Genomic DNA, 230686 nt, shown 5'->3' with positions numbered 1-230686 from the left:
AAAGAACTTATCAGAGAAAATTCATTGGAAAACAATCCGCATTATCAAGACATGAACAATGAAGTTGATCCCAATAGTTTAATTCCCGGTTATGTTAACGATCCACTAAATTCCACCCCTGGAGATTTGGGGAGCCCCGATATTTTGAATGTAGGAAAAGAGGGTTTGTCGGCTCCTTATTTCGTCAATCCTTTCTGGTATATAAAAGATATTAAAGGTAATGTAATAGAAATTCGACAGGGAAGTCAGTTGGCAAAAGACTTGGAAGTTTTAAAAAATGTTGATTCAAGGGAAATTTGGAAAACTCCTGAAGGAAAGCAGATTGTAGAAAATATTCGTTCAGGAAAATATCCAAATTCTATGATTGCAACATCAAAAGACGGACTAGGGAATGTAAGACCAAGAAATTTACCGTCATTAGCTGAGGATTTACCTAAAGTACGGCTTCAAAACATTAAAAATATAGGAACTGCCGGAGTAAAAGGTGGCGGATTTATTGCATTCGCTTTTCCTTTTATTGCAACGTATTTCTCTGAAGATTCCAGGAAGGCTCTAGCCAATGCCATGGCGGAAGATGCTGGAAATGGAATAAGTATCGTGGCAAAACTAGATAAGTAACAAGAATTAAGTGTTTTTAAAGCTAAATATTAGCAGCAGTGTTATTATTCTTTATAACCAGTTTTTGCAAAATCAAATGATTTAGAACTGTTAGATAGAAAGAATAATATTGAAGTCATTGCTAATAAAAAATAAATTTAATGAAAAAAATGGGCTATGCTATCGGAGTATTAATCGGAATACCCCTTTTATCTTATTAGTAAATTTTCTTTTTTTTCGAGGAAATAATGTTACAGAAAATAATGTCACTGTATACATTAATCACTCATTTATCGATACTGTACGATTGAAGCCAGAGGCGGAGAGGTCTTCCACACAATATATTATTGGATTAAGTAGAAGAGAAAATCCTTCTGCGTTTTTATAACAGATACTTATTTTACTCTGAAAAATATAAGAAACATTTTTCTCTGATGCTATTTAAAGGTTTTGACTCCAATTCAGAAGAGAGGCATATGGTACTGCGAAGAAATGAAAAATGGTGATTTATTGAGTGTAAGAATAAATCAAGATCAGTTGCAATCAAAAAAACATGGAACAAAAGAAAATCCAGTACCAATATTTGCTATAGATCTTTCTAAATCTGCAAGGTGGTTTCTCAAAAAATCCGTCTAAAGTTTCATAACAGGCTAACCTCATCTTCGTAGAACAGTATCTGAAATTTTTTATGACAAAGAAGAATTCAAAAATATGTTCGAAAAATAATTTTCATGAAAAACAGATAAAAGGTATTCAAAACCAAAACATATATCCTGATCCCTCGGCTGTTCATATATAGAAAAGAAGTATTGTCAATCTGCAAAATCTAATCTCAGAATCGCATACAATAGCGAAATTTGAAAAAAGGGCTACTTTGATGCGATACCAAAGTCTTTAGGTATTTGTTATATTACTTAAGTATTCTGTAAAATTTATAATCTGTAATAATTCTTTTTGCATTACAAAAACCCACCCCAAACAATCCCATTTTCTTATATTTGTTCATTATTCAAAATATGGACGCAACACAAGACAAAAGGCTATTTCTAATCGATGCTTATGCAATGATTTTCAGAGGTTATTACGCATTGATCAGAAGCCCGAGAATTACAAGTACGGGAGTGGATACTTCAGCAATTTTTGGTTTTACAAACTCTTTGATTGAATTAATCAGGAGAGAAAGACCCACTCACCTAGCTGTAATTTTTGATGTGGGGCAGGCAAGTATCAGAACCAATGATTTTGCAGAATATAAAGCCAACCGCAGCGAAACTCCTGAGGCCATCAGGGTTGCAATTCCTTATCTGCACAGGATTTTAGATGCCATGCACATTCCGCACATGGGTGTGGAAGGTTATGAAGCCGATGATTTGATTGGAACTCTTGCGTGTAAAGCCGAAAAAGAAGGTTACACCACTTTTATGGTAACTCCCGATAAAGATTTTGCGCAGTTGGTGACAGATAAAATTAAAATTTACAAACCAGGTTTAAAAGGTGGTGAAATTGAAATTTTAGGCGTTGAAGAAGTTAAAGCAAAATACGGAATTCAGGATCCGAAGCAGGTCATCGATTTTCTTGCAATGATGGGCGATGCCGTGGATAATATACCAGGTTTGGATGGTGTGGGCGAAAAAACAGCCATGAAATTCTTACAGGAATTTGGAAGCATTGAAAATCTTTTGGCCAACACGCATCAGCTTAAAGGAAAAATCAAAGAAAAAATTGAAGCCTCGGCAGAGCGTGGAATTTTATCTAAAAAATTAGCCACCATTATCTGCGATGCTCCCGTAGAATTTCATCAGGAACAATACGATCTCGAAACTCCAGATTTTGAAAAAGTAAAAGAAATCTTCGACGAGATTGAATTCAGAAGACTGTATGAAAATCTCTATCGGGCTTTCGCTGTTCCCCTTTCCCCCGAAGGGGCGAACGATTCTAATAATGAAGCGCAAAAAGCACAAACTTCTGACACTGCTCCCCCTTCGGGGGCGAGGGGGATTGTTGGCCAGCTCGATCTTTTTGCGACTTATGAAGAATTGGATCAGGCAACTTCCACAAAATCTACCATTGCAGAAAATGACCATTTATATCAGTTTGTAGACAATCCGAAAGCGCAGAAAATATTCGTCCAAAATCTTTTAAATCAAAAAGCAGTTTGTTTCGATACAGAAACGACTTCTTTAAATGAACTGGAAGCCGAATTGGTTGGAATGAGTTTTTCCTATAAAAAAGGTCTGGCTTATTACGTTCCGCTTTCCGAAGATCAGGGCGAAGTTTTGCAGACCTTAGAAATTTTCAGACCATTTTTTGAGAAGGAAGATTTGGTAAAAATCGCTCACAACTTAAAATACGATTACAAAGTTCTTCAGAAATATAATCTTACCGTAAAAGGAGCAATGTTCGATACGATGATCGCTCATTACCTTTTAAATCCGGACGGAAGACACGGAATGGATTATCTTTCAGAAGTTTACTTAAATTATAAACCTGTTTCCATTGAAACTATTATCGGCAAAAAAGGAAAAAATCAGGGTAATTTCAGAGATGCAGATTTGAGGACGCAGACTGATTATGCTGCCGAAGATGCTGATATTACGTTCCAACTTTACGAGTTGTTTGCACCGCAACTGAAGAAAGAAAACTTAGAAGACCTTTTCTTCAACATCGAAATGCCGTTGATGGAAGTTTTAGCAAAAATGGAATTGGAGGGAATTTCTTTAGACGAAAAATGGCTTGCTCAGGAAAGCATCGACCTTGAAAATGATTTAAGACAGTTAGAAGCTAAAATATTTGAAATTTCCGGCGAGGAATTTAATATGAATTCGCCGAAACAACTGGGCGATGTCTTGTTTGAAAAAATGCAGCTCGACCCAAAGGCCAAAAAGACAAAAACCGGACAATACGCTACTTCTGAAGATGTCTTGCAGAAATTATCTTCAAAACACGAGATTATTCAGCATATTTTAGAGTACAGAACCTATCAGAAACTGAAATCTACCTATGTTGATGCTTTACCTTCGCAGATTGAAAAAACCGACAACCGAGTTCATACCAATTTCTCTCAAACCACAGCTGCAACAGGTCGTCTGGCAAGTGTAAATCCGAATTTACAGAATATTCCAATCCGTACACTGAGAGGTCAGCAAATCCGTGGAGCGTTTGTTTCAGGTGAAGGAAAACAAATTATTTCTGCCGATTATTCTCAGATTGAATTGCGTTTGATTGCCGAAATTTCAGGTGAAGACAACATGATTAAAGCGTTTCAGGATGGAGAAGATATTCACGCTTCTACTGCTGCAAAATTATTTAATATTCCATTGGAAGAAGTTTCAAAAACACAGCGTGGACAGGCAAAAACCGTCAACTTTGGAATTTTGTACGGTCAGGGCGCCTTTGCTTTGGCAGAACAGACTGGTTTGTCAAGATCTGAAGCCAAGCAGATGATCGAAGCCTATTATGAAACCTATCCAAAATTAAAAGCTTACATGGCTAAACAGGTTGAGAGAGCCCGTGAAATTGGTTATGTTGAAACGATTTTGGGAAGAAAACGTCACTTAAAAGACATCAATTCCGGAAACTTCGTGGTGCGTGCTCACGCCGAAAGAAACGCCGTGAATGCGCCCATTCAGGGAAGTGCCGCAGATGTTGTGAAAATGGCAATGATTAAAATTCAGAAAGAATTAGAGAAAGAAAAACTGCAGACAAAAATGTTACTTCAGGTACATGACGAATTGATTTTCGAATCTCCACTTGATGAGGTAGAAGTCGCCAAACATATCATTAAAACCGAAATGGAAAATGCTATAGAAACGCAGGTTCCGCTATTGGTAGAGGTTGGAGTAGGGAAGAACTGGCTGGAAGCGCATTAATTTTAATAGCTGAAAAGTGAAAACCAAAACGGCATATTTTCTGTTTTTTCTGCTGATCGCAGCAGTAATTTCTTTAGTTTTTTATTTTAAATCAGATAAAAAAGTACATGAGAAAACAGTCGTTTCGACTTTAAAATCAAATGATTCTGTAAAAGCAGAAATAGATTCTTTATCAGTTTTTTCTAAGTTTGCAAAAGATTTTAATTCTCATAAAGCCAAAAATTTAGATCAGTACATAGATCCAAAATTGGGTATGATGATGTATTATCACGACGGACCATATCCGATCATCAGTTTGAAATCAAGCGTTGAAGATGAAATAGACTGGTTAGAAAGTGAGATTTTTGAAAACGTAAAGTTAAATCAATCACCAAATTATATCGGAGATTTTAAGTTTGCAGAAACCGGTTTTTTCGTCAGCAAAAACAATGGTAGTTTTTCTTTAAAAAATTTCGATAATTCTTACACATCCCATCCTGATTCATTTTTTGAAGACAATAAAAAACTGGAGATTTTATGTAATTTCAGGGCAACCGGAATTTCAAAAGATCAGAAAAAGACGTTTGATTTTTATTTCAGAGTAGAAAAAGACAGACTCACCTTACTGGCATTAGAAACAGAAACTGTAGATGATATATTATTTGCCAATCCGGATGCAGATTTTATTCCGTTTAAAAATAAAATTGATATCGAAAAGTATTTTACAAATTATAAAATATTTGTTGATAAAGAACAAAATGCTTACATCAATTTTGATAAAAAAGAAATCACTTATTATGATTTTCCTGATGATACTCCTTTCATATTTGAGCATTATGAAATTGGGAAAATTGAAGAAAACTCATCAAAAATAAAGTCAGTTGAGGTAATATTTTATCCAAATGAATCTAAAGAAGACGGCTTTATTACTTTCTTTTCCAATAAAGGACGATTTGTAGTTTATCCAATGGGAGTAAGACCGCCGTACTTTTACGATGTTGTAAAAAGTAAATTTTGATTTTTAGGTTTAATATTCAAACTCAATTTCACCCAAATAAACCAAAGAAAACTCATCATTTTCCACAGATTTCGGGTTGGGAATCTGTCCCTTGCTTACGAAAACAAGCGAGTTGATATCAAATTTCAGATTCATCTCATTGATTCTGTTGTATAAAACCGGAAGCCACTGCTCGGCAAAAGAATATTCAGAAAAATGCTGAATGCTTTGTTCGAAACCATATTCCATCAGATCCTGATCAAACCAAACTGTATCCTGAGACTCCGCAAATTTTGAAATATAAGTGTCATCAGATTCTTCTTCTGTGTAATAATTTTCATCTTCTTCTGCAAACCGGAAAAAGTCATCTTCATTTCTGAAATTTCCTACCCAAAAATCTAAAACCTGTACGCTCATATTCTTATTTTAAAAATTCAAAGGTAAAGTATTGGCCGATATTTTCCAAAATCTGCGATTGTTTCAAATCTGTGATAAATGTAATTTTAAAATTACAATTTGATACACTTCGCACAATATGAACGTACTTTATGAAAATGAAATTACAAATTTGCAATTTTGTGCTGCAAATCCTTAAAAAATAAACTGTAAATATTTGATATTTTATGTTTAAAATCACAAATTATTTGTAATTTTTTGCAAATAAAGTATTCAAACGTGGGATTATTTTTGCAACATCAAGTTATTCTCAGAAGGATTCTAAAAACACAGGAAGTCATCAGACAAAATTTGGCTGATAAATTGATAAGGGTAACTTGTTTTTACTAGAAAAATGTTTTTTAAGATAAGGTTTTTAAATAATAAAATTTATAAACTTTAGTTTTTAGTTGGGGCTGCGTTGTTAAAAACGCAGCTTTTTTTATTTAAAATTTCACAGTTCCTCTGAAACCTCTGGATGCATAATAAGATTGTGCACCGTTATGATACAGGAAAACAGAATTATATCTTCGGTCACAGAATAGAGATCCACCTAATTTTCTGATCTCATCAGGAGTTTTGATCCAGCTTGATGTTTTTTCGTCAAAGGTATCAAGGCTTTGCAGATGCCGGTATTGTTTTTCGTCCAGAAGTTCTATGCCCATTTCCTCTGCTGAATTTACAGCAGAATTCTCTGGTTTGTTTTCTTTTCTGGCAGAAAGTGCTTCGTGATCATAGCAGAAACTTCTTCTGCCCGATGGGCTTTCTTTTGAGCAGTCACAGAAAACCAGTTCTTTCGTATTGTCTGTAATTTCCGGTTCGCCGCCGGTTTTATCCATTTGTTCCAGACTCCATAATCGGTCAGGATATGAACGGAGTTTCTGCTCTACAGCTTCCCAATCTAGATTTTTCAGGTTAAATCTGTTTTTAAGAATTCTGGTTTTCAGAGTTTTCAAAATCTCATCAGTTTCATTTTCTGTCAGTTTTCTTTCAGTCATGAATTTAGTTTTTAGTTTTAGTGTTTTGAAAATTTCGGATTTGTGAATTTAGCAAAAATCATAGAAAAATAATGACTTTTTGGATAGAAATTTCCAATTATCTCCTACTTATTGGGAAAACTTTATCTATCAGAATTCCTATTTTTTCGGTAAATTTGTATAAATCCATCGATTGAAATTTAATGAATACGATTATACACAAAGAAATTAAAGATGCCGCTGCATCAGTAGATTTCCCCTATACAACAGTAAGTCATGACGAAAATAAAGTCAGGATTTACACGCTGAGGAATGGCCTTCAGGTGTTTCTCGCACAGAATTTTGATGCTCCCAGAATCCAGACTTTCATTCCTGTAAAAACGGGAAGTAATAACGACCCTTCAGACAATACCGGTCTTGCCCATTATCTTGAGCACATGATGTTTAAGGGAACTTCCAGGTTAGGGACTTCAAACTGGGAACAGGAAAAAATACTTTTAGAAAAAATTTCTGATCTCTACGAAAAGCACAAGGCAGAACAGAACCCCGAGAATAAAAAAGAAATTTACAGGAAAATTGATGAGGTTTCTCAGGAAGCAAGCAAATTTGCCATTGCCAACGAATACGATAAGGCAATTTCTTCCCTTGGAGCTTCCGGTACGAATGCCCATACCTGGTTTGACGAAACCGTTTATAAAAATGTAATACCCGCCAATGAGCTCGAAAAATGGCTTAAAGTGGAAAGAGAACGCTTCTCCGGAATGGTGTTGAGGCTTTTTCATACAGAACTGGAGTCTGTTTATGAAGAATTCAACAGAGCGCAGGATAATGATTCCCGTTTGGTGAATTATGAGCTGATGGACGCACTTTTTCCTAACCATCCTAATGGGCAGCAAACAACACTGGGAAAGGCTGAGCATTTGCGAAACCCTTCGATGAAGGCTATTCACAAATATTTTGAAGAATATTACGTTCCGAATAATTATGCATTTGTGTTGGTAGGAGATCTTGATTTTGACAAAACCATTGCCCTGATCGATCAGTATTTTGGAAATATTCCCTACCGCGAGCTTCCGCCAAAAAATAAAATTGTAGAAAAGCCAATTACTGAAATTATCAGCAGAACAGTAGCAAGTCCTACCACTCCAAGAGTGCAGGTGGCTTGGCGTACTGACAGTTACGGAACAAAAGAAGCGATTCTTGCTGATGTTGTTGTTCATCTTTTGACTAACAGAGGCGAGGCTGGTTTATTGGATCTGAACATTAATCAGACTCAGAAACTGCTTTGGGCGCAGGCTTATTCTTTAGGTTTAAAAGAGTACGGTTATTTTTCTCTGGTAGGTGTACCGAAGGAATCCCAGACTTTGGATGAAGCTAAAGAAATGATGCTCGAGCAGATTAATTTCATTAAAAAAGGTGAATTTCCAGATTGGATGCTTCCGGCGATCATCAGCGACTTCAAACTTCAGAGAATGAAAGCGCTTGAAACTGCTGAAGGTCTTGCCACAAACCTTTATGACACCTTCATCAAAGGGAGAACGTGGGAGCAGGAGCTTAACGAGATGAACGATTATGCGGCAATTACAAAAGATGATGTCGTTAATTTTGCCCAGGAATTTTTTAAAGACAATTATGTCATTATTTACAAAGAGAAAGGCGTTAACGAAAATCTTCTGAGAGTAGAAAATCCCGGAATTACAGCTGTTAAAATAAACCGCAACGACAAGTCTGATTTTCTTACAGAAATTCTTGAAGATAAAACGGATGATATCCAGCCAGAATTTATAGATTATGAAAAGGAAATCATCACTGAAGTAATTGCATCCAAAAAACTAAGTTTTGTAAAAAACAAATACAATGACGTTGCCCAGGTTCACTTTATTTTTCCGTTGGGGAGCGATCACGACAGAGATTTGGGCCTTGCTACACAGGTAATGCAATATCTGGGGACAGACCGCTTTTCGCCGGATGAGCTGAAAAAAGAGTTCTACAAAATAGGTGTCAGCAATGATTTTAAAACAACCAGTGATCAGCTTACCATCTCAATCAGTGGTTTGGAAGAAAATATAGAGAAAGGAATTCAGCTGCTACAGCACTGGATGCAGAATGTACAGCCAGATCAGGAAATTTATAATCAGTTTGTAGAAACGGTTTTAGAAAACAGAATGGCTGTAAAGAAAGATAAAAACAGAATCATGCAGGCATTGACCAATTATACAAAGCTGGGTGCAGATTCAAGGTTTACGGATGTGATTTCTAAAGAAGAACTTCTCAATTCTGATGTTGAAGATTTTACGGCACGAATCAAAAATATTTTCAATTATCCTTATCAGATATTTTTCTACGGAAAAGATTTAATTTGCTTTAAAAATTATATCGTAGATTATATTGCTGAAGAAACACTTCAGATACCTTCAAAAAAAGAATATCCCGAACAGGAAACCGGTGGAAATGTTTATTTTGTAAATTACGACATGGTTCAGATGGAAATGAGCAGAATTGCGAAAGGGAAGGAGGTGAATCTGGGAAATTTCGGTAAAATCAATATTTTTAACGAATATTTTGGGCGCGGTTTATCGTCCATCGTTTTTCAGGAAATACGTGAAAGCAAAAGTCTGGCGTATTCTGCATACGTTTCCTACGCTCCTAATTCTGAGCTTTTTCACCCGGATTACATCACTTCCTACATCGGAACGCAGCCTGATAAAATAAAGATTGCGGTAGACACACTGTCTGAACTGATGTCTGAACTTCCTGAAGTTCCGGTTCAGTTTGAAAATGCCCGCAATGCAGCTTTAAAACAGATTGCATCTACAAGAATTACCAGAACAAATATTTTCTTCAATACTTTGAGGCTGCAGAAATTAGGCGTGAATTACGATATCAGAAAAGATATTTACAGTCAGATTCAAAATCTTGATTTTCATGAAATGAGGGAGTTTTACAATTCTCACGTGAAAACTCTGAATTTTAATACCGCATTAATCGGAAAAAGAGAAAATCTGAATATGGAGGCGGTTTCAAAAATGGGAGAATTTAAAGAACTGGATTTAACAGATATTTTCGGACATTAATATTAGAAATGTTTTAAAAATAAAAAGGCGACAGGACTGAATTGTCGCCTTTTAATTTGTTTTTCAGTGAAAGAAAATCCGAATTATTTTTTGATAATTTTCACTGTTTTTTCACCTTTGTTTGTTTTCACCTTTATAAGATAAATTCCTGATGAAAATCCCGAAATATCAAGGCTGATTTTTCTCTCGCGGTTGATTTTTTCAGTTTTTAAAATCTGCCCGTTTAAAGAGTAAAAAGTGATGACTTCAATTTCATTTTCAGCCGAGACGTTTACCATTCCGCTTGTTGGATTGGGATAGATTTTTGCTTCAATTTCCTGTTTTGCTTCGCTTACACTTAATGTTAAATCAAGAGCTTTAAGATATTGATAACTGCCTGAAATAATCAGTGAAGTAGCACCCGTGGTCGCGTTGATACTGGAAACACCGCTTCCTGTTGTATAGAGATAATTTCCATTTCCCATTTGGGCACATCCTCTTGCACCTCCTACTAAATAAGAATTGAGAATGCTGCCGTTTGTGGCAGAAATATGATAGACACCTGCATTATTCCCTGCACTGCTGTTGTTGGAAAAAACTGCAATGAGATAATTTCCGTTCTGCAGTTTTGTAATCTGCTGAATTCCTGTGAAAACCCCTGAATTCACAAAATTTCCGGTCACAGTTCCTGCATAATTCATCGTCTGAATTCCTTCCGAATTAAAAGATGTGATGTAAGCCGTCCCATTTCCTACATCAAGTACATCGAAAGGGGAGCCAAGGGTAGGGTAAACTCCCAGAGAAGCACCCGCAAAACTTAATCTGCGTATAGAATTGGCAGTCGCTCCATTGGTTGTACCCGCATTCGTGACCCAAACTTCACTATTCACAACATTCAATCCGCGGATGTTGCTTAAACCCACTGTTGATGGGATAGTAGAAGAATAAGTGCCATCAAGATTATAGATGTAAATCACATTATCGGTCTGGTCAGAAATCCAGATTTTATCCTGCACACGGATAATTCCTTTAATAGTTCCCGGGCTCAGAGAAGAAAGGTTGATGAAATTGGCATTGATCACTGTCCCGTCGGTGGCATTCAGCTGTGCAACTGTTTTAGAGGTCGAGTTTACGGCTAGAATTACATTTTGCGCAAAATACTGCAAGTGGCAAAACAGAAAAAAGACTGTTGCTAATAGTAATTTTGTTTTCATAAGATCGGTTTTTAATGTTGGATATCAGCAAATTACGAAAAAAATCTTATAAAACTTCTTTTTTTGGATTGAAAATCAACAGTTTGCAATTATACTCTAAGCAAAAATAAAATCAGGTTAATGCGCAGTCGCCGTCTCCATCCTGAAAGTTCGGTATAAAATTCTCTGGCAGATCGCTCAACATTTTTTCGTGAAACATGTAACGTCTTTCCGCGGTCTTGCTGTAGATATTCGGCAGATTTCCGCTCTTTTCAATTTCACAGTTTAAATCAGTCTGATAACTTGTTATCAGTTTTACTTTCTTTTTTTCTGAAAACCAGAACAGAAATTCAGTAAAATTTTTGAGATTGTTTTCAGAAAAAATATAAGGTATTTTTAAATGCCCGTCACGCAGAAGCAGTAGCGCAGAAGTTTCCAGCTGATTTTGCGGATCAAAAATTTTAATCCAGAAATATTTGAATTCTTTTGAATAACTTGAAAAAAGATAATCAGAATCTGGTTTTTCACCTTCCAGAATCCATGGATTTTTTACAAACCAGTTGATTTCTTCGGCAGTTCGGTTGGAAGGAAACTGAGTTATAAAATTCTTACTTTCCTCATCAATTTCAGACAGGATTTCAAATTTAAAATCTGGTTTTTCCTGAAAAGAATTTTTAAATGAAATCAAACTGTTCAAAATAATATCTGAAAATCTGAAAATCGGTTTCAAATTTTTCAACTGCGCTTTTTTCGCCGGAATAATGTTTTGAAAATCAGTTTTCAGATAAAATCTCATTCCTTTTTTTGGAGGGATATATTTAAAAACCTTAATCTTGTTGTAAAGACTCTCAGCTTCGGGAGTAAATTCTGTGATGGCAATATTTCCGTCGTACTCTTCGAAGGCTTTGTCTAAAAGCTTCTGTGCAATTTTCTTCCCCCGGAAATCACTGCTTACAAACAGCGTACTCAGCCAGGCATAATTCAGTTTTTCACCGTTAATCATGAAGAAATCGGGGAGGCAGCCTAGGTATCCTGCAAGTTTCCCACCCTCATAAGCCAGGATTAAAAGCGTTTGGTTTATATCAGCTTTCGGATTTCTGATCTGGGACTCTGCGCGGTGCTGCGTGATGGGAATAAAAAGATCCGAAAGGTATTCTCCTGAAGAAATAAATGTATGCAGAGCAGCTTTGTTGAGGGTTTTCAGTTCGGTCATTTTCTCTGGATATAATTTTTGTTGATGAGTTTTTTCAGCCTGAAATATGCGGTTTCGTTTTTTAAAATTGTTTCCGCACTTTCTCCTGTCTCCATGGGAATTCTCTGGAAATTTTGTGTTACAGAATCTAATTTTACTCCCGCACTCCCGAATGTGCAGAACAGATCATTATTTTTAAAAATTTCTTCAAAGAAAGCTTTTTCAACCCCAAAATCTGTGAAAGGAAAGGCAAAACTTTCGTAATGAAACCCGTTTTCTTTTATGTAATTATAACCTTCCACTGTATTTCTGATTTGCTCTACAAGCGGCAGTTGATGGTACAGCGGATGATCCCAGCCGTGTGAAGAAATTCCAAATCCCTTTTCTTTGATTTTGTGCAATTGCTCTAAGGTGAGGTAAGGTTTTTTTTCTTCAAGATAGTTTTTAAAATCAATTCCGAATTTGGGAGCAATTTTATCCAGAGCAAACTTTTGCTCAAATGGGGTATTCTGCAGAAAATTTTCTGTAATCTTCATTGCATTCATCACTTCAAGCAGGAGACTTACTTTACACCGAAACATCAGTTCTTTGTTGTCGATAAAAGCGGGATTCACAAAGTTCATAGCATAAATTCCTTTCCTTTCCAGGATAGGAATTACAACATCATAAAATTCTCTGTAACCATCGTCAAAAGTGAGCAGGGCTAGCTTTTTTTTAGGCTTGAAATTTCCTTTGATGTAGTCTTTAAATTCTTCAAAAGTGACCCACTGAAAATGTTTTGAAAAAAAATCGAGATCTGCTTCAAATTCTTTTTCGTTTTTATAATTGATAATCTGCCTGAGGTGGGGGAGATATTCATTAGAAACATTGTGATACACGGGCAGACAGTAATCCAAAGGGAAATCTTCTGAAAAATCTGTATTTTCAAAATTCGCCAGAGTTTTTATAATTTTCTTTTTGAGCATCTCAGATGTAAAAATAAAAAAGAATCTGCTCAAAAGCAATGTTTTGAGCAGATTCTGAGATTTTATGTAAGGAAAATTACTTCACAATCTTCATTTCGTCAATCAGCCATTTAGAATCGGCAAATTTATCGATGATGAAAAGAATGTATTTGGTGTCAACCATAATGTTTCTGCTGAATTTTGGGTCGTAGTTAATATCGCTCATCGTTCCTTCCCACTGTCTGTCGAAGTTCAGGCCAATAAGATTTCCCTGCGCATCCAAGGCCGGCGAACCGGAGTTTCCTCCAGTAGTGTGGTTCGTTGCTGTAAATCCTACAGGTACATCACCGGATTTGTCTTTGTAAATTCCGTAATCTTTTTTGTTGTAAAGATCAAGGAGCTTCTGCGGAACATCAAATTCGTAGTCTCCGGGAACATATTTTTCAACTACACCAGATAAATGCGTCTGATAATGATATGATACAGCATCTCTTGGCTGGGAACCTTTCACTTTTCCGTAGGTTACCCTAAGTGTAGAATTGGCATCCGGGAAGAATTTTCTGTCTTTATCTGTCGCCATTTGCTGAGCCATATAGGTTTTTTGAAGCGCATCAATCTTTGTCTGGGCTGAGGTAAATTCAGGATCCACTTTTTGCGTGTATGTATCTTTCATACTCATAAAAAGTTGGTAAACAGCATCTTTTTTTATCGCTTTGATCAATTTATCCTGATTTGAAAAAGCTTTATCAATATCGCCACTCAGCGAAGCTCCGTTTACTTCAGATCTTCCGGTGATAACAGAATTTTTAGATAATTCCTCAAAATTTGCAATGTTCTGAGCCTCATTTTTGTATTGGTCAAATCCTGGCGGTAAAAATCTTGCTTCAGTTTTACCTGCATAGAGGGCTAAAAGTTTTGCTGTCACTTTAGCATCTAATTCAGCGCTGTAATCTTTGTAAAAGTTGGTCACTCTTGTTTTGAAAGCGGCTGTTGCCTTCTCATCCATCCTGCCGGCTTCTGCTGCAGTAATATAGTTAGAGTACAGGTTGGCAAGCATTAAAGTTTCTGCGTTTCTTACTGTCTCGCTGTAATAGGCGTTGTTTAGTGCGTAGGGTGCCTGCGCGCTGTATAATTTGCTCATTTGATCTAAGGTAGCTTTCACCTCAGGGTTTTTTGCTGCCAGAGTGCTTTCGTACATTGCTTTTTTCTGTACCGCATTAGATTTTTTCAAACCTTCCACTTCTCCTATCCATTTTTTCCAGTAATTGGCTACAGATGCGTATTTGGATGCGTATTTAATTCTGGTGGCATTGTCGGTACGCATTTTTTCGTCCAAAGTTTTCAGAGCCACCTCACGTACTGCGATTCTTGCGGGATCAATTTCCGTCATGATTTTTTCAACCGCAATGGCAGGAAGATATTCTGTGGTTCTTCCCGGAAATCCGTAAACGAAAGTAAAATCATTCTCTGTTTTGTCTTTGATAGAAACCGGCAGATAGTGTTTCGGAACATAAGGAACGTTATCTTTAGAATATTCTGCAGGCTTATTATTTTTATCGGCATAAATCCTGAACATAGAAAAATCTCCCGTATGTCTTGGCCAAACCCAGTTGTCTGTATCTGAACCGAATTTCCCGATGCTTTGCGGTGGTGCACCTACCAGACGAACGTCTTTATAAGTTTCTGTGACGTAGGCGTAAAATTTATTTCCGTAATACATTGGTTTCACAGAAATAGACTGGTAACTTTCTTTTTTCTGAGAGTTTTTGTAAATCTCAATATTGGCTGCGATTTTTTTTGACAGCTCCGGCTCCTGCAGAATTTGAGTTCCTTCAAGAATCTGAGCACTTACATCTTTTATATCAACGATGAAATCTACTGTTACCCCGGGATTTGGTAATTCCGTCTGCATATTTTTTGCCCAGAATCCGTTTGAAAGAAGGTCGTTCTGAACCGTAGAATGTGACTGAATCTGCCCGTATCCGCAGTGATGATTGGTCAGCAGGAGGCCTTTCGGTGAGATGATTTCGGCAGTACAGCCACCGTTGAACTGAACTACAGCATCTTTAATACTCGGTTTTTGAGTGCTGAATATATCTTTGGCAGAAATTTTCATACCCAGCTCTTTCATTTCTTTTTCGTTAAGCTCAGTTGGGATCCACATTCCACCGTATTGCTGAGCCACCCCCAGAGAGAAACTGAAGAATGCAGAAGCAATCAGAATATTACGTTTTATCATTAGGAAAATTTTTGCCTAATTTACGCAATTAAAGTTTTCTGAAAAAAGAAAAACCCTCCTGAATTTTAATCGAAAGGGTTTTTGCATTGTCTGCGTGTTTTTAGACCGTCAATTTAAAATTACTTCAATGCTGGGAACAGTCTGAGAATCCATCATCAAAATTTTCATCATATTTTTTTGACAGCACAAAATAATGAAAAATTTCAGACAGATGAAATGAACCTAAGTTAACGCAATGCGCTTTCTGATGCGGCTTAATGCCTGTGGAGTAATCCCGATGTAAGATGCGATATGTTTTAAAGGAATATCCAGAATGAAGCTGGGATAAGCTTTCGCCAGATTTAGATAACGTTCTTCTGCACTGTGTGTTAATAAAGATATTTCGCGCTGTGTTTTCTTTACATACAGATTTTCGGCAGAGATTCTTCCTATGAAATTTCCAACCGCAGATCTTGCGTATAATTCCTGCAAATCATCAAAATGAATTCTGTACACCGTTGTTTCCTGTACGGTTTCAACGTTATAAATGCAGGGAAGGCGGGTGATAAAAGAATCATAGGCGCTGCAAAACATATTTTGGGCTATAAACGAAAATGTAATTTCCCTGGATGGCTCTGTGGGATGCGTTTTATTTACAAAAAACCGTATGATGCCTTGATCGATGAAGTACAGATAATCTTCCGTTGTTCCTTCTTTCAGAATCAGTTTTTTCTTCGGGAAAATGATTTTTTCGAATTTACTCACATGGTATTGAGCTTCTTCGTGTGATACTTCTTTGATAGACTTGTAAATACTGAGTAATTTTTCCATGAAAGACCTTCGGATGTGGTGTTTTTAGTGCCACAAAAATAAATCATAAAATCTAATGTGAAATTGGATTTTAATGTTTTTTTTAATATCGGTTTAAATTTTTCGTAAAAAAATCTCTAACCCGCAGATTTAAAGTGTTTTAAATTAAAACTGGAAAGAGCTTATTCTCCCGTCTTGCATCATCTGTTGAATCAGCATTTCGTGGTTTTTATTTTTACCCGTAAGCAGCCAGCTCGTGCTGGAATTTTCTTTTGAAAAAGACTGTTTTACCACATTGAATCTCAGATTGTTTTTCTTAAACAGATTCTCGCAGTATTCTAAATCTTCCTGTTTGGTAACCACAATTCTGTATTCTCTTATTTTATGATTTTGATCAATGTAATTTTGAAAATAGGTGAGCGAGCTCAAAATCAATAAAACCAAAACAGTTCCTAAAAGCGATAGGTAAACGTAGCCTGCGCCCACTGCCATTCCAATTGAAGCGGTTGCCCAGATCGTGGTTGCTGTGGTAATTCCATCGATTTTATTGTCACCTTTGAAAATGACTCCCGCTCCCAAAAATCCGATTCCGGTAATTATATTGGCGGCAAGACGGTCTGGATCGTTGATCCCAATTTTTATGGAGAGAATAGTGAAGAGGCAGGACCCAAAACAAACCAGAATAAAAGTGCGTAAACCTGCAGATTTATTCCGGTATTCTCTTTCTGTACCGATGCAGAGACCGAGAAACACAGAAATGAAAATCAGAACAAGCTCGTTTTGTATAGAATGGTCTTTCAGGAAATCCATGATGAATTGTTTGAATAAAATTAAGATAAATATTAAAATTTAAAATCTGGTGCGGGATGTTAGAATGGGCATTGCCAAAAATCAAATCCACCTCAGTTTTGCAGCCATCATGCAGGCTTCCGTCATATTCCCGACACGCAGTTTCTCAAGAATATTCTGCCTATGACGATTCACCGTATTGATACTGATGAAAAGCAAATCCGCAATTTCCTTGCTTCTTTTCCCATCCTGAATCATCTTCAGAATTTCCTTTTCCCGAACCGATAAAAATGAAGCGTTCCCGTCTTCAGTCTGATGAATGACAGAACTGTTCGCCGTATTGATGATCATCCCGTGATGAAGAGAAGAGTTAAGAAAGTCAAAATGATAAAGACAAAGTGCCAGTTCCACATTTTTATCATCAGCGTTGGTGAAGTAAAACATCTTATGCAAAAGCGACTTCTGATTTGGGTTGCCGGCAATTCTCAATCTGCTTACGACACAGTAATCTTTGTGCGCCTCAAACGGAATCGTCTTGATGAACTGAAAAAACTGAAGTTCCAATAAATGTTTCTGCAAAACATCTTCCGCATTTAAAATAGAAAAAAGTTCTTCCTCCCAAATGCTTTCAATTTCTTTACTTTTCTGTTTTTGAAAAATATTCAGTTCATCGGCAATTTTTCCGGAATAAACATAGCTTTTATTATTTTGAAGGTCGCTCAGAACGGCAATACCGTTTTCTAAATCCGCACAATTCTGTGCAATTTCCTGACATTTTTGTAGCTGAAGATTTTCCTTTTCAGAAGTGGAAGAGAATTTCTGTTGCAGGAGTTTTTCGTTGAGGTCGGATTGAATTGCTCTCATATAAAATTGGTTATAAATCAGTATTGATAAAAACAGCCGAACACCATACATTTGCTCATTATCAAAGTAAAAATACAATGAATAATCTGAACGAAAAAGAAAAAATGCTGAGCGGAGAAATCTACGATGCGTCAGACCAAAATCTCATCAAAGAAAGAAATATCACCAAAGACTTCTGTTTTGAATACAATCATCTCCAGCCTTCCAGGTTCCAAGAAAGAAAAGCCTTAATCAAAAAACTCTTCGGCAAAACCGGAAAAATGTTCCATATCGAGCAGCCTTTCTACTGCGATTATGGCTACAATATTGAGGTTGGCGAGAATTTCTACACCAACGTCAACGTCGTGATTCTCGATTGTGCAAAAGTAACCTTCGGAGACAATGTTTTTATCGCTCCCAACTGCGGTTTTTACACCGCCGGACATCCTTTCGATGTGGAACACCGCAACAAAGCTTTAGAATACGCATATCCAATCACGGTGGGCAATAATGTCTGGATTGGCGCAGGCTGCAGCATTCTTCCGGGTGTCACCATTGGCGACAATACGGTCATCGGGGCGGGAAGTGTGGTAACGAAAGATATTCCGGCAAATGTTTTGGCGGTTGGAAATCCTTGTAGAGAAATACGGGAATTATAAATTAGATTAAAATGAAAAAAATAATACTTTCATCGATCATCTTTTTCAACTTATTTCAAGTTCTAAAAGCACAGTCTCTCGAAAAAATGACTTGGTTTAACGAACCTTCACAATGGGAAATTAAAGATAAAAAACTAATAATGAACGTTACGCCGCAAAGCGATTACTGGAGGATTTCGCATTATGGTTTTACGGTTGACGACGCACCATTTTATTACTCAACTTACGGCGGCGAATTTGAAACCAAAGTGAAAATCACAGGAGATTACAAAGCCCGCTTCGACCAGATGGGTCTTATGCTGAGGATTGATGCGAAAAATTACATCAAAGCAGGAGTAGAATTCGTAGACGGAAAGTATAATCTGAGTACCGTGGTTACGCATAATACCAGCGACTGGAGCGTGATCGTTTTAGAAAAAACACCGCCTTTTGTCTGGATAAAAGCCGTCCGAAGGCTCGATGCTGTGGAGATTTTCTATTCCTTTGACGATAAGGAATATGTGATGATGCGTAATGCCTATTTGCAGGACAACACGCCTGTACAAGTCGGATTTATGGCCGCAAGTCCCGACGGAAAAGGCTTCAAAGCCACATTCGAAAACTTCTCCGTAAAACATCTTCCGGACCAGCGTAGATTGGAGTGGCTGAAGAAAAATCAGAATTAGACATAAAAAACTCTCAGAAAATTAAATCTGAGAGTTTTTTTTTTAGGAGCTATTTCCCGCTGTCCACTATATCTTTTTTTGTCATTGCGAACGACGTGAAGTATTTTTGATTCACGATTCTACCGCAATACCAAAAAAGGATGCCGTTCCCATCGGGGCTAGGGGCTTTCAATTTATTTTCAACTTTTGTCAAACTTCACTATTTTTAACATCTTCAGTATTTCATTAATTAATGATTGAAGAGGTTAAGAAAGTGATAAACATTACAATTAGGAAAAAGTAAAAGCTGGAAATTAAACTTTCACTAAATAAACCATAGATAAAATAGAGTGAAAAAAAATGTTTATGATTAGAATCGTAATTAGTATGTAACCTATTGATAATTTGGCTTTATAATTATGAATTTTTGGAAATTTAAGTAAAAGAAAAGAATTTACAATTAAATAAAGGCCTGTCACATAATATTCAGCTCCCAGATTAATTCTATGACCACTTGCAAAAATTATTACCAGTAGAAAAAAGAAAGTAAAGAACAGAATCACAGAGTATATTATCGATGCTATTTTATATTTTTTACTTGCTGTAATCATTTTATAGTTTATCATTCAATCAAATCCAAAAACTCCTGCTCATCCAAAATCGTAATCGTCCCGATATCCTGCGCTTTTTTCAATTTACTTCCGGCTTTTTCGCCCACTACAAGATAATTTAGGTTTTTAGAAACCGCAGAAATATTCTTTCCGCAGTGTTTTTCAACCATTTCTTCCGCAGATTCTCTGGTGAATAGAGATAATTTTCCGGTAAACAAAAACGTTTTTCCTTCCAAAGCATTCGATAGAACTTCATTTGTGTTTTCTCCTTTTTCCAGCTGAACACCATAAGATTTTAGTCTTTCCAACATCAACAGATTTTCAGGATTATGAAAGAAATCTACAATGCTGACAGCAATCTTCAACCCAATATCTTCTACCTGACAAAGTTCTTCTGCCGTTGCAATTTTCAAATCGTCAATGGTGTTGAAGTTTTTTACCAATTTCTTCGCAACCGTTTCCCCAACGTGTTTGATGCCGATTCCAAACAACACTTTTTCAAACGGAATCTCCTTCGATTTTTCAATCCCGTCAATAATATTCTGTGCCGATTTTTCAGCCATTCTTTCAAGTGGAAGAATCTGTTCTTTAGTTAATGCATAAAAGTCAGCAGGATTTTCAATTAATTTTTCTCTATACAATTGCTCGATGGTTTCGCCACCAAGATTATCAATATTCAAAGCTTTTCGCGAAACATAATGAATCATTCTTCCGACAACTTGCGGCGGACAATGCAAATCATTCGGGCAAAAATGAATCGCCTGATCTTCCAGTTTTATCAGTTCAGTGCCGCATTCCGGACAGAATTTGATATATTCAATTTCTTTACTGTCTGATGTTCTTTTTTCTTCGTTGACACCAACGATTTTCGGGATAATCTCGCCGCCTTTTTCCACATAAACAAAATCGTGTTCATGCAAACCGAGTTTCTTAATAATGTCTTCGTTGTGAAGAGAAGCACGTTTTACAGTTGTTCCGGCTAATAAAACAGGTTTCAGATTCGCAACAGGCGTAATCGCTCCGGTTCTTCCGACCTGATAAGTCACTTTTTCAAGTTCGGTTTCTACCTTTTCAGCTTTAAATTTATAAGCCATCGCCCATCGTGGAGATTTTGCCGTGTAGCCGAGCTGTCTCTGTTGTTTTAATGAGTTGACTTTCAATACAATGCCGTCAATTTCAAAGGGTAGATTGTGTCTTTCGGTATCCCAGAAGATGATGAATTTTTTTATCTCCTCTAAATTTTTACAAAGTTTTGCCTGAGCTGAAATCGTAAATCCCCAATCCTGAGCCTGATGAAGCAGTTCCCAATGGGTTTCAGCCGGAACCTCCTGTGAAACAAACTGGTAGAGAACCGAAGAGAGTCTGCGTTTTCTCACCTCCGCACTGTCCTGCATTTTCAGACTTCCGCTTGCTGTATTTCTTGGGTTCATAAAGAGGTCAAGACCTTCTTCCTCGCGCTGTTTATTGATTTTATCGAAGTTTTTTCGGGTTAAATAAATTTCGCCACGCATAAAAAACCTTTCAGGAAAATCTCCCGTCAGTTTTACTGGAATATCCGAAATCGTTTTCACGTTGGCAGTGATTTCATCACCCTGAAAACCGTCGCCACGCGTCACTGCCTGAACCAGCTTTCCGTTTTCATATAAAATAGAAATTGAGGCACCGTCGTATTTTAATTCAGCAACAAATTCTACGGGTTCGTCGATGGTTTTAATGATTCGTTTTTCCCAGTCTGCCAAATCATCATAATCATAGGAATTATCCAGAGAATACATTCTGAACTGATGCTGAATGGTAGGGAAAATCTTGGTAACTCCGCCGCCCACGCGAACGGTTGGGGAATTGTCATCGTGAAATTCTGGATGTTTGGCTTCAAGATCCTGAAGTTCTTTTAACAATAAATCAAATTCAAGGTCAGAAATGCTCGGCTCATCCATCAGATAATAGTTTTCATTGTGCTGACTGAGTTCTTTGCGGAGCTGTTCTATTTTTTGCTGAATGTTTTCGGACATGACCTGAGTTTATTTGGAACAAAAATAATAAGTATTGAGGAAATTCTGACGATTAAAATTAAGATTAAATTTAACTAATGTTTAAACTGATTTTAGGGAACATCAAAAAATCTCTTATTACCTTTGCGCTCAATTACTTTAATTTTGTCTTACGGTTATAGATTTATTTTAAAATGAAATCTATTTTGATCAGAAAAATTTAATGAAGAAGAATATTTAAAATATGAAAAAGTTTATCTTAGGGTTCGCAGTTTTAACGACAGCTTTTATGAATGCACAGACTCAAATTATCGCTCACAGAGGTTATTTCCAAACCAATCCTCCGACAACTGAAAATTCAATTAAAGCTTTGCAGAACGCTCAGGGTTTGAAGATTTATGGCTCAGAATTCGATGTGAGAATGTCTAAAGATGGTATTTTGGTGATCAATCACGACGAGCATCACGGTAAAATGGAAATTTCGGAAACGAATTTTAAGGAATTATCGAAAGTAAAACTTTCTAATGGCGAAAAATATCCTACACTGAAGGATTATTTGAGAGCAGGAAAATCAGATAAATCTTTGAAACTGATTGTAGAAATTAAGCCTGTAAAAACGCCGGAGCTTGAAAATGAAATGGTGGAAAAAACGATCAAAATGATTCGTGAAATGAAGCTGGAAAATCAATGTGAATACATTTCTTTCAGTTTAAATATTTGTAAACAAATCAAAAAACTGGCTCCTGATTTTAAAGTCCAGTATCTGAACGGCGAATTGTCTCCTCAGCAGATCAAAGAAAATGGTCTTGATGGAATGGATTATCACTACAGCGTTTTTCAGAAAAACCCAACGTGGATTGCAGAAGCGAATGCTTTAGGTTTAATCACCAATTCATGGACGGTAAATGAAATAATTATTTTCGAAGATTTAAAAGCTCAGGGAATAGATTTTGTAACCACCAACATTCCTGATAAATTGAAAAATTAATAAACTTATCATTTTCAATTAAGATTAATCTGCCTTTTTTAGGTAGATTTTTTTGTCTAAATACTAAAAAAATTCCATTAAAACCCTGTTTGAGGTATGCGTGTGGTATATTTTATTTTCTCAGGAAAAGACAATAAAGGTACGGCAAAACTGCTTGTTTTCAGCATTAAAAAATATTCATTTTTCTAAACTGCTGTCTGCTAAAAGTTTATGCATATCCGTTAATCATAAATTAATATGGTGTTTAAAAATCCTTTAAAATATGTTAAAACGTTATTAAACTTATGCTCACCATAGCTTTCTAATTTTGCGCAAACAAAAAAGAATATGCGTAAAGAGACTCAAAAATTACTTCTGCTGTCTGTTCTGGGACTGGTAAGCGTCAATATGGCGGCTCAGCAGCAGATAAAGAAGGATACCATAAAAAATATCGATGAGGTTGTGGTGACCGCTCTTGGGATTAAGAGACAGGATAAATCCTTAGGTTATGTTGCAGAAAAGGTTAATTCAGAAGTTTTTGAAAACATACAGAACAACAACTGGGCCCAAGGTCTGGAAGGTCGGGTTGCCGGCTTAAAGGTTCAGGGTACGAATGCCGGACCTCTTGGTTCTTCCCGAATTACTTTAAGAGGTGAAAAGACATTTGGTTTTGCCGGAAACTATGCGTTGATTGTTGTAGATGGTATACCACTGAGCAATTCTACCACAGGTACCGGAACAGCTGCTTATGGAGCAGGTACAGGAGGTGACTTACCCGTTGATTTAGGTGATGGTCTCAACAGTATTAATCCTGATGACATTGAGTCGGTTACTGTTTTGAAAGGTGCTTCTGCGGCCGCTCTTTATGGCTCACGCGCTGCCAATGGTGCTTTGATGATCACTACAAAATCCGGAAAAGGTAAAAATGGAAGCCTTAGAGTTTCTTTTAACAGTTCTTTGAGCTATGATTCAGTCCTGAAATGGCCGGATTATCAGTATGAGTATGGTCAGGGAACACTTGCAAAAAATACAGCGGGTCAGTTTTTCTATTCCTATGGTGCATCTCCTGATGGGGTGAGTACAGGGGGAACGAGTAGTGCGTTCGGACCAAAATTTAATGGTCAGTATTACTTTCAGTATGATCCGGCCACAGGTGGTCAAAGTGCAGAAAGACAGTTATGGAGACCTTATAAAGACAATATCAAAGGCTTTTGGGAAACCGGAGTGACGTCTTCCAACAACGTTGCTGTGGAAAGCAGTACAGATAAAACGAGTTTCAGAGCGTCGCTTTCTTATCTGGATAATAAATGGATGATGCCAAACACAGGTTTTGACCGTTTTAATGCTCAGGTGTCATTAGATCATAAGGTGACAGATAAATTCAGAATTTCAACCAAAATAAACTACGCCAATACAAAAAGTGATAATCTTCCGGCAACGGGATACAATAATCAGTCGATTTCTTATTTCATGATTTTCCAGAATCCCAATGTAGATCTGGATTGGTACAGACCCATCTGGAAACCGGGACAGGTAGAGGTGGACCAGATACATCCGTTCAGTTCATTTATTGATAACCCTTATCTGATTGCTTATAATATGTTGAATGGCGTAGACAAGAAACTGATTACCGGAAATGTAACAGCAACCTATGATTTCAATAAAAATTTAAGTGTGATGTTGCGTTCAGGGATGGAACTTCTGGATGAAGAAAGAACCGTAAAAAGACCTTACAGTTCTGCCAATTACCTGAAAGGTTTCTACAGAGAGCAGTACATTAAAAACAATGAATTTAATAATGATTTACTGATTACCTACAAAAAAGACATCGGTAAGTTTAATATCAGTGCTAATGCTGGAGGAAGTATCCGTTACAACCAGTATGTAATGACGGATTTCCGTGCTGAAGGCTTAAAAGTGGCAGGAGATTACAGTCTCAATAATGCTTTGGCTCTCATTACGAAAGTTCCTAAACCAAACGATCAGCAGATGGACAGTGTTTACGGATTGTTAAGTGCCAATTATAACAATAAGATTTTCTTAGACGTCACAGGAAGAAATGACTGGAGCAGTACACTAAATAAAGATAACCGTTCATTCTTTTATCCATCGGTAAGTACAAGTTTTATTCTTTCGGATATATTTAATTTATCCAGTTCAAAATTCAATTACTGGAAACTGAGAGCGTCTTGGGCTAAAGTTGGATTGGGAACCACACCGTATAATATTGACAAGTACTACACACCAAGTGATTTTGTAGGATCAGTGCTTACTCCTACAACTTTCGTAACTCCCAATCTGAGACCGCAGGAAAATACTAATATTGAAGCAGGGATGGATTTGTCTGTATTAAAAAACAGATTGAGCTACAACTTTACTTTGTACCAAAACACTACAGTTGATGAGATTTTAGCAGTAACCACTCCTGTAGAATCAGGATATTCAAGTCGCATCATTAATGCCGGAGAAATCAGAAACCGTGGTATTGAGATGGGCTTGAATGCCAATCCTGTAAAGACCCAGAGTTTCAGTTGGAATGTCTCTGCAAACTGGTCTATGAACAGAAATAAAATAATGTCGCTACCTGAAGAATATTCTGGTGATAACTATTATACCATTTCTACTGTAGCAGGAGTTTTATATTATAATGCAGTTGTGGGTGGTTCTTTGGGAGATTTGTATGGTTTTAAATTAGTAAGAAATGCCGACGGAGAAGTAGTGTATGATGCTACAACAGGTTTACCGTCAAGACCCGATAAAATCGAAAAAGTAGGAAATGCCTTTCCAAAATGGAGAGCAGGTCTGCAAAATGACTTTAAGTTTAAAAATTGGCAACTCAGCTTTTCTTTCGACGGACAGTACGGTGGGGTAGCTTATTCGCAAACCCACCACAAAATGTCTGAACAGGGTAAATTGGGGCATACGTTGATGGGTAGAGAAAATGCAAATGGAATGATTATAGGTGATGGTGTTGTACTTAATGCAGACGGTACTTACAGCCCAAATACCAAATCTGTCGGTTTGGCTGCATATTACGGCGATTACTACAGAAGAGCCAACATTGAGACCAATACTTTCGATACCTCTTTTGTGAAACTCAGAGATGCGAGAATTGCCTATTCATTCTCAAAAGATGTCATTGCGCCACTAAAACTTACAGAACTTACGATAGCAGTTTTCGGTAAAAACCTTTGGATGTGGACAGACTTCCCAATGTTTGACCCTGAAGTTGCTGCGCTCAACGATTCTACAATCACTCCTGGAGCAGAAATCGGGCAGTTGCCTACAGCCAGAACGGTAGGTTTTCAACTTAATTTAAAATTCTAAGATCAGCATTATGAAAAAAATACTTTTATCAACCGCATTAGCATTGTCTGTTTTCAGTTTAAATTCCTGCGACAGAAGTTTTGAAGAGATCAACACAGATACCAGTAAAATAAAAACACCGTCTGTCGGAAGTTTTCTTATCCCTATTCAATACGAAATGGGTTCGTATGGGTACAACAGAGCCGACGATTTCACTTTTGATATCATGCAGATTGCTTTAGATTTTCCGAGTGAAGGAAATACTGTGAGCCGTTATTATATGACAGAATCTACCGGAAACGGGTACTGGAATACCAGCTACAGATGGCTAAAGCAGGTAAAAGAGCTTAGTGAGGCTGCCACAAAAGAAAACAATAACAACTATCTGGCAATTTCAAAAGTGTTGAATGCCTGGATTATGGCTAACCTCACCGATGCTTTCGGAGATGTGCCCATGACAGAAGCTTTAAGGCTGGAAGATGATATTATGAGACCTAAATATGATTCGCAGAAAGATATTTATATCTCGCTTTTAGACGACTTAAAAACTGCAAACGCACTTTTTGATACCACCAAAGCCCTGAGCGAAGGTGATCTTTTCTATCAGGCCAATTCCAATGCTGCCAACATTCTGAAATGGAAAAAATTCTGTAATTCTATGTCTTTAAGACTTCTTACAAGAATTTTAAAACGAAACGGTGAAGTAAATGTACATCAAAGAATCGCTGAGATTGTAAATAATCCCACTGTTTATCCGATATTCCAGAACAATGCAGATGGAGCTCTACTGGATATTTCGGGTGTTGCGCCCCTTTTGCCGCCAATTGCGAGACCCCAGGATTTTACTGCTTACAGAGCTTCGGGAGAATTTTTCACACAGACTTTGGTTGATAATAATGACCCGAGGCTCAGCATGTTTTTTACTCAGGCTAAATCGATTCCGGCCAATGCCAATATTGGATATAAAGGTGCTCCGTCTGGATATGCTTTAGGATCAACTTTCAATTATCAGCCTTCGAATCTGAATCAGAATTTAGCTAAAGCTCCGCTGAAGATTTTGGTAATGCCGTATGCAGAATTGCAGTTTATCCTTTCAGAATTATCATTTAAAGGAATTATTACCGGAAATGCCCAGACTTTTTATGAGAATGGTGTGAAAGCTACTTTAGAGCAATGGGGAGCCACGGTTCCGGCAACGTATTTTTCTAATCCGAAAGTGGCTTATAACGGTACTTTAGAAAGAATCATGCTCCAGAAATATGTTGGGTTGTTCTTTGTAGATCACCAGCAGTGGTATGAGCAGAGACGTACAGGTTTCCCGGTATTGCCGAATAACGGTGGTCTTTTCAACAACGGGCAGATGCCACAGAGAATGATGTATCCTACCCAGACCAAAATCCAGAATTATGACAATTACGTCGCTGCAAGTCAGGCTTTGGGTGGAGATAATATCAACTCTAAAATGTGGTGGAACAAATAATTTTTCTGTCAAAAATTTAATTAAAATTAAAATGAATTTAAAATATATCATTCCGGCATTGCTGATTTCATCGATGGCTTTAGCGCAGACTTCAGTTTCAGGATATGTTTATGAAGACGTAAACAAAAATCAGAAAAAAGAAAGTAAAGAAAAAGGAATTGAAAATGTAGCAGTTTCCAACGGAGCTCAGGTGGTTTTAACGGATAAAAACGGAAAGTACAGCTTGCCAATCGCAGACGGACAAACAATTTTCGTGATTAAACCTTCAGGTTATATGGTAGGTTTAAACCAAAATAATCTTCCACAGTATTATTATCAGTACAAACCAAAAGGTTCGCCGGCAGATTTTAAGTATAAAGGAACTGCACCTACGGGATCGCTTCCAAAAGAGTTGAATTTTGGCTTATTTAAACAGAACGAAAGCAAAAATTTCGATATTCTGGTTTTCGGAGATCCGCAGCCATATACAGAAAAACAATTGGATTATTTCAAAAGAGCGATCGTAAATGAGGTGAAATCGACTAAGAAAAATGCAGTTTTCGGCATCAGTTTGGGAGATTTGGTGGGTGATGATCTGAGTTTACAAAAACCTTACGCAGACATTATGAAAGAAATTGGTCTGCCCTGGTACAATGTGATGGGAAATCACGACATGAATTATGATGCCAAAGAAGATCACCTTTCAGACGAAACTTTTGAAGCCAATTTCGGGCCGGCAAACTATTCTTTCAACTACGGAAATGTACATTTCATGGTGCTTGATGACATTTTGTACCCAGATCCAAGAGATGGAAAAGGCTATTGGGGAGGTTTCAGAGAAGATCAGATTCAGTTTATTCAAAATGATTTGAAACTGGTTGATAAAAACAAATTAATTGTCATTTCCTTCCACATTCCTCTGGAACACAACAATGAAGATAATTTTAGAAATGCTGACCGTCAGAAATTGTTTGATGCTTTGTCGCCTTTCAAAAATGCACTGATGCTGTCGGCTCACACACATATTCAGCAACAGATTTTCTACGGAAAAGCTCAGGGCTGGACGGGAGCAAAAGATCTTCACGAATACAACGTTGGAACAACCTGCGGCGACTGGTGGTCCGGAACTTCAGACGAGATCGGTTTACCGACTTCCACCATGAGAGACGGTACTGCAAAAGGATATTCTTTCATCAGTTTTAATGATAATCAGTATAAAGTTAAATACAAAACTGCGGGGAAACCTGAAGATTATCAGATTCAACTGTATGTTCCGAAAGTGATTCCTTATCCATCAAAAACTTCTGCTAAGGTTTTGGCAAACTTCTTCATGGGAAGCAAAAAAGACAAAGTAGAATACAGAATCGACGGCGGAAAATGGGAAGAAATGGAATACAACGAAACCATCGACCCGAATTTTGCCCAATCGGTTTTCAAATGGGATTCTACAGACACACTTTTTGCGGGAAGAAGACCTTCAAACCCGGAACAGTCAAAACATATTTGGGTTGGCGGATTTGGAAATAAATTAACCCTTGGTAAGCATAAAGTTGAGGTTAAAGCCCACGATATGTACGGAAACGAATTTACCGCAACGGAAGAATTTGAGGTTCAGAATTCTGTTTTGATTCCTTAGATTATTTCATTTTTTTTTACTATACTTCAGTTAAGACCGGCCTCAGCAATGTTGCCGGTCTTGATGTTTAAGATTGAAAAAAGTTTCAGTTTAAGAGCCAATAATTTATTTTAAAAAAAGAATACTATTGTAATGATTATTTGGTAAAATCAATAGGAATGGGCTTTAGCCCGTTTAAAAAGAAATGAGCAAGAGTTGGCTTTAGCCAGAAATTATTAGCACCGTCCTTTAAAAATTACAGAAATTACTATAAAAAAATCTTTGTCTGCGCTTGCTTTTATGCGAAATCCGACTTTGCTGAGTGACACGACCCTGCGACCCAAAAAATGCAGAGAACTAGACAAAAATCCTTGCGCTCACCGCGTTAAAAACTGTCAGATAGAATTTCATTATAACACATTTCTATGAAATCAAAAATATAAACGCGTGTTTAAAAAATAGGTTTCGTAAATTTGTACCTTCAAAAATTAAAGAATGAATTTAAAAGGAAAAAATGCCGTCATCACAGGTGGTGGAAGAGGTTTGGGAAAAGCAGTGGCTTTAATTCTTGCCAATGAAGGTGTGAATATTGGGATTACCGGAAGAAATGAGGAAAATCTAAAAATGACTGTTGACGAAATTCAGAAATTAGGTGTAAATGCAACGTACGCAGTTTTCAGTATAGATAACGAAATTCATGTGAAAGCAGGAATCGAACAGATCGCAGAGCAATTGGGAGGTGTTGATATTCTCATCAACAATGCAGGAATCGGAGACTTTGGCAGCATCGAAGAAATGTCTTCTGAAGTTTGGGAACAGGTGATCAAAACCAATCTTTTCGGAGTTTATTATGCAGCAAAAGCAGTTCAACCTTTCATGAAAGCAAAAGGCGAAGGCGATATTATCAATGTAGCATCAACAGCAGGTTTGAAAGGCGGTCCGAATATGTCGGCCTACGCAGCATCCAAGGCGGCAGTGGTTTCACTATCTCAATCCATGATGGCTGAATGGAGAAAGCAAAACATCCGCGTGGTAACGTTAACGCCAAGTACAATTGCTTCTGACATGTCTATTGAAGGTGGATTAACAGACGGAAATCCCGACAAAGTTCTTCAGCCTGAAGACTTCGCAGAATGGGTAAGAGATATTCTGAAAATGAACAGAAGAGCGCTGATCGCAAACGGTTCTATTTTCTCTACGAATCCGTAATATTTGAGATTGAGATTTAAGATTTTGGTTTTCAGACTTGAATTGTTTATAAAGTAGTAGCGGGCGGTTTGTCCGCTATTTTTTTGTTAAAATTGACTACTTAAGGTTGAAATATTATTAAGTTTACAAGAATAGTTGATATGGATTGACATAGAAAAGGAGGGCGTTAAAAAATTTTGAATAATTTCCGTTAAAAAATTTCCACTGTTTGAGTGGCGGCAAAATCTCTGTTAAACAGTTTAACATTTCTATCCGCCCGAGTTTGGAAATTTTAGGAAATTATTCAAAATTTTAGCCGGAGTTTTCAAGTCTTGAATTTTTGGTTCTTTTGTTTGACTACGTCGAATCTTCGATTTCAAGACAAAAGAACATAAGCTCTATCTATCACTCCAAAACCCTTTATCAATGGTATTCTTATAAGTTTCCTACCATAGATCCTTACCTTTATACTCATCTTAATCAAAAAATAAATTATGCAAAAGAAAACAATCAAAAACACAGACCTTTCTGTGGCACCGATCAATTTTGGAGGAAACGTCTTTGGATGGACACTTAATGAAAAAGAGTCTTTTGATATTCTCAATCAGTTTACTGATGCGGGATTTAATTTTATCGACACCGCAGATACCTACTCATGGTGGGTCAACGGAAAGGGCGGACAATCCGAAGAAATCATCGGGAAATGGATGAAAGAACGAAACAACAGAAACGATCTTGTGATCGCAACTAAAGTCGGCTCCGAAACAAAGGAACACGGTTTTGACATCAGCAAAAAACATATTCTGAAATCTGTAGATGAATCTCTGCAGCGCCTTCAGACCGATCACATTGATTTGTACTACACCCATTTTGACGACAACAAAACGCCCGTTGAAGAAACTCTTGAAGCGTACGACGAAATTATCAAAGCCGGAAAAGTACGCTACATCGCTGCTTCCAATGTTTCTCCGGAAAGACTCAAAGAATCTTTTGAAGCCGCTGAAAAGAACGGGCTCCCGAAATACGTCGCTTTACAGCCTCATTACAATTTGGTGGAAAGAGAAAAATTTGAAAACGAATATGAACAGTTGGTAAAGGATTTTGACCTGAGCGTTTTCACGTACTGGTCACTCGCAGCAGGTTTTCTCACAGGCAAATACCGCAGCGAGGAAGATTTTGCTAAAACAACCCGAGGCGAAGGGGTAAGAAAATATTTTGATGACAAAGGAAAAGCTGTTCTCAAGGCTTTGGATGAGGTGAGTGCAAAACACAATTCCAGTCCGGCAACGGTTTCTCTGGCGTGGCTGCTGGCAAATCCGCTCATCACGGCTCCCATCGTAAGTGCTACAAGTGAAAATCAGCTGGAAACTTTATTTGCGGCACCACAATTAAATCTGGATAGTGAAGATCTGCAGATTTTGGATGAGGCGTCGAAGTAGAGTTTTTTAATTTAAAATAAATGAAACCATGGCTTTTGCTGTGGTTTTTTTGTTTGATCGACAGGGTTTCGATAATATTTTAATATAGATAAAATCTTATGAAAGTAGGTCACTCAAAGTCGTGAGACTTTGCAAAGCGAGAGAAAAATCTCAGTTTGCTAGTGACCATTAAATTTTTTTTCTTTATTTCCATTCATTCCAATCCGATTCATCATTTTCTCGCCATAAGCCGTGTTCGATACTTAGATCTAAAATATTTTTTGCGGATGCATCGATTCCAATTAATGTATTTATCGGAATGATTCTCATGGAATCTTCATCAACATCTTCTCCGTTCTGTGTGAATGCTTCCCACTCGTCAGCTTCCCATCTTGTAACTTCGGTGATTTTATCTCCAAATAATACATCTATCTCTGTAATGACTTTAGAATTACGAGGTACTTTTAGATCCCATTCGATTTTATCATCTAACCATTTCCATATTTGGTCTTCTGAGTTCCATGGTAACATCATGTTTGGTACATCCAATGTATGGTGATGATTATCAGGTAATATTTGAAAAGCTCTAAAATCATTAATATTGTAGTAATCGTAAACTCCAAGCATCATTAATTTTGTCCATGAACGGTCAATTTCTGAAATCTTGAATTTTCCTAACTTTTCAGTCTCAGAGTAAAAAGTTGAGACATCAGAATTCAGCTTAAGATCTAAAATGATTTTATTAAAAATTTCTATAATGTCATTAGCTAAAAAGTTCTCATTACCTGCTAAAATTAGCTCAAAATTAAAATTCTCTAAATTTCCTATAGTATAAGCAAATCTTGGAGATTCAGAACTTTGTACAAGAGTTATATGAAATTGAAATTTTTCAATATTATTTTTAATTTCCTTTAAAAAATCTTCATTATTATACATTTACTTATGTGTTTTTGTATGACAGGGTACGTGAATTGCAACGACATTTAACCGATGTCGCGGATTTGCAATCCGTAACCGCTCCTTTTCGAAAAGTCTTCCAACTCTGTTTGGAATTTCTAAAAAAAATCAATCCAGTACACAAACATAATTATAAAATTTCACGTAGCATTGTATCTTGAAAGCTATTTTAAAACCAAAACATCTTCAGTCAATTTGTCATATCACGTTCAGCGGTAGGAATCTGTAAAAATAGTTTAGGGTATACAAAGGGTATCTCGAGTGTATCTCGATAGCACATAAAAACACACTGACAAAATGACAAAATTTATCGTCACTCATCAAGCTGGTTATGTTTTCAGCCTCGACCTTTGCCGAAATCTCCCATCCCGTACCCTGCTCACTAATTTCAAATCTCAAACTTCAAATCTCAAATCAAATTCCCTATTTTTGCAGTAAATTACTCACATGCAAAATTATTTGGAATTCGATTTTAAAATAGAACCACTTCAACCTTGGGGCGATATATTAATGGCGGAATTGATTGAGATCGGTTTCGACAGTTTCACAGAAGAAATTCATGGTATTTTAGGATATATTCAGAAAGATTTATTTAAAGAAGAAAACCTTAAAGCTTTGCCTCTGTTTCAAAATGATGATGTGAAAATTGAATACACTTATAAAGAAATGCCTAATATCAACTGGAACGAAGAGTGGGAAAAGAATTTTGAACCGATTAACATTGACGATAAGGTGTTAATCCGAGCAGAATTTCATCAATCTGTGGAGGGAATGCATGAGATTATTATTCAGCCAAAAATGTCTTTCGGAACTGGGCATCATCCAACAACGCACCTGATGATTCAGCAGATGATGGATATTGATTTTAAAGACAAAAAAGTCTTGGATATGGGTTGCGGAACATCCGTTTTGGCGATCTATGCAAAACAAATCGGAGCCGGTGACACCAAAGCGATCGATATCGACGAATGGTCAGTTGAAAATTCCAAAGAAAATGCAGTAAGAAATGGAGTAGAGCTGGATATCGAACTCGGAACTGCCGATAATTTAGGAAAAGAAAACTACGATATTATTTTAGCCAACATCAACCGAAATATTTTGATTTCAGACATTCCAACCTACGTTAATGTATTGAATGAGGGAGGAAAACTTTTGCTTTCTGGCCTTTGTTTCTTTGATGTGGATGATATTCTGGAAGTCTGTAAAGAGAATAATCTGGAATTGAAAAAGAAACTGCAGCGTGAAGAATGGGTAAGCCTTCTTCTTGAAAAGTAGATTTATGATATTCCAAAAGCTACGATTCCGCTCAGTAACCAACTGTAATCCTATAAGTAATTGCTGTCACGCTGAGCGCAGTCGAAGCGCTACCGCTATGATTCATTCTCAGCCTCAACCTCAAATTCAACCTTAGCCTCAATATCACAAAATGAAACCCTTCCTCACCATACTTTTCTTCTGTTTGATCCAAATCATTTCCGCTCAGGATAGTGAGATTTACGCCAACGGTGTTTTTCATTTTGAAGACAACAAAACGCAAAAGGTTTTTACCGATTATACGAGAGTGAGACAATCTCCTGATGTCAACGCTCAGATTTTGGATTCTCTTAAAACCAATCAGCAGATTCTGATTCTCAGAAAAGAAGAAAAAGTTTTGAAATTAGGTGAAAGAGGTGCCAACTGGTACAAAATATCTTATCAGAAAAACGGTCAGAATTTCGAAGGATTCATCTGGGGCGGAAATCTTGCGGTTGGTTTTAGAAATAAAAATGGTTACGATTTTCTTTTTGGAATCACAAAAACTGAGGACAGGACGGATAAAAAATACAATCAGAAATACAAACAGAACTATGCATCCATAAAAATGCTTACGGGCGAAACTTTAGAGGATGAAGTTTCTTTTGAAACCGGTTTGGGCGAAAGTTTAAGTTATGGAACATTTACGGTTGAAAGCAATCATAAACTGAAAGGTGTTGATTTCACTTTAAAGGCGATGGTTTCCGGTGAGGCTTGTGGCATTGCTAGTTACGACCAATATGTTCTGTTTAAAAATAAAAAACTTATTGCTTTGCCTCAGTTGATGAATGTGGGCGATGCAGATGTATATTATCACACTGAAGAATTCATTTTCCCTAATGATAAGGGCGGAATTCCGAATGCTTTCATTTATAATATGGAGGAGATGGAAAAGGATGAAAAAGAGCGCGAGAAATTTAAACGTTTGTCAAAAACTTATCTTTGGAACGGGAATTCTTTCAAAGTGAAATAATATTTTTATTATAAAATTGAAAACCACTGTATATTTACGGTGGTTTTTAATTTGAACATAATGACAAAAGGAGAACTTTATGATCTGAAGTATATGCTTTCAGATTTTATTTATCCAAGATTAAAAGAATTTAAAGAAAAAGTAGATAGTAAAAATGCACCTTCAATCCCTGATTTTTCAAATGTTGAGCATTTTTCTAACCAAACATCTTTTGCAGAAAAAGAAAAATATTGGAGTGAGATCTTAAGTAAAATGATTATTCCTTTTGAATATCACGTTGATCCCGAAAAATTTAAACATCTGGATTTTGAAGAAATTAATGAAAAAGTAGAACTTGGATTAAAGCTTTTTGCAGAGTATTTTACAAATCTTTGGTTTTAGTTATGGACTATTTTGTTTACGCTCTCGAACATATTTATACAGACGATAACCACCGTGACAGTAAGTTTTTAGGATATTTTGATGATCTCTCTGAAGTAGAAAAAGAAAAGCAAAGGTTATTGCTTTTTCGAGGATTTTCAGATTACCCTCACGATTTCCATTTGAAAAAAATAGGACTGAATAAAATTAATTGGCAAAATGGCTTCACAGAAGTTGTTGGTGAAATTGGACGGGATTATTTACCCGAAGATGATTTTATTCCAAATTATAGTCAGGTAGTTACGAAGCTGAATTTAAAAACGGTTTTTAAAGTAAGTCATGTTTATACAATTCATTCATTTTTGGATGATGAGAGAGAAATAGGAGTTTTTTCTGACAAAAAAATGGCAAATGATGTTGTGAATTTCCTTCAACAAAAAGTTGGCTTTGACGAATATTCTGACGATTTTATTATTACCGAAATTCTGTTGAATGATTGGCAGTGGAGTGCGGGATTTGGATGAGATTTGAATAGTTTTATTATTAAAACTTGAACTTTTCAATTCATCAATATCAAAAAGCAAAAAAAAAGCGCTCATACTAATGGATGACGAGCGCTTCAATCAAATTATATGGAATTCAATTAGGAATATCTTCTGCAGATGTACTCTACATTGGTATTCAGTAATTTATTTTTGTTGAGGAAATATTCCAGATTCTGAAATTCTTCCGTCGTCGTATTCAGGTAAAGCTGAAAAGAGCCGAAATCGGTGCCGTTGACATATTCTACATCTGCATTCAAAACCCTGTAGCACATGCCCATCTGGTTGCAAATTACATTGAGGAGATGATCAAATTTCATTTTCCCGTTCAATTCTACTTCAAGAACAATTTCTTTTTTGCTGATGGTCAGTTTTTGCGGTAAAGACTGCAGATTTCGTGTAATCATGTTTTGGTGATTTTTTTTAAGTTAATGACTCAGTTCCTTTGTACATAAAGTTTTATTTTGTTTTAAATACTCAGCAAAAATATCAAAAATTATTAGTCCACCAAATTTGTAGACTAATAATTTCTAAAATTTAACAAAAAAAGAAACCCGGGTTGGATTTCTTTAATATTACAGCTAATTGGAATTTGATAAAAATTAAATTCTGATAAATTTCGCTCTGTTTTTTTGTCCCCGCAGATTTTGCGGATTGAGCTGATTTCAGTTGCAGAAAAATCTGTATTATCTGCCAAACCCTCGGGAGAAATTAATTTTCGGGAGAAATTAATTTCAGATTCTTAGAGTTCTTTAATTCTAATCAATTTGTCTGAACCTGCGAGTCCGTTGGGATTACAGCCCAATTCGCCTTCGGGAACTTTCAGATTTTTTTTGTTGTAGAAATTCTGCCAGAATTCATTGGTTTTTCCGGTTTTAGGATCGATGAAAGTCATTGGTTCAAGTTTGAAAATTTGATTTTCTCTGAATGCTCTTTCAACAAAATCTGAGCAGTAGTAAGAATTTTCATCTAAAATATAATTGAAATTGTAAGGCTTACCCAGCATCAAATCTGCCTTTCCCAAAGCATTTGGAATAATTTTCTGAAATTCAGGTTTCAAACGGTAGACTACAATATTTTGCTGATCTTTCTTCTGATCTTTAATGAAATCTTTCAGATTCTGTCTGTTTGATCCGTTCTCAGGAGATGCGTGAAGAACAGAATATTGACCGTTTTTAATCTCTAAAATTCCGATGTGATCAAATTTTTCGGTTTCCTTTTTCTGTGTGACATTATTAATCGCTCCTGATAAACCAGAATTTTTTGCCGTTACAAAAAGCAAATCACCATTTTTTAAATCCGATTTCAGATTGGAAGCACAACTGATTACTGAAAAAATCAGAATTAAAACAGCAAAAAGCTTAACGTTTAAGATTTTTCTCATAAAGCTCGATCCAGTTTTGTACAGTCATTTTTTTGCTCAGTTCGCAAATCAGTTCAAAAGGAATTTCATTCATATTCTTAAATCTCACGCAGGATTTTCCCATATCCAGTTTTCTTTTTGAATGTTTCGGGAATTCTTCAGTAAACCAATTTAAAAGCTCGGGATCTGCATACATTCCCATGTGGTAGAGTGCGATAAAATTCTTCTGAGACGCTAAACTCAGGAAAGGAAGAGGAGTTCCTGGCGTACAGTGATACCCGGAAGGATAAGTCTCCAGAGGAACACTCCAGTTCATCATGCCGCTGCTCAAGGTTTCTTCAAAGCCCTTAGGTAAATTTTCTCTGATGGTGTTGTATAATTTTCTGAATACAACCTGTCTCTCCTCAGGAATTTTTAATAGATATTCTTCTACAGAATTAGCCGGAATTTGCATTGCTGATATTTTTTTTCAAATAAACAAAAATTTAGATAAATCTAAAAATAAAAACGGCTGTACAGTTTCTGTGCAGCCGTTTGAAATAATAATTCAAAAATATTTTTTATTTTTTAATGACTTTCACGCTTTTTTGCGATCCGTCCTTGAATTTAAGATTTAAAATATATAATCCTCCATTAAGATCACTCAAATTAATCTGCTGACCAGGATTTTCAATTGTTTTAAGAGTTCTTCCCGCAACGTCACTTACTTTTACTGTTGTAACATCTTTGAAATCTGAGATGTTGATAATGTCACTGAATGGGTTTGGATAAACCTTCACAGTGTTCAGCTTAGCGTTGGTCTCGGATGTACTTAGATTGGCACTTTCCACAACAAAGTTATCAACATGGAAATCGTAATCCGGAGTATCGTTCACTGTTCCGTCTGTTCCATAGAATGCGAATACTGTATTGGCACTGTTATATCCTACCAGATCAAAAGTATAAGTGGTTGAAGTATTTGAAGGTGTGTTTGCAGTATTCCAGGTTTGTAAAGATGTCCAGGTAGTTCCTCCGTCGTTAGACACTAAGAACTGCACATTGTCATCAGAACCCATTGCAGAAGATGATGTGTTATTGTAACCAGTTAATCCATAATCAAATTTAACTCTGAACCCTCCTCCGGTTAGGTTAAAAGGTGTTGTCTTTAGCCATCCTGTTCTGTTTACATCATAAAGATTTATTCTCATTGAATTCACAGATCCCGTGTTAAGGAATCCACCGGAAACCCAATAAACTGTCGTACCTGTTGGAGGTACTGTAGGTGAGCCGCCAGAGATATTATTGGCCCAGCAGTTACCAGGGATTGTACTGAAATCATTGGTGTAAGGAGGCAGCACTGCACCGCAGAGTGTGTTAAATGTACCTACATAAGACCAGGTGCTTTTGTTGGCAGCTCCACAAGATGAACGCATCCAGAGATAATAGGTTGTAATAGAATTGAGACCAGGAATCACTGCCGTAGTATTTCCTGCAGCAACAGAACCTGAAGGGGTTGTAGCAGCCACTGGCGCCGTATTTACAGTAGAATAATAATATTCATACCCATTGGCAGGTGCAGATGCAGGTGCAGTCCAGCTGGCAGTTACACTGTTGGCAGAAACAGCAGAAGTGCTGATCGCCGTTGGTGGGAAACATGCTGGAAGAGGCTCCCAAACAACATCATCCCAATAGTATCCCTTGCCGTCTGCAGTGTTTCGCACAGCCAATCTGGCATTTGCCGGCACAGTAGATGGTACAATTACAGTATATTCCGGGTTAGTGCTGGTATAGTTTGTATTAGAAATACTCAATGCCTTAAGCAATACAAAAGTACTCGCATCCGTTGGATTGGTTACATATCCTACATTTAAAGTACCGGTTGCTGCACTTACTCTTGCCTTTAATTTTAGCCAGTGTGTGCCTGCATTTACATTGCTGAATTCTGGTAAAACAACAGTACTCGGTATTTGTACGGTTGACGTTGTCTGATATATGTTTCTCGTTCCGGAAGCTGGAGTTGTTGAGCTGATTGACATTGTGCCGTTAACAAAATTTCTTACCCAGCAATCTGGTACAATGGCACTTGCTGCGTAAGAATCAAAATTTTCAGAAAGCGAAGTCATTGGTCCGCACGCTGTTTTAAAAGTGCCGCCGAAAGACCATGCGCTCTGTGAAGTTGCCGTACTGCAGTTAGTTCTTACCCAGTAGTAATAATTGGTGTTTGAAGCTAAACTTCCTATCGTCTGGCTGGTTCCGCTTACAGCTGGGTAAGTAGGAGTTGTGGATGCCGTAGGTATTGTATTGGATGTACTGTGGTATACATCATAAGTTACACCGCCGGCAGCTGCTGCCCATGAAACTAAAGCTGAATTGGGTGTAATGCTTGCAGGAGCCTGCAGTACAGGTGGTACACAAGTTGAATAAGCATCCGCTGAAAATGCGAAAATATTTGGATATCCGGCTAAACTATTTGTTTTTGTAATTGTTACGCTTTGAATAAATTTAGTCTGATTTGCAGCATCAATCGTAATGGCAGATTGGTACATTCTGGGGTTTGTTCCCCCTGCAGCATCTAATCCATCACTATTTCTGTTAATTCTACCAAGTCCCTGAACCGCAAAGTTTGATCCACCATACCAATCATCAATAGAAATTCCTGTAGCTTGCTGGTTGGTGCCGTCAGAGAAGTTGATAGTTACAGTCAGCACAGACAATGCACTTCCGCTTGTGGAAAGCATGTAAAGAACCGTTGCCTGCTTAGGTGTGGTGAAAGTTATTGTGCTTGTAGGACTTGCATTGGATAATCTTAAAGAATTAGGAGAATTGAGATTCCCTAACTGATAAGTTAATCCGGGAGTGGATGCTACCGCTGTACTGATTATTCCGTTCACAGGAACTCCGTAAGTGATGGCTGTACTTGTTGCTGTTGCCAAGAAATCTTTTGCAACAAAAGTGTAAGAATCACCATCAAGGATACCGGTAGTGGAATTTAATGCGGGACCTGTTCCGTTTGCAATTACATCCTCATTGAAGCCTGTAGCAATTGGCATTGTCTGATAGTTCTGTGCAAATGTCAGGGAGCTTACCGCAATACCCAAGACACCCAGCACACGAGCCGGTTGAAATTTGTTCATAAAATATAGTTTAATAAGTTTGATGTAAAACTAAGAAATATCTCAATACAACAAGGTTTGAAAATAAATATTTTTTAAATATTTTTGATTATCTGTTTCGAATAGACAAATTGTAATCTTTTGCACTGATAAAAAAGTTTGTTATAATGATTTATTAACAGTTTTGTCATAATTTCTATGTGAAGCATTGTATATATGGTTTTGGCTATTTTAAATTGAAGCAAGACAAAATAATTTGCTATTTTTGCCATACAAAATCCAAACAATGCCTAATATCTCAAACAGAGCTCAGAATATGCCGGCTTCACCGGTTAGAAAATTAGTTCCATTTGCCCAGAAAGCAAAACAGAAAGGTACTAAAGTATATCACCTAAACATCGGTCAGCCAGACATAGAAACTCCTGAAACTGCACTGAATGCTTTAAAAAATATTGACCTTAAGGTATTAGAGTATGCCCTTTCCGAAGGAAATTTAGAATACAGAACTGCACTGAGAGATTATTATCATTCATTAGATTTCACAGATCTTACAGCAGATAATTTTATTGTAACCAATGGGGGGTCTGAAGCTTTGAATTTTGCTATTTCCACGCTGTGTGATGATGGGGATGAAGTAATAATTCCTGAACCATATTATGCCAATTACAACGGTTTTACAAGCACTTTCAATGTAAATGTTGTAGCTGTTCCATCAACTATTGATACGGGTTTTGCCCTTCCTCCAATTGAAGAATTTGAGAAAAAAATCACAGCGAAAACAAGAGCCATCGTTATCTGCAACCCTGGAAATCCCACCGGATATCTTTACACCCGTGAAGAACTTCAGAAACTGGCAGAAATTGCTGTTAAATATGATATCGTTGTAATCTCTGATGAGGTATACAGAGAATATGTGTATGACGGAAAACAGCAGATATCAATGTTAGAATTTCCAGAGCTTGCAGAAAACTGCATAATCATCGATTCTGAATCTAAAAGATATTCGATGTGTGGCGTAAGAATAGGCTGTCTGGTTACCCGTTCAAAAAAAATACACGATGCAGCTATGCTTTTTGCGCAGGCAAGATTAAGTCCGGTACTGTTGGGGCAGATTGCAGCTACGGCAGCACACCAGAATGACGGCGCATACATAAGAGCTGTAAGAGAAGAATATACACACAGAAGAAATGTTTTGGTTGAAGCATTAAATGCAATTCCCGGAGTGATCTGTCCTAAACCGAAAGGTGCATTTTACTGCGTTGCAGAGCTTCCTGTAGATGATACAGAAATTTTTGCCCAGTGGCTTTTAGAAAAATATACCAACAAAGGTGAAACAATTATGGTTGCGCCGGCGGGAGGTTTCTATTCTGATCCCGAATTAGGTAAAAAACAGGTGAGAATTGCCTACGTTCTTAAAGAGCAGGATCTTCGCAGAAGTGCTGAGATTTTGAGAGATGCCCTTGAAAAGTACAATCAGGATAAATAATTTTTGATTCAAAAAAAAACAATGTCAGCAATAAAAATATCAGGTTTGAATATCTTCTTTCCAGTATTTTTACTGCTGATTTTTTCGTGCTCTAAACCTTCAGAAAAAACGGGTAAGTCTAAAGGTGAAGAGACTTTCGAGTACATTATATTATCTGAAGTGGGTGGCATGGGCGGTCACTACAAAAACATAAAAGTTACTCAGGATTCTGTGATTCTTACTACTGGAAATACGATGACTAACAGAAATCAGACATGGAATAAAGCCCTGAGTACAAAAGATAAAACCGAACTTTTCGGACAGCTGAAAATCAATCAGCTTGCATTTATCAAAAGCTCTGAAAGTCTGCAGGCTGCGGATGGTGTTGACGAAACTTTTCAGGTGAAAACCAGCCGTACTTCCTACGTTTTTGTAAACGCGTACAATGACGGGTACAATTACAGACAGCTCGCAAATTTTAAAGCAAAACTCGCAAAAATAATTCCGGAGAAATACCGATAGTATGACAGAACATTTTTCATTAAAACCTTTTAATACTTTTGGTGTAGAAGCAAAAGCAAGATATTTTGCCGAAGTGAATTCCCAGGAAGAATTAACTCAAGCACTCAGACACTCCAGCGCTCAGACGCTCAAATTACTTTTTCTTGGCGGCGGAAGCAATCTTTTATTCACAAAAGATTTCGATGGTCTGGTGATTAAATTAAATTTAAAAGGAATTACTGAAGAGGTTTTAAATGAAAATCAAGTGCTAGTCACGGCTCAGGCAGGCGAAAACTGGCACCATTTCGTTTTGTACTGCTTAAATAAAAACTATGGCGGACTTGAAAATCTTTCTTTAATTCCGGGAAATGTAGGCACTTCGCCGATGCAGAATATCGGAGCATACGGAACGGAAATTAAGGATGTTTTCGTAAGCTGTAAAGTTTTAAATCAGGAAACTTCAGAAACTGAAATTTTCAATCTTGAAAAATGCAGATTTGGTTACAGAGATTCTGTTTTTAAGCAGGAAGGGAAAGGTAAATATGTCATTTTAGAGGTTACTTTTAAGTTAACGTTAAAAAATCACGCAATCAAAACCGAATACGGTGCAATAAAAACTGAACTCGAAAACCTGGGAATCGAAAATCCCACCATTCAGGACGTTTCCAAAGCGGTGATCAACATCAGACAGAGCAAACTTCCAGATCCGAAAGTGATGGGTAACGCGGGAAGTTTCTTTAAAAATCCCACCATTCCGTTGGTTCAGTTTGAAGATTTAAAATTAAAATTTGAAAACATTCCGGGATATCCCAATGGTGATTTTGTAAAAGTTCCTGCCGGCTGGCTAATCGAGCAGTGTGGCTGGAAGGGAAAACAGACCGGAAATGTTGCTTCACACAGACTTCAGGCTCTGGTGATTGTCAACGCAACGGGAAATGCCACAGGAAAAGAGATTTACGATTTTTCAGCCCAGATTATAGATTCTGTAAGAGAAAAATTCGGAATTGATCTTGAAAGAGAGGTTAATATACTTTAAGAGTCTGTTTAAATTTTTATCAGAAAAATATTTATGGTTCAAAAACTCTTCAGCAAGCTCATAGTGAGACTGTTTAATTTAGTGATTCGTATTGGATTTGTTAGTCTGAGCCTGTCGAAGATTAAATTAGTCAAACCATAAACCGATATATTCAAACTGTTTTGATAATCTTTAAACAGGTTCTAAAATAAACATAAAGAATCCCGGTTTCAAAATTTACGAAACAGGGATTTTTATTTTTAAGGATTTGAAATTATCAATGTTGAAGGGATATCAGAAAGCCACAGACTCTTGGATTCAATCAATCCGCGCCAGCTTTTTTTGCTGATGAGCATTAGATCCTGACTGTCCAGAAATTCTTTTTCAATCTTTTTTTCGTTGTATAAAGTAATGTGGTTGGGTGCAACCTGTTCGATGCTTCTGATGAGTTCTTTCACTTCAATATTGTTCCGGATCTGGCCGGCAACATCCAGAATGATAATCTGAGAATTGTTGTTGTTAATAAGTCTTTTCGCATATTCAAGCAGATAAAAATCACTCAGGTTAAACATAGGAATAAAAACCCGGTCTGCCGATGTAAAATCTTTTTCAACCAAAACCCCTACCGGAATTTGGGTGTTGTCTAAAATCTGTAAAGTAGAATCGTCAAAAGGAGAATTATTAAAAATGTTGCTCTTGCCTTTTACGGTGTTGAGTAATTTTTCGGGATTGATGATTTTTGTGGTGAAACCCAAAAGCCGCCCCAGCAAACTGCCTTCATACATTGATTTTCCGAGCATTATCAGAAGCAAATCGTAATTTCCTCTGTTGGTAATGTTTGTTAAATCATTTTCAATATCTGTTGAAGCCTTGAAGAGCGTAGTAACTTCGAGATCTAATTCCTCAGAAGTTTCAATCACATTTTTAAACTGTTCGTTCTCAAAATTATCAATATCAAAAGGGTGGAGCTCATCTACAGGAGCGATATTCATTGCCGTTACACTTTTGTTTCCGTTCATTTTCCGGGTAAAATTATCGGCAAGTTTCAGCAGCGTACTTCCGGATTGCGGTGTTTCAAAAGACAGAAGAACTCTGTATTTCGCCATGTTTTCATCAGAATCTTCCTCTTCCAGAGATGATTTTTTTCCTTTAAAGAAATAATTAATGAGATCAAGACAGGGCCCCGTCATAAAAGTGGTAAAAAGCGCCATAATAACCAGCATTGCGAAAAGTTCGGGACCTAAAACGCCCAAATCGTAACCAATATTTAAAACAATCAGTTCCGTTAAACCTCTCGTATTCATCAGGGCGCCAATTGTAAGACTGTCTTTCCAGTTGAGCTTGAGGAATTTTGCCGTTAAAGCACTTCCCACAAATTTTCCAATGACGGCTGTAAGAATAATGAATCCACCGATTTTCCAGAGATGAGGATCATTAAGCAAACCAATCTGCGTTCTCAAACCTGTAAAAACAAAGAATAACGGAAGAAGTAAAACCAAAGCAACATCTTCTATTTTTTCGATAAACAGATTTCTGAATTTCACATTTTCAGGCATAATCGCGCCTGCCATAAAGGCTCCGAAAAGCGCGTGAATTCCTATAACTTCTGTGGCGTAAGAGGAAATAATCAAAATTAAAAAGAAAACCGCCACTAAACCTTTGCTGATGAATCCTTTTCCTTTCTGAGACTCCGCAATTCTGTGCAGGAACGGTCTTACGGCTTTTATCATTATAAAAACATAAACCACTGCCATAATAATCACAAAAACTGATCCTGAAAATGATCCTGCTTTTACCACAGCAATTACTGCCGCCAAAATGCACCACGCCGTGATGTCGTCTGCAGCAGCACAGGTGATGACCACGGTTCCGATTTTTGTTTTGTGTAAATTTCTTTCCTGAACGATCCTTGCCAGAACGGGAAATGCTGTGATACTCATCGCAATGGCAATAAATAAAGCGAATGAACTGAACTGAATTCCATCAGGCGCAAACTCTTTATAAATAAAATAAGACAGCCCGACTCCCAATGCAAAAGGGATAATTATACTTGCGTGACTGATGACTACTGCATCGTGTGCTTTTTTTCTTAAAACGCTCAAATCCAGTTCCATTCCTACGATGTACATAAAGAGAATCAACCCGATTTGGCTTAAAAACTGTAAATTTCCCAGGGATTCTTTCGGGAAAATAAATGCTGAAAGTTCAGGGAAATACAATCCGAAAAGAGATGGGCCCAGCACAATTCCTGCAATCATTTCACCAATTACAGAAGGCTGTTTCAGTTTCATGCAAATCCAGCCGAATAATTTGGCAACCATAATGATGGTGACAATCTGAGCCAGTAAAAGCGCCAAAGGATGATGCAGATTAACCAGAAATGAATCTGAGAAATTCTCCCACATGGTAGCTCCGGTCGCTCTTTCTGCAGGAATATTCTGTCCGGTTTCCAGCGTTTTTCCCTCTATGAAAAACCAGTACATCACGCACGAGAAAAAGATAATTGTTGCTACATAAAAAATGATGTTTCTGTATTTCGCCATTTTCAAAATCATTAATATGACAAAGGTGAGAAGAAAATAGAAATGATGATACGGGATTTTCTTTAAATGTAATAAACGCAGGCAATTCTGCAGTGAAATTTAAAATTGTGATATCCGCTTACTTTGCGACCATTTCCATCAGAGAATTTCTGTACGTTTCACCAATGTGAAGTTTCAAAAACTGATGTTCTTCTGTTTGAACTGTGGTAATAATTTCGCTGGTTGTCAAAAATTTTATAGAAGAAAGTGCAACGATTTCTTTTTTGTTAACCTGCGCAAAGTCTTTTGAAGGCAGCATTTCAAGAAGGGATTTGAAATTCAGATTTTTTAAGACGATTACCGTGCCGTCAATCAGAAGAATCTCTTTGTCGCGGCTGTCGATTTCAGAAGTTTTGATATATGCGATCTGCTCTGTAAAAATCGTTGATTTGCCAATGTTTGTATTCCATTCTATGAAATATTTTTTTGCAGCTGATAAAAGCTGTGCGGCTTTCTCAAACGCCTGAGCCAGTCTTTCTTTTCTGATGGGTTTTCGCACATAATCCACCACATTCAGATCAAAAGCTTCGGCTGCATATTCTTTGTAAGCAGTGGTAAAAATAATTTTTTTGGAATGTGAGATCTGTTCGGCAACCTGCAGTCCGGTCATTCCAGGCATTTCAATGTCTAAGATGCAGAGGTTGCAGTCTATATTTTCAATTTCGCTGAGGAATATTTTCGGATCATTAAAAGCTTTTACAACTTCCACATTTTCAATTTGTTCGCATAGAAGTTTCAAATAGCTTATCGCCAGTAATTCATCGTCAAGAATAACGCATTTTATCATAGAATCCGCCTAAATTAATTGTAAGTTCTGCTGTGAAGATACCGTTTTTTGAGCTTTTTTCCAGGGTGTAAAAAGTATTGTAAATCAATTTAAGTCTCTGATCTAAAGACTGACTTCCGAAGCCGCTGTGATCTTTGTGAAGAACATTTTTAAGCGAAGCTTTATTGCTCACTTTCATCGAAAATATTCCGTTACTGAGCTCAAGACTGATTAAAATAAACGAATCCTGTGCTAAAAAATCGGTGTGTTTAAAGGCGTTTTCAATTAAATCTACAGAAATTAACGGGGCAAAAACTTTTTCTTCAAAAACAGAATCAGACTTGTCTATTTTAGATTTTATTCTGAAATCGAACAGTGGATTTACCTTAATTTTATTGATTTCGATGAGGCTTAACGCAAAATTCAGCTCTTCTTTCGGGCTCACAAATTTGTTGTTGCTTTCGTATAAAATATAATCCAGAACATTGGCCAGTTTATCAAGCGACATGTACGTCTGGTACGCGTGTGACTGAACAGAATTGAGGATGTTTTTAAACAGGTGAGGATTGAGTTTGGTCCCGATATGTTCAAGCTGAACTTCATTCAGCCTGCTCTGAATCATCCTGTTGTTTTCAGAAAGTTTTGCATTTTTAATTTTCAGTCTTTGGTTAAGGCTGATGAGATAAACAGAAACCGCAACAAGCAGGAATAAGGCAAAAACTGCTGAGAAAATCACGTAATCATGAATCAGATTGTAGTTGCCGTCCATTTCAAATTTTTTTTTTATCTGAAACTACAAATATTAATATTTGAGATTCCTGCGTTTATTGCTTTAATATTTTTATCTAAGCTTTTTTAAAGAATTTAAAACCGCATTTTCTTCACATTTATCAAATGTAATTTCATATCTGGGTTTTTTTTCAGGATAGGTCATCAGGTAGCTGGGACATGGTTTTTGCTGGGCTTTACTTCGTTCGAAATCTATCTTTCCTAAAGTGATGATGCTGTCTTTTAAGAATTTTTCATTTACTTTCAAAGTATTCATTTCAGTTTTGAAACTTTCAGAATATTTAAAATCTTTAGACAAAGTTTCGGCGATTACACGGCTGTTTGGGAGGTATCCGCTGCAGCTGGCGCCTTTTTTATTCAGCACAAAAAATACAACAATCAATCCGGGAATAAGCCCGAATGCAAAAAATTTGATTTTTCTCATTTAGAAAATTAAAAGATTGATATCATGATACGTAAGCCCAAAACGGTCACAAATCACTTTTTTAGTATGACGGCCTTTGTACATGTAAAGGCTCTGTTTCATTTCATTTTTACGGAGAAGCATGTTTTCGAAACCACCTTCTTCGTCGTAATTTAAAATATAGGAAAGAAAGAAATTAGAAATTGCTTTTGTAGTGGTTCTCGGCATTTTTGACGTTAGATTCGGAAGTCCACAGTGAATGACGCCGTGTTTTATGATGTAAGGATCTTCCATCGTGGTCAGTTCGGAAGTTTCTATCACTTTGCCGTTATCAATGGTGATGTCTATGATGACGGTTCCTTTTTTCATTTTAGCAACCATTTCTTCGGTTACAATCGGGGTCATATTCATTCTGGGAAGAGCTCCTATTACCACATCAGCACGTCTTAATGCTTTTTTAAGTTCTTTGGGATCAATAATAGAGGTGGGAACTCTGCTGTCTACCAAAGTGTGAAGTCTGCGTAATTTTGACAGTGAATTATCAAAAACTCTCACGCTTGCACCAAGGCCGATTGCCGCTTTTGTAGCAAATTCTCCCACAATTCCTGCACCGATGATTACTACTTCTGTAGGTCTTACACCAGTAATCCCGCCCAGCATGAGGCCGTTTGAAAGTGCTAAAAGTTCAGAAGCATATAAGATGGAGACGGTGCCCGCAATTTCACCGATTAACCGTACCAAAGCCAGCTGTTTGTATTCATCAGAAATAAACTCAAAAGCGATGGCATTAACCTTCTTTTCGGCCAGTCTGCAGAAATAATCTTTATCTCTTAAGTTAATCTGCAAAGCTGAAACGAGGTAAGTGTTCGGCTTGAAATATTCAATTTCTTCGTCTGTGGGAGGGTTTATTTTCAGCACCAAATCCTGACTGAATGCCTCTTTCGCATCATTGGTAATTCTGGCACCCGATTCAGAATACTGAAGGTCTGTGAAAAAAGATCCCTGTCCGGCACCGGATTCTATAATGATCTCGTGGCCGTGCTCTACCAAAACCTGCACAGCATCGGGAGTTATACACGTTCTCCTTTCATTCAGACATGTTTCTTTAGGAATTCCTATGCTGAATTGTTTTCCTTTTTTGATGACTTCGAGTTTTTCTTCTTTTGGCATCAGTTCTTCCTCGGTAAACGGGGTGAAAATATTGGTGGTGCTCATTTTTAAGGATGAATTTTTGACGGAATATTTTAAATATCAATCGGTTTCACAGGGCAAATATACAGATTAAGTTGCTGATGGCAATTGGCTTTTTGCTACTGTCTTCAAATCAGCATTTTAAATATAAAAATAAAGTATAGAATAATTAAAGACAATTAATTAATGGAAAGAGACGGTTCTGCTTTCGCCGTTATTTTCAATATTCATCGTGTGAAAACCGAATCCGTCGAGTTCTTCTTCATACACTTCAGGCCACTCGATGATGCATAGAAAAGAGTTGTCCAGATATTCATCTATACCGATGTCATACACTTCTTCAATGTTTTTCAGGCGGTAAAGATCAAAATGAAATATTTTGCCTTTTGGAGTGTTGTATTCATTTACAATTGAATATGTGGGAGAATTCACTTCATCAAAGCTGCCAAAATTTTTAACTAAAATCTGCGTGAAAGTAGTTTTTCCGGCGCCTAAGTTTCCTTTCAGTAAAAGAATATTCTGTTTCAATTCTGGCAAAATTTCGTCTACCACATCCTGCCACTGTTCTAAATTTCTGATCTCGAAATGCATTGAATTTTTTTGAGTCTGTAAAATTAGTAAACGTTTCAGATAACACTGATAAAATTTCGTGACATTCTGCAGAAAATTTGAACCTCTGACGGCGAAATTATCTAATTGTCAAATTGTTGTCAATAATTAATTATTATTACTCGTAGGTACCACAATTTTTTATTATCAATTTGTTTTTGATAAAATATCAGAATAAATTATATTTTTAAATTAATAAAATATGTATTTTATTATTTAATTTATCAATCATATTACAATTAATTATTAAAATAATTAAATAATATTTAAATTTTTATTAAATTTTTTCAAAATTTATCATTTTTAATTTTTATATTTGAGTAACTAAAAACCGCAACAATGAAAAATTCATTAATTCTAGGCATCTTTATGAATGCCATTCTTCATGGGCAGGTGGGAATCAATACTACAGCGCCTGTTACCACACTGCAAATTGATAAAAATACCACCAGCACTACTGCTACAGTAGAAGGCTTGATGATTCCGCGTTTATCGGGAAACGATATTTTCGGTATGCCCGTCGTTGCTGGGGCTTCGATGGAGTCTAATCTAGTGTATGCAACTTCGCCCGCATCACTGGCCAACCAAGTTGGCGTAGGTGTGAACCTCAAAAGTAAAGGATATTATTACTGGGACGGCAGCGTTTGGGTCACCATAGGGAGTTCTACTACCTTTAATAATCTTCTTGCTTTTGTAAAACCTATGAATATGCTTCTGAATGATGTAGACACATATGCTTACAGCTCCACTGCGTTTACTGTTCCTTCGGCTCCCAAACTCAAGCTTTTTGACTGCAGTTATGCAGCTCCCGTAGATTTTATCATTGAGAATAATCCGCTGTCTGGAACCCCGAACTTTTTTGTCATCTGGGATAATGCCAACTCAAAAATTAATGTTCCGCAGCAGCTGCTGGGAAATGTAATGACTATCAATGTTTCTTTGAAATATGCAGAAACAACATCCAATTCTGATGCTTCAAGATTTGTGGCCTACACAGGTAATGCAGTGTATAATTCTTCTTTGGGTACTGTATCCGGTGGCACAAAAATAAAAGATCTGATGTTTAAGAAAACAAAAACAAGTGGTTTTACTACTGTACGTGATGAGCTGGTGCTTTCGCCAATTATTATTACACAGGATATCATTAATTACGGTATTAAACTTTATCTGGGTAGCGGGGATTCCAGCAATTTAAGTTATTATGAACCGGTACTTACTATTGATTACGGCGTGGTAAACACAACTTTATAACAGAATCTGAAAAAAAAGATTACCCTGAAGTTATGGCAGATCATCGTTTGGTCTGCCGTTTTTTTATGAATTTTACACAAACTGTTCTTTTACAGGCAGTTTATTTGCACGGATATTTACTTTAATGGCTGCTTCTTTAAGCTGATAATTAAGAAGAGTTTTGCTTAAATTAATAATTGCTGTAGATCAAATTAGCGAATTTCAGTACTTTTGTTCTGATGATTTCAAAACAGACGATAGATAAGATATTTTCCACGATCCGCGTAGAAGAGATAGTGGGAGAATATGTGCAGCTGAAAAGAGCGGGATCCAATTTTAAAGGGTTGAGTCCGTTCCATGAAGAAAAATCGCCGAGCTTTGTAGTATCTCCAAGTAAACAGATCTGGAAAGATTTCTCAACAGGGAAGGGTGGTACAGCGATTTCTTTTTTAATGGAAATCGAAAATTTCACTTACCCTGAGGCACTTCGCCACGCAGCCAAAAAATACGCCATTGAAATTGAAGAAGACCGCCAGGAATTCTCCGAAGAAGCCAAAATTGCACAAACGGAAAGAGATATTCTCTATAAAATAAATGAGATTGCCAATGATTATTTCCAGAATATTTTGTGGGAAAATGAAGAGGGAAGGTCCATTGGTTTGTCTTATTTCAGGGAGCGTGAGCTGAAAGATGAGATCATCAGAAAGTTTCAGTTGGGATATTCTCCTGAGAAGAAAAATTCTTTTACAGAATATGCTTTAGAAAAGGGTTATTCAAAAGAAATATTAGAAAAATCAGGACTTTCAATATTTCCGGAAAATTCACCGGCAGGCATCGACCGTTTCCGTGAAAGGGTGATGTTTCCAATCCACAGTTTTTCGGGAAGGGTCTTGGGATTTGGAGCCAGAATTCTGAAAAATAACGTAAAAACTGCCAAATATCTCAACTCTCCGGAGACGGAAATTTATCACAAATCAAATGTTCTTTATGGCTTAAACCAAAGTAAGCAGGCGATTTCGAGAAAAAATGTATGCCTTTTGGTGGAAGGTTATATGGATGTGATTTCGCTTCATCTTTCGGGAATAGAAAATGTGGTGGCGAGCTCAGGAACTTCTTTAACCACGGAGCAAATTAAGCTTATCAAAAGACTTACGGAAAACGTAACGATTTTGTTTGATGGCGATAATGCGGGAATCAAAGCGAGTTTCAGAAGCATTGATATGCTTTTGGCGGAAGGGATGAACATCCGTGTTCTACTATTTCCAGAAGGCGACGACCCTGATTCCTTTGCCAGAAAACATCCTCAGGAATACGTTGAAAAATTCATAGAAAAAGAAGCGACAGATTTTATCGATTTCAAAGCTGAAATTCTTCTTAAAGATGCCGGCAATGATCCGATCAAAAAAGCAGATGCCATCCGAAACATCGTAAAGTCGGTTTCTTTTGTGCAGAATGCTTTGAAAAAAGAGGTTTATCTGAAGGAAGTTTCCAATAAATTTGGTCTTTCTGAGCAAAGTTTGTTTAATGAGCTTGATATTCAGAAGCAGCTTACGCAACATCAGACACAGCACAGTCAAAGACAAAATGAAGCTGCAGCTCCGGTAAAACTTGAAGTCGTGCCACAACAGGCTCCACTGGAAGATTCGGTTCAGTTTAATATTATCCATCAGGAAAATAAGCTTATTGAAACGATGTTGATGTTTGGCGATATGGTTCTGGAAAGACTGGATGCCGATCAGGTAAAATATCAGATTACCGTCATTGAAGAAATTCTGCATCATTTTGAGGATGAAAATTATGAATTTCAGATTCCTACCAATCAGAAAATTATAGAAAATATCAAGATTGGAATTGAGAATGAGGAGATACGTTCAGGAGATTTTTTTATGAAGCTGATGGATGAAGATATTACCCTTAAAGTAGCTGATGCACTGATGTCTCCCGATGAACTCAGCGACTGGTCAACCAGAAATATTTTTCCGCCAACCATTGGCGATCATCTTGCTGATGAAGTTGAGGCCAATATTCTGATTCATAAATATTATTACGTTCATCTTCTGATCAGAAAACTGACAGCAGAGCTTGAAAACCATCGTGAAAATAATCCCACAGCCTATTTTGATTCAATAAAAAAGATCATGATGCTGACAGAATTTTCAAGACAACTGGCTGCAAAGCTGGAGTGGTCGCCGGTTACAAAGATATAGTAAATTCGTAGTATTTTTTTTCGTATTAATTATCTGTAAGACAGTATTTTATAATATTTAATACAATTCTATATTCAGAAAAAATCAGTTAGCATGTTTAAAATTGTCAGTTTGTATTTGATATTTGCTGTATGCACACTGCAAAGTTGCACAAGCCCATCAGAAAGGCGCTTTTCCGGCTATCGGAATAATTTTTATGATTCCATAAAAAAATATCAAGCTGTAGAATTTGATTTTATGTACGACAATTTACTTCCTCAGAAATCTTATCTTGTGAACGGAAAAGTGAAATTCCTGGTTCTAAAATCCAGCGGTGAACTTTGTGACAGCGAAAAAATGTACATATTTGATCTGAAAACGGATTCTCTAATTCAAAAGGTTGAGAGATCAGAATGCTACGAAACTGCAGACAGATTGAAAAAAAGCAGTGATATTATTTTTGTAAGAACTAAAGAGACTACAGAGCAGTTTTATGATAATGGTATGATAATGAAGACCGAAAATGCTGACAGTGATTTTACACACAATGAAAACATCACAAAAATAAAAACTACTACAGAAAAAGCTTTCAAAAAAGATCAGTTAAGATGAATAAAAATCACTTTTCTTCATAAAATTTTATTTAAAATTTTCACTTTCTGCCATAATGTCCTTACATTTGTTTGGAACGAAATTAGTCACTCAAAAGAAAAAGATAATTTAATTACCTATGGATATTAAAAAAGAATTCAGAGATTTCTCTGTAAAACATTTAGGAAACAGTGGTCTTGCGACCGATCAGTATATGGGAATGTACGGCCCGACTAACCTTACGCCATATATCATGGAAGAAAGAAGATTAAACGTTGCCCAGATGGACGTTTTCTCACGTTTGATGATGGACAGAATTATCTTTCTTGGGACAGGAATCGATGATCAGGTAGCCAATATTGTTACTGCTCAGCTTTTGTTTTTAGAAAGTTCAGATTCTGCAAAGGATATTCAAATCTACATCAACTCTCCAGGTGGAAGCGTTTATGCAGGTTTGGGAATTTATGATACGATGCAGATCATTAAGCCGGACGTTGCCACCATCTGTACCGGAATTGCTGCTTCCATGGGAGCTGTACTTTTGGTAGCCGGAGAAAAAGGAAAGCGTTCTGCTTTGAAACACTCAAGAGTGATGATTCACCAGCCAAGCGGTGGTGCACAGGGTGTAGCTTCAGATATGGAAATCAACTTAAGAGAGATGTTGAAACTGAAAAAAGAACTGTACGACATTATTTCTGAGCATTCCGGACAAACTTACGAGTGGGTAGAGAAAGCATCAGACAGAGATTACTGGATGACTTCTACTGAAGCCAAAGAATTTGGAATGGTAGATGAGGTTTTACAGAGATCGAAAGAAAAATAGTTTTACTTTGAAAATTTGACAATGTTATAATTTGAAAATTAATACAGTAAAAAAGGGATGTAATTTAAAAATTGCATCCCTTTTTATTTTCAAATTGACGAATTGCCAAATCTTCAAATTAATTAAATCCCTCAATAATTTTAGAAAAATCTTCAACCTTCAACGCGGCACCGCCAATCAAACCACCGTCAATGTCTGGTTGAGAAAAAATTTCTTTTGCATTGTCAGGTTTTACAGAGCCTCCGTAAAGAATTGACACTTCGTCAGCCACTTCCTGTCCGTATTTCTCAGCAATAATTCCTCTGATGTGAGCATGGATATCCTGTGCCTGCTCCGGAGTGGCAGTTTCACCAGTACCGATTGCCCAAACTGGTTCGTAAGCGATTACCACTTTTTTAATTTCTTCTGCAGAAAGGGTAAATAAAGCCGTTTCAGTCTGCGTTTTTACAACTTCGAAATGCTGTCCGGCCTTTCTCTGATCTAAAGTTTCTCCGTTACAGTAAACAGGGATTAAACATTTATCCAAAGCCAGTTTCACTTTTTTGTTACAGTTTTCATCGTTCTCGCCGTGGTACTGTCTTCTTTCTGAGTGACCGATTAAAGTTCCTTCAGCATCGATAGATTCAAGCATATCAACAGAGATTTCTCCGGTGTAAGCTCCGCTTTCGTGCGTACTGATGTCCTGGGCAAAAACTCCGATTTCGTCGTTTTCAAAAACGTCTTTAGCCATCATTAAATATAAAGCTGGCGGAGCAATCCAAACTTCACAGTTGGCGTTATTGTTATTTTTGTAATCACGCAATTCTGTCATTAATTTTTGTGCATCAATAACGTTTTTGTTCATTTTCCAGTTTCCTGCAACTATTTTTCGTCTCATTATATTTTTCTATTAGGGTTTAGAATAAATTTTAATTGTTTGGTTAAGTGATTATTTCCAGAAAATTTTCCTTCCTTTAGTGTCTGAGAAAAGAAATTTTTTGGAATGATTTCAATCTGCGTGAGATTTATTAATTCAAATTCCAGAGATTTTTCAAAAGCACATAGAAAGTATGCTCTTCATCTGTCACCACATCATCCGCTTTAATCAGTGTTTTAGCAAATTTGATGAAGTTCAGACGTTCTTTTTCAGTAGAATCTTCAAGGAAACATCTTCCGTGAAATTCAAAATGATCTTTCCATTCTTCAGGTTGCAGTAAAGCGATGGCTTCCAGCTCGTTATCTAAATTGATTTTAAAAGGAAACTCATCAGCCAAATATTGCTGAACCAGCATTCCTTCTTCTGGTGCAAATTCTCCGTCTACAGATGATAAAATCATCAGTAAGTGATATCCTGCGATTGATTTATTTGATTTTTGCATAATTAAAATTTAAGATTTAAAATTTAAAATTCAACATTTAAGATTCAACATTTAAGATTATAATCTGGCAACTTTATTTGATGTAGTTTTTTGCGGGCTTTTTGTCTGTGATTTTACCGTTTTTTAAAGTCAGAACAAAAGGATTGCTTCTTGCAATCGTTTTGATTGCAGTACCGTCCATCATCGCATTTTTTACTGTTTTAAAGGTTGTTGGGATGGTTGAAATTCCGTATTTCACTGCATTTTTGTTCAAATTTACTTTAGTTTCCACCTGTTTTAAAAGTTCCGGTGAAACATCGTGCGGCTGGTATGAAAAGATGATAACAGCTTCCGGAGCATTCAGGATTTCTTTTGTAATGTCATTTCCTGAGGGGTCTTCAATTTTGAATTTTGCGATTTCAGATTTGTAACCTTCTTTCACCAAAACAGATTCATTTTTATTTTCTTCGATTTTCCACGGTGTATTTTCGGCCCAGTATTCTGTGTTTTTGATATAATCATCCTGATTGACTTTTCTCACCTCTTTCGTTCTTTCATTTTTCATCGAATAGAAACTCTTGTATACAAAAGGGTTTGCCGCAATTTTTTTCTTTTCGGCATTCAGATCTGTTCCGATTTTGTAGTCTCTGAAGTCAATCAGCGGTTCATCTACAATTCCCATGGTCATAAAATAAATCAGAACTAAAGAACTAATGCCCAGAACTCCGTATTTTATTTTGGCATCGGAACGTTTCGGTTGTCTGTCGCTGTACTCATCAGTCTTCTGAAACTCATTTCTGTAGAGGATGAACACGATAATCAATCCAATCAGAAGTATAATATCTTTAATAAAACTCTGCCAAGGGGTGAATTTAATGGCATCACCAAAGCATCCGCAATCGGTCACCACATTAAAATAGGCTGAGTAAAATGTAAGGAAACCGAAAAAAATGCAGAGTGCAATGAGTGCAGAAAGGGTGAATTTTAATTTAAGCTTTAATAAAAGCATCAGCCCCAGCCAAAGCTCCAGAACCACCATGATTACAGAAAAAAGAAGTGCAAATTTTTCCAGAAAAGGCATGTTAAAAACCGGTGGTGCGAAATATTCTTCCATTTTGAATGAAAAACCAACTAAATCAACGGCTTTCACGAATCCGGAAAGAATGAAGATAATGGCAATGACGATGCGCAGTAAACCTTTAATCATATTAAATTGTTTTAGTTTCAGATTTTTGTTCTTTTTCAGCAAATTTGATCAGACAGAATACCGCGTAATTCAGCATATCAAAATAATTGGCATCCAATCCTTCGGAAACAATGGTTTTTCCCTGGTTGTCTTCTATCTGTTTGGTTCTCAAAACTTTCTGATAAATTAAATCGGTAATGGAAGAGATTCTCATATCTCTCCAGGCCTCGCCGTAATCGTGATTTTTCTTTTCCATTAAATCCTTTGCTTCAGCAGCATATTTGTCGTAAAGGCTTAAAATTTCTTCAGGATTTTCATTAAAATCATTTGAAAGACCTTTCTCCAGCTGAATCAATCCGATGATAGAATAGTTGACGATTGCGATGAATTCTCCTTCTTCACTTTCGTCAATCATTTTGACGTCTGTCATCTGCAAAGTACGGATTCTGTTGACTTTAATATAAATCTGATCGGTAATGGAGCTTGGCCTTAAAACCCTCCAGGCTGCACCATAATCGTGCATTTTTTTTCTGAAAAGATCACGGCATTCGTCAATAATAAGACCAAACTGTTCTGAAGTTTTTGACATAAATTTTCTTAATCTTTCAAAGATACAAAAATTGATATTTTCAATACTCAAATATATATAACACTTTATACATATTTGAGTATTTTTGCGAAAAGAAAATCATAGATCATTGATGAGTCATCATTCGATAAATTGCAATGGGAGACTGGTAGATTTAAGTTCGCCAAAAATCATGGGAATTCTTAATCTCACTCCCGATTCATTTTCAGATGGAGGGAAATTTAATAATGAAATTTCTGCTCTCAGACATGCAGAAAAACTGTTGAAGGACGGTGCAGACATCATCGATATAGGGCCGCAATCCACAAGGCCGAATGCGGAAATTTTGAGTTTTAATGAAGAGATCAAACGTTTGGGGGAAATTATTTCTTCCATCAAAAAAGAATTTCCGGAAGCGCTGATTTCCTTGGACACATTTTATTCCGAAACCCTTAAGTTTGGTTTTAATGAAGGAATTGATTTGGTGAATGATATTTCAGGCGGACAGTTTGATTCTGAAATGTTCAAAACAGTAGCAGAAACCGGACTTCCATATATCTTGATGCATGTCAATCCATCGTACGAAACGATGCATGACAAAATTAATTTTCAGGATATTACGTTATCCATCAACCAGTATTTCTCTCAAAAAACGGCTGAACTTCTCAGTTTGGGTGTGAAAGATATTATCCTCGATCCGGGCTTTGGGTTCGGGAAAACGGTGGAAGATCAGATGAAAATGATTGATGAAACAGCATATTTTGGTTTTGGAAAATATCCTTTGCTCATCGGTATTTCAAGGAAATCTTTTATCTACAAACCATTAGGAAAATCGCCTTCAGATATCAATGAAGAAATGCAGAAATTACATTTAAAAGTTTTAGAACGAGGTGCAAAATTACTTCGCGTCCACGATGTTGCTGAAGCTAAAAAAACGATTGAAATTTATCAGAATAGATGAAAACTGAATCTTTAAAACTTCCTGACCTTAATATTTTAAATAAAAACCCCTCAAAATTTAATTTCGAGAGGCTTTATATTACTCATTACCTATTACTCATTACTCATATTTAAAATCCTAATATTTTAAACTTAAACTGCACTGCAAAATTATCTTTGAAACCTGGCGTGTTGTAATGACCTACGCGGTAAAAAAATCCTAAATTGAACTGGGATGAAAGGAAATTATTCCATTCCAGACCTACTTCGTTGTACAGGTGATCCAGTTTCTGGAAATCAAACTGGTGGAATTCAGGATTTTTCATGTCGCCAATGATTCCACGGTAAATCAAATCAAAACTTGACACATTTTTTCCGATACTTTTAAAATACCAAGGAATCCTGTGTGTGATGTACGTTCCTACAAATTTGTCGCTGTAATATTTTCCGCCTTCCATTGTCGAAAAGCCGAGGTAGGAAGTGAGGTTAAAATTAAAGCCCGTTTTTCCGTTAGCTAATCCATTCATTGTAAAGTTTTTCCAGATAGGAGCATCTCCTGTCACAATTCCACCATACAGACGTACGCCGGTCACACCCAGTTTTGTTTTGAAGTTATGAGAAATCAGGGCATCAAATCTGCTGAAGCTAAAATCTCCCCCCAGACCTTTAAAACCTTGTTCGTAATTAAAATAAAACTCCGGAAACTGCTGGTCGTAAGTATATTTGCCCTGCGAGGTCATGATATTTTTCGAGTTCGGAGAATATTTTAAAGTAATGGTGGAGGAAGTTAAATCAAATTCTTTACCCAGATTTTTATAGTTATAATCGAATAATGCTTCTTCCGTTGTCTTTTTGGCTGAGACATTTAAGGTTAAACCATTTGTTAAATCATTTTCATAGCTGACTTTAAAACCTCTGTAACCATTGAAAACACCATTGTTTATCGCCACTCCGGAATTCATCAGTTTCATTCTGAAGTTCCAGAGATTTTCAGAGAAACGTCCTGCGGCCATCACATCATCAAAATATTCCACTCTGAAGAATGAGTTTTTTTCAAGCGTTGTTCTGATGTCTACACCCGCACCGAATTTGAAGTCTTTATCATAAATTCCGTAGGCAAAATAGGCATCCGGGGAAATATATTTATTGAATCTTTCATTCAGCTTTGCTCCTGCGCCCAGTCTAAAATGTTCATATTTATTATATCCAACGATTTTAGAAAGATCAAAATCTACCATTCCCAAACGTAGTTTTCCACGTACCAATCCGGCTAAGGCTTTTGCTTTCTGGTTGAGTTTGTATTTGTTGCTTAAACTGTCAATTTTTACGTACGTAGTTTCTTCACGGTCAGAAAGTTGCTCGGTTCTGTATTGGCTGATGGTGCTGCCATCGGTATTCTGCACGCTGATGCTGTATCCTTTAAATTTTTCCGGTTTGGTTTCCGTATTGGTTTTAAAATCAAAATAATCTGCTGTAGCAAAAGCGTAGGTGCCAAATTTCTTTTTCAGATTCTTGGTTTCTTCAGTGTCTTTTTTAGTTGATGTTCCATCCAGATTGATGGCTGCGGCTGGCATTTTCAGTTTAAAATCTTCCTTTGTCAAAAACCATTTACCGTCAATTGGTTTCCAGATGCTGGTAATGGTTCCGTCAGTCTTCACTTTAGAGTTGCTTTCGATCTTTTTTAAGGCATAAGACTCTTTATCTACATAGATGTAACCATTAAACTGTCTGTTATTCTGAATTTTTTTATATCCCACTTCCCGGAATCTGATGACGTAGTTCTGTCTGCCGTCAATCTCAATAGAATCTGTGAGGAAATAGCGGTAAAGGTTCCTGTTTTCTTCTTTAATCTCTCTGGGAATATCACTTCTGTTTGACCGGAAAGCAATCAATTCGTAAATGGGTTCTTTCATTCCCGAGATTTTGTTGTCGAGTATATTTATTTTTTCGCCATATTTTTCAGAATACATAAATTCTGAGGCTCGTTCCCAGAGAAAAAGTTTGCTTGTTCCAATAAGTTTCATGATGTTTACAGACTCCAGAGAATCTTTTTTCTCATCAGCTTTCATTGGTTTTTCCGGCAAATTCTGTAGAGAATCAATTCTTCTCGCAATGAATGAATTGTAAGCTTTGATGCTGTCTTCATCAATGTCCAGAGAGATTTTTTCGTAAGATTTAAAGGAGTAGGATGGAAGACTTTTAGGCGAGTTTTCAGCATATCTGTTATTAACTTCACGTAAAATTCTTAAAGCTTCAGGGTCACTTTTATTTTCTAAAACTACCGTTTTTATGCTTTTTGTTTTGGGATCTTCTGTGCTTAAAAAAGCCTCCATTACTTTATCTACCACTGCCTCGTCTTCATAAAATCCGGCTGCAGAAACGTCTACTTTTTTACAGGTTGTTTTAAATTCCAGCTCTCCTGAAATATTGGTTTTGCCTAAAACGGTTTTGCCACATTTTACAGTTGCACCTAAGATGGGCTGCTGGTTTACCGAATTTTTTACGATAATTTTAGACTGAGCATGTAAGAACATGCAAAATAAGGCAAAAAGGAAAATATAGATCTTTTGCATAAATTTTTTGAAGGTGTTTAGATGAAACTTTTTGCTTAAAGTCACATCTTTTGCCTAAGAAAAAACAGTGCCAAGAAATATATATGGAATTTTGAAACTCCGTTTTCAGTTTAAATGAGAAAGTTTTTCAGAAAACTGTTTAGAAAATTCTTTACGGTCTTCGTCTAATTTTTCTTGATTTGACGGGAGAATGTAGTTGAAGAGTATGGTGTTTTCTTCTGTTAAAAAAATAATTTCTTTTTCTTCACCATCAATCATCAGGGCAAAAATTTCCCACATCGAAGCGCCTCTCAGTTTCAGCATTTCAAAAAAAGAATCGGCTTTTATTTCTATTATTTTCATATCAATTATATCGAGTGCAAAGCTAAATATTTCTGTGCGATATCAAAATTGCAGGAGTTTAAGTTTAAACTGAAGGGCAAAATTTTCTTTAAAATTACCTGTGGTGTAGTATCCAACCCGGTAAAAAAGCCCGAGGTTGAAATAACTGGAAAGGAAATTATTCCATTCTAAGCCTACTTCCTGATAAAGTTTGTCCAGCTGCTGAAATTCAAACTGATGATTCTGAGGTCTTTTCATATCACCTAAAGTTCCTCTTAAAACCAGATCTACGCTAGACACGTTCTGTCCGAAACTTTTAAAATACCAGGGAAGCTGATGGGTAAAATAGTAGGCAAAAAACCGGTCGTTGTAATATTTTCCACCCTCAAGAGTCGCAAAACCGAGAAAAGAGGTAAGGTTAAAATTAAGATCCCGGCTGTTGGAAGCCATCCCGTTCATTGTGAAGTTTTTCCAGATGGGTGCATCACCGAATACCATTCCGCCGTAAAGTCTGAAACCAGTTGTCCCGATTAAAGTTTTGAAATTATGAATAAAAAGCGCATCAAATCTGGTATAGCTGAAATCTCCGCCAAATGCATTGAAACTTTTTTCAAAATTAAAATAAAGCTCAGGATATTTTTGCTCTACAATAGATTTGCCCTGCGGCGTCATGATATTGGTAGAATTGGGAGAGTATTTTAACGTGAAAAGGGTATTGAAGTTCCGGAATCCCGAGCCTTCATTCAGAAAATTATACTTAAACCGGGCTTCTTCGTAATTTCGTCTTGCTGCAAAAGCCAGGGTTAAACCGTTAGAAACATCATTCAGATAAGAAAGAGAAACGCCCTTGTAGTGGTAATATCTGTCGTTATTGATATTGTTTCCGTAGTTCATCATCCGCATTTTAAAATTCCAGAGCCGGCGGTGAAACTCTCCGGAAGCAAAAACATCATCAGTATATTCGATTCTGAAAAAAGAATTTTTATCAAGCGTTGTTTTAAAATCAATTCCCAACCCGTACTTCCACGAGTCGTCTTTAAAGCCATAAGCCACATAATAATCCGGAGAAACGTAGGCATCAAAATTTTCGTTCACCTTTGCTTTCAGACCCAGACGCAGACCTTCGTAAAGGTTGTAGTTTACCACTTCACCTACATCAAAATCCAGACTGTTGACTCTGATCTGCCCGTTGATGAGCCCCGTTACAAATTTTGCTTTACTGTCTATTCTGTAAATTTTCCCAAGGCTGTCTATGGTTTTGTAAGTACGCATTTCGCGGTCGCTCAAAGGTCTGGTTCTGTACTGATCCAGTGTTTCGCCATCGGTATTTTTCAGGGAATAGGTGTAGCCTTTAAAATTACTTTTGTTTTGCTCAACCGGCGACTGAAAATCAAAATACTCTGCGAAAAGATAGGCATAAGTTCCGAAACTTTTTCTGATTCTCTTCTGACCGCGTTTTTCTGCAGCCTTTTCACTTTCAGCATCTTCTTCCAGTACCATTCTGCTCATTTCAAGCTTTACGCGTTCTTCTGCCAGAAACCATTTTGAATTGTAATATTTCCAGGTGCTGGAGATTTTGCTTCCGTCATTGTCTTTACTTAAACTTTCAATTTTTTTTATCCCATACGTTTCTGTATCAATGTATACCGTACCTGTAAATTTCCTTTTATTCACAGGTTTCCGATAGCTTACTTCACGGAAATTGATGACAAAAGTTTTCCGTCCGTCTATTTCTATAGTGTCTGAAAGAAAAAAATGATAGAGGCTACGGTTTTCCTGTGTAATTTGGTTCGGGATTTTATTTCTGTTGCTCTGCAGTGTAATAAGTTCGTTGATAGGCTGTTTTAAACCAGAAATCCTGTTGTCTAAAATGTATACTTTTTCGCCATATTTTTTAGAATAATTAAATTCCTGGGCACGTTCCCAGAGAAACAGTTTGCTGCGGGCGAATATCTGTCTGGCTGAAATATCATTTAGGGAATCACGTTTTTTTTTATTTAAAAACTGCAGGTTGTTATTAAAAGCTTCCTTAAAGTTTGAAATGCTGTCCTGATCGATATCCAGAGATACTTTTTCGTACGCTTTGTAAGAATACGAATCCAGACTGCGTGGAGAATTAGATTTATAGAGCTGATCTGCTTTTCTGAGAATCTCTAAAGCTCTTCCGTCACTTTTATTCTCTAAAATTACCGTTTCAATGTCCTGAATTTTTTCGTTTTCAGCCTCTGCGGTTTTGGTCTTTGATTGAGAGAAACCAAAAATCACCGAACATAAACAGACAAACGTAAAAAAACTTTTCATAGGGAATTCAACTTCAAAAGTAAGGATACCGATTAGATTTTGAGACTTTTTAATTATAAATTTTTGTCAATAAAAGTTAAAATTTATCGTGATTGGAGATTGTTTTTTTAATCCAACATATTTATTTTTTTAAAAACTAATGGCACAACAACTTCACTCTGATAGTTTGAATTCTGCTGTGACTGTACATCTGGGGACTTTGAACTTAAAAAATATCTTGTTTTAAAAAGACCTGCTGAAATTTGATCCAAATTATTTTACGGGATGTAATTCAATAAAATCTTATGATATAGAATCTCACCATCAATGGAATATACCACAATAGTGAGCATATCTGAAAATAAATTCACTTTTAGGCTGCTTTAGCACTATTTTTGTTATTCAAGCGAAACACTCCAAATATTCCAATAAGAATTAATACCTTATGATCTTAATCGTAGATGATAATGAAAATAATCTTTTCTCACTGAAAAGATTGCTTCAGTCTCAGGATTTCCCTGTGGATACAGCGTCATCGGGAGAAGAAGCCCTTACCAAAGCTCTGAAAAAGACCTATTCCCTTATCATCTTAGATGTTCAGATGCCTGATATGGACGGATTTGAGGTCGCTGAAACGCTCGCTGGATACAGCAAAACCAAAGAAATTCCCATTATTTTCCTATCGGCAGTAAATACCGATAAGAGATTCATTGCCAAAGGATATGCCTCAGGCGGAATCGATTACGTTACAAAACCTGTAGATCCGGAAATACTGATGTTGAAAGTGAAAACCTTCAGCAATATGCAGGAGCAGAGCATGGCTCTGAAAAAAAATCAGCACAGCCTGGAGCTGGAAATCAAAGGACGCCGCGAAATGCAGGTGAGCATGAAATCCAGAATCGATCATTTTCATCTGATGCTGGAAGCTTTACCTCAAATTGCATTCACTTTAAACCAAAACGGAGATGTGGATTTCGTCAACGGAAAATGGTATCAGTATTCTGACAAAGAAACACAATTTCCCGAGACGCATGCCGATGATCTTAATATTGATGATGAATTTGAGCGTTACAGAAAGAAAAAGAAAGCTTTCGAGCTTGAAGCGAGAATAAAAAATCTGCGCACCGGTGATTTCAGATATCATCTGCTTAAGATGTCTCCCGTTCTTGAAGGGGAAATTGTGAAAAACTGGGTAGGAACATTTACGGATATTGAAGATCAGAAAAAAGTAGAAAAAGAAAAAGATGAATTTTTAAGTATCGCAAGTCACGAGCTTAAAACTCCGCTCACCAGCATTAAAGCGTACATTCAGCTGTTGGTGAGAAAACTGAAACTGCCGCCGGAATGCGCAGAGGCAGGATATCTGGGCAGAACTCAGGATCAGATTGATAAACTTAATAATTTAATTACAGATCTGCTTGATGTATCTAAAATTGATAACGGAAAACTTAAAATCAACCGTAAATCTGCAAATCTTGAAAATGTAATTCAGAATGCCATTGATACCATTATTCAAACTCACGATCATCTTGATGTGAAAATAGACTGGCACGGCGTGAGACCAAGCCAGAATTTTATGTTTGATGCGGTGAGAATAGAGCAGGTCATCATCAATTTTTTAACCAATGCTATAAAATATTCTCCTAAAAACAACCAGATTATCATCAGCACTTTCGCAGATAAGGAAGAAGTGAAGGTGAGCATCACAGATTTTGGAATAGGAATTCCAGAGTTTAAGCAGGAGGCAGTTTTTAAGAAATTTTACAGGGTTGAAGAATCTTCGCTGCAGTTTCAGGGAATGGGAATCGGGCTTTACATCTGTGCAGAAATCATCAAACAGCATCACGGTACAATCGGTCTTTCAAGCATTGTAAATGAAGGTTCTACTTTCTACTTTACACTTCCTTTAAATTAAATTTATGGCTAAAAAATTCCTCAGAAATTTACAATATGGTGTCGGTTTTTCTCTTATGGTACTGATTTTGAGTTCGGTAGCATCTTTTTTCAGTTACCAGCGCCAAATCAATAACAGAGAAGAGCTTGCCAAAAGCAAACGTGCAATCACTGCCATGAAAGATGTAATGATTGCTCTTCTTGACGCCGAAACCGGAAACCGCGGGTATCAGCTCACGGGAAAAGCAAATTTTCTGGAACCGTACAACGCCAGCATGACAGCTCTTCCCAAAGCAATGGAAAACGCTGCCGCACAGGAAATTTCTGATGAAAATCAAAGAAAAAGGATTACTTCGCTGGAAGACAATGTAAATAAAAGAATAAGCAAGCTGAAACAGTTTGTAGACCGAAGGAAAAACGGTATCCAGATGTCTGAAGCGGATATGCTGGTGGGTAAAGTGGATATGGATATCTGCCGGAAAATTGTAAGGGAATTTGTGAAGTATGAAGAGGGAATTCTTGCAAAAAAAGACAGAAGTCTTAATACTTCCACTACCACTACCATTATTTTTATCCTGTTTTCAACCCTCGCAGCAGTAGTGGTTACCATTTTCTTTTACTTTAAATTAAGAGGCGATTTATTAAGACGGGAAAAATTAGAAAGACAGCTTAAAACAAAGGATTTAGAAATCTCCCGAAGAGTAACTGCCATAAAAGATATCGCAAACCGCGTAGCAGAAGGTGATTACAGCCAGAAGGCGGTTGATCATTCTCAGGATGATCTTGGCGATCTTGCAGAATCTCTGAACGAAATGACAGAGTCTCTAAAAAAATCTTTTGATCTGATCAATGCCAGCGATTGGCGCCAGAAAGGTCTTGCAGCTTTAAATGAATCTTTGGTGGGAAATAAAACCCTGAAAGATGTATCTCAGGAATCTTTAAATCATTTAATCACTTACGGAAACTGTCTCAACGGCGCAATTTATCTGCTGGAAGACGGTGTTTTAAAACTTTCTTCTGCTTTCGGACTTGAAAAAAGCATGAAACCCGTTTTTGAGCCTGGAGAAGGAATGGTAGGACAGACTTTTCTTAAAAAGAAAGTGAAGATTTTCAATGATTTACAGAATGAAAATTTCACCGCTACATTTGCCGGAAGCGAAATGGTTATTAAAAGTATTTGCTTGCTTCCCATTATGTCCGGCAGGCATATTTATGGAATACTTGAGCTGTCTGCATCAGAAAATTTTGATGAAAACAGTATTCAGTATTTCACGGAAGGTGCAGCAAATATTGCGGTTGCAGTAAATGCAGCTCGGGGTCGCGAGAAAGAACAGCGTCTTTTGGAAGAAACCCAGACTCAGTCTGAAGAATTGCAGGTACAACATTCTGAACTTGAATCTCTTAATACAGAACTGGAAGTTCAGACACAAAAATTGCAGGCTTCTGAAGAAGAACTGAAGGTTCAGCAGGAAGAATTAATGCAGATCAATGCCGAACTGGAAGAAAGATCTAAAAGTTTAGAAGAAAAAAATCATTTAATTGCCGAAAGAAATATCGAGATTCAGAAAAAGGCGGAAGAACTTGCTTTAAGCACCAAATACAAATCTGAATTTTTGGCCAATATGTCTCACGAACTCCGGACTCCCCTGAATTCAATACTCCTGTTATCCAGACTGATGGCTGAAAATTCTGAAGAAAATCTCAATGATGATCAGGTAGAATCTGCGAAAGTTATTCAGAGCTCAGGAACGAGTCTCCTACAGCTGATAGACGAAATTTTGGATTTGGCTAAAATTGAATCAGGAAAGATGTCTTTGGAAAATGTTCAGGTGAAAATAAGTGATGTTGCGGAAGATATGAAAAGAATGTTCCAGCCGCTGGTTACAGAAAAAGGTTTGGAATTCAATATTAAAGTAGCCGAAGAAACTGCCGCAGAAATTGAGACTGACCGGATGAGACTTGATCAGGTTCTCAGAAATCTTCTTTCCAATGCTTTGAAATTTACTTCAAAAGGTAAAATTGATTTAGAAATACTTCCAGGTAAAGAAAAGAAAAACTGTATTATTTTCAAAGTCAAAGATTCAGGAATTGGAATTCCAAAAGACAAACAGGCTGTTATATTTGAAGCTTTCCAGCAGGCAGACGGCTCTACCAGAAGAAAATTTGGAGGCACAGGTCTCGGACTGTCTATAAGCCGTGAAATTGCAAAACTTTTGGGTGGAGAACTGATTCTCGAGAGTGAGCCAAATGTGGGAAGTGAATTCAGTTTGATTATTCCTGTAAAAAATTCAGGTGAAAACGTACATAAGACAGCTGAAAAAGAAATTTTGGATGTCATTCAGCATGATGTTGAAGAGATTGTGCATTTGGCGGAAGAATCCGGCGACGCTGAAAAAGTACGTACACAGCCGGTGCTTTTTATTCCTGATGAAATTGAAGATGACAGAGCTGCGATTCAGCAGGGAGACAAAGTAATTTTAATTGTAGAAGATGATACCAATTTTGCCAAAGCTCTGGTGAAATATTCCAGAAAAAACGGGTACAAAACAGTAGCAGTCGTTCGCGGTGATTATGCGCTGGAAGCGGCAAAAAAATATAAACCAATCGCGGTATTGCTGGACGTTCAGCTCCCAGTGATGGACGGATGGCAGGTGATGGAGGCTTTAAAGTCTGATCCCGAAGTGAAGAATATTCCGGTGCACATGATGTCTGTTTTACAGGTGGAAAAAGAAAGTATGATGCGGGGAGCTGTTGATTTTATTTCAAAATCAATGGCACTGGATCAGATGGGTGAGGTTTTTAAAAAGCTGGAAGACGCTTTAAAGAGATCTCCTAAAGTTTTAATCGTGGAAGAAAATGCAAAACATGCCTCCGCGCTGTCTTATTTTCTGAATAATTTCAATATTTCTCTTTCTGTTGAAAACAATGTGCAGGACAGTGTAAAAGCTTTGACAGAAAATGACAAAGACTGTGTGATTTTGGATGTGGGAGCTTCCAAAGGAAATGAATATCAGATTGTGGAAGAGATAAAAAGCTACGAAGGCCTGGAAAATCTTCCGATTATCATTTTTACTGAAAGAAGTCTTTCTGCCGGTGAAGAGCTGAAAATAAGAGAATATGCAGATTCGATAGTTGTAAAAACAGCTCATTCTTACCAGAGAATTTTAGATGAAGTAGGGCTTTTCCTACACTTGGTTAAAGAAAAAAACACGCAGGATAATTATACTTCGGGTAAAAATTTAGGCTCACTTGCTGAAGTTTTGAAAGGAAAAAAGATTTTAATTACCGATGATGATGCCCGTAATATCTTCTCGCTAAGCAAAGCTTTAGAAAAATATCAGGTAGAGGTAGTAATTGCGATGGATGGCAGACAGGCGCTTGAGCAGATGGCTGCAAACAGTGATATAGACGTAGTGCTTATGGATATGATGATGCCGGAAATGGACGGCTACGAAACCATAAGACAGCTGCGTAAAAACAGAAAATATTCTGATCTTCCAATCATTGCGGTGACGGCTAAATCTATGGCTGGTGACCGTCAGAAATGCATTGATGCAGGAGCTTCAGACTACATTTCAAAACCTGTGGATCTCGATCAGCTGTTGTCTCTTTTGAGGGTTTGGCTTTACGAAAATTAATCTGACTGAATGAAAAAGAAAATTCTGATTGTAGATGATGATCCCCGGAATATTTTTGCTCTGAAGCTAACCCTGAAGTCAAAAGGTTTCGACGTTTTGGATGCCACGATGGCAGATGAAGCCATTGAAATAATGAAACAGAATGCAGACCTCTCTTTTGTTCTGATGGATATGATGATGCCCGAAATTGATGGCTACGAGGCTTTGAATATTGTACTCAACACGCCGGAAATCGCAGGTATTCCCGTAATTGCAGTTACAGCTCAGGCAATGCCCGGTGACCGCGAAAAATGCATCGCTGCCGGAGCGAAAGAATATGTAACCAAACCTATAGATGTAGAAATTCTATTAAAAGCTGTTCAAAATATAAGCTGATGCTGGAACCAAGTATTGTAAAAGACGAAGAGGTGGAATATCTTATTAAAGATGTTCACGATCTGTATGGTTATGACTTTTCCAGATACAGCCGCGCTTCTTTCAAAAGAAGGGTCAACAGGCTTTGTCTTATTGATAAATTCACCAGTTTTGCAGAGCTTCGTTACACCATCATTACAGAACCTGAGTATCTGAAACGTTTTGTGGAAGAAATTACGGTCAACGTTACAGAAATGTTCCGGGATCCTTTATTTTTCAAAGAAATCAGAGAGCAGATTTTACCGCATCTTGGAACATATCCTTTGATCAGAATCTGGCTTGCAGGCTGTTCCACAGGGGAAGAAGCATATTCTATGGCAATTCTGCTGAAGGAGGCTGGGCTGTATGACAAATGTCTCATCTATGGCACAGATTTGAATCCGTCAGTTCTGGAACAGGCGAGAACAGGCGTTTTCCCGATCCAGCAGATGAAGCAGTATTCTGAAAATTACATACTTTCCGGAGGTAAGAAAGATTTTTCAGAATATTATACTGCAAATTACGACAGTGTGCAGTTTGATAAGGCCTTACAGAAAAAGCTGATTCTCTCTACGCACAATCTCGTTTCAGACAGTTCTTTCAACAGTTTTCAGCTGATAATCTGCAGAAACGTACTGATCTATTTTGAAAAAGATCTTCAGGAAAGAGTTTTTAAACTTTTTGACGACAGTTTAGAAAATCTAGGCTATCTTGCTTTAGGCTCTAAGGAAACATTGAGGTTTTCAAATCTGAAAAAAAGCTATGAAAGCGTAAGCGAACAGAAAATCTGGAAAAAAACAGAACATCACTGAGATGAAAAAAATAAAACATAATCAAAGGTTATTGGTTATCGGCGGGTCTGCCGGAAGCCTCACTGTGATTATGCAGATGCTGAAAAAAATAGATTTTAGTCTCAGTTTCCCTGTGGTGATTGTGGTGCACAGAAAAGCCTATTCCACCAGCGTACTTCCTGTTTTGCTGCAGCAGTTTACAGAAATTGAAGTCATCGAGATTGAAGATAAAACAGATCTTTCGGCCAACAGAATTTATATTGCACCGGCAGATTATCACCTGCTTTTTGAAGATACAAAAACCGTATCTTTGGACAGTTCAGAAAAGATGAATTATTCACGGCCATCCATAGATGTCACATTCAAATCTGCAGCTGAGGTTTTTGGTTTTAATCTCACAGCAGCCTTGCTTTCAGGAGCAAATTCTGATGGAGTAGAAGGTTTGAAATATGTAAAAATAAATGGCGGAAGAATCTGGATCCAGAATCCTGAAACTGCAGAGGTAGATTACATGCCCAGGATGGCATTGGAACAGATAGAATCTGATGTCGTTTTCAGCCCTGAGGATCTGGCAGATATCATAAAAGAGTTTGAATATAATAGATAATAATTAGTAAGTTAATAGAGTAAATGAACAAAAAAAAGATCTTAATTTTTGATGATGACACCACAATTCTTGAGGTTGTTACCATTATTTTTGAGGAAAACGGCTACGATGTGGAAATTTCAGAAACATCGCACGATATCCTCGAAAGGGTAGAAAATTTCCGTCCTGATCTTATTTTAATGGACAATTGGATCCCAAATATCGGAGGGGTAGAAGCCACGAAGAAACTTAAAAGTCATCCTGATTTTAAAGAAATTCCTGTAATCTACGTCACGGCAAACAATGACATCGCCAAACTCGCCAAAGAAGCAGGTGCAGACGATTTTGTAGCCAAACCTTTCGACCTTGATGATATCGAGGAAAAGGTAGCGAATTACCTTCAGTGATTCATTTTTATGAATAAATAACGCAAAAATCCTTTCATAAAAATGAAAGGATTTTTTATTAAAGAAGTACTGTACTTACTTTGCGCCGCCGCTGTTTTTCTCTACATCGGTTTTGGTATTTTCCTTCACTTTCTGATTGCCGAAACGTTTCACAAAAGTGAGTGATACGCCGTGCCAGTCTGATTTTGTGGTGTACCTGTTGCTTCCACCCTGGCTGAAAGTTGTAGAGTCAAAATTCGGTCTTGCAAAAATATTCATCAGCTGCAAACTGACTTCCATCTGCGTTTTAGGAAAGATTTTGGTGGCAGAAATATTGTGAAAAACATTGGTCACATTCGCAACAGAATTTCCGCTGTTTTGGTTCGAAACTTCTACCCATGCGCTGAGGTTGATATTCTTATTCCACAGATTGGTGTAAGAAAGATTGGTAGAGCCTGACCAAAAACTTAAATAATTGGTTGCTTTGAGATCATTTTTTGCGTTAAAATCGCTGTTGTCAACATAGTTCCATCCAAAACCTAAGTTCACAGTTAGTTTGTTTTTCAAAAATGTCTGGTTTGTATTGGCGTAGAGATTATATTGATGTACTTTGCCCAGGAAATTTGTTGGTTCCGAGATTATTTTATCTCCTTCGGTCACAAAAGCCTGCCAATAGTCCTGCTTGATAAAGGAGTATCGTGCAGACAGAAAATACTTCTTTTTAAAACCGAACTTCATGTAAAGTCTGTCGCTGGGATTGGGCAGGAGATTCATGTTTCCTCTTGTGTAAAACCCGTCAGTGCCGGGTTGCAGAAACGGGTTGAATTCCGCATACCAGGGTCTCCAGAGATTTCGGTTGTAAGTAAAACTCAAATCATATTTATCTGAAAATGAATATTTAACCAAAAAATTCGGCAGAAAAGTTCCGTAAGAATCCCTTCTCGAAGTTCCCGCAACATCCTGACGGAGCTTAAAATCGATGTATTCATACCTTACACCAATTCTCGTCTCCAGTTTCTTGAAAAATGTTTTGGAATAATTCGCATACAGAGAGTTGATATTGTCTTCATAGTGAAAAACATCCCTCGTGCTTAAACCTTCAGGCAGGCTTCCGTAAAGCGTGTTGGGAATTACGTTGTTGTTAAAATCCATTTTACCTCCGATTTCAAAATTTCCGCCTTCTTTTCCAAGCGGTTGCGTGTAATCTATTTTAAGGTAATAATTTCGGTTTTCAGTATCAGAAATTCCGCCGATCTCATCGGTAACAGTCTTGTCTGCAAAAGCTGTATTTCTTAAAAAATAGCTGTTTTCAGATTGCCCGTTGTAGTTGCTTCCAAGATTGATGTCTAAGATTCTGTTTTTCTCTTTATCATAATATTTGTAGAAAACGTTGCTCCCCAAAGTCCTGTTCAAGCTGTTGGAACTCTGGTTCTGATTTCTGAGAAAATTAAAATTCCCATTCAGATACTGCGAAGATTCAAGCTCTGAAGTATTGTCGCGTTTGCCCTGATAATATTCCAGAATTACACCCGCAGTATTTTTATCGTTAATTTCATATTCCGAGGTAGAAGATACCGAGGGGCTTTTTCCGCGGTTGATATTTTGAGTATTCCCTTGGGTCACATTATTGTTTTCATAAATTGTATTCACAAAATAGCTTCCCTGCACCCATGTATTGTCGCTGTAGCTTCCCACCAAAGTCTGTGTAAAACTCTTTCTGTGGTAATTCAGATTAGAATTTATATACTGCGAGTTTTGCGTATTCTGTCTGTTATTCAGGGTTACGCTTCCTTTCAGTCCTTCGTCGTCCCTCTTTTTCAGAACAATGTTAATCACAGATCCCGTCGCATCATACCTTGCAGAAGGGCTCGTGATGACTTCAATTTTCATCAGATTGTCTGCGGGGATTGTTTTCAGATATTCTTTAAGTTCCTTTCCTGTAAAAACAGATTTTCTGTCGTTGATGTACACGATTACAGATTCACCTTCGGCTTTCAGTGCATCGTTGTTGTCAATACTCACCAGCGGAGTCATTCTCAGAACATCCCAGGTCGTATTTCCGGCGAGAATCGAGCTGTTTGCAACATTAAAAACCGTACGGTCCACTTTAGATTCTACAGTCGGTTTTTTTGCTACAAATGTAACTTCCTTTATTTCACTTACTTTTGTGTCTGTACTGTCTTTTTTTTCCTGAGAAAATGCGAGAGTTCCTATCAATAGAGCAACTGGTGCCAATATTTTTTTCATTAGTAGTTTATAGTCTTGACCATAAGACACCGAAAAGGGAATATTTGTTACATCCTGTGAACGTTAAATAGTGTTAATTAATTTCCGGAATTGATCAAGACGAATAGAATACAAACTTTACTCAATAATAGAATAATTTGGGCATATCCCTCTGCATTTCCAGCCCACAACGCTGGCAGGGTCGGAAACCCTGCTAGCATTCCCCTCACCAATGCAAGCGGGTCGGGCTATCCGCTATATCTTTTTTGTTGCCAACGCTTCAATCCCTTCCAAAAAACAAAAAAGGATGCCGCTTCTATCCCTTACGCAAAAGCAGAAACTAAAAATTTACATTAACTGAAAACTGGTTTATATGAAAATTTCTTCTCTACTCACTAAATATGAATTAAAGAATTTGAATTGACTATTGTTCTTTATTTTAAATTCAAAATCATCAATAAAAATCTTTCTTTTTGTAAATTTGATTTCCATTAAACAGAAAAATGTCAGAAAGCAACATTATCATCTACCAGACCGAAGATGTCAAAACTAAAATCGAAACAAGATTAGAGGACGACACGGTTTGGTTAATGATGAATCAAATTGCAGAATTGTTTCAAAAAGCTAAGTCTACAATTAGTGAGCATATCAGTAATGTTTTTTTTGAAGGAGAATTGCATGAAAATTCAACTGTTCGGAAATTCCGAACAGTTCAAACAGAAGGAAACCGGAGTGTAGAAAGATCTATTGATTTTTAAATAATGGAGCACCTCAAAAATCAGTACATTTTCGAAAAAATCAGCCTCTCAGATTTTTCAGATTTTGATCTGCAGAAATACTGTTCAGAAAAAATAAATATCGAAAAAGAAAACTTACAGGATATTCAGCCTTATGCAGTGGAAATCAATTCCGGTGTATTTTATAAACCATCTTCAAATTTAGATTTTCCGGGTGTAGCAGTGAATTTAATCGGCAGTTCACTCATTTTTGACTGCCCCTGCAATTTATCAAAAACCAAAATGTGTACGCATCAGGCTCATGTGTTTTTCACCATTCTTGAACGTCCGGATTTAAGGATTTTCTTTGACGGAAAACTGCGTCGCCATAAATTAGAAACCATTGCAAAAGAGTACGGACTGGAAAATGAATCCAATCTCGACGATTATTTCCAGCTTGAAAATATTCATCACACTTTACGCATCGAGCCGAAAATTAAGGAACTGATTAAACTCAACACCGATGATTTAAAAAAGAAATTGTTACCGGAAAACAGCGGTCAGTTACCGGAAATCAAAGCTCAGAATAAACCGCAGAAATTATTGTTGGTCATCAGAAAGCATAAATATTATGACCGTTTCAGCCTTGAACTTTTTGAAGCAGAAACCACCAAGTCCGGAAAAATAAAAAATCCGGTTTCAGAAGTAAATCCATCCACAATGATTTGGAGGACAGAAAATATTGACGAAGCAAAATTCTTTACTGCCATTTCAAAATTTGAAAATATTCAGAATGAAGAAAAAAATGATACCGATGTTGAAGCGCTGAAAATGGTTGTCAAAAATCCGCTCAGCCTGCCTTTTTTTTATCATGATCCTTCGGTTTCAGAAAACATCTCCGCAAAATCTATCGTTCCTGTTGATGTCAAAATTACAGATGCTGAAATTGAACTTCAGGTTTTCAAAAAAGAACCACTCTTCGAAATCGCCGGAGGACTGTGGTTGAATGAGGTTCTGCAGCCGTTTAAAAATATAAAAATTCAGTACACTTATTTTGTTTTTCACGATAAAACCCTGCATCTGATTACCAATCTTCACATGCTCCGGGTATTGGAGTTTTTTAAAGCAAACAGAGAGATTCTGCTCGTACATTCATCAAAATTTGAAGAGTTTAAAAAGAACATTCTTGTAAATTTAGAAAGGCAGATCAAGATTAATTATTCCTATATTCAACCTGCGACGCAAAAACAGCTTGCCGAAAATTCTTTTGATGAAAAAATTCAGAAAATCATATATCTTTCAGACCAGCTGGAATATATTTCGGTTACACCTGTCATGAAATATGGCAACATAGAAATTCCTGTTTTTTCCAGAAAACAGATTTATGATACAGACCAAAACGGAAACGAGTTTCTGGTTGAAAGAGACAGTAGAGAAGAGGTGAAATTTACAGCACTCATCATGCGGCAGCATCCTGATTTTGCAGATCAGATTCAGGAATTCGAGTATTTTTATCTGCACAAGAATAAATTTTTTGATGAAGATTGGTTTTTAAATGTATTTGAGAAATGGCAAAATGAAAATATCGTTGTTTTAGGATTTAATGATTTAAAAAAGAATAAACTTAATCCTAATAAAGCGGTCGTTTCTATCATTCTGCTCAGCGGAATAAACTGGTTCAATGCGGAGGTGAATGTGAAATACGGAAATCAGAAAGCATCGCTGAAACAACTGCATAAGTCAATCAGAAATAAAAACAGATTTGTACAGTTAGACGACGGAACTCATGGGATTTTGCCTGAAGAATGGATCAAAAAGCTCAACCGTTATTTTCAGATCGGAGAAATTAATGAAGAACTCCTGAAATTTCCGAAAAGCAGTTTCTCTGAAATCAAAAATCTCTTTGATACAAATGTTTTAAGTGAGGAAGTCTACAGAGAAATTGAAATTTATGATAAAGCATTCTCGGAAGAGCAGAATATTCCTGAAACTGAAGTTCCGTCAGAATTAAAAGCAACACTTCGGGATTATCAGAAAGAAGGGCTGAACTGGCTGAACCGTCTTGATAATTTCGGTTTTGGAGGCTGTCTTGCTGATGATATGGGATTGGGAAAAACGCTGCATATTATCGCATTTATTCTTTCGCAAAACAAAAAGCATCCTCAAAATATTAATCTTGTGGTGGTTCCCACGTCACTGCTTTTCAACTGGCAGGCAGAGGTGGAGAAATTTGCTCCATCCATCAGAATATTCACTCATTATGGGGCGAACCGGATAAAAAACACATCTCATTTTGAAGGTCATGAGATCATTTTAATCACCTACGGAATGCTGCTTTCCGACATCCGTTTTCTGAAAGATTTTCATTTTAATTATATCTTTTTAGATGAATCTCAAGCCATTAAAAATCCCAATTCTGAACGATACAAAGCAGCAAGATTATTAAAGTCCAGAAATAGAATTGTTCTTACGGGAACCCCGGTTGAAAATAATACTTTTGATCTTTACGGTCAGCTTTCCTTTGCTGTTCCCGGTTTGCTGGGAAGTAAGCAGTATTTTAATGATATTTATTCAGTCCCTGTGGATCAGTTTAAAAATACCAAAAGATCTCTTGATTTACAGCAGAAAATTAAACCTTTTATACTCAGAAGAACAAAAAAGCAGGTCGCCAAAGAGCTTCCCGACAAAACAGAAATGGTAATTTACTGCGAAATGGGTGCAGAGCAAAGGCGGATTTATGATGCTCAGGAAGAAGATATCAGAAATTATATTTCGGGGAAAGATGAGGATGATATTTCCAAAAGCAGTATGCATGTTCTGACAGGTTTAACCAAACTGAGGCAGATCTGCAATTCTCCGAAGTTACTGAAAGATCAGGAACAATCTGGTGACAGTTCGGCAAAAATTGATGTTTTAATGGAGCAGATTGAAAGCAAATCTTCACAACATAAAATCCTGATTTTTTCACAATTTGTCTCAATGCTCGATTTAATAAAAGATGAACTTGAAAAAAGAGAGCTGCAGTTTGAATATCTCACCGGTCAAACTAAAAACAGAGCAAAGAAAGTCAATGATTTTCAGGAAAATGATCAAATCCGCGTTTTTTTAATCAGTTTGAAAGCTGGCGGCACTGGTCTGAATCTCACAGAAGCAGACTATGTTTACCTGGTCGATCCATGGTGGAATCCTGCAGTTGAAAATCAGGCTATTGACCGCTGCTACAGGATCGGACAGAAAAAAAACGTCATTGCCGTACGCTTGATTTGTAAAGATACCGTTGAAGAAAAAATTATGAAATTGCAGCAGTCTAAAAAAGAACTTGCCAATGATTTAATAGCCACAGACCGCTCGGTTTTCAAAAAATTATCGAAGCAGGATTTGTTGGAATTACTGTAGAATTTAAAAAAATAATATGAATACTGAAGAATTAATAAATGAAATTGAACAGGAACTGGAAATGGACATGAAAGTGTATGTTCATAAAGAAAATTTAGGTCTCTTGATAATTCCTGATGATGACGTGCTTGATTTAGCAGACGATGATTTCTGGGAAACCGAACAGGAAGAATTAGAGAGAAATTCTGAAATTATATCGAAGTCGTAAAATGGGACGCTTCTCACTCGTTCAGAATAATGGAATCTTTTGCAGAAAATATCTCCGGAAACAAGGTTTTAAAGGCGAAACTTCCTGACGCTCTGGAAAATTCAAAACCCTTTAAAAATTTCAGAAATATTTTAGACCGGAATGACGAATATCTGCAGGAATGGTACATTTTCAGGTCTTTAAAACAGAGAGAGTTTGTAAAAAAACAACTTACAGAGCTGAAGATAATTGGTGAATCATAAAAAGTTTGCTGAAAAATTGGTCATATTATTAGTGTTGGAAGATTCGAATTTATCAGTCATTGTGAAGCAGTATTTTATTCTTCATCATATTCCTTCTTCAGATTTTTATCCAGATAAAACGGCACAAAAGGCAACACAGATCCTATAAGGTAAATGATGATCCTCTTGATGCTCCACCTGTACTTAAAAGCAGCAATGATGAGTACGGCGAAGTAAAACAGAAATAAAACCCCGTGAATCCAACCAAAATATTTTACAGGTTCACGAATATCAAAAATATATTTGATGGGCATAGCAATAAAGAGTAAAATAAGATAAGAAATACCTTCAGTAATAGCGGTTTTGCGGTAGAGGTTGATCATTTTCAGTTGAATAGAATTTGTACTTTGGTTTTAATGCAAAACTTCATTATCTGCAGACACATTCGTTGTGTTCACTGATATATTTAATCGTAGATTTGCAAAGTTTTTCCAGAATATCAAGATTTAAATCAGATAATTTTTTAAAATAAATACAGGCTTTTGCCATTTTAAATTTACCCAGATTTTCAAGCAGTTTTTTATCTTCTTCTTCCGGTGCTGCAACGTAAAGTGAAAATTGCGCTTTTCTTGGAGAAAAACCAATGATCATCGCATCGCCCTCGTGGCCACTCTCATATTTGTAATGATAACTGCCGAAACCAATCATGGTAGGTCCCCATATTTTGGGCTCAGAACCAGACCATTTTTTCATCAGTTCAATAAGCTCAAGGCTGTCCTTCTTTTTCTGCTCATCTTCTACGTATGAGTTAATGAAATCCTTCACGTCAACCACAGTTTCTGCTGTTTTGTTTTTTGTAGCCATTATTAGATTTTTAGGGTAAAAAATATTGGTTTTGTCAGCTATTTCTTCCTGGTCAGATATTATAGAATCAGTTTCATCATAATATCAGTCTGCTCCTCATATCCAAGTTTAAAAATATGTTTGTCAAACTCCATAAAACCGTTTTTCTTATAAAATGCAATTGCCCGCTCATTTTTTTCCCAAGCGCCAAGCCAGGCATAATCTACATTTTTTTTCCTGGCAATTTCAATTGCTTTTTCGTAGAGAATCTGTCCCACCTTTTTGCCGTGAAAATCTTTTGAAACATATATTCTTTCAATTTCAAGACTGTTTTCGCCTTTGTTTTCGGTTTGTGAAGAACCTGTATTGATTTTCAGATAGCCGATAATTTCATTGTTGTATTTCGCAAAATAAAATTCAGAATTTTCGTCATCAAGTTCAGAATTCAGCTTGTCAGTAGAAAAACTTTCATCAAGATACTGCTGCATCCCTTCCTCAGTATTGTCTGCAGAAAAAGTTTCAGAAAAAGTTTTTCTCCCGATTTCCTGCAGCAGATTGACGTCATTTTTACTTATCTTCTCTACAATTATTTCCATATTGATTTGCTGTACTATAACATTATTTATCTTTACAAATTTAGCGTTTTAAACGACGCTGAAAATTCTGTACACGTTAATTGTTAATCGAAATGATATTTTTTTGTAAAATCTAAGACACTCATGAAACAGATTATTTTCAATTTGAAACATTCGTTTTATTCCTAATTTTTCATCATTCTAAATTATTTTGTGGTATTCTGAAAGCCTTCTAAAAGCCGTAACTTACAAAACATTCAATCATCTTAAAAATCTGATACAGCTATGAAAATACCTTCAATAAGCCGGCGTAATTTTCTCATGAGTTCCGGTTTGCTGGTCTTCTGGTCGGCCATTCCAGTGCACGTAAAGGCCGCTGGAGATAAAGTACGGAATCTTTTCGTAAAACCTAAGAAAAGTCTCCCTCTCAAAATGAAAGTAAACGGTCAGAATTACGACCTGAATTTAGATACCAGAACCACAGTTTTGGATATGCTCCGTGAAAATCTTGATCTCACAGGAACCAAGAAAGGCTGTGATCATGGGCAGTGTGGTGCATGTACCGTTCATATTGACGGCGAGCGGGTATTGAGTTGTCTTACCCTTGCCTGCGTTGCCCAGCAGAAAGAAATTACAACGATCGAAGGTTTGGCAAATGGTGAAAAACTTCATCCTATGCAGCAGGCTTTCATTGAATGTGACGGTTTCCAGTGTGGATATTGCACTCCGGGACAGATCATGTCGGCGGTGGCCTGCGTAAAAGAAGGTCACACAGGGTCTGTGGAAGAAATAAAGAAATTTATGAGCGGAAACCTTTGCAGATGCGGGGCTTATAACGGAATTGTAGAATCTATACAAAAAGTATCAGGATGAGACCATTTGAATTTTTCAGGAAAGACGATATTGCCAAAACCATTGCACAGAAAAATGACAAGGCAAAATATATCGCAGGCGGAACCAACCTTGTAGATCTGATGAAGAAAAACATTGAACAGCCGGACGACATTATTGATGTAAACAGCGTTCTGCCTACAGAAATTGTAACCGAAAAGAAGAAACTGAAAATAGGTGCGATAGCAAAAAACGCCGCAGCTGCAAAAAACACCGCGGTTCTAAAAGATTTTCCACTTATTTCCAAAGCAATTTTAGCCGGAGCATCGCCACAGATCAGGAATATGGCTTCGTGTGCAGGAAATATTCTGCAGAGAACAAGATGTCCGTATTTTTATGACATTTCCACACCATGTAATAAGAGAAAACCGGGTTCCGGGTGCAGCGCCAAAGAGGGTGAAAACAGAATGAATGCCGTAATAGGTTACAGTGAAGACTGCGTGGCCGTTCATCCATCTGATTTCTGTATTGCACTTGCCGCCCTGGATGCTACTGTTCTTACCCGAAATTCTAAAAATAAAAAAGAAGAAATTCATTTTAAAGATTTTCACCGTTTGCCGGGCAATACACCTCATTTAGACAATAATTTACCTCAGAATTCAATTATTGAGTCTATTGAAATTCCTCAAAATAATTTTGCAGAAAACAATGCATACGTAAAATTGAGAGACCGCTCTTCCTACGCTTTTGCGTTGGTTTCAGTTGCCGCCGCTTTGCATTTGGAAGGGGGTAAAATTAAAGATTCCCGTTTGGCTTCAGGTGGCGTGGCACACAAACCCTGGCGATGGTACGAAGCTGAAAAGTTTCTGAATGGCAAAATACCCACACCCGAGAATTTTTCCGCAGCAGCAGATTTGGCTGTAAAAGATATAAAACCACTTTCCAAAAATGGTTTCAAAAAAGAGATGCTCCGGGGAGCAATCATTACCGCACTTCAAAACAGTTTAAATCCGTAAAATAAAATTAATTATGGCATTTTTTGACAATGATTTAGATTTTAATCCCGAAAAAGAAGGCCGCGCCGAAGCTTTGGCAAAAGTGACGGGTCGTGGCAAGTATTCGGCGGAATATAGAACAGAAAACGTAACCTACGCCGTCATCGTGGGAAGCACGGTAGCATCAGGAAAAATTACAGCTGTTGATACTGCTGATGCAAAGCTTGCAGACGGAGTTTTGGATATTTTAACGCATATCAACAAACCATCAGTTCCCGGACTACTTTCTGAAGATAAAATCAAAGAAACGAAAGTGGGATTACCAGTGTTGCATACAGATACGGTTTATTTTAAAGGTCAGCCCGTTGCCGTAGTCGTTGCAAAAACTTTGGAGGAAGCTCAGTACGCAGCTTCTTTAGTTAAAACTTCCTACCAGGAAACCAAAGCAAATGTTGATTTTAAAAGTACGCATCCTTCAGTTTCTTTAAAAAATGATGGAAAAGAAAGAGGAACTGTTGACCAATGGAGCAAGTCTCCTTTCAGTGTGGAACAGGAATATCATATCGAAGGTGAAGTGCATCACCCAATGGAAATGCACGCCACCATCGCCATCTGGAACGGAAATGACAAACTGAAATTATACGATAAAAACCAGGGCGTCAACGGCGTTCAGAATACGGTGGGAAAACTGTTTGATATCCAGCCAAAAAATATTGAAGTTATCACCGAGTTTATGGGTGGAGGTTTTGGTTCAGGTTTAAGGGTTTGGCCAAATACAATTTTAGCCGTGATGGCTGCAAAAAAAGTCAACCGTCCGGTAAAACTGATGTTGACGAGACAGCAGATGTCCTGTCTGGTAGGTTACCGTCCGGAATCCTGGCAAAAAGTAAAACTGGGAGCAGATCATTCCGGAAAGTTTACAGGATTATTACACGACAGCAAAAATACAACGTCTCTGTATGAGAATTTCTTAGAAAATATTACAAGAATCAGCCGTTTGGCTTACGGTTTTGAAAACCTGAAAACACAGATGGCAACAGTGCCGCTCAATCTTTCTACCCCAACCTGGATGCGTGGCCCCGGCGAATGCACAGGTGCTTTTGCTCTGGAATCTGCAATTGATGAGCTTTGTTTTAAAATGAATAAAGATCCTTTAGCCATCAGACTTCAGAATCTTTCCGATGTTAAAGATCCTGAAAGTGGAAAAGACTGGTCTACCAATTACATCCGCGAATGCATGGAAAAAGGTGCAGCAAAAATAGGCTGGAATCAGAGAGATTTGAAACCAAGACAGAAAAAAGAAGGAAACTGGCTCATTGGCTACGGTATGGGAGTCGGAATGTGGACGGCTGGCCGCGGAAAAGCAAGCGCAGGATTAGAAATGGACGTGAATGGAAATGTTATTTTAAAAACGGCAATGACCGACATTGGTACCGGTACCGGAACTTCCATGCGAAATATTGTGCATGAAAATACAGGAATCCCTTTAGATAAAATTAAAGTTGATCTGGGAAAATCTACATTACCGCAGGCTCCAAGCCAAGGCGGTAGCAGGGGATTATCTTCGATCAGTTCATCCTCCAATGCTATTGCTGAGGCTTTAAAAAGTGAGTTAATTAAATTTGCACAAAATATAAATCCAGATTTTAAAAACGTAAAATCATCAGATGTTATTTTGTCTGATTCTGATGTTAAAATTAAAAATAAAACCGCTTCGGTAAGTTTTAGAAAGATTTTTGAAGACAATAAACTGACCGTAATTGAAGTGGAAGAAACTACCGAGCCGGGCGATGTTCAGAAGAAATTTGCATTTGCATCCGGTGCAGCTCATTTCTGCAGAGTAAAAGTAAACGAACTGACAGGAAAAGTGAAGATCGACCGGTTTGTAAGCGTTGTTGACGGCGGAAAAATTGTCAGCGAAAAGCCTGCAAAAAATCAGATTATTGGTGCTGTGGTGGGCGGAACAGGGATGGCTTTAATGGAAGAAATGACTATAGACAAACGCATCGGTGCTTTAGTCGCAGATGATTTGGCGGGCTACCACTTTTCTACAAATTCAGATGTTCCTGTTATCGAAGTTGATTTTATCAACAAACCTGATTTTAATCTCAATGCCAGTGGTGCCAAAGGATTGGGTGAAGTGGGAATTATCGGTTCTGCGGCGGCGATTGCCAATGCAATTTTCAATGCTACAGGAAAACGATTTAGAAATTTACCGATTACGCCGGACAAAATTTTGAAAGGATAATTTGAGATAAAAAAAACTCCCGAAATTTATTTTTTCGGGAGTTTTTTTATTTGGCAATCTGTGCAATAAGTGTAAATGCTTTACCCTGAAGTTCATTTTCAGAAAGTCTATTGCTTTCAATTTCCAAAGCGGTGAAATGCCCCTGGTCTGCAGCTAAAAGTGCATAGCCTTTAGTTTTTTTTCCGTTCTTCTGATAATTGTAAGACACAAACTTAGATTCTTTATCGTCCAGTTTCAGATCAAGATTTTTAATGTCAAATTTCTTTTTTATTGCATTGAAATTGGTCATCAGATCATTTTTGGTATCAAATGAATGCAGAAAAATACTCGTGTCATCCGTTTGTTTGATGGCTAAGCTCAGAGTATCGTCGTAGTTTTTCTGAAAATAAGACCCAGATTCCACATTGATTTTAGAAAAGACATCAAGCATAATCAGAGAGTCTTTTTTGAGCTTTACAACACTGTAATTATCTTTCTCAGAATCGCTGAGGTGGCTGATGCTGTCATAGCTTTCATAAAAAAGACTGTTCGATGCTGCATCGTCCGCAGATTCTGATGCCTTCTGCCCCTTAAAATTCTGGCTCATCAGTGAGCTCACATCGTTGTAGGAATTATCAGAATATGAACTTCGTGAACTTTTGTTACACATCATAGCAATACGAACGATACTCACAAGTACAATAACTACTGTAAGGATGGTTTTCCAAACCGACGAATTACTGTTCATTATTTTAAATCTGTTCTTTTGATAGTGATTTCGTTCAGTTTTTTACCTGTTTTGTCTTTGTAGATGTATTTGATGTTGTTAACACCCAGAGCGGCGGTTTGAGAAAAAATCTGTCTCACGTCCGGCGATCTCATCATTTCGTCTTTCATAATCTGTGCTGCTGCGTCTGCTGCAAGTACCTCTGCGTACTGATCCGGAACTTCAGCAGAATAAATGATATTGTTTTCCGCATCTGCGTTAATGGCAACGATTTTTACACCCGAAGCTTTATCCACAATCGGCAGACTTTTACTGAAAACTTTAAGGATTTCATTCAGCTGTGAGCTGTTTGGTGTATCTCCTTTTGCGATGGCTTCAAGATCGATGTTTCCTTTTTTTGTGGTTTTGTCGATGGTTTGGGCAGACATCATCGTCCCGTTCGAACTGTAAACTTTGAGGTTAAATTTTACACCTTCCGCCAAAAGTTCTTTACCTGACGGTTCTGCCTGGATGGCCTGTCCGATAATGTCAGGAATTGCATTTTTCATCAGTTCAGCTTCCATATCGTTATCAAGATAGGTGGTTTTAATTTCAATGTCTACATCGCCGGTTGGGGTAGTGGTAGCTTTAGTAGATTTGAATCCTGCACTCCGCACCATCATGTCGCTGGTGTTATTGTACATTTTCACAAATTCTGCAGTTCTGGTTTCGGTAGATTTTTTACAGCTGATCAACATTGCAGCGAGGGCAAAAACAAAGAATAGTTTTTTCATCTGAATAAATTAAATTTTTTGAAAAGATAATAAAAAACAGAACTTCAAAAAGAATTCTGCTTATAATTTTCACAAAATAATGAATTTATAAAATTTTCCTGTCAATGATTTTGCGAAATGTACTGTTTATGCAGAAGTATTAAATTTAATTTCCGGTAGACCTAAAAAAGTTTTAGACAGGCTTTAAAATTCAATAAAGATCAATTTTTTCCAACCCTAAAAAGGATGATTTTGATGAAATTTTCCGAACATTTTCGCTGCGGTCACAGCTTATCTGAATTGAAGCATTCAGTCTTAGAAATTATACATTGGATTAAATTTTAAAATTATTTTCCGCGGAAAAGAAATATGTTTTTAAATTAATGATGATCTTTTCAAAAAACAGTAAAGCAGAAACCCAAAGATTCCTGCCTTAAAAAAAATACAGTCAAAATAGCTCACTCCAATTCCCTTTCCTTCGCAGCGGGCTGGGGAGAGGATTTAGTTCAAGAAATTAAACTTCAACTTTATTCCAAAATTTTCTTTAAATTCTGACGTCTGGTAATGCCCAAGTCTGTAAGAAAATCCAAGCCCGAAACTTCTGCCTAAAAAACGGTTCCACAGGACGCCAACTTCCTGATAGTTGTGGTCGAGAACCTGAAAATTAAACTGATGATCCTGAGGATTTTTAAACGCTCCAATGGCCGACTGATATTCAAGTTCGATATTGGAGTATCTTGTTCCAAAAGTTTGGAATCTGAAAGGTAAGTACTGTGTTATTTTAATCCCTGCAAATTTATCGGCATAGAAAGTTCCGGCAGGCATCGTGGTGAAACCTAAATTGGAAGGTGTGTTGATATTGGAATACCATTCATTCGGATTGGCGTCTCTGTGACCGGCAATTTCAAAATTCTTCCATATTGGTGCCGTTCCTGACGAAATTCCTCCAAAAAGTTTGATGTTGGTGTAGCCGAGTTTTGTTCTGAACTGATGCACAAACATCGCATCCAGTCTTTGGTAATCGAGATCGCCGCCTAAAGCATTGAAGCCTTTTTCAAAATTCATATAGACCTGTGGAAAGCCTTTTTCGAAGGTGAATTTTCCGCTTGGGGTCATGATGTTTTTGTCGTTTGGCGAATATTTCAGGGAAAGCGTTGCGCTGGTATTGTCAAAACTGTTCCCGAGATTCTGATACTGATAGCCGAACAGTGCATTCTGTTTCTCTTTATTCAAGGCGATTTTCATGCTTAAAGAATTCGAAAGATCGTAAGAATAATACGCTCCCCATTTTTGATTGCGGTAAAAATTGGCATTGTGAAGATCGAGATTATTGTCTGCCAGATTCATCATCATGTCCCACATATTGTTGCTGAAACGCCCTGCTGCAAAGACATCATCCACATAATCAATTCTGAAAACCGAAGTTCTTTTCTGTGAAAGTTTTACATCAACTCCCAAACCGTATTTCCATCTGTGATCTTTAAATCCGTAACCAAAATAGCCGTCCGGAGAAATGGTTTTACTGAATTTTTCGTTCAGTTTGACGCCGGCTCCTAAACGCAATCCCTGATATTCGTCGTAGCTGAAAAATTTGGTCAGATCAAAATCGATTATTTTGTAGCGGAGATTTCCACGCATTAATTGGGTTAAAAAGCTGAGTTTCTTTTCGAAATCGTGCTTCTCCACAAACTTATCCAGAGTGGCGTAAGTCGAACTTTCTCTTGTGGTAAGGCTGTCTGTACGGTATTTGTCGAGAAGGTTGCCGTCTGAGTTTTGTAATTCGAGAGAGTAGCCTTTAAACTCATTGGCTTTCTGCTCCTTATTCAGTTCAAAATCGAAGAAGCGGTTTTTCACATACAGGTAATTTCCAAAAGTTTTGGAGTTGTATTTTGCTTTTTCGCCCGCTTTTATGCTGTCTTTTTTGGAAGTGTCAAAAGACTGATCACTCATTTTCAGCCTGATATCTTCATAGTCGAGAAACCATTTTCCGTTGATGGGTTTCCAGACAGAGACGATGTTTCCGGCGTTTGATTTTTTATTAACACTTTCAAATTTTTTGAGTGCATAGGTCTGTGTGTCAATAAAAATATTGCCGTTGAATTTTCTCGGATTCTGCTTTTTCTTGTCTGTAATCTCCTTGAATTTAATCACATACGTATCTCTCCCGTCAATCTGAATAGTGTCAGAAAGAAAAAAGTAGAAAAGCTGTCTGTTTTCAGGTTTCAGCTGTCTCGGCGTTCGGTTTAAATTTGAAATATTAATCGCCAGCGCTTCATAAATCGGATTTTTAAAACCCGACATTCTGTTATCTAAAATATTGGTTTTCTCGCCAAACTTTTGAGAGTATTTATACTCCGTTGCTTTTTCCCAGAGAAACATCTGCGATTCCTGTGAAGCTTCGATAAACTCTTCGCCAATCAGCGAATCTTTGATTTCTTTAGGCTTCATTTTCAACTCTTTCTTTTCCACTTTTGAAAGGGAATCTTTTCTCACAGAAAGAAAGTTTTTGTAAATGTCAATCGAATCCTTGTCTACGTCGATAGAGAACTTGGTGTACGACTTAAAATCATAAGAATCCAGAGACTTCGGAGAGTTTTCCTTTTCTCTTTTGTTGAATTCATCCAGGATTTTCAAAGCACGGTCATCGCTTTTGCTGGAAATCACAATCTTGTCGATATTCTGCATTTTTTCAAAAAGCGGATTCAGAAAAACTTCTGCATTTTTCTTGACATCAGCTGTGGCATCCTCAAAATTATTGGCAATAATTTCCACTTTTTTGCACTTCGTTTTAAAGGACAAAACTCCGTGGATATTTGTTTTCCCCAGCAAAGCATCATCACAGTAAACGGCGGCATTGGCGATGGGTTGTTTATTGGTTTTGTTTAAAACTTTCAGCTGATTCTGGCTGAAATAAAAGACAGTGAAAAACAAAAAGAGAGCGGATAAAAGTTTATTCATTGAAATAGTATTGATGCAGCAAAACTATTGAATAGTGTGAAATAAAATGAGGTGGGGAAATATAATGTTTTGTTAAAAATAAAATCAGCTGTATTTCAATGGAATACAGCTGATTTTTATATTCTTCAATTCCCGAAAGAATGAGAAAAGAGGTTTTATTTAAGAGTTTTTAGGGGTTTTATAATGAATTATTATTTCTATTGTTGACAACTTGCGTCAATTGAAGTTATGAATTTTTATATCGAGAATATAGGATATTTTTTATTTTTCATACTGGATTATAATAAAATCTCTTGCTACCGTGAATATTTATTATTTTTAGCAAATTATATTTTGACTATTACTTCTTGTTTAAAGTCAATTTTGTTAGTTACTATTAACGAATCCCTCATAAAATGTCACATTTACTTTCAGAAATTACAATTACAAATTTTAAATCTATTCGAAATGAGTCTTTTGAATTAACATCTTTTACACCATTAGTAGGATATAATAATGCTGGAAAAAGTAATATCCTTGAGGCTATTAAATGGCTATTAAGGAAATCAACTCTCAGTGACTATAGCTTTAACGATGCTACCATTGCAGTAGAAATTGAAGGTGAAATATCAGGAATCACAGAAGAAATATTAAGTCAACTTCCCACCAATCAACGAACATCTATTGAGCCTTACTTGTTCGGTAATTCTCTTCAGATTAAAAGAATTCAGCCTATTCCTAATGCTACTGCTGCTCAAATTAAACTTCTCGTAAGGGATCCTCAAAATATTGGAAATCAAAATGAATGGAGAATTAATCCAACTGGGCTAGACCAAGCAATTCAAATATTATTTCCTGAACCCATCCATATTGGCGCAATGGAAGATTCAGAGGAAGATGTTAGTAAATCTAAAACTACAACAACTATTGGAAAATTATTAGCTGAAATCATTGGTCCTATTCAAACTAGTTACAGCACTCAAGTGCAAACTGCCTTAGATGGAATTAGAGATTTATTAGATGTTGATGGAACTTCAAGAGCAACAGAGTTGAATGCTTTTGATACAGCAGTTAATGGAAAAGTTGAGTCTTTTTTTCCAGGAGTAAATATTAAAGTTCATGTACCAACTCCGGAGTTAAAGGAGGTTTTCTCCAAAGGAACTATTAAAGTTTTTGAAAATCTTAATCCTTTGGGAAGAGATGTTTCATCTTTAGGACATGGTGCTCAAAGGTCAATTCAAATGGCTTTAATACGACATTTAGCTGATATAAAAAAAGAAGCTGAAGACCAACTTTCTAACACAATTCTTTTAATAGACGAACCTGAACTTTATCTTCATCCACAAGCAATAGAAATTTTAAGAGATTCTTTAAAATTATTGTCACATGAGGGATATCAAGTTATTTTTTCTACTCATTCTCCCTTTATGATTACGTCAAAAGATGTCGGAAATACAATTTTAATTAGAAAGAATGATACACAAGGAACACATAAAAGAAATTCACTTCGTTCTGCCATTCCTACAGTAGTTACTTCTGCTCCAAGTCAATTAGAATTAATATTTTCTTTAAGTTATTCTTCTAATATCCTTTTTTCTGAAAGAGTAATTTTGGCAGAAGGTACAACAGAAAATAGATTATTACCATCGATAATTCAAAAAGTTACCGAGAGAACGTTGGGATTACATAAAACAGCATTAGTTTCGATGGGGGGATCTGGGAATACCAGAAAAGCCATGCTAGTTTTGTCAACAATGGATATTCCCACAAAAGCTGTAGTTGATTTAGATTTTGCGCTTTTAAATGGAGAAAAAGATGGATTTTTAAGTCTTGGAGATGTTGATGTTATGGCAATTAAAGGACACTTAGCTCTAATTGCTTCAACTCATTCAATAAATTTGAACAATGGTTGGCCAACAAATTCTGGAAGTTCAATGTCTGCCGCTTCTGCATTTAGATTATTAGCAACTGAAAATGCAGTAAAATCACATATTGAAGCAGTAAAAATTAAAATGTTGGCCGCAAACATTTACGTGTGGACTAAAGGAACAATAGAAGACCATTTAGGAAACATTCCTAAAAATGAAAATGGTTGGGCTACATTTAATTCAAGATTAGACAACGAAGACTTATCGATGATTATTCCTGATGACCACACAGAAATTGAAGATTTAGTAAATTGGTTAATTCTATGATATATAGTTCACGTGAAAAAAATATATTTATGTTTATAGGGAAGATTTATTAAGATTAGAAAAAAAAGAGTAGTGTTATAATTATAGTAAAATAATTCAATTTAAATTATAAAATCTCAGTTACTATAAAAAAAATAATATTAGAAAATATGAAACATATTAACGAAGTAAAGAATGTTATCAAAACCATAAAAATGATAAATCGCCGAGATTATGAAGTTCCTCGTGAGGTTTTTGTGCCTGATCAAATAAATGATAGAGGTTTTCGATTTAGCACTTATGAAAATAACTTTGTTACAAAATTTAATGAATTTTATGCTATGCAAGAATTGCAAGGTGAAATTCCTAATAGGCTAGATTTACACCGCCAGCTTCAAATCATCAAAAAATTTATATATTCTGAACATAATGATCCCATTGTAGAAAGGTTTTATAATAAGCTTCGAAAAAATTATGGAGAAGAGGCGAATGGACGTGTTGAATTTGAGACAATTCCTGATTTTTTCATTCATAAAAATCAAATTGACAGAAATCCTGAAAACCAAAAACTCATTATGGAATTTAAAACAGAATTTCATCTTCCATCGAATAGATTTATGTGGGATTTTTTTAAGTTAAATCTTTATTTAGAAAAATATAATTATCAGCTTGCTATTTTCGTAAGTATAAATAATTCAAGAGAAAGGATTGAAAATTTATTGAATCAATACTTAGAAGATAATCATTATCAAACTTCTAGAAAGCAGGATTTGTTTATTTTAGTTCAAGAAAATTATGATTCTGAAATTGAATATTTTTCATTTCTAAGTTTTGCAAAAAGTAGAGGTTATATTTAAAGGAGCCGTCTATTAAGTTTGTCTATTTTCTGTAAATTAAACCTCGCCCTCCCGCGAGGTTTTCTCATTTCAAAAAATTAAAACTCAAATCCCATACTATTCAAAAATATTTTTATATTTGTTTCAAGAACAACAAAAAACAAAATGATGATTTATAAAAATAATCCCGCAGTTCATGCGCAGGTTTCCGGCACCATTGGATCCCACAACACCCCAAATTCTAACCAACAACTTTTTAAATTCAGGAACCGGTAAAGCATTCCGTTGGGTCGCTCAAGAAGTTTGAAGACCGCTTCAACAGTTCAGAAAAGGCAAACAAGTGTTCCGTTGAGGCATTCAACTGTTCCGAAAGGTTGTTCAAGTGCTCCGTAAAGACAATCAACCGTTCCGAAGAGCCAGTCAAGTACTCCGAAGAGCCGTTCAACCATTCCGAAGAGGCAATCAACCACTCCGAAGAGCCAATCAAGTACAATTTGTTATTTATCAATACTTTACAGGCTTTTTGTGAAAGTTGATGAATGAACACCAAAGAGAAATTTAGATTTCAAAACGATATTATAAACACAAAAACAAATTCATTATGAAAAAAGAACAGGTATTGCGTGATTTCAAATTAGCAGATTCCGTATTGAAACAAAAAGCAGATGAGTTCATCGGTTTAATCGACAGAGATATTGCCGAATTCACAGACCGTGGCTACAGCCCCGCAAAAAAGACCGAACTGATGACTGCACGTAGCAACGTAGACAGTTTCCCAAGCGATGAACAGCTCGAAGCCATCAAAATCAACCTCACCGAACAGAAAGATGCTGCCAGAAAAGCCCTCGAAAAATCCATGCGCAGTATTTTCAATATGACAGAAAATGTTTTCGGACAGTTCAGTGCCAAATACAAGGAATTCGGCAATGCGTTAATCAGTCAGCAAAGCGATGCCGAGATTGTACGTGTCGCCAAAATTATGAGCAGCACCGCAGAAAAATACCTTACTGAACTTTCAGGTGAAGGTCTTACCCAGGACAAAATCAACACCCTGATTACACAACGCGATACTCTGGATCTCGCCATTGATGCACAGGCTCAGGGAATTTCCGACCGTGATGTTGCCGCCGAAGGTAGAGTAGAAGCCCTCAATATTCTGTACCAACTGCTCGTAAAATATGCAGGCATCGGACAGGATATTTTCTACGAAACCAACGAAGCCAAATACAACGACTACATCATCTACGACACCCCAAGCGGTTTGCCGGAAGTGGCGCCGACGGATCCTGTGTAAGTAAACACTCAGTCATTTGTCCTTGTCATTCGTACGTCAGTTCGAGTGTTTTTATGCAACGAAGTGGAAGAAAAATGTATCGAGAACTTAGTCAACCGAAGCACAAAACCTGTCTTTCAATCAAAAACTTCTCGATACACTCCGCTTTGCTACGTTACTCGAAGTGACGTCATAGAAAAAGAAGTTTCCTCGTCAGTTCGATCTCCGTCAGTTCGAGTGTTTTTCGCAGCGCAGCGGAGAAAAATGTATCGAGAACCCGTGTCAAAAGACACCCCATGAATCACAAACTTCTCGATACGGTTTTTTTCAAAAACCTACTCGAAGTGACGAGTCGATTACACGATACAAAGTCGCTCGTCAGTCGTTCGTCAGTTCGAGTGTCCCGATGAAATCGGGATGTATCGAGAACCAGTGAACCGAAGGACAAAATTTGTCTTTAAAACAAAAACTTCTCGATACGGTTTTTTCAAAACCTACTCGAAGTGACGTTCGTTTACATGATAAATTAGTCATCCATCAGTCGATCCCCGTCAGTTCGAGTGTTTTTCGCAGCGCAGCGGAGAAAAATGTATCGAGAACCCGTGATCAAAAGACACCCCATGAATCACAAACTTCTCGATACNGCGATACAAAGTAGCTTCATCAGTTCGATCCCCGTCAGTTCGAGTGTTTTTCGCAGCGCAGCGGAGAAAAATGTATCGAGAACCCGTGATCAAAAGACACCCCATGAATCACAAACTTCTCGATACGATTTTTTTCAAAAACCTACTCGAAGTGACGACTTGTTTATGCGATACAAAGTAGCTTCATCAGTTCGATCCCCGTCAGTTCGAGTGTTTTTCGCAGCGCAGCGGAGAAAAATGTATCGAGAACCCGTGATCAAAAGACACCCCATGAATCACAAACTTCTCGATACAATTTTTTTCAAAAATCTGAAACTTTTTATCAAGTTTTGAAAAAGAAGTTTCCTCGTCAGTTCGATCTCCGTCAGTTCGAGTGTTTTTCGCAGCGCAGCGGAGAAAAATGTATCGAGAACCCGTGATCAAAAGACACCCCATGAATCACAAACTTCTCGATACAATTTTTTTCAAAAATCACTCGAAGTGACGACTTGTTTATGCGATACAAAGTAGCTTCATCAGTTCGATCCCCGTCAGTTCGAGTGTTTTTCGCAGCGCAGCGGAGAAAAATGTATCGAGAACCCGTGATCAAAAGACACCCCATGAATCACAAACTTCTCGATACAATTTTTTTCAAAAACCTACTCGAAGTGACGTTCGTTTACATGATAAATTAGTCATCCATCAGTCGATCCCCCGTCAGTTCGATTGTTTTTCGCAGCGCAGCGGAGAAAAATGTATCGAGAACCCGTGAACCGTAGACTTCAAGTCATTCTATCATAAACTTCTCGATACGAGTTTTTGCAAAACTCTACTCGAAGTGACGAATGCAGTGATGGTAGGATTAAGGTGTCATTACATACAAACAAATCCCTTTCAAGCTGAAAGGGATTGTTTATTATAAAAACCGCAAAACGGTAATGTTATTAGAAATTAATTAAAGATTCAATGCCTTCTGGTACGCATTTTCCAAGCCATCCAGATTTTTTCCTCCTGCACTTGCGAAGCCCGGATTTCCGCCGCCGCCGCCTTGGATTTCTTTGGCTAAATCTTTAATCAATGCTCCTGCCTGATAGATTCCTGCGAGATCGTCGGAAACGCCAACAGTAATCATCGGTTTGCCGTCTGCATCGGATAAAACAATCGTAATAGAAGTAGGGATTTCTTTCTTCAGCTGGAAGACGATGTCTTTTACAGAACCAGCATCAAGAGAGGTTTTCTTTACTAAAAGAAGCTTGTCGCCTTTTTGTTCGTAAGCCGTTTTCCAGTCGCCGATTTCGCCTTTTGCTTTTTCTTTTTTCAGAGATTCCACTTCAGATTTTAGTGAAGCGTTTTCGTCTATCAGTTTTTCAATTGATTTTACGATGTCTTTGGATTTCAGCAATTGAGATAATTCAACCACCTGCTTCTCCAGACCTTTAAAATACGCTTCAGATTTATCTCCGGAAATCGCTTCAATTCTTCTGATTCCCGCAGCTGCAGAAGCTTCAGAATTGATTTTAAAATGACCGATTTCGCTGGTATGTCTTACGTGAGTTCCTCCACACAGTTCTTTTGAAGTTCCAAACTGGATCATTCTCACACTGTCGCCATATTTTTCGCCAAACAATGCCATCGCACCTTTGTCAATCGCCTCCTGGATTGGGATGTTTCTGAATTCCTGCAAAGCAATATTTTCTTTAATCTTTGCATTGACTTTCTCCTCAATTAAAGCCAGCTCTTCCTCCGTCATTTTGCTGAAATGCGAGAAGTCGAAACGCAGATAATCAGGACCCACAAATGAACCTTTCTGCTCAACGTGAGTTCCCAGAACTTCTCTCAAAGCCTCGTGCAACAGGTGCGTTGCAGAGTGATTTGCCTGAGAATTTTTTCTTTCTGTAGCGTTCACTTTAGCGTAGAAAACCGCTCCGGCATCTTTCGGAAGTCCGTTGATCAAGGAAATAATCAATCCGTTTTCTTTTTTGGTTTCCAGAACTTCAAAGCTTTCAGTTGCATTTTCGAGAACACCTTTATCACCGATTTGTCCACCACCTTCAGGATAGAAAGGGGAGTTGCTCAGCACTACCTGATAAAATTCGCCGTCTTTATTTTCTACTTTTCTGTATCTTGTGATGTAAGTTTCAGACTCAATTTTGTCGTAACCTACAAAGTTTTCAGGCTTTTCTTCCAAAGTCACCCAATCATAAACTTTCTGAGCAGAATCTTGTTGAGAACGTTTTCTTTGTTTTTCTTTTTCAGCTTCAAAGCCTTCTTCATCAATTGCTAAACCTTTTTCCTCCGCAATAATTCTCGTTAAATCATCAGGGAAGCCATAAGTATCGTACAATTCGTAAACTTCAAGTGTTGGTAAAAATTTTTGGTTAGTCGCAATCGTCTGCTGAATTAATTTATCAACTCTAACTAAACCTGTTTCAATGGTTCTTAAAAAAGATTCTTCTTCACTTTTAATCACTTCAGTAACCAAACTCTGCTGTTTTTCAAGCTCAGGGAAAAACTTGCCCATTTGCTCATTCAGAACTTCAACCAATTGGTAAAGGAAAGGTTCTTTTCTGTCTAAAAATCGGTAAGCATAAGAAATTCCTCTTCTTAAAATTCTTCTGATGACGTAGCCTGCACCTCCGCTAGAAGGCAACTGTCCGTCTGCAATCGCAAAAGAAACTGCTCTGATGTGGTCAACAACTACACGGATAGCAATGTCTTTTTCGTCCGTTAAAATTCCGGTATATTTTTTCCCGGAAAGTTCTTCAACCTTGGCAATCAAAGGTGTGAAAACATCAGTATCATAATTGGATTCTTTCTGCTGTAAAGCCATGCAAAGACGCTCGAAGCCCATTCCGGTATCGATGTGTTTTGCAGGAAGATTTTCAAGAGAACCGTCTGCTTTTCTGTTGAACTGCATGAATACAAGATTCCAGATTTCAACCACCTGTGGATGGTCGTTATTCACCAATTCCAGTCCTGAAATTTTAGCTTTTTCTTCTGCAGTTCTCAGGTCAACGTGAATTTCAGAACAAGGTCCGCAAGGCCCGCTGGCACCCATTTCCCAGAAATTGTCTTTCTTATTTCCGTTAATGATTCGGTCTTCAGAAACGAACTGTTTCCACAAATCGTAAGCTTCGGTATCTCTATCCAGATTTTCTTTTTCGTCGCCTTCAAAAATGGTCACGTAAAGATTTTCCTTCGGAATTCCGTACACTTCTGTCAGCAATTCCCAGGCCCAGGTAATTGCTTCTTTTTTGAAATAATCGCCAAAAGACCAGTTTCCCAACATCTCAAACATCGTGTGGTGATAGGTGTCACGACCTACATCATCCAGATCATTGTGCTTTCCGGAAACTCTTAAACATTTCTGTGTATCGGCAATTCTTGAGGCTTTAGGCTCTTTATATCCTAAAAAATAATCTTTAAACTGCGTCATTCCTGAGTTTGAAAACATCAAAGTCGGATCATCTTTCAGCACGATTGGCGCCGAAGGAACGATGAGGTGTTGTTTAGATTGAAAAAAGTCTAAAAACTGTTGTCTTATTTCCTGTGAAGTCATATTTGTTGCTTTTTGCTAAATGCTTTCGGCTTTAGCTTTTTTTGATGGGCAAATTTAATGAAAAGAGACAAGTAAAAAGTAAAAAGAGCCAAGTTTTTGAGGGCTGAAGTGATTTTAGTGCTACTTTAAGTTAAAGTATTTAGTATTTTAGGTTTTGTAAAGTGTAAACTAAAAAAAGGAATTATGATTGACCTTAAGTAATAGTAATTTAATTTTAAAGGTGTCATTGATAATATGAATGCGGAATTTATTGTTATGATTAGAAACTGACATTCATTAAAGGAATACATGTTCTTTTTCCTCGCTTACAAATTACCAATCTTGATTATTTGTTGTTTGTAATCGTGCAGGATTTATATGAACAGACGACTTAGTAAACTTTGAGAAAAAAACTTTGTGTTCCTTGTGGAACAATATGTACAATTGACACAATTAATAAGCGTGTGGATCAAAATAAGCTTTAAAAGTAAGCGGATTTACCTGCATTTCTTCAGCAATTTCCAGATATTCGTGATATTCTTCGGGATCTTTACCCATATCAACCATCACAATAGCTAAATTGGTGTAGAGATTTTTATCTTCTGAACCAAGCTGCTGGGCAATTTTAAGAGCAGCCAGCGCGCCTTTGTATTCACCGGAATCGCACAAAACGGCTCCGAGATTGATGTAAGCGGAAGTATTTTGAGGCTCGGTTTTTAGAATGTCCTGCAGTTCTGTAATCAGCAGGTCATTGATGTCATCCCAATGATCTTCATTTTCCCATCTTTTTGCCTGAAGTTTAATTACTTTTTCTAATCTCTCGGTGATGTTGCTCATCCTACAAATTTCTGAATTGATTTTAGAATGCACAAATTAATCTGATTTTTTCCAAGCGGTCTTTTCAATTTGAAACCAATCCATCGTATTTCCGGAGTATTCAATCTGTTTTTTGAAAGTCATCCCGTTTTTCAGAGCAACGTTTTTCGAATCTAAATTTTCAGGATGAATAATTGAAATTAAGCGGTTGTGAAAATCATTTTCGAAAGCAAAATCTCTGCATTTTTTTGCTGCTTCAATCGCAAAACCCTGTCTACGAAATTGCGGAAGAATAGAGTAGGCAATCTCCAGTTCAAACTCATTTTCGACTTCACGAACCAATAATCCACATTGTCCGATGAGCTGATCAGTTTCCTTTAAAATCAAAACGTTTTGTCCGCCAAGATTGTTTTCGTAGCGGTGGAAAGTCCATTCAAACCATTTTTCGCAGCGTTCTTCTGGCGTTCTAAAAGCATGCATTCCGAGTATTTTTACGGTGTGCTGGTCTTTGAATAGTTCCAGCCAGATTTCAAAATCGGAAGGTTGTAGTTTTCGGAAGTGGAGGCGAGAGGTTTGTAGGTGGGTGAGGAGGTATCTCATTTTACTTTTTCTAAAATTTCAGTGCAAGCATTTCGGTCTTCATTACAAGAGTATTCTAGAACTACATATTTTTTTCCTGTTTCCACAATTTCATATTTTGTCTTTCTACCGACGTAATGAATGTTGTCCTGGGATGTAAGTTTCGTTTTAATTTTCTTGATCTCAGTCTCAAATGTACACTTATCAATCATTTTTAAAGAACTTTCAATGATGATTTTTCTGTCTCCCCAAATTTCAATCATCTTATTTTTGCGAAATTTTATTTTTAGAGTTTTTTTATCATCTCTGGCAAAATTTCCATGATCAATTAAATTGCAGTTGAGGATTCTATCTGAATCAGGAAAATAATTTCTTCTTTGAGAAAAACTTTTAATGGAAAAAAGTAGTAACAAGCTTGACAATGTTTTCATAATGGATAGTTTTGTCAAAAATAATAAAGTTTGAAGTATTTAAGATGAAAATCATAGACTTTCAAAAACTACTCTGCTCTTCTCAGTAATTAAATAACTGACTTCAAATATCTAATGTGTTTGGAGCTTTTGTGACTTTTCAAAGAAAAACTCCAAAAAAGCATTTTGCTTCATGGAGTTTACAATATTTTTATCGCATATCGGTAATACTTGATATTTAGTTTTGAACGGTTTGTTTGTCATTCCGTAGGAATCTAGACTATTTAAATTTCAGTGTGTTGAGATTCCTCCGGAATGACAAAGTGACTGCTGATTTTTGCCTATTAATTAGAACGGATATTTATGTATTTTAGAAAAATTCTACCCAAACGCCCTCTTCAGCAAACTCTCAACCTTCGGCTCACTTCCTCTGAAATTTTTGTACAATTCCATCGGGTCTTTTGTTCCGCCTGAAGAAAGCAATACTTTAAATTTTGCTGCCGTTTCAGGATTGAAAATTCCGGTTTCTTTAAAATACTGGAAGGCATCGGCATCCAAAACTTCTGCCCATTTGTAAGAATAATATCCCGCAGAATATCCCCCCTGAAAAATATGTGAAAAGCTCGGACTCATCGCTGTTTCAGGATTTACAGGATACAATTGAGTTGCTTTGGTGTATGAATCCTCAAACTCCTTCACACTCAAACGCTCCAAGTCTCCAACTTTTGTGTGGTAATTCATGTCCAAAATCCCGAAACCAAGCTGTCTCATCGTCTGGTAACCTTCCATAAAGTTTTTCGACAAAGCAATTTTCTCAATCTTTGCATCAGGAAGAACTTCGCCGGTTTTGTAATGTTCGGCAAAAGTTTTCAAAAATTCAGGTTCGTAGCAGAAATTTTCCAGAAACTGAGAAGGTAATTCTACAAAATCCCATTTCACCGAAGTTCCGGAAAGGTTAGGATATTGCGTGTTCGCCATCATTCCGTGCAGCGCATGACCAAACTCATGGAACAATGTCGTGACTTCTTGAAACGTCAGCAAACTCGGTGTATCTTTCGTTGGCTTGCTGAAATTACATACAATTGAAATATGCGGACGGGAATTTTCACCATCTTTCTGATACTGGTTTTTATAGCTCGTCATCCACGCTCCGGCACGCTTGCCTTTTCTTGGAAAATAATCTACGTAAAGCAAGGCTTTAAATCCCGCTGGCTGCTGACTATTGGCGTCTTGCGTTTTGCGTCCATCTTCCATCCTCCAACTTCCATCTTCCATCTCCCCGCTTCCCGCTTCATAAACTTCATAAACCTTCACATCTTCATGATATTTCGGAACATCATTTCTTTCCACAAAGGTCAGCCCGAAAAGCTGTTTTGATAATCCGAAAACCGCTTCCTGAACCTGCTCTAGTGGAAAATAAGGTTTAAGTTCTTCATCGTTTAAATCATATTTTGCTTTTCGGAGTTTTTCTGCATAAAAAGCATGGTCGTAACCCTGCATTTCGTCGATGCCATCAGCTTTCGCAAGAGGTTTTAATTCTTCAATTTCTTTTTCTGCGTACGGTTTTGCTTTTACCAGAAGTTCATTCAGAAAGTCGATTACTTTCGTTGGAGATTTTGCCATTCTTTCTTCGAGAACATAATCTGCGTAATTTGAATAACCTAAAAGTTCAGCTTTCTGCTGTTTTAAGTTCAGCAATTCTTTTATTAAATTCTGATTGTCAAATTCGCCGCCGTCAAAAGATTTTTTACCGTTCGCTGATGCGATTTCCTTTCTTAATTCACGGTTTTCAGCATAAGTCATAAACGGGATATAGCTTGGATACTGCAAAGTAACTACCCAGCCTTCCAGATTTCTCTCTTTGGCTTCTTCCGCATACTGCCCGATAACCGCTTCGGGAACTCCCGCTAAATCTTCTTTGCTTGTGATGTGTTTAAAATAATTATTGGTTGAAGCTAACACATTTTGCCCGAACTGAAGCGATTTTAAAGATAAATCCATGTTGATTTTCTTTAATTTTTCCTTGTCTTCCTCATTTAAAAGCGCGCCGCTTCTTACAAAACCTTTGTAGGTTTCATCCAAAAGCATTTGCTGTTCTTCGTTCAGACTGTACTTTTCTTTTTGGTCGTAAACTTTTTTTATTTTATTAAACAGAGCTTCGTTTTGAGAAATCTTTGAAGAATACTCTGTTAAAATTGGTGAAACTTCCTGAGCAATCTGCTGTAATTCATCGCTGGTTTCGGCAGAATTCAAATTAAAAAAGATATTGGAAACTCTGTCCAGCTGTTCGCCCGAAAAAGCCAGAGCTTCTACAGTGTTTTCAAAGGTTGGTTCGTCTGAATTGTTGATGATTGAGTCGATTTCTGCTTCAGATTTTTCAATTAAATCTTTAAAAGCGGGAAGGTAATCTTCATTTTTAATCTGGTCAAACGGCGCTGAATGATATGGTGTGTTGAATTTTTCTGTTAAAATATTCATTGATTTATTTTTTAGGGTAAATTTAATTAATTGAATCGTATATTAAACTCAAATAAGATGCCTCGTGAAAAGATTCTGACAAAAATGCTTCATTTTGATATTATCTTGTCATAAGAAAAGAAAGATATGTTTAAAAAGATATAATTTTGATTTCTATTTAAAAATCAAACTATGAAAACATTTTTAAAAATTATCGGAGGAATAATCATTTTACTGGTGGTGTATGCAGCGGTTGCCATGTTGGCTTTCGGTGAAAATTATCATTTCGAGAAATCTGTCGTCATTAATGCTCCCAAAGAAAAAGTATGGCAACAGATTAGCTCCATGAAATCTTTCAACAGCTGGAATCCTTGGATGAAACTGGATAAAAATATGAAGGTCGTGTACAGCGGAAATTCCGGGGAAGTGGGCGACAAATACTGTTGGGACAGTAAAAATAACGACGCTGGAGCGGGTTGTCAGGAAATTAAAGAACTCATCCCGAACGAAAAGCAAAGAACAGAAATGATTTTCAAAAGACCTTTTGAAGGACAGTCAACCTCTGACATGGTTTTGACATCTCAAGGAAATGCTACAAAAGTCACCTGGACGATGGATACCAGGCAGGAAACGTGGATTAAACTGATGCGCCCGATGATGGATTACCAGATGGGGAAATCTTACGATGAAGGTTTTGCCAATCTGAAAGCTCTGGTTGAGAAATAAGCCCTGTCGGCATTGATATTTAAGACTGTTTCTAATTTTTTGGAAGCAGTTTTTTTGTTAAAAATTACTAATGAGTACTTCCGAATTATAATCTTTAGTTAAAGTTTAGAACCGATATAAAATAAAATATATTTTTGAAAAAAATATTTAATGAAAAAGGAGTACTTATTGTTTATTGCTGTCTGCTTAAGCTTTTTGTCTGCATCCTGTACAGTGAAGCCGGGAAAAGAAACGAATGCAAATTATCAGGATAAAAATTACATGGAAGGTAATCAGAGTGACATGGACAGAAATGTTCAGCAAATGCAGAAAAGAAGGGAAGAAGACGACAGAAAGATTGATGCTTTAAATATTGAGCAGAACAAGCCGAAATAAAAATTTCTAAACCGTTTCTTCACAGTGGCGGTTTTTTTGATCCTGATAATTAAAAAAATATTATCTTTAGGTAAAGATTAAGATGTATGCAGAAGGCGACTTACAATAAAAATAATTTGCGGATTTTTGTGCGGGACATGATTTCAGGGAAAGTAAAAACGCTGGAGTTTTTTTTGAATTTTACCCTTGAAGCGAGCCGTGAAGTTAAAAAAACTTCGAAATACGATTCCATCCGTGAAGAAATGCAGGAAGAAATCTATCATCTGGACAAACAGATGGCGAACCTGAAAAACATGCAGCAGCAGATGAAAAAAGTCCTGATCTCGGAATCTGAGCACGCAAAATTAGGTTCATTAGTCATCACCAATAAAGCCCGTTTTTATATTTCGGTTTCCTTGGGTGAGTTTTTCTTTGAAGGCGACCGTTTCTACGCCATTTCCCCCGAAAGTCCTATGGCCAAAAAGATTATGGGAATGAAAGCTGGGGAAGAATTTACTTTGAATAAAATTTATCAGAAAATTGAGGAAGTGATTTGAAAGAGACAAGATACAAGTTAAAAAAGCCAGTAAAAAGTTAAAAGATCCTAGTGGAAGAGACAAGATACAATTTAAAAAAGCCAAGTGTAATATCTTGAATGCACAAATTTTTCACAAGTAAAATTTAATATCGTGCATTCGTGGTATGTGAATCAAAATTCATGAATATTTATCGGTGAAAATTTTGCGAAAGAAGCAGCAATATTTAATTTTGCTACGCATCCCGCATCCCGCATCCCGCATCCCGCCCCGCATCCCGCATCCCGCATCCCGCATCCCGCATCCCGCATCCCGCATCCCGCATCCCGCATCCCGCATCCCGCATCCCGCATCCCGCTTCCCGCATCCCGAAAAACTTCTGTCATCCCGCTTCCATCTTCCTGCTTTTCCCTAAATTTGTCTACATGAATAAAGCAGAAGTTTTAAAAGAGATCATTGAGCAACGCAGAAGTATTTTCCCGAAAGATTACAGTAAACCGGAAATTTCTCCGGAGATTTTGGATGAGATTTTGAATTCGGCGACGTTTGCTCCCAATCATAAACGAACAAAACCCTGGCGTTTTAAAATTTTTAAAGGTGAAGAGAAAGCGAAATTGGCTTTAGAAATGCAGCAAATCTATAAATCAACTCAGGCGCCACAGGTTTTTCTGGAGAAGAAATACAATGATATTGGTTTTAAGATCAATAAAGCCGATGCGGTGATTTCTATCGTTGTTAATTTCAGCGGAATGGTTCCTGAATGGGAAGAAATTGCGGCGGTATCTATGGCGGTTCAGAATATGTATCTGACCTGTACAGCGAATGGAGTAGGATGCTACTGGAGCTCACCGAAGATTGTTGATCATTTGAAAGATTCTTTGACGATTGAGGAAAACCAGAAGTGTCTGGGGCTTTTTTATTTGGGGAAGGTTGATTAATAGAGCAATGTAACAGTGTAGCAATGTGGCAGTGTAGCAATGTAACAGTGTAAGGGTGTAGTAATGTAACAGTTTGTGAAATGTCACAATTCTTTATTTAAAAGATTATGATTCTTAAATTGAGACGGGTTTTTGTCGAAGTGAAAAAATGTTGTTTGACACAAAACACCATAGCCCTGATGGGAACGGCATCCTTTTGTGATGAGGTACGAAGAGCAAAAGATATAGTGGACAGCAGGTTCCCGGCTCCTCAAGATTTGAAATTGGAAATTTGTGATTTGAAATTTAATATGTAATATGATTTTGAATTTTAGATATTGAATATTAAACTTTTTTCCTATCTTTGCACACTTAAATATTTAATCGGGACGAGTTCCCATAAAATTCAAACATTATGTCAGTAAAAATCAGATTACAAAGACACGGATCTAAAGGGAGACCTTTTTTCCACATCGTGGTTGCAGATGCAAGAGCTAGAAGAGATGGTAGATTCATCGAAAAGTTAGGTACTTACAACCCAATTACAAACCCTGCTACAATTGATTTGAACGTTGATGCTGCTGTAAAGTGGTTAAACAACGGTGCTCAACCAACTGATACGGCTAGAGCTATTCTTTCTTATAAAGGTGCTCTTTACAAAAAACACTTACAAGGTGGTGTGGCTAAAGGTGCTTTTGATGAGGCTGAAGCAGAAAAGAGATTTGCTGCATGGTTAGAGTCTAAAGATGCTAAAGTGCAAGGTAAAGTAGAAGGTTTATCTACTGCGAAAGCTGATGCTAAGAAAGCTGCTTTGGATGCTGAAGTTAAAGTAAACGAAGCCAGAGTTGCTGCTGCTGCTCAGGTAATTGCTGATGCTAAAGCTGCTGAAGAGGCTGCCAATGCACCTGCAGAAGAGGTTGCTGAAACTACTGAAGAGCCTGCTGCTGAAGCAGAAGGTACTGAAGAAACTCAGGCTTAATCTTACAACAAGATACAGAATAAAGGCACGATTTTTTCGTGTCTTTTTTAATTTAACCTTCAAGGTTTTTTATATTTGCAACATGAAAAAAGAAGATTGCTATTTTTTAGGAAAAATTACCCGCAGACACGGTCTTGCCGGAAACGTAATTCTTAAATTAGATACAGACCAACCTGAACTTTACAAAAATCTGGATTCTATTTTCGTGGAAATCAACGGTCTTTTGGTTCCTTTTTTCATTGAAAAATCTTCATGGAGTAAGCTTGATGCTCTGAATCTTGCCTTCAAAAACTCTTCTGAAGCTTTGGTAGATCAGTCTTTAGGCAAAAACGTTTATCTGCCGCTGAGTACTTTGCCGAAATTATCAGGTAACCAATTTTATTATCACGAGATTATAGGGTATGAAATTTTTGATGAGCATGATAACAATTGTGGTGTTATTCGTTCTGTAAACGACCAGACGGCTCAGAATTATTTTGTGACCAATCTGGATGGGAAAGAAGTGGTAATTCCTTTAATTAAAGACTGGATTCTTGAGGTCAACCGTGAGGAGAGATTCATCAAGATGCAGATTCCTGATGGATTGATTGATGTGTTTTTGGTGCCTTCGAAGAAGGATGAGTAAGATTTTATCATTTATAGTATAAAAAAAAAGTTGGCTTGTACGCCAACTTTTCCTTTTTTCATGTCTTATTTCTTACGAAACAGCTTCAGCACCTGCAGTTGCAACTTCGTGATCGTCTTCAACGGTGCTTCCGCTTACGCCAACGGCACCGATGATGTTTCCAGAGTTGTCTTTTATCAAAACTCCGCCCGGGAAAGTAATTAAACCGTTATTCGAATGTTCGATATTGTACAATGGCTGCCCGGGTTGAGATAGTTTCCCGATTTCACCGGTATTCATATTGAAAAAACGGGCTGTTCTTGCTTTTTTCTGAGCGATATCGATGGATCCCAGCCACGCATCATCCATTTTTGCAAAAGCTACGAGATTGGTGCCGCCGTCTACCACTGCAATGTTCATTTTTACGCCTAATTCTTTTGATTTTTCCAGAGATGCATTAATCACCTTCTGAGCCTGCTCTAATGTAATGTTCATAATTAAAAATTTTGTTGAAACAAATCTACAACAAAATGGCAGTTAATTTAATACTATTGACTTTAGATTTCAATTGCAGTTCAATATCTGTATCTAAATTTTTTTCAGTGTTGAATTTTCCCTTATAAATGGTCATCATCCATCAGTTTCTTTGTCAATTTTTCTATGCGCTCATACATCTTATTAAAAAATATTTTCCGGTCCCGATTTCCGGATGCACTCAGAGATTTTGAGTTTTTTATCTGATGTTCAAAATAATTAAATGTTTCGATGCAGGTATTCAGGTCATTAATCAAAATATATCCGAAAGTATTTAAAGGCATTGCCAGTAGAGATTTTTTTGGATGACTGAAAAATATATCATTCGAAAGCTGCATCAGTTCGTTCTCATAGATCTGATATTTGCGATTGCTGCCTGTCTTCTGTTCCACACACTCAATCAGTTCTTTTACTTCATTTAAAATAATTTCTGCTTCATTTTTTCTTAAAAGTCCTGTATCGCAGTAATATTGAATTTGCTGTAAAATGCTGGAAATCGTGGTGTCATTCCAAATCTCGATAACGTTTTGCTCTTCATATTTTTTTCTCAGTTCTTTTGTGTTGAGTTCGAAATCCGGGGGTGAGAATTCTGAGAACGGAACAAAAAACTGTTTCGCATTCAACAGATTCATCCAGACATAAATTTTAAATCTCGACAGTAAAGTATCTGAAAGCGTATAGAAAAAAGGAATATCTTTCGCCGAATAATAGATTGTCATTTCCTCCGAAAGGGGGAGTCTCTCAAAAACATTCAGGTTATTCCGGAAAAACGATTGTAAGTCTTCAGTAGAAGTTACAGGCGAAGTTTTTTGTACCACGAGCTGATTTTCTGAGCTTAAAAATCCGTTGAGAGAAATCTGATAATATTTTGCCAGCTCCAAGGCTTCCTCAAAACTGAATTTTGCTTTCAGAGAAGTTCTTCTGTGTGCCGCGTCATAGCTGATGTTGAGGATGTTGGCAATTTCATCATTCAGAGACTTGTCCCCGATTTTTTTTCTGATCTGTTTCAATAGAACGTCCTGATGCATACTTTTGCGATTTTCACAAATGTAGAGATTTATTTTAATTTTTTTTCGCATTCATAAAACTGCTTTTCAAAATTAGCTTTGATGTATAATTTAAAAATAAGGTTATGAGAAAATCAGGTTTTTATTTCATTATGCTTTTAATGATTGTGAGTTGTGCAGGGTTTAAAAATAATGATTCAATGAAAATGGATAAGGATAACGTGAAAAATATAACGGGCACTTACAGAAACTTACCGGCTACGCCAGGTGGATTTTATGTGCGGACGCTTTCAGATGTTTTCGACAGAAACACGAATATGTTTAAGTGGAAAGAAAAGTACAGTCATCAAAATGTGATTGTAAAACTTGAGCTGATTAAAAAGAATCGCCTGCATGTGGAAATTGCTGATTCGGAAAATTTTTTGTTCAGCAAAGATTTAAGAGTGAAATTAAAGAAAGACGGCTATCTGTATCTGAAGGAGAAAAGACTGATGATTGACGGAATTCCTCTTGTTTTCGGGGGATGGAATATTCAAAAATCACGTTTCGCTATTGACGCTGATCAGAATTTAATCATTCAGTCTAATTATTTCTTCTGCAACGGAATCTTTATTTTGATGAGCGACTGGAAGATGTTTCATTACCATTTAACGTTTGAAAAAATTTAAGAAGATGAAATCTATACCTTTTATCTTAATCGCGATAAGATTCATTCTGGCACCGGTTATTATCCTGCTCTCGTATTTGAGTGGTTCAGAATCCCGGTCAGTTATTTTAACATTAATGTACACCGGATTGATTACCGATATTTTCGACGGAATTATCGCCAGAAAAGCCGGAGTTTCATCTGAAAAACTAAGAAGACTAGACAGTCAGGTAGATCTGGTGTTCTGGCTTTCATTAGGTTTTGCGGCTTATTTTTTAAATCCAGCCTTAATAAAAGACGAATGGAGAAGCATTGTAATCATTTTTATCATGGAAGCGCTTTGTTACATCATAAGTTGGATGAAATTCGGGAAAGAAACCTGTACACACGCCTGGCTTTCAAAATTGTGGGGGCTGAGTCTGCTTTTAGCATTTACATTTTTGATAGGATTTCAAAATGCCGGTTGGGCTTTTAATCTGACGGTAATTTTAGGTTTTATTTCACATCTGGATGTTATCCTGATTATTTTAATTCTTCCCAAATGGCAGTACGATGTACCGAGTTCCTACCACGCCTGGAAAATCAGAAACGGGAAACAGAGAAAAAAATCTGTGTTTTTTAACTGATTTCAATTCAGAGAATGTTTTTTTAGATTAAATTACAGGATAATTTTTGAAAAGGACGGCGTAAAGTTTCATTTGCGCTGTTTTTTTGTAACTTTGCAGACATTAATTTTTAGACAAAAATTTATCAATCAACAAATGAAAAAGCAGACGATTAAAGAAGTCTTACAAGACTACAAAAAAGTATTACATCATGACATTACAGTTTACGGCTGGGTGAGAGCCTTCCGTTCAAACCGCTTTATTGCACTGAATGATGGTTCTACGATTAATAATTTGCAGATCGTCGTTGATTTTGAAAATTTTGACGAAGAAATAATCAGCAAAATAAGTACAGCTTCTTCACTGAAAGTAGTGGGTGAAGTAATAGAAAGTCAGGGAGCCGGGCAGAAGGTGGAAATTATCGCTAAAAAAATCATTATTTTAGGAGATAACTTTACGGAAGAAAGAGAGAAAACGATTCTTCAGCCCAAAAAACATGCGTTGGAAACATTGAGAGATCAGGCGCACTTAAGATTCAGAACCAATTTGTTTGGAGCAGTTTTCAGAGTACGTCACGCCGTGAGTTTTGCAATTCACTCTTTTTTCAACAAAAACCAGTTCTTTTACATCAACACGCCTATTGTTACCGGAGCCGATGCAGAGGGAGCTGGTGAAATGTTTGGTGTAACGAATTTTGATTTAAACAATATTCCAAGAGATGAGCAGGGTGACATTGATTTTGCTCAGGATTTTTTTGGCAGAAAAACAAACTTAACAGTTTCAGGACAGCTTGAAGGTGAAACTGCGGCAATGGGATTGGGAAGAATTTATACTTTCGGACCCACTTTCCGTGCAGAAAATTCTAATACAACCCGTCACTTGGCAGAATTCTGGATGATTGAGCCGGAAGTTGCTTTCAATAATCTGGAAGACAATATTGATTTGGCAGAAGATTTCCTTAAATACGTGATTCAGTATGTTTTGGATAACTGTAAAGATGATTTGGATTTCTTAGACAAACGTTTTGCAGAAGAACAAAAATCAAAGCCGGAAAAAGACAGAGCAAAAGAAGGTCTGATTGAAAAGCTGGAAAATGTAATTGCGAAGCGTTTCAAAAGAGTTTCTTACACCGAAGCTATTGAGATTTTACTGAACTCAAAAGAAAATAAAAAAGGGAAATTTGCTTATCCAATCGAAGAGTGGGGCGCAGATCTTCAGTCTGAGCACGAAAGATTTCTGGTTGAAAAACATTTTGAATGTCCGGTAGTTTTATTTGACTATCCGAAAGAAATCAAAGCATTCTACATGAAACTGAATGACGATAATAAAACGGTTGCCGCAATGGATGTACTTTTCCCTGGAATCGGCGAAATTATCGGTGGTTCAGAAAGAGAATCGAGACACGATGTTCTATTAGAGAAAATGAATGATTTCGGTGTAGATCCTCACGAGCTCTGGTGGTATCTTGATACCCGGAAATTCGGATCTGTCCCTCACGCAGGTTTTGGTTTGGGATTAGAAAGATTGGTGCTTTTTGTTACCGGTATGACTAATATCCGAGACGTCATCCCTTTCCCAAGAACTCCAAAGAGTGCAGAATTCTAGACTCAAATTCAAATTGAAATATATTAAACCGCCGAAGATTATTGATTTTTGGCGGTTTTTATTTTAAACATATTTTTAACAGGAATAATATTTACTTTTAAATGTCAGAAATGATGTCTGAATGAAAAAAGTAATGAAAAGGAAGAATTCAGATCGCAATACAAAATTTTAAAAATAAATACTTAAATTTTGTACAGTAAAAACAGAAAGGCTCAATATTTTAATCATTTAAACCTTAAATTTTAAACAACAAAAAGCCCTAACGACGTATCGCTAAAGCTTTTAAAGTTCCTAATAGTTTATTATGATATCTTTGTATCAAAAATCGTGCTAAAATTATTTTTATCGAATTTTTTTTTATAAATTCGTAGAATAACATTTACATATACCAGATACTCATATGCTGAAACAACATTTACAACTTAAGTTAGGCCAAAAACTGGCACCCCAACAAATTCAGCTGATGAAGTTGATACAGCTTCATACTCTGGAATTTGAAGAAGAACTGGAGCGTGAGCTCGAAGAAAACCCTGCGCTTGAAATTGCCAAGGAAGACAATACAGAAGAAGAATATGCTGCTCCTGATGAAACCTACGAAAGCGAAGGTAACGAAAGTATAGAAACTGATTTTGATGTTGATCAATATCTGTATGATGACGAACCAAGCTATAAAACAGCATCCAGCAACTATTCTGCAGACGATGAAGATTTTGATAATGAAAGTCTGCTTACAGAAGGGCAGTCTCTCTATAATTACCTGAACGAGCAGGTGCATCTGAGTAATATTGGAGAAGAGGATCTCAAAATCGCAGAATATATCATAGGAAATCTGGATACAGATGGTTATTTAAGAAGAGAAATCAAAGCTATTGTAGATGATTTGGCTTTCTCCCAGGGGATTTACACTACGACAGAAAAAGTGGAGGATGTGTTGGAAAACTACGTTCAGAAACTGGATCCGGCAGGTGTAGGTGCACGCAGTTTACAGGAATGTCTTCTTTTGCAGATTGAAAAGAAAGTGAGTTCTGATAAAGCTGTTTCTTTGGCGGGCAATATTCTCAGAAATCAGTTTGATGCGCTTACCAACAAGCATTACAATAAAATCATTCAGAAATATGATATTGAAGAAGAAGATTTGAAAGCTGCTTTGGAAGAAATTTCAAAATTATCTCCTAAAGTAGGCGGAAACTTCGATACACAGACCATTACCATCAACCAGGAGATTATTCCTGATTTTGTAATTCAGGTGAAAGACGGGCAGGTAATCCCGATGCTCAACAGTAAAAATGCCCCAACATTAAGAGTGAGCGAAGAATACAAAGATATTTTATCTACCTATTCTCACGATAAAAAATCTTCTGAACACAAACAGGCGGCATTATTTATCAAACAGAAACTGGATGCAGCGAAATGGTATATTGACGCAATTAACCAACGTCAGAATACCTTACTGCAAACCATTAACGCGATTGTAAAGTTTCAGAAAGCGTATTTCATTACCGGGGACGAAAAATCTCTGAGACCAATGATTCTGAAAGACATTGCAGACATCACAGGTTTTGATATCTCTACCATCTCCAGAGTAGTAAAAAGTAAATATGCAGATACACCGAACGGAATTCTTTATCTGAAAGATTTATTCTCAGATTCTTTAACAAACGATGACGGTGAAGAAGTTTCTACCAAAGAGATCAAGCACCATCTGCAGGAAGTAATCAGCAAGGAAAACAAACGCAAGCCGCTTACAGACGATGCTTTGGTTGTGATGCTGAAGGAACAGGGGTACAATATCGCCAGAAGAACAATTGCCAAGTACCGCGAACAGCTCAATATTCCGGTAGCGAGACTGAGAAAAGAATTATAGAAAAACAAAAAAGCATTTCAAACCGAAATGCTTTTTTTATGCTTAAAATTGATTTCTAAAATTAATTTTCCTGAGAATCAATCTCTTTCAGCTGTTTCAGGCTTTTATCAAGTCTTCCCATGATGATTCCGTACACCAGCCTGTAATAAAGCCAGATTAATACCACGCAGAGAAGAGTGCTGATGATAATTGCCGTGATGAAACCGTTTTTGGACGAAGAATCCACCTTTATCTGCTGATGATTGATCACATAAAATACAAAACCGGTGAAAACAGTGGTAAATAAGACAAACAAAAGAATATTTGTGACAATAAACGCATTTACAGTTTTTTTAAAACCAATAATTCTGGTGATGAATGCTTTCAGATCTTCCTGAATTTTAATTTTTCTGTAATTCTTATAAAATTTTATAACGAAATATCCTGTCACAAATAAAGTGGTAATCTTGATAATTAAATATATCGTTTCAAGATGATCTCTGAGTTCCTCATTCTCTGCCACACCTAATCTTTGTAAAAGTGCCATAAATGAATTGGAATCTTTATCCTGAATAATATAATAAAACCCAAACAGGGTGAAAAATAGAAACTCTGCCGCACTGATCCAGAAAATATATTTCATGTAATTGCGGGACTTTCTGTTAAGCATCTTCAAGATCTCACTGTCATCATACCTGTTTTCTGCAGGTTGCTTTTGCCAGGTGCTTTTAAGGCTGTCTAAATCAAAATCAGGCATATTTTTCCATCTTTTCTTTAAGAATTTTCTTGAGTCTGTTCATTTTTACACGGGCATTCACTTCTGTAATCCCAAGGTTCTCAGCAATATCTCTGTACGGGAGATCGTCCAGATACATCATCACAATCGCCCTTTCCACATTGGGCAGTGTTTTGATCACCTGATAAAGGAGAGAAATCTGTTGCTGTTTGTCGTCATTATCATCTTCATAATCCCTCAGGTTGATATCGAGCTCGTTGGTGGGAAGTGATCTGCTTTTTTTTCGGAACAGGGTGATGGCGGTATTCAGTGCCACACGGTACATCCAGGTAGAGATTTTAGAATTTCCTTTAAAAGAATCGTAGCTTTTCCAGAGCTGGAGTACAATTTCCTGAAAAAGATCTTCCTCATCCTCCAGAGAATTGGTATATAGACGCGAAACCTTAATAATCAAACCCTGATTATTCTTGATGAGCTGCGCAAATTCTTTTTCTCTGGTCAATGTTTCCTTTTTTTCAGCTGCACGAAGATATGATATAATTTGAAAGTTTGAAAATTTACTAATTTGAAAATGAAACATGCAGCTTGTTTTTAAAATGAAGAGTAGCCTTAATTCATTATCGGAAGAACATTCAGTAGACATTGCTGCCATTACAGCAAACGAAAAAACCTTCACAAGATTGCGAGGTTAGAGAAAGTACGATGATGTGGAGAATACGGGGATTTAACCCATAACCTTTAGACTGCCAGTCTAACACCAAGTAATGCGTGAACTGAAAATTATAAATAATCTATGAATTATAAAGCTTAATAAAAATTTTCAAATTATCTCATTATCAGATTTTCAAATTATCTATCTTTGCACCCACGAGAAAACCGGCCTGTTGATTCTCATTTTTTTGAGGGTAGGAAAGTCCGGACACCATAGGGCAGCAAAGCGGATAACATCCGTCATCTGTGAAGATAGGACCAGTGCAACAGAAAGTATGTACAGTTCGGCTGTAGTGAAACCAGGTAAACTCTTTGCGGTGCAATGGTAAGTATATCGGTGCTTTTCAGAAATGAAAATAGGGGCGGCCCGTCCTGAAAACCGAGGGGTCATCAGCTCAAGTTTTGCAGCAATGTACAACGTAGATAAATAACAGGCGTCCCGTTTTCGGGATACAGAATCCGGCTTACAGGTTTTCTCGTGGTTTTTTTGTGATGGACGCGGGATGCTGGGTGCTGGATGATTGAATCGCACATCTCTCTTTCACTGCTTATTTTTTACCTGACTCTTTCAAAATTTTAGAAATTCATACTATTTTAGTATTACACTTGCCTCTTTTTACTTTTACTTTGTCTCTTCCTTACTCACTTTCCAGCTGTTTTTTAGCTTCATCCAAGCCTTTTTTATCTTCTTCAGACAGTTCAGGAAATTTCAAATCCATTTTTTCTAAAGTTTCTATAATAATCTGAATCGCTGCCAGCCTTGCAAACCATTTGTTATCCGCCGGAATTACATGCCACGGTGCATCGTCTTTTGAGGTTTCGTTGATCGCTGTTTCGTAGCAATCCATATATTTATCAAACAAAGCTCTTTCCGGAAGATCTGCAGAAGAAAATTTCCAGTTTTTTTCCTGCTCGTTGATTCTGTCCAGAAGCCTCGTCTTTTGTTCATCTTTAGAAATATTAAGGAAAATTTTAATGATGGTTGTGCCGTTATGTGCTAAATGTTGTTCATAATTACGGATGCTTTCGTATCGATTTTCCCAGAATTTTTCGTCAAAATCTTTCACAGAGCTCCAGGTTTTCTCGCTCAGATTGTATTCAGGATGTACTTTACATACCAAAACACTTTCGTAATGTGAACGGTTAAAAATCCCGATCATTCCCTTTTGTGGCAGTGCTGTATAATGTCTCCAGAGAAAATCATGCGAATATTCTTTAGGGCTTGGTGTTTTGAAGCTTGTAACATTACATCCCTGAGGATTTACACCTCCGAAAACATGCTCAATTAAAGAATCTTTTCCTGCAGCATCCATTGCCTGAAGAACTACTAAAAGCGACTTGCTTCCGTCAGCATACAGTTTTTCCTGAAGGTCACGAAGTTTTTCTTTTTCCTTCATAATCATTTCTAAACCTTCCTCTTTCGTAAGTTTGCCTTTGTAAGAAGTTTCTGCTTTTTTAATTGAAAATTTGCCGTTTACTTTAAATTCGTCTGAAAAATCGCTATTCATTATTTTAATATTTTATCTAAAATAGCAAAAAAAACCATCCCTTTGAGAGATGGTTTTATATAAAGTTTTAATTTTTAAAATTAATTAGCCGCTTTTGCTGCTTTTCTTGCCGCTCTTTTAGCTTCCTTTTCTGCTTTTTTAGCCTCTTTGGCTGCAATTTTAGCTGCTTTTTTTTCTGCTTCCTGCTCAGCTTTTAATTCTTCCGGAGTAAGAACTTTTGCCTCAACTACTGGTTCAGGAGCTGGATCTGCAGCGTTAGGGTCTACATTTCCTTTAATATAGATAATGCTTCTGCTGTTCACAGGGTCATTAGAAAACACTTCAATCATTTTTGTAAAAGGTCCTGCCAAAGCAGTGTTGTATCCTACCTTAATTTTTGCAGATTTTCCCGGTAAAATAGGATCCTGGCTCCATTCTGGGGTTGTACATCCGCAAGATGGTTTTACATTTGAAAGAACCAAAGGCTTGTCTCCGGTGTTCGTCACTGTAAAAAATCTTGTACCGTCAGATCCCGGTTTAATGTTTCCGTACTCGAAGGTAGTATTGTCGAAAGTTATGGTTTGTGCAGATGCAAAAGCAACTGTTCCTAAAAAAGCGATTCCAGCTAGTAAGTTTTTCATATACTTAAAGTTAATATGTATGTTAGATAATTTTGAGGAACAAAGTTAAAAATTATTTTAATTAGTGCTTACATTTTTTTACTTTAAACTATTTTTGCAAATTGTAAGATAAAGAAATTAGAATTTATGCAGATTTCAGAAAAATATAATCCTCAGGAAACAGAACAGAAATGGTACAGATACTGGCTGGAAAACAAATATTTCCACTCAGAGCCTAACGAGAAGCCACCTTACACGATTGTAATTCCGCCGCCAAACGTTACCGGAATTCTGCACATGGGGCACATGTTGAATAATACCATTCAGGATATTCTCGTTCGCCGCGCAAGAATGCAGGGGTTTAATGCATGCTGGGTTCCAGGCACAGACCACGCTTCAATTGCAACAGAAGCAAAGGTGGTTGCCAAACTGAAATCTGAAGGAATCAATAAATCTGATATCTCCCGTGAAGAATTTCTGAAACACGCCTGGGAATGGACAGATAAATACGGCGGAACTATTCTTGAACAGCTGAAAAAATTAGGCTGCTCATGTGACTGGGACAGAACCCGTTTCACCATGGAAGAATCTCTTTCTCAGCAGGTAATCAAATCTTTTGTTGATTTATACAATAAAGGTTTAATTTACCGTGGATACAGGATGGTAAACTGGGATCCTGAAGCAAAAACCAATATTTCTGATGAAGAAGTAATCTTTAAAGAACAAAACGGAAAATTATATTTCCTGAAGTATAAAATCGAGGGTACCGAAGAATTCCTTTCTGTTGCTACAACGCGTCCGGAAACGATTTTTGGAGACACCGCAGTTTGTATCAATCCAAATGATGAAAGATATGCTCATTTGAAAGGTAAAAATGTAATTGTACCGATTGTAAACAGAGTCATTCCGATAATTGAAGACGAATACGTAGATATTGAATTCGGAACTGGAGCATTAAAAATTACACCTGCGCACGACATCAATGACTACGAAATTGGGAAAAAGCACCATCTTCCGATGATTGACTCTCTGGATGATGACGGAAATCTGAATGAGCACGGACTGCATTATGCCGGAAAAAACAGATTTGATGTAAGAAAGCAAATCGCCAAAGAATTAGAAGAAAAGAATCTTTTACTGAAAGCAGAAGATTATGCCAATAAAGTAGGAACTTCCGAAAGAACAGGTGCTGTGATTGAACCTAAAGTTTCTGTTCAGTGGTTTCTGAAAATGTCTGAAATTGGAAAACCAGCTTTGGATGTTGTGATGGATGATGAAGTAAAATTTTATCCTGAAAAATTCAAAAACACCTACAAATACTGGATGGAAAACATCCGCGACTGGAATATTTCCCGTCAGCTCTGGTGGGGACAGCAGATTCCTGCATTCTATTACGGTGAAGGCGAAAATGATTTCGTAGTTGCCGAAAACATCGAAGAAGCTTTAACCTTAGCAAGAGAGAAAATTTCCAACTCCGAGCTTTCAGCTTCCAGCTTGAGACAAGACGAAGACGCCCTCGATACATGGTTCTCTTCATGGTTGTGGCCAATGTCAGTTTTTGACGGAATTAATAACCCTGATAATAAAGACATCAATTATTATTACCCAACTTCAGATCTGGTAACCGGTCCGGATATTATTTTCTTCTGGGTAGCAAGGATGATCATGGCAGGTCTGGAATACAAAAAAGAAATTCCTTTCCAAAATGTTTATTTTACGGGTATTGTAAGAGATAAAATCGGCAGAAAAATGTCTAAATCTCTTGGAAATTCACCGGATCCTTTGGATCTGATAGAACGTTACGGTGCTGATGCCGTAAGAGTGGGGATTATGATGAGTTCCGCTGCCGGAAACGATTTAAAGTTTGATTCTGAGCAGATTGATGAGGAAGGAAATGTTTTAACAGAAAAAAAGGTAAAACAGAGAATGGAGGAAGGTAAAGTAGCTATTTACACTTCGCCACTTTGTGATCTGGGTAGAAATTTCGGAACAAAAATCTGGAACGCTTTCCGTCTGATCAACATGTGGAATCACGAAGATAAACCCGCTAATCAAACTGAATTGCAGACAATTGAATGGTTTGAAAATCAACTGGATAAAACGATTGCTGAAGTGAATGACCAGTTCAGTAAATTCAGGATTTCTGATGCTTTAAATTTACTTCAGAAACTTGTAAAAGATGATTTCTGCGGTTGGTATCTGGAAGCCATCAAACCTAATTATGGCGAAGGTATTTCTAAAGTAGTGTACAGTAAAACAATTCATTTATTTGAAGAGCTGATGAAATTGCTGCATCCGTTCATGCCATTCTTAACAGAAGAATTGTGGCAGGCGATTTCAGAAAGAAAAGCTGAAGATGCACTGGTTATTTCTCAGCAAAAGAAAGCAGCACCTTATAACGAGGATCTTATTAAAAAGTTTGAAACCGCTCAGAACTTTATCTCAGGAATAAGAAACTACCGTCAGACCAAAGGAATTTCTCCCAAGGAAGCTGCCGAAATTTATACCAACGCAACCGAAATTGCCAATGAATCTGTTATCAGAAAACTGGCCAATGTTTCAGAAATTCATTTCGGGACAAAAACAGATAAGCCAAGCTTTACATTTTTGGTTGGTTCAATGGAAGTTTCAATTCCTTTAAGTGAAAATTTAGACTTGGGAGAAGAAAAAACGAAAACAGAAGAAGAAATTAAATATCTAAAAGGCTTCCTGATTTCTGTAGACAAAAAACTTTCCAATGAGAAATTTGTAGCCAACGCAAAACCGGAAGTTGTAGAGTCTGAGCGTAAAAAACAAAAAGATGCGCAGGATAAAATTGCAATTCTTGAAGAGAAACTAAAAACTTTGTAGGGTGAAGGATGTTGGGTATAGACTGTTTTACACCCAGCATCCATCGCCAAACATCCATCAAAATAATGACACACATAAAAAACATATCAAAACTTTTCTCAAAAAACTTTGTAGAAAGTCCACTCATAGAGAGTTTTGAAGTCGGTAAAATCTATCTTTCAAGCGGAAAGCTTGTGGCCTGCGATCCTGTTTTGACTAATGATATGAAGCCTTTTAATACAGAATTTCCACAAGGTGAATTTCAGGTTCTGCTTCACAAAGAAAGAGAAAGCAACTGCGTGGCGTACGGTGAGATTGTTTTTGGCAAAACTCAGATTATTCATTGGGAAATGGCAACTACAGAAGGACAAAACCTAAAAGATCTGGCTGATGAAGAGGTTTTCGGGTATCCTGTAGAAAGCGGAATGGGCTGTTTTATGGATCTGGACAGCCAAAACAGTCTTAATGATCTTGAGCAGAAACTCTATCTGAGAAAAGGTGACGATTTCATGGGGATTTATGAAGAGTTTTTCCACGAGCATTTTTTTGACGAAAAAGGAGCCATAGATCAGTACGCATTTTTAAAACCGGATGAAGATATCCCACTAAATATTTTCGCTTTTGAAACGGGATATGGCGAAGGTTTTTATGCAAGTTATATAGGTTTTGATGCAGATCATAAGCCAGTAAAGATAGTTACAGAATTTATTGAAATTCAGTAAAAGATATAGTTTTTTAAGCTAAATTAGACTTCAGAAAACTATAAAAATGAATTTTTCAAAATCTCAGCCGAAAGTAATTGTAATAGGTAGCTGTTTCATCGATCAGATGGTTACTGCAGATCGGCTGCCGAAGCCCAATGAATCTGTTTCTGCCAGCAGATCAGAGTTCTTCTTTGGCGGCAAAGGAGCCAATCAGGCGGTGGGAATGTCACGTCTGGGCGCGCAGGTCTACTTTATCGGCTGTGTTGGCATGGATCCCGCGGGTCAGCAGATTATGAGAAATCTGGTGAAACAAAATGTAAACGTAGGTTTTGTGGCCGAAACTGATCTGGAAACTACCGGAAGTGCCTTTATTACCAAAACCGGTAACGATTATTCTGTAGTCTTTATTCCCGCTGCAAACCAATGTTTAACCCCTCAAAACATCGATGCTGCAGACAAATACATCAGAGAAAGTGATATGGTACTTTTACAGCTCGAAATTTCTGATGAAATTCTGAAACATGCCGTTTTAAAAGCTAAAGTACATCACAAAACTGTGGGACTTTATGCCTCACCCGCAAGAAAAATTGATCAGATGATCATTGATCAGGCTGATTTTATTATTGCCCGAAGCACCGAACTGTCTCTGATTTTTGGCAGTGAAAATCTGGAATCTGTTTTAGAAAAATATTCCAACAAACTTTTTGTGAGAGATGAAACCAATGCTACGGTGTATCACAACGGAAGTGTAATGAAATACCAGCGTGACGAAAATGAAACAATGAAATATCAGATTGGGATGGGAGATGGCTTCACATGCGGTTTTGCCTACGCTTTTGCACACGGAAACAGTTTGGAAGACTGCGTAAAACTCGGGAATAGAGTTTCTGCAAAAGTTTCTTTAAAAACAGGCGCTCAGACAGGCCTTCCATATCTTGATGAAATTCTGTAAAAGTTATTTAATACATATCTAAACAGCCTTAAAAACTAAGAATCATCACATAATTTTTCCACCTTTGAAGTGGAATTTTTCTTTATGGAAAGGATATATCTTAATAACTTCAGTGGTGCTAAAATCTGCCTTCATATTTTCAGTCCGGAAGAAAAGACAGATCAGCTTTTGCTGATCAATTCTGCTACCGGCGTTCGTCAGCAGATTTATTTTTCCTTTGCTGCATTTGCAAGAAGAAATGGCATGACGGTGATTACTTATGACTATGAAGGAATAGGGCTTTCAAAAACTGGAAATCTTAAAAAATCAAAAGCCTCAATGCGCTCTTGGGGAACTTCTGATTTTAAAACGATAACGGAATTTTTAATTCAAAACTTTCCAAATCATAAGAAATTTTGCCTCGGACATTCAGTGGGAGCTTTGATTGTGGGGATGAATGACGATTCTAAAATATTTGAAAAGTTGATATTCGTCGCCACTCAAAATGCTTTTATCGGAAATCTGAAATGGAAAACAAAAATAGAAGCTTTTTTTGGTTTCGGATTTGCCCAGCCTTTTTTTACAGAGATATTCGGTTATTTCCCGGCACATTGGTTTGGTCTTGGAGAAAGTCTTCCAAAAAATTGCGCTTATGACTGGAGAACCTTAATTTTGAACCGGAAATCAACCAACAGATTATTAGAAAAAACAACGGATTTTTCCAAATATTTAAATCAGAAAGTCTTGGTTTTGTATGCTGAAGATGATGCTTGGTTAACCGAAAAAGGTGTGAAGTCCTTATTGAATGACACTTACGCCAATTTAAAACCGACCTTCAGAATTTTAAAAACTTCGGAATCTGAAAAGGGAATCATTGGCCACATCAATTTTTTCAGAAGCTATAATCAGAAACTTTGGGATATTATTCTGCATGAGGTGGAATCGTGACAATTCTCCCAAGGAGGGGTGGCGAAAAATCTTCGATTTTTTGACGGGGTGATTTTCCGCGAATAACAAAATTAAAATTTAAAGATGAACAACGTAATAGATAGCACGATAGAATTCGTAAAAGAAAAACTCGAAGGCGCAGAAGCCGGTCATGACTGGTTTCACATCGAAAGAGTATGGAAATTATCAAAGAAAATTGCCGAGACCGAAAACTGTAATCTTGATGTGGTAGAACTTTCTGCCTTACTTCACGATATTGCCGATCCGAAGTTTCATGAGGGTGATGAGACTTTGGCGTTAAAAATCTCAAGAGGATTACTGGAAAATTTAAAGGTTGACGAAAAAGTTATACAGCAGGTTTTGTTTGTAATTCAGAATATTTCGTTTAAAAACAGAAGAGAAGTACCCGAAAATCTACCCATAGAATTAAAAATTGTTCAGGACGCCGACAGAATCGATGCCATTGGTGCCATTGGCATCGCAAGAACTTTTAATTTCGGAGGTTTTAAAAATAACCTGATGTATCATCCTGATATTGAGCCAAAACTCAACATGTCGAAAGAAGAATACAAAAAATCGAACGGCACCACAATCAATCATTTTTACGAAAAACTGTTGCTTCTGAAAGATTTGATGAATACCAACGAAGGAAAAAAAATAGCCGAAGAAAGACATCAGTTTATGTTGAATTTTCTCAATCAGTTTTATAAAGAATGGAATGTTGATTAATGTTTTAGGCTAAAAAATCAATTCATATCTTTGTTTTATGGGATTTATTCTTTCATTGGTCTTTGTGCTTCTCGTGCTCTCGCTTTTTCTTTCAAAAGTAAAGAAAGGCAGGGCTGGTGAGCTGGCGAAATTATTCAGGGTTTTGAGCCTTGTATTTGGGATATCCCTTTTTACGTATTGGTTTATTAAAAAAAGTACGGTTAGAATTGTAGATCATTCGGTTTCGCTCCAGTTAATTAACAAACTTCCACAGGCTCTCGATTTTTATCTTATAAAGGTGAACAGTATAGATGGTTCAAGGTCTTTAGAAACCAGTCATGTGGGAAGAATACGGCCAGAATACTTCCGTGTAGAGTATCTGAATATGAAAAACTCTGATGAATACTGGGTTGCAGGATATCTGGGTAAAAAAAATCTGGTTTACTTTTCTCAGCATTCGGTTCCCAATAAAAATATGGATCAGATGATTGAGGTTCAGAATTACATCAATCAAAGCGAAAAACTGTCTGCTGTAGCAAAAAAGGAAATTGAGGAAGACAATTATCAAAATATGCACGCGGGCATTTGGGTAACCCTGAATCTGCTGCTTATCTTCCTGAATCTCGTTTTAATTTTAAGAAAAAGAAATTAGAACAAATTTGGCATATTTTCCTGTCCCATCACCGGAATACGGAGGTCAGTTTTCCATTCTTCATTCATGTTTTTAATGAAATACGAAGACAGAAGTGGTGAGGCTTTTTCCAGATTTTGATGTACAAAAAAATAGAGATTCTGCAGACCTTCTTTTTTCCATTTTGTCAGATGTTTCAGCCAGTCGTCCAGTCGCTCGTAATCGCTTTCATGATTGGCTCCCACGTATCTGATGAACGCGTTTGGAGTTGTAAGTCTCATATGAAGCATATCTCTTCTTCCGGCGGTATCAACGATGATATTGGTAATGTTATTTTCTTCGAAAAGCTGACAGGTTTTATCTAAAATCTCTTCATCAGTAAACCATTCCGTATTTCTGAGTTCGATTGCTAACGGCACTTCTTTCGGCCATTTATTCACAAATTGCTCAAGTCTTTCGTAATCTTTAGGTTTAAAATTATCGTGAAGCTGAAGAAAAACCATTCCTAATTTTTCATCAAAATTTAAAACTGACGTTGCAAATTGCGTCACGACATCATCAATATTCAAAAGTCTTCTGAAATGGGAAACGGTATTGGTAATTTTCGGGAAGAATTTAAAATCTGACGGAGTTTTTTCCTTCCATGTCAAAACCTGTTCTGAGGTCGGCATTCCGTAGAAAGTAGCGTTCAGTTCAATAGAATTAAACTGTGTAGAATAATACTCTAATTCGTCTTTAGTACCTTTCGGATAAAAACCTTTCAAGTCTGTTTTGTTCCATTTTGCACAACCAATGGAGATGTTTTCAAGCCCTTTTTTATTTTGCTTCAAAATTTCCTTGGTTCTTGAATGATCTTTTGGTAATGTAAAATCTATTTTTGACGGGTCTTCTACTTGTCCGAATTTCATTTGACTTAGGTTTTAGGAATTAGTGGGGAGGTTTTAGTTTAAACAAATATAAATAAATTAATGCGATTGGTTTAAAATTCCAAATGTATAATTTCATCAATTTTTGTATTTATTTCAGAGATGACTTCATCTAAATTTTCATGAATTTTCTGATTCGTAAATCTGATTAATTCTAATCCGTTACTCTCTAAAATCTGTGTTCTTTCCTGATCTTTTTCTTTTTGTTCTGCAAGATTGTGATATTCACCATCGATCTCAATTATTAATTTTAATTGATGGCAGTAAAAATCGGCAATATATAAACTTATTGGATGTTGTCTTCTGAATTTATATCCTCTTAATTGATTATTTCTCAGCTTGTCCCAAAGAATTTTTTCTTCTTTAGTTTCATTCTTTCGTAAAGATTGGGCTTTTAGAAAAGAACTTGATTGAGCACCTTTCCACATTCCATCATCGTAGTTGGGTTTAAATTTTTTCATGCGAAGTGTTTAATCTAAAATACATATATTCCATGATTTTGAAAATGCTTTCTCTGAAAATTTTGATATTATTTAATTTTTTAAATTATACAAAAGAAAATTTACTTCCTTTAAGTTTTGGAAAACAAATTTTCTATACAAAAATCTAAAATCATTTTCCCCTACCCTAAAGGGAGTGATTTTAGATTGTGCGAAATACGACTCTTCGTTAAGGATTTTAGATATAAAACTATTATCAGATATGAAAAATCTATATAATTTACTTAATTCTACAAAAGGAAATCTTTCGATTAAAAAACTAAGGTTGATATGAAATTTGCTCCCTTTAGGGTCGGGGAAACAAATTTCATTGACCAAATTTTCTGTTTACTAGTACGAATAAAACAAATTTCAATCCCCATATTCCAACTCAAAAATATCCTCCACGTTCTTCCCAAAATATTTCGCAATTTTCAAAGCCAAAACTGTTGACGGAACATATTTTCCGGCTTCCATTGCATTAATTGTTTGTCTCGATACGCTGATTATTTTCGCTAAATCTTCCTGCGTGATGCCTTTTAGAGCTCTCTCGATTTTAATGGTATTTTTCATTTTTTAAGCAGTAAATAATTAAATCTGAAAACATATAAAACCAGTGGCAGAAACATGATGAGAATCATCACGGTAAGAAATACGCTTCCGAAAACCGTAAGAAACAAAAAAAGAACAATAGCGTAGGAAACTACCAAACTCCAGAAAACCGATTTTAATCTTAAGCTCGAAATATATTCGTCTTCAATTTTCTCCTTCGAAAATCCCACCAAAATTCCGCCGATGATAATTAAAATTCCAAAAAGATTCGGAAACAAATAAATTTCTGCTGTTTTCAGAAAACCTTGATTTTCATTATTGAAAAATCCTGAATTGTAAATAACGGGCAAAGAGATTTCAACGTTCATAATTCCCGAAAGTGAAATCAATCCAAGAATTAAAGAAGGAATAAAAATAAACCACCCAATCATTTTATAACGGTTTGGTAAAAGTTGTAATGTATTCATGTTTGTAATTTTTAATAAAACAAATGTAAAGAATATTTTACAATATGTAAATTTTATTTTACTTTTTGTTTTAAATTAAAGCCGCAGAAAAAATTCTGCGGTTTAATTAATAATGCTATTATATAAATTTAAAAAGGTAAATCGTCATTTCCTAATTCATTATTTATATCGTCAGATTTTTTAAATTGTAATAAATGTTGATTTGATAGTATCCAACCTTCACCGTCTTCAGTTAATTTACAAGCATAATATTCGAAGCCACTAAAGTCATCATTTTCTTTAACCATTTCAAGGAGATCATAATTTACTAAAGTTCTCACACCGACACTGGTGGCTGCATCTGTAAATCCCGATCTAGTCATGTCATTTTTAAGACTATTAACTGAAATACTCTCATCCATAGTTATACAATTCTCCATAACCAGGAACATAATTGCTACCTCGTGACTTCTTAAACCTTCTTTTTCTTTTAAAGGTAAATTACTAATTTTCTTTACAGTATTTGTTTTGTTTTTTAATGCAATGATTTTATTAGTAATATTTTCTTGAAGTCTTTTGTAATCACTGACAGAACCTGTTTTATAATTAATTATAAACTTATGTTGAATATCGAAAGGATATTTTCCAATGCGCTCATCTGAACATATTAGAATGACATCCTTATTACATGCGTAAGCATAACCAAGTTCGTACCACACATTTGGATTGTCTGTAGTAATTTCAGCAAAACATAAAGCGCTGGAAGATATTCCAGTTTCAATATCATTTATAGGTATTTTAACTCCAAGATCTTTGTCGACTCTATAAGCTTCGTAACCTGCAGCGTTAATTGCTGGTTCGAAGGTATCTATAAATCTACTATCGAATTTACCGTTATCAAAAGGCTGTATTACAAAACACTTCTCCATAATTCTAAGCTTCACAAGCTGAACAGCTTACAAAATTCACCATCATTTCCTTAGAAACAGATGAACTTCTTTGGTAATACAGAGTTTTCACACCTTTCTTCCAAGCCTCGATGTAAAGATAGTTTACATCTTTCACTGGCATCGTAGACGGGATCTGTAAGTTCAATGACTGCGCCTGATCGATGTACTGCTGTCTCTGTGCAGCCTGAGAAATAATCTCCATCGGAGAAATTTCCTTGAAGGTTTTAAATACCGCTTTTTCTTCGTCAGTCAGCTCCGTCAAATGCTGTACAGAACCGTGGTTCAACATAATTGTTCTCCATGTTTCTTCATTGTCTAGGCCTTTCTCTTCCAGTAATTTTGCAAGATACTTGTTCTTACGCATGAAGTTTCCTTTCGCCAGACCAGCTTTGTAGTAGTTTGATGCAAAAGGCTCAATTCCTGGAGAAGTCTGACCTAAAATCGCAGAACTTGAAGTGGTAGGAGCAATCGCCATTACCGTTGTATTTCTCATTCCATAACCTTTCAGTAATTCCGGTTCACCGTAAATGTTGGCCAGTTCTTTCGATGCAATATCCGCCTGAGCTCTGATGTGTTTGAAAGCTCTTGCATTAAACTGAGTCGCCTCAAAACTCTCAAAAGGAATCATGTTTTTCTGAAGGTAAGAGTGATAACCCAAAACTCCCAAACCAAGCGCTCTGTGTCGCATTGCAAAGTCTCTCGCTCCTTTCAGGTAATAATTTCCTTCCGTTTTTTCGATAAACTCAGACAAAACAGCATCTAGGAAATAGATTGCCAATTGTACTGCATTCGTATCTTTCCACTCGTCATACAATTCTAAGTTCATAGAAGAAAGACAGCAGATAAAAGATTCCTCTCTGGTAGAAGGAAGCATAATTTCCGAACAAAGATTACTCGCATTTACGGTTAATCCTAGGTCTTTATAAACTTGTGGTTTGTTTCTGTTCACGTTATCCGTAAAGAAAATGTAAGGAAGACCTTTCTGCTGACGGCTTTCCAAAACTCTCGCCCAGATTTTACGCTTGTCGGCATCACCATCGATCATATCCTGCATCCAGTAATCCGGTACGCAAATCCCTGTAAACAGGTTCTGAATGGGACTTCCGATATCTTTAATTGATAAAAATTCTTCAATATCACCGTGGTCAACATCAAGATATGCCGCAAAAGCACCTCTTCTCACACCGCCTTGTGAAACGACATCCATAGAAGTGTCAAAAAGCTTCATAAACGAAACCGCACCCGAAGATTTTCCGTTATCGGTCACCGCAGTTCCTCTGTTACGAAGTTCACCGAAATATCCCGACGTTCCGCCCCCGATTTTCGTCTGCATAATCACTTCACCCATTTTGTGGGTGATTCCTTCAATGCTGTCCGGAATATGCACGTTGAAACAAGAGATTGGAAGACCTCTCTGCGTTCCCATATTCGCCCATACCGGAGAAGAAAAACTGATCCATCCTTTCATGATCATCTCCTTGAAAGCCGGTTGCAGTTCAGGTTTGTATAATTTTTTTGCTGCGGCAGTCGTGATTCTGTCGATTGCACCGTCTACGGTTTCCCCTTTCAGAAGGTAACCTCTGTTCAGCATTTGCTCAGATTCTTCGTTGAGCCACCAGATATTGTTGTCTTGTTCTTCCATTTTTTATATTGTAAAATGTACCAGGTACATTGTTATGTTATTATTTTTTAGGAGCAGAATATTTTGTCTTTCTCCTCACTATTCTACCTGCTTTCCGCTATATCTTTTTTGTGATTGCGAATAACATTAATTCATCATTTTTACTTTTCTGCATCGCAATCACAAAAAGGATGCCGCTGCAATCAGGGCTAAGACAACGTTTTGTTTTTCCTTACCACTGAATTTCGTTATTATCCAAACCTAACGGATTTTCAAAACCCGTTAGGTTTTTTCACACTGAACGTCATTGCTCTTTATCAAGCTTTTCAAGGTCAAATCTTGAAAGGTTCTTTGCGCAGAAGCATTCACATTAAGTTTTGGCTAAAGCCAAATGAATTTCTTCTTTTTATAAACGGGCTAAAGCCCGTTCCTATTGAAGTTTCCAGACAAACCTAATAGGTTTCCAAAACCTATGAGGCTTTTATTAGCTATTTATTTTTTCTGTCCTTTTAAGTAACAGCCTGCGCCGACCGTCGGGAAAGCAATCTCATCTCTTGCGCAGATGCTTCGACAAGCTCAGCATGACATCTCTAATACCAACCCCTCAGCTCCCGAATCACTGACGCCCCGACTTGAACGGAGCTCTTTTTGTTATTGCGATTAACAAATAGTTCAACAAACATTTCACGTTATTCGCAATGACAAAAAAGCGGGAGTGGAAGGCGGAAATTGGCGCCCAAATAACCTTAAACCTTGAATTTTAAATTTTAAATCTAGAAAAGATCATTCGCAGTAATACTCTTATCATGCTTTGTATAATCCACCGGTCTTTTTGCGAAGAAATCATCCATAGAATTGGCGAAAACTTCCTCTTCAAACCATTTCATCGGGCTGTACTGTTCTGCAGTGGTGTTGTATCGTTTTTCCATGTTGATTTTGGTTAAACTTTCGTCAACACGGTATTTCATAAAGTTAATTAAATCCTGTTTTGAGAATTTATCCAGTTCGCCCATTTCAAAGATCCAATCCAAAATTTCGCCTTCCAGCTCAATCGATTGATCAACCAGAGTATAAATATCTTCAATATCAGAATCAGTTAAAAGATGAGGCTGCTCTTCGCGAATTTTATTGATCAGATAAATTCCACCGTTCGCGTGAATCTGCTCATCAATAGACGTCCAAGCAATAATATTGGAAACATTTTTCATGAAACCTTTAAATCTTGTGAACGACAAAATAATGGCAAACTGCGAAAACAAAGACACATTCTCAATCAGAATACTGAACAGCAAAAGAGAAGAAACATACTCTTTCGGAGTTGCAGAATTGGCGTGTTTCAAAACATTTCCTAAAAATTCGATTCTCTTTTTAAGAGCAGGAACTTCCACAACGTGCATAAATTCTTCATTATATCCCAAAACCTCAAGCAGACGCGAGTATGCCTCTGAGTGACGGAATTCACATTCCGCAAAAGTAGAACCTAAACCGTTGAGTTCAGGCTTCGGTAAGTGATTGTAAAGGTTTCCCCAAAATGATTTTACCGAAACTTCGATTTGAGCAATCGCCAAAAGTGCATTTTTTACCGCGTTTTTCTCGTGCGGCTCCAGCTGCGACTGGAAATCCTGTACATCTGCCGTGAAATCTACTTCTGAGTGCACCCAGAAAGACTTGTTGATGGCTTCTGTAAACTGAAGAACTTCAGGATACTCAAATGGCTTGTAGCTTACTCTTTTATCGAAAATTCCCATATTGTAATTTATTTGTCTTTTGTTTATGAACAACAGATTTCTGCAAATACATTCTGTAATTTGATAAGTATTTGATTTTTTGAAAGTTAATATTGCGCTTGATGAATGTCAGACCTCATTAAATTTCTTTCAGAATCTACCTACAAAGTTAGAACATGAAGACTGATTTTAAAAGGGCTAAGGACTAATAGATTGACTTTTAACTGTAAAAGTTTTCCACAATTACCCGAAACTTGCTCTGTTATTGGTTTAGAGACGGTTACGGGTTTTAAAAACGCTTCCTGTGAATTTTAGATTTAAACGCCTGTTTTTAATAATTTGATATTCAAATACATAAATATTAAACAATCCCTTTTTTTAAATAAATTCATTAGTTTGTAACAAATCTTTTGAAGCCGCTACTTATAAGGTACTTAAACAATGAGCGATCCATGTTAGTTATTCAGGATTTACACAAATCATACGATACAGGAAAAAGCAAACTTCATGTATTGAAGGGCATTAACCTTACGATTGAAGCTGGAGAATTTGTCTCCATTATGGGAAGTTCAGGCTCCGGAAAATCTACACTTCTCAATATTATCGGGATTCTCGACGAGAAAGATTCTGGTATTTATAACCTCGACGGAATTCCCATAGAAGATCTCAACGAAATTAAAGCTGCCGAGTATCGTTCAAAATTTTTAGGTTTTGTGTTTCAGTCCTTTAATTTAATTGGATACAAAACGGCTTTAGACAATGTTGCCCTTCCTTTATATTATCAGAATGTTCCAAGAAAAGAGCGTAATGTAAGAGCAATGGAATATCTTGAAAAAGTTGGCCTCGCACAGTGGGCAAACCATTTACCCAACGAACTTTCAGGTGGGCAGAAGCAGCGTGTTGCCATAGCTAGAGCCTTAATCACAGATCCAAAAGTGGTTTTAGCCGATGAACCAACAGGAGCGCTTGATTCGAAAACAACCCACGATATTATGAAATTACTTCAGGATATCAATAACGAAGGCAAAACCATCATCGTTGTAACCCACGAACCCGATGTTGCCGCCCAAACCAAAAGGAATGTCATTTTAAGGGATGGAATTATTGAAAGTGATGAGTTTATTAAGCAGATTGTGCTGTAAAGTGAATTGTGAATTGTCAATTTTGCTTCGCAGGTGAATTAATGTAAGTGAATGGTGAATGGTCATTTTTGCTTCGCAAGTGAATTTTTATAAAGAAAACACAAATAATTTAAAGAAGAGAAAAAATGTTTTTAAATCTAAATCATTATAAACTTGATGTATACAAATCTGCAAGAGAGTTAAGATTTGAATGTTATAAAATTCTAAGCAAGCTTCCGATTGAGGAAAGATATAATTTAACATATCAAATTATAAGAGCTTCCACATCTGTAGTTTTGAATATCACAGAAGGTTGCTCGAGAAAATCTGAAACTGAAAGAAAAAGATATTTCGAAATTGCAAGAGGCTCTGTTATCGAATTAGATTCGTGCTTTGATATTACTGTTGAATCTGAGTATCTGGCCTTAAATGATTTAGAGAAAATCGGAAATAAATTAAAAACAACATTCATTCTTTTGAGTGGAATGTTAAAGTAGTCAATTGTGAATGGTCAATTTTGCTTCGAAAGTGAATTTGACGGATAATTGACTATAAAAAAATAAAATTGACGTTGAAAATAATTGACTCGCAAGCAAAATTCACTGCGAAGCAAATTGACTTTTTTTCAAAGAAAAAAACAAAAATATGTTTGACTTAGACCGTTGGCAGGAAATATTCAGTTCGATTCGCAGTAATGTTTTGCGTACGGTGCTTTCGGGTTTTACCGTAGCATTGGGGCTTTTCATCTTTATTGTCCTTTTTGGGATTGGTAAAGGGTTGCAGAATGCCTTTACGGAAGGTTTTGCAAGAGATGCCCAGAATCTGATTACAATCTCTACAGGGAAAACCACAATTGCTTACAATGGTCTGCAGTCTGACCGTGAAGTAACTATGAACAATGATGATTACGATTTTCTTGTCGATACTGATAAAGAAAAAGTAGGTTACGCAAGCCCGAGGTATACAGCTAATCTTTTGGTAAAATACGGAAAAGAAAGCGGAAATTACCAAATAAACGGCTCTGTAACTGATGAGAAATTCATTGAAAACAGGAAACTCTTAGACGGAAGATATCTTTCTCCCAATGATTTGAAAAATAAGCAACAGGTTGCCGTGATTGGCAGGATGGTGCAGCGTGATTTAATAAAAAACGGAAATCCTGTAGGAAAAGATATTGATATCAACGGAACAATGTTTAAGGTGGTGGGAGTTTTTTCAGATGACGGCGGCGATTGGGATGAAAGGCATATTTCTGTACCCATTTCTACACTTCAACAGATGAAAAAAGGATCAGATACCGTGAGTACTGCATTTATTGCATACGATGAAAAACTGACGCCCGAACAGGCAATTAAATACGGAGATGAACTTAAAAGTAAATTAAAATCCCGGAAAAGCGTATCGCCAGATGATGAAAACGGTGTCCGTGTCTGGAATAATGCCCAGAATATGAGCGATACCTTTGTTTTCATGGCAGTTCTAACGGCAATTGTTGGTTTTATCGGCTTAGGAACTTTACTGGCAGGAATCATTGGCATCAGTAATATCATGGTTTATATTGTAAAAGAAAGAACCAAAGAAATTGGTGTAAGAAAAGCCATCGGAGCCAAACCGAAAAGTATTGTTGCTTTGATTGTTCAGGAAAGTGTCGTTATAACCGTGGTTTCAGGATTGGTAGGTGTTGGTGTGGGAATTTTAACCTTGCATCTCATCGGCGACAGTCTGGAAGAATATTTCATTAAAAGCCCGAGTGTGGGAACTACAGAAATCATCATGGCATTTGTGGCATTGGTTATTTCAGGATTGATTGCCGGCTTTGTTCCGGCATTCAGAGCTTCGAAAATTAAGCCGATTGAGGCATTGAGAACAGAATAGTTTGAAGTGATTTGTGAATGGTCAATTTTACTTCGTAAGTGAATTTTTAAGGAATTAAATTCACGATTGATTTGAAGAAATTTACTGGCGAAGCAAACTTCACCGCAGAGCAAATTCACTTTTACAAAGTAAAAATTGATATTAAAAAATGAATATTCTATTTAGCAAAGATACGTGGCAGGAAATTTATTATTCTTTGAAAAATAATAAGCTCCGCACCTTCCTGACCATGATTGGTGTGGGATGGGGGATGTTCCTGTACGTGAGTCTACTGGGTGCCGCAAAAGGTATGGAAAACGGTTTCGACAAACTGTTCTCTGGTTTTGCTACCAATACTATTTTCCTGTGGGCACAGAATACTTCAATTCCCTACGACGGTTTTCCAAAAGGAAGAGAAATGGATTTACGTCTTTCAGATATCGATTTATTACAGAGAAAAGTTCCACAGGTAGACTATATTTCGCCTCAGAACTCACGCGGAAATTTTGGAAGTGCCGGCGAGCAAATGTCCAGAAACGGAAAATATGCAACCTACACGTTAACCGGAGATTCACCGATAGGAAATAAAATTTCAGAGAAAAAACTGATTTTCGGAAGGTATCTTAATGATGCAGATATGTCTCAAAATAAAAACGTGGCAGTAATTGGTGAAGAGATTTACAAGAATTTTTTTAATGCCAAAAAAAATGAAGACCCACTCGGGAAATCAATCAACATAAAAGGAGTTTTCTTCAACGTAATCGGTGTTTTCAGAGTGAAAAGAGGTGGCCCTATGGAAAATGACCGTACAGCATATATTCCCCTTTCTTCATTCACCAGGTTATTTAATAATGCCGATAAAATTGATGTTTTTTCCGTCGTAAGTAAACCAGATGCGCAGGTGAGCGAGGTGGAGGTAAAAATTAAAGATGTCTTAAAAACCAAAAATAAAGTCTCGCCAGATGACACCAATGCTTTCGGAAGTTTTAACCTTGGAAAAGAATTTAAAAAACTGACAGGCTTTTTAGATGGGATGCAGCTTCTCACCATTATTGTAGGAACTTTAACAATTCTTGCTGGTGTAATTGCTATCTCAAATATTCTCTTAATTACAGTAAAAGAAAGAACCAAAGAAATTGGTATCAGAAGGGCTTTAGGAGCAAAACCTGCGGAAGTTCGTAATCAGATTTTGCTGGAAAGTGTTGTCATTACACTCTCCTCCGGCCTTTTAGGTTTTCTGTTTGGGATTTTATTGCTGATGGGATTAGATCTTGCAACGCAGGGCCAGGATGAGTTTCCTTTCTATAATCCGACAGTCAATTATGGAAATGTTTTCAGTGCAATGGGCATCATGGTTTTGTTAGGATTAGTTATTGGAATGATTCCTGCGCAAAGAGCGGTGAAAATCCGTCCGATTGAGGCGTTGAGAAGTGAGTAAAAGAGCCAAGGAAAAAGTAAAAAGAATCAAGGGAAAGGGCGAAATCATTTTAACAAAAGAAAAAAATAAATATAAATTGTATTCAACACAATCCAATTTAAAGAAAATTAAAAAAATAAACTATATATGAAAAAGAAGTTCAGCTGGAAAAAAGCGGTCTACATCGTCCTCGGAATTATTTTCGCTGGCATCCTGATTATGGGAATCAGCTATTTGGTGAAATCAAACTCAAAGGAGACTGAAGCGTTTCTTACAAGAAAACCAACCATTCAAAACATGGAAGACAAGGTGATGGCTACCGGAAAAATTATCCCAAAGGAAGAAATTGAAATTAAACCCAACATCGCCGGAATTATCGATAAAATCTTGGTAGACGAAGGCGATAGAGTAGAAGCCGGACAGCTCATCGCTACTGTGAGAATTATTCCAAACATTGCAGAGGTAAATAATGCCACCCAAAGTGTTCAGAATTCACAGCTTCAGATCAGCAACGCTAAAATGAATCTTTCTAATGCCCAGACCCAGTTTGCAATGTCTGAAAAACTGTATAAGCAGGGGGTAATTTCAAAGCAGGAATATCTTACTGCTCAGCAGCAACTTTATTCGCAGCAGCAGGCTCTCAGAAATGCAAATCAACAACTGGTAACGGCTCAGAAATCTTTGCAGATCGTAAAAACGGGTGCTATACCCGAATTGCAGGGGTTGGCAACTACGCAAATCCGTTCAAAAGCTGCCGGAACGGTGCTCGAAGTTCCTGTGAAAGTGGGAAGTCAGGTGATTGAAGCCAATTCATTCAATGCAGGAACAACTATCTGTTCCATTGCAGATTTGAATTCACTGATTTTCCAGGGTGAAATAGACGAAGCTCAGGCAGGAAAACTGAAACAGGGCATGGATATGAAAATTGTGATTGGAGCTTTGCAGAATAAAACGTTCCCGGGAAGATTAACAATGATTGCCCCGAAAGGAAAAGACAATAACGGAACAATTAAATTTCCGGTGGAAGGTGATGTAAATAACCCAAATAACGAATACATCAGAGCTGGATTTTCTGCTAATGGAGAAATTGTTTTAAAATCAGAAAAAAATGCTTTGCTTTTGGATGAATCTTTAATTCAGTACGATAAAAAGAACGGAAAAGACGTTCCTTTTGTGGAAGTGAGACAGCCAGACGGAAAATTCAAAAAAGTAAATGTAAAACTGGGAGCCAGCGATGGTATCAATGTTCAGATTCTTTCAGGAATTGATAAAAATGCTGATGTGAAAGTCTGGAACCCTTCAGATAAAGATAAAGAAGAATTGAAAGAAAAAGCGAAGAAGTAATTTCAATTTTCAAGTATAAATTAAAAGTCCCGATTAATTCGGGACTTTTTTTCGTCTGGATCTGCTTTCGATGAATTTGATCAGTAAAAATTAACTTAAAAATTTAATTTCTTTGTCTTTGAAGTCGTTTTTAACCACAATTTTATTCATTGCTTTCATCATCTTTCTTCTGAGTTTGGCGAGTTTTCTTACGTTTTTATCTTCGCTGTAATCAAAAATGTTGTCTTTAAAACTGAAAGTGTCGCCGTCTTTGAATTCAATTTTATTTTTTTTGAATTCTCCCAAAAGCATCAGATTGGTCATGCTTTCAAGAATATAATGTTCTGTAGTAGCAAGCGATTTTAAAGAACTGAGCAATTGTTTTTTATATTTTTTCTTTCCCATATTATAAATTTTCTTTCAATTTTAAAATAGTGCAAATATACCATTTTCGGCACAATAATTCTGTGTTTGAGCTGTGTTTACTTCTCTTAAAATTAGAATAAATGCCGGCGTCAGATTATTTTAATTTTAAGAAATGATCCAGACATTCAAATTACATCAAGCCCTATGCCTTATCAATTTTTTACGGCAATCTGACTGAATTTTCGCGGTGTTGTTTCGTTATCGCTTGATGTCTTAAAGTATGAGGAGTTTCAAATGATAAATTTTGCAATTATAACATAATTTTATGATTCTGCCATTTTACTTTTCCGCTTTTATGTCATCAAACCTATGTAAAGTAGAAGGCGCGAACTGACCTGAATTTATAATAAGCCATCCCTTTAATTTTTAAAAAAAAACGGGTTATTTTAAAATCCATTTATCGGAAAATCTCGTAGATTACTTAAACCGGAATTTGATGATTTTCAAAATAAATTTTAAATTCAGATGCATATTTTATAAGCTGATTTGGTTTTAAAAATAATAATTATAAAAAAATGTTCAATAAAGATAAAATGAAAAATATATTGGTTTTGATGGCTTTTGTTCTTGGTATTACCGCTTTTGCCAACTCGTGCAGGAAGGCTGTAAAATCTGAAGAAAGTTTTTCTGAACGTGAAAAAAAAGAGGAAATGGTGAATAAAAATCTGAAGGAAGTTTATTTTGCGGGAGGGTGTTTTTGGGGAACCGAGCATTTTTTCCAGCAGATAAGAGGCGTGGTTTCAACAGAAGTGGGATATGCGAATGGAAACAAGAAAAATCCTACTTACGAAGAAGTTGTAAGTCATTCAACAGGTTTTGCCGAAACCGTGAAAGTAAAATACGATCCGGAGGAGGTAGATTTAAAGCTGCTGATTGATCTTTATTTCAAAACCATCGATCCAACGAGCAAAGATCAGCAGGGAAATGACAGAGGAGATCAGTACAGAACAGGGATTTACTCGACAGATAAAGAAACTCAGGAAATTATAAAATCTGAAGTTGAAAAATTGGCGAAAAATTACAAGAAACCGATTTTGGTAGAAACAATTCCTTTAAAGAATTTCTACAGTGCAGAAACGTATCATCAGGATTATCTTGAAAAAAATCCGGGAGGCTATTGTCACATTGAACCAGGATTGTTTGAAATGGCAAAAAATGCAAATCCTCCAAAAGCTGTGAAATATCAGAAGCAGGATAAAAAAACTTTAAAAAGTAAATTGACTTCAGAACAGTACAGTGTTACTCAGGAAAATGCGACCGAGAGACCTTTTGAAAATGAATATTGGGACGAAACGAGAGAAGGAATTTATGTCGATATCACCACGGGAGAACCTTTATTTATATCAACGGATAAGTTCGAATCAGGATGTGGGTGGCCAAGTTTTTCGAAACCGATTACGCAAAAACTGATTGAAGAAAAAAAAGACGGTTCTGCCGGAATGGAAAGAATTGAAGTAAGAAGCAAAACGGGTGACGCCCACTTAGGTCACGTTTTTGATGACGGTCCGAAAGATAAAGGTGGTTTAAGATACTGCATCAATTCAGCATCGCTGAAGTTTGTTCCGAAAGCGGAAATGAAAGCAAAAGGTTATGGAGATTATATTTCTCTTTTAGATAAAAAATAATACGTTTTCATAGTTTATTAGTGTTTGGTTAGAGATCGCCGCGAGGCGGTCTTTTTTATTGATAAATCCACATCAAAACAGGTTTTGAAGAAGTTTTCAGAAGTGGATCTACTGCTCTAAAAGCATTATTGGAAAGAGTAGGACAACCCCAACCTTCCGGTGAGCCTTTAGGAAAAATCTCTTCATCGCTCATTCTTTCCCATGAATGGAAAACAATAACTCTTTTCAGCGCATTACTGTTGGTATTTTCAAGGCCCTGCATGAGATATTTTGTTTTGACACCCCATTCGCTTGCACCCCGTGCGCCGATTCTGTATTTTCCGAGAGATGAAAGATGACTTCCATCCACATTGCTAAATTCCGGACTATCTTTAGACTCACCTGAACTCCAGTTATTGCTTCCGCAACCATGTCCGACCAAATGTTTTTGGGTTATTTTTTCAGCTTTAAAATCATATACAAAAAATCTTTTCACGCCGGAATGCAGGCTCATATCAATCAAAATTGCAAAATCTGTATTGAATTTATTTTTCTCACAGAAATCCAATGCTTCCTGTGCTTTTTTGTGGTTTTTTGCTGAATCTAAAACGGGTTTTTCTTCCCTCTCATCATTTTCAAAAGCGACAGGCAGTCCCGTTTTTTCCTGAGATTTGGAGCAGGAAATAATACAAAAAATCATTATTGCATTAATGAAAGTTTTTAGCCAAAATTTTTTCCGCATTACTTAATATGATTTTAAATGGAATTTTTGATGTATAAAGTTTAAAATGTTTGAAACCTTTCTTTAATGGAAAACATCGAGAGGTTCAGAAATATCAGAAAAGAAAAAAATAATATGAGTCCTTCTTTCGGCAGTTTTTGAAACTGGCTTGAAACTTCTTTATAAAAATTTGACTGACCTTCAGATTCTTCAAAAAAATTCTGTGTTCCACAAATCAAAAAATCATCTATTTTTTCGGCGTTAGGATCAATGTAAAGATGTGGAGCGAAAATATGATAGGTTTTTTCGGCATCAAATCCATACATTTCTTGTTTTGAAATTTCTAAAGCATCTAAAACAGTAATTATATCCTGTAGGTTGTTTTGATCACTGAGAGAAAATTCAATTCCGGTTTCTTTTTTATTGTTTTGCTGAATTTTTTTTAGTTCTGAAACATAATAATTCTGATTTTCAAATGCCTTTCCCGGAGAAACTATGATTTTGTTATAGTTCCAGTCTCTGAAAGGTTCAAAAGTCATCGATAAGTTGCTGGAATCTTTTTCAATTTTTGCGGGAAGTCTTATTGACTTTGCAAAAATATTTATTTCATTAAATTTCCTATTCCCGAAATACCAGAATAATAATGGGATTATTGCAGCACTTATAAGCCCGGGAAAATAAGATATTTTCTTCCTTTTCATTTTTTAAAGTTAAAAAAAAACAGAAAGATTTTAAATTAAAAAGTGATCCGTAAAGAATCACTTTTTAATTTATTTGAGATTTAATATCGATTTGAAATTTGAGATTTGAAGTTTGAAATTGAGTAAGAATAAAGTTGTCGCTCCTACGGAGCTTCGCTTCATTTGTTGTTACTTTTCTACACAGGTTCTGCTTCTCCGAAGCATTAAGTAAAATTCTGAATTACGCATTGAACCTCTGCCTTAGCTTTAACCAAACCCTACCAATCTCTCTTCTTTAAAATCACATAAGACCCACCGATAAAAATTACACACCAAACGATGCAGGCAATTAAACTTTCTGTCGGATAGGTAAATTCGTATTTCAGATTCATCATTTTTGCCATGTTGGTTCTTACCATCGGATTGGGAATTAAACTCGACATACTTTCCAAAGGAAAAAGTTTACTGATGAAAAAGTCATTCTGTAAAATTTTCATGCGTTCAGCGGCTTGCGTACCGGCAACTTTAGTATAAGTTTCAATTCCGCCAAGAATACCTTCTGCCACCCAGATGCCAAAAAAAGCAAGGAAAACAAAGATGGATTTTCTGAGTAATATGGATAAAAACATCAGAAAACAGAAAAATGTAAACAGTTTCAGGAAATAATTTCCAATGAAAAATATTTCTTTGTAAATCAAAGCTGAATCTGTTGTGTTTGAATAACGGTATCCCAAAAACAGGGTGATTGCAAAAACAAGAATTGTAGAAATCAAGGTAAAAATACCGATAGTCAAAAGTTTTGAACCAATAAATTCTTCTCTGCTTAAACCGTCAATCGTATTTTGTTTAAACATTCTGTTGCTGAATTCCTGACAGATTGAAAAGACAATAATCAACCCTAAAAATATTTTCAGCAAGGCAACAGTCCAGGTTGTAAAATTCCACACTCCGGGGAAATTATACATTCCCTGTTCTTTAAGATTGATAGTAGTTCCGAAAACTTTCACGTCAATCAAACCGATACACAGAAAAATAACCAGTATCGCAAAATACATAATTGTAAAAACCTTAAACGGAGTATAATTCAGATTTTTGTAGTATTCTAATTTTAATAGTTTAGTCATGATTATTTAGTGTTTTTTACAAGTTCAAGGAATTGAGTTTCAAGCGATAGTTTTTTCTTGTTGAGATGAGAAAGGTAAATGCCTTTTTCTGCAAGATTTTGGTTAAGCATTGAAGCCGAAACCGAAGCATCGTCACGAACGTGAGCTTTTACAAATTCCCCTTCAGTCTGAACCGAACTGAACCAGTTTAAAGACTCCAGCGCCTGTGAAAGTGCAGAATTGTTGTCAGCTTTCAGTTCAAAAAACCCTTTATTGCTGGTCATTTCATCCACTCTTCCTCCGTAGATGGCGGTTCCCTGTTTCAAAACAATCACGTGGCTGCATATTTTTTCGATTTCATCCAAAAGGTGACTTGCGATAATGATCGTGATTCCCTGTTTTGCAATGGTCGAAATAATTTCTCTGATTTGGATAATACCTTCAGGATCAAGTCCGTTGGTGGGTTCATCCAAAATTAAAACTTCAGGATTGTTGAGCAGTGAAGAAGCAATTGAAAGACGCTGTTTCATTCCCAGGGAATACGTTTTAAAAGCATCTTTTTTTCTTTCCAAAAGCCCTACTGTTGCCAAAACTTCATCAATTCGGCTGTGAGGAGTTCCTTTAATTTCAGCTACGATTTTAAGATTTTTTTCAGCACTCAGATATGGATAAAAATTGGGCTGTTCGATGATGGCACCGATTCTTTTTAGCGTTTCCGGATCTGTTCCTTTTTTTCCAAACCAATACCATTCACCAGAAGTGGGATTGATGGTGGAAAGAAGCATTCCGAAAGTGGTAGACTTTCCGCTTCCGTTGGGACCAAGAAGGCCGTAAACGTTGCCTCTTTCAACATCAAAAGAAATTCCGTTCACAACGACTCTTTTGAATTTTTTTGTCAGATTTTTTACTGATAAAACTTTTTCCATGTTTGTTTTGCTTTACGTTTAAATAGTAGAACAATTCACGGGTTTGTTACAAAGGGAGTAAAAGAATTTGGTGAGGAGGGAAGAGGGTAGCGCGGAGATGGAAGATTGGAGATGAAAGAAGGAAGTGGGAAGATGGAAGCGGGAAAGAGAAAGATTGGAAAAATTTTAGATGATATATTTTCTAAAAGTCGAACTTTGAATCTCAAATCTCAAATCTCAAATCTAAATTTTGCAAAAGCAAAATTTAGTATATTTGAATATGAAGCTTACAGAACTTGCCCACGAACTCAACATATCTCCGGAAGCTATTAAAAGATTTATTCAGGATTTCGATCTTGAGCTTGGAGAATGCATTTCTACTAATTTTGAAGTAAAAGATGATTTTGAAAAATTTGCCTGCGAAAATTCAGATTTTCTGCGTCAGTATGAGAAAGATTTAGATGAAAACAAATCGGCAAAAGAAATTGCGGAAAACATAAAACAACCCGAAGACAAAGTAGAACAGATTATAAAAGAAAATCAGAACAATATCTTTGATAATGGTTTTTTCAGATCATCGGTTTCAAGTTTTGGGGTTGATCAGAAACTGGGCGGAAATTATCAGTTTGTCTACAATTATTTTGGTAATAAAACCAGTCTGCAACAGCGTGATTTCATTGGTTACCGGGATTTATTCTTTTATATTTCAGGAGTTTTGGAGCCGTTTCTCAATCCGCAGCAAATTAAAGACTGGGGAATTCACAAGCCTGTGGGAATTATTCTCTACGGACCTCCCGGCAGCGGCAAGATTTTCTGGGGGAACAAAATCGCTGAAATCATTGGTTATAAATTTAAAGAAATCAAAAAGCATTACCTTTCAAACACTTTGGTAGACGGTAATCAGACCACATTCAATGATTTTATTTCAAACATTCTGAAAGACGGGAAAGCAGCTCTTTTTCTTGAAGATTTTGATGAAATTATGATGGAAAGAAATGCCGAAAACAGCGTTGCCACCTGCAATCTTGAAACTCAGGAAGTTATTTTGCATCAAATCAGCAAGTTTGCCTCTTCAGATATTTTAATGTTAGGCTCGGCCAATTCTGTTTCTGACATCGATGAAGAAATTCTGGCGCCGGGAAGATTTGATGTTCTCGTTCCGGTTTTCCCTCCAAATGCATCCGAGAGAGCTGAAATTATTCTCTATTCCATGCTCAAAGGTCTTGATGGAGATTCTTTATTATTTAAAATTTTAAAAAACAATAAAGCGGATAAAATTCCTTTCTGGCACAGCGTTTCAGCGCAGATGAAGACGTTCAGCAATACGATGATTATTGATTTCAGTCAGAGTTTGAAAAAGCGAATTAAAAATCTTTATCAGAAAACAAGAAATGAAAAACTGGTTATTGATAAGAATCTCATCAACGGCGCTCTGCGTGAGGCTGCATCCAAACTCACTCCGGAATATCTTAATCAGGTCGCACAATTCCTCAATGATGCTGTAATCAATAATTTCGAAGATTTTCAGTTTAGAATTAAAGCTTTAAAAGCAGAACTTGATTCCTACAAAGCTGTGGAAGAACCACGACGCGCGATTGGTTTTCAGCATAATGGTGGAGAGAATAAAGAGGTTTGATGGATTAAATTATGAGTTTTGGAGAATTTTCAGATTCCCTGAATTAATTTAATTCGGATGATTTGTTTCAAAACTATATTTTCATAACCTAAAACAGAATAATTGTCTCTCTACGTTGTAATTCACACAGCTTAAAATATTCTTAATTCTTTGTAAAAATGATGGTCAATTTGCCATCATTTTTTTGTGCTTAATTGCTTTTAAATTTTTGTAAACATCGAAAATCAATAATTTCATTGTGATCGTAATTGACAGAGTTGATGCATTCTCTGTTATAAAAAAGTGACTTCTGTTACACAAAAATATGAGTTTTAAACCTTCAGAGTATGAAATGAGTATCTGAAGTACCACGTTTACAACTGTTTTCCACTACATTTGTTTGTCGTCTATTTCTTTTTATAGTGAATACTTATTTTTCGGTAAAATGATTTTTATGGTGTGTACTTCATATTATTTTAATCTTTTACGTATTTAAATTAATGTAATCTTTTTAAATGTATAAAGTTTTTATAATGAAGAAATGGCTGGCAACAAAAATTAACCTAATACATTAACTATGAAAAAACAACTCCTATCTCTTGGTTTGGTTTTGGCTTTTGCCGCTGTAACTGCTCAAACCTATCAAACACTATCTCTGTCTGGTTTCAATGCTGATGTTATTGCCAACGGAACCGGCCCTGCATCTTCTTCTACCAATGCAAGTCTGGATAAACCAACAGACAATTATGCATACATGTCTAAAGACTACAAACTTACCGCCTCGTCAGCAGCACTCACCTACGGTCTGCCGGAAACAGGATTAATCACTTCCGCTGCTGCGGGAACTACCGGATTAACCTATCAATTAGCTTCTTACAACGCAAATAATTCTTTGAGGCTTCCCAACGCCAATGATACAGGAACTCTCACTCTGGCAACTCCCGGATCTGCAAGTATGCTTTATGTCTTAGCGGTAAGCGGAAGCGGACCTTCTACCGGCGATATCACAGTAAATTTTGCAGATTCTACCACTCAGGTTTTTGCCAATACCAATTTTCAGGATTGGTATGATGGGAGCAGCTTTGCTATTCAGGGGATTGGTCGAATAAACAGATCTTCGAATGGTCTTGAAAATGGTGGCGGTACAAACCCGAGGATTTACCAGATTCCTCTGGCTATCTCTGCCGCAAATCAGTCTAAGGTGATTACTTCTGTTACAGTAAAAAAAACTTCTGCCGATGTTACCGTGATTAATGTATTTGCCATCTCTGCTCAAGGACTTGTATTGTCTGTTTCAGATGCGAAGGCAGACAAGAAATCAGCAATTTATCCAAATCCATTTACAGATTTAATCAATTTTGATGATAGTAAAGATTTAGCTTCAGTAAGCGTTGTAGATTTTACAGGACGTACTTTGATTAAAGATATTCAGCCTCAGTCTCAGCTTAATCTTTCTTCCCTTGAAAAAGGAACTTATACTGTTATTTTAAAATTTAAAAACGGAACACAGACTTCAAAGAAAGTCATTAAAAAATAATTTTTTGAAAGAAATCTCTTTGGTTTGATAGCCTGTTTAAAAATGATTAGAAAACAAATTTTCAGCTCATTTTTTATTCCCCAACACTCAAGGGTAGAAAAATGTCTTGAAAATTTCATCAAAATAACTCCTGCGTCATCCTGAGCTGGTTGAAAGAGGGTCCGGGGAAATTAATTTTGATGAAATTTAAACAGGTTCTCAGAATCATTAAATCCATCTTGAAATCAGACCTCATAATCTTTTGGGGTCTGATTTTTTATTCAAAATCTTCTCTATTTTATCCGTAAATTTGCAGTTCAAATTTTTAATGTTTTGATCAATAACGACCAGATAAAAGACACACAGGCAAGAATAGAAGATCTCAGAAAATATCTTCAGATCGATAAAAAGAAAATCGAAATTTTTAACGACGACGAAAAAACGGCTGCACCGGAGTTTTGGGACAATCCTAAAACTGCAGAAGCCTTCCTGAAACAGCTTCGTTCAAAGAAAAAATGGGTGGAAGCTTACGAAGAGATCAATACTCAGTTTGAAGATCTTCAGGTTTTAATGGAATTTGCCAGAGAAGATCCCGATTCTGAAAAGGAACTCGACGAAACATTTCCTCTACTCATAGAAAAAATCGAAGATCTGGAGTTTAAAAATATGCTTTCAAACGAAGGAGACGAGCTTTCGGCTGTTCTTCAAATCACTGCTGGAGCCGGTGGTACAGAAAGTTGCGACTGGGCTGCGATGTTGATGAGAATGTACACGATGTGGGCAGAAAAACAAGGCTACAAAATACGCGAACTGAATTACCAGGAAGGTGACGTAGCGGGCGTGAAAACAGTTACTCTCGAGATTGAAGGAGAATTTGCTTTTGGCTACCTCCGTGGTGAAAATGGGGTTCACCGTTTGGTAAGAATTTCACCATTTGATTCTAATGCAAAACGTCATACAAGTTTCGTTTCTGTCTATGTTTATCCGCTTGTGGATGACACAATTGAAATCAACATCAATCCTGCTGATATTTCATTTGAAACGATGAGATCCTCAGGAGCCGGAGGTCAGAATGTTAATAAGGTTGAAACGGCAGTCCGTCTCCGACATGCACCAACAGGAATTATCATCGAAAACTCAGAATCACGTTCCCAACTTCAGAATAAGGAAAAAGCAATGCAGCTTTTAAAGTCCAGACTATATGAAATGGAACTTGAAGAAAGACTAAAAGCGCGGAATGAAATTGAAGCCAATAAAATGAAAATCGAGTGGGGAAGCCAGATCAGAAATTACGTGATGCACCCTTATAAACTGGTGAAAGATGTACGTTCTGGTCACGAAACGTCGGACGTTGACGGTACGATGAACGGTAATCTCACACCATTTTTAAAAGCATTTTTGATGGCCGACGGTACAGCAGTTTCAGACGACGATCTCCACCTGTAACAAATCAGGTTTACATTTACGTTAAAATATGCTAATATGTTTTCAGCATAATATTATTAAGCTTATTTTTGTTCATCATCAATATATATGGAATACAATAGCTGGAGAGATTTATTAAATCCCGAATTTTACATCAACATGGGTGGATTCTGGGTAATCTTATTCATTATTTTTGCCGAAACAGGCTTGTTTGTAGGGTTTTTTCTGCCCGGAGATTCACTTCTTTTCGTTTCCGGAATTTATGCCGTAGACATTATTTCTAAAACATTCGGTTCTACAGGAAGTGACTTTTTAGACACTACTTTGCTGGCCTCCGCTGTTGCATTTGCAGCAATCGTTGGTAATCAGGTTGGATATTGGTTTGGAAGCAAAACAGGACCGGCTTTGTATAAAAAACAGGATACTTTTCTGTTTAAAAAGAAATATCTTTATCAGGCACATGATTTCTTTGAAAAAAACGGAGCATTAGCTGTAATTATGGCGAGATTTTTACCGGTGGTGAGAACATTTATGCCGATTGTTGCGGGTATTGTGAGCATGGATAAAAAAGCTTTCCTGAGAGATAACATCATCGGAGGAGTACTCTGGTCATTCAGTTTGATTTTTGCAGGACATTATCTGGATAAACTTTTTATGGATCAGTTTGGAATTAATCTGAAAGAAAAACTGGAGTTCATCATCATCATCATCGTTTTGGTAACGACAGTTCCGGTAATTCTGAAATTCGTTTTCGGAGCACCAAAAGGAAATCCTATTGTGGAAGATGAGGTTCTGGAAGAATTAATTGATAAAGAACAAGACAAAAAAAAATAAAATATTGACCTGCTCCGGCAGGTTTTTTTTGTTTTAAGGTTAAGGTTACGAACTTTAGTTTTTTTTCGATAAGCGTTAAAACATTTTTTTAATATTTCATCCATCATCCATCATCCATCATCCATCATTCATTACACATTACTCATTCCTAATCCACTTCAAAATATTCGGATAAATAATGCTGTCTCTTTTAGTTTTATTAAAAAATCTGGGCGCGTGACCTGTGTTTTCCATGAAAACCAGTTTGTGTGGAATGTTCTTTTCGGTTAAAACCGAATCTAAAGCCAATCCTTGTTTTTGATTAACCAGGAAATCCGTATTTCCCTGAAATAAGAGGGTAGGAACTGACGAAACATTCGCAATCGGACTTGCTGTTTTGAATTCCTCAGAAAGATTTTTTCTTGTAAATTTGGTTCCCACCATTTTCTGAATACTTCCAGAAGTATATTTCGAGTAAAATGATTTTAAATATTCATCAGAAAAAAAATCTGTTGGTCCGCTTAAAGAAATTATTTTTTTAATTCTCTGAGGATTTTTATAACCGTAGAGTAGAGCCAGATGCCCACCCGCACTTTCGCCCAAAAGAATGTAATTATCGGGCAGCAGTTCTGATTTTTCTGAAAGGGAATTAAACTTTTCAATCGCCAAATCAATATCCTCAAGCTGTTCGCGGTAGGTAATTCCTTTTTTTACCAAACGGTAATTCATATTAACACTCGGAATATTATTGGCAAAAAGCATTTTCTGGATTTGAATCATGTGCTCTTTTCTGCCATATTTCCATGCTCCGCCATGAACAATCAGTACAACCGGAGCATCTTGCGGGTAATCGGCTGGTAAGAAAACATCCATTTTCTGGCGTTTGTCTTCGCCGTATTTCAGATTGTAAACCTTTTGAGAATTATTCCCAACCCAAACCCTGTATTTTGAATTACATGAATTTAAAAAAAAGCCTGCCAATCCTAAAACAAAATAGTGGTAATTGAGAATCAGCTTTTTCATAGAGTAAAGGTAAGAAGAAAAAGAGTTTTACTTTAAAGTTTTAAAGTGATTTTTGTGGTCTGTCAGAAATTCTTTCGGAAAGTGAATCCATCCTGACATATACTCGCAATCTAAGTTTATTAACGTCTGCTTTATAACTTTGTTATTTTCCTTTAGTTCAATTGAATATCCGTATCCGCACGGCTGAATGTCGGATTTATATTTGAAAATCCATTGTAGTTGAATTTTCAGCAGAGTAGTTGGATCATCGATATAAAAATTTTTAAAATTATCAATAGCTACACCATCAATGTTATAAAAATCCAATCTGTATCTTCCTGAACTCAAATCATAATTTTCAAAAAATGAAATGGGTTCGGTTAATTTTTCTCTGCATGATGAAAGTAATGCTGACATTATTATTGCAATCAGAACTTTTAAATATGATTTCCTTAAATGAACTTTCATAGAATTGTAAATATAGAGTTGTATCAATGTTAAAAATTATTCAGACTAACGAAATTTAAAACTAATCAAAAATGAAATTAAAACATTATTTTTGCCTTGGTTTAATTTTAACAAACCTTAAAAATAAATTAAAAAAATATGGCTTCAGGCTTTTTTGCGCTTCTTGACGATGTTGCAGCTTTAATGGATGATGTGGCGGTAACCACTAAAATAGCAACGAAAAAAACTGCCGGAATTTTAGGCGATGATCTTGCCGTAAATGCCGAGAAAGCTACAGGATTTATGTCCTCAAGAGAAATTCCTGTTCTTTGGGCAATTACCAAAGGTTCTTTTTTAAATAAAATAATTATTCTTCCGATTGTATTTCTGCTGAATTGGCTTTATCAGCCTGCAATCAACTATATTTTAATTGTAGGAGCAATGTATCTGGCTTTTGAGGGTGTTGAGAAAATTATTGAGTTTCTTTTTCACCGGAAAAAGGAAGGGCATGAAGTCATAGAAGAAAGGGAAGCCGATACGCAGTCTGCCGAGGAAATTGAAAAAGCAAAGGTGAAATCTGCGGTTACTACAGATTTTATTCTTTCACTGGAAATTGTAATCATCGCTTTGGGAACTGTGTTGGAAGAAAGCCATCCTTTCATCACTCAAATCCTGGTAACAAGCCTTGTGGCAATAGTTGCAACCGTGGGTGTCTACGGAATTGTAGCTTTAATTGTAAGAATGGATGATGCCGGTTTCAAATTAATCAAAAAAAGTAACGGAAAAGGTTTTGCGTCAAAATTAGGACAGTTTTTGGTAGATGCGTTGCCATGGGTAATCAAATCGTTAGGAGTAATCGGAACAATAGCTTTAATCATGGTTGCCGGAGAGATTTTTGCCCATAGAATTGAATATCTTCATCACATTTTACCTGACTGGAATGCGACTTTGAAACAGGTAGTCTTCGGTCTTGCTGGCGGATTGATCGGTGTGGCTTTATTCACTGTTGGAAAAAAAGCATACAGCCTTGTTTCCGGAAAATAGAAACGGATTAATTAAAAAATTTAAAGGTTTACGAAGATGTTTTTGAACGGTTTTCGTAAACTTTTTTAGTTAAAAAATGAGAAGTTTAGCGATAGATCTTTTGAAAATTGTGCTCGCCCTGTTTGTGGTCGGGTTGCACATTTATTTTCTCAGAGATTCTTATCCAACGCTCAGCTATCTGCTTGTGAATGGGCTCTTCCGATTGGGAGTTCCGGTTTTTTTGATTATTACAGGCTATTATTTTTCCTTCGTTAATGATTTTTCTAAACTGAAAAAATGGCTTTTCAGAATTTTCATTTTGTATACAATCTGGACGGTCATCTATATTCCGCTCTGGAAGGAAGGTGACGCAGCCTCCAATATTGTTTTTGGTTATCACCATTTATGGTATCTCAACGGAACTTTGATTGCAGGAATTCTTCTGTTTTTTCTCAGAAATAAAAGCCCGAAACTTCTCATTTCATTGATTTTTATTTTCTTCCTCTGTGGTTACACAATTCAGTATTTAGGAAACTCCCATTTTTTCGAAGGCGAAACGAATCAGCTCTTCAACCGTTACCCGATGTACCGAAACTTTCTTTTCGACTGCTTCCCGTTTTTAACCATTGGTTTTCTAATTAAAAAATACGAATGGGATGTGAAAAGAAATCCGTCGCTCTGGCTGGTTTTGCTTTCAGTTTCCTCTGTCGTTGCGGAAGCGTTCGTCAATATTCAAATCTTAAAACTTCCGAAAAAAGAAAGTGTTGATCTCTTATTTTCCCTGTTGATAGCTTGTCCTTTGGTTTTTATTTACTTTAAAAACTTAAAATGTAAAACAGATTCAAAAATTTTGGCGAGCATTTCTACGGCGATCTATTTTATCCATCCTTTGCTGATGTTTTACGTTTATAAATCCCAGAATCTGTGGGTGCTGAAATATGATGATTTCATTTTTATAAGTTCTCTCATTATTTCAAGTTTTATTGTAGTTTTTCTAAACCGGAAACTGAAGTATTTGCTTTAACATCTGATAAGAAATATCTGAACAGTAAGTCAGGCAGCTTCAGCATTTTCAAAACAAATCGTAAGTTTTGGATATAAAAAAAGAGGCCTTAAAAAAAGCCTCTTGAAATATTTTAGTTGAAAAGATCTTTTACCTTATCAAAGAAAGATTTTTCTTTTCCTGATGGTTCGGCTTCCATTTCGCCGCTGCTCATCATTTTTTCGAAGAAATCTTTTTGTTCTTTATTCAGTTTTTGTGGTGTCCATACGTTGATGTGAATAAACATATCACCTTTTCCATAGCTGTCTATGCTTGGTAAACCTTTTCCTGCCAATCTCAGAATTTTACCGGACTGTGTTCCTGCATCGATTGTAATTTTCACTTTTCCGCCAACTGTCGGTACCTCTTTTTTAGTTCCCAAAGCCGCTTCCGCATAAGAAATGTACAGCTCCTGGTGAAGATTGTCACCTTCTCTTTTGATCACCTGATCTACTTCTTCCTCTACAATCACCAAAAGATCACCCGGAACTCCGCCAAACGGTGCATCATTACCTTTACCTCGTACATTCAGCTGGATTCCGTCTCTGGCTCCTGCAGGAATATTGATTGAGATTTCTTCTTCATCCTTGATCAAACCCTGTGCATTGGCTCCTGCAGGAATTTTATCGGCAACTTTCCCGATTCCCTGGCAGGTTCCGCAGGTTGTCTGCGTCTGCATCTGTCCGAACATCGTGTTCATCACTTTCATCTGAACTCCCTGTCCACCGCACGTAGGGCAAGTTTTTGAAGTAGCACCTTCTGCCATCTTCATTTTCTTTACTTTGATGGTTTTCTGCGTTCCGTTCACCATTTCTTCAAGATTCAGCTTGATTCTGATTCTTAAATTAGAACCTTTCACCTGCTGACGGCCACCGCCGCCACCGCCAAATCCTCCGAAACCACCCCCACCGAAAATATCTCCAAACTGGCTGAAGATATCTTCCATGTTCATTCCGCCACCGAAACCGCCACCGCCGAAACCGCCAGCACCGCCCATTCCGGCATGTCCGTACTGGTCATAGCGTGCTTTTTTGTTGTCGTCGCTCAGCACTTCGTAGGCTTCTGCAGCTTCCTTAAATTTTTCCTCAGCTTCTTTATCACCCGGATTTTTATCAGGGTGATATTTGATCGCCATTTTACGGTATGCTTTCTTTATCTCGTCGGCCGATGCAGATTTGCTGATCTCAAGAACCTCGTAATAATCTCTTTTTGACATCTCTTTTTATAATTGATTATTGATAAATGATAAAAGATATTTAAATTAAAAGATGAGTATATTATCAATTATCACTCATCATTTATCATTCATTAAATTAGTTACCTGTTACTACTTTTGCGAATCTGATTACCTTATCACCTAAGGTATAACCTGTTTCGATTACGTCAACAATTTTTCCTTTCAAATCTTCAGACGGTGCAGGGATTTGAGTAATTGCCTCGTGATAATCTACGTTAAAAGCATCTCCAGCTCTCACCTCCATAGCTTTAAGGCCTTTCTCTACCAGTTTGTTTTTAAATTTGTTGTAAATTAATTCAACACCCTGAAGGTCAGATTCATTTCCGTTTTTAGCAATTTCTTTAATTGCTCTTTCAAAATCATCCAAAACTCCAAGCATAGAAACCATCATTTCCTGATTGGCGTACTGGAAGAATTCCATTTTTTCTCTGGAAGTTCTTTTTTTGTAATTTTCAAATTCAGCATAAAGACGAACATAACGATCTTTTTCCTGTGCCAAAACTTCCTCAGCTGTTGGCTCTACTGTCACATTTTCTTCAGCCACGTTTTCGCCCTGAACCTTTACTTCTTCCTGTTGATTGATGTTTTCTTCGTTGATATCCTGATTTTCCATAATTTCAATAACTTTAGAAGGTTTTTTGACAAACATTCTGCCAAAGAAAAAAAACGGACAATTAGGCAGAAGTAAGAAGCGCCAGGTCAAAAGTAAAATGAGCCAAGTTTAAAAAAATACTGTTTAAATCATGATTGTTTTTCTTGGTCTCGAATTTAGTCTTCACCTAAATTGAGTCCCCAAATCCCAAACACCGTATAACGTACAATGCAGATTGAACCTCGCACCCCCGCACCCTGAATCCCGAATCCCGAATCTCAAATTTTCAGGAGCTTTTCCGGCTATCCGCTGTATCTTTTTTGCGGCGGTCTCCATTTCATTCCGTCCGCCACAAAAAAGGATGCCGCTTCTATCCGGGCTAGTTTTCGCAGAACCAGGTAAAAAGTAAAAAGAACGAGGTAAAAAGAGCCAGGTAAAATGAGCTAAATAAAAAGTAGAATGACAACTTTATTAAAGTTTATATAAATCAATCATCAATCAAAATTTATTAATTACCTATTACTCATTACCCATTACTACACCCCCGTAAACGTCTGATATAAAAGATAAATATTCAGAACAACGATGATGAAAGCAATAATCCAGACGCAGGCTTTCATAAAAGGTTTGTTGGCAAATTCTCCCATTTTAGCTTTGTCATTGGTAAACATCACCAAGGGAATTACTGCAAAGCTCAGCTGCATAGACAGAATTACTTGGCTTAAGACCAGGAGATCTGTAGTTCCTTTTTCACCGTAAAGAATTGCCACAATTAACGCTGGAATTACCGCAATAAGTCTTGTGATAAGGCGTCTCAACCAGGGTTTTAATCTGATATTCAGAAAGCCTTCCATTACGATCTGTCCCGCAAGAGTACCCGTTAAAGTTGAATTCTGTCCGGAAGCCAAAAGTGCAACAGCAAAAACAATACTTGCCATCGAAGCTCCTAAAATCGGAGTCAGCATTTTGTACGCATCGTGAATATCGGCAACATCTTTGTTTCCGCTTGTATGGAAAGTTGCAGCAGCCAAAATAAGAATAGCAGCATTGATGAAAAAGGCCAAAATCAAAGAAACTGAAGAATCCAGGGTTGCATATTTTATCGCTTCCTTTTTTCCCTCTCTTGTTCTGTCGTAATCGCGGGTCTGTACAATACTGCTGTGTAGATAGAGGTTGTGGGGCATCACTGTTGCACCGAGAATTCCAATCGCGATATATAGCATCGCAGGGTTTGCTATAATTTCTTTTTTAGGAATTAAGTTGCCAAAAATCTCAGTCAAAGCAGGCTTAGAAATAATCAGCTCGTAAACGAAACATCCTAAAATAATAAAGATGAGCCCGCCCACAATACTTTCGATCCATCTGAAACCCTTTGCCTGAAGTAAAAGAATGATCAGGACATCAACCGTAGTAATCACAATTCCCCACGTAAGCGGAATTCCAAAAAGAAGGTTTAAAGCAATGGCTGAACCGATAACTTCTGCCAAATCACATGCAGCGATGGCAATTTCGCACAAAATCCATAATATAAAGTTGGTAGTTGGGCTGTAGTGGTCGCGGCAGGCCTGTGCCAAATCTCTTTCCGCCACAACGCCCAGTTTTACAGAAAGATGCTGCAAAACCATCGCAAATATATTAGATATAAGAATTACAGACAGTAAAGTATAACCAAACTGAGCGCCTCCGGCAATATCAGTAGCCCAGTTCCCGGGATCCATGTAACCCACAGCGACCATCAGACCAGGGCCGGCAAACGCAAGATATTTCCTCCAGAAACTCCCATTTTTTGGGATTTTTACGGAAGCATAAACTTCAGGGAGTGAATGCATGGTTTTTTCTTTTCGCCACGCATCTTTTATCTTTAAATTCATAATTGTTAGAAATGACTAACAAATGTAATTAAAACTATATTAACTTCATCATTTTTAAGCACAAAAAATCCCGGATTTTGTCTCCGGGATTCTATTTTTATTAATTCTAAAGAATTTATTTTGCGAATCTTATAGCCATTTTTCGGTCTGCTGCTCTTTCTTCATTTGAAGCTTCTTTTGCTACCGTCGCAAATTTGCTTCCGTAACCTTCAGCACCTAAAATCTGAGCTCCTACTCCTGCCTTATCTAAAGCTGATTTTATGAAATTTGCTCTTGCAGTGGAAAGTCTTATGTTATCAGCTTCCACACCTGTTTTATCTGTGTATCCGCCAATTTTAATTTTCGCATCCGGGAATGCCTTTAAAATAGCAACTAAATTATCAATCTGACCTTGTGAACCAGCCTCCAATTCTGTAGAAGAACCAATTTTGAAGTTTACATGATCAAAACTGTACCAGGTATCCTTTAAAGCTGCATCGTCTGCTGCTGAAGCATAAGAACCTGCCTTAAGGAAAGAAATCATCTGATCTTCCATACCGCCTTTGTAACCCATTAGTGATGTCCCATTTAAATCGATGCTTTCGTCTGTGCGAGTTTCAGATGGAGCATTCATTGTGTCGTTTGAATTGCTTACAACCGTATCAGATTTCACTCCTGTAGAATCATTGGTGGTAGTTGTAACGGTTGTTTCTTTCTTTTCACACTGTTTCCATACAAAAAAAGCAGCTGCAAGCAATAATAAAAGAGGTAAAAGCCACTTCCAGATAGATCCTCCTTCGTTATTGTTATTTCTGTCTGGGAAAGTGCCGCTGTCTGCCACGCTTCTCGTTACTTCAGCATGGGGCTCGGGTTTCGGTGGTGTAGTTGCCGGGTTTTCATTTCCTTCGAAACCATAACCTTTCGCCCAGTTTCCAAGATTTAATGAAGCTAAAGAAAGACCTGCAGGTAATAATCCTGAAACCAAACCTTTCTGATCATTCAGTAAATTTGAAATCCCTGATCTGTCCAGGTTTTGTTCCTGAGCATATTGTGCTACAGATCCGGCGGTAGCTCCTGTTACCAAATTTAAAAGCGATTCCGCGGAATTTGAGCTTATTCCCGCATAAGTAGCGACAGAGTTTATAAGGGTAGAAAGTTTATCACCGAAAATACTCTTCAAAAGAGTGGTAATCCAACTGCTTCCCTGAACATTTCCGCTAAGATCAGCAGCAGAATTTACTGAACCTGCTCCTGTGATGGCATCCAGAACGGAGGGGTTATCAGAATTGTTCGCAAGACCACCCAAAACAGCAGGTAAAAGACCACTTACTGCCTTTGATATTCCAGATTCGCTTTCTCCCAGTTGCTGGGCAGTTTGTGATGTAAAAGCCGGTCCGAGCTGGCCTTTAATAAGATCGATTAAGTTAATTGACATAATTTTATAGTTTATATTAATGTATTTTAAAATTAATAAAAAATTTTCCAATAAATTATTAAATCGTGAAAAAAAATGATTTTTCACTGAATATTAATGTGTTCTAAAGTCTATTTGATAATAGTTTCCATTTGAGATTTATTGATAATTCCTTGTAGATAAGGGATTCGAAGGTGAAATATATTACATTTTAAATTGAATAATTTCTAAAAAAAAGTTTTCATTTGAAAATTATTTAATTATTTAAAACTACTTTTTCCCGGAATATAATGCCCAGGCAATTAAAATGGGTTGCATAAAGAGTCTGGCAAATCGTCTTTTGTCAGTATTTAAAGAAAAAGCGTCTCTCCTGTTGATATATTGGGAAACATTTCCCGGGAAAACTGCTGCGAAAAATGTTCCTGCAAAAATTCCTGCAGGCTTCTGGTATTTTTTCGGTGCCAGAATTAAGCCAGCTCCCAAAGCTATCTCTGCTGTGCCTGAATAGATAACGGTGTCGTCTTTTTTCAGTGGAACCCAATCCGGGACTTGTGCCTGAAATTCTTTTCTTGCAAATGTTAAATGTGCAATTCCAGCTGCTACGAGCATTCCACCCAGAGCAATCTGTGCTATTTTTTGATTTTCCATAATAATTATTGTTGTGGTGTACTTGAAAAATCAACTTCGATACCAAAACATCAAATAGTATGAACAAAAAAAAGACCGCCAGTGCGATCTTTAATTATATTCTTATTTAAATTTTAGTAGGCTTTAGCAAACAAAACTCTTCTGGCAGACGGTTTTCCTGAAACCATTGAAAAACCTTCCTCTACATCACCTTCTAAAGGAATACAGCGAATTGTGGCTTTGGTTTCTTCCTTAATCTGCTCTTCCTCTTCAGCGGTACCGTCCCAGTGGGCATAGATGAAACCGCCTTTTTCTTCTAAAACTTTTTTAAATTCGTCGTAAGAATCCACTTTGGTAATGTTTTCTTTTCTGAAATTTAAAGCTTTTTCATACATATCTTTCTGAATTGTTCCCAAAAGATTTTCAATGTAAGAATCTAAACCTTCAATAGAAATGGTTTCTTTGGTCAAATTATCTCTTCTGGCGATTTCTACAGAATTATTTTCAAGGTCTCTCGGTCCCATTGCAATTCTGATTGGAACACCTTTTAGCTCATATTCTGCAAATTTCCAGCCTGGCTTGTTTTGAGTGTCGTTATCAAATTTTACAGAAATTCCTTTCGCTTTCAGTTTATTCTGGATATCCAATGCTACCTCACTGATTTGTGCCAGCTGTTCTTCGCCTTTAAAAATAGGAACAATAACCACCTGGATCGGAGCAAGCGTTGGCGGTAGAACCAGTCCGAAATCATCAGAATGCGTCATAATCAAGGCACCCATCAATCTTGTAGAAGTTCCCCAGGAAGTTGCCCAGGCGTGTTCAATTTTCCCTTCTTTGTTAGTGAATTTTACATCAAAAGCTTTAGCGAAATTCTGTCCTAAAAAGTGCGACGTTCCTGCCTGAAGAGCTTTTCCGTCCTGCATTAACGCCTCAATACAATATGTTTCATCGGCTCCTGCAAATCTTTCAGAAGGTGTTTTAATTCCTTGCACCACAGGCATAGACATAAAATTTTCTGCAAAATCTGCATACACTTTATTCATCTTTTCTGCTTCTTCTACAGCCTCATCTTTTGTGGCATGAGCGGTATGGCCTTCCTGCCACAGAAATTCTGAGGTTCTCAAAAACAGTCTCGTTCTCATTTCCCAGCGTACCACATTAGCCCACTGATTAATTAAAATAGGAAGGTCTCTGTAAGATTGTATCCATCCTTTGTAAGTGTTCCAGATAATGGCTTCTGAGGTAGGGCGTACAATAAGTTCCTCTTCAAGTTTAGCTTCCGGATCCACAATAAGTTTTCCCGGATTGTCTGGGTCGTTTTTAAGTCTGTAATGGGTTACCACTGCACACTCTTTAGCAAAACCTTCCGCATTTTTTTCTTCAGCTTCGAACAGGCTTTTGGGCACGAAAAGAGGAAAGTATGCATTTACGTGACCGGTTTCTTTGAACTTTTTGTCCATCTCGTCACGCATTTTTTCCCAGATTGCATAGCCGTATGGTTTGATAACCATTGAACCTCTCACCCCAGAGTTCTCTGCTAAGTCTGCTTTTACCACCAGCTCATTATACCATTTGCTGTAATCTTCGCTTCTTGAAGTTAGTTTTGCCATTAATATTTTTTTACTATTTTAACTTTTTGAATATTATGTAATCTAAAAATAAAAATCTATTTTTGATAGATTTTTGTAACCAACAGTGTTGGTATATTTTTGGTACAAAATGCAAATATAATTTAAATAAAAAATTTTTACGTCATCATGAAAAGAAATATACATAAAAATTTACTTGGGATTCTAAGGTCAAAAGGTATTTTGGCAGTTTCAAGTGGGTTGCTTCTCGTTTCCTGCGGTGCACAGATGGGGGGCTACAGCGAGACAGACGGGGTTTATTATGATCCCAGCAAAGATACTTTACCTGAGGGCGTTATCGTAAATGATAGCGGAAATAGGGTAGGAGAATACTACGATTATTATCAGCAAGATAATACAACCATTCAAAATGCTCAGGCCAACAACCAGGAGCAAAATAATCTTTACAACACCTGGAATACAAACAATAACCAGGGAGCAACAGATTCTGACTGGGGAATTTATGCCGGCAACGAAACCAATTACTACGACAACTCGTGGGGTTGGGGAGGCTGGGGCGGACCTTGGGGAATGTATGGTGGCTACGGCGGTTGGGGCTATGGTGGCGGCTGGGGCATGGGAATGTCTTTCGGCTGGGGCTGGGGTAACAACTGGGGTTGGGGCTACAGTCCATGGGGTTGGAACAATGGCTGGAGCTGGGGTTCTGGCTGGGGAATGGGGATGTATAACCCTTACTGGGGCTGGGGCGGCTATCCTTACGGAGGCTGGGGTGCAGGTTACTACGGAGGTGGTTACTATGCTCCTTACAACAGAAGAAGTGCGGCCAGCGGTTATGGATTTACCAACAGAAATTCTAATATTGTAAGCAGAAATACTGCTCCAGGATACGGATTCAGAAATTCCGCGAGTTCGGGATTCAGAAATTCAAGCAATTCCGGTTTCAGAAATTCAGGCAATGCAGGATTTAGAAATCAGGGAAATTCAGGTTTTAGAAACAATACAGGTACAAGACCTCAATCTGGCTACAACAGACCACAACAGGGTGGTTTCAGAAACAACAGCGGTACGAGACCAAATTATAACAACCAATCTCAGCCACGATATAACAATCAGAATAACGGAGGTTTCAGAAATGATACTGCGCCTAGATCAAATGGTGGATGGACTTCACCTGGCAACAGCGGTGGAGGATTCAGAGGCGGCGGTTCTACCGGCGGCGGCGGCGGATTCAGATCCGGCGGTTTCCGTGGTGGAAGATAATATAATCTAAACTTATTCTAAAAATAATAATGTTAAAAAAATCTTTAGTTATTATGAGCATCTCTGCTGCCTTCTTTTTGCAGGCGCAGGATGTTTCAGTAATCAGAAATACACTTGATGTATACTCGAATTCTCAAATTGGCGGTTCTGCAAAGTTTAATGCAATGGGAGGGTCTAACGGCGCTTTGGGAGGTGATGCAAACGCATTACTGACTAACCCTGCAGGTTTGGGAGTTGCGATTTCCGGAGAGGTTTCCGGTACTCTATCTGTGATGTCGAATAAAAATACATCTTCTTCGGCAGGTTCTTCTTTCGGATATAAAGTAAATAATGCAGACCTTGGAAATGTAGGAGGAGTAATGACTTTCCAGCTGATGACAGAAAGCGCATGGAAATTTGTAAACATCGGGGTGAACTTTTCAAATCAGTCTCTTGACAATTATATAGAAACTCCGGGAAACAGCAATTTGGTATACGATTTTGATGCTACCAACAGTGCATCTTTAGCGAGACACGCGTATGACAGATACGGAACTTTGTCTAAAACAAGTTTTGGTGTTGGTGCAAACTATAACCACAGTCTTTACATAGGTATGGGGCTCAATTTTTCCAATGTTTCGCTTGATCAGTCTGATACCGCGGCTTTTCAGTCTTTACAGAATGGAAGTTTAGATTATTTCAGCAAGCAGAATACACCCTATTTTGAAAGATCATCCGGTTTTTCTGCATCATTAGGAGTTATTGGAAAACTTGGCCGTAATTTCAGATTAGGTGCATCAGTTGAGACTCCAACGTTTTGGGATATGGACAGAAGCTATAACTTCTACAACGATCCGCAGCTTGGAGATGATTATGCAGTTGAAAACCGAAGACTTACTTCGCCAATGAAAGCGACAGTGAGTGCGGCATTTGTTGCAAATAAAAACTTCTCAATTAACGTTGACGGTACTTTAGGTATAACTAAGCCCACTTATAAAGAATTTGGCGGAGCAGAAGTGCAGTTGAATGATTTTTTTGAGCAGAATCAAAAAACAATGGCTGAATTGAAGGTGGGAGCAGAATACAGAGTGAAGCAGCTGAGACTTCGGGGAGGGTATGCGTACACTACAAGTCCGTTCGATGCGCTTACTGTAAGCCGTTTTGCAAATAATGGTGATGTTGCAGATCAAACATATAACAATACGATTCTGAGCGACAGAAATGCTCTGTCATTTGGTTTAGGATACGACTTTAAATCATTTTATATTGACGCCACTTATCAGAATATCAGTTCAAAATTCAACAATCCTTTTTTATACGGTGTAGTTGATGCAGGTATTGAAGATGGATATTATTCTCCAAGCCGCCTGGTTGGCAGTTCGGCTTACGTAGTTTCAGATGTGAAAAACGTGATCAATAATTTTTATCTTACTTTCGGCTGGAAGTTTTAATTTGGTCAAAGTTTAAATAACAGAAAGCTCCGCAGAATTTTTTGCGGAGCTTTTTTATGTTCAAAATATTTTATGAATGATTCAATTTTAAACTTACCGGATAAAAAACTGTCTGAAAATTTATCACTTGTTCACAGAATAAAACCTAATGATGATGATCGTGGCTGTGGAAAGTGTGCATCAGAAGCGCTAATGCTACACCTACGATTACCAGTCCGATTTTTGACCAGTTGATGTTATGGTTTTTATTACTTTCAAAAATAATTACAGATGAAATATGAAGGAAGATTCCGCCAACGATTGCCAGAAAGTAAGGTTGCCATTCCGGATTGAAATACTTCCCTAAAAACATTCCGAAAGGTGAGGCTAAAGCAAAAAGTGCGACAATCAACATTGATGGGTAAGAAACTTTTGAACCTTTCCTGTTAAACAAAAATGCTCCCAAAATAAAGGAAATGGGAAGGTTATGAAAAACAATACCCATTAAATATGGAGAAAAGGGATTTGCCTCGTTTGCCAAAGGAATTCCTTCGATAAATGCATGAATAAAAAGGCCAATCATCAATGCCATCGGAAGGATATTGTTCTCACCATGGTGATGAAAGTGACCATGCTCAAAACCTTTTGTTAAAGCTTCCAGAATCATCTGCAGCAATACACCGCCAATCACAAAAACCCCCAGATTGATGCCGGATTCATTATGATGATGGTAAACCTCAGGGAAAACTTCGTTGAGGCAGATGGTAATTAAAAATCCTGCGCTTAAAATCAAAAGATTTTTCGAAAACTTTTCTTTCTCGCCGAAAAATTTACCAAGAAAAACTCCTGAAATTACACTTAATATTAATAGAAAAACAATCATTACTAAATTTGATTCTTACACTGATTTTTTACAAAATTGTCGCTCCTCCGGAGCTTCCTGTATTGAAGATGTCAATATCCTACAAAGTTTTGACCCGCTGAGGTCTTTCAATTCACATTTTATTTTTACTTCTTCCGGAATAGATTAATATATCTCGGCGAAATTTCTGCATCAAAATCATTCAACTGATAATCACCCCAGATTTTTTCACGTTGGAAACCGTTGTCTTCAGCATATTTCAGAATTGAATCCGGCGTATGGAGTTTTACTTTTTCAAAATAATTAAAATCTTTTCCGTCAGCCGTAAACTGAATGTTTTTCACAATATGTTGATCTTCAATTTTCTTCGAGATTTTAAATTCGATTTCACCACGCCTGATTACTGCATCCGATACCATCATTTTTCGCACAAAATTTTCATTCAAATAGTCTAAAACGAAAAAACCGTCACGCTTCAATGCATCAGAAACTGATTTGAAAACCTTACGGTCATCATCTTCAGAATCAAAATATCCAAAACTTGTAAAAAGATTAAAAACAGCATCTACAGGTGGATTTTTTACTGGATCACGCATATCGTGAACGGCAAAATGAAGATCTTCGTTTTCAAACTGTCTGTTGTGTTCTATGCTTTTCTTAGAAAGATCAAGACCTAAAACTTTATAGCCTAATTTATTCAAAAAAACAGAATGTCTGCCTTTTCCACACGCTAAGTCAATAATCTCTGATTTCTTTGGGAGCTGAAGCTCAGATGTAAGTTTCGTAATAAAATTTTCTGCTTCTGTATAATCCCTGTTATTGTAGAGAATATGATAATAAGGCGTATCAAACCAAGATTCAAACCATTCCATCCGGCAAAAATAAGGATTTTTGTTGGATGAGGGATGCATGGTATTGGATGTTTGTTTACTTTCCTTTCATTGGATTTGAGCTCTAAAATATTGTAAAGTTCTGAAATAAATACAGATTCTTCGTTCATTCAACATCCACCACCCAGCAAAAAATACCTATTTTTGCAAAATGAATACAGAGAATCTAAAAATACAGATCAAAACCTTTTTCGGATTGGAACAAGTTTTATTTGAAGAAATAAAAAAGCTTGGGGGTTCTAATGTTGAGCTTAAAAACCGTGCAGTAAACTGCGAAGGTGACCTTGGATTTTTATACAAAATAAATTATTCTGCCCGTACAGCACTCAAAATTCTGGTGCCGATATACGAGTTTAAAGCTTTCAATCAACACCAGTTTTACAATAAACTTGTACAGTTTCCGTGGGAAGATTTTATGGAAGTAGACCAGACTTTCGCCATAGATTCTACCGTAAATTCTGAGACTTTCAAGCATTCACAGTTCGTAACTTTAAAAATGAAAGATGCGATTGTAGATTATTTTCAGGAAAAAGTAAAGAGAAGACCCAATATTGAAACCAGAAACCCTGAAATTAAGTTTCACCTTCATATTGACAGAGAACTGGTTACTATTTCAATGGATTCTTCCGGTGATGCTTTATTCAAAAGAGGATACAGAAGAGAGCAGGGCGAAGCGCCGATCAATGAAGTCTTAGCCAGCGGAATGCTTCAACTTGCAGGCTGGGACGGGAAAGGGAATTTTCTTGATCCAATGTGTGGTTCGGGAACCCTTTTGATTGAAGCTGCAATGATTGCCTTAGATCTTCCCGCGCAGATTTTCAGAAAGAGATTTGCCTTCCAGAACTGGAATAATTATGATGCCGATCTGTTCTCAAAAATAAAGGAAGTGCGCATCAACCGTGTAAGAGAATTTCACGGTAAAATTGTAGGATACGACATCAGCGGCAAAATGCTGAATGCTGCAAGAACCAACATAGAAGCTGCCGAAATGGAAGATATCATTGATGTACGAAAACAGGATTTTTTCGAATCGCAAAAAGATCTTTTTCCGCTGTTAATGGTCTTTAACCCGCCGTATGATGAGAGAATTTCTATCAATGATGACGATTTTTACAAAAAAATTGGTGATACTTTTAAAAGTCATTATCCCAATACTTTAGCCTGGCTCATTTCATCGGATCTTGATGCTCCGAAAAAAATAGGCTTACGACCTTCAAGAAAAATTAAGCTTTTCAACGGTAAACTGGAGACGAGATTTTTGCAGTATGAAATGTATGAGGGGACGAAAAAAGTGCATAAATTAGAGAACAGAGAAGAATAGAAAGTATGCCTTTTGATTTTTTTGATGGTTTAGGTTTTCTTGCAGATTTACTGAGTGTAGATTTGTCTTTTAAATCGTCTTCGAATTCTGAAAAGAATAGTAAATATTTAATAAAATCAAAATATAGGACTGAATTATGTAGTGGAGGCTTTCTTGTGATTGCTTCCATTCTTTATTTTATTGTTTTTAAAAACCCTTTGCCCGAAGAAAATTATATACAGACTTAGATTATATGTATTCTCGCAGGATTAATCATTTCTTTCATCGTGTTTTTCTGTTTATCATCTCGGGCTTTTTTATTTTGAGAGTATTTTTAAACTGCTTTTATTTTGTTCTTCATTTATAATTCTAACGGTTTCAGCTGTAATTTTTATCTATTTTAAATTCATTATTTCTATCTGATAAATCATAAATTGTTTTAAAATACATTGTGTTTCCTTTTCAAATCTTTATTTTTGAAAAATTTTCAATTTGAAACCTACTATTTCCATCATTGTTGCCATTTTTAACCGAAAAGACGAACTTTTCGAACTGCTTAATTCTTTAAATGCACAGACAGATAAAGATTTTGAAGTCATCATTGTTGATGACGGCTCGATGGTAGATTTAAAACCTACTGTTCACCAGTTTGAGGATATTTTACCTATAAAATATTTTAAAAAAGCCAATTCGGGACCGGGTTTGTCGAGAAATTACGGTTCAAAAAGGGCGTCGAATGAATGGCTGGTTTTTGTAGACAGCGACGTGATTGTAGAGAAAGATTACATCACAAATATTAAAAAAAATATTCTTAAAATTCCCTGCGATGCTTTTGGTGGAGCAGATAAGGCCCATAAGGGTTTTAATCTGATGCAGAAAGCGATTTCCTACTCTATGACTTCTGTTTTTACCACGGGCGGAATAAGGGGTAGTAAAAAAGCGGTTTCAAAATTTCAGCCCAGAAGTTTCAATATGGGTGTGAAAAAGGAGGTTTTTGAAAATGTGGGCGGTTTTTCTGAAATGAGAATCGGTGAAGATCCGGATTTATCCATGACGCTGTGGGAAAATGGCTTCACGACAGCGTTTTTTGATGACATTGCGGTGTATCACAAACGAAGAGTTGATTTTGGTAAATTTTCAAAACAGGTGTACCAATTCGGTTGTGCAAGACCGATTCTGAATCAAAGACATCCAAAATATGTGAAAATTTCTTTTGCATTTCCAAGCCTTTTTCTTTTAGGGTACATTTTAGGAATTGTTGAATATGTATTTGTAAAACAGGGTTTTATATTAAGTCTTTATGGTTTTTACACCTTCATGGTTTTTATACACGCTTCAGTAGTGACTAAGAATATTTCAATCGCTGCAATGGCGGTGGTCTCTACTTACATACAAATGTTTTCTTACGGATACGGATTTTTAAAATCGTGGATTTTGCTTACTGTTTTAAAAAAGAAACCTGAGGAGGCTTTCCCAAAACATTTTCATAAAAATTAAACCAAAATTCCGTTTTTAGAAGTGATGGGATCCGGTAAATCTGTTTCGCCTGTCATTTGAAGGAGATCTATTTCAATTGTTCGGCAAATAGACAGCATCGGAATATCAAACATTAAACCTTCGAAAGGATTTTCTGAGTAGTCTCCAACGAGTTCCATAATGATATAGATCCAGCCAATCGTGATACAGAATGGGATGGAGGCCCATATTCCCCAGTCTCCCAATTTTGAAAACTCACTTACCAGTCCTAAAGGTAAAAGCATAATGAAAATAATATTGAAGATAAAAGCAGTGCTTGCAAACTGTCTCGGTAGAGGGAATTTTTTTATCCTTTCTGCCTGTCCCTGAAGGGTGTAAAATTCTGTTAGACAGTCTTGTAGCTGCATCTGGTTGAATTCTGAGATGGCGTGCATATTCTTCAGTTCGTTCACATCTTTTGCCTGCTGGGAGATAAGATATGTTGCAAAATTTTTGTAGTGAGACTGCAGTTGACACTCTTCCTCAGATAAATATTTGTTTAAGAAAATGGGCGTTCTGCCATAATCAGGAAATCCGGCTCTTATCAGTCTGTTGCGTTTAAGATCGGTGTTTTTAATTTTATCTTCTTCATCTTTAATATGTTCCCATTCTACAGGGATCAAGCTCTGCTCACGAAACTGGTACAGCCAGGCAATATGTCTGTATACAATTTTTTTTCTCCGCTCTTCAAGATCAAATTGTCCCACTTTTTCGTTCTGCGTATCAAATGCATAGACCATTGACGCAAACGATCGGCTGGAGTTTACAATCCCACCCCAGATTTTTCTCGCTTCCCAAAGTCTGTCATATGCCTGGTTATTTTTAAAACCAACCAGAAACGCTTCTGCAGTACCTATCAATGCTACCGGAACCCATGGGATAATCATCCAGTCCCAGTGATAGACGTGAAAGAGCACTGCAATTAAAGTACACCAACACGAGATGACAATCACATGAAAGCCGGATAAATTAAGAACTTTTTTATAGTTGACGTATTTTGTTGTAATCATTGCGGAGGTAAGATTTGTTGACCCAAGTTAGCAAAAAGCGTACAAAAAAACCTCTAAAAAATTTTAGAGGCTTGATTTTATCTTTCGTCTGAATTAATACTTCAGCATTTCTTCAATTTTTGCAGCTAATTTTTCAGCATTTGGAAGCATTTCTTTTTCCAAAACCAGGTTGATAGGAACTGCCGGAGTATCGAGCGATCCCATGGTTTCTACGGGAGCGTCAAGATATCTGAAGCAGTTTTTAGAAATTCTGTGAGCGAAAGCTTCAGCAAATGAATTATTCAACTGTTCTTCAGTTAAAACGATACATTTCCCGTGGGCTTTTACTCTTTCAAAAACCAGTTCTTCATCCAGAGGAATAATGGTTCTTAAATCAATAACTTCAACTCTGCCGTTAAAGTTTTTCACCGCCTCTTTTGCCCAGTATACGCCCATTCCATAAGTCACAACTACCAGAGTTCTTCCTTTTTCGGTTTCATTTTTATCTGCTTCGATGATTACTTTTCCTTTTCCGAAAGGTAAAATGTAATCTTCTGCCGGTTCGATTGTTTTTGCATCTTCAGTTCCCGGAACTTTGCTCCAGTACAGACCTTTGTGCTCCAGCATCACCACAGGATTCGGATCGTAGTAAGCAGCTTTCAGTAAACCTTTAAAATCTGCTGCATTGCTCGGATAAGCAATTTTAATTCCTTTGATATTCGCTAAAATACTTTCAACACTACCACTGTGGTATGGTCCGCCACCGCCGTAAGCACCGATGGGAACACGGATGATATTACTAACAGGAAATTTTCCCTGACTTAAATAACTGGATTTTGAAATCTCTGTAATCAACTGATTGATTCCGGGATAGATATAATCCGCAAACTGAACTTCTACAATCGGTTTTAAACCAACTGCACTCATTCCTGTTGTTGAACCAATGATATACGCTTCCTGAATGGCAGTATTAAAAACTCTTTTGCTTCCGAATTTCTTCCCCAAAGTCACTGTTTCACGGAAAACACCACCAATTCTTTCGCCAACGTCCTGGCCATACAGTAAAGCTTCCGGATGTTTCCACATAATTTCCTGAACAGCGTGAATAGCGGCATCCACCATTACGATTTTCTCGCCACCTTCAGGTTCACGGGTTCCCACTTCTTCCGTAATCGGAGTGGGTGCAAAAATATGCTGCATTACAGTTTCCGGCTTTGGATCTTCCGCTTTCTGAGCTCTTTCGAATGCCTCTTCGGCTTCAAGTCTTGCCTTTTTTGTAATTTGTTTTAATAATTCTTCATCTGCGCCAGAGTCAAGCAAATGATTTCTGAGAATGTTTCCCGGATCTTTTGCTCTGTGTTTGGTTAAATCTTCCTCGTCTCTGTAAAATTCTCTTCTCACCCCGGAAGTATGATGACCAATTAAAACTGTTTTGGCACAAACAACCAACGGTTTTCTTTCAGTTCGAACAAAATCCACGGCTTTTTTCATCGCTTCAAAACTTTCTACGAAATCGGTTCCGTCAACTCTCATTCTTCCTAAACCGTCAAAACCAGCAACAAAATCGTAGGCATCTACGGTTCTTGCTTCCTCTTTGGTTACAGAAATTCCCCACTCGTTATCCTGAACTAAGAAAATGATAGGAAGCTGGTGCAATGCAGAAAACTGAAGTGCTTCACTCACTTCGCCTTCCGTTACAGAATTGTCTCCAAGACTACAGATTACAACCGGATTGTTTTCAAACTGCTGTAAATTAAAATCTTCGATATATTTGATTCCCTGAGCAACACCAGCTGTAGGAATGGTCTGCATACCCGTCGCCGAACTCTGATGAATAATTTTTGGTTTGTCTTCGTCTCTGCTCGATGGGTGAGAATAATACGATCTTCCTCCGGAAAAAGGATCATCAGCTTTTGCCAAAAGCTGCAGCATCAACTGATAAGGCTCAAAACCAATTCCCAAAAGAATGCTTTCGTCTCTGTAATAAGGAGAAACCCAGTCTTCTTTCTTTAACTGATAAGCTGTTGCCAGCTGTATTGCTTCGTGACCTCGTGATGTGCTATGAACATATTTACAGACATTTCTGTTTTCTTCATAAATATCTGCCATTGCTTTGGCAAGCATCATGTGGTTGTAAGCTTTTAATAAAATGTCCTGAGAAACCTTTTCGTGAAGTGTATTTTCCATAGAAGACAAATATACATAAAATTAGAAATCCGAACAATTGTTAGCCTGGGAAGTTATGGTATTGATTTTTAAATTGATAAGGTTGAATTGATGATTTCTGCACAAATTTTAATCCTCCAAAATGTTGTTTGGTTTTGGTCTAAATTTAAGAGAAAACTGATTTCAAAACATAAAAAAATAGCCTAACTTTACATTCTTTTTTAATCTAAAAACTCGAAATAAGTTACATGTATTTAGTTTTTGACACAGAAACCACGGGTTTACCAAAGAATTTTAACGCACCGCTTTCAGACTCAGACAATTGGCCGAGAATGGTGCAGATTGCGTGGCAGCTGCACGATGATGACGGAACTTTACAGGAAAATCAGGATTATATTATTAAACCGGAAGGGTATGATATTCCCTTTAATGCAGCCAGAATTCACGGGATTACTACAAAGATTGCCAATGAAGAAGGTCGGGACCTGAAAGAAATTTTAAATGAATTTGCAAAAGTTTTAGAAAAAGTAAGAGTTGTTTCCGGGCACAATGTGGAGTTTGATTACAACATCGTTGGAGCAGAATTTTACAGAAAAAATATAGAGGATCATCTTCAGGCAAAACCAAAAGCAGACACGATGGTTTTGGGAACAGATTACTGTCAGCTTGCGGGTGGAAGAGGCGGAAAATACAAGTCTCCGAAACTTGAAGAGTTATACGAAAAACTTTACGGACATAAGTTTGATGAAGCACACAATGCAGCAGCCGACGTTAATGCAACCGCTCAGGTATTTTTTGAAATGATGCGTATCGGGATTATTCCTGCTGAAATTTTAAAAACTTCGGAAGATCAGCTGGCGTATTTCAAAACGCTTCATCCGGACCCGATAAAGCCTTTTAATATTGTTATCAGAAGGCAGGTTGCAGACTTCAATAACAAGAAAAAGCAGTCTGATGTAGGGAGTATTGATGATATTGATTTAGGAAAATATTTCAATTTCGATAACAAAAGTGTTTTCTCAACTTTAACGGCGACTTCCAGCATTAATGATTTAATTAAAAAAGCAACAGACGAAAATTTCCCAGCCGTTGGAATGGTAGATTTGGGAAATATGATGGGTGCTTTTAAATTTGTATCTGCCGTGGAAGGAGCAAACGGTGACCGGGCAAAAAAACATAAAGATTATCTTGCTAAAAAGCAGGAAGCAGAAGAAAACGGTACAGAATTTAACGAAGAAGAGCCAGTTTCTGAACCATTAATTCCTGTTGTAGGCTGTGAATTTTATATTTCAGACCGGTACGAACAGAAACAGTTTACAAAAGACGATCCCGACAGAAGAACTCAGGTTGTTCTGTTGGCGAAAGATTTTAACGGATATAAAAATTTAGCAAAACTTTCAAGCATTGGTTTCCTGAAAGGTTTCTATTTTGGAGTTCCCAGAATCAGCCGTGAGGTGATTGCTGAATATAAAGAAGGCTTAATTGCTTTAACTTCAGGAATTCACGGTGATATTCCCGATGCGATTTTGAATACCGGTGAGCAGAAAGGAGAGGAGCTTTTTAGATGGTGGAAAGAGACTTTTGAGGATGATTTTTATGTTCAGATTCAAAATCATAAACTGCCTGAAGAAGAGCATTTGAATGATGTTTTACTTCATTTTGCAGACAAATATAATGTGAAAATATTAGCGCAGAATCAGACATTTTATACAGGCAAAGATGATGCTAATATTCAGGATATTGTAAGCTGTATTAAAGACGGTGAAAAGCTGACAACGCCTGTAGGTAAAGGTTTTGGGAAGAGAAGAGGTTTGGCTACGGGAGAATATTACATCAAAAATGCTCATGAAATCAAGGAGGCTTTTCTGAATTATCCTGACGCCTTCGATGCGTACGAAGAATTTACGGCAAAATTTAAACCTTACACTCTGAAACGGGATGTTTTACTGCCAAAATTTGATATTCCCGCTGAATTTATTCATGCAGAAGATGAAATTGACGGCGGAAAGCGTGGTGAAATGGCATACTTAACTCATCTTACATACGAAGGAGCTAGAAAAAGATACGCTGATACCGGAATTACTCCCGAAATTAAAGAGCGTCTGGATTTTGAGCTGGAAGTTGTTGCAAATACAGGTTATCCCGGTTACTTTCTCATCGTGCAGGATTTCTGCAACGAAGCCCGGAAAATGGGCGTTTGGGTTGGCCCCGGTCGTGGTTCTGCAGCGGGTTCTGCAGTTGCGTACTGTACTGGAATTACCAATGTGGATCCTATAAAGTACGATCTGTTGTTTGAGAGATTCCTTAATCCTGAAAGGGTTTCTATGCCCGATATTGATATCGATTTTGACGATGAAGGCCGTGATAAAATTATAAAATGGGTTGTTGAAAAATACGGTAAAAATCAGGTTGCCCAGATTATCACGTACTCTGTTTTGGGTGGGAAGTCGGCGATTAAAGATGCCGGAAGGGTTTTAGATTTACCCATTCCTGATACGATTAACATTACAAAATTAATTCCTCCGAGTCCGGGGATGAATATTGCAAAAGCTCTGTCAAAATATGATAAGCTTAAGCCTGAAGAGCAGCAGCTTGTTGATGAAATGAAATATGTTCTGAACACGCCCGATGATGCCCGTCATGATGTTCTTTCGAGTGCGAAGAAAATGGAAGGATGTATCAGAAACACCGGAATTCACGCCTGTGGAGTGATAATTACACCTGAAGATGTGAGTAATATTATTCCGGTGACGATTGCTGCAAAAGATGCGGATATTCTGGTTTCTCAATTTGATAACTCCGTGGCGGAAAGTGCTGGACTCCTGAAGATGGACTTTTTGGGTCTCCGAACTTTAACGATCATTAAAGATGCTTTGAAAATAGTTAAAGCAAGACACGGTATTGATATTGACCCTGATACGATCCCTCTGGATGATGCAAAAACTTATCAGTTATTTAAAGAAGGCAGAACGGTAGGGATTTTTCAATATGAAAGTCCGGGAATGCAGAAATACATGCGTGAGCTGAAGCCAACGGTTTTTGCCGATTTAATTGCGATGAACGCGCTGTACAGACCGGGCCCGATAAAATATATCCCAAGTTTTATCAACAGAAAACACGGTATAGAAGAAGTAGTTTACGATCTCGAGGAAACAAAGGAATATCTTGAGGAAACCTACGGAATCACGGTTTACCAAGAGCAGGTAATGCTTCTGTCTCAAAAATTAGCCAATTTTACAAAAGGTGAAGCCGATACTTTGAGAAAAGCGATGGGTAAAAAGCAGATTGAAGTTCTGAATAAAATGTACCCTAAATTCATTGAAGGCGGAAGAAAAAATAACCTTAATGAGGAAAGATTAGAAAAAATCTGGAACGACTGGAAAGCCTTTGCGGAGTATGCATTTAATAAATCTCACTCTACATGTTATGCTTTAATTGCGTATCAGACTGCTTATCTAAAAGCAAATTATCCCGCAGAATATATGGCGAGTGTAATGAGTAACAACATTAACAATACCGAATCGATTACCATGTTTATGGAAGACTGTAAAAGTATGGGCGTTGATGTTTTGGGACCTGATGTGAACGAATCTCAATATAAATTTTCGGTAAACGAAAGAGGGCAGATCCGTTTTGGTTTGGGTGCAATCAAAGGAATTGGGGAAGGTCCGAGTGAAGGAATTACAAAAGAAAGAGCCAACGGAAGATTTAAAAATATCTATGATTTCTTTGAAAGGATTCTACCATCTCAAATGAACAAGAGGGTAGCGGAAAGTCTGGTTGTTGCAGGAGCTTTTGACGAACTGGATTCTTATCACAGAGGTCAGTATTTTGATATCGATATGGCAGGGCGGACTAATTTGGAGCGTTTAATCCGTTACGGACAGAGCTTTCAGGAAAGTAAAAACGAGATGGAAAATTCTCTTTTTGCAGATTTTGCAGAGGAAGTTCAGATTGAGCAGCCGAAACTGGCACCTTGCCCGGAGTGGCCAAACATGCATAAGCTAAATAAAGAAAAAGAGACCATCGGCTTCTATCTTTCTGCACACCCGCTTGATGAGTTTAAATTTCAGTATCAGTTTATGCAGGGAAGTCTCTCTAAAAAAGCGGTTCTTGAAAAAGATGAAGAAGCAAAAGTGGTTACAGATTTAGTCCCGATTTTAGAAAAAGATTCTGTGGATGAGGTCGCAGATCTTATTGAGATTGTTTCTGATGATATCGTAGCTGGTGAAGAAGAGGAAATTATTGAAGAAGTCATTAAAAAAGCAGAACCGAAAGGAGTTTTTGGGTTTTTAAATTTGGATGAAGTCGATGCTTATAAAGAAATAGCTTTTGCCAACAAACAGGAAGAACTCTTTGAAGAAAAGAAAAAAGACTGGAAAACTTTACAGAAAGAACGTGAAAATGGTGGTGGCGGAAAGGAGTACACCGTTGCTGGTTTAATTACAGAATATGTAGTGAAAGACGGTTTCAGAAGTGGTGAAAAGGTGGCTTTTTTAACTTTGGAAGATTATTCAGGCTCTTATTCTTTCAGATTGGGTGACCGTGATTATATGAAATTAAAAGAGAGGCTTGAAGTTCAGCGTTTTGTTATTCTAAAAATAAAATTTGCTCAGGTGAAAGACGGGCGTGTTTTCGTCAATGTTGTAGATGTAATCGAACTTCAGGAGGCTTTCGAAAAATTTGCTAAAAGCATCTCGCTGGTGATGGATGTGATGGATTTCCGTCCGGAAGATTTAAGTTTTTTCAGGAATATTCTCGAAAGAAATCCGGGAAACCAAAAGCTTAAGTTTTTCATTAAAGATATGGATGATGATTTGAATGTTCAGCATATAGAAGTTCAGTCTGCCAAACATCAGGTTAATTTAAACGGAGATTTAATAAAAAATATCCAGTTGATGAATAAATACGAGTTTTATCTCAATTAATCAGGAGTAATTTTTGATAAAAAATGGCTTTTTTGGCCACTTTTTTTGTTTTTAAAGGTCTATAATTTGGTCTTTCTACGATTATAAGTTTTGAATACGTATTGTGTATAAATGATTTTATTTTGTCGAATATCGTTTTTGATGGGTGTATTGACGTGATTTACAGGAAATGAGTTTAATAATTAAATTAAATGATTGTTTGGAAATTTAGAATCAAATTGTGGATATTATATTAAATCAATTAAAATTTAATTATTTTAAGAATAATTAAGAAAAAAAATATACATTTACGGCTTGTTTTTAAATTAGTTAAGTATGAAAAAATTATTACTAGCTTCGATGCTGGCCTTAAGTGCAGGAATTTTTGCGCAGGTTGGGCCGCCGCAGTCAACAAGTCCTAATACCAATAATGGCTACGGATTTTTACAGTCAATCGCAACTTATGTACCACTCACTTCTGGCAAAACGGTTTGGCAATCTGGTGCGGCACTTGGAACAAATGGTGTTTCAGGTGCAATAAATTTACCATCTCCTTTTACGTATAATGGTAAATCATACAGTGTACTCTACATCAGTAATAACGGGTTTATTACTTTTGGGAGTGCTCCTACAGCAAGTACTTACGCTGGTTTGTCTTCCAACTCTGCAGTACCAAATCTTGCTGAAGGTGCCATTGCAGGCTTTGCAAATAACTTGGTTAATGCAAATACTACAACGTCAGAGATTGCCTATGAAACTGTAGGTGGTCGTTTTATAATCCAATTTACCGATCTCAAAAATACCAGTGGCTCAGCATCGCAGTTGTTGAATTTTCAGATCCAATTAGATACTGCGAATGGTACCGTTAATATAGTTTATGGAAATTGTGTTTCCGGTACGGCGACGACTACTGCAGAGGTTGGTCTACGTGGAACAGATGGTCGAGGTGATGTGAACAATAGGTTGGGTACAGACTGGTCAGCCACAACAGCTGGTACTGCCAATGGTTCAACTTGTACCTTAGGTACTACCAATGGTACAACTGTTCCTGCAAATGGTCTTACCTTTACTTACACGCCAGGAACATGGCTTGGTGCACCTACCGCATACGCAACATTGCCTTTCACTGAAGATTTTTCAACTTGGGTAAATGGTAACTCCACAGGAGATCTTCCCAATACAACCTACTGGAGATCCTGGCCTTCAAGAGGAAATGGTAGCTGGAGACAAAGCGATCTTTCAACTGCTAATTTAGGGTATACAGGGACTTCCGGATGGTATGAAAATACTGAAGGCACCACCACTGTTATTGCTGCGCCTGCAATTGCACCAACAGCAAGATTTCACTCATATTATGCCAATGCAGGCATGGTGGGCAATATGGATCTTTACGTCAATCTATCGTCAGGAGGAGCGGGTGTAAGGGTGCTTTCTTTTGACTACAGAAATGTATCGGGAACTGATAAATTAGATGTTTTATACTCTACTGATGGCGGAATAACATTTTCTGCTGTTGGATCATTAACAACAAATTCTGCATGGACAAAACCATCTTATGTCATAAACTCTAATGCAACAAATGCAATAATTAGATTATCTGCTACAGCAGATTACGGTTCGGATGATATTTTTGTTGATAATCTAAATATTAATGTTACGACAACGCCGCCAGCATGTACTACAATCACTGCGCCGCTCAATAATGCAACTGGAGTGTCTATTACACCTGCAATTACCTGGGCTGCATCTGTAGGAGCTTCTTCTTATAAAATAAACATTGGAACAACTCCAGGAGGTACGGATGTGCTTAATGGCTTTGATGCAGGTAACGTAGTGAGTTATACAATACCAGCTGCAACTCCGCTAATGTATGGTAAATTGTATTATCTTACAGTTTACCCAACAAATGCGAATGGTACTGCTAATGGATGTACAGAATTTTTATTTACGACTAAAAACATAAATTGTCCGTCAGTAACCGCACCTACATCAGCAGCAACAGGGGTTTCTACTACACCAACCTTTACATGGGGAGCTGTAACAGATGCTACCGGGTATAAGATTTCCATAGGTACAACAACTGGCAGCACAAATATTCTGAATGCTTTCGATTTGGGAAATGTAACTACATATACATTACCTACAGCGTTGACAATTGGAACTAAGTATTTTTACACTATTACTGCATACAATTCTTATAACTCTTCATTAAGCTGTACCGAGAGAAACTTTACCACGGCAGGTTGCCCTACGGTGAGTGCACCTGCATCAGCAGCAACTGGAGTTTCAATTACCCCTGCGTTTACATGGGCCGCGGTATCAGGTGTTATAGGGTATAAACTTACTATTGGAACAACAACAGGTGGTTCTAATATTCTGAATGCTTTTGATGTGGGTAATGTCACTACATATACGCTCCCGTCAGCATTAGCGCTTGGAACTAAGTATTTTTATACTGTAAACGGATATGATGCAACTGTCACCACTGCAGCTTGTACAGAAAGAAATTTTACAACAGTTACTTCTTGTCCTACTGTAAGTGTACCGGCATCTTCTGCAACGGGAGTTTCTGTCACACCAACTTTTACATGGGCTTCGAATGCAAACGCGACCGGATATAAACTTACGATAGGTACGACAACCGGAGGAACTGATGTTTTAAATGCATTTGATCTTGGTAATGTGACTACGTATACGCTTCCGTTTTCTCTTAACAACGGTGTGAAATACTTTTATACCATCAGCGGATATAACGCAACGAGTACATCTTTAGGTTGTTCAGAAAGAAACTTTACTACTGTGGTTACTTGTTTTGTACCAACGGCTCCGGCGATTACCGCCTCGGGTATTACATCATCAGGTGCAACTGCAACATGGACTGCGCCTACAACAGCTCCATCGAATGGATATGAAGTTTATTACAGTACATCAAGTACTGCACCGATATTTAGTACGGCTTTGAATGCTTCAAACTCAGTTACTTCAGTGGCTACAACGGCTTCAATCAGTGGTCTCCAACCCTCTACCAGTTATTATGTATGGGTGCGTTCGGTTTGTAATGGAGTAGATAGAAGCTCATGGACGTCGGTGGTATCCTTTAGTACTTTATGTCAACCACCAGCTATACTTACAACGACAGGGGCTACAGTGTGTCCAAATACAGCAGCGGTTCTTTCTGCAACAGCAGATACCGGTGCAACAATCAATTGGTATGATCTCTCTACTGGAGGTACTCCAATAGCAACAGGAACATCATTTACCACTCCAGCGTTGTCTTCCACTACAAACTATTGGGCGTCTGCGTCTACAGGGAATTCTGTTAATGTGGGACCAGTTTCGCCTGCGGCACAAGGTGGGACGCAAGGTTCTTGGACAATTGGTTGGAATGTTAATTTTACCACATTAATTTCTACAAGATTGATGTCTGTTACGATTTATCCCATAACTTCTGGTCAAAATGGAGAGTTTAAAATTTACACAGGATCTTCTACATCTGGTACTTTATTAGCTACAATTCCTTACACTACATCTGTAAGTGGTGGAGCTACACCGCAAGTTCTTAATATAAATGTAAGTTTACCCGTTGGGAATTATAATATATATTCGTCTGTTCTACCTTCATCTGGTTTAACAAGAAATACATCAGGTGCAGCATATCCTTACACTTCTGCACATGCAAATATCACAGGAAATGGGTTTGATTCCGCTTACTACATGGGGGTATATAATTTTGTATTTGGAAACAAGTGCGAATCTAACGTGCAGCAAGTAACTGCAACGGTTGATTCTACAGGATGTCCAAACTTATCTACAAATGAGGTTGCCTCAAGTAGTGATACTATCAAAGTTTATCCAAACCCTTTCACAGATGTTTTAACTATCTCTGATATCAAAAATGTAAAATCTATTATGATTTCAGATATCTCTGGTAAAGTGGTAAGAACGGTTTCAAAACCAGAATCTACTCTTCATTTGAGTGATCTGAATGCTGGAATGTATTTGGTTATCTTAAATATGAATGATGGTACAAGACAAACCATCAAAGCAATTAAAAAATAATTTTTAATAGCATAAATTATGTATTAGGCCACCTCTGCAGAGAGGTGGCTTTTTCTTTGCCCACTCTGTCACTAATGATTGGTGAGCTTGTGAGATTGGATGCGATTTATAGAAGTCGTAGTATTCAATTAAAAGAATTTTGATATTGCGGATATTTCATTTTGATAAGATTTTATATTGTTTATACATATCATTTATATGTTAAATTGTTATTAATATTTATTACAAATTGGTATTAATATTTTAAATATTTTATTAAATTATAATAAATTATATCTAATTTTGTATGCATTAAATAAAAGTATATATGAAAAATTTTTTACTCACTTGCCTCTTATTGACAGGTTTTAGTGCTTTTTCTCAAACATACTGCACACCCGCGTTTGCTTCAGGTTGTACGTATGGTGATAGTATTGATAATTTTGATATTCCCAATGCAGGTTTCTCGCATCAAGGTACAGGATGCTCATCAAATGCATACGGAGATTTTACATCACAAACCATCAACCTGAGTGCAGGAGTAACTTATTCTTACGCTGTAACTCACGGATATTCGAATCAAAATGTAAGGATCTGGGTAGATTTTAATAATGACGGAACTTTTACAGACGCAGCTCCGGAACTTTTATCTGCTGCGAGCAGTTTGACAGTGGGAGGAGGTAATGAAACGAATGGAACAATTCAGGTGCCTGCCTCTACAGCGGTAGGAAACTACAGGATGAGGGTGGGCAACAGGTATTCCAGCCAGCCAATACCCTGCAATACGGATGGATATGGCGAAGCTCATGACTATACTCTGCATGTGAATGCAGCTCCGAGCTGTCTGGCTCCCAACAATCCATCGGTAGGAACTATTACCGCTAATTCTGCATTAGTTTCTTGGACAGCATCTCCAAGTACAGTAGGTGTAGCTTACGAATATTACATTTCAACATCTTCTACAGCACCTACTGCTGCAACAGTGCCTACGGGAAGCGTTGCCGGTACAGCAAATTCAGCATCTGTGCCTTCTCTTACACCAGCTACAGTGTATTATGTTTGGGTGAGATCAAAATGTACTGCTACAGATGTAAGCCTCTGGTCTGTAATGGCAAGTTTTCAAACCCTTTGTGTTGCATTCCCAATTCCGTATACAGAAAATTTTGACAGCACACCAGTAGGATCTTATTCTTATGCTAATGCACCACAGTGCTGGAGTTATGTAGAAACAGCAGGAAGTAATGGTTATGGCTACGTTAATGATTACAACTATCAGTCTGCACCACACTCATACTACCTGTACAACAGTGATGATATGACAGGTGATATCATGTTGGTTTCCCCTCAAACAACAGGCTTGTCTGACGGAACAAGAAGAGTTAAATTTTACGCAGCAGGAGGATCTGCGGGTTACACGTTAGATATTGGAACCGTTACAGGTAATATGTCTGGTGCTACTTTCACTCTAATAACAACTATAGTTTTAACTGCCAATCAGGAACTATACACCGTAAATATTCCTGTAGGCTCAAATACATTTTTAGCATTTAAGCACGGATTAGCTGATACTTACACATCTGTGTACTTAGATGATATCTCTGTTGAAAATATTCCTTCTTGTCTGGAGCCGTCATTACCTGTAGTTACAGCGTTCTCTACAAATACAGGAACTTTATCATGGACAGCGCCTGCTACAGCGCCAGCCAGTGGTTATCAGGTGTATTACAGTACTTCTTCTACTGCACCTACATCCTCAACCGTTTTAAATGCTTCAAATTCTGCAATTTTCTCTACGACTACAGGACAAATTACAGGATTGTCTCCCGCTACAACGTATTACGCATGGGTAAGAGCGGTTTGTACAACAACAGACAGCAGCCCATGGACAGTCTCTGCGAGTTTTACTACTTCTTGCTTACCGACCTCCGTGCCGTATACATTAGATTTTGAAAACGCAAATGTACCTTCACTTCCTTCATGTGGATATGCGTCCAATTCAGGAACTGGAAATGTTTGGGTAACTGCTTCCAATCCTTTTGATGCTACAGGTTACACCGGGAATGTATTAAAGTATTCTTACAATTCCAGCAGTCCGGCAAATACATGGTTCTTTACTCAAGGGCTTAATTTAGTTGCAGGTGTACCTTATACTATAACCTTTAAATACGGTAACAATTCTACCACATATATCGAAAAACTAAAAGTTTCTTATGGAACTTCCCCATCACAGGCAGCAATGACCAATTTGCTTTTTGACGATCCAAATGTGGCGAATGCAACTCTTAATAACGCATCAGTAAACTTTACTCCAACTGTGAGTGGCAGCTATTATTTTGGGTTTAATGCCTATTCAGCTGCGGATCAATATTACCTGTATGTAGACGATATTAATATCTCAAATGCAATATTGGCTACATCAGAAACAAGTGTTAATAAAAATAATGTTCAGGTGTATCCTAATCCTTTTACCGACATGTTAACCATTTCTGATATTAAAAATGTAAAATCTATAATAATTACAGATATGTCTGGAAAAATTGTGAAAACATTGCCAAAAGCAGAATCCACTCTCTATCTAAGTGAATTAAATGCAGGAATGTATTTGGTGACACTTCAAATGAATGACGGTTCTAAGCAGACAGTTAAGACAATTAAAAGATAACATTTAGTAGATTTACTTTAAATACCAAGGCCGGCAAGATAATTTGTCGGCCTTTTTTATAACAGAATTTACGGTCATTAATTTTCAGATTCTGAAATAACTGCAGTTGGTGAAATTTTACTAAATATACCTCACCTGAAAGTAAAAATCCATTATTAAGACTTAAAAGTACCTTCACAATGAACTCCCATTCATCGTGAGTCTGTAAAAGGAAGGATCTGGGAAATTGATTTTGATGAAATTTAAACAGACTCAAAGATTTCATTAAAGATGAGCTGTGAAGAAAAAAAATAATTATGTTTAAAAAAAAATCATAAAAAAAAAGGTGACCTTTGAGGATCACCTATTTTTATGTATCTCTATTAATTTTGATGCTATTCAGGTTTTACTGGTTGTAGTTCCCCAGTGTTCATCCCGTCAAAAATGGTTGGGAAAAACATCACGAAGATGAAGTAAAGAATAATCATTAAAGCAACAAGTCCTACAAGGCTTATTACCAGTGCATTGGGTTTGTTTTTTTGTTTTGGTTCCATGATCTTGTGAATTAATTATTGATAGTTTATTTAATAATTAATTCTATGCTAATTTCTTGCCACACTGTTTGCAGTATCGGGCGTCATCGTCAATATCCTCATTTCCGCACCGGTCACAGATGAGTTCGAGGTTTTGTCTTTTGTTTCGCATCTCGGCAGTTACAATTCCTGTTGGTACTGCAATGATAGAATAACCTGCAAGCATCAGGATTACAGCGAAGAATTTTCCCATCGGCGTAATTGGGGAAACATCGCCATAACCAACCGTAGTAACGGTAACAACCGCCCAGTAAATGGCCTGAGGGATGGTTTCAAAACCAGGTCTTCCACCTTCCACCATAAACATCATTGATCCAACAATTACCGAAAATATAATCAGAAACAAAAGGAAAATATAAATCTTTCTTGAGCTGTTTCTTAAAGCCCTCACAATCACAGTACCGTCATTCATAAAATCCAGAAGATTAAAAACTCTGAAAACACGCAGCATTCTCAGCATTCTGAAAATCAGAAAATATTTTGTCACGGGGAAGAAAAAGCTTAGAAAGAATGGTACTAATGAAAGAAAATCAATGATCCCGAAGAAACTGAAGATGTAGCACTTTTTATTTTTTATCACTGCAATGCGAAGAATATATTCAATTGTAAAAAAAATTGAAATGATCCATTCAGCAATAATAAATGTAGTGTGAAACTTTTTATCAAGTTTTGGAACACTTTCCATCATGATAATAAAAGTACTCCCCAGAATAAGAGCAAGAAGAATGATGTCAAAAAGTTTTCCGAGCCTCGTATCTGCACGGTTAATGATGCGAAACAGAAATCTCTTCCAAAGTGAATCTCCGGGAACGAGATTGTGCTCTTTTTCCATTGTCATGTTTTTTACAAAGTTATAAATATTCGTTATTTTCGTAGTCAAACTTACAGAATAAAATGACAATACAAGATGTAATCTCGAAAATTGAAAAAAGAATACAGATTTCTCAGGCTGAAGATTTTGACAACGTTGGCCTGCTGTGCGGTCTTCCTGAACGCAATGTGAGCGGAATCCTCGTCTGCCACGATGCTTTGGAGAATGTGGTGGAGGAAGCTCTGGCAAAAAACTGTAATTTGATCATTTGCTTTCATCCCATTATATTTTCAGGTTTAAAATCGCTGACAGGTAAAAATTATGTGGAAAGAGCGGTTTTGAAGGCCATCGAAAATAAAATTGCCATCTACGCAATTCATACAGCGTGGGATAACGATTTTTTCGGAGTCAATGCCGGAATCTGTAAACATTTAGGTTTAAAAAATCTAAAAATTCTTCAGCCTAAAAAAAATAATTTAAAGCAGCTGAATGTCTACATTCCAAAAGATCACTCTGAAAATCTGAAAGAAGCTTTGTTTGCCGCTCAGGCCGGAAGTATCGGTTTTTATGACGAGTGCAGTTTTACAACTGAAGGTTTTGGAACTTTCAGACCGATTGAAGGGTCAACACCATTTTCAGGACAACAAAATATCCGTGAAAATGCAGATGAGGTTATGATTTCCGTGATTTTTGAGAGTTTTAAACAAAACAAAATCGTTTCAGCGATGAAAAATGCTCATCCTTACGAAGAAGTTGCGCATCAGATTATCAGTTTAGATAATGAAAACCATTATTCAGGATTGGGAATGTACGGTGAATTTGAAACGGAAATGGTTGAATCGGAATTTTTGAAATTCGTGAAGGATAAATTTAATTTAGAAATTATTAAACATTCTGATTTTATCGGTAAAAAAATTAAAAGAGTAGGGGTTTTGGGCGGTTCCGGAGCCAGCGGAATAAAATCTGCTTTGTCTCAAAAATGCGACGCTTACCTTACCGGAGATTTAAAATACCACGATTATTTTTCCGCAGAATCAAAGATCCTGCTTTGTGACATCGGGCATTATGAGTCTGAGCAATTTGTGAGTGAACAATTATTTGAAATTTTATCGCAAAATTTTAGTACATTTGCAGTCTTGAAATCTAGCGAAAAAACAAACCCCGTAAATTATTTCATTTAGATATGGCAAAAACAGTAGAAATTTCAGTTGAAGAAAAATTGAGAGCTTTATACGATCTACAGATCATTGATTCCAGATTGGATGAAATCCGAAATACAAGAGGAGAATTGCCAATCGAAGTGGAAGATCTTGATATCGAAATCGAAGGCCTTGAGAAGAGAGCTGATAAATTTCATGCAGAAATTAAAGAGCAAAACGATCAGATCAATACCAAAAATGAGGTGATCAACCACGCAAAATCTTTAATTGAAAAATACAAATCTCAGCAGGATAATGTAAGAAATAACAAAGAATTTGAAGCTTTAGGAAAAGAAATCGAATATCAGGAACTTGAAATTCAGCTTTCTGAGAAAAGAATTAAAGAATATGGTGCTAAAATAGGCCATAAAAACGAAACTTTAGACGAGCTGAATGCTAAAATCGAAGATCTTAAAAATCACCTGAAATTTAAGAAAGAAGAGCTTGAAGATTTGGTGGCAGAAACGCAGAAAGAAGAAGATTATCTGATTGAGCAATCTAAGGAGTATGCTTCTAAAATCGACGACAGATTGCTGGCTTCTTACAACAGAATCAGAAACAATTCTGCAAACGGTCTTGCTGTAGTAGGCTTGGAAAGAGGTGCTCCCAAAGGATCGTTCTTTACCATTCCGCCTCAAAAGCAGATGGAAATCGCTCAGAGAAAGAAAATCATCATCGATGAGCACTCAGGTAAAATTCTTGTTGACGATGAGTTGGTAAACGAAGAAACTGAAAGAATGAAATCTGTGATTAAGTTTTAATTCAGATTTTTTATAAAATAGATAACGGCTTCAAATTTTTGGAGTCGTTTTTTTAGTTGATTTATGTAGGTGTTAAAAAAATCTCTGTCAAATAAAATGTTGGCGAAAAATCTTCGGTTTTTTGACGGGGTAGTTACACGGTTACTTATACAACTACTTTTATAATATCAGCTTCAACTCATAATAAAACCGCTTTTCAGCGGCTCATAATCTAGTTTTGATGATCATACATCTTATTGTACAAATCTATAAATTTCTCTTTAATCGCCTTTCTTTTCAGCTTTAAAGTAGGTGTTAAAAGTCCGGCTTCAATGCTCCAGATTTCGGGTGTCAGTTCAATTTTTTTAATCTGTTCCCAGCTTCCCAGATGCTCATTGATATCATCCATTTCTTTTTTAATTCTCTCTTTAAGCTCTTTGCTGGCCGCAATTTCTTTTGGCGTGCTTCCAATGTTCAGATTGTTTCTTCCCGCCCAGTTTTTAGCAAATTCAAAATCTGGCTGTACCAAAGCGGTAGGCATTTTTTCACCATCACCCACTACCATAATCTGTTCGATGAATTTTGAAGCTTTGGCTAAATTTTCAATCGTTTGAGGTGCGATATATTTTCCTCCTGAAGTTTTAAACATTTCCTTTTTACGGTCTGTAATCTGCAGGTAGCCTTCACTGTCAATGTGGCCTATGTCTCCGGTTTTGAAATAGCCATCATCTGTAAAAGTCTCTTTCGTCTGCTGTTCATTATTAAAATATCCTTTAAAAACCGATGGACCTTTTACCGTAATCTCGCCGTCTTCCTGAATTTTAACTTTTAAATTATCCAGAGGATGTCCCACAGTTCCCACTTTCATCCTGCCGAAAGAATTTACCGAAATTACAGGCGAAGTTTCCGTTAAACCATACCCTTCAAGAATAGGAATTCCCGCATTCTGAAACATTAAATTTAAGCGGGAAGACAGAGCTGCAGAACCGGAAACCAAAGTGATAATTTCACCGCCCAAACCTTCTCTCCATTTTTTGAAAACCAGTTTATCAGCAATAATTTCTTTTAAACCAGATGGCTTTGAAACTGTTTTCTTTTTCTGAATAAGTTCCAGCGCCCAAAAAAATATTTTCTGCTTAAAACCACCCGCAGACGATCCCGTAGCATAAATTTTATCATAAACTTTCTCTACCAGACGCGGTACAACGCTCATGTAATGAGGCTTCACTTCTTTCACGTTTTCGCCCATTTTTTCAATGCTTTCAGCGAAATGAATTGAAAAACCATTGTACTGGAAAAGATAAAACAGCATTCTTTCAAAAATATGACAGATTGGAAGGAAGCTTAAAACCCTCGTATCTTTATAATCCAAACTTTTCTTTCTTGGAATTCTGGGGAGCGAACCCAAAACATTGGATACAATATTTTCGTGTGACAGAATAACTCCCTTTGGTTTTCCCGTGGTTCCGGAGGTGTAGATAATGGTGGCTACATCCTCAGAATTAATAGCTTTTGCAAGATCTTCCACTTCCATTTGTGTAGAATCGTCTTCACCCAAATCCATAATTTCTTTCCAGTTGGCAGCGCCGGAAATCTCGTCGAAGGTAAAAACTCCCTGTAAGCTTGGGATATTGTGCTTCACTTTCATCACCTTATCAAGCAGCGCTTTATCAGAAAGAAAACAGTATTTTATCTCTGCATTGGTAAAGATAAATTCATAATCCTCCGGAGAAATGCTTGGATAAACAGGAACGGAAATTACCCCGATTTGTGAAAGCCCAAGATCCATTATTGCCCATTCTGTGCGTGAATTGGTGGTGATCAAAGCGATTTTGTCACCAGGTTTTATGCCGAGTTTCAGAAGTCCACGTGAGATTTTGTTGGCCTGATTAATAAATTCCTGCGTGGATGTTTTTTTCCATTCACCGTTATATTTTGTAACAAACATATCTGCTTTAGGGAAATTCTCCAAAGCATGCTGCGGGATGTCAAATAATCTTTTAATGGTCATAATCCGTTGGTTTATTTATTAAAATTAAATATAGGAATTTTTTTTTACTGGCAAACGTTCTTTTTTATAAAAGGAAATTTTAACAATGTCTGAAATTCTTAATTATCTTTTAATAATTGTTCTTATATCTTTTGATACAGTCATCATCCCAGCTTAAATCCCAATAATATTAAAAATTTTTGTATTTGCCTAAAAAGTGTAAATTAGCAACCATATAATTGAAAAATTTTTATGGATTTTAATTTATCAGAAGAACAGCTGATGATTCAGCAGGCAGCGAGAGATTTTGCACAGAACGAACTGTTACCGGGTGTAATTGAAAGAGACCGTGACCAGAAGTTTCCTGCCGAACAGGTTAAGAAAATGGGGGAAATGGGGCTTCTTGGGATGATGGTAGACCCACAGTACGGCGGAGCAGGTATGGATAGTGTTTCCTACGTTTTGGCAATGGAAGAAATTGCGAAAGTAGACGCTTCTGCAGCCGTGGTAATGTCTGTAAACAACTCTTTGGTGTGTGCAGGTCTTGAAAAATTTGCTTCTGAAGAACAAAAAGTAAAATATCTTACTCCTTTGGCAAGCGGAGAGGTAATCGGTGCTTTTGCACTTTCTGAGCCGGAAGCCGGTTCTGATGCTACTTCACAGCAAACAACTGCCGAAGACAAAGGCGATTATTATCTTTTAAACGGTATCAAAAACTGGATTACAAACGGTGGTACTGCAACGTACTATATCGTAATTGCGCAGACTGATCCTGAGAAAAAACACAAAGGAATCAACGCATTCATCGTAGAAAAGGGATGGGAAGGTTTCGAAATCGGTCTTAAAGAAGATAAACTGGGAATCAGAGGAAGCGACACGCATTCTTTGCTTTTCAACAACGTAAAAGTGCCTAAAGAAAACAGAATTGGTGCAGACGGTTTCGGATTCAACTTTGCGATGGCAGTTTTGAATGGCGGTAGAATCGGTATTGCTTCTCAGGCTTTAGGAATTGCTTCCGGAGCTTACGAACTGGCTTTAAAATATGCTAAAACAAGAAAGGCTTTCAAAACGGAAATCATCAATCATCAGGCGATCGCTTTTAAATTAGCAGATATGGCAACCCAGATTACTGCTGCAAGAATGCTTTGCTACAAGGCTGCAGTAGAAAAAGATGCCGGTAAAGATATCTCAGAAAGCGGAGCGATGGCAAAACTGTACTCTTCACAGGTAGCGATGGATACTACGATTGAAGCGGTGCAAATTCACGGCGGATATGGTTATGTGAAAGAATATCACGTAGAAAGAATGATGCGTGATGCAAAAATCACTCAGATCTATGAGGGAACATCAGAAATTCAGAAGATTGTAATTTCGAGAAGCATCTCAAAATAATCTTTTCTAATATAAAAATAGCAAGGGCTTTCAGAATTTCTGAAAGCCCTTGCTGTAACTAAACACAAACTTTTATATAAAATTATGGTCAATTGCTTAACCGTAATGCGTTGCAAAAGTACAAATCAAATTTCAATTATTCTCATCGAAACATTAAAATTTGATTAAAATTATTCTGCCTGATTACTGATATTTTTGTTTCTGTTCTTTTTGTAGAAATAATATGCAATTCCAATAATTAAGAATAAAGGCCAAAACGGAACAAAGAAAAGAAGAATTCCAGTCAAAACTTCCCATCCGGAGCCGATTCCTGAAGTGAATTTTCCTCCGAAACTGTCAGGTTTTGATGCAACTGCATCAGCATTTTTTTCGTTTCCGTATAAAGTGATTTCGACATCGCATTTGGTGTTTGGGTAAAACTGATCTCCCGAACTGTCGATGGTTTTATCGATTACATTTCCTAAATGGTCACTTACATCTTCCACAAAATATTCAAATTTATCTAATGGAATCTGCATTTTCAGATAAGCGGTTCTTGTTTCGTCATTGTTTCTGCTGATGTTTTCGCTCTTCAGACTTCCGTCGTATTTTCTGAGCTGATCTTCGATGTAATTTTTTGCGCCATACGTATCATCAACACCAATTTCAAGATTGGCAGTTTTCTTTAAGGCATATTTCGGCGCAGATTTCGGTTTTTCAGGATTGTTTTTGTAAATGATTTTGGTTTCCTTAATCACTTTCGGTGCGGGAACATTCACTACAATTTTCTCCTGTTTCTTAGCTAAAGAATCTTTATCAACAGTTTTAGATTCAAATTTTACACTGGAAATCTTTTCGCCTAAAGAATCTACAGAAGAAGCAGTTTTTTCAAACTTATCTTTCAATTCCTGTGAAGTTTTATCAAAATCTTTAATTTTTACCTGAGCAGAATCCAAAGCCGCTGCCGTTTCATTTTGAATTTTCTCAGCCTTGTCGGAGATTTCTGTAAAGCTGCTGTCGGCAGATTTTATGGTCTCGCTTAGGGATTCTGTAGTTCCATCTCCCTTTTTACACATAATAAACGTACTTGATATTGCAAGTAGCAGAATAGCTTTTTTCATAACGGTTAATTTTGTTGATGTAAAGCTACCGGGTAATTTTTTGTAATGTTTGTAAAGGAAATGTTTTGTAAGTGTAAAAATTTAAGATATTGTTTTATAGCGTTTTGTAAATTTAATTATCGCGATTTTACAAAGGTTTTTATTGGTCTGGTTTTAAAATTTTCAAATTTAAGAAGAGAAAAATATCAGGAAAGTTATTTTTTTTTAACATTAAAAAAAATTTTTGCGAGACCAATCTGTCTGAGTTTTTATGATGGTTGATCAATTAATTGAGCTGCTTAAAGTACCCTTTAATTTAATATAAAAAATATCTTTAATTCTCCGAAAAAAAAAATAAATTTGTTTATGAATTTTTCAACAAAATCGCAATTAATTTTGATACTTGTACTGGTTGGAATGCTATCAGCTGTTAATTCACAAAATAAACAGTCAACCAACAAAATAAGCAAAATCGATTTCATCGAAATGCGAAGGATGAATACTGCGTCAAAATTACCTGAACTATCCATTGTCAGTAGACAGAAAGAAGTTCTTAAGTTGTACAGAAGTTTAAGTGACTCCAGATTTTCCAGGTCGGCGCCTATTCCTGTTTTAGAAGATAATGAAGCATTAGTTGTATTAAAACCTAAACTCAGAAGCATAAAATACGGTGATATCAATGTCTCAAAACTGGAAGAAAAAAATGGTAAATTAACTTTATACTACAGTGAAACCGAAAATTGGGAATATGCCGGGGAAAAACAGAGCAATCCCGTTTTAATAATTAAAATTTTTCAGAAACCAAAATCGATAACATTAAAATACTTAAAATCTAATCCATGAATAAAAAACTACTTTTTGCAGCAGGTTTATTCTGCTTAACGACCTCCGTTTTTGCACAGCAGAATCAATGGTCAAACTTTTCTCCGGAAAAAATAAGAGACAAAAGAGAACGGCCGGTTCAGGTTTCAGAATTCAAAATTTTTAATCTGAATACTGAGGCTCTTACACAGCAGCTTTCTACAGCATCCAGCAGAGATTCACAATCACCTAAAGGTGTTATGGTGAAATTTCCCAATGAAACTGGCGCTTTCGATACCTTTGAGGTGCTGGAAGCTTCCACAATGCATCCTGATCTGCAAAACAGATATTCTGATGTACGCTCCTATGTGGGAATAAAAGTAGGCGATCCTTCAACCTCAGTACGCTTTACAAACGATCCTTATTTTGGTCTCAATGCAATGATCACATCCAGTAAAGGAACTTTTTATATTGATTCGTACTCCAATGACAACAAAAGCTACATTTTTTACAACAGAAAAGATGCTACATCACAAGGTCGTTTTGAGTGTCTGGTTAAAGAAGAAGGTGCATTAAAGCAGCAGATCCAGTCAGATGCAGGTCAGAAAACAGTTATTGATGGTTTGCGACGTCAGTACAGGCTGGCAATCACTACTACAACAGAATATTCTTCATACATCGCCCTTCAGGCAGGTGTTGGATCTGGAACTGATGTTCAGAAAAAAGCAGCAGTTCTTGCCGCGGTAAATTTAGTGGTTACCCGTCTTAATCAGGTTTTCGAGAATGATATTTCCGTTAGATTACAGCTGATAGCCAATACAGATCTTCTGTTTTTTATAAATACAGATACTTTTGATGCATTAGATGCATCTCAAATGATTGACGAAAATGTTGTAGTAACCAACAACGCAATTGGATCATCAAACTATGACATCGGGCACTTGTTTTTTCAGGCGAGCCAGGGAAATGACAATGGTTTGGCTTACACTCCCGCAATTTGTAATACCAACGTAAAAGCAGGAGGTGTCACCGGATCAGCCGTTCCGGTAGGAGATCCTTTTGTAATTGATTATGTGGCACACGAGATGGGTCATCAGTTTGGAGCTAATCATACTCAGAATAACGGTTGTTTTAGAAACAATGCAACATCGGTAGAACCGGGAAGTGCCAGTTCAATTATGGGGTATGCGGGAATCTGCTCACCCAACGTTCAGAACAACAGTGATGCCTACTTCCATGCAGTCAGCATTAATGAAATGTACAACAGAATTACTGCCCCAGCAGGAAGCTGCAGCGTAAATACTGCAACCAATAACAGCGAACCAATTGTAAACGCCGGTTTAGACAGAACAATACCCATCGGAACTCCCTTTGCATTAACGGGTATTGCAACTGATGCAGATGGTGATGCAATCACCTACAACTGGGAACAGACCGATTTCGGGGCTGCAACGATGCCGCCTACTCCGGTTAATACTGTAGGTCCTTTGTTCAGATCTTTATTTGCAACTGCTTCGCCTACAAGATATTTTCCCAGACTGGCGACCATTATTGAAGGCTACAATCCGGCAATTGTAGCACCTACAAATTACAGAGCCTGGGAGAAACTTCCAACTGCTGCACGAAGTTTAAATTTTTCACTTCTCGTGAGAGACAACAGAGTGGGAGGCGGGCAAACAGGAAGAGATAATGTTACTCTCACTGTATCTACTGCTGCAGGTCCTTTTACAGTAAGTTCCCAGAACACAACAGGAATTGTGTGGAATGCAGGGCAGTCTCAAACCATTACCTGGAACGTAGCCAATACAAATGCTGCTCCTGTAAACACTGCCAATGTCACTATTTTACTATCACTGGATGGTGGGCTTACATTTCCGCAAACCTTAGTGGCGAGTACACCAAACAACGGTTCTTACACATTTACGCTTCCTCCAGGCCTCGGTATAAGCAGCACTGCAAGGATTATGGTTAAGGCAATTGATAATGTGTTTTTAAATGTGAATACAACAAATTTCACCGTAAATTCTACATTAGGAGTTAACGATCTGGAAAAAGCAGAAGACGGATTTGTTGTTTATCCAAATCCTTCCAACGGAATCTTTACCATCGAAACGAAAGCTAAAAACGGTTTCTCATACAGCGTATTTACTGCTGACGGTAGATTGGCGGCACCAAAAAAAGAGGTGAAAGGAAACGCCACTGTAATCTCTGAAAAAGTAAATCTATCTGAGCTGCAGACTGGTGTTTACATCATGAAAGTTGACAAAGACGGACAGCAGATTTCCAAGAAATTAATTATCAATAAATAATACTTTGCTGATTTAAACAAAAAAACCGTTCAACTGAACGGTTTTTTTATCTTTAAGCATTCTGAAACTCACTGATAAAATGCAGTTTCACATTCGGGAATTTTTCCTGCGTCATGTGAATCGTGAAAGAAGAATCTGCCAGGAAAACCAGTTGGTTGTATTTGTCTCTTGCCAAAAATCGCTGCTTCAGTCTTGCAAATTCTCTGAACTCTTCAGACTTTTCGTCAGCTTCCACCCAGCAGGCTTTGTGCATTGCAAGTGGTTCGTATGTGCATTTTGCACCGTATTCGTGCTCCAGACGATACTGAATCACTTCGTACTGGAGTGCACCCACGGTTCCAATGATTTTTCTGTTATTCATTTCAAGGGTAAATAGCTGCGCCACGCCTTCATCCATCAACTGATCAATGCCTTTGGCTAACTGTTTAGCTTTCAACGGATCATTATTGTTAATATATCTGAAATGTTCCGGAGAGAAACTCGGAATTCCTTTGAAGCTCAATTTTTCGCCTCCCGTCAACGTATCGCCAATTCTGAAACTTCCGGTATCGTGAAGTCCGACAATATCTCCAGGGAAACTTTCGTCCACCACTTCTTTTTTATCAGCAAAGAATGCGTTCGGAGAAGAGAATTTCATCTTTTTTCCTTCTCTTACCAGAAGATAATTTTCATTTCTTTTAAAAGTCCCCGAAACAATTTTCACGAAAGCCAAACGGTCTCTGTGTTTCGGATCCATATTCGCGTGAATTTTAAAAACAAATCCTGTGAAAGTACTTTCCTCAGGCTTTACCAGGCGGGTGTCACTTTCTTTTGGTTGTGGCATTGGTGCGATGTCGATAAATGCATTCAGCAATTCGCGAACACCAAAATTGTTTAAAGCTGAACCGAAGAAAACAGGCTGTAATTCACCGTTCATATAGTCGTCACGGTTGAATTCCGGATAGACAGACTGAATTAATTCTAATTCATCCCGTAAACTCTGTGCTGCTTTGTCACCGATTACTTCATCAATTTTAGAGTCATTAATGTCATCAAACTTTATAGATTCTCCTACTTTCTGCTTTTTCTCTTCCAAAAACAGCTGTATATTGTCTTCCCAGATATTGTAAATGCCCTGAAAATCAGCTCCCATACCGATGGGTAATGAAAGCGGGCAAACTCTTAAACCTAATTTCTGCTCAACTTCATCCAAAAGATCAAAAGCATCCTTACCCTCACGGTCAAGTTTATTGATGAAAACCAACATCGGGATGTTTCTCATTCTGCAAACTTTTACCAATTTCTCGGTTTGTTCCTCAACTCCCTTTGCAACGTCAATTACAACGATTACAGAATCTACTGCAGTCAAAGTTCGGTAAGTATCTTCAGCAAAATCTTTGTGACCCGGTGTATCCAAAATATTGATTTTGTGATCTCTGTATTCAAAAGCCAATACGGAAGTCGCGACCGAAATCCCTCTCTGTCTCTCGATTTCCATGAAATCGGAGGTGGCTCCCTTTTTTATTTTATTGGATTTTACCGCACCTGCTTCCTGAATTGCCCCTCCAAAAAGCAGAAGCTTTTCAGTAAGAGTGGTTTTTCCGGCATCGGGGTGAGAGATAATTCCGAAGGTTTTTCTTTTTTCTATTTCTTTGATTAAGTCTGACATATCGTAGTTTGAGTTTGCAAAAATCGTGAATTTAATCGGATTTTGAAAATTGGATTTTTGATTTGGTTTGAACCACTAAAGTCACTAAAGATTTAGATAGTTAATCTGATCACTTTGAATATACAGGTTCAAAAAAGGTTTGAGAATAAATTTTTGAAAGTTTTATTGCAAATGCATTTGACACAGAAGTCACATAGATTTGTTATTATTTCTTATAAATAGAAAACATAAGATTAAAAATCAAAGATTTATTTACGGGAGTGGAAATTAAATTTTGACAGGTTGTAGTTTTTATTTTTTTTTCAAACCACAAAGTTGTTTAATATGAGTAGCCGTGGCTGAGACCCACGGAAATATATTACATCACACATTCAGAACCACAAATTGGTTCAATAATTATAACACAACAATAAACAGGTGATTGAATCCATGATTTCCGGAAATGAAAATTATATTTATTTCTGAATGATTTTAAAACTTAAACCATGCTCAGCTTTTTTAAATTTGATTTTTTCTTCAGAAAATACGCCAATCCCAATCCAATGAAAACCATCGCTGCACTGAACGGGAAGATAAACTGCATACCAAAATAATCGGCAACACTCCCGATGATCGGGCCCGCAACGCCTAAGGAAATATCAATAAAAAGTCCGTAACCCGCCAAAGCAGAGCCTTGGTTTGCAGGAGCAACACTTTTGATGGCCATCACTCCCAATGCAGGAAAAATTAATGAAAATCCTAATCCGGTTACACCTGCCCCAATTAAAGCCATTTGGGCATTCGTGGCAAAAGCGATGATGAGAAGTCCGATGGTTTCTACTAAAAGACAGGCGATAGCCACTTTTATTCCGCCATAATTATTAATGACGTTGCTGAAAACCAAACGTCCGGCAACAAATAATCCTCCGAAAATACTCAGACACAAAGCACCGTTATTCCAGTGAAAATGATTGTAATATAAAGTAATGAACGTCGAAATACTTGCAAAACCAATTCCTCCCAAGGCCAGACAAACGCCAAACGGAGCAACTTTTCCCAAAACTTTCCAGAAAGACTGGGCTTCTTTTTGACTCAAATTGGTTTTATTCTCTTTCGTTTTAGCAAAAAAATATCCAGTAATTCCTAAGATAATGGAAAGAATCCCGATGCCGTAGAGACTGAATTTCTGTTCGATAAAAATTCCCAATGATGCACCAATCGCCAAAGCTCCGTAGCATGCAACGCCGTTATAGGAAATGATTTTTGCAGTGTGTTTTTCCCCTAATGCCATAATCGCCCAGTTGATCGGACTTGCACCCACCAGACCTTCTGCGCAACCTGTTAACAGTCGTGTGATAATTAAGAATGCGAGACTTAAAACGGGAGAAAATTTAAAATAATAAGCAAAAAGCAAAAAAATTCCGGTTAAGGAAAATCCGAGCATACTCAACAGGACTGCCGGTTTCGGGCCTTTTCCGTCAATCATTTTACCTGAATAGGCTCTCAGGAAAAACGTGGAAATATATTGTAAACTAATGACCATTCCTGCCACCAAAAGACTGAATCCTAAACTTTTACTGATAAAAATGGGAAGTACTGAAAGCGATAAGCCGATAATAAAGTATCCTACAAAAGTGAAAGAGACGTAACTTATCAGTTGTAAATTAAGGTTTTTAGGGTGATTTAATGCGGAATCCATGCGAATAGATAAATTAGGCTGCAAAGGTAGTTTGATTATACTTCATAGTGAAGCAATTGCGATAGAAAAAAGAAAACGGTTTGATTTGAGATTTGAAGTTTGATTCTTCGGCAAGCTCAGGATGACATATGAAATTTAATTATTCGGAAGGCTCATGATGACATTTGAAATGTAAAATTATTTTTTTTCATTAAATCATTTATCTTTGTTTCTTTAAAAAAATCAGAGTTTATGGAGCAGACGCGTTATCCAAAATATATTTTCGATTGGATGGGAGGTTTAATTCTCTTCGCAGGTTATATCATAGGGAGTATGGCGGTCGGTTTTTTCGGAATCGCGGGAAAATTTATTTTCAGATTAGATTTTATGCAGAAGCCCTGGTTTTTAATGATTTCAAATGCTGTTGTATTCTGTCTCATGATTGCGGCTTTTGATTTTGCTGTTGTAAGACCAAAAACTGGAAAAAAACTGAATTTCAACTTTTCACCCACCAATTTTTATACTTATTTATTAATCTTTCCGATGATGTTGGGAATGATGTTTATCGGTGAGTTTATCACATCTCAAATTCCTACAACCGGACCGTTTTTTGGAGATTTTTATGAATTTTTTGAAAATTTAATGTCTGGTCTTACCAATGATCCTGCGGTAATGATCATCATGGCAGTGATCATGGCGCCGATTTTTGAAGAAATTATTTTCAGAGGAATTATCCAAAAAGGTTTAATTAATAATGGAGTAGTGCCCTGGAAAGCCATATTGCTTGCGAGTGTATTATTTGGGTTAATTCATGGAAATCCATGGCAGTTCGTAGGGGCGACTTTGTTGGGTTGTGTTTTGGGATTGGTTTATTATAAAACAAAATCACTTCTTTTACCGATGCTGTTGCATGGTTTTAATAATCTCTGTTCGGCAATTTTGATTTTTTACACCCAAAAAGAAAGTTTCGCCGAAGCTTTTGAAATGCAGGAATGGATGCTTCTATTGACAGGAATTGTACTTTTTTCGGTGTTTTTCTATCTCTTCGTGTTTCAAAATAAAGTCAGGTATTCTGAAGCAGAGTAAATTTAAACACAAAGTCACATAAGTTTAGCATCAAAACTTTGCTCTATTTTAGAGCACATTAGTGAAAAATAAAAGATTTTTATTCTTGGGAACTTTTAGATTTCCACTTATTCAGACAGACCTTACAAAAATCTTTGATTTTTCCTCTTATGTGATCTAAAATATTTTCAAACATCAAAATATATCTAATGTGACTTATCTGTAACAACAAAATTATAATCAGTAAATCCGATAGAAATCGGTTTAATAAAAATAAAAATGGAAATATTAGTAGCCACTCACAATCTTCACAAGAAGGAAGAGATTCAACAGATTTTAGGAAATAATTTTACCGTTAGAAGTCTTGCAGATTACGATCTTCACGACGAAATCGTTGAAAACGGAGATTCTTTCAATGCCAACGCTTTAATTAAAGCCAAATATTGCTTTGAAAAAACCGGAATTCCAAGTCTGGGAGACGACAGCGGTTTGGTTGTGGAATCTTTAGACGGAAGACCTGGTATTTTTTCTGCACGTTACGCGGGAGATCACGATTTTGCCAAAAACATAGAAAAAGTTTTAAGCGAAATGGAAAATATAGAAAACAGAAAAGCCTATTTCATCACCGTTTTATGTTATTATGACGAAAATGGTGCTCAATATTTCGACGGCCGAGTTCACGGAAATCTGCTGACAGAAAATAAAGGTCATCAGGGTTTTGGCTACGACCCAATTTTTGTTCCTGAAGGTCATGAAATCACCTTTGCAGAAATGAATCCCGAAGATAAAAACAAAATCAGCCACAGAAAAAAGGCCTTGGATTTATTTTTGGAATTTTTGCTGAAAAAGTAATTATTACGAGGAGTTAACACATTAGTCACATCAGTTTTCAGTTTAATTGTTGCGAAAATTTTACAACACAGAAGATTAAAAAATCAAACATATTTTTGAGGGCTTTGTGAGCATAATAGTAATTTATACAATGTATTTTCATTTGAAAATCTCTGATTTTCTCTCGTTAAATCTATAATATTTTCAATACAGATCTAAAATCTCATATGACCTATGTGTTCAGGTTCATAATTATTTTAAAACCTCAACCTAAGTCTTAACCTTAACCTCAATTATTGTACATTTGCTTTAATAAACTATTGATTTGAGTACTTATTTAACGATATTAGGCTTTAATTCTGCGATACCAACGGTTAATACTTCACCCACGGCACAGCTTCTCGAAATGGAAGAACGCTGTTTTCTGATTGATTGTGGCGAAGGAACGCAGGTACAGCTTAGAAAAGCAAAAGCAAGATTTTCAAAAATCAATCATATTTTCATCTCGCATCTTCATGGCGACCACTGTTTTGGTTTACCAGGATTGATTGCGTCTTTCAGGCTTTTGGGCAGGGAAGTTCCGCTGCATGTGTACGGTCCTAAAGGAATTAAAAAAATGCTTGAAACTATTTTTACGATGTCTGAAACGCACCGTAGTTTTGAGGTTGTTTATCATGAGCTGGATAAAACGTATTCCGAAAAAATCTATGAAGACAACAGGGTGGAAGTGTTTACCATTCCGCTTGACCACAGGATTTACTGTAATGGCTATCTTTTTAAAGAAAAACCTAAAGAACGTCATATCAATATGGAAGAAGTTTCAAAATATAATGAAATTGAAACCTGCGACTATCATAATCTAAAAGCCGGAAAAGATTTTGTTTTGAGTGACGGATATGTTTTGAAAAATGAAATTTTAACCACAACTCATTCTCCATCAGTTTCTTATGCGTTCTGTAGTGACACGAGGTATTTAGAATCTGTAATTCCGATTATTAAAAACGCAACAGTTTTGTATCATGAAGCTACTTTTCTACATGATTTAAAGGAAATGGCAGATTACACCGGTCACACAACCGCTCAGGAAGCGGCAACCATAGCCAAAAAAGCAGAAGTAGGTAAATTGATTTTAGGACATTTTTCAAACCGTTACAGCGATCTCACAGTCTTTACCGATGAAGCAAGACCCATTTTCCCGAATACCTTTTTACCAAAGGCTTTGGAAGCGGTGAAGATTTAGTACAAAATAAAAGAATTTCATTAACTAAATGTTTTTTTGATTTAACCATTTCCTCAACCTCTTCCTTAACCTTAACCTCCTTCCCAAGATTAACTGTTTAAAAAAAAATGAAGTTGAATTTTTCTGAATTAAAAGATTTTCTTGACGAAAAAGCGGATGTTTACAACAGCGTTGAGTTTATTCAGGATGACCCTGTTCAGATTCCGCATCGTTTTTCTTTGAAACAGGATATTGAGATAGCAGGGTTTCTGGCTGCGACCATTTCCTGGGGAAACAGAAAGTCTATTATTAAGTCAGCAGATAAAATGCTGGATATTATGGGAAATTCTCCCTATGATTTTGTGATGAATTATTCTGATAAAGATTTGGAATTTATCAAAGACGAAAGCATCCACAGAACTTTTAACGGAGCAGATTTTGCTTATTTTATCAGTCAGTTTCATAAAATTTATACAGAAAATGAAAGTCTGGAGGATTTGTTTTTGGTTAATACCGATGAAAATAATTTTCAGCATTCGATTGAGAGATTCAGGCAGAAATTTTTAGGGATTGAAAAGCACAGAACACATAAGCACGTGAGTTCACCGTATAAAAATTCATCTTCGAAAAGAATCATTATGTTTTTGAGATGGATGGTAAGAAAAGATAACCGTGGCGTAGATTTTGGTATCTGGCAAAATATTGACCCAAAATTTTTATCAATTCCTCTGGATGTTCATACAGGGAATATTTCCAGAAAATTAGGTCTGATTACAAGAACCCAGAACGACTGGAAAACGGTAGAAGAATTAGATTTAATCATTAGAAAATTTGACGAAAAAGATCCTGCGAAATACGATTTTGCCTTGTTTGGATTGGGAGTAACCAAAGAATTGTTTTAAACAGAAAAATAATGAAAACACCGCACGAGAAATTAGAATTTTTAGAAAAACTGGCAGACGGCATTACCTCCTGGATTGGCTCAATTCCGTCATTGATATTGCATACATTACTGTTCTTAACATCCTTTTTACTTCCCGTTTTCGGGGTGATTGATTTTGATAAAATGTTGCTGGTTTTAACTACAGTTCTTTCTTTGGAAGCGATTTATCTGTCCATTTTAATTCAGATGTCTGTGAATAAAAGTCATGAAAAAATAGAAGATATTCAGGAGGACATCGAAGAAATCAGTGAAGACATTGAAGATATTCAGGAAGATTTGGAAGAAATCAGTGAGGATATTGAAGAAATCAGCGAAGATATCGAAGATATTCAGGAAGATATCGAAGAAATTAATGAAGAAGAAGATGAGGAAGACCACAGTGAGCGCGCCAAAAAAACAATTTTAAAGAGTAATGTTAATTCAAACAAAAATGAAATTAAGTTTTTGAAGGATAAGATTGCGGAGCTTCAGATGAAAATTGACGAAATGAATAAAGAATAGTTTCTCACATGCACAATTTATCAGGTCTTTCGGATGAAAGTTTTTTCAATTTAAGATTAAAATGGAATTAAAATTTATTAAAAAACAGGAAATTTACTGTATTTTTAGTAATTATATGGAGCATAATGTGTTTTAAATCAATAAAATTTGGTATTTTTGGACAAACAATCTGAAAATGTTAAATTATAGATCCAAAAACTACCTTCTATTTCTATTCCTGATTCTGTTTTCTACGCAGTTTAGCGCTCAGAAGATGAGCAGGAAAGTTTTACCTGAAAAAAAGAGTCCAGAAAGTATGAAAGCGGGTGCGTTTATCGATGTGAATGTTCCTCCTTACGTGGCAAGCGGTTATACAATTGATCAACTGGTTAAAAATGTCCTCATTTCAGGAGGTTCATCCTGTGCACCGCCAGACGTTACCAATGTTACTGTTTCTCCTAACCAGCTGGTAACAGATACAGAAAGAGCATGGGGTTACTTTAATAAAGGTACAACCAATTTTCCTTTTAATGACGGTATTGTACTGGTTACAGGAAAGGCAAGAAAAGCTGGAAACATTTCAGAAGGCGGTCTTGGTGATACTGTACCTGGAAGTATTGGAAGTGATCCTGATCTAGTAGCTGCAATTAATCCGGCTGCAGGACTTAATGACGCAGTTTTTATAGAATTTGACTTTGTTCCGAACAATTCTCAGATTAATTTCAATTACATATTTGCTTCTGAAGAATACACTTCAAACTTCCCTTGTGGAGTGTTTTCTGATGGTTTTGCTCTTTTACTGAAGCCGAACACTCCGGGTTCTACGTATACCAATATGGCGATATTACCTGCCGGGGCGGGGCCTGTAAGTGTAACCAATATCGTTCCCGGTGGAAGCGGCTTTACCTGTGGGCCAATAAATGCGGCTTATTTCGGAGGTCTCAATACATTAAATGTTGAAACAAATTTCAACGGGCGTACTATTCCTTTAACGGCTACGGCTACCGTAACTCCGGGACAGTCTTACCATTTTAAAATGGTTTTGGCTGATGCCTCAGATTCAGGATTTGATTCGGGGGTATTTATTCAGGGTGGATCTTTTGATCTGGGTATGACCATCGTTGACCCTGCTGGAAATCCCATTCCTGAAACTTTGAATGTATGTGATAATATTCCTACAATTCTTAAAGCTCAGATCAATACTCTTCCGGGAACTACTTATCAGTGGTTTAAGGATGGTGTTGCGATTCCTGGTGCTACATCAATGACGTATACTGCCACTACACCAGGTGTTTATATGGTTCAGGTAAATGTTCCTGGGGCAACCTGTCCGGCTACTGCTCAGGTTACAATCATTGGAGGTACGAGCCCTACAGTTCAGAATGCAACTTTAAAGCTTTGTTCTACCCCTGCTAATTCTACTTTTAACCTTAATGATGCCAAACCTTTAATCAGTACCACTCCGGGTGCAGTATTTAAGTTTTATCTTCTTCAGGCAGATGCTCAGGCAGGGAATGCCAACGTAATCCCCACTCCGGCAACTTTCAACGGAAACGATGGGCAGATTATATATGTGAATGTTTCCAACGGGGCTTTCTGCTCAAAGGTAGCAACAGTTACGCTGAGAAAAGAGGTAACTCCTACAGCAGTACTGTCTGCCCCGAGAGTAAAAATATGTAAAGGAGAATCTTTGGTTCTCACGGCTTCTGGAGGTGTTACTTACCAATGGGGAGATTCTTCTGTAACAGGCGCTGTAAGAACAGTAAGCCCTACAGTTACAACCACCTACACAGTTTATGCAATTGGAGCTCAGCAATGTAAATCTTTAGTTCCCGCAACACTTACGGTAGAAGTGGTTCCTGCAATTACCTCAAATTTATCAGGAGGATGGATCTGTACGGGAGATACTATTACTTTAGACGCGGGAGCAGGACCGAACTACAGCTATCTTTGGACCAACGGTGCAACTACACAGACCATTTCCACTTCGGTAACCGGAACTTACGGAGTGGCAATTACCAACGGTGTCTGCACACAAGTGTACACCACAGAGGTAAAAGTAGCAATACCACCTACTATTACCAATATTGATTACTCTAACGATAATATTACAGTTTCTGTAAGTAATCCAAGCAACGGAAATTTAGAGTACTCTATAGATGGCGTTACATGGCAAAATTCAAATATATTTACCAATGTGCCTAAAAATACACTGTTGCCGGTTCAGGTGAGAGTAAAAACTACAAGCTGCGTTGGTTATCTGGAATATTACACCTTCAATATGCAGAATGTAATAACGCCGAATGGAGATAATGTTAATGATAGAATAGATTTCAGAGGGGTAGATGGCAACAAAAACTTTACTGCTCAGATCTCAGACAGATATGGAAGGATAATTTACAAATACGAAAAAATCAGGCCTTACTGGGACGGCTTTTTCCAGGGTAAAAAATTATCGTCCACATCATATTGGTACCAGATTACCTTTGAAGATCCTGCAACTAAACAGACTACTGTAAAAACAGGATGGATTTTACTTAAAAACTTTGAATAAAATTTATTTAAGTAAGACTAAAGCCGGCAATTTTGTCGGCTTTTTTTGTTTTTTAAAACTAAAAGTTTGTACTCCAGTATTTTGTAATTTTAAAGTTATCTCATAAATCGTTAAATGACTTAAAAAAAAATCTTATTTTTGTTGAAAAGAATCTAAAATGATCATTAAAAGTACAAGAAATCTATTTCTGACTTTGCTCACAATATTATCTTCCACTGTTTTGTTTTCACAGGACAGGAGTAAGCAGATTTTAAAACAGCCCACATCCCAGACGATGAAAGCTGGGGCATTTATTGATATCAATACCTCAAACTATCCACAGTCTTCGTTCAGCATAACTCAATTGATTACCAACGTCTTGATTGCCGGGAATACCAACTGTACAACGCCAAACGTAAGCAACGTAGTGGTTTCTCCAAATCTGGCGGTCAGCGACCCAAACAGAAGCTGGGGTTATTTTAATAAAGGAGCAACCAATTTTCCCTTCAGCAATGGGATTGTTTTAACAACAGGTTATGCAGCCAGAGCAGGAAATACATTTCAGCCCGGGCAATTAAGTAACGCATTACCTTCACAGGGCGATGCTGATCTTGCTGCTGCACTCAATTTACCACCAGGGGCTCTAAAGGATGCGTCATTTATAGAATTTGATTTCGTACCTACAGCCAATCAGGTATCATTCAGATATCTGTTTGCTTCCGAAGAATATGAAGGAAATTTCCCTTGTACCATCACAGATGGCTTCGCACTTTTGCTTAGACCAGCCTCAGGAGGGGCTTACACAAATCTAGCCGTTCTTCCGGGTGGAGCAGGGCCTGTGAGTGTTACGAATATTATTCCAGGTACTTACAACTGTGGTCCGAAGAATGCGCAATATTTCGGAGGTCAGAATACGGCAAATATTGAAACGAATTTCAGTGGAAGAACCGTTCCTTTAACTGCTACAGCAACTGTTGTTGCGGGGCAGGCATATCATTTTAAAATGGTTTTGGCAGATTATCAGGATTCTGCTTATGATTCTGGAGTGTTTTTAGAAGCTGGTTCTTTTGATATTGGTGTACAGATTTTAGGGTCAAACGGAGTTCAGTTGCCTGCATCTATAAATGTTTGTGATAATGCTCCCCAGACTTTTACAGCATCGGTTCAAAATCCTAATGCAACTTACCAATGGTTTTTAAATAATGTCGCAATTCCAGGTGCTACCAATGCAACATATACTGCCATTCAACCTGGAGTGTATAAGGTGGAGGTATTGTTTCCAGGCAGTTCATGTCCGGGTACAGCAACTGTAACTATTGTTGGAGGTACCACGCCTACAACACAGAATGCAACTCTTACTGCATGTTATGCTCAGGGAAATGCAATATTTAATCTGAACAATGCCAACACTGCAATAAGTACAACTCCAGGTGCAACTTTTACCTATTATGTGAATCAGGCAGATGCTGTAGCAGGGAACGCCAACAATATTCAGACTCCCACCGTTTATCCAAGTCCGGGAAATCAGACGGTTTATGTGTTGGTTAAAAATGGATTTTGCTCAAAAGTAGCGCAGCTGCAGCTGGTGAAAGCGCCTGAAATTACAGCAAACGTAGCAGCGCCACCAGTGCTTACCTGTACAAATTCTCAAATTACGCTTAATGGTTCTGCTTCTGTTTATCCTGCAGGTTCTACATTTGCGTGGACTACCACGGGTGGGAATATCGTTTCCGGAGGTAATACCTTAAATCCCGTAATTAATGCATCGGGTACTTATACTTTAACAATTTCAAATACATATCAGCCTGGAAATCTTACCTGTACCTCGGTTTCAACTGTAACCGTAACGGGTGACAGTGCTCCGCCTTCACCTACTTTAACGGCAAGTAAAATGCAGATTTGTTCTGGCGAAACCGTTACACTTACTGCAGGTGGGGGAGTTACCTATACCTGGAGTACGCTGCCGGGAACGGGAAATACTCAGACAGTAAGTCCTACCACTACAACCACTTATTCTGTAACAGCAGTAGGCGCAAACGGATGCCCTTCTGCAAATCCTGCCACTGTTACGGTGGAAGTTTCGCAGCCTATTACCGTTCAGAACGCGACATTACTTAAATGCTATTCTGCAGCAGGGATCGTTTATGATTTGACGGCAGCACAATCTCAGATTACATCTGCAACGGGCGCTACATTTGCTTATTATCTTTTGCAGGCGGATGCAAATCAGGGAAATAACAACACAATTGGTACGCCTACTACATTTTCAAGTGCAGGAAATCAAACAATTTATGTTTTGGTTAAAAACGGAGCCTGCTCCTATGTGGTGACACTTCAATTGCAGACCACAGCAGTTACGACGCTAAGTATTGCTGCCCCGGCTACAATTACCTGCACAACACCACAGATTACGCTTAACGCAACAGCATCTACCGTACCAGCCGGATCTACGATTAACTGGACAACAACGGGAGGGAATATCGTTTCAGGCGGAAATACTTTAACCCCTATTGTAAATGCTGGAGGTGCATATACCTTAACAGTGTCAAACACTACGCAGCCAGGAAATCTTACCTGTACATATAATGCAAACGTTACCGTGGTACAGAACACTGCTGCTCCTGTAACTTCTGTCGCTACAAGTAATTCCCAGATTTGCCCGGGTGAATCTGTTACTCTTACAGCGTCAGGCGGTGCTACCTATATCTGGACGGGTCTGCCTGGTACAGGAAACACGCAGACAGTATCGCCGGCTGTAACTACGGCTTACACTGTAACTGCCGTTGGAGCAAATGGATGTGTGTCTGCCCAGCCTGCCACGATAACGGTAATTGTAGGGCCACCTACGCCATTCCTTACGGCTTCAAAAACTAAAATATGTGTAGGCGAATCTGTGACTCTAACGGCTACGGGAGGTGTCACTTACAACTGGGGAACTTTGCCAGGAAACGGCAGTACTCAGATTGTGAGTCCTACAGTTACAACTACTTATCAGGTAATCGCTTTAGGAGGTAACGGCTGTACAACCAACATACCTGCAACCATCACAATTGAGGTAGTTCCGGCAATTGTATCGACTCTTAAGGATGTGTACGTATGTGCCGGTGATACCGGGATCTTAGATGCTGGTTCTGGACCTAACTATACGTATGTCTGGAGCAATGGAGCCACCACGCAAACTATTTCAACGAATATTCCGGGTACATACTCGGTGACAATCAGTAATGGGACATGTTCCAGAGATTACACAGCCCAACTTCTCAATCCACAGTTGCCACAGTTTACAAATATCAGTTTTTCGGACCATATTCTCACTGTAACTGCAACGAATCCCAATAACACTGTTTTAGAGTATTCGATTGACAACGGGGTGACATGGCAGACTTCCAATATTTTTTACAGTGTTGAGAATAATATGAGCTACAACATCAGGATTAGGAATAAAGATGCAGACTGTAGTAATTTTATTGAGTTCTACACATTTGTAGTCATCAATGCAATCACACCAAACCGTGATGGTATTAATGAAGGTGTAGACTTCAGTGGTATCAGCAAATACAACAATTTTGCGGCTTCGGTATTTGACCGCTACGGTGCAGAGATTTACAAAGCTTCTAAATCCGGTCTTAAATGGGACGGTACTTTAAGAGGGATGAATATTCCATCAGGAACGTACTGGTATAAAGTACAGTGGGAAAATCCTGCAAGCAAAAAGATGGAAATCAGGAACGGATGGATCCTGGTGAAAAACAGAAACTAAATATTTAACAACCTTTCAGTCGGAAGGTTGTTTTTTTTTATAAAATAGTTAAATATTGATATGTTTTAGATAAAAAACCATTAAATTTGTTGAAATGAAAAAATATATGAAGCGATATTTACTATTATTATTTTTTGGTTTGATAACTGTGAACCTCAGTGCACAAAAAATTCAGCCCCGTAAGCCTCAGAAAGAGCAGTTCTCGGGTGTTACACAGAAAGCTGGGGCATTCATAGATGTAAATGCAGCAGGATATCCGGAGACTGCTTTCACACCTCTACAGCTAATTAGAGATGTGCTGATCTCTTCCGGTGCAGGTTCATGTTTTACCCCAAATATTTCGAATGTCACAGTAAGCCCGAATCTTCCTGTTACAAATCAAAACAGATCGTGGGGATACTTCCACAGAGGAACTACCAATTTTCCTTTCAAGGATGGTATCGTTTTGATGACCGGATACGCCCGGAGAGCAGGAAATGCTCTTGAAGCTGGAGTATTGGGAGATGCTTTGGGCTCAGGAAGTGATCCTGATCTTGTAGCAGCAACAAATCCTCAGGGAGCGTTAAATGATGCTGTAATTCTTGAATTCGATTTTGTTCCTACAACCAGCCAGATAAAATTTAATTATCTAATGGCGTCTGAAGAATATACAGGGTCATTCCCATGTAGTTTTTCTGATTCTTTTGCTCTTTTGCTGAGACCGGTAGGAAGTACTGCTCCTTACCAGAACATGGCTGTATTACCGGCGGGTGCCGGACCTGTAAGTGTTACCAATATACACCCGGCAATTGCAGGTTCATGTGGTGCTGTGAATGCAGCATTTTTTGCTGGGTACAATACTACACCCATCGAAACCAATTTGAATGGAAGAACAATACCATTAGAGGCGACCGCAACAGTGACTGCCGGAGTGCCTTATCATTTTAAAATGGTAATTGCAGATGCAAGTGACAGCAGTTATGATTCAGCAGTATTCCTGGAAGGTGGCTCCTTCAATATTGGAGTTGAGCTTCAGGATCCAGGTGGCGCGGTTATTCCTTCAGAGATTAACGTTTGTGATCTGGTGCCTACAGTAATTAATGCTTCTGTAAACAGTCCTAACTTAACGTATCAGTGGTTTTTCAATGGTGTACCTGTTCCGGGAGCAACATCCACCAGTATTACAGCTGTGAACCCGGGAACCTATACTATTGAAGTTACTTTACCGGGAAATCCATGTCCAGGTACGGCTTCAGTAACGATCAACGGTGGGTCTACACCGCTGGCACAGGATGCAACGTTGCTCCTCTGTGCCACCCCTGATGTTACCACTTTTGATTTGAACAATTCCAAGGCATTAATCAGCCCTACGGCAGGAGCCAACTTCAGATGGTACGTGAATCAGACAGATGCACTGGCATTTAACAATAACTTTATTCAGAATCCTTTAAATTATAACGGGGCAAACAATCAGGTAATTTATGCTGTGGTGTACGGAGCAGAATATTGCAGAAAGATGGTGGAGCTCACTTTGAAAAAAGAAACCAGACCTTTGGCACAGGTAAGTTCCAACAAAATCAGAGTCTGCGCAGGTGATACCGTTACCTTAACAGCTACCGGTGGAGTATCTTATGACTGGGTAAATTTCCCAGGAAACGGAAATACACAGACAGCTACCATATTTCAGACTACTACATTTGAAGTTTTCGCTTTAGGTGCACTGGGTTGCCCTTCATTATTACCAGCTAAGGTAACCGTGGAAGTAGTTCCTGTACCTACAACACCACTACTTGATGTAGAAATGTGTATTGGTGATACAATGGAACTGGATGCAGGTGCCGGAACCGGATATACTTATCTGTGGAATACAGGTGAAGAAACTCAAAAAATTACTGTTAATCAATTGGGAATCTATACCGTAACTATCAATAATGGAATCTGTTCCAGAACTTACGAAGTGAAAGTAGTTGCTGCAGCAACACCGTTTTTCTCACAGTTGAGTTATGAAAATAATACCATTACTGCGACAGCAACTATTCCTAACATCAACAACATCCCAAGGGTTGCAGAATATTCTCTTGATGGAATTGCATGGCAGGATTCGAATATTTTCCCTAATCTTATAGACAATACAAATTATACGCTGTATGTGAGAACGAAAGGAACAACCTGTACGGGTACTGTAGATTTCTTTACGCTGCACATCAGCAATGTAATCACACCTAACCAGGATGGTGTAAATGATGTAATTGACCTTTCTTCTTTAGGTAATTTTAAAAACTTTAAAGGATCAATTTACGATAGATACGGAAGTGAAATGTTCAGATTCTCAAAAGAAAATCCTATCTGGAACGGAACCGTGGGAGGAAAAAGACTTCCAACCGGAACGTACTGGTACAAATTTAATTTTGAATACAATAAGACCAAAACGCAGATGAACACTTCGGGCTGGATTATGCTTAAAAACAGAGAGTAAATTTCTCTTACTTCATATAAAATGCCTTCAGGATTTTCTGAAGGCATTTTCTTTGGTCATAACTTTTTTAAATATTTTCCTGCCAGAGTCTGGTAAAATTAATAAAATCTTCTACGCTCAGTTCTTCAGCTCTCTTGTCCATAAATTCATGATTTTTCAGCGCGTCAGGAATGTTCAGAACTTTCCAGGAGTTGGATAGTTTTTTTCTTCTCTGCCCAAAACCGGCTTTAACGATCTGCTTAAACAGAACTTCATTTCCCGCAAGGCCTTCTTTAGGATTTCTCGTAAGTTTTATTACCCCAGATTTTACCTTTGGTGGAGGATTAAATACATTCTCATGTACTGTAAACATATAACTTACGTCATAGTATGCCTGTATCAAAACAGAGAGAATTCCGTAGTCTTTGGTACGGGGTACAGCAGCAGTTCTTTCCGCAACTTCCTTCTGAAACATTCCCACCATCTCAGGTATAATTTTATAAAAATCAATGATTTTAAAAAGAATTTGGGACGAAATATTGTAAGGGAAATTTCCGATGACAGCAATTTCTTCGTTATTCAGAAATGCAAAATCCTGTTTGAGAAAGTCACCAACAAAAGTTTCCTCATTCGTTTTATCATAGTTTTTTTTCAGATATTCAATAGATTCTTGGTCGATTTCTGCGAGATAAATATGATGTTCTTTTTCAAAAAGATACTTGGTAAGAACACCCATTCCCGGGCCCACTTCCATTATATTTTTGTAGTTTTCAAAGCTCAGTCCGTCTACAATTTTTCTGGCGATGTTCTCGTCCGTCAGGAAATGCTGGCCGAGATGTTTTTTTGCTCTTACACTCAAGGTATTTATGATTTTGTTAACAGTGAAAAAGTATTTTTCGGGTCAAATTTCGGAAGATTTTTTCTATTTTAGCCAAAAATTTTATTCTTAATGGCAAGATCTGTAGACGAATTTAACAAAAAGAGGCTTAGGTCTAGTAATATTACAGTGGTTATAAGCATCGCTCTGGTATTATTTTTAATGGGGTTAATGGGATTAATTCTTATTAATGCCCAAAAATATTCAGATTATATAAAAGAACAGCTGGTGGTTAATGCGTATTACGATCAGAATTATGATGCAAAAGATTCTGCAAAAATTGCCAAACTTGAAGAGCAGGCTTTTAAGAAAATACAGACTTTAGCTCCCGTAAAAAAAGCAATTTACATTACAAGGGAAAAAGCTGCTGAAGAAGCAAAGAAAAGTATGGGTATTGACAGTGATGCGCTTTTTGAAGAAAATATATTCCCGTCATCGGTCGAGATTTCACTGAAACCGGAATATGTAGATCCTTTAAAGATCGAAGAGGCGATTAAGATAATAAAAACAGTACCGGGAATTACAGAAGTGAAAAACGACAGTAGCCTCATGGTAGATGTTTACAATAATCTGAGCAGAATTTTAAAGTGGATCTTAGGATTTTCTGTATTGTTTTTAATTTTGGCAGTTGTACTGATCAATAATTCAATAAGACTTAAAATTTTCTCAAAAAGATTTATCATTAAAACCATGCAGTTGGTAGGTGCTAAAAGAAGATTTATTTTGAAACCATTCGTAATCGAAGCTTTAATTTTAGGAGCAATCGGTTCAGTACTTGGGTTACTGGCACTTTTCGGGGTATGGTATTATTTTACAGACACCATTGGGCAGTCATTCACGCAGGATACAAGCCATTATTTCTCTTTGGTGCTGCTTGTTTTGGGAATCGGTATTTTTATTACCGTCATCAGTACCATCATCGCAACCTGGAGATTTTTAAGAACAAATGTAGACGATTTATATTATTCATAAATAATGAGCAAAAAAACAACAAAGTTTTCCGCATCCGATTTTGGAAAAGAAGACAAGACAACCGAAGAAAACACCTTTTATTTCGGTAAAGAAAACTATAAATGGATGCTCATCGGGCTTGCTTTCATCGTCGTTGGATTTCTCCTGATGATGGGTGCAGACGCCAACACAGTAGACGGTAAATTTGATCCGAATGTATGGAATGACGATATTTTTTCCATCCGCAGAATCAGAATTGCTCCGTTATTTATTGTGATCGGTTTCGGCATAGAAGTATACGCAATACTAAAGAGGAAAAATTAAACAGTCAGGTAAAAAGATTAAGAATCAACATCTTTGATTCGAACAAATAAAAGTCGGTTGCCCAGCAATTGACTTTTTGTATAATAAAGTTTTGGCAAAAAGTCACTCAAATTACACATTATTCATTACCCATTACTCATAAAATCATGGATATATTTAAAGCAATTATCATTGCCATCATCGAAGGACTTACAGAATATCTTCCCATATCTTCCACAGCACACATGGGCTTTACCGCCAGTTTAATGGGCATGGAAGAATCAGAATTTCTAAAAATGTTTCAGGTTTCTATTCAGTTCGGAGCCATTCTGTCGGTAGTTGTAGCCTACTGGAAAAAGTTTTTTGATCTCAAAAACATTCAGTTGTACTACAAACTGGCATTTGCCGTGATTCCCGCTTTGGTTTTAGGATATATTTTCGATGATATGATAGAATCCGTGCTGGGAAATCAGATTGCCATCTCCGCTGTATTGGTTTTGGGAGGTGTAGTGTTACTTTTTGCGGACCAGTGGTTCAAAAATCCGATTATACACGACGAAAAAGAAATTTCAATTAAAAAAGCAGTAACCATCGGCTTTTGGCAGTGTTTAGCCATGATGCCGGGAACGAGTAGAAGTGCCGCTTCCATCATCGGAGGGATGATGCAGGGCTTATCCCGAAAAGCCGCAGCAGAGTTCTCATTCTTTCTGGCAGTTCCCACCATGCTTGCGGTCACAGTATATTCCGTTTTTGTGAAAACGTGGGGTAAAGGAACGCCAACAGCCGCAAAAGGTTACGAAATGATTTTAGAATCTCAGGATCACATCACCATTTTCATCATCGGAAATATCGTAGCGTTCATCACTGCATTGATCGCCATCAAAGCATTCATCGGAGTTTTAAACAAATATGGCTTCAAACCGTGGGGTTGGTACCGTATTTTTGTGGGAATTGCACTGTTGATTTACTTTTACTGGTTCAAATAATATTTTTCAATTACTCAGTACCCATTGCTCATCACTCATAATAATTTGGGCAGCTATTCCGCCTTCCACTCCCGCTTTTTTGCTCGTCGTACCTCCTCACAAAAAGAGCTCCGTTCAAGTCGGGCTGCGCGGGATTCAACGTTAAAAATATTATAGTAATTTTGAATATAAAAAAAATAAGAAAAACCTCTCCGATATTACACATTAGTGATTGCCCATTACCCATTACCCATTATCATTACTCATAAAAAAATGACCGCCGAACAACTACAATCCGGACAAATCTTTCTCCTCGACAAACCGCTGGACTGGACCTCCTTTCAGGCTGTAAATAAGTTGAAATATAAACTTAAACGGGAATTTGATCTTCCGAAAAAATTTAAAATCGGGCATGCCGGAACTTTAGATCCAAGAGCAACTGGTTTATTAATCGTTTGCACAGGAAAATTTACCAAAAAAATCCCTGAAATTCAGGATGCACCTAAAGAATACTGGACAGAAATTAAGATCGGCGTTCAGACCGAATCCTACGACACAGAAAAACCCGAGATTCTTCACCAGGATTTTTCAGAAGTTACAGAAGATCACGTGAAAAATGCTCTGGAAAAATTTTTAGGAGAAATAGACCAGAAACCACCCGTTTTTTCGGCTATCAAAATTGAAGGAGCAAGAGCTTACAATCTCGCAAGAGCCGGGACGGAAGTGGAGATGAAACCCAGAAAAACAACGATTCATTACATTAAAGATGTTGAAATTAATTTTCCGCTCATCAGTTTTGTTGTAGGGTGCTCAAAAGGAACTTATATACGAAGTTTAGCCCACGATATCGGTCAGGAATTGGGGGTAGGAGCGTATCTTACACAGTTGCGGAGAACAAAAATAGGAGATTACAGTGTGCAGGACGCAACCACAGAATTTCTAAATAACGATTACAGATTTGAAAATTTATGATCAGGAGTTTGTGGTCACTATTTTTTGTTATTTTATCGCTGAAAACATTTTCTCAGGAAAATTCTAATAAGCTGGGACTGTTCGGAGTAATGGAAGCAAATGTAGGTTTTGATGTAGCGGCGATGATTAAAGACAGTCAGGTAAGTGACGAATATGAGAGGCAAAATTTAGATCCGGGAAAATTCAATTATGGTTTTGCAGCACAGGCAGGATATCAACCTCTGGATTGGTTTGCCTTAGCTACAGGTTTTAGATACAGTTATGTAGATCCAAATTTTCATGTTTTGTACTGGACGTTTCAGCCATTTTTTATTGTCAGTAACCCAAAAGATGAAGAATTTACCTATATTTCTGCAAATTTTGGAAAACAAATTAACAACACGGCTTCAAAAAATGCAGTTCTTGCAGGATTTTCTGTAGGATTTTTCGAACCGATCACACAAAATGTCGGAAACAAGTTTCAGATTAATCTTGAAGTTCAGAATTTTGACGGGAACAGTACATTATTTGTAGGATTTTCATACGGCATCGCATTTTTCTCAAACAGGAAACTTTAAAAAAATGGAAAAAACACGTATCAATAAATATCTTTCGGAAGTAGGTTATTGCTCCAGAAGAGCTGCAGATAAACTTTTGGAAGAGGGCAGAATTAAAATTAACGGTCAGATTCCTGAGCTGGGAACCAAAGTTTCAGACGAAGATCAGATTGAAGTGGATGGCAAACCCATCCGTGAATCCGAAGAAAAGCCAGTCTACATTGCCTTTAATAAGCCTCGCGGGATCGTCTGCACCACAGATTCTAAACGTGAGAAGAATAATATCATAGATTTTATAAATTATCCGCGAAGAATTTTCCCAATTGGGAGACTTGATAAAGACAGCGAAGGTTTGATATTTCTTACCAGTGACGGTGATATCGTAAACAAAATTCTCCGGTCAAAAAACAACCACGAAAAAGAGTACATCGTAAGACTTGATAAACCAATTACTCCCAGATTTGTGGATAAAATGCGCAATGGAGTTCCTATTTTGGATACGGTAACCAAGAAGTGTGAGGTGGAAAAAATTGACGATATGCATTTCAGAATAATTCTTACACAGGGCTTAAACAGACAGATCAGAAGAATGTGCGAATATCTGGGTTACGAAGTAAAAAAACTGAAACGCATCAGGATTATGAATATTTCTCTTGATGTACCTGTAGGAAAGTGGCGTGATTTTACCGATACTGAATTATCAAAAATCAATGCGCTCATTTTAGAATCTACAAAAACTCATGAGTGAATTTTTTCAACTTATTCTGGTTTTAAACTGAATTAAATATTACGTTTTCAAAGTTTTTCATAGAAATTTTCTATAAAATGAAAGTTGGTTAGTTTTAAGTGATTATATCTGTACACACACAACAAGTCAAAAACACTTAAAAATACCAAGATGAAAAAAATGCTCTATTTAGCAGTGCTGGGTTGTTTTGTTGTGCCCAGTCAGAAGCTCTTCTCGCAAGTGGGAATAGGAACTACCTCGGTGGAAGATAACGTTCTCCTGAAAGTTGAATCTACCAATAAAGGAGTTCTGCTCCCTAATCTTACAGTCCCCAGTCTATCACTTCCGGCACCTGTCACCGCGCCTGCTTATGGTCTTTTAGCCTATAATAAAGCCGCGGGAAAAGAAGGTTTTACTTTCTGGGACGGTGCAAAATGGAATGAGCTGGTAGATTCACGTAATGTCTATTCTGTTTTAGGGCTTACTATCTCTTACAGTACCTCCAATTCTTCTCCCGTTGATCTTTCTACATTAGCCGGTGCTGTGAATTATGCCGAAAATTCAGCGCCCGGCACCATTTGGACATTTGTACCAGGTCTCTCAAAAACAATTAATATTACACAGGCCAATAACAGTGTCTTCGTGATTACAGAAGGCATGGTACAGGCAAATAACAGCAATATTGACGCCACCAAAACGTACACTTACGCTATTGGGATTTTTGTGGATGGGCAGCTTAAAGGTGTGCGAAACTATTCTACCAACTATGGAAGGTCAAATCAGTATGACTTTTTCTCGAACAACACACTTTTTAAAAACCTGAGTGTAGGCAGCCACGAAGTAAAAACCTACGTTACAATGCGTGTAAACAATTACACCAATGCCTCCTTATGAAAGTTTGGTGGTGCCGCATCAGCATCAGTAAATGCAGATATGTCTAAGATTAACATGTTTATTAAGCTTACAGAAAAGTCATAAAATACCAATCATGAAAAAAATTTTTCTAAAATCACTCTTATTAGTGATAGGAGTAAACAGCTTTGCACAAAGCGGTTCGGTGGGGATTGGTACAGCATCGCCGGATTCTTCTGCCATTCTTGATCTCGTAACTTCCGACAGAAGCTTAATGATTCCCAAGATTTCTCTGAATAAAGATAATATTTCAGATTACAGCTTTATGGCAGCGAAACCTACGGTTTCTTTACTTGTTTATAACACCAACGCTGCTTTTCCGGGAGGGAAAGGTCTCTATTATTGGGACGGCACAAAATGGATTTTTTATTTTAATTCTGCCAATATTAATCTTTTGCTGGGAATTACCAAATATTATTCTAAAATATATTCCGGAGTTTCTACAAACAATTATCCGTCTGACGCTGATTCTGTAGGTCATTTTGAAAAAGATAAACCTCTTGTATCATCTTGGGTAGAAGTTACAGATCCAACACCATTAGTGTTTTCCATTGAAAGACCGGAAAACAACGCCGTTGTTACATTTACCGGAATGCTGCAGCTGAATAACGCTTCCTCGAGCAGCGCCAGCGTAACCTATGGTTTAGGGATATTTGTAGATGATAAACTGATTTCTTCCAAGTCTGCTTCCTTAAATGTTGATAATACGTGTGCTTTTCAAGAATTTACCATTACCGGTCTTGTAGATGATCTTACGGTGGGAAACCACACCATTAAACTTGCAGTGATGAACAGATCAAGTACTACCTCCACTACAATCAGTTATGGAAAAAAAGGTGCCAGCTGCACCAATATTTCAGATGATGAAGCAAGAATCAGTGCCATCGTGCTCATAAACCAACCATTACCTTATTAAAATTAAAGATGAAAAATATATTTAAAATCATAGCATCAGCTTTTTTTCCCGGCGTGATGTTGTCACAGGTTGTGATGACGGATAAACCCGAACCCATCTTAGACGAAACAGCAATCTTAAAACTTGATGCTGAAAAAAAAGGTGTTTTACTGCCAAGAATTGGTCTTTCATCAAATGCAGATGTTACTACAGTCGCATTACCACAAAACGGCAGCATATTATTCAATACTAATCCCACAACAACTTTACCAGAAACAGTGGCTTATTTTGATGATGGCAAATGGAACGCACTTTTTACTAAAGATCAAATTTTGTCTAAATTAGATTTAGTGAACACAAGTTCCGTCTCTTCTCCGGGTAATATAAGTGTTACAGGGTTTACGGCGGGAGCAATCGCATTGGGAAGCGGTACTGCCAACTGGACTTCACTGGGAATTACAGATACAAAAACATTTACCAGAGCTAATAATGCATTTGCTTTCACGCTGGAAGGTATGGCTCAGCTGGACAGATCTGTAGATTCTTTCTTTCAGTACGCTATCGGAATTTTTGTGGATGATAAACTGGTGGTGGTGAGAAAATACCACAAGCAGAAAGAAGATTTCACCTGCTCATGGCACAAATTTGTACTTAATGGTGTGGTAAATAATTTAAGTACAGGAAGTCACACCATCAAAGTAATGGCAAGGAATATATCATCAAGTTCAGGTAGCGCTACCCAAAAAATAATTTATGGTGGCGTTGCAGAAAGTTCAAATTCTGGAAATCCTGCTTGTGATAATATGAGCAACTTTATGTCTAAAATCTCCTTAAATACCACAATTGTGGAATCTCTAAATTAATTTTCATTTCAAACTTTTACTTTGGATGAAGCTGCTTTCTGGTAGCTTCATTTTTTTTCAAATGAATATTATTATCAATTAAAATGTTTTGAACTTTTTAAAAAATAATTAATTTTTTTTCGTACTTTTGCACTCACTTTTGTGGACGTACTTTCGGCGAAGTAAAACATTAGCAATTAACAACTTCCATATTTTTCAGGATTCACAGCAAAGCCGAGGTCTGTAAGAATAGGAATACAAATTTTATTAGAAAATGTCAAAAGAGACAAATTCAGCAGAGGTTATTCTTAACCAAAACGTAGCACCAGAACAATTTGACTGGGATTCTTTCGAATCTGGTCTTGATGCAGATGCTAGAAAAGAAAAAAGCGATCTTGAAGAAATCTATAACGGATCTCTTAGCAGCTTAAATGATAACGACGTTATCACAGGTAAAGTTGTAAGATTGACAGACAAAGAAGCTATCGTAGACATCGATTTCAAATCTGAAGGTGTTATTTCTCTTAACGAATTCCGTTACAACCCAGGCCTTAAAGTAGGGGATGATGTAGAAGTAATGGTAGACAGAAGAGAAGACAAAACTGGTCAGTTGCAGTTATCTCACAAAAAAGCTAGAACGCTTAAAGCTTGGGATAGAGTAAACGAACTTCACGAAACTGGAGAAATCGTTAACGGTTTTGTAAAATCAAGAACTAAAGGAGGTATGATCGTTGATGTTCACGGTATCGAAGCATTCTTACCAGGTTCTCAAATCGACGTTAAGCCAATTAAAGATTACGATCAGTTCGTAGGAAAAACTATGGAGTTCAAAGTTGTGAAAATCAACCCTGAGTTCAAAAACGTAGTTGTATCTCACAAAGCATTGATCGAAGCAGATATCGAAGGTCAGAAAAAAGAAATCATCGCACAGCTTGAAAAAGGTCAGGTTCTTGAAGGTACTGTTAAGAATATTACTTCTTACGGTGTATTCGTAGATCTTGGTGGTGTAGACGGATTGATCCACATTACAGACCTTTCTTGGTCTAGAGTGAACCATCCATCTGAAATCTTAGAAGACGGACAGACTGTGAAAGTGGTTATCCTTGACTTTGATGACGAGAAGACCAGAATCCAGTTGGGTATGAAGCAATTAGAAGCTCATCCTTGGGATGCTCTTTCTGCTGACATGAAAGTTGGTGATAAAGTAAAAGGAAAAGTAGTAGTTCTTGCAGACTATGGTGCATTCGTTGAGATCGCTCCAGGTGTGGAAGGATTAATTCACGTTTCTGAAATGTCTTGGTCTACTCACTTGAGAAGCGCAGGAGATTTCGTAAAAGTAGGTGACGAAGTGGAAGCTGAAGTACTTACTTTAGACAGAGAAGACAGAAAAATCTCTTTAGGTATGAAACAGTTATCTAAAGATCCATGGGAAAATATCGAAGCTAAATATCCGGTAGGTTCTGAGCACGTTGGAACTGTAAGAAACTTTACAAACTTCGGTGTATTCGTAGAATTAGAAGAAGGTATCGACGGATTAATCTATATCTCTGATCTTTCTTGGACTAAGAAAATCAAGCATCCATCAGAATTCTGTGCAGTAGGTGATAAATTGAATGTGGTAGTTCTTGAGCTAGACATCCAGGCTAGAAGATTATCTCTAGGTCACAAGCAATTGACAGAAAACCCATGGGATAAATTTGAAACTAAATATGCTGAAGGAACTGTACACACAGGATCTGCTGTAGAAGTACACGATAAAGGTGCTTCTGTACAATTCGAAGATGCTGAAGTAGAAGCATTCTGTCCATCAAGATTATTAGAGAAGGAAGACGGATCTAAAATCAAGAAAGGTGAAACTGCTGAGTTCAAAGTAATCGAATTCAACAAAGAGTTCAAGAGAGTAGTAGTTTCTCACACAGGAATCTTCAGAGACGAAGAGAAAAAGAATGCAAGAGAAGCATCTAACAACAGATCTAATAACAACAATAACATGTCTTCTTCAAACAATATCGAAGAAAGATCAACCTTAGGTGATATTGATGTATTGGCTGAATTGAAAAAGAAAATGGAAGGAGGTAAATAATCTTTTCTCATATTTCTATAAACTAAACCATCCTTTATGAGGATGGTTTTTTTTGTTTGCGATGGTTAATTCATGTAATATTCAAATGTAATTCAGTAATTAAAGAGTTGCTAATGGTGATGAAAAAAATATTATTAAATATTAAGTAAAAGTAATATTAATATGATTATTATTTGTAAATTTGGCCCTTTAAGAATCAATATGAAAAAGCTAACTCTACCTCTTTTGTTTGCTGTTGCGTTATCTGTAAGTTCTGTATCAAATGTGTACGGGCAGGATCATAAGCAGCTAATCAGTAATTATATTTCACAGAATTCAATACGTGATTATAAGAAAGCAGATCTTAATGATCTTGCAATAGACGTTGTAGATCATTCTACATCGATGCAGGGAGATATTATCAAATTTCAGCAATTGTATAAAGGTTTGCCGGTAATGAACTCTGTTGGTTCGGCTCTGGTAAAAGATGGTAAGGTTGTCTACTTTAATGATACTTTTGTTAAAAATTATGGAGTAGCTACTTCAAACATCCCATCCGTTACCGTTGCAAAGGCACTAGGTACGGTTGCCGCGCAGCTTAATAATCCAGCGATTAATAATTTTGAGGTTCTTAAACCTTTAGATGCTGATTTAGAAGATAAGAAATTTGTAAAGCAAAATCTAGTCTATGTTAACCACGAGAATAATCTGAAATTAGCTTATCAGATTGCTTTTCAGGATCCATCATCACCAAGTTACTGGAATTTCTTAGTTGATGCAAACAGTGGTTCTGTTCTTTTTAAAGAAGATCTTAATCTTTCATGTAATTTTTATCATGATGCGTACAGCCATGACCATTCTGAACACCAGAAACTTGAAGGACCGCTTTTAGGTTCTGCAGAACAAAGCTCATTCAATCTTTTAGTTCCGGATCCGGCAACTTATAATGTATTTGCATTTCCAATAGAAGCACCAACTTTTGGTGCAAGAACTATTGTTTCAAATCCCTGGATTTTAGCTTCTTCACCCGAAGGATGGCATTTTGACGGAACAACTCATTACACATATTCAAGAGGAAACAATGCGTACGCTTACGACGATATAGCTGGCAATAACCAGGTGGCCACTTTTGCACAGGGAGGTGCAACGAGAAATTTTGATTTCCCTTTCAGTATCAACGGAACACCTGCGAGCAATCTTAACGCGTCAATTACCAATCTGTTTTATGCAAATAATATGGTGCATGATGTCTTTCATAAATTTGGATTTAATGAGGCTTCAAAAAACTTCCAGCAGACCAATTTCGGTTTAGGGGGTGTTGGAAATGATTATGTGTTGGCAGAAGCACAAGATGGCGGAGGAACGAACAATGCAAATTTTTCTACACCAGCTGACGGTTCAAAACCAAGAATGCAGATGTATTTATGGTCTCAAACCAACAGGATTTTTTACTACAATGCTCCATCAGCGGCAGTATCAAGACAGCCCTTAGCAGGTGTTGCCCAGTTTGGCCCGGCTCTCACTGCAACAGGCACCACTGGTGACGTTAAGTTATCTTCAGTGTTAGAAGGTTGTACCGCAATCCCGGCAGGATCTCTTACCGGTAAAATAGGTTTGATCCAGAGAGGAAACTGTGATTTTGTGGTTAAAGTAAAAAATGCCCAGAATGCAGGAGCAATTGCTGCAATTGTATATAATGCACCTACTTCAGCTGCAATAGGAAATATGGGAGGTACAGATGCTACCATCACAATCCCTTCGGTTTTGATTGATAATGTGGAAGGTGAGTATATTAAATCACATCTCAGCGCAAATACAACAGTGAACGTTACTCTAAAAAACGACCCTGCGGCAGCTATCACACCTGATGGAAGCTTTGACAACGGAATTATCATCCATGAATATGGCCATGGTATTTCAAACCGTCTAACTGGTAATGGTTCTACATGTTTGTCATCTTCCGTCAGCAAAGAGCAGATGGGTGAAGGATGGTCAGACTTCTTTGCTTTAATGCTTACAAATAAGCCTGGGGACAATGCTTCAGTGCCACGTGGTATGGCGACTTATGCTGCCGGAGAAGGTAACTCAGGAGAAGGTATCAGACCTGCAAAATACTCTCCAAATACCACTATCAATGCATTCACATACAACGATACAAACGGTATGGAATATACCAATGCTAATCTTCAGCTCGTGCCTGATGTACACTCAATAGGTTTCGTGTGGGCAACAATGCTTTGGGATCTTCACTGGAAGTATGTTGAGAAATACGGATATTCTTCAAACGTAACAGCAAACACAACCAGCGGTAGTGCAAGAGTATTACAGCTGATTACAAATGCTCTGAAATTACAGCCTTGTAATCCAAACTTTGTGAGTGGACGAGATGCGATACTTGCTGCTGAAATGGCTACAACACAAGGTGCAGACAGATGTATGATCTGGAATGTTTTCGCAGCAAGAGGATTAGGATTAATTGCTGATGCAGGAAGTCCTACTGATATTAATGATCAGTTTGCAGATTTTAGTGTTCCTGTAGAATGTGTATTGTCTACAAGCGAAGTAAAAGATGTTAAAGCAAACGCTATTTCAATCTATCCTAACCCTGCTAAGAATGAATTCTTCATCAACTTCCCTAAAAACACTATGGGTAAAGTAAATGTTGAAATTTTTGATATGAGTGGGAAGATGGTTGCTTCAGAATACAAAGTTTCTGCTGATGAGAAAAAAGCGATCAATACTTCAACTTTAATTAATGGAACTTACATTGTTAAAGTAAAAGGCTTAGGAATTGATACTTCTTCTAAACTTCTGATCAAAAAATAATATTAAAACATAGTTTTATAAAATTACCTCAGAAATTCTGAGGTAATTTTATTTTACAGCAATCACCGTTCAGACAAAATTTTATATTGTACCTTTGCCGGCTGAAAAAAGGTTATGAAGAAGAAAAATATTGTAAAAGGAGTACTGTTTGTCGGTATTGGAGCAAGCATTTATGGAATGCTTGCCACTTTTGTTAAGATGTCTTACAAAGAAGGTTTTACAACGTCGGAAGTTACAACAGCTCAGTTTGCGCTCGGTCTGGCAGGACTCTTAATTATGAATTTAATTCAGACCATTACATCCAAAAAGAAATTACCATCTCCCAGCCGTAAAGAAATAAGAATGCTATTGATGGCAGGAACTTCTTTAGGATGTACGAGTTTATTCTACTACATTTCAGTACAGTATATTGCGGTTTCTATTGCTATTGTACTTTTAATGCAATCCGTTTGGTTCAGTGTTGTCCTTGAAAGTTTAATTACTAAGAAGTTTCCTAATGTCAAGAAAGTAGTTGCGACACTAATTGTTTTGCTGGGAACAGTTTTAGCAACAAACCTGATTAATGTAGAAGTAAAACTCGACTGGCATGGCATCTTCTGGGGATTGCTAGCCGCGGCATCATTCACAATGACGATGTTTACTTCAAATACTTTGGCGACCCACTTACCGGTGCTTAGAAAAAGTATGATTATGTTAACCGGTGGTTCAGTAATTGTTTTAACATTTTTGTTTTTCGCTCAAATCGGACCTTTATATTCGGAAGGTTTAAAATCTTTTTACTTAAATTTTACCGAAAATACAGCGCATATCAGACTATTTAATTATTCAATTTTCTGGACGTACGGTTTTATTTTGGCATTATTCGGAACCATCATTCCGCCCATTTTGTTCAACTTAGGATTTCCAAATACAGGTCTGGGCTTGGGAAGTATTATTTCCTCATTAGAACTTCCGGTTTCTGTGACGATGGCATTCGTCTTATTAAGCGAAGAAGTAATCCTCGTTCAGTGGATAGGGATTGTTTTAATTTTAATGGCAATTGTACTGATGAATTTACCGTCCAGAAAAGAAAAATTAATTGCTACAGAACATTCTTAAGACTTATAATTAAATTATAAATACCATCCAAAACCGTTTCTTTTGAAGCGGTTTTTTTAAATTTATATCTAAATTCAATTTTTCATGACCAAATTTAAAAATATTATTACCGGAATTTCAGTTGTAGCAATCACTTTCGCGCAGGCACAGATTAAACCTTTAGACGCAACGCTTTCAAACTACCAATATCCTTTTGAAGTTCATTTCAAAGATTTAAATTCCCAAAAACAAAATCTGAAAATGGCATATATGGATGTCAGGCCGCAAAAATCCAACGGAAAGACAGTCATGCTTCTCCACGGCAAAAATTTCAATGGAGCGTATTGGGAAAAAACAGCTAAATATTTATCAGCTCAAGGTTTCAGAGTGATTATTCCCGATCAGATTGGATTTGGAAAATCTTCAAAACCTCAAAGCTATCAGTTTTCATTTGCACAGCTGGCAAGCAATACCAAAGCGATTTTAGACGATTTAAAAATTGAAAAAATCATTGTTCTCGGCCATTCAATGGGCGGAATGGTTGCCACAAGATTTACGCTAATGTATCCTGAAACGGTAGAAAAATTAATCCTTGAAAACCCCATCGGTCTGGAAGATTATAAAACCTTGGCCAAATATCAGACCGTAGACGAAGCCTATCAGTCCGAACTAAAGAACACAGCAGAATCCTACAAAAATTACCAACTCAAATTCTACTACGACAACAAATGGAAATCAGAATACCAGCCATGGCTTGATCTCATTGCAGGTTGGACTTTACACAAAGACTATCCCCAAGTCGCATGGAATGCTGCGTTAACGAGCGATATCATCTTCAATCAACCCGTTGTTTACGAATTTAAAAATATCAAAATGCCAACCTTACTCATCATCGGAACGCGGGACCGTACAGCCATCGGAAAAGACCGCGCACCAAAAGAAGTTCAGCAAACAATGGGACAGTATCAGGAACTGGGAAAGAAAACGCAGCAGCAAATTGCAGGCTCAAAACTGGTGGAACTTGAAAATGTAGGCCATTTGCCACATATAGAAGTCTACGATAAATTCTGGAACGCACTTTACAGCTTTATTAAATAGGAGGGAAGATGGAAGATGAAAGTGGGAGAATGTAAGTTTGCGACTTTAAATAATTTTATTCAAGATAAGTATACATTTCTCTCCACTGGAGGGGTGGCGAAAATTTGAAAGAAATTTTTGACGGGGTGTTTTATGCGCAATAATTATGCTCCATTAAAAATTCCATCAAAAGAAAAGTATCGCAAAATAAAAAGAGACCGCTAAAAATAGCAGCCTCTTTTCGTATATGTTGTTGTCTGAATTACTTCTTTTTGTAAGCAGCGTCTTTAATTCTCGCTTTCTTACCTCTAAGATCTCTGAAGTAGTAGATTCTAGATCTTCTAACTTTACCTCTTCTGTCAAGCTCAATCTTTTGAAGAGCCGGCATGTTGATAGGAAAAACTCTCTCTACACCTACGTCACCAGACATTTTTCTGATAGTAAAAGTTTTTGTAGCTCCAGTACCTCTCAACTGAATTACCGTTCCTTTAAAGAACTGAGTTCTTGTTTTTTGACCTTCTTTAATTTCGTAATACACTGTAATTGTGTCTCCTGCCTTAAAATCAGGGAAATCTTTTTTTGTGATGTACTGGTCTTGTACGTACTTTAATAAATCCATTATTAATAATAAAAATTGTTTAAGCTAAGCAACTTACACGTCCATCGCTAGAGGTTGAATAACAGACTGCAAAAATAAAACAAATTTTTCTGTCCACCAATACTTTATAAAAAAAATATTTACAAAATTACATACCCACAAACACCCATCAATCATCAATCATCAATCATTACTCATAATCCGGGCGTGCCCCTCACTCGCTCATTCCGCTTCGCTGCATTCCCTCGCTCGGGTCGGGCTGTCCGCTATATCTTTTTTTGGTTGCCAGTTCTTTTTCCTTCCAACCAAAAAAAGGATGCCGCTTCCATCCCTCACGCAAAAGAAAAGTCGTTTATCTTTTCAATATTTCTTATCAAAACAACTCGATGGATTTTTTAACTGAAGCTGTGCTGAGATGCTTTCAGCATAACAAACTGTTTGAAAAATCCTTATACTCATTCAAATAAAAATCTGTGAAAATCCGTGTAATCTGTGTGAAATAAAAAGATTTTCAATTTCAAATAAAAACACTAATTTAAGACCTCCAAAATTTAATTCAAAAATGATCGATAAAAGAGTGAAAAATGCACAGGAAGCCATTGCAGGAATTCAGGACGGGATGACTTTAATGCTCGGCGGTTTCGGATTGTGTGGAATCCCTGAAAATTCCATCAACGCATTGGTAGAAAGCGATGTAAAAGATTTAACATGCATTTCAAACAACGCTGGAGTAGACGATTTCGGATTAGGATTGCTGCTTCACAAAAGACAAATCAAAAAAATGATTTCATCTTACGTAGGCGAAAATGCAGAATTCGAAAGACAGATGCTTTCAGGCGAACTGGAAGTTGAACTGACTCCCCAGGGAACTTTGGCAGAAAAATGCAGAGCCGCACAGGCAGGAATTCCCGCATTTTACACACCCGCAGGTTTCGGAACTGAAGTGGCCGAAGGCAAAGAAGTAAAAGATTTCAACGGAAAACCTCACATTTTAGAGCACGCATACGACGCCGATTACTCCATCGTAAAAGCCTGGAAAGGCGACCATGCAGGAAACCTCATTTTCAAAGGTTCAGCCCGAAATTTCAATCATCCTATGGCCGGCGCCGGTAAAATTACCATCGCTGAAGTAGAAGAACTGGTAGAACCAGGCGAACTGGATCCCAATCAAATTCACATTCCGGGAATTATGATCCAGAGAATTTTCCAGGGCGAAAAGTTTGAAAAAAGAATTGAACAGAGAACGGTAAGAAAAAAAGATTAGTTTTCGAATTAGTTTTTTTTAAAAAAAACCCCGAAAATCAGATTTCGGGGTAATTTTTTGTATCACTTGTTTATATTTATTTGAATGTAATATTTCATGCATAAAATATCTCTCAGAAAATATCTGATTTTCAAACTAATGTGTTATAAAATATTTTCAAAGTTTCAAAATAAAACTAATGTGACTCCTGTATTATAAACTTCCCTGTTTAAATCTGGGTCGCAGTCTTTCGTTCACCAATCTGCTGTCTCCACATGGCGTAGTATAAGCCTTTTTCTTCAATCAGTTTCAGGTGAGAACCTGTTTCAATAACCTGTCCGCGCTCCAGAACAAAAATTCTGTCCGCGTGCATAATTGTACTCAATCTGTGGGCAATTAAAACCGTAATTTGTTCTTTATCCTTTGAAATTTCTTTGATCGTAGTGGTAATTTCCTCTTCTGTGATGCTGTCTAAAGCAGAAGTAGCTTCATCAAAAATCAACAGATGTGGTTTTCTCAGCAAAGCTCTGGCAATGGCAATTCTCTGTTTTTCGCCACCACTTAATTTTAATCCACCTTCACCGATTACCGTTTCAATTCCTTTTTCAGCACGTTCCAAAAGACCTGCACAGCTTGATTTCTTTAAAGCCAACTGTAAATCTTCCTCAGTTGCAGAAGGATTCACAAACAACAGATTTTCTCTGATAGTTCCCGAAAAAAGCTGCGTATCCTGCGTCACAAAGCCAATCTGATTTCTCAGTTCATCAAAATCAAATTCTTTTCCGTCGATATTATTGTAAAAAATAGTTCCTTCTTTCGGCCTGTACAGTCCAACAAGCAATTTCACCAAAGTACTTTTCCCTGAACCACTTGGTCCGACGAAAGCAATCGTTTCTCCATTTTTCACATCAAATGAAATGGAATTTAAAGCTTTATAATGAGCAGATTGGTGCTGGAAAGAAACTTTATCGAATTTTAAATCTTCAATCGCACCGATTTTTTTTGGATGCAAAGGTTTTGGTTCAACTTCTTTTTTCATCACACGGTCAAAATTCTGAAGTGACGCTTCGGCTTCACGATAGGAAATAATAATGTTCCCGATTTCCTGCATCGGTCCGAAAATGAAGAATCCGTAAAATACAAGCGATAAATACTGCCCGGGAGTTACAATATTTTTAAAAATCAGTAAAAGTAAAGTGAACGTGATGACCTGCTGTAAAAAATTCACCAAAGTTCCCTGTACAAAGCTCAGCGAGCGGATACTTTTTACTTTTCTTAATTCAAGATTCAGAATTTTGTAGGTGTTGTTGTTCAATCGTTCAACTTCCTGATTGGTCAAGCCTAAACTTTTTACAATTTCAATGTTTCTGAGGCTTTCAGTGGTGCTTCCTGCCAAAGTTGTTGTTTCTGAAACGATATTTTTCTGGATGTTTTTAATTCTTTTGCTTAAAAGATTGGTAATTACTGCAATAAAAATAATACCCAAAACATACACTGGCATAATCGACCAATGCAAACGGATGGCATATATCGAAACGAAAATAATACTCACCAGAATTCCGAAAAAGATATTAATGAAATTGTTGATGAACTTCACAGAATCTTCACGCACTTTGGTTAAAATAGAAAGTGTTTCACCGCTTCTTTGGTCTTCAAATTCCTGAAAAGGCAGTCTCATGGAATGCTGCAAGCCATCAGTGAAAATCTTAGCCCCAAATTTCTGAATAATCACACTAACAACGTAGTCCTGAAATGCCTTTGCGATACGGCTGATCATGGCAGTTCCGATTAAAAGTCCTAGAAAGTAGAAAACACCGTGGTAAATATCGGTTCCGTAAAGATATTCATTGAGGTTTCTTGGGATTAATTTATCCTTATCAAAGTGATTCGGTTGGTTGACCAGTTTATCCAGAATATTTCCCGTAATCGCCGGAGCAAAAAGGGAAAAGACTTGATTTATAGATGCTAACAGAAGCGAAATGATAATCAGCCATTTATAGGGTTTTAAATAATTTAATAGAATTTTCATTAGTAAAATTAAAAGCCAACAAATTTACGACAATTTAAGCATCAAAATTTATCATAGGATAAGAAAGAAAAAATTTCGTAATTCTGAAAAAATAGCTAATTTGGCAGGATAAGATTATGCTATGCTAACGAAAGAACAAATTGCACAAAGAATTTCAAAGGAAGTAAAAGACGGTTATTATGTAAACTTAGGAATCGGAATCCCAACATTGGTGGCGAATTACGTTTCCGATAATCTTTCGGTAGAATTCCAGAGTGAAAACGGAGTTTTGGGAATGGGATCTTTTCCTTTTGAAGGTGAGGAAGATGCAGACATCATCAACGCCGGAAAGCAGACCATTACAATTTTGGAAGGCGGTTCATTTTTCGATTCTGCATTCAGTTTTGGGATGATCAGAAGCCAAAAAGTAGATTTAACAATTCTCGGTGCTATGGAAGTTTCAGAAAACGGTGACATCGCCAACTGGAAAATTCCAGGGAAAATGGTAAAAGGAATGGGCGGTGCGATGGATTTGGTGGCTTCAGCCGAAAACATAATCGTTGCGATGATGCACGTGAACAAAGCCGGAGAAAGCAAAATTCTGAAAAAATGTTCACTTCCTTTGACGGGAATCAACTGTGTGAAAAAAGTGGTTACCGAACTGGCCGTTTTAGACGTTACGCCTGCCGGATTCAAACTGATAGAAAGAGCTCCCGGAGTTTCGGTGGAGCATATTATAAAATCGACAGAAGCAGATTTGATTATTGATGGCGAAATTCCTGAAATGCAATTTTAAGTGGCTTTTGGCAAGTGGCTTAAAATGATTAATTATATAAAAAACCTTGTCCAGTCGGGCAAGGTTTTTTATATAATATGAAATTTCCTATAAAATGACATAGGAAATCGGAGCGTTAAGAAATCGAAGATTCGACGCAGTCAAAATTAAAAATTAATCCGTTAAAAAATTCCCAATGTTTGAGTGCGGTCACATTACCTTAACAGATGAACTTTAAATCCGCACGAGTTTGGGGATTTTAGGATTAAATTTTAATTTTTAGCGAAGAGTTCCAAGTCTTGAACTTTTGGTTCTTTTGTTTGACTACGTCGAATCTTTAATTTCAAGACAAAAGAACTATCTACCATCCTGCGCCCCAAAAACTTTCTGCAGAATACTCGTCGTTCTCATCACAGAATTATTTCTGATTCCGCTTTCTTTCTCTGCCACCATTTTGAAAACACCATTGATGGTTTCGTTGGTTACATATTCGTTTAAATCTGTTGAAACGGCTTGTCCGGTCAGTGTGTTGTATTTTGAAATCAGATTATTCCATACTTTATCGGCACCTACTTTTCCTAATGAAGCCTTTACTTTTGGCTGAAATGCAGTAAACAGTTGCGCCTGAGTTTTGCTTTGTAAATAATTCGTAGCTGAATTATCGCCACCCAGCAAAATATTTTTCGCATCGGTAATCGTCATCGAAGTAATGGCTTTTGTAAAAATCGGAGCAGATTCTGTCACTGCGTCTTCGGCAGCTCTGTTGAGTAATTTCACGCCCTGATCCGCGAGACTTCCCAATCCGAAAGCACGAAGTTTTGTGTCAATTACCCTTAGTTTTTCAGGCATTAAAATTTTTACCGCTTCATTTTTCAGGAAACCGTCTTGAACAGCGAGTTTTTTCACACCTTCCGTAACGCCTAAATTCAAAGCTTCTTTCAAACCTGATGAGATTTGAGTTGAAGTAAGACTTCCAAGATTTACTGATGACGTGCTTTTGGTGGGAGTTTGCGAACTTGCTGTGCCGGTTTGAGGCTTTGTAGTGGTGGTTGACGGAACCGTTTTAGGATTGTCTAAATCTACACCCGTTTGATTTTTCACCGTAGATTTGATAATATCTAAAATCTGTGCCTGTGCAGAAACTGAAAATAATAATGCTGCCGCGAGGATAAAAGTTTTTTTCATCATTTAATTTTATACAAACTTAGATGTTTTGAAGCTGAAATAGTTAAATGATAGACTGAATTTTTCAGAAAAGAATTATATTCGCTAAAATCTAAACTCTACAAGATGCTGCGTATTCTTTTGGTCTTTTCTTTACTGATTTCGACGTGTTTTTCGGCTCAGACAAAACTGAATTTAATTCCTTATCCAAATCATATTCAATTTACAAACGGTGAATTTTTAATTCCTAAAACTTTAAAATTTTATGATGTTCCTAAAGAGGATACTGAATATTTAAAAAAAAGGTTGGGTTCGATGTTTATATATGAAAAAACAGATAAAGAAATTGCAAATTTTACTACAGGAGATTATCCTTATCCTGGTAGAAGAAGAAATGAAGAAGGTAAAAATGATAGTTATTTGATTTCTATAACTACTGATAAGATATTTGTAATGTATGCTGGAAAAAATGGTTATTTTCTTGCTATTCAAACTTTAGTCCAATTATTTGAACAGTTTAGAGAAGTCGGAAAGATTCCTGCGATGAAGATTAGTGACAAACCCAAATTCGCATGGCGCGGAATGCACTTAGACGTTTGCCGTCATTTTTTCACAGTTGAAGAAGTAAAACAATACATCGATTATCTGGCAATGTACAAATTGAATACTTTCCATTGGCACTTAACGGATGACCAGGGCTGGAGAATCGAGATTAAAAAATATCCAAAGCTTACTCAAATCGGTTCAAAGCGTAAAGAATCCATGATTGGAGCGTACGTTGATGATACTTATGACGGGAAACCTTACGGTCCGTATTTTTATACTCAGGAACAAATAAAAGATGTTGTAAAATATGCTCAGGGAAGACATATCACCGTTGTTCCAGAGATCGAAATGCCTGGTCACGCCCTGGCTGCTCTTTCTGCGTATCCTGAACTGGCGTGTACTAAAGGACCTTTCGAAGCAGCGACAAAATGGGGTGTTTTCGATGATGTTTTCTGCCCGAAAGACGAAACTTTTACTTTTCTGGAAAATGTTTTGGATGAGGTCATTCAGCTTTTCCCTTCTCAATACATTCACATCGGAGGCGATGAGTGCCCGAAAACGAGATGGAAGGAATGTGCGCACTGTCAGGTTTTAATCAAAAAAAACAATCTGAAAGACGAGCACGGTCTGCAAAGTTATTTTATTCAGAGAATTGAAAAATATGTCAACTCAAAAGGCCGCAAAATCATCGGTTGGGACGAGATTCTGGAAGGTGGATTGGCTCCAAACGCAGCAGTAATGAGCTGGACAGGTATTAAAGGTGGAATCGAAGCCGCAAAAACCAATAATTTCGCCGTAATGACGCCTGGAGCATACTGTTATTTTGATCATTATCAGGGCGATCCGCAGACCGAACCTAATGCGTTCGGAGGTTTCACGCCTTTGGATAAAGTCTATTCGTACAATCCGATTCCTGCTGAATTAAATGCGGAGCAGTCTAAATATATTTTGGGAGTTCAGGCAAATTTATGGACGGAATATATCCTGGATTTTAAACAGGTTCAGTATATGATTTTCCCAAGATTATTTGCGCTTTCCGAAGTAGGTTGGGGAACTTCGAAGCCGGAAAAGTACAAGGAATTTGAAGACAGAGTGGTGGAGCATTTTAAAATTTTAGATAAAATCAACATTAATTATGCTAAAAGTATCTACAATATCGCCGGAAAAGTAGTTCCAAATAAAAACGGTGTTTCCTACGAACTATCAACTTCACAAAATCCAAACGGAATTAAATTTACAGTTGACGGCAGCGAGCCAAAGGCCAATTCTGCGATATATCAGAATCCGATTCCGATATCAGGAGCAATGATCATAAAATCGGCTTATTTTGAAAATGGAGAATTAAAATCTGCAGTTTCTTCTCAAAATTTTTCCACCTCGAAAACGACCGGTAAAAAAATCACCTTGGAAAATCAGCCCAGCGAAAATTATTCATTCGGTGGTGCCTTTACCTTGGTCGACGGAATTACCGGAAATGTAAAACAATTGGGAAAAACATGGCTTGGTTTTCAGGGAAAAGATGTGGTTGCGACAATTGATTTAGGAGAAAAAACAGGTTTTTCAGAAGTTTATTTCAATACGTTAGACAACAAAGGAAGCTGGATTCATCTGGCAAAATCGGCATCAGTTTCGGTTTCAGATGACGGCAAAAATTTTAAAATCACTAAAGAAATTGGGAAAGAGGAAATCCTTTCAGCAAAAGGAAAAATCTGTCTTAAAGTCGGTAATCATAATGCTAAATTTATTAAAATCAAAATAGAAAACGCAGGAATTATTCCCGCAGGAAATCCAGGCGCAGACTCCAAAGCATGGCTTTTCGTCGATGAAATTGGAGCGCGGTAAGTTTAATGTCTAATGTTGCGACAGACATTAAATTTAGCTAGAAAGAATACTTAATTGAAGAAACCTTAAACATAAAACACCAAACCTTAAACTAAAGAATGAATTCAAGAAGAAAATTTTTAAAAACCACAGGGATTTTATCATCGGCTTTATTGCTAAATCCTTTAGATTTAATTGCTAAAGAAGTTCCGGAAAATGAGAATACGTTGATCAATAAACCAATTGTTCTTTCGACATGGGATTTTGGTTTAAAAGCTAATGAAGAGGCATGGAAGATTTTAGGAAAAGGCGGAAGAGCTTTGGATGCAGTTGAAAAAGGCGTCCGTCTGGTTGAAAATGACCCGAACGAAAGAAGCGTTGGCTATGGTGGTCGCCCAGACAGAGATGGAAGAGTGACGCTTGATGCCTGTATTATGGATGAAAATTACAACATCGGTTCAGTTGCAGCTTTAGAAAATATTAAAAATCCAATTTCTGTTGCAAGAGCAGTGATGGAAAAAACTCCTCACGTGATGATGGTGGGCGACGGAGCGTTTCAGTTTGCCGTATCCCAAGGTTTTAAAAAAGAAAATATTCTAACTGCAGAATCCGAAAAAGAATGGAAAGAATGGCTGAAAGACAGCAATTACAAACCCATCGTCAACATAGAAAATCACGATACGATTGGAATGATTGCTTTGGATGCTATGGGAAATCTATCCGGAGCTTGCACCACGAGCGGAATGGCTTTCAAAATGCACGGCAGGGTAGGTGATTCGCCCATTATTGGTGCAGGTTTGTTCGTTGATAATGAAGTTGGTGCTGCCACGGCGACAGGACATGGAGAAGAAGTCATCAGAACGGTGGGAACTCATCTTGTGGTCGAACTGATGCGACAGGGAAGAAATCCGCAACAGGCCTGTAAAGAAGCGGTGGAAAGGATTGTGAAAATTACTCAGAAAAGAAATAAAAATTTAAAAGATATTCAGGTAGGATTTATTGCCATCAATAAAAAAGGAGAGTATGGTTCATATTGTATTCAGGACGGATTTAATTTCGCTGTTCAAGACCAAAAAGGAAACCGTCTGGAGAAGCCTGAATTTGCTTTAAAGTAAGCTAGTAAGAGCCTAGTAAAAAGTAAAAAGAGACAAGTGCAAGATTCTACTCATAAATCCCGAATCCCGAACCCCGAACCTTAAATTTCAAACCTCAAACCTCAAAAAAAAATGTTTTTAGAAATAGCCACTTTCGATATCACTTCCGCTGAAATAGCCTTGAATTCTGTTGCTGACCGAATTGAATTCTGTACTGATATTAATACAGGAGGAATCACTCCCGACCTTGAAGAATTGAGGTATTTAAAAGATAAATATTCCAAACCTATTCATGTGATGATTCGCCCTGTTGGCGGTGGTTTTATGTACAGCGATTCAGAATTTATGCGGATGCAGCGGGATATCATCGAATTTTCTAAAGCCAAAGCTGATGGTTTTGTCTTCGGGATTTTAGACGAAAATCAGGAAATTGATTACGAAAAAAACAGACTGTTAGTTGATCTCGCCAACGGAAAACCGTGCGTTTTTCACAGAGCCATTGACCGAACCAAAAATATTTTTGAATCTGCAGAAAAACTGATTGAACTGGGGTTCAAGGAAATTCTCACTTCCGGTGGAGAAAATTCTGCAATGGAAGGAAAAGAAAATTTAAAAAAACTCATTGAAAATTTTGGCGATGATATTAAAATTTTAATCGGCGGCGGTGTCCGTTCGAATAATATTTCAGAGCTGAAAAATGTGACGAATGGAAGGTATTTTCACTCTTCTGCGGTGTTGTCTTATGAATCGTTTGCCAATGCTGAGGAGATTAAAAAATTGAAGGTTATTGTCTAATTTTGTCATTAATTTTCGTTACTGAATAATGAGATATTTTATAATTTTTTTCTTTCCAATCTTTATCAAATCACAAATTGGTTTGACATTTAGTATGTCATTTGATAAAAAAAGTGCAGTTGTTAGTATTGAAAATGAAACCAATAATAATTATATTATTCCGGTTGACTTGACGAATCTAAAAGCTTTCTTCAATTTTGAAACTTGTGCCTATTTCTCAGAATATGATTCATCTTATAATCCTTTAGCACTTACATTAATTGTAATAGATGCTAATTCTGGAGAAAAAATTGAGGCTAAAAGAGGAACTGCATATATGGAAGATAATTTTGCCGAAAAATATATTAAAGAGATTTCTCGGTGTGGAGTAATTGATAATACTTATGTTAATTGGTCTAAAACGCAAGAAATTAATGATGAATCAAAAGCAAAAATTAACTATTATTTAGTGAGAAATTTAGTTTTTCTTAAACCAAAGCAAAAAATAAACTTCAGAGTTTTAATTGATCTGAAAAATGTTTCAACAGAAAGTTTGTACGTTTTTGACTGGTATAATTTAGATGAGAGTAAACGATACAACTTACAATTACAGTTTGATGTACAGAATTGTTTTTATGATTTCTTGACAAAAAAACAAAGAGAAACATTCTCAGACTATAAGTTGTTTACAGGAAAAATTGAAAGCAATATTCTTCAATGTGGAATTACCGAATAA

188 protein-coding genes and 1 other RNA gene (1 of these 189 only partly in view) are annotated in these 230686 nt (G+C 37.2%); 108 read left to right on the top strand and 81 right to left on the bottom strand.

The window, feature by feature from the left end; all coding sequences use genetic code 11:
* From ASG31_RS13410 to ASG31_RS13395, 3 genes are all read left to right on the top strand, one after another.
* On the top strand, positions 1-618 hold the end of the coding sequence (locus ASG31_RS13410; protein ID WP_117585851.1) for a DUF4280 domain-containing protein. It extends 657 nt beyond the left edge of the window; the window shows 618 of its 1275 coding nt (coding positions 658-1275); its start codon lies off the left edge, out of view; the stop codon is at positions 616-618.
* 995 nt (positions 619-1613) lie between these two features.
* The gene (gene polA, locus ASG31_RS13400; protein WP_056033508.1) at positions 1614-4466 is read left to right on the top strand and encodes a DNA polymerase I; all 2853 of its coding nucleotides are present in this window, start codon (positions 1614-1616) and stop codon (positions 4464-4466) included.
* Between the two features lie 16 nt (positions 4467-4482).
* Positions 4483-5463, top strand: coding sequence for a hypothetical protein (locus tag ASG31_RS13395; RefSeq protein ID WP_056033505.1), 981 nt, complete (start codon positions 4483-4485; stop codon positions 5461-5463).
* Positions 5464-5472: 9 nt separating this feature from the next.
* On the opposite strand, the gene ASG31_RS13390 is transcribed toward ASG31_RS13395, so the two are convergent.
* Together ASG31_RS13390 and ASG31_RS13385 are read right to left on the bottom strand one after the other, a co-directional pair.
* Positions 5473-5859, bottom strand: coding sequence for an immunity 22 family protein (locus ASG31_RS13390; RefSeq protein WP_056033502.1), 387 nt, complete (start codon positions 5857-5859; stop codon positions 5473-5475).
* Positions 5860-6323: 464 nt separating this feature from the next.
* The gene (locus tag ASG31_RS13385) at positions 6324-6875 is read right to left on the bottom strand and encodes a DUF4256 domain-containing protein (protein WP_056033495.1); all 552 of its coding nucleotides are present in this window, start codon (positions 6873-6875) and stop codon (positions 6324-6326) included.
* Between the two features lie 182 nt (positions 6876-7057).
* Here ASG31_RS13385 and ASG31_RS13380 point away from each other — a divergent pair, with 182 nt between their 5' ends.
* Positions 7058-9928 (top strand): M16 family metallopeptidase, encoded by a 2871-nt coding sequence (locus ASG31_RS13380; RefSeq protein ID WP_056033492.1) that lies wholly within the window; start codon positions 7058-7060, stop codon positions 9926-9928.
* An 83-nt stretch (positions 9929-10011) separates the two neighbouring features.
* Here ASG31_RS13380 and ASG31_RS13375 read toward each other — a convergent pair whose 3' ends face one another.
* The 7 genes from ASG31_RS13375 to ASG31_RS13345 all read right to left on the bottom strand — a co-directional run bounded on the left by ASG31_RS13375 (position 10012) and on the right by ASG31_RS13345 (position 17917).
* The gene (locus ASG31_RS13375) at positions 10012-11121 is read right to left on the bottom strand and encodes a T9SS type A sorting domain-containing protein (RefSeq protein WP_082504561.1); all 1110 of its coding nucleotides are present in this window, start codon (positions 11119-11121) and stop codon (positions 10012-10014) included.
* A gap of 112 nt (positions 11122-11233) precedes the next feature.
* Positions 11234-12313: a GNAT family N-acetyltransferase gene (locus ASG31_RS13370; protein ID WP_056033477.1), complete on the bottom strand. Its 1080-nt coding sequence runs from the start codon at positions 12311-12313 to the stop codon at positions 11234-11236.
* A complete protein-coding gene (locus ASG31_RS13365; protein WP_231433734.1) occupies positions 12310-13290 on the bottom strand; it encodes a polysaccharide deacetylase family protein in 981 nt (326 codons plus the stop codon). The genes ASG31_RS13370 and ASG31_RS13365 overlap by 4 nt, the downstream gene beginning before the upstream one ends.
* Positions 13291-13333: 43 nt before the next feature.
* Positions 13334-15475 (bottom strand): S46 family peptidase, encoded by a 2142-nt coding sequence (locus ASG31_RS13360; protein ID WP_056033471.1) that lies wholly within the window; start codon positions 15473-15475, stop codon positions 13334-13336.
* A 222-nt stretch (positions 15476-15697) separates the two neighbouring features.
* On the bottom strand, positions 15698-16285 hold the full coding sequence (locus ASG31_RS13355; RefSeq protein ID WP_056033468.1) for a Crp/Fnr family transcriptional regulator: 588 nt from the start codon (positions 16283-16285) through the stop codon (positions 15698-15700).
* A 144-nt stretch (positions 16286-16429) separates the two neighbouring features.
* Positions 16430-17074: an MgtC/SapB family protein gene (locus ASG31_RS13350; protein ID WP_056033464.1), complete on the bottom strand. Its 645-nt coding sequence runs from the start codon at positions 17072-17074 to the stop codon at positions 16430-16432.
* An 81-nt stretch (positions 17075-17155) separates the two neighbouring features.
* Positions 17156-17917 carry a response regulator transcription factor gene (locus ASG31_RS13345; protein WP_056033461.1) on the bottom strand — a complete coding sequence of 254 codons (762 nt, stop codon included), beginning with the start codon at positions 17915-17917 and terminating at the stop codon, positions 17156-17158.
* A 77-nt stretch (positions 17918-17994) separates the two neighbouring features.
* On the opposite strand from ASG31_RS13345, the gene ASG31_RS13340 reads away from it, so the two are divergent.
* Positions 17995-18555, top strand: coding sequence for a sugar O-acetyltransferase (locus tag ASG31_RS13340; RefSeq protein ID WP_056033458.1), 561 nt, complete (start codon positions 17995-17997; stop codon positions 18553-18555).
* A gap of 11 nt (positions 18556-18566) precedes the next feature.
* Complete coding sequence (locus tag ASG31_RS13335; protein WP_056033455.1) at positions 18567-19220, top strand: DUF1349 domain-containing protein; 654 nt, start codon at positions 18567-18569, stop codon at positions 19218-19220.
* 601 nt (positions 19221-19821) lie between these two features.
* Here ASG31_RS13335 and ligA read toward each other — a convergent pair.
* Entirely contained in the window at positions 19822-21822 is a 2001-nt protein-coding gene (gene ligA / locus ASG31_RS13325) for an NAD-dependent DNA ligase LigA (protein ID WP_056033448.1), read from the bottom strand.
* A 223-nt stretch (positions 21823-22045) separates the two neighbouring features.
* On the opposite strand from ligA, the gene ASG31_RS13320 reads away from it, so the two are divergent.
* From ASG31_RS13320 to ASG31_RS13295, 6 genes are all read left to right on the top strand, one after another.
* Positions 22046-22789, top strand: a complete 744-nt coding sequence (locus tag ASG31_RS13320; protein ID WP_056033445.1) for a glycerophosphodiester phosphodiesterase family protein — start codon at positions 22046-22048, stop codon at positions 22787-22789.
* A 327-nt stretch (positions 22790-23116) separates the two neighbouring features.
* Entirely contained in the window at positions 23117-26095 is a 2979-nt protein-coding gene (locus tag ASG31_RS13315; protein ID WP_056033443.1) for a SusC/RagA family TonB-linked outer membrane protein, read from the top strand.
* A gap of 10 nt (positions 26096-26105) precedes the next feature.
* Positions 26106-27554: a SusD/RagB family nutrient-binding outer membrane lipoprotein gene (locus ASG31_RS13310; protein ID WP_056033441.1), complete on the top strand. Its 1449-nt coding sequence runs from the start codon at positions 26106-26108 to the stop codon at positions 27552-27554.
* Positions 27555-27585: 31 nt separating this feature from the next.
* Positions 27586-29169: a calcineurin-like phosphoesterase C-terminal domain-containing protein gene (locus tag ASG31_RS13305; protein ID WP_056033438.1), complete on the top strand. Its 1584-nt coding sequence runs from the start codon at positions 27586-27588 to the stop codon at positions 29167-29169.
* Positions 29170-29643: 474 nt separating this feature from the next.
* Complete coding sequence (locus ASG31_RS13300; RefSeq protein ID WP_056033435.1) at positions 29644-30357, top strand: 3-ketoacyl-ACP reductase; 714 nt, start codon at positions 29644-29646, stop codon at positions 30355-30357.
* Between the two features lie 473 nt (positions 30358-30830).
* Positions 30831-31775 (top strand): aldo/keto reductase, encoded by a 945-nt coding sequence (locus ASG31_RS13295; protein WP_056033432.1) that lies wholly within the window; start codon positions 30831-30833, stop codon positions 31773-31775.
* Positions 31776-31958: 183 nt separating this feature from the next.
* Here the strand turns inward: ASG31_RS13295 and ASG31_RS13290 are convergent, their stop codons facing one another.
* Positions 31959-32690 carry a DUF4262 domain-containing protein gene (locus ASG31_RS13290; RefSeq protein ID WP_056033430.1) on the bottom strand — a complete coding sequence of 244 codons (732 nt, stop codon included), beginning with the start codon at positions 32688-32690 and terminating at the stop codon, positions 31959-31961.
* Between the two features lie 468 nt (positions 32691-33158).
* Here ASG31_RS13290 and prmA point away from each other — a divergent pair, with 468 nt between their 5' ends.
* The 4 genes from prmA (at position 33159) to ASG31_RS13270 (ending at position 35861) form a co-directional block, all read left to right on the top strand.
* Positions 33159-33986 (top strand): 50S ribosomal protein L11 methyltransferase, encoded by an 828-nt coding sequence (gene prmA / locus ASG31_RS13285; protein ID WP_056033427.1) that lies wholly within the window; start codon positions 33159-33161, stop codon positions 33984-33986.
* Positions 33987-34137: 151 nt separating this feature from the next.
* Positions 34138-34977: an SH3 domain-containing protein gene (locus ASG31_RS13280; protein ID WP_056033424.1), complete on the top strand. Its 840-nt coding sequence runs from the start codon at positions 34138-34140 to the stop codon at positions 34975-34977.
* A gap of 60 nt (positions 34978-35037) precedes the next feature.
* Positions 35038-35358, top strand: coding sequence for a hypothetical protein (locus tag ASG31_RS13275; RefSeq protein ID WP_056033419.1), 321 nt, complete (start codon positions 35038-35040; stop codon positions 35356-35358).
* Positions 35359-35360: 2 nt separating this feature from the next.
* Entirely contained in the window at positions 35361-35861 is a 501-nt protein-coding gene (locus ASG31_RS13270; protein ID WP_056033416.1) for a hypothetical protein, read from the top strand.
* A 119-nt stretch (positions 35862-35980) separates the two neighbouring features.
* On the opposite strand, the gene ASG31_RS13265 is transcribed toward ASG31_RS13270, so the two are convergent.
* From ASG31_RS13265 to ASG31_RS13250, 4 genes are all read right to left on the bottom strand, one after another.
* Positions 35981-36286, bottom strand: coding sequence for a cysteine methyltransferase (locus ASG31_RS13265; protein WP_056033413.1), 306 nt, complete (start codon positions 36284-36286; stop codon positions 35981-35983).
* 335 nt (positions 36287-36621) lie between these two features.
* Positions 36622-37263, bottom strand: a complete 642-nt coding sequence (locus ASG31_RS13260; RefSeq protein ID WP_082504559.1) for a YiiX/YebB-like N1pC/P60 family cysteine hydrolase — start codon at positions 37261-37263, stop codon at positions 36622-36624.
* Complete coding sequence (locus ASG31_RS13255) at positions 37241-37696, bottom strand: DUF1801 domain-containing protein (RefSeq protein ID WP_056033410.1); 456 nt, start codon at positions 37694-37696, stop codon at positions 37241-37243. Before ASG31_RS13255 ends, ASG31_RS13260 begins: the two co-directional genes overlap by 23 nt.
* A 106-nt stretch (positions 37697-37802) precedes the next feature.
* On the bottom strand, positions 37803-40355 hold the full coding sequence (locus ASG31_RS13250; RefSeq protein WP_056033406.1) for a T9SS type A sorting domain-containing protein: 2553 nt from the start codon (positions 40353-40355) through the stop codon (positions 37803-37805).
* A 265-nt stretch (positions 40356-40620) separates the two neighbouring features.
* On the opposite strand from ASG31_RS13250, the gene ASG31_RS13245 reads away from it, so the two are divergent.
* Genes ASG31_RS13245 through murB form a run of 3 tightly spaced genes read left to right on the top strand, consistent with a single transcriptional unit; the run spans position 40621 to position 43336 of the window.
* Positions 40621-41820 carry a pyridoxal phosphate-dependent aminotransferase gene (locus tag ASG31_RS13245; RefSeq protein ID WP_056033402.1) on the top strand — a complete coding sequence of 400 codons (1200 nt, stop codon included), beginning with the start codon at positions 40621-40623 and terminating at the stop codon, positions 41818-41820.
* Between the two features lie 21 nt (positions 41821-41841).
* On the top strand, positions 41842-42321 hold the full coding sequence (locus ASG31_RS13240; protein ID WP_131725553.1) for a hypothetical protein: 480 nt from the start codon (positions 41842-41844) through the stop codon (positions 42319-42321).
* Between the two features lies 1 nt (position 42322).
* Complete coding sequence (gene murB / locus ASG31_RS13235; protein WP_056033396.1) at positions 42323-43336, top strand: UDP-N-acetylmuramate dehydrogenase; 1014 nt, start codon at positions 42323-42325, stop codon at positions 43334-43336.
* Positions 43337-43575: 239 nt separating this feature from the next.
* Here murB and ASG31_RS13230 read toward each other — a convergent pair whose 3' ends face one another.
* From ASG31_RS13230 to tsaE, 6 genes are all read right to left on the bottom strand, one after another.
* Positions 43576-45858, bottom strand: coding sequence for a cation:proton antiporter (locus ASG31_RS13230; RefSeq protein ID WP_056034032.1), 2283 nt, complete (start codon positions 45856-45858; stop codon positions 43576-43578).
* Positions 45859-45976: 118 nt separating this feature from the next.
* Entirely contained in the window at positions 45977-46684 is a 708-nt protein-coding gene (locus ASG31_RS13225) for a LytR/AlgR family response regulator transcription factor (RefSeq protein ID WP_056033392.1), read from the bottom strand.
* A complete protein-coding gene (locus ASG31_RS13220; protein WP_082504557.1) occupies positions 46662-47432 on the bottom strand; it encodes a histidine kinase in 771 nt (256 codons plus the stop codon). Before ASG31_RS13220 ends, ASG31_RS13225 begins: the two co-directional genes overlap by 23 nt.
* Positions 47433-47504: 72 nt before the next feature.
* Positions 47505-47876 carry a hypothetical protein gene (locus ASG31_RS13215; RefSeq protein WP_056033389.1) on the bottom strand — a complete coding sequence of 124 codons (372 nt, stop codon included), beginning with the start codon at positions 47874-47876 and terminating at the stop codon, positions 47505-47507.
* Positions 47877-49070 (bottom strand): alanine dehydrogenase, encoded by a 1194-nt coding sequence (locus ASG31_RS13210; RefSeq protein WP_056033385.1) that lies wholly within the window; start codon positions 49068-49070, stop codon positions 47877-47879.
* Between the two features lie 159 nt (positions 49071-49229).
* The gene (tsaE, locus tag ASG31_RS13205; RefSeq protein WP_056033382.1) at positions 49230-49637 is read right to left on the bottom strand and encodes a tRNA (adenosine(37)-N6)-threonylcarbamoyltransferase complex ATPase subunit type 1 TsaE; all 408 of its coding nucleotides are present in this window, start codon (positions 49635-49637) and stop codon (positions 49230-49232) included.
* 357 nt (positions 49638-49994) lie between these two features.
* Here tsaE and ASG31_RS13200 point away from each other — a divergent pair, with 357 nt between their 5' ends.
* The 4 genes from ASG31_RS13200 to clpP all read left to right on the top strand — a co-directional run bounded on the left by ASG31_RS13200 (position 49995) and on the right by clpP (position 54485).
* Positions 49995-50906: a hypothetical protein gene (locus ASG31_RS13200; protein WP_056033379.1), complete on the top strand. Its 912-nt coding sequence runs from the start codon at positions 49995-49997 to the stop codon at positions 50904-50906.
* A gap of 218 nt (positions 50907-51124) precedes the next feature.
* Positions 51125-53092: a DNA primase gene (gene dnaG / locus ASG31_RS13195; protein WP_056033376.1), complete on the top strand. Its 1968-nt coding sequence runs from the start codon at positions 51125-51127 to the stop codon at positions 53090-53092.
* Between the two features lie 237 nt (positions 53093-53329).
* Positions 53330-53683 (top strand): hypothetical protein, encoded by a 354-nt coding sequence (locus tag ASG31_RS13190; RefSeq protein ID WP_056033374.1) that lies wholly within the window; start codon positions 53330-53332, stop codon positions 53681-53683.
* 118 nt (positions 53684-53801) lie between these two features.
* Complete coding sequence (clpP, locus tag ASG31_RS13185) at positions 53802-54485, top strand: ATP-dependent Clp endopeptidase proteolytic subunit ClpP (RefSeq protein ID WP_056033371.1); 684 nt, start codon at positions 53802-53804, stop codon at positions 54483-54485.
* 118 nt (positions 54486-54603) lie between these two features.
* On the opposite strand, the gene tpiA is transcribed toward clpP, so the two are convergent.
* From tpiA to ASG31_RS13165, 4 genes are all read right to left on the bottom strand, one after another.
* Positions 54604-55362 carry a triose-phosphate isomerase gene (tpiA, locus tag ASG31_RS13180; protein WP_056033368.1) on the bottom strand — a complete coding sequence of 253 codons (759 nt, stop codon included), beginning with the start codon at positions 55360-55362 and terminating at the stop codon, positions 54604-54606.
* Positions 55363-55492: 130 nt separating this feature from the next.
* A complete protein-coding gene (locus ASG31_RS13175) occupies positions 55493-55843 on the bottom strand; it encodes a TerB family tellurite resistance protein (protein WP_056033364.1) in 351 nt (116 codons plus the stop codon).
* A gap of 73 nt (positions 55844-55916) precedes the next feature.
* Positions 55917-57029, bottom strand: a complete 1113-nt coding sequence (locus ASG31_RS13170; RefSeq protein WP_056034026.1) for a BT_3928 family protein — start codon at positions 57027-57029, stop codon at positions 55917-55919.
* Between the two features lies 1 nt (position 57030).
* On the bottom strand, positions 57031-57597 hold the full coding sequence (locus ASG31_RS13165) for a DUF1599 domain-containing protein (RefSeq protein ID WP_056033361.1): 567 nt from the start codon (positions 57595-57597) through the stop codon (positions 57031-57033).
* 112 nt (positions 57598-57709) lie between these two features.
* Here ASG31_RS13165 and folP point away from each other — a divergent pair, with 112 nt between their 5' ends.
* Entirely contained in the window at positions 57710-58537 is an 828-nt protein-coding gene (folP, locus tag ASG31_RS13160) for a dihydropteroate synthase (protein WP_056033359.1), read from the top strand.
* A gap of 109 nt (positions 58538-58646) precedes the next feature.
* Here folP and ASG31_RS13155 read toward each other — a convergent pair whose 3' ends face one another.
* The 3 genes from ASG31_RS13155 to ASG31_RS13145 form a co-directional block, all read right to left on the bottom strand.
* Positions 58647-61088, bottom strand: coding sequence for a DUF5686 family protein (locus ASG31_RS13155; protein ID WP_117585850.1), 2442 nt, complete (start codon positions 61086-61088; stop codon positions 58647-58649).
* A 105-nt stretch (positions 61089-61193) separates the two neighbouring features.
* Positions 61194-61430: a hypothetical protein gene (locus ASG31_RS13150; RefSeq protein WP_056033357.1), complete on the bottom strand. Its 237-nt coding sequence runs from the start codon at positions 61428-61430 to the stop codon at positions 61194-61196.
* Between the two features lie 42 nt (positions 61431-61472).
* Positions 61473-63710, bottom strand: coding sequence for a hypothetical protein (locus ASG31_RS13145; protein ID WP_185113216.1), 2238 nt, complete (start codon positions 63708-63710; stop codon positions 61473-61475).
* 424 nt (positions 63711-64134) lie between these two features.
* On the opposite strand from ASG31_RS13145, the gene ASG31_RS13140 reads away from it, so the two are divergent.
* The 6 genes from ASG31_RS13140 to ASG31_RS13115 are packed head-to-tail and all read left to right on the top strand — an operon-like array spanning position 64135 to position 71397.
* On the top strand, positions 64135-65604 hold the full coding sequence (locus ASG31_RS13140) for an ATP-binding protein (protein WP_056033354.1): 1470 nt from the start codon (positions 64135-64137) through the stop codon (positions 65602-65604).
* Positions 65605-65608: 4 nt separating this feature from the next.
* Positions 65609-69220, top strand: coding sequence for a response regulator (locus tag ASG31_RS13135; RefSeq protein WP_056033350.1), 3612 nt, complete (start codon positions 65609-65611; stop codon positions 69218-69220).
* Positions 69221-69229: 9 nt separating this feature from the next.
* Positions 69230-69595, top strand: coding sequence for a response regulator (locus ASG31_RS13130; RefSeq protein ID WP_056033347.1), 366 nt, complete (start codon positions 69230-69232; stop codon positions 69593-69595).
* On the top strand, positions 69595-70425 hold the full coding sequence (locus ASG31_RS13125) for a CheR family methyltransferase (RefSeq protein WP_056033345.1): 831 nt from the start codon (positions 69595-69597) through the stop codon (positions 70423-70425). The genes ASG31_RS13130 and ASG31_RS13125 overlap by 1 nt, the downstream gene beginning before the upstream one ends.
* Position 70426: 1 nt before the next feature.
* Entirely contained in the window at positions 70427-71011 is a 585-nt protein-coding gene (locus tag ASG31_RS13120; protein WP_056033342.1) for a chemotaxis protein CheB, read from the top strand.
* Between the two features lie 23 nt (positions 71012-71034).
* On the top strand, positions 71035-71397 hold the full coding sequence (locus ASG31_RS13115; protein WP_056033334.1) for a response regulator: 363 nt from the start codon (positions 71035-71037) through the stop codon (positions 71395-71397).
* A gap of 75 nt (positions 71398-71472) precedes the next feature.
* Here ASG31_RS13115 and ASG31_RS13110 read toward each other — a convergent pair whose 3' ends face one another.
* A complete protein-coding gene (locus ASG31_RS13110) occupies positions 71473-73623 on the bottom strand; it encodes an outer membrane beta-barrel family protein (RefSeq protein WP_056033332.1) in 2151 nt (716 codons plus the stop codon).
* Positions 73624-74105: 482 nt separating this feature from the next.
* Here ASG31_RS13110 and ASG31_RS13105 point away from each other — a divergent pair, with 482 nt between their 5' ends.
* Genes ASG31_RS13105 through ASG31_RS13090 form a run of 4 tightly spaced genes read left to right on the top strand, consistent with a single transcriptional unit; the run spans position 74106 to position 78164 of the window.
* Positions 74106-74360, top strand: coding sequence for a hypothetical protein (locus ASG31_RS13105; protein ID WP_056033329.1), 255 nt, complete (start codon positions 74106-74108; stop codon positions 74358-74360).
* A gap of 3 nt (positions 74361-74363) precedes the next feature.
* Positions 74364-77714 carry a DEAD/DEAH box helicase gene (locus ASG31_RS13100; RefSeq protein ID WP_056033326.1) on the top strand — a complete coding sequence of 1117 codons (3351 nt, stop codon included), beginning with the start codon at positions 74364-74366 and terminating at the stop codon, positions 77712-77714.
* A gap of 16 nt (positions 77715-77730) precedes the next feature.
* Complete coding sequence (locus ASG31_RS13095) at positions 77731-77922, top strand: hypothetical protein (RefSeq protein ID WP_056033323.1); 192 nt, start codon at positions 77731-77733, stop codon at positions 77920-77922.
* A 29-nt stretch (positions 77923-77951) separates the two neighbouring features.
* Positions 77952-78164 (top strand): UPF0158 family protein, encoded by a 213-nt coding sequence (locus ASG31_RS13090; protein ID WP_056033319.1) that lies wholly within the window; start codon positions 77952-77954, stop codon positions 78162-78164.
* Positions 78165-78238: 74 nt separating this feature from the next.
* Here ASG31_RS13090 and ASG31_RS13085 read toward each other — a convergent pair whose 3' ends face one another.
* From ASG31_RS13085 to ASG31_RS13075, 3 genes are read right to left on the bottom strand one after another with little or no spacing between them, the layout of a single operon-like run.
* A complete protein-coding gene (locus ASG31_RS13085; protein ID WP_056033315.1) occupies positions 78239-78526 on the bottom strand; it encodes a DUF3817 domain-containing protein in 288 nt (95 codons plus the stop codon).
* 46 nt (positions 78527-78572) lie between these two features.
* Positions 78573-79007 carry a DUF1801 domain-containing protein gene (locus ASG31_RS13080; RefSeq protein WP_056033312.1) on the bottom strand — a complete coding sequence of 145 codons (435 nt, stop codon included), beginning with the start codon at positions 79005-79007 and terminating at the stop codon, positions 78573-78575.
* A 59-nt stretch (positions 79008-79066) separates the two neighbouring features.
* Positions 79067-79582 (bottom strand): GNAT family N-acetyltransferase, encoded by a 516-nt coding sequence (locus tag ASG31_RS13075; RefSeq protein WP_056033307.1) that lies wholly within the window; start codon positions 79580-79582, stop codon positions 79067-79069.
* A 264-nt stretch (positions 79583-79846) separates the two neighbouring features.
* Between ASG31_RS13075 and ASG31_RS13070 the strand changes: the two genes are divergently transcribed.
* The 3 genes from ASG31_RS13070 to ASG31_RS13060 are packed head-to-tail and all read left to right on the top strand — an operon-like array spanning position 79847 to position 83635.
* Positions 79847-80434, top strand: coding sequence for a (2Fe-2S)-binding protein (locus ASG31_RS13070; protein WP_082504555.1), 588 nt, complete (start codon positions 79847-79849; stop codon positions 80432-80434).
* Positions 80431-81408 (top strand): FAD binding domain-containing protein, encoded by a 978-nt coding sequence (locus ASG31_RS13065; protein WP_056033302.1) that lies wholly within the window; start codon positions 80431-80433, stop codon positions 81406-81408. Before ASG31_RS13070 ends, ASG31_RS13065 begins: the two co-directional genes overlap by 4 nt.
* A 13-nt stretch (positions 81409-81421) precedes the next feature.
* Positions 81422-83635: a xanthine dehydrogenase family protein molybdopterin-binding subunit gene (locus ASG31_RS13060; RefSeq protein ID WP_056033300.1), complete on the top strand. Its 2214-nt coding sequence runs from the start codon at positions 81422-81424 to the stop codon at positions 83633-83635.
* A 46-nt stretch (positions 83636-83681) separates the two neighbouring features.
* Here the strand turns inward: ASG31_RS13060 and ASG31_RS13055 are convergent, their stop codons facing one another.
* The 3 genes from ASG31_RS13055 to ASG31_RS13045 all read right to left on the bottom strand — a co-directional run bounded on the left by ASG31_RS13055 (position 83682) and on the right by ASG31_RS13045 (position 88051).
* Positions 83682-84362, bottom strand: a complete 681-nt coding sequence (locus tag ASG31_RS13055; RefSeq protein ID WP_056033296.1) for a hypothetical protein — start codon at positions 84360-84362, stop codon at positions 83682-83684.
* Complete coding sequence (locus ASG31_RS13050; protein ID WP_056033294.1) at positions 84362-85114, bottom strand: hypothetical protein; 753 nt, start codon at positions 85112-85114, stop codon at positions 84362-84364. The genes ASG31_RS13055 and ASG31_RS13050 overlap by 1 nt, the downstream gene beginning before the upstream one ends.
* A gap of 480 nt (positions 85115-85594) precedes the next feature.
* The gene (locus ASG31_RS13045) at positions 85595-88051 is read right to left on the bottom strand and encodes a DUF5686 family protein (protein WP_056033293.1); all 2457 of its coding nucleotides are present in this window, start codon (positions 88049-88051) and stop codon (positions 85595-85597) included.
* 395 nt (positions 88052-88446) lie between these two features.
* Here ASG31_RS13045 and ASG31_RS13040 point away from each other — a divergent pair, with 395 nt between their 5' ends.
* The 3 genes from ASG31_RS13040 (at position 88447) to ASG31_RS13030 (ending at position 92334) form a co-directional block, all read left to right on the top strand.
* Positions 88447-90225: an ATP-dependent nuclease gene (locus ASG31_RS13040; protein WP_056033290.1), complete on the top strand. Its 1779-nt coding sequence runs from the start codon at positions 88447-88449 to the stop codon at positions 90223-90225.
* Positions 90226-90374: 149 nt separating this feature from the next.
* Positions 90375-91061, top strand: coding sequence for a hypothetical protein (locus ASG31_RS13035; RefSeq protein WP_056033287.1), 687 nt, complete (start codon positions 90375-90377; stop codon positions 91059-91061).
* A gap of 580 nt (positions 91062-91641) precedes the next feature.
* Entirely contained in the window at positions 91642-92334 is a 693-nt protein-coding gene (locus ASG31_RS13030) for a hypothetical protein (RefSeq protein WP_056033284.1), read from the top strand.
* A gap of 1557 nt (positions 92335-93891) precedes the next feature.
* On the opposite strand, the gene alaS is transcribed toward ASG31_RS13030, so the two are convergent.
* The 5 genes from alaS to ASG31_RS13000 form a co-directional block, all read right to left on the bottom strand.
* Entirely contained in the window at positions 93892-96495 is a 2604-nt protein-coding gene (gene alaS / locus ASG31_RS13020; RefSeq protein ID WP_056033279.1) for an alanine--tRNA ligase, read from the bottom strand.
* Positions 96496-96927: 432 nt separating this feature from the next.
* A complete protein-coding gene (locus tag ASG31_RS13015; protein ID WP_056033278.1) occupies positions 96928-97311 on the bottom strand; it encodes a tetratricopeptide repeat protein in 384 nt (127 codons plus the stop codon).
* Positions 97312-97347: 36 nt separating this feature from the next.
* Positions 97348-97890 (bottom strand): GNAT family N-acetyltransferase, encoded by a 543-nt coding sequence (locus tag ASG31_RS13010; RefSeq protein WP_056033276.1) that lies wholly within the window; start codon positions 97888-97890, stop codon positions 97348-97350.
* Positions 97887-98300, bottom strand: coding sequence for a hypothetical protein (locus ASG31_RS13005; protein ID WP_056033274.1), 414 nt, complete (start codon positions 98298-98300; stop codon positions 97887-97889). The genes ASG31_RS13010 and ASG31_RS13005 overlap by 4 nt, the downstream gene beginning before the upstream one ends.
* A 360-nt stretch (positions 98301-98660) precedes the next feature.
* Positions 98661-100757 carry a M3 family metallopeptidase gene (locus tag ASG31_RS13000; protein WP_056033272.1) on the bottom strand — a complete coding sequence of 699 codons (2097 nt, stop codon included), beginning with the start codon at positions 100755-100757 and terminating at the stop codon, positions 98661-98663.
* A 171-nt stretch (positions 100758-100928) separates the two neighbouring features.
* On the opposite strand from ASG31_RS13000, the gene ASG31_RS12995 reads away from it, so the two are divergent.
* From ASG31_RS12995 to ASG31_RS12985, 3 genes are all read left to right on the top strand, one after another.
* Complete coding sequence (locus tag ASG31_RS12995) at positions 100929-101462, top strand: SRPBCC family protein (protein WP_231433735.1); 534 nt, start codon at positions 100929-100931, stop codon at positions 101460-101462.
* A 150-nt stretch (positions 101463-101612) separates the two neighbouring features.
* The gene (locus ASG31_RS12990) at positions 101613-101837 is read left to right on the top strand and encodes a hypothetical protein (RefSeq protein ID WP_056033270.1); all 225 of its coding nucleotides are present in this window, start codon (positions 101613-101615) and stop codon (positions 101835-101837) included.
* A gap of 86 nt (positions 101838-101923) precedes the next feature.
* The gene (locus tag ASG31_RS12985) at positions 101924-102373 is read left to right on the top strand and encodes a hypothetical protein (protein ID WP_056033268.1); all 450 of its coding nucleotides are present in this window, start codon (positions 101924-101926) and stop codon (positions 102371-102373) included.
* A 152-nt stretch (positions 102374-102525) separates the two neighbouring features.
* On the opposite strand, the gene ASG31_RS18390 is transcribed toward ASG31_RS12985, so the two are convergent.
* Complete coding sequence (locus ASG31_RS18390; protein ID WP_117585849.1) at positions 102526-102738, bottom strand: hypothetical protein; 213 nt, start codon at positions 102736-102738, stop codon at positions 102526-102528.
* Between the two features lie 39 nt (positions 102739-102777).
* Between ASG31_RS18390 and ASG31_RS12980 the strand changes: the two genes are divergently transcribed.
* From ASG31_RS12980 to rimM, 3 genes are all read left to right on the top strand, one after another.
* Complete coding sequence (locus ASG31_RS12980; RefSeq protein ID WP_056033265.1) at positions 102778-103290, top strand: nitroreductase; 513 nt, start codon at positions 102778-102780, stop codon at positions 103288-103290.
* A 394-nt stretch (positions 103291-103684) separates the two neighbouring features.
* Positions 103685-104248, top strand: a complete 564-nt coding sequence (locus tag ASG31_RS12970; RefSeq protein ID WP_056033259.1) for a 30S ribosomal protein S16 — start codon at positions 103685-103687, stop codon at positions 104246-104248.
* An 82-nt stretch (positions 104249-104330) separates the two neighbouring features.
* The gene (rimM, locus tag ASG31_RS12965; RefSeq protein ID WP_056033257.1) at positions 104331-104873 is read left to right on the top strand and encodes a ribosome maturation factor RimM; all 543 of its coding nucleotides are present in this window, start codon (positions 104331-104333) and stop codon (positions 104871-104873) included.
* A gap of 72 nt (positions 104874-104945) precedes the next feature.
* On the opposite strand, the gene ASG31_RS12960 is transcribed toward rimM, so the two are convergent.
* Both ASG31_RS12960 and ASG31_RS12955 read right to left on the bottom strand, forming a co-directional pair.
* The gene (locus ASG31_RS12960) at positions 104946-105347 is read right to left on the bottom strand and encodes a GlcG/HbpS family heme-binding protein (protein ID WP_056033255.1); all 402 of its coding nucleotides are present in this window, start codon (positions 105345-105347) and stop codon (positions 104946-104948) included.
* A 122-nt stretch (positions 105348-105469) separates the two neighbouring features.
* Positions 105470-106414: a hypothetical protein gene (locus tag ASG31_RS12955; protein ID WP_056033252.1), complete on the bottom strand. Its 945-nt coding sequence runs from the start codon at positions 106412-106414 to the stop codon at positions 105470-105472.
* Between the two features lie 104 nt (positions 106415-106518).
* On the opposite strand from ASG31_RS12955, the gene ASG31_RS12950 reads away from it, so the two are divergent.
* From ASG31_RS12950 to rpoN, 4 genes are all read left to right on the top strand, one after another.
* The gene (locus ASG31_RS12950) at positions 106519-107061 is read left to right on the top strand and encodes a hypothetical protein (protein WP_056033250.1); all 543 of its coding nucleotides are present in this window, start codon (positions 106519-106521) and stop codon (positions 107059-107061) included.
* Positions 107062-107065: 4 nt separating this feature from the next.
* Positions 107066-107665: a CDP-alcohol phosphatidyltransferase family protein gene (locus ASG31_RS12945; RefSeq protein ID WP_056033247.1), complete on the top strand. Its 600-nt coding sequence runs from the start codon at positions 107066-107068 to the stop codon at positions 107663-107665.
* Between the two features lie 135 nt (positions 107666-107800).
* Positions 107801-109249 (top strand): asparagine--tRNA ligase, encoded by a 1449-nt coding sequence (gene asnS, locus ASG31_RS12940; protein WP_056033245.1) that lies wholly within the window; start codon positions 107801-107803, stop codon positions 109247-109249.
* Between the two features lie 400 nt (positions 109250-109649).
* Entirely contained in the window at positions 109650-111113 is a 1464-nt protein-coding gene (gene rpoN, locus ASG31_RS12935) for an RNA polymerase factor sigma-54 (RefSeq protein WP_056033242.1), read from the top strand.
* A 61-nt stretch (positions 111114-111174) separates the two neighbouring features.
* Here rpoN and ASG31_RS12930 read toward each other — a convergent pair whose 3' ends face one another.
* Both ASG31_RS12930 and ASG31_RS12925 read right to left on the bottom strand, forming a co-directional pair.
* Positions 111175-111849, bottom strand: a complete 675-nt coding sequence (locus tag ASG31_RS12930; protein ID WP_056033238.1) for a hypothetical protein — start codon at positions 111847-111849, stop codon at positions 111175-111177.
* Positions 111842-112408, bottom strand: a complete 567-nt coding sequence (locus ASG31_RS12925; RefSeq protein WP_231433736.1) for an RNA polymerase sigma factor — start codon at positions 112406-112408, stop codon at positions 111842-111844. Before ASG31_RS12925 ends, ASG31_RS12930 begins: the two co-directional genes overlap by 8 nt.
* A 288-nt stretch (positions 112409-112696) precedes the next feature.
* Here ASG31_RS12925 and rnpB point away from each other — a divergent pair.
* Positions 112697-113022: RNase P RNA component class A (gene rnpB / locus ASG31_RS14260), an RNA gene on the top strand.
* Positions 113023-113177: 155 nt separating this feature from the next.
* On the opposite strand, the gene ASG31_RS12920 is transcribed toward rnpB, so the two are convergent.
* The gene (locus tag ASG31_RS12920; RefSeq protein WP_056033235.1) at positions 113178-114047 is read right to left on the bottom strand and encodes a polyphosphate kinase 2 family protein; all 870 of its coding nucleotides are present in this window, start codon (positions 114045-114047) and stop codon (positions 113178-113180) included.
* Between the two features lie 80 nt (positions 114048-114127).
* The gene (locus ASG31_RS12915; protein WP_056033232.1) at positions 114128-114667 is read right to left on the bottom strand and encodes a DUF1573 domain-containing protein; all 540 of its coding nucleotides are present in this window, start codon (positions 114665-114667) and stop codon (positions 114128-114130) included.
* Positions 114668-114793: 126 nt separating this feature from the next.
* On the opposite strand from ASG31_RS12915, the gene ASG31_RS12910 reads away from it, so the two are divergent.
* The 6 genes from ASG31_RS12910 to ASG31_RS12885 all read left to right on the top strand — a co-directional run bounded on the left by ASG31_RS12910 (position 114794) and on the right by ASG31_RS12885 (position 121418).
* Positions 114794-117496: a valine--tRNA ligase gene (locus ASG31_RS12910; RefSeq protein WP_056033229.1), complete on the top strand. Its 2703-nt coding sequence runs from the start codon at positions 114794-114796 to the stop codon at positions 117494-117496.
* Positions 117497-117561: 65 nt separating this feature from the next.
* Positions 117562-118197, top strand: coding sequence for a DUF4241 domain-containing protein (locus tag ASG31_RS12905; protein WP_056033225.1), 636 nt, complete (start codon positions 117562-117564; stop codon positions 118195-118197).
* Positions 118198-118243: 46 nt separating this feature from the next.
* Positions 118244-119131, top strand: coding sequence for a ribokinase (locus ASG31_RS12900; RefSeq protein WP_056033222.1), 888 nt, complete (start codon positions 118244-118246; stop codon positions 119129-119131).
* 84 nt (positions 119132-119215) lie between these two features.
* Positions 119216-120058, top strand: coding sequence for a serine aminopeptidase domain-containing protein (locus ASG31_RS12895; protein WP_056033219.1), 843 nt, complete (start codon positions 119216-119218; stop codon positions 120056-120058).
* Positions 120059-120142: 84 nt separating this feature from the next.
* Positions 120143-120787: an HD domain-containing protein gene (locus ASG31_RS12890; RefSeq protein ID WP_056033217.1), complete on the top strand. Its 645-nt coding sequence runs from the start codon at positions 120143-120145 to the stop codon at positions 120785-120787.
* A gap of 37 nt (positions 120788-120824) precedes the next feature.
* Positions 120825-121418, top strand: a complete 594-nt coding sequence (locus ASG31_RS12885) for a hypothetical protein (RefSeq protein WP_082504553.1) — start codon at positions 120825-120827, stop codon at positions 121416-121418.
* Here the strand turns inward: ASG31_RS12885 and ASG31_RS12880 are convergent.
* From ASG31_RS12880 to ASG31_RS12850, 7 genes are all read right to left on the bottom strand, one after another.
* A complete protein-coding gene (locus ASG31_RS12880; protein WP_056033214.1) occupies positions 121415-122305 on the bottom strand; it encodes a DUF72 domain-containing protein in 891 nt (296 codons plus the stop codon). The two genes, ASG31_RS12885 and ASG31_RS12880, sit on opposite strands and share 4 nt — an antisense overlap.
* Before the next feature lie 71 nt (positions 122306-122376).
* Positions 122377-122784: an endonuclease domain-containing protein gene (locus ASG31_RS12875; RefSeq protein WP_231433737.1), complete on the bottom strand. Its 408-nt coding sequence runs from the start codon at positions 122782-122784 to the stop codon at positions 122377-122379.
* A 390-nt stretch (positions 122785-123174) separates the two neighbouring features.
* On the bottom strand, positions 123175-123375 hold the full coding sequence (locus ASG31_RS12870) for a helix-turn-helix transcriptional regulator (protein WP_056033212.1): 201 nt from the start codon (positions 123373-123375) through the stop codon (positions 123175-123177).
* A complete protein-coding gene (locus ASG31_RS12865) occupies positions 123372-123821 on the bottom strand; it encodes a hypothetical protein (protein WP_056033209.1) in 450 nt (149 codons plus the stop codon). Before ASG31_RS12865 ends, ASG31_RS12870 begins: the two co-directional genes overlap by 4 nt.
* 128 nt (positions 123822-123949) lie before the next feature.
* Positions 123950-124729, bottom strand: coding sequence for a hypothetical protein (locus tag ASG31_RS12860; protein ID WP_056033206.1), 780 nt, complete (start codon positions 124727-124729; stop codon positions 123950-123952).
* 4 nt (positions 124730-124733) lie between these two features.
* Positions 124734-126392 carry a ribonucleoside-diphosphate reductase subunit alpha gene (locus ASG31_RS12855; RefSeq protein WP_056033204.1) on the bottom strand — a complete coding sequence of 553 codons (1659 nt, stop codon included), beginning with the start codon at positions 126390-126392 and terminating at the stop codon, positions 124734-124736.
* A gap of 752 nt (positions 126393-127144) precedes the next feature.
* Positions 127145-128119 (bottom strand): ribonucleotide-diphosphate reductase subunit beta, encoded by a 975-nt coding sequence (locus ASG31_RS12850; RefSeq protein WP_056033201.1) that lies wholly within the window; start codon positions 128117-128119, stop codon positions 127145-127147.
* A gap of 431 nt (positions 128120-128550) precedes the next feature.
* Here ASG31_RS12850 and ASG31_RS12845 point away from each other — a divergent pair, with 431 nt between their 5' ends.
* From ASG31_RS12845 to ASG31_RS12825, 5 genes are all read left to right on the top strand, one after another.
* A complete protein-coding gene (locus ASG31_RS12845) occupies positions 128551-129240 on the top strand; it encodes an ABC transporter ATP-binding protein (RefSeq protein WP_056033199.1) in 690 nt (229 codons plus the stop codon).
* A gap of 125 nt (positions 129241-129365) precedes the next feature.
* Positions 129366-129716, top strand: a complete 351-nt coding sequence (locus ASG31_RS12840; protein WP_056033196.1) for a four helix bundle protein — start codon at positions 129366-129368, stop codon at positions 129714-129716.
* Between the two features lie 148 nt (positions 129717-129864).
* Complete coding sequence (locus tag ASG31_RS12835) at positions 129865-131094, top strand: ABC transporter permease (protein ID WP_056033192.1); 1230 nt, start codon at positions 129865-129867, stop codon at positions 131092-131094.
* A gap of 148 nt (positions 131095-131242) precedes the next feature.
* Positions 131243-132511, top strand: coding sequence for an ABC transporter permease (locus ASG31_RS12830; protein WP_056033189.1), 1269 nt, complete (start codon positions 131243-131245; stop codon positions 132509-132511).
* A gap of 126 nt (positions 132512-132637) precedes the next feature.
* Positions 132638-133834: an efflux RND transporter periplasmic adaptor subunit gene (locus ASG31_RS12825; RefSeq protein WP_056033186.1), complete on the top strand. Its 1197-nt coding sequence runs from the start codon at positions 132638-132640 to the stop codon at positions 133832-133834.
* Positions 133835-133924: 90 nt separating this feature from the next.
* On the opposite strand, the gene ASG31_RS12820 is transcribed toward ASG31_RS12825, so the two are convergent.
* Positions 133925-134218 (bottom strand): hypothetical protein, encoded by a 294-nt coding sequence (locus tag ASG31_RS12820; RefSeq protein ID WP_056033183.1) that lies wholly within the window; start codon positions 134216-134218, stop codon positions 133925-133927.
* Between the two features lie 554 nt (positions 134219-134772).
* Here ASG31_RS12820 and msrB point away from each other — a divergent pair.
* Positions 134773-135864: a peptide-methionine (R)-S-oxide reductase MsrB gene (gene msrB / locus ASG31_RS12815; RefSeq protein ID WP_082504582.1), complete on the top strand. Its 1092-nt coding sequence runs from the start codon at positions 134773-134775 to the stop codon at positions 135862-135864.
* Positions 135865-135919: 55 nt separating this feature from the next.
* Here the strand turns inward: msrB and ASG31_RS12810 are convergent, their stop codons facing one another.
* The 4 genes from ASG31_RS12810 to ASG31_RS12795 all read right to left on the bottom strand — a co-directional run bounded on the left by ASG31_RS12810 (position 135920) and on the right by ASG31_RS12795 (position 139273).
* Positions 135920-136543, bottom strand: coding sequence for a murein L,D-transpeptidase catalytic domain-containing protein (locus ASG31_RS12810; RefSeq protein WP_117585855.1), 624 nt, complete (start codon positions 136541-136543; stop codon positions 135920-135922).
* Between the two features lie 83 nt (positions 136544-136626).
* Positions 136627-137265 carry a hypothetical protein gene (locus tag ASG31_RS12805; RefSeq protein WP_056033174.1) on the bottom strand — a complete coding sequence of 213 codons (639 nt, stop codon included), beginning with the start codon at positions 137263-137265 and terminating at the stop codon, positions 136627-136629.
* Positions 137266-137522: 257 nt separating this feature from the next.
* Positions 137523-138368, bottom strand: coding sequence for an ABC transporter permease (locus ASG31_RS12800; protein ID WP_056033170.1), 846 nt, complete (start codon positions 138366-138368; stop codon positions 137523-137525).
* 2 nt (positions 138369-138370) lie between these two features.
* The gene (locus ASG31_RS12795) at positions 138371-139273 is read right to left on the bottom strand and encodes an ABC transporter ATP-binding protein (protein ID WP_056033167.1); all 903 of its coding nucleotides are present in this window, start codon (positions 139271-139273) and stop codon (positions 138371-138373) included.
* A gap of 259 nt (positions 139274-139532) precedes the next feature.
* On the opposite strand from ASG31_RS12795, the gene ASG31_RS12790 reads away from it, so the two are divergent.
* From ASG31_RS12790 to ASG31_RS12775, 4 genes are all read left to right on the top strand, one after another.
* Positions 139533-140888: an AAA family ATPase gene (locus tag ASG31_RS12790; protein WP_056033164.1), complete on the top strand. Its 1356-nt coding sequence runs from the start codon at positions 139533-139535 to the stop codon at positions 140886-140888.
* A gap of 556 nt (positions 140889-141444) precedes the next feature.
* Positions 141445-142404: a T9SS type A sorting domain-containing protein gene (locus tag ASG31_RS12785; protein ID WP_056033161.1), complete on the top strand. Its 960-nt coding sequence runs from the start codon at positions 141445-141447 to the stop codon at positions 142402-142404.
* A gap of 312 nt (positions 142405-142716) precedes the next feature.
* On the top strand, positions 142717-143829 hold the full coding sequence (prfB, locus tag ASG31_RS12780; protein WP_056033157.1) for a peptide chain release factor 2: 1113 nt from the start codon (positions 142717-142719) through the stop codon (positions 143827-143829).
* A gap of 87 nt (positions 143830-143916) precedes the next feature.
* On the top strand, positions 143917-144642 hold the full coding sequence (locus ASG31_RS12775; RefSeq protein WP_082504551.1) for a DedA family protein: 726 nt from the start codon (positions 143917-143919) through the stop codon (positions 144640-144642).
* A gap of 138 nt (positions 144643-144780) precedes the next feature.
* Here the strand turns inward: ASG31_RS12775 and ASG31_RS12770 are convergent, their stop codons facing one another.
* Both ASG31_RS12770 and ASG31_RS12765 read right to left on the bottom strand, forming a co-directional pair.
* Complete coding sequence (locus ASG31_RS12770) at positions 144781-145644, bottom strand: alpha/beta hydrolase (protein WP_056033154.1); 864 nt, start codon at positions 145642-145644, stop codon at positions 144781-144783.
* 27 nt (positions 145645-145671) lie between these two features.
* The gene (locus ASG31_RS12765; RefSeq protein ID WP_131725552.1) at positions 145672-146040 is read right to left on the bottom strand and encodes a hypothetical protein; all 369 of its coding nucleotides are present in this window, start codon (positions 146038-146040) and stop codon (positions 145672-145674) included.
* 189 nt (positions 146041-146229) lie between these two features.
* On the opposite strand from ASG31_RS12765, the gene ASG31_RS12760 reads away from it, so the two are divergent.
* Positions 146230-147114, top strand: coding sequence for a DUF808 domain-containing protein (locus ASG31_RS12760; RefSeq protein WP_056033148.1), 885 nt, complete (start codon positions 146230-146232; stop codon positions 147112-147114).
* 76 nt (positions 147115-147190) lie between these two features.
* On the top strand, positions 147191-148117 hold the full coding sequence (locus ASG31_RS12755) for an acyltransferase family protein (protein ID WP_056033145.1): 927 nt from the start codon (positions 147191-147193) through the stop codon (positions 148115-148117).
* Between the two features lie 112 nt (positions 148118-148229).
* Here ASG31_RS12755 and dnaJ read toward each other — a convergent pair whose 3' ends face one another.
* From dnaJ to proS, 6 genes are all read right to left on the bottom strand, one after another.
* Positions 148230-149351 carry a molecular chaperone DnaJ gene (gene dnaJ / locus ASG31_RS12750; protein ID WP_056033141.1) on the bottom strand — a complete coding sequence of 374 codons (1122 nt, stop codon included), beginning with the start codon at positions 149349-149351 and terminating at the stop codon, positions 148230-148232.
* A 97-nt stretch (positions 149352-149448) separates the two neighbouring features.
* Positions 149449-149985 (bottom strand): nucleotide exchange factor GrpE, encoded by a 537-nt coding sequence (locus ASG31_RS12745; protein WP_056034002.1) that lies wholly within the window; start codon positions 149983-149985, stop codon positions 149449-149451.
* Positions 149986-150500: 515 nt separating this feature from the next.
* A complete protein-coding gene (locus ASG31_RS12740; RefSeq protein WP_056033138.1) occupies positions 150501-151835 on the bottom strand; it encodes an Nramp family divalent metal transporter in 1335 nt (444 codons plus the stop codon).
* A gap of 115 nt (positions 151836-151950) precedes the next feature.
* The gene (locus ASG31_RS12735) at positions 151951-153249 is read right to left on the bottom strand and encodes an OmpA family protein (RefSeq protein WP_056033999.1); all 1299 of its coding nucleotides are present in this window, start codon (positions 153247-153249) and stop codon (positions 151951-151953) included.
* Between the two features lie 249 nt (positions 153250-153498).
* Entirely contained in the window at positions 153499-153876 is a 378-nt protein-coding gene (locus tag ASG31_RS12730) for a hypothetical protein (protein ID WP_056033135.1), read from the bottom strand.
* 113 nt (positions 153877-153989) lie between these two features.
* Positions 153990-155465, bottom strand: coding sequence for a proline--tRNA ligase (proS, locus tag ASG31_RS12725; protein WP_056033132.1), 1476 nt, complete (start codon positions 155463-155465; stop codon positions 153990-153992).
* Between the two features lie 147 nt (positions 155466-155612).
* Between proS and ASG31_RS12720 the strand changes: the two genes are divergently transcribed.
* Positions 155613-156704 carry a prolyl-tRNA synthetase gene (locus ASG31_RS12720; protein ID WP_082504550.1) on the top strand — a complete coding sequence of 364 codons (1092 nt, stop codon included), beginning with the start codon at positions 155613-155615 and terminating at the stop codon, positions 156702-156704.
* Between the two features lie 53 nt (positions 156705-156757).
* Positions 156758-158134, top strand: coding sequence for an OmpP1/FadL family transporter (locus ASG31_RS12715; protein ID WP_082504580.1), 1377 nt, complete (start codon positions 156758-156760; stop codon positions 158132-158134).
* A 145-nt stretch (positions 158135-158279) separates the two neighbouring features.
* On the opposite strand, the gene ASG31_RS12710 is transcribed toward ASG31_RS12715, so the two are convergent.
* On the bottom strand, positions 158280-158996 hold the full coding sequence (locus ASG31_RS12710; RefSeq protein ID WP_056033126.1) for a ZIP family metal transporter: 717 nt from the start codon (positions 158994-158996) through the stop codon (positions 158280-158282).
* Positions 158997-159121: 125 nt separating this feature from the next.
* A complete protein-coding gene (locus ASG31_RS12705; RefSeq protein WP_056033123.1) occupies positions 159122-159847 on the bottom strand; it encodes a class I SAM-dependent DNA methyltransferase in 726 nt (241 codons plus the stop codon).
* Positions 159848-160016: 169 nt separating this feature from the next.
* Here ASG31_RS12705 and ASG31_RS12700 point away from each other — a divergent pair, with 169 nt between their 5' ends.
* Both ASG31_RS12700 and ASG31_RS12690 read left to right on the top strand, forming a co-directional pair.
* Entirely contained in the window at positions 160017-161186 is a 1170-nt protein-coding gene (locus tag ASG31_RS12700) for a class I SAM-dependent RNA methyltransferase (RefSeq protein WP_056033120.1), read from the top strand.
* Between the two features lie 471 nt (positions 161187-161657).
* Positions 161658-162662, top strand: a complete 1005-nt coding sequence (locus ASG31_RS12690) for a glycosyltransferase (RefSeq protein ID WP_056033114.1) — start codon at positions 161658-161660, stop codon at positions 162660-162662.
* Here ASG31_RS12690 and ASG31_RS12685 read toward each other — a convergent pair.
* On the bottom strand, positions 162659-163690 hold the full coding sequence (locus ASG31_RS12685) for a bestrophin family protein (RefSeq protein WP_056033111.1): 1032 nt from the start codon (positions 163688-163690) through the stop codon (positions 162659-162661). The genes ASG31_RS12690 and ASG31_RS12685 overlap by 4 nt on opposite strands.
* A 93-nt stretch (positions 163691-163783) precedes the next feature.
* Positions 163784-165856 (bottom strand): thiamine pyrophosphate-dependent enzyme, encoded by a 2073-nt coding sequence (locus tag ASG31_RS12680; protein WP_056033108.1) that lies wholly within the window; start codon positions 165854-165856, stop codon positions 163784-163786.
* A gap of 227 nt (positions 165857-166083) precedes the next feature.
* On the opposite strand from ASG31_RS12680, the gene dnaE reads away from it, so the two are divergent.
* The 3 genes from dnaE to ASG31_RS12665 all read left to right on the top strand — a co-directional run bounded on the left by dnaE (position 166084) and on the right by ASG31_RS12665 (position 177442).
* Positions 166084-170763, top strand: a complete 4680-nt coding sequence (dnaE, locus tag ASG31_RS12675) for a DNA polymerase III subunit alpha (protein ID WP_056033105.1) — start codon at positions 166084-166086, stop codon at positions 170761-170763.
* Positions 170764-171078: 315 nt separating this feature from the next.
* Positions 171079-174801 carry a fibronectin type III domain-containing protein gene (locus ASG31_RS12670; protein ID WP_056033102.1) on the top strand — a complete coding sequence of 1241 codons (3723 nt, stop codon included), beginning with the start codon at positions 171079-171081 and terminating at the stop codon, positions 174799-174801.
* A 307-nt stretch (positions 174802-175108) separates the two neighbouring features.
* On the top strand, positions 175109-177442 hold the full coding sequence (locus tag ASG31_RS12665; protein WP_056033099.1) for a GEVED domain-containing protein: 2334 nt from the start codon (positions 175109-175111) through the stop codon (positions 177440-177442).
* Between the two features lie 374 nt (positions 177443-177816).
* Here the strand turns inward: ASG31_RS12665 and ASG31_RS18585 are convergent, their stop codons facing one another.
* Both ASG31_RS18585 and ASG31_RS12655 read right to left on the bottom strand, forming a co-directional pair.
* A complete protein-coding gene (locus tag ASG31_RS18585) occupies positions 177817-177975 on the bottom strand; it encodes a hypothetical protein (protein WP_157844469.1) in 159 nt (52 codons plus the stop codon).
* Positions 177976-178018: 43 nt separating this feature from the next.
* Positions 178019-178846 (bottom strand): ion transporter, encoded by an 828-nt coding sequence (locus tag ASG31_RS12655; RefSeq protein WP_056033093.1) that lies wholly within the window; start codon positions 178844-178846, stop codon positions 178019-178021.
* Positions 178847-178908: 62 nt separating this feature from the next.
* Between ASG31_RS12655 and ASG31_RS12650 the strand changes: the two genes are divergently transcribed.
* Positions 178909-180006, top strand: coding sequence for a Nif3-like dinuclear metal center hexameric protein (locus ASG31_RS12650; protein WP_056033090.1), 1098 nt, complete (start codon positions 178909-178911; stop codon positions 180004-180006).
* A 2-nt stretch (positions 180007-180008) separates the two neighbouring features.
* Positions 180009-180785: a zinc ribbon domain-containing protein gene (locus tag ASG31_RS12645; RefSeq protein WP_056033087.1), complete on the top strand. Its 777-nt coding sequence runs from the start codon at positions 180009-180011 to the stop codon at positions 180783-180785.
* A 211-nt stretch (positions 180786-180996) separates the two neighbouring features.
* On the opposite strand, the gene ASG31_RS12640 is transcribed toward ASG31_RS12645, so the two are convergent.
* The gene (locus tag ASG31_RS12640) at positions 180997-182775 is read right to left on the bottom strand and encodes an AMP-dependent synthetase/ligase (RefSeq protein WP_056033084.1); all 1779 of its coding nucleotides are present in this window, start codon (positions 182773-182775) and stop codon (positions 180997-180999) included.
* Between the two features lie 231 nt (positions 182776-183006).
* Between ASG31_RS12640 and ASG31_RS12635 the strand changes: the two genes are divergently transcribed.
* Positions 183007-184146, top strand: a complete 1140-nt coding sequence (locus ASG31_RS12635) for an acyl-CoA dehydrogenase family protein (protein ID WP_056033081.1) — start codon at positions 183007-183009, stop codon at positions 184144-184146.
* 170 nt (positions 184147-184316) lie between these two features.
* Here ASG31_RS12635 and ASG31_RS12630 read toward each other — a convergent pair whose 3' ends face one another.
* Entirely contained in the window at positions 184317-185246 is a 930-nt protein-coding gene (locus ASG31_RS12630; RefSeq protein WP_056033078.1) for a DUF4349 domain-containing protein, read from the bottom strand.
* A gap of 345 nt (positions 185247-185591) precedes the next feature.
* Between ASG31_RS12630 and ASG31_RS12620 the strand changes: the two genes are divergently transcribed.
* Complete coding sequence (locus ASG31_RS12620; protein ID WP_056033071.1) at positions 185592-186068, top strand: hypothetical protein; 477 nt, start codon at positions 185592-185594, stop codon at positions 186066-186068.
* Positions 186065-188335, top strand: a complete 2271-nt coding sequence (locus ASG31_RS12615; RefSeq protein WP_056033068.1) for a zinc-dependent metalloprotease — start codon at positions 186065-186067, stop codon at positions 188333-188335. The genes ASG31_RS12620 and ASG31_RS12615 overlap by 4 nt, the downstream gene beginning before the upstream one ends.
* A 52-nt stretch (positions 188336-188387) precedes the next feature.
* On the opposite strand, the gene ASG31_RS12610 is transcribed toward ASG31_RS12615, so the two are convergent.
* The gene (locus tag ASG31_RS12610; RefSeq protein WP_056033065.1) at positions 188388-189983 is read right to left on the bottom strand and encodes a peptide chain release factor 3; all 1596 of its coding nucleotides are present in this window, start codon (positions 189981-189983) and stop codon (positions 188388-188390) included.
* 478 nt (positions 189984-190461) lie between these two features.
* The gene (locus ASG31_RS12605) at positions 190462-191661 is read right to left on the bottom strand and encodes an MFS transporter (protein ID WP_056033063.1); all 1200 of its coding nucleotides are present in this window, start codon (positions 191659-191661) and stop codon (positions 190462-190464) included.
* 231 nt (positions 191662-191892) lie between these two features.
* Here ASG31_RS12605 and ASG31_RS12600 point away from each other — a divergent pair, with 231 nt between their 5' ends.
* From ASG31_RS12600 to ASG31_RS12565, 8 genes are all read left to right on the top strand, one after another.
* On the top strand, positions 191893-192726 hold the full coding sequence (locus ASG31_RS12600; protein WP_056033060.1) for a CPBP family intramembrane glutamic endopeptidase: 834 nt from the start codon (positions 191893-191895) through the stop codon (positions 192724-192726).
* A 252-nt stretch (positions 192727-192978) separates the two neighbouring features.
* A complete protein-coding gene (gene rdgB / locus ASG31_RS12595) occupies positions 192979-193557 on the top strand; it encodes an RdgB/HAM1 family non-canonical purine NTP pyrophosphatase (protein ID WP_056033058.1) in 579 nt (192 codons plus the stop codon).
* A 304-nt stretch (positions 193558-193861) separates the two neighbouring features.
* Entirely contained in the window at positions 193862-194776 is a 915-nt protein-coding gene (locus tag ASG31_RS12590; protein ID WP_056033056.1) for a ribonuclease Z, read from the top strand.
* Between the two features lie 113 nt (positions 194777-194889).
* Positions 194890-195657, top strand: coding sequence for a TIGR02757 family protein (locus ASG31_RS12585; protein ID WP_082504578.1), 768 nt, complete (start codon positions 194890-194892; stop codon positions 195655-195657).
* Positions 195658-195668: 11 nt separating this feature from the next.
* Positions 195669-196199: a DUF1003 domain-containing protein gene (locus tag ASG31_RS12580; protein WP_056033050.1), complete on the top strand. Its 531-nt coding sequence runs from the start codon at positions 195669-195671 to the stop codon at positions 196197-196199.
* A gap of 175 nt (positions 196200-196374) precedes the next feature.
* Positions 196375-198732 carry a choice-of-anchor L domain-containing protein gene (locus ASG31_RS12575; RefSeq protein ID WP_056033046.1) on the top strand — a complete coding sequence of 786 codons (2358 nt, stop codon included), beginning with the start codon at positions 196375-196377 and terminating at the stop codon, positions 198730-198732.
* Positions 198733-198889: 157 nt separating this feature from the next.
* Positions 198890-202471 carry a choice-of-anchor L domain-containing protein gene (locus ASG31_RS12570; RefSeq protein ID WP_056033044.1) on the top strand — a complete coding sequence of 1194 codons (3582 nt, stop codon included), beginning with the start codon at positions 198890-198892 and terminating at the stop codon, positions 202469-202471.
* A 106-nt stretch (positions 202472-202577) separates the two neighbouring features.
* Positions 202578-204926 carry a choice-of-anchor L domain-containing protein gene (locus tag ASG31_RS12565; RefSeq protein ID WP_056033993.1) on the top strand — a complete coding sequence of 783 codons (2349 nt, stop codon included), beginning with the start codon at positions 202578-202580 and terminating at the stop codon, positions 204924-204926.
* 67 nt (positions 204927-204993) lie between these two features.
* On the opposite strand, the gene rsmA is transcribed toward ASG31_RS12565, so the two are convergent.
* On the bottom strand, positions 204994-205764 hold the full coding sequence (rsmA, locus tag ASG31_RS12560; protein ID WP_056033041.1) for a 16S rRNA (adenine(1518)-N(6)/adenine(1519)-N(6))-dimethyltransferase RsmA: 771 nt from the start codon (positions 205762-205764) through the stop codon (positions 204994-204996).
* 90 nt (positions 205765-205854) lie between these two features.
* Between rsmA and ASG31_RS12555 the strand changes: the two genes are divergently transcribed.
* From ASG31_RS12555 to ASG31_RS12495, 13 genes are all read left to right on the top strand, one after another.
* Entirely contained in the window at positions 205855-206754 is a 900-nt protein-coding gene (locus ASG31_RS12555; RefSeq protein ID WP_056033038.1) for a cell division protein FtsX, read from the top strand.
* A 3-nt stretch (positions 206755-206757) separates the two neighbouring features.
* A complete protein-coding gene (locus ASG31_RS12550; protein WP_056033035.1) occupies positions 206758-207057 on the top strand; it encodes a DUF3098 domain-containing protein in 300 nt (99 codons plus the stop codon).
* A gap of 146 nt (positions 207058-207203) precedes the next feature.
* Positions 207204-208022, top strand: a complete 819-nt coding sequence (locus ASG31_RS12545) for an undecaprenyl-diphosphate phosphatase (protein ID WP_056033032.1) — start codon at positions 207204-207206, stop codon at positions 208020-208022.
* A 252-nt stretch (positions 208023-208274) separates the two neighbouring features.
* Complete coding sequence (truB, locus tag ASG31_RS12540; protein WP_056033029.1) at positions 208275-208973, top strand: tRNA pseudouridine(55) synthase TruB; 699 nt, start codon at positions 208275-208277, stop codon at positions 208971-208973.
* The gene (locus ASG31_RS12535) at positions 208970-209530 is read left to right on the top strand and encodes a hypothetical protein (protein ID WP_056033026.1); all 561 of its coding nucleotides are present in this window, start codon (positions 208970-208972) and stop codon (positions 209528-209530) included. The genes truB and ASG31_RS12535 overlap by 4 nt, the downstream gene beginning before the upstream one ends.
* Positions 209531-209534: 4 nt before the next feature.
* On the top strand, positions 209535-210257 hold the full coding sequence (gene rluF / locus ASG31_RS12530) for a 23S rRNA pseudouridine(2604) synthase RluF (RefSeq protein WP_056033023.1): 723 nt from the start codon (positions 209535-209537) through the stop codon (positions 210255-210257).
* A gap of 150 nt (positions 210258-210407) precedes the next feature.
* On the top strand, positions 210408-211130 hold the full coding sequence (locus ASG31_RS12525) for a hypothetical protein (RefSeq protein WP_056033020.1): 723 nt from the start codon (positions 210408-210410) through the stop codon (positions 211128-211130).
* Positions 211131-211224: 94 nt separating this feature from the next.
* Entirely contained in the window at positions 211225-212064 is an 840-nt protein-coding gene (locus ASG31_RS12520) for a hypothetical protein (protein WP_056033017.1), read from the top strand.
* Positions 212065-212072: 8 nt separating this feature from the next.
* Entirely contained in the window at positions 212073-212906 is an 834-nt protein-coding gene (locus ASG31_RS12515) for a hypothetical protein (RefSeq protein WP_056033014.1), read from the top strand.
* A 253-nt stretch (positions 212907-213159) separates the two neighbouring features.
* Entirely contained in the window at positions 213160-214968 is a 1809-nt protein-coding gene (gene rpsA / locus ASG31_RS12510; RefSeq protein WP_056033012.1) for a 30S ribosomal protein S1, read from the top strand.
* A gap of 201 nt (positions 214969-215169) precedes the next feature.
* Entirely contained in the window at positions 215170-217773 is a 2604-nt protein-coding gene (locus ASG31_RS12505) for a T9SS-dependent M36 family metallopeptidase (protein ID WP_231433738.1), read from the top strand.
* Between the two features lie 114 nt (positions 217774-217887).
* The gene (locus ASG31_RS12500; RefSeq protein ID WP_056033006.1) at positions 217888-218871 is read left to right on the top strand and encodes an EamA family transporter; all 984 of its coding nucleotides are present in this window, start codon (positions 217888-217890) and stop codon (positions 218869-218871) included.
* A gap of 84 nt (positions 218872-218955) precedes the next feature.
* Entirely contained in the window at positions 218956-219948 is a 993-nt protein-coding gene (locus tag ASG31_RS12495; protein ID WP_056033005.1) for an alpha/beta fold hydrolase, read from the top strand.
* 241 nt (positions 219949-220189) lie between these two features.
* Here the strand turns inward: ASG31_RS12495 and rplS are convergent, their stop codons facing one another.
* Positions 220190-220546: a 50S ribosomal protein L19 gene (gene rplS, locus ASG31_RS12490; protein ID WP_056033002.1), complete on the bottom strand. Its 357-nt coding sequence runs from the start codon at positions 220544-220546 to the stop codon at positions 220190-220192.
* A 541-nt stretch (positions 220547-221087) separates the two neighbouring features.
* Here rplS and ASG31_RS12485 point away from each other — a divergent pair.
* Complete coding sequence (locus ASG31_RS12485) at positions 221088-221789, top strand: CoA transferase subunit A (RefSeq protein WP_056032999.1); 702 nt, start codon at positions 221088-221090, stop codon at positions 221787-221789.
* A gap of 208 nt (positions 221790-221997) precedes the next feature.
* Here the strand turns inward: ASG31_RS12485 and ASG31_RS12480 are convergent, their stop codons facing one another.
* On the bottom strand, positions 221998-223797 hold the full coding sequence (locus ASG31_RS12480; RefSeq protein WP_056032996.1) for an ABC transporter ATP-binding protein: 1800 nt from the start codon (positions 223795-223797) through the stop codon (positions 221998-222000).
* Between the two features lie 121 nt (positions 223798-223918).
* On the opposite strand from ASG31_RS12480, the gene ASG31_RS12475 reads away from it, so the two are divergent.
* Positions 223919-224572: a 3-oxoacid CoA-transferase subunit B gene (locus tag ASG31_RS12475; RefSeq protein ID WP_056032993.1), complete on the top strand. Its 654-nt coding sequence runs from the start codon at positions 223919-223921 to the stop codon at positions 224570-224572.
* A 336-nt stretch (positions 224573-224908) separates the two neighbouring features.
* Here the strand turns inward: ASG31_RS12475 and ASG31_RS12470 are convergent, their stop codons facing one another.
* Positions 224909-225736, bottom strand: coding sequence for a DUF4197 domain-containing protein (locus ASG31_RS12470; protein ID WP_056032990.1), 828 nt, complete (start codon positions 225734-225736; stop codon positions 224909-224911).
* 105 nt (positions 225737-225841) lie between these two features.
* Here ASG31_RS12470 and ASG31_RS12465 point away from each other — a divergent pair, with 105 nt between their 5' ends.
* From ASG31_RS12465 to ASG31_RS12450, 4 genes are all read left to right on the top strand, one after another.
* Positions 225842-228103 (top strand): beta-N-acetylhexosaminidase, encoded by a 2262-nt coding sequence (locus ASG31_RS12465; protein WP_056032987.1) that lies wholly within the window; start codon positions 225842-225844, stop codon positions 228101-228103.
* A 98-nt stretch (positions 228104-228201) separates the two neighbouring features.
* Positions 228202-229197, top strand: coding sequence for an isoaspartyl peptidase/L-asparaginase family protein (locus ASG31_RS12460; protein ID WP_056032984.1), 996 nt, complete (start codon positions 228202-228204; stop codon positions 229195-229197).
* 111 nt (positions 229198-229308) lie between these two features.
* The gene (locus ASG31_RS12455) at positions 229309-229971 is read left to right on the top strand and encodes a copper homeostasis protein CutC (RefSeq protein WP_056032981.1); all 663 of its coding nucleotides are present in this window, start codon (positions 229309-229311) and stop codon (positions 229969-229971) included.
* 94 nt (positions 229972-230065) lie between these two features.
* Complete coding sequence (locus ASG31_RS12450) at positions 230066-230686, top strand: hypothetical protein (protein WP_056032978.1); 621 nt, start codon at positions 230066-230068, stop codon at positions 230684-230686.

The sequence above is a fragment of the Chryseobacterium sp. Leaf404 genome (assembly GCF_001424145.1).
Lineage (GTDB): Bacteria > Bacteroidota > Bacteroidia > Flavobacteriales > Weeksellaceae > Chryseobacterium.
The sequence above is the reverse complement of the archived record's forward strand: the minus strand, read 5'-3'. Positions and strand labels throughout refer to the sequence as shown.

Coding starts and splice junctions, on each gene's coding strand:
- dnaJ (WP_056033141.1), bottom strand. CDS start 149,351: ATGTCAAAAAGAGATTATTACGAGGTTCTTGAGATCAGCAAATCTGCA.
- ASG31_RS12735 (WP_056033999.1), bottom strand. CDS start 153,249: ATGTCAATTAACTTAATCGATCTTATTAAAGGCCAGCTCGGACCGGCT.
- ligA (WP_056033448.1), bottom strand. CDS start 21,822: ATGTCCGAAAACATTCAGCAAAAAATAGAACAGCTCCGCAAAGAACTC.
- ASG31_RS13315 (WP_056033443.1), top strand. CDS start 23,117: ATGCGTAAAGAGACTCAAAAATTACTTCTGCTGTCTGTTCTGGGACTG.
- ASG31_RS13035 (WP_056033287.1), top strand. CDS start 90,375: ATGAAACATATTAACGAAGTAAAGAATGTTATCAAAACCATAAAAATG.
- ASG31_RS12475 (WP_056032993.1), top strand. CDS start 223,919: ATGCTAACGAAAGAACAAATTGCACAAAGAATTTCAAAGGAAGTAAAA.
- ASG31_RS13270 (WP_056033416.1), top strand. CDS start 35,361: ATGGACTATTTTGTTTACGCTCTCGAACATATTTATACAGACGATAAC.
- ASG31_RS13050 (WP_056033294.1), bottom strand. CDS start 85,114: ATGAAAAAACTATTCTTTGTTTTTGCCCTCGCTGCAATGTTGATCAGC.
- ASG31_RS12900 (WP_056033222.1), top strand. CDS start 118,244: ATGAATTTTTCAAAATCTCAGCCGAAAGTAATTGTAATAGGTAGCTGT.
- ASG31_RS12665 (WP_056033099.1), top strand. CDS start 175,109: ATGAAAAATTTTTTACTCACTTGCCTCTTATTGACAGGTTTTAGTGCT.
- asnS (WP_056033245.1), top strand. CDS start 107,801: ATGAAAAAGCAGACGATTAAAGAAGTCTTACAAGACTACAAAAAAGTA.
- ASG31_RS13175 (WP_056033364.1), bottom strand. CDS start 55,843: ATGCAAAAATCAAATAAATCAATCGCAGGATATCACTTACTGATGATT.
- ASG31_RS13010 (WP_056033276.1), bottom strand. CDS start 97,890: ATGAGATACCTCCTCACCCACCTACAAACCTCTCGCCTCCACTTCCGA.
- murB (WP_056033396.1), top strand. CDS start 42,323: ATGACAGAACATTTTTCATTAAAACCTTTTAATACTTTTGGTGTAGAA.
- ASG31_RS13075 (WP_056033307.1), bottom strand. CDS start 79,582: ATGGAAATAATTGTAGAGAAGATAAGTAAAAATGACGTCAATCTGCTG.
- ASG31_RS13080 (WP_056033312.1), bottom strand. CDS start 79,007: ATGGCTACAAAAAACAAAACAGCAGAAACTGTGGTTGACGTGAAGGAT.
- ASG31_RS12715 (WP_082504580.1), top strand. CDS start 156,758: ATGAGCATCTCTGCTGCCTTCTTTTTGCAGGCGCAGGATGTTTCAGTA.
- ASG31_RS13100 (WP_056033326.1), top strand. CDS start 74,364: ATGGAGCACCTCAAAAATCAGTACATTTTCGAAAAAATCAGCCTCTCA.
- clpP (WP_056033371.1), top strand. CDS start 53,802: ATGGATATTAAAAAAGAATTCAGAGATTTCTCTGTAAAACATTTAGGA.
- ASG31_RS13375 (WP_082504561.1), bottom strand. CDS start 11,121: ATGAAAACAAAATTACTATTAGCAACAGTCTTTTTTCTGTTTTGCCAC.
- ASG31_RS13225 (WP_056033392.1), bottom strand. CDS start 46,684: ATGATAAAATGCGTTATTCTTGACGATGAATTACTGGCGATAAGCTAT.
- ASG31_RS13370 (WP_056033477.1), bottom strand. CDS start 12,313: ATGACCGAACTGAAAACCCTCAACAAAGCTGCTCTGCATACATTTATT.
- ASG31_RS13345 (WP_056033461.1), bottom strand. CDS start 17,917: ATGAGAGCAATTCAATCCGACCTCAACGAAAAACTCCTGCAACAGAAA.
- ASG31_RS13130 (WP_056033347.1), top strand. CDS start 69,230: ATGAAAAAGAAAATTCTGATTGTAGATGATGATCCCCGGAATATTTTT.
- ASG31_RS12535 (WP_056033026.1), top strand. CDS start 208,970: ATGATCAGGAGTTTGTGGTCACTATTTTTTGTTATTTTATCGCTGAAA.
- ASG31_RS12915 (WP_056033232.1), bottom strand. CDS start 114,667: ATGAAAAACTTACTAGCTGGAATCGCTTTTTTAGGAACAGTTGCTTTT.
- ASG31_RS13335 (WP_056033455.1), top strand. CDS start 18,567: ATGAAAAAAATAATACTTTCATCGATCATCTTTTTCAACTTATTTCAA.
- ASG31_RS13115 (WP_056033334.1), top strand. CDS start 71,035: ATGAACAAAAAAAAGATCTTAATTTTTGATGATGACACCACAATTCTT.
- ASG31_RS13000 (WP_056033272.1), bottom strand. CDS start 100,757: ATGAATATTTTAACAGAAAAATTCAACACACCATATCATTCAGCGCCG.
- ASG31_RS13170 (WP_056034026.1), bottom strand. CDS start 57,029: ATGATTAAAGGTTTACTGCGCATCGTCATTGCCATTATCTTCATTCTT.
- ASG31_RS13340 (WP_056033458.1), top strand. CDS start 17,995: ATGAATAATCTGAACGAAAAAGAAAAAATGCTGAGCGGAGAAATCTAC.
- ASG31_RS13090 (WP_056033319.1), top strand. CDS start 77,952: ATGGAATCTTTTGCAGAAAATATCTCCGGAAACAAGGTTTTAAAGGCG.
- ASG31_RS12545 (WP_056033032.1), top strand. CDS start 207,204: ATGGATATATTTAAAGCAATTATCATTGCCATCATCGAAGGACTTACA.
- ASG31_RS13310 (WP_056033441.1), top strand. CDS start 26,106: ATGAAAAAAATACTTTTATCAACCGCATTAGCATTGTCTGTTTTCAGT.
- ASG31_RS12600 (WP_056033060.1), top strand. CDS start 191,893: ATGGAGCAGACGCGTTATCCAAAATATATTTTCGATTGGATGGGAGGT.
- ASG31_RS12875 (WP_231433737.1), bottom strand. CDS start 122,784: ATGAAAAAATTTAAACCCAACTACGATGATGGAATGTGGAAAGGTGCT.
- ASG31_RS12825 (WP_056033186.1), top strand. CDS start 132,638: ATGAAAAAGAAGTTCAGCTGGAAAAAAGCGGTCTACATCGTCCTCGGA.
- ASG31_RS12745 (WP_056034002.1), bottom strand. CDS start 149,985: ATGGAAAATCAGGATATCAACGAAGAAAACATCAATCAACAGGAAGAA.
- ASG31_RS13230 (WP_056034032.1), bottom strand. CDS start 45,858: ATGGCGAAATACAGAAACATCATTTTTTATGTAGCAACAATTATCTTT.
- ASG31_RS12795 (WP_056033167.1), bottom strand. CDS start 139,273: ATGGAAAAAGTTTTATCAGTAAAAAATCTGACAAAAAAATTCAAAAGA.
- ASG31_RS12790 (WP_056033164.1), top strand. CDS start 139,533: ATGAAGCTTACAGAACTTGCCCACGAACTCAACATATCTCCGGAAGCT.
- ASG31_RS12945 (WP_056033247.1), top strand. CDS start 107,066: ATGAAATCTATACCTTTTATCTTAATCGCGATAAGATTCATTCTGGCA.
- ASG31_RS13275 (WP_056033419.1), top strand. CDS start 35,038: ATGACAAAAGGAGAACTTTATGATCTGAAGTATATGCTTTCAGATTTT.
- ASG31_RS13015 (WP_056033278.1), bottom strand. CDS start 97,311: ATGAGCAACATCACCGAGAGATTAGAAAAAGTAATTAAACTTCAGGCA.
- ASG31_RS12970 (WP_056033259.1), top strand. CDS start 103,685: ATGTCAGTAAAAATCAGATTACAAAGACACGGATCTAAAGGGAGACCT.
- ASG31_RS13085 (WP_056033315.1), bottom strand. CDS start 78,526: ATGATCAACCTCTACCGCAAAACCGCTATTACTGAAGGTATTTCTTAT.
- ASG31_RS13155 (WP_117585850.1), bottom strand. CDS start 61,088: ATGCAAAAGATCTATATTTTCCTTTTTGCCTTATTTTGCATGTTCTTA.
- ASG31_RS12620 (WP_056033071.1), top strand. CDS start 185,592: ATGAATTTTTCAACAAAATCGCAATTAATTTTGATACTTGTACTGGTT.
- ASG31_RS12480 (WP_056032996.1), bottom strand. CDS start 223,797: ATGAAAATTCTATTAAATTATTTAAAACCCTATAAATGGCTGATTATC.
- ASG31_RS13055 (WP_056033296.1), bottom strand. CDS start 84,362: ATGAACAGTAATTCGTCGGTTTGGAAAACCATCCTTACAGTAGTTATT.
- ASG31_RS13005 (WP_056033274.1), bottom strand. CDS start 98,300: ATGAAAACATTGTCAAGCTTGTTACTACTTTTTTCCATTAAAAGTTTT.
- ASG31_RS12985 (WP_056033268.1), top strand. CDS start 101,924: ATGCAGAAGGCGACTTACAATAAAAATAATTTGCGGATTTTTGTGCGG.
- ASG31_RS12505 (WP_231433738.1), top strand. CDS start 215,170: ATGAAAAAGCTAACTCTACCTCTTTTGTTTGCTGTTGCGTTATCTGTA.
- ASG31_RS13295 (WP_056033432.1), top strand. CDS start 30,831: ATGCAAAAGAAAACAATCAAAAACACAGACCTTTCTGTGGCACCGATC.
- ASG31_RS13030 (WP_056033284.1), top strand. CDS start 91,642: ATGAAAAAAGAACAGGTATTGCGTGATTTCAAATTAGCAGATTCCGTA.
- ASG31_RS13210 (WP_056033385.1), bottom strand. CDS start 49,070: ATGAGCACCACCAATATTTTCACCCCGTTTACCGAGGAAGAACTGATG.
- ASG31_RS13095 (WP_056033323.1), top strand. CDS start 77,731: ATGAATACTGAAGAATTAATAAATGAAATTGAACAGGAACTGGAAATG.
- ASG31_RS12810 (WP_117585855.1), bottom strand. CDS start 136,543: ATGATTTTTTGTATTATTTCCTGCTCCAAATCTCAGGAAAAAACGGGA.
- proS (WP_056033132.1), bottom strand. CDS start 155,465: ATGGCAAAACTAACTTCAAGAAGCGAAGATTACAGCAAATGGTATAAT.
- tpiA (WP_056033368.1), bottom strand. CDS start 55,362: ATGAGACGAAAAATAGTTGCAGGAAACTGGAAAATGAACAAAAACGTT.
- ASG31_RS13240 (WP_131725553.1), top strand. CDS start 41,842: ATGTCAGCAATAAAAATATCAGGTTTGAATATCTTCTTTCCAGTATTT.
- ASG31_RS12450 (WP_056032978.1), top strand. CDS start 230,066: ATGTCATTTGATAAAAAAAGTGCAGTTGTTAGTATTGAAAATGAAACC.
- ASG31_RS12830 (WP_056033189.1), top strand. CDS start 131,243: ATGAATATTCTATTTAGCAAAGATACGTGGCAGGAAATTTATTATTCT.
- ASG31_RS12785 (WP_056033161.1), top strand. CDS start 141,445: ATGAAAAAACAACTCCTATCTCTTGGTTTGGTTTTGGCTTTTGCCGCT.
- ASG31_RS12740 (WP_056033138.1), bottom strand. CDS start 151,835: ATGAATTTAAAGATAAAAGATGCGTGGCGAAAAGAAAAAACCATGCAT.
- ASG31_RS12800 (WP_056033170.1), bottom strand. CDS start 138,368: ATGACTAAACTATTAAAATTAGAATACTACAAAAATCTGAATTATACT.
- ASG31_RS13145 (WP_185113216.1), bottom strand. CDS start 63,710: ATGAAAAGTTTTTTTACGTTTGTCTGTTTATGTTCGGTGATTTTTGGT.
- truB (WP_056033029.1), top strand. CDS start 208,275: ATGACCGCCGAACAACTACAATCCGGACAAATCTTTCTCCTCGACAAA.
- ASG31_RS13135 (WP_056033350.1), top strand. CDS start 65,609: ATGGCTAAAAAATTCCTCAGAAATTTACAATATGGTGTCGGTTTTTCT.
- ASG31_RS12775 (WP_082504551.1), top strand. CDS start 143,917: ATGGAATACAATAGCTGGAGAGATTTATTAAATCCCGAATTTTACATC.
- rplS (WP_056033002.1), bottom strand. CDS start 220,546: ATGGATTTATTAAAGTACGTACAAGACCAGTACATCACAAAAAAAGAT.
- ASG31_RS13140 (WP_056033354.1), top strand. CDS start 64,135: ATGATCTTAATCGTAGATGATAATGAAAATAATCTTTTCTCACTGAAA.
- ASG31_RS13070 (WP_082504555.1), top strand. CDS start 79,847: ATGAAAATACCTTCAATAAGCCGGCGTAATTTTCTCATGAGTTCCGGT.
- ASG31_RS13110 (WP_056033332.1), bottom strand. CDS start 73,623: ATGAAAAAAATATTGGCACCAGTTGCTCTATTGATAGGAACTCTCGCA.
- rluF (WP_056033023.1), top strand. CDS start 209,535: ATGGAAAAAACACGTATCAATAAATATCTTTCGGAAGTAGGTTATTGC.
- ASG31_RS12905 (WP_056033225.1), top strand. CDS start 117,562: ATGACACACATAAAAAACATATCAAAACTTTTCTCAAAAAACTTTGTA.
- ASG31_RS12995 (WP_231433735.1), top strand. CDS start 100,929: ATGAAAACATTTTTAAAAATTATCGGAGGAATAATCATTTTACTGGTG.
- ASG31_RS12765 (WP_131725552.1), bottom strand. CDS start 146,040: ATGTCAGCATTACTTTCATCATGCAGAGAAAAATTAACCGAACCCATT.
- ASG31_RS12755 (WP_056033145.1), top strand. CDS start 147,191: ATGAGAAGTTTAGCGATAGATCTTTTGAAAATTGTGCTCGCCCTGTTT.
- ASG31_RS12455 (WP_056032981.1), top strand. CDS start 229,309: ATGTTTTTAGAAATAGCCACTTTCGATATCACTTCCGCTGAAATAGCC.
- ASG31_RS12500 (WP_056033006.1), top strand. CDS start 217,888: ATGAAGAAGAAAAATATTGTAAAAGGAGTACTGTTTGTCGGTATTGGA.
- ASG31_RS12680 (WP_056033108.1), bottom strand. CDS start 165,856: ATGGAAAATACACTTCACGAAAAGGTTTCTCAGGACATTTTATTAAAA.
- ASG31_RS12650 (WP_056033090.1), top strand. CDS start 178,909: ATGACAATACAAGATGTAATCTCGAAAATTGAAAAAAGAATACAGATT.
- ASG31_RS12460 (WP_056032984.1), top strand. CDS start 228,202: ATGAATTCAAGAAGAAAATTTTTAAAAACCACAGGGATTTTATCATCG.
- ASG31_RS12805 (WP_056033174.1), bottom strand. CDS start 137,265: ATGAAAAGGAAGAAAATATCTTATTTTCCCGGGCTTATAAGTGCTGCA.
- ASG31_RS13250 (WP_056033406.1), bottom strand. CDS start 40,355: ATGAACAAATTTCAACCGGCTCGTGTGCTGGGTGTCTTGGGTATTGCG.
- msrB (WP_082504582.1), top strand. CDS start 134,773: ATGAAAAATATATTGGTTTTGATGGCTTTTGTTCTTGGTATTACCGCT.
- ASG31_RS12570 (WP_056033044.1), top strand. CDS start 198,890: ATGATCATTAAAAGTACAAGAAATCTATTTCTGACTTTGCTCACAATA.
- prmA (WP_056033427.1), top strand. CDS start 33,159: ATGCAAAATTATTTGGAATTCGATTTTAAAATAGAACCACTTCAACCT.
- ASG31_RS13290 (WP_056033430.1), bottom strand. CDS start 32,690: ATGTATAATAATGAAGATTTTTTAAAGGAAATTAAAAATAATATTGAA.
- ASG31_RS12630 (WP_056033078.1), bottom strand. CDS start 185,246: ATGAAAAAAGCTATTCTGCTACTTGCAATATCAAGTACGTTTATTATG.
- ASG31_RS12495 (WP_056033005.1), top strand. CDS start 218,956: ATGACCAAATTTAAAAATATTATTACCGGAATTTCAGTTGTAGCAATC.
- ASG31_RS12910 (WP_056033229.1), top strand. CDS start 114,794: ATGCAGATTTCAGAAAAATATAATCCTCAGGAAACAGAACAGAAATGG.
- rimM (WP_056033257.1), top strand. CDS start 104,331: ATGAAAAAAGAAGATTGCTATTTTTTAGGAAAAATTACCCGCAGACAC.
- ASG31_RS12880 (WP_056033214.1), bottom strand. CDS start 122,305: ATGAAATTCGGACAAGTAGAAGACCCGTCAAAAATAGATTTTACATTA.
- ASG31_RS12950 (WP_056033250.1), top strand. CDS start 106,519: ATGAGAAAATCAGGTTTTTATTTCATTATGCTTTTAATGATTGTGAGT.
- ASG31_RS13150 (WP_056033357.1), bottom strand. CDS start 61,430: ATGAAAATAATAGAAATAAAAGCCGATTCTTTTTTTGAAATGCTGAAA.
- ASG31_RS12885 (WP_082504553.1), top strand. CDS start 120,825: ATGGGATTTATTCTTTCATTGGTCTTTGTGCTTCTCGTGCTCTCGCTT.
- ASG31_RS12550 (WP_056033035.1), top strand. CDS start 206,758: ATGAGCAAAAAAACAACAAAGTTTTCCGCATCCGATTTTGGAAAAGAA.
- ASG31_RS18390 (WP_117585849.1), bottom strand. CDS start 102,738: ATGACAGAAGTTTTTCGGGATGCGGGAAGCGGGATGCGGGATGCGGGA.
- ASG31_RS12705 (WP_056033123.1), bottom strand. CDS start 159,847: ATGGAATGGTTTGAATCTTGGTTTGATACGCCTTATTATCATATTCTC.
- ASG31_RS12470 (WP_056032990.1), bottom strand. CDS start 225,736: ATGAAAAAAACTTTTATCCTCGCGGCAGCATTATTATTTTCAGTTTCT.
- ASG31_RS12685 (WP_056033111.1), bottom strand. CDS start 163,690: ATGATTACAACAAAATACGTCAACTATAAAAAAGTTCTTAATTTATCC.
- ASG31_RS13265 (WP_056033413.1), bottom strand. CDS start 36,286: ATGATTACACGAAATCTGCAGTCTTTACCGCAAAAACTGACCATCAGC.
- ASG31_RS13105 (WP_056033329.1), top strand. CDS start 74,106: ATGTCAGAAAGCAACATTATCATCTACCAGACCGAAGATGTCAAAACT.
- ASG31_RS12860 (WP_056033206.1), bottom strand. CDS start 124,729: ATGGAGAAGTGTTTTGTAATACAGCCTTTTGATAACGGTAAATTCGAT.
- ASG31_RS12615 (WP_056033068.1), top strand. CDS start 186,065: ATGAATAAAAAACTACTTTTTGCAGCAGGTTTATTCTGCTTAACGACC.
- ASG31_RS13320 (WP_056033445.1), top strand. CDS start 22,046: ATGAAAAAGTTTATCTTAGGGTTCGCAGTTTTAACGACAGCTTTTATG.
- rpoN (WP_056033242.1), top strand. CDS start 109,650: ATGCTGAAACAACATTTACAACTTAAGTTAGGCCAAAAACTGGCACCC.
- ASG31_RS13065 (WP_056033302.1), top strand. CDS start 80,431: ATGAGACCATTTGAATTTTTCAGGAAAGACGATATTGCCAAAACCATT.
- ASG31_RS12770 (WP_056033154.1), bottom strand. CDS start 145,644: ATGAAAAAGCTGATTCTCAATTACCACTATTTTGTTTTAGGATTGGCA.
- ASG31_RS13200 (WP_056033379.1), top strand. CDS start 49,995: ATGAAAAATTCATTAATTCTAGGCATCTTTATGAATGCCATTCTTCAT.
- ASG31_RS12930 (WP_056033238.1), bottom strand. CDS start 111,849: ATGCCTGATTTTGATTTAGACAGCCTTAAAAGCACCTGGCAAAAGCAA.
- ASG31_RS13385 (WP_056033495.1), bottom strand. CDS start 6,875: ATGACTGAAAGAAAACTGACAGAAAATGAAACTGATGAGATTTTGAAA.
- ASG31_RS13220 (WP_082504557.1), bottom strand. CDS start 47,432: ATGGACGGCAACTACAATCTGATTCATGATTACGTGATTTTCTCAGCA.
- ASG31_RS12520 (WP_056033017.1), top strand. CDS start 211,225: ATGAAAAAAATTTTTCTAAAATCACTCTTATTAGTGATAGGAGTAAAC.
- ASG31_RS13390 (WP_056033502.1), bottom strand. CDS start 5,859: ATGAGCGTACAGGTTTTAGATTTTTGGGTAGGAAATTTCAGAAATGAA.
- tsaE (WP_056033382.1), bottom strand. CDS start 49,637: ATGCATTTCGAGATCAGAAATTTAGAACAGTGGCAGGATGTGGTAGAC.
- ASG31_RS12645 (WP_056033087.1), top strand. CDS start 180,009: ATGGCAAAAACAGTAGAAATTTCAGTTGAAGAAAAATTGAGAGCTTTA.
- ASG31_RS13060 (WP_056033300.1), top strand. CDS start 81,422: ATGGCATTTTTTGACAATGATTTAGATTTTAATCCCGAAAAAGAAGGC.
- ASG31_RS12990 (WP_056033270.1), top strand. CDS start 101,613: ATGAAAAAGGAGTACTTATTGTTTATTGCTGTCTGCTTAAGCTTTTTG.
- ASG31_RS13355 (WP_056033468.1), bottom strand. CDS start 16,285: ATGGAAAAATTACTCAGTATTTACAAGTCTATCAAAGAAGTATCACAC.
- ASG31_RS12980 (WP_056033265.1), top strand. CDS start 102,778: ATGAATAAAGCAGAAGTTTTAAAAGAGATCATTGAGCAACGCAGAAGT.
- ASG31_RS13045 (WP_056033293.1), bottom strand. CDS start 88,051: ATGAATAAACTTTTATCCGCTCTCTTTTTGTTTTTCACTGTCTTTTAT.
- polA (WP_056033508.1), top strand. CDS start 1,614: ATGGACGCAACACAAGACAAAAGGCTATTTCTAATCGATGCTTATGCA.
- ASG31_RS12515 (WP_056033014.1), top strand. CDS start 212,073: ATGAAAAATATATTTAAAATCATAGCATCAGCTTTTTTTCCCGGCGTG.
- ASG31_RS13380 (WP_056033492.1), top strand. CDS start 7,058: ATGAATACGATTATACACAAAGAAATTAAAGATGCCGCTGCATCAGTA.
- ASG31_RS12890 (WP_056033217.1), top strand. CDS start 120,143: ATGAACAACGTAATAGATAGCACGATAGAATTCGTAAAAGAAAAACTC.
- ASG31_RS13215 (WP_056033389.1), bottom strand. CDS start 47,876: ATGAGAAAAATCAAATTTTTTGCATTCGGGCTTATTCCCGGATTGATT.
- ASG31_RS12730 (WP_056033135.1), bottom strand. CDS start 153,876: ATGGAAAATCAAAAAATAGCACAGATTGCTCTGGGTGGAATGCTCGTA.
- ASG31_RS12720 (WP_082504550.1), top strand. CDS start 155,613: ATGAAAAGAAATATACATAAAAATTTACTTGGGATTCTAAGGTCAAAA.
- ASG31_RS12850 (WP_056033201.1), bottom strand. CDS start 128,119: ATGGGAATTTTCGATAAAAGAGTAAGCTACAAGCCATTTGAGTATCCT.
- ASG31_RS12835 (WP_056033192.1), top strand. CDS start 129,865: ATGTTTGACTTAGACCGTTGGCAGGAAATATTCAGTTCGATTCGCAGT.
- ASG31_RS12610 (WP_056033065.1), bottom strand. CDS start 189,983: ATGTCAGACTTAATCAAAGAAATAGAAAAAAGAAAAACCTTCGGAATT.
- ASG31_RS13300 (WP_056033435.1), top strand. CDS start 29,644: ATGAATTTAAAAGGAAAAAATGCCGTCATCACAGGTGGTGGAAGAGGT.
- ASG31_RS12575 (WP_056033046.1), top strand. CDS start 196,375: ATGTTAAATTATAGATCCAAAAACTACCTTCTATTTCTATTCCTGATT.
- ASG31_RS12635 (WP_056033081.1), top strand. CDS start 183,007: ATGGATTTTAATTTATCAGAAGAACAGCTGATGATTCAGCAGGCAGCG.
- ASG31_RS12925 (WP_231433736.1), bottom strand. CDS start 112,408: ATGTTTCATTTTCAAATTAGTAAATTTTCAAACTTTCAAATTATATCA.
- ASG31_RS13040 (WP_056033290.1), top strand. CDS start 88,447: ATGTCACATTTACTTTCAGAAATTACAATTACAAATTTTAAATCTATT.
- ASG31_RS12845 (WP_056033199.1), top strand. CDS start 128,551: ATGTTAGTTATTCAGGATTTACACAAATCATACGATACAGGAAAAAGC.
- ASG31_RS12465 (WP_056032987.1), top strand. CDS start 225,842: ATGCTGCGTATTCTTTTGGTCTTTTCTTTACTGATTTCGACGTGTTTT.
- ASG31_RS12640 (WP_056033084.1), bottom strand. CDS start 182,775: ATGACCATTAAAAGATTATTTGACATCCCGCAGCATGCTTTGGAGAAT.
- ASG31_RS13120 (WP_056033342.1), top strand. CDS start 70,427: ATGAAAAAAATAAAACATAATCAAAGGTTATTGGTTATCGGCGGGTCT.
- ASG31_RS12580 (WP_056033050.1), top strand. CDS start 195,669: ATGAAAACACCGCACGAGAAATTAGAATTTTTAGAAAAACTGGCAGAC.
- ASG31_RS18585 (WP_157844469.1), bottom strand. CDS start 177,975: ATGGAACCAAAACAAAAAAACAAACCCAATGCACTGGTAATAAGCCTT.
- ASG31_RS12655 (WP_056033093.1), bottom strand. CDS start 178,846: ATGGAAAAAGAGCACAATCTCGTTCCCGGAGATTCACTTTGGAAGAGA.
- ASG31_RS12960 (WP_056033255.1), bottom strand. CDS start 105,347: ATGAACATTACATTAGAGCAGGCTCAGAAGGTGATTAATGCATCTCTG.
- rpsA (WP_056033012.1), top strand. CDS start 213,160: ATGTCAAAAGAGACAAATTCAGCAGAGGTTATTCTTAACCAAAACGTA.
- ASG31_RS12955 (WP_056033252.1), bottom strand. CDS start 106,414: ATGCATCAGGACGTTCTATTGAAACAGATCAGAAAAAAAATCGGGGAC.
- ASG31_RS13125 (WP_056033345.1), top strand. CDS start 69,595: ATGCTGGAACCAAGTATTGTAAAAGACGAAGAGGTGGAATATCTTATT.
- dnaE (WP_056033105.1), top strand. CDS start 166,084: ATGTATTTAGTTTTTGACACAGAAACCACGGGTTTACCAAAGAATTTT.
- ASG31_RS13165 (WP_056033361.1), bottom strand. CDS start 57,597: ATGTCAAAAACTTCAGAACAGTTTGGTCTTATTATTGACGAATGCCGT.
- ASG31_RS12855 (WP_056033204.1), bottom strand. CDS start 126,392: ATGGAAGAACAAGACAACAATATCTGGTGGCTCAACGAAGAATCTGAG.
- folP (WP_056033359.1), top strand. CDS start 57,710: ATGAGTCATCATTCGATAAATTGCAATGGGAGACTGGTAGATTTAAGT.
- ASG31_RS12605 (WP_056033063.1), bottom strand. CDS start 191,661: ATGGATTCCGCATTAAATCACCCTAAAAACCTTAATTTACAACTGATA.
- ASG31_RS12870 (WP_056033212.1), bottom strand. CDS start 123,375: ATGAAAAATACCATTAAAATCGAGAGAGCTCTAAAAGGCATCACGCAG.
- ASG31_RS13260 (WP_082504559.1), bottom strand. CDS start 37,263: ATGAGAAAAATCTTAAACGTTAAGCTTTTTGCTGTTTTAATTCTGATT.
- ASG31_RS12565 (WP_056033993.1), top strand. CDS start 202,578: ATGAAGCGATATTTACTATTATTATTTTTTGGTTTGATAACTGTGAAC.
- ASG31_RS12820 (WP_056033183.1), bottom strand. CDS start 134,218: ATGGGAAAGAAAAAATATAAAAAACAATTGCTCAGTTCTTTAAAATCG.
- ASG31_RS12920 (WP_056033235.1), bottom strand. CDS start 114,047: ATGAATAGCGATTTTTCAGACGAATTTAAAGTAAACGGCAAATTTTCA.
- dnaG (WP_056033376.1), top strand. CDS start 51,125: ATGATTTCAAAACAGACGATAGATAAGATATTTTCCACGATCCGCGTA.
- ASG31_RS12760 (WP_056033148.1), top strand. CDS start 146,230: ATGGCTTCAGGCTTTTTTGCGCTTCTTGACGATGTTGCAGCTTTAATG.
- ASG31_RS13190 (WP_056033374.1), top strand. CDS start 53,330: ATGTACGACAATTTACTTCCTCAGAAATCTTATCTTGTGAACGGAAAA.
- ASG31_RS12700 (WP_056033120.1), top strand. CDS start 160,017: ATGAATACAGAGAATCTAAAAATACAGATCAAAACCTTTTTCGGATTG.
- ASG31_RS13360 (WP_056033471.1), bottom strand. CDS start 15,475: ATGATAAAACGTAATATTCTGATTGCTTCTGCATTCTTCAGTTTCTCT.
- ASG31_RS13305 (WP_056033438.1), top strand. CDS start 27,586: ATGAATTTAAAATATATCATTCCGGCATTGCTGATTTCATCGATGGCT.
- alaS (WP_056033279.1), bottom strand. CDS start 96,495: ATGACTTCACAGGAAATAAGACAACAGTTTTTAGACTTTTTTCAATCT.
- ASG31_RS12710 (WP_056033126.1), bottom strand. CDS start 158,996: ATGATTGTTTTTCTATTAATATTAAGTGTAATTTCAGGAGTTTTTCTT.
- ASG31_RS12555 (WP_056033038.1), top strand. CDS start 205,855: ATGGCAAGATCTGTAGACGAATTTAACAAAAAGAGGCTTAGGTCTAGT.
- ASG31_RS13245 (WP_056033402.1), top strand. CDS start 40,621: ATGCCTAATATCTCAAACAGAGCTCAGAATATGCCGGCTTCACCGGTT.
- ASG31_RS13255 (WP_056033410.1), bottom strand. CDS start 37,696: ATGCAAATTCCGGCTAATTCTGTAGAAGAATATCTATTAAAAATTCCT.
- ASG31_RS13350 (WP_056033464.1), bottom strand. CDS start 17,074: ATGGATTTCCTGAAAGACCATTCTATACAAAACGAGCTTGTTCTGATT.
- ASG31_RS13280 (WP_056033424.1), top strand. CDS start 34,138: ATGAAACCCTTCCTCACCATACTTTTCTTCTGTTTGATCCAAATCATT.
- ASG31_RS12485 (WP_056032999.1), top strand. CDS start 221,088: ATGATCGATAAAAGAGTGAAAAATGCACAGGAAGCCATTGCAGGAATT.
- ASG31_RS12865 (WP_056033209.1), bottom strand. CDS start 123,821: ATGAATACATTACAACTTTTACCAAACCGTTATAAAATGATTGGGTGG.
- ASG31_RS12670 (WP_056033102.1), top strand. CDS start 171,079: ATGAAAAAATTATTACTAGCTTCGATGCTGGCCTTAAGTGCAGGAATT.
- ASG31_RS12895 (WP_056033219.1), top strand. CDS start 119,216: ATGGAAAGGATATATCTTAATAACTTCAGTGGTGCTAAAATCTGCCTT.
- ASG31_RS12525 (WP_056033020.1), top strand. CDS start 210,408: ATGAAAAAAATGCTCTATTTAGCAGTGCTGGGTTGTTTTGTTGTGCCC.
- ASG31_RS12840 (WP_056033196.1), top strand. CDS start 129,366: ATGTTTTTAAATCTAAATCATTATAAACTTGATGTATACAAATCTGCA.